The sequence below is a fragment of the Streptomyces sp. NPDC127595 genome (genome assembly GCF_042671685.1).
In the GTDB taxonomy this organism is placed as follows: domain Bacteria; phylum Actinomycetota; class Actinomycetes; order Streptomycetales; family Streptomycetaceae; genus Streptomyces.
Genome location: NZ_JBHXWK010000002.1, coordinates 57,236 through 279,986 on the forward strand (window position 1 = coordinate 57,236; position 222,751 = coordinate 279,986).

The window sequence follows — 222,751 nt, forward strand, 5'->3', positions numbered from 1 at the left end:
CTGCATCTGAATCTCGCCGCCGACTATGTGAAGCTCGGCCGCACCGAGGCCGCCCGCACCCATCTGCGCCGGGCGCGCGGTGCGGTCGGCGCCCTCGGGGAGGACAGCTACGGGGACGGTGTCCGGGCGGCGATCGGCCGGCTGGAGCTGCGGCTCGACGGGGACGGGACTCCGGGGCAGGGCGAGGGGCCCGGGTCGTTGGGCGGCCCCGGTCCCTCGGGCGGGCCCGGAGGGGAGACGCTGGGGCCGCCGCGACGGCGGTCCTGAGGGAGGGGCCGGGGGTACGCGGGGCTTCGGGGTACCCGGGCAGGCGGGTGCGCGGGACTTCGGGGAGCCTGGGTACGAGGCTCCACGGGTGCGCGGGACTTCCGGGTGCCCGGGGGAGGGCGCGCCGGAAGACGCCGGTTCCGTCAGCGGCCGTACGTTCCCTCGCAGATGACCGCCTCCGGGCTGTCCGCCGTCCAGCCCCCGTATTTCCTGCCCAGCGCACACACGTCCGTGGTCGTCGGGACCTCCGGGACGACGGGCGGGACGGTGACGCGCGGCTCGGGGCGTGCGGGCTCGGCCCGCGGGGCGGTGCGGGGCCGGCGTGGAGTGGTCGGGGGCGCCGCGGCGGGCGGCGGAGGGGCCGCGCTGCGTGGTGCGGGCGCACTGGGGGAGGGTTTTCGGGACGGGCCGATGAGTTCCAGAGCCTCCCGCGCCGGTGCCTGCACGATCTGCGGCTCGGCCTGGCCGTCCGGACGGGGCACGGAGGGGCCGGACGGCGCGGGCGGAAGGCCGGAAGAGGGGGGCCGCTGGACGGTCACACAGCCGGAGAGGGCGGTGACAGCCACGGTGACCAAAAGCGTCGCGGTCGTGGTTGATCGATGCACCCGGGCAACTCTGCTGTGTCGGGCCCTCTTTGGGGAGCGGACAAGCGGAGGATGCCCCGCACGGGTGATCCTTCCGCTCCTCCGGAGGGCGCCGGCATCCGTGAGGTGACCCGGCGGCCCTGAGGAGTCCGCCCCCACAGCCGTATGCTTCCCGAGGAGGCCGGACGAGATCCGGCGAGGTCAAAACCGGGACGTATCCCACAACCCGCAACGCACCCCTTGAGGAGACCCCCTGTGAAGGTCGGCTGCATCGGACTCGGTGACATCGCGCAGAAGGCGTATCTGCCGGTGCTGAGCGTGCAGCCGGGTGTGGAGCTGCATGTGCAGACACGCACACCCGCCACGCTCACCCGGGTCGCCGACAGCCTCCACCTCCCGCAGGCGCAGCGCCACACCGACCTTGCGGAGCTGCTGGCCCAGGACCTCGACGCCGCTTTCGTGCACGCGGCCACCGTGGCGCACCCCGAGATCGTCACACGCCTGCTGGAGGCCGGCGTACCGACGTACGTCGACAAGCCCCTCGCGTACGAACTCGCCGACTCGGGGCGGCTGGTGCGGCTCGCGGAGGAGCGGAACGTCAGCCTGGCGGTGGGCTTCAACCGGCGTCACGCGCCCGGGTACACACAGTGCGCCGACCACCCGCGCGAGCTGATCCTGATGCAGAAGAACCGCATCGGGCTGCCGGAGCGGACCCGCACCATGATCCTCGACGACTTCATCCATGTCGTCGACACGCTGCGGTTCCTGGCGCCGGGGCCCATCGACGACGTGACCGTACGCGCCCGTGTCGAGGGCGGACTGCTGCACCACGTCGTCCTTCAGCTCGCCGGGGACGGTTTCACCGCGCTCGGTGTGATGAACCGGCTGAGCGGTTCGGCGGAGGAGATCCTCGAGGTCTCGGGTCAGGACACCAAGCGGCAGGTGCTCAATCTCGCCGAGGTGATCGACCACAAGGGGCAGCCGACCGTGCGGCGGCGCGGCGACTGGGTACCGGTGGCCAGGCAGCGCGGTATCGAGCAGGTGGTGCTCGCCTTCCTGGACTCCGTGCGCGCGGGCAAGGTGCTCAGTGCCCGGGACGCACTGGCGACTCATGAGCTGTGCGAGCAGGTGGTACGCGCGGTGGAGGAACGGGCCGCCGCAGCCTGAACGCGCGTGCGCCCTCCGCCGCGCACAGGACCGCCAATACCAGCAGGGCCGCGTGCACCGGCCAGTCGCCGAACCGGACGAACGGCGTGACACCCCGTGCCACCGGCACCTCGTACACCATCGTCGTGCTCGCGTCGGTGCCGAGCCAGGAGCCGACGCGCTCGCCGCTCGGACCGTAGACGGCGGAGACGCCGGTGAGTGTCGCGTGCACCATCGAGCGGCCGGTCTCGGCGGCCCGCAGCGCGGCGAGCGAGGCGTGCTGCTCGGGCGCCCAGCTGTTCTGGAAGCTCGAAGTCGACGACTGCGCGAGGAGTACCTCGGCGCCGTCCTGGGCGAGATGGCGGCTCATGTCGGGGAACGCCGACTCGAAGCAGATCATCGGGCCGACCCGCAGCCCGTGCCCGACGTTCATCACCACCTGCTCGGTGCCCTGCCTGCGGTCCTCGCCCGCCGCCTTGCCCACGGACGTCGCCCAGCCGAGGACGCTGCGCGCGGGAACGTACTCGCCGAAGGGGACCAGCCGCATCTTGTCGTACCGGTCGCCGGTCGGGCCCTGGGGGCCCACCAGGACCGAGCTCTTGTAGATGCCGGGACGGTCGGAGCGGCGCGCGTCGACGTTCACCAGGACGTCGGCGCCGGTGAGCCGGGCCAGCGCGGCGATCCGGTCCGCCAGGTCGGGCCGGTCGGCGAGGTCGAAGCCGACGCTGCTCTCGCCCCAGACGATCAGGTCGAGGTCCTGTCCGGCGAGCGTGCGGGTGAGCGTCTCCTCGCGCGCGAAGCGCTTCTCGATGCTGTCCGTGCCGTCGACGACTCCGGGTTGTACTACGGCGATCCGGGTCGTGCCGTCCACCTCGGGGCGCGGCGACCACGCCCAGGCCGCCGAGGTCGCGGCGGCGGTGGCGACCAGGCCGGCCACGGCGGGTATTCGGGCCTGGCGCACCGAGACGAGCACGGCGACGGCGACGTTGACCGTCACCACCAGGAAGCTGAGCAGCCACACCCCGCCGACCGAGGCGAGCCGCAGCGCGGGCCCCACCTGCCACTGGCTCGACCCGAGCAGACCCCAGGGGCCGCCCAAGCCCTGCCAGGACCGGACGAGTTCGACCATCAGCCAGCCGGACGGCAGCACCACGAGCGCCGCCGCGACCTGCCCGAGCGAGGGCACACCGCCGAGGAACCGTCGTACGAGCCAGCCCCAGGGGGCCCACAGCGCGCCGAGCAGCGCGGCTATCACCACTGTGAACACATTCAGGCTCGGCAGCAGCCAGTGGTGCACGGCCAGCATGAAACCGAGTCCGCCGAGCCAGCCGTCGTACGCCGCCCCCTTCGCCGTCGGGGCGGAGCGGACCAGCAGGATCCAGGGCACGAGGGCGACGTACGCGAACCACCACAAGGAAGGGGCGGGGAAGGCGAACACGGGCAGCGCGCCGGCCAGCGCGGCCAGGATGCCGCGTCGCCAGGGGGAGGTGAGCCATCGCTCGGGCCTGTTCATGCGGCGCCTCCCCTCCCCGGTGCGTCCCCCCAGTGTGCGCGCTGCGGACGATCTCCGACAGGGGGTGTCGGGCCGGGACGCTCGGTTGACGGCCGTTCAGAGTTGTTGGGGGGACGGCACGGTCAGCTGGTGGCTGCGGGCTCCTGACGTGCAGGGGAGGTGCGGCGCCACTTCTCCTGGACGACCACCTCGCGCAGCCGCCAGCCGTCGTACGTACGCACCAGTGCGAAGGCATAGCGGCCGCCGCACACGAAGTCGGGCGCGGTGGAAGCGCTGTCGTCTCCCGTGAACCTCATCGGGTTGATGTAGTCCGCCTGGATCCGGGCGGTGTCGCCGGTGTCCTGTTCCAGCAGCTCGAACCGCACGCGCCGGTTGACGATCAGATGCTGGCGCATCGGGAACAGTCCCACGTTCCGGGAAAGCCATCCCGCGACCTGGTCGGCATCCCCCTCGATTCCACCGGCGGAGCGGTAGTCCGCGCGTCCGTCCGGCGCGAACAGACCTCGGTACCCCTCCCAGTCGCCGTCGTCCACTGCCACCGCGTACTCGGTGACGAGTCCGTCCACGGCGAACCGGTCCATCACGGTCGCGAGCTCCACACGCTGCGTCATTGGATCAGTGTTGGCTACGGAGCGTGCCCCGCCAAGGGGCTAAGCGGTGATATTCAGTGGTCATCGGGTCCGGCGGCCGATCGGCCTTGCGCGCAGCGGGGGTTGGCGCTGTCGGGCGTTTCCTATACTGACCGGATGATCACCGTACCGGTCAGCGCGCTCGAAGTGGCCATGGTCCAGACGGGCGCCCGAGCGGCGGACACACTGCGCGACACCACCGAGTTCGCCAGACGTCTTGAGGAGCTCGGATATCTGCGGCTCTGGTACGCCGAGCATCACCACTCACCGGCCATCGGAGCGTTCCCGCCCGTCGTCCTGACCGCCCACGCCGCCGCGTTGACGTCGTCCATCCGGCTGGGCTCCGGGGGCGTTCTCGCTCCGAACCACGCCCCGATCATGCTGGCCGAGCAGTTCGGCACGCTGGCCGCACTGCACGGGGGACGGATCGACCTGGGCATCGGCCGTGGCCCGGGCACCTTCGACGACTCCACGGCGCGGGCACTGCGCCGCGGGGCCGGTCCGACAACGGACGACGAGTACCGCGACGACGTGTCGGCGACTCTAGGCTTCCTGGTGGACGAGGTCGCGCTCGACCCGCTCCCGGAGCCGTGGCTGCTGTCGTCGAGTACGGCCGGTGCCGCGCTCGCCGCGGAACTCGGACTGCCGCTCGCCTTCGCCCATCACATCCGGCCCGACAACACCCTGGCCGCGCTCAAGCACTACCGCGAGCGTTTCGCCCCCTCTCGCTGGTGTGCGCGCCCGCGTGTGCTGATCTGCGTGGAAACGGTGTGCGCCGAGACGGAGGAGGAGGCCACCCGGCTCGCCGGCCCGATGGTGGTCGTCAAGGCCGCACTCCTCAAGGGACGGGGCGACCTCGCCTTCCCCACGCCCGAAGAGGCGGCGGCCCACTCGTTCACCGAAGAGGAAGCGCGGGCACTGACGGGCTTCCGCGCACAGCAGGCATACGGCTCACCCGGCAGCGTGGCGAAGCAACTGGCGAGCCTGGTCGACGCGACCGGTGCGGACGAGCTCATGCTGGTGACGCCCGTCTATGCACTGGCCGACCGGCTTAGGTCGTACGAACTCGTGAAGCAGCACGTCGCGACGTCGACGGCGGCGTAGCCGGGCTCAGCCGCCGAGCGCTGCTCGGTATTGCCGCTAAGGCCCGCTCATGAAAGCAGTTGGGCGCAACCGGTACGGGCCCTCGGCCGTGGTCCGGATGGCCGAGGTGTGCAGGCCCTCGATCGGGGACCGCGACGTGCTGGTGAAGGTGCACGCGACGACGGTCAACCGGACGGACCGCGCGTACCGGGCCGCCAGGCCCTTCTTCTTGCGCATGCTCACCGGCCCTGCCCGGCCGCGGCGGACCGTGCTCGGGACCGAGTACGCGGGAGTCGTGGAAGCGGCCGGGAGCGGCGTCACGTCCTTCACGGTCGGCGACCGGGTGTTCGGGTACAACGGGGGCGCGTTCGGCACCCACGCCGAGTACCTGTCGGTTCCGCAGGACGGGCCATCGCGACCATTCCGAAGGGCGTGACCTCTCGAGGAGGTCGCTCCCGGGACCGAGGGCTCGCACTACGCCCTGGCCTTCATCGGGAAGGCGGGCGTCCGAGCCGGGCAGGACGTCCTCGTCCACGGCGCGACTGGCGCCATCGGCTCGGCGGCGGTGCAACTCCTCGGAGTTGGGCCCCTGATGCCAGAACCTGCTCCTGCCGCTCGTCACACCTCTGCGCCGCGGCAGGAAGGTCAAGTTCCCCTTCCCGAAGCAGGATCAGGAGATGATGCGGCTTTTCCGGGACCTGATCGAGGCGGGCGAGTTCAGGCCGCTCATCAACCGTCGGTACCCGTTGGAGGAGATCGTCGACGCCTATCGGTATGTCGAGACCGGTCAGAAGGCCGGCAACGTCGTGATCACCGTCGTACCGGCGAACTGACCTTGGGGCGGGGCCAGTTCGCCGGCGTCCGGACTCCGGCTGAGCGTCGGCGGGCAACCAAGGCTGTACCGACGTCAGTTCGTGTAGTCGACCTTGGACCAGTCGACCCCCTCACCCGCGTACCAGTTGATGCCGGTCACGTCCCTTCGTGTGCCCACCTGGAAGCCGGGCTGCGCGATCCAGAGCCAAGGGGCGTCGTTCGCGATGATCCTGGAGCAGCGCTGGTGCTCCTCGATCCGTTGGTCCCAACTGAGTTCAGGGCGGCCGGCCTCGACCAGGCAGGCGTCGGCCTTTGCGCTGCTGTATCCGCCCCAGTTGTTGGAGCTCTTCGACTGGTAGAAGACTCCGAGCGCGTAGGCGGGGTCCGGCGAATCGGCCCCGAAGCTCTGGAAGAACATCGGCCGCTCGCCACCGAACAACGCGCGCGTATACGTCGAGGGCGGGAGCGCTTCGAGTTCGAGTGTCACTCCGACGTCTCCGAAAGCGCTCCGGAGCTCGGCCCCGACGGGCTCTCCGAGCGGCTCCGCGGTGCTGTAGGCCAGCGTCGTCGTGAAACCCTTCGTATGGCCTGCCTCCCGCAGCAGTTCGCGTGCTCGTTCGGGGTCGTAGGTGTACGGGTGGAAGTAGGGGTCGAATCCGGCCGCGTGATCCGAGATGGGGCCGTGGGCCGCCCCGGCGAACCCTCGGTAGACCTTCTCGATGATCCGCTGATAAGGCGTCGCGTAGGACAGGGCCTGTCGGACCCGGACGTCGTCCAGTGGTGGGTACTTCGGGTTCATGGGGCTCGAGTGAATGACATAGCCCTGGAAGTTCCAGAGGTGCATGTCCTTGCTGTTCTGCAGCGTTTGCATGTCCGCGGGCGACAGGTACTGAGCGACCTGGGCTTCCCCGGTCATCAGCGCGGCGAGTCGGTCGGACGACTCCGGCACCTGCTTGAACGTGATCTGCTCGATCGCGGGAGGGAAGGGATGCTCTTTGTGGGCCTCCCAGACGACTTGGCGCCCAGGGCTGAGCTCGGTGAGTCTGTACGGACCGAAGCCCACGTCGTGGCTCTTCAGCCAGCGCTTCGCCCAGGGATCGTCCGAGGTCGCATGGCTCTTCGCCAGCTTGGAGTCGACCATCGCACGCCAGAACTCGCTCATCGTGAGAAGCAGGTCAGGCCCCGGCTCCGCCAGCTCGATGCGGACGGTGTAGCGGTCGAGGACCTTCACATCCTCCGGTCGCTCGATGGTGGCGAGGGTGTTGTAGAAGCTCGTGATGCCTTTGACCGCGAAGCTTCGGTCGAAGGTCCACTTCACATCGGCGGCCGTGAACTCGTTCCCTGCGTGGCTCGGCCAGTTCTTGCGGAGCGAGAACGTGTACGTTCTCCCGCCGTCGGTGACCTCCCAGCCCTCGGCCATGCGCGGCTCGGTGATGTCCTCGAAGTCGCCGGCCTGCCACGCGAGGTCGAAGCCGCCCGATTCGCCGGGCGCCGGGATGGCCTTCCAACGGGTCAGCCGGTCGTTGAGGTTGAAGACGTGGTCGTACACTTCCTTGCCGAACACGAGTTCCCAGTCGAGGCTGGGAGGTGTCGTAGCCGCCGCGACGACCAACTTCTTGGACGGTGTGGCTCGGCCGCCACAGCCCGCGACCAGCGATCCTGCGAACGGCATACCTATCACCGCCGCAGTGGACTCCAGGAACGACCTGCGGGTCACCGCACGGTGGAAACCGCCGGTGGGCGGGCCATTGGGCTGGTCCGTCATCGAACCTCCTCGCCCGGGCATTAAGGACGATGACCATCCGGACGGGAGAGGGCTCGGCGCGTTGCGCTCCGCCGGGCGAAGCCGGTTGTTCTCGGACAGTGCCTCCGGTTCGGGAGCACCGCCGAGAGGCCGAATCCCCGCCCTGGGGCCCCCTCTTGACCGATTCCGCCACGCTAGCGCACCGTGCACCGACGTCCAAGAAACGCGTCTTTCTCTGGCAGCGGCGAAGGAGGAGACTTGTCTCGTTCCATACCGGAGTTGAGCATGCGGCCTCGGCAGATTCTCACCGTGGCGATGGTCCTGGGGTTGACCGTTGCCGGGTTCTTCGGTGCTCGTCTGCTGGGCGAGCGAGACGCGCAACGCGATTCCCAGCACCGCGCCGAACTCGCGGCCGCGCAGATTCGCGAGCGCGTCGAACAGGGGTCCGCCCTGGCAGAGAGTCTCCGCCGGTTCATGGCGAGCGCCGCAGGGAACCAGATCACGGGCGGGGAGTTCGAAAGCAACGCATCCAGATGGCTCGGCCCGGCAGGCTTCCCCACCGCAGCGTGGGCCGAACAGGTACCCGCTGCGAGCCGTGCCGCTTACGAGCGCCGGATCGGCCATCCCATCGTCACCCGCGACCCGCGTCTCAGGATCGTGCCGGTCGGACCGCAACCTTCGTATCTGCCGGCGACCCTGGTCTCAGGTACCCCTCCGGTGACTGTGCCAGGGATCGATCTCGGCAACGAACCGGGCGTGGCCGCGGCGGTCACCCGCGCGAGTGGGCTCTATGAGGCAAGCGCAACTCCGCTGGCGACCCTACGAGACGGTACGAAAGGGCTCTTTCTCGTCAGGTCCGCCCCGCGCTTCAGCGAGGGAGGCGTCGAACCGGGGTTCGTGATGTTGTTCGTATCCGAACTCTCCTTGCGCACAGCGGCCACGGACTCGGTGCCGCTGCAACTCACCGTCGGCGGCACCGCTGCTGGAGATCTCGGTGGGGCGGCGGCCGTACACAGCACGTTCACGATGGCAGGACAGCGGTTCGACGTCGCCGCGCCGCAGGAGTCGGTGCACGGGGCCGCCGCGTTCCTGCCCTGGATCATCCTTGCGGCGGGCCTCGTCCTCGCGGCCCTCGCCTGGGTGCTCGGGGTCAACGCGGCGCGGCGAGCGAAGGCGCAGGACGAACTCGACCGCATTTTCCGTCTCTCCTCCGATCTCATCGCGGTCGCCGATTTCGAGGGGCGTCTCACGCGAATCAATCCGGCCGTGGAACAGATACTCGGTTACACGCAGGAGGAGTTCCTGGCGCGGCCGTACCTGGAGCTCATCCATCCGGACGACCGTGAGAAGACTGCCGTACAGGGGGTCAGGATCTCCCAAGGGATGAAGGTCACGGCGTTCGAGAACCGGTTCGTTCGTAAGGACGGCTCGTACCGAGTACTTGAGTGGACATCGACCCCTGTTCTCGAAGAAGGGACCATGTACGGGATGGCGCGCGACGTGACAGATCGTCGGCGGGCCGAGAGCGAGTTGAGGCGGCTCGTGGGTGAGCAGGCGGCGCTGCGGCGCGTGGCGACTCTGGTCGCCAGGGGTGTGCCGCCGGCTGAGGTCTTCGCGGCCGTCGCCGCGGAGGGGGAGAGGCTTCTCGACGCCCAGGCCACAACAATCGGGAGGCTGGAGCCTGACGGGACGATGTCCATCGTGGCCAGCAGCGGGACCGCGCCCGACATACTGCCGGTCGGCAGTCGGCTGAAACTCGAGTCGGGGCTGGCATTGGCCGAGGTGGTGCGGACCGGCCGGTCGGCTCGCGTCGACGACTTCGGCCGCGCGGCAGAATCCGTCAAGGGCAGGGCGCAGCGGTTGGGGATTCGTAGTTCCGTGGCGGTTCCGATCATGGTCGGAGGCGCTCTCTGGGGGGCGATCGGCGCCGGAACGAACGGCGAACAGTTTCCGGCCGACGCCGAGCAGCGCATGACCGACTTCACGGAGCTGCTCGCGACCGCGATCGCCAACGCGGACAGCCGGGCCGAGCTTGCCGCCTCGCGCAGACGGATCGTCGCGGCGTCCGACGCGGCTCGCCGTCGGATCGAGCGGGACCTCCACGACGGCACGCAGCAGCAGTTGGTCTCGCTCGTACTGGATGTGCGGGCCGAGGAGGCGAATGTTCCTCCCGAGAGACACGATCTTCGAGCCTCGCTGTCCCGGTTCGCGACGGGACTGGCCGCCGCGATCGACGACCTCCAGGAGATCTCGCGCGGGATCCACCCCGCGATCCTCTCCGCGGGCGGTGTCGGTCCGGCCCTGCGGACGCTCGCGCGCCGTTCGGCGATTCCCGTCGAGCTCGATGTCACGACGAAAACGCGGCTCCCTGAGGCGATCGAGGTTGCGGCGTACTTCGTCGCGTCGGAGGCTTTGGCAAACGCGACGAAGCATGCGCGAGCGTCGCACATAGAGGTTTCACTCTCGCTGCACGACGGTGGCCTGCTGCTGTCGATTCGCGACGACGGTGTCGGCGGAGCGGATTCCAGCCGGGGCTCGGGACTTGTCGGCTTGCAGGACCGAGTGGAGGCGCTCGGCGGGACGATCAGGATCGACAGCCCGGACGGCGGCGGAACATCGCTCGTCGTCACGCTTCCGTACGAGATCGAACCGGCGAGGACGGAAACAGGCGGCACGACGGAGCAGCGGTGATGTGGCGGGGCACACCGGCACGGGCCGAGGTGAGAGCGCGACGCGTCTGCTGAAGGGGTTCAGCAGCCGGGTCCGAGGGCGCTCGAATTGGGCCTCGGGCTGCGAGTCAGCGGTCGGCCCGATGGCGAACATCTGCGAGGTGACGCCGCTCGCAACGGAGATCCACCGCCTCGTACGTGCGGGGAACGCGACCGCGGGGAGGCGGCGCCGCCCGACGGGAGGCGATCCTCTCGACGACGACATGCCGGTGCATCTGCGATCGTAGAGTGATCCATTAGCGCTGCTGGGAGAGTGTTATGCCACGTCCTGTCACGGTCGTCACGGGAGGCAGCCGGGGGATCGGCGCGGCGACCTGTACGCGCCTCGCGGCGGACGGGCACGACATCGCGCTCGGATACGTCAGTGACGGCGCCGCCGCCGAATGGACCGCCGCCGCTGTCCGGGCCGCCGGGGCGCGCTGTGTCACGGTCCGAGGGGACACCTCCGACGAAGCCGACGTGGAGCGGCTGTTCGACACGGCGGCGGACCGGCTGGGACCGGTGACGGGTCTGGTGAACAACGCCGGGGTGACCGGCCCGCTCGGCAGGCTCGCGGATGCCGACCCCGCCGATCTGCGGCGGGTGGTGGAGGTCAACCTCCTGGGCACGCTGCTGTGTTCGCGCCGGGCCGCCCGTTCGATGGCGGCCTGGGGAAGCGGCGTCATCGTGAACGTCTCCTCGGCGGCAGCCACGCTCGGCAGTCCGGGGGAGTTCGTCCACTACGCGGCCAGCAAGGCGGCCGTCGACGCCCTCACGATCGGCCTCGCCAAGGAACTAGGCCCCGACGGCATCCGCGTCAACGCGGTCGCGCCGGGAATGATCGACACCGAGATGCACGCGGCGATGGGCGATCCGGGCCGGGCCGAGCGCGTCGCATCCGCCGTTCCGCTCCGCCGGGCCGGCCAGGCGGAGGAAGTCGCCGCGGCCATCGCCTGGTTGATGTCCCCTGACGCCTCGTACACGACGGGGGCGGTGCTGCGGGTGTCCGGGGGGCGGTGAGGCAAGCGTCACTTCAACTGCCCGCCCCCGAGGGCCCGTCAGGACTCCGGCCTCAGGCCACCTCGGGAATCAGGCTGCGGTCTCAGGCCGCCTCGATGATCTCGCCGCGTATCGCCTTGGCCCACTCCACGACCAACAGCTCATACTCTGCTCGCTCCTGCGCCGAGAGGGAGCCGCCTGCGCGCATCCACAGCGCGCGGATCTGTTCGTTCACCGCGGCGGCAGACCGCACGGAACCAGAGGCCACGAAGTTGGGGGACATGGTGCAAGCCTAAGGGCAAGGACTGACAGTCCGCTACCAGACGGCTACTCAGGTCGTATGTGGTTGGTCACGGCTGCCGCTTTCACTGCCGCCCGGCGCCACCCGTGAACCCCTGAGGCTCTTCAAGGTCGTCGAGCGCCACCCCGAACTTGCCTCGCGCATGCGGGTGTTGGGGGCGGGCCTCCTCGGCCACGGCCGGCTGGGGGGGGCGCTGACCGCGAACTCGTGATCGCCCGCGTCACGGCCCGCGCCGGATGCGCGTACGAGTGGGGCGTCCATATGGCGGCGTTCGCCGAAGCGGCCGGACTCGGTCAGGAGCAGATCACCCGTACCGCGACCGGCGAACCCGACGACCCCGCCTGGTCCGCACGCCAGACGGCCCTGCTGTGTGCCGTGGACGAACTCCACGCCACCTCGCAGTTGAGCGACGGGACATGGGACGGACCGCGGGAGCATCTCGACGAACTCGAAGTCCTGGAGCTACTGGTCCTCGCGGGCTGGTACCGGACGATCGCCTACGTCGCCAACGGTCTGCGGATCCAGCAGGAGCCCTGGGCCCGCCCCCTGCCCGGGAGTTGAGCCCTCGGCACGCCGACTCGGTGGTGGCGTGCCGGAACCGAGCTTGTCAGCCCGCCGACTCCGCGGCGTGCGGGCTGAGCGCGCCCGTCGTCACCAGCGCGATGATGACGATGCCGAGCGCGATGCGGTAGTAGACGAACGGCATGAAGCTCTTGTGCGAGATGAATTTCATGAACCATGCGATGACGGCGTACCCGACCACGAACGCGATCACCGTCGCGAAGATCGTCGGGCCCCAGTCGACATGGCCCCCCTCGCTGGCGTCCTTGAGCTCGAAGACCCCGGAGGCGAGGACGGCCGGCATGGCGAGCAGGAAGGAGTAACGCGCCGCCGCCTCACGGGTGTAGCCCATGAACAGACCGCCGCTGATGGTCGCACCGGAGCGGGAGACGCCGGGGACCAGTGCCATCGCCTGGCAGAGGCCGTAGAGGAGGCCGTCCCTGGTGTTGAGGTCCTGAAGTGTCTTGCGTTCCCTGGCGGCCCGGTGCTTCCCGCCCGTCTCGTCGCGGGCGGCGAGCCGGTCGGCGATACCGATGACGATGCCCATCACGATCAGCATCGTGGCGGTGATCCGCAGATCACGGAACGGCCCCTCGATCTGGTCCTTGAGCGTCACCCCGAGCACACCGATCGGAATCGAGCCGACGATCACCAGCCAGCCCATCTGCGCGTCGTGATCGCTGCGCATCGCCTTGTTCACCAGCGAGCGTGACCACGCCGAGATGATCCGCGCGACATCCTTGCGGAAGTAGATCAGTACCGCGGCCTCGGTGCCGAGTTGGGTGATCGCGGTGAAGGCCGCGCCGGGGTCCTTCCAGTGCGCGAACGCCGCCGTCAGACGCAGATGCGCGCTGGAAGACACGGGAAGGAACTCGGTCAGCCCCTGGACGAGTCCGAGGATGAGGGATTCAAACCAAGACATGAAGTTACGTGGTCCCAGTACTGATCGTGGAGGGGCGACGGGCGCACCGCGCCGCGCCGCTGATCGCGGTGATCACGGGTGGTGTTGAGGGCAGCGTAGCGTCCCCGTCCGACAGTCCTGCCACAGGGGTTTCGTAGGCGGAGGGCGCGGGACGCCTCGGTGGTCGGTCCGGGTGCTGGACGGCCGCGTTCCAGGTGTTGACCTGCGGCTGGGCCGACGCTTACGTTTCAGCAGTTGGGAAAGCGCTTGCTGTCGCCGGGGCTCGCCCGGGTGTCACCAGGCGTTGGCCAACGTCTGACGACCACGTCCGATGGAGTGCTGATCACGCCCATGCGCACACCCCGCAATGCCACCACCCCCGCGAGCTCCCCGAACCGTCTCGCGGCCCCGCTCGACGGCCGCCGTATCAGGGCCGCCGTCATCGGTACGGGTGCCATCGCGCGGGGCAGTCATGTGCCCGCGCTCGCGCGGCTCGCCGAGGAGGGCGAGACGGAGATCGTCGCCGCGGTCGACATCGCCGAGGACGCCGTACGGCAGTTCTGTGCGGAGGCGGGCATTGAGCACGCGTACACCGATCTCGACCGCATGCTCGAAGAGCAGCGGCCGGACCTGGTCGTCATCTGCACGCCGCCGACCCTGCACCGCGAGCAGACCGTTGCCGCGCTGCGCGCCGGTGCGTGGGTGTGGTGCGAGAAGCCGCCGGTCCCGACGCTCGCCGACTTCGACGCCGTCGAGGCGGAGGAGGGGCTGGGCGGGGGACCGTACGCCGCGATCGTCTTCCAGCACCGGTTCGGCTCGGGCGCGCGCCATGTGAAGCGGCTGATCGCCGAGTCGGCCATGGGCCGTCCGCTCGTCGCGCACTGCCAGACCACCTGGTACCGCAACGCCGCCTACTACGCCGTGCCCTGGCGCGGGCGTTGGGAGACCGAGGGCGGCGGGCCCGCGATGGGACACGGCATCCATCAGATGGACCTGCTCCTGGACCTGATGGGGCCCTGGAGCGAGGTGCGTGCCATGGCCGGACGCCTCGTGCACGACGTGGAGACGGAGGACGTGTCGACCGCTCTGGTCCGCTTCGAGAACGGCTCGCTGGCGACCGTCGTCAACAGCGTGCTGAGCCCGGACGAGGTCAGTCGCATCCGCATCGACTGCGAACGAGCCACCGTCGAGCTCACCCACCTCTACGGTCACAGCAACGACAACTGGCGCATCACTCCGGTTCCGGGAACCCCGGACGCCGACGTGGCAACCTGGCGCGACTTCGGTATGGATGTGCCGAGTTCGCATCTCGCACAACTGCGGGAGCTGGTCGCGAGCATGCGCGCGGGCGAACGGCCGCGCAGCAGTGGCGCCGACGGGCGCACCAGCCTCGAACTGATCACCGCGCTGTACAAATCGGCGTTCACGGATGCGACGGTCCGTGCCGGGGAGATCGGTCCGGGGGATCCGTACTACACAGCCCTGCACGGGGGAGCGCCGGGCTGGGCGCCTGCGGTGTCTCGTGGCTCTCGGGTGTCCCAGGAGTCCCAGGGAGTGCCGGCATGACCACGCCTCCGGAGGGCGGCCTGCGCATCGTCCACGCGCACGGCGAGCGCGTGACCATCAGCGAAGCCGGCACCGGCGTCGAGCTGTTGAGTTATGTCTACCGTCCGGAGGCCGCGTGGGAGTCGCCGAAGCCGTATCTGCATCCCCTCAGGACCCTCGCGAACAACGTTGTCACCGACTACCGGCCCCATGACCACCGCTGGCACAAGGGTCTCCAGATGACGGCCTCGCACCTCTCCGGCCAGAACCTGTGGGGCGGCAACACATACGTTCACGGAGAGGGATACCTCCAACTCCCGGAGCGCGTGGGATCGATGGCGCACATCGCCTTCGACCGGGTGGACTCGGACGGCAGCCGCGCGGTCATCTCGGAGCGGCTCACCTGGCATCCGTACGACGGTGAACTGTGGGCCGACGAGGAGCGCCGGATCGAGGTGCACGACGTCGATCCCGAGTCGGATTCCTGGGCGCTGACGTGGACCACCGCGGTCACCAACCGGCGGGAGGTGCCACTGCGCTTCGGCAGTCCGACCACCGGGGGGCGCGAAATGGCTGGCTACACGGGCCTGTTCTGGCGCGGACCGCGGTCCTTCCGCGACGGGCGGGTCATCAGCCCCGACTCCGAGGGGGCCGAGCTGATGGGCCGGCAGGCACCCTGGCTCGCGTACTCGGGGGAACACGACGGCTCCGACGGACACGCGACGCTCGTCTTCGCGCACGCCCCGGAGAACGATCACTCAGGGGAGGCGGGAGCCCACCCGGCCCACTGGTTCGTGCGCAGCCAGCCCTTCGCCGCCGTCGCCCCGTCGCTCGCCTTCTACGACGAACTGGAACTGGCACCCGGCGACACGCTCACCCGCCGCTATCGGGTCGTCGTGGCCGAGGGGGCCTGGGAACGCGAGGAGATCGCGAAGTACCTGGAGGAGCACCCGTGGTGAGCTCGTGGGGCGCACCGGGTGAGGCGGGCCTCGCCGGCCTCCCGGGAGCCGTCGCCGTCTCACACCTGCGCGCCTACGACTGGCCCGCGGCCGACGGCGTCCGCGGCGGAACTCCCCATGTGCACCTGGTCTGTTCTGAGGCGTACGTCGTGACCGGCGGGCGCGGCGAGGTGCAGACGCTGACGACATCCGGGTACCAGGTCACGCCGCTCTCACCCGGCACCGTCGCGTGGTTCACGCCGGGCACCATCCACCGGCTGGTCAACGAGGACGACCTGCGCATCACCGTCCTCATGCAGAACGGCGGGCTGCCGGAGGCAGGCGACGCCGTGCTCACGCTGCCGCCGCGCTACCTGACCGATGCCGAGACATACGCCGCCGCGACGGTCATCCCGGCCGACGCGCCCGAGGAGGAACGGGAGCGGGTCGCCCGGGCCAGGCGCGACCTCGCTGTCGAGGGCTATCGGGCGCTGTGCGATGCGGACGGACCCGAGTCGCTCGCGGCGTTCCACCGGGCCGCGGGCCTTCTGGTCCGGCCCCGGCTCGCCGAGTGGCGCGAGCGGTGGCGGCGGGGCGCCGAGGCGGCAGCCGCGGCCACGGGGCAGCAGCTCGACCGTCTTGAGCGGGGCGACACCTCCCACCTCGGCGACGCCCTCGTACGGACTGAACAGCCGTCCGCGCACGGCCGGTTCGGGATGTGCGGACGGCTCGACGTCTACGATCAGTGAGTGGCCCGGGTTTCGCGGTGGCCGTCCGCTAGGCCGCCGTGGGTCCCGCCACCGTCCAGCCCGGGGCCTGCGGGTGTGCCGTCAGGTCGCCGTGTTCGACTTCCTTGCCGCACTCCCTGCAGACGACCTGCGGGACCAGTTCGTTGCCGCAGGTGTGCTCCAGCACCATGGGCCGGAAGCCGTCCTCCTGGAGGTGCCGGTCGCCCCACGCCATGAGTGTGAGCAGGACGGGCTGCAGTTCCAGTCCGGCCGCCGTGGCCCGGTACTCATAGCGCTTGGGGCGATCGCTGTACTCGACCTTCTCCAGCACTCCGGCGTCGACGAGCCGCTTCAGCCGGGCGGTCAGTACGTCACGCGGGGCGCCGATGTTACGGACGAGCTGGTCGAAGCGCGTGGCGCCGAGCGCCACCTCGCGCAGCACGAGCAGGGAGTACTTCTCGCCGACCAGAGCGAGAGTGGCGGCGATCGAGCAGGGGCGGGCGTCCTTCATGCGACCAGTCTACCGGGTGGGTTGGTTGTTCCAACCCACTGAGCTACGCTGGGTCGCCGGGTGAGTTTGAAATGCAAACTCGTTGAGTTTGGAGATCAGCCATGCGTGACGCCGTCATCGTCGAAGCCGTACGCACCCCTGTCGGCAAGGGCAAGCCGAACGGCTCCCTCGCCCACGTCCACCCCGTGGAACTCCTCGCTCACACGCTGCGCGCCCTCGTCGAACGCTCCGGAGTGGACCCGGCGCTGATCGACGACGTCATCGGCGGGACCGTCGACCAGGTCGGCGAGCAGGCCATGAACACCACGCGGTACGCCGTACTCTCCGCCGGCTTCCCCGACACGGTGCCCGCGACCACGGTGGACCGTCAGTGCGGCTCCTCGCAGCAGGCCGTGCACTTCGCCGCGCAGGGGGTCATGTCGGGCGCGTACGACATGGTCATCGCCTGCGGCGTGGAGTCGATGAGCCGCGTGCCCATGTGGTCGAACGTGCCGGCGGGCAAGGACCCCTTCGGACCCGGAGTCGCCGAGCGCTACCCGGAAGGCCTCGTGCCGCAGGGCATCAGCGCCGAACTCATCGCCGCCAAGTGGGGCATCTCGCGCGACCGGATGGACGCGTTCGCGGTCGGCTCGCACCAGAAGGCGGCCGCGGCCTGGGACAAGGGTCTGTTCGACGCCGAGGTCGCGCCCCTGGACGGGGTGGCCCGCGACGAGTGCGTCCGGCCTGCCACCACCACGGAGATTCTCGGCGGACTCAAGCCCGCCTTCCACGACCCCGGCTTCGGCGAGCGCTTCCCGCAGATCGACTGGTCGGTCACCGCGGGCAACGCGAGCCCCGTCAACGACGGCGCGTCGGCCGTGCTCATCACGTCGGGCGAGACAGCCGCCCGTCTCGGCCTGCGCCCCATCGCCCGCCTGCACAGCTTCGCCGTCACCGGCTCCGACCCGCTGCTGATGCTCACCGGCGTCATTCCGGCCACCGAGAAGGTGCTCCGCAGGGCGGGCCTCACCCTCTCCGACATCGACCTCTTCGAGGTGAACGAAGCCTTCGCGACCGTCGTCCTCGCCTGGCAGCAGGAGACGGGCGCGGACCTGGCCAAGGTCAACGTGCACGGCGGGGCGATCGCGATCGGCCACCCACTCGGCGCCAGCGGAACGCGTCTGACGACCACCCTCGTCCACGCGATGCGCGCTCACGGAGCCCGCTACGCGCTGCAGACGATGTGCGAGGCGGGCGGGCTCGCCAACGCGATGGTCCTGGAGGCCGTGTGAGACCGCCTTCGGCTTGACCGGGGTAGCCGGGGCTAACGGCCGCGCAGGTGGTGGCGCTTGCGCCAGGCCACCACAACTCCGGCGACTGCCGGTACGGCGATGAAGGCCATCGCGATGAGGAAGGCGGGCGATGTCGGTGCCGAGGCCTGGGCGCCGGCGACGACGTACGCGGCGGTGTTCGGGATCGTGCCGAGCGCCGTCGCCAGGAGGAACGGCAGCCAGCCCATCCGGGAGACGGCCGCGCAGTAGTTGGCCGCCCAGAACGGGATGCCCGGGAACAGCCGCGCCGCCATCATCGAGCGGAAGCCGTGGCGGCTGAGCTGTCCGTCCGCCGCCTTCAGCCACCGCCCACGCAGGAGCGGGCGCAGCGCGTCCTGCCCGAGCAGCCGGCCGAGCCCGAAAGCCAGTCCCGCACCGAGCACACTGCCCCCGATGGCAGCGGCGAGGCCGAGCTGGGAGCCGAAGAGCGTGCCCGCCGCAAGGCTGAGCAGGGGCCGTGGCATGAACGCGACCGTGACAAGGCCGTACGCCACCGCGAAGGCTACGACCGCCGCCGCACCGTTGAGCTGTGACGGCCAGCCGTCGGAGAGGAGCCGCTGTGGCTCGAACAGCAGCACACTCGACCCGGCCCCCGCGAGCAGCACCATCAGCAGAGAGAGCCGCGACCAGGGCGAGAGCAGGGCTCTCGTGCAGCGCGCGGCCAGGACGGCTGGTGTGGCGGTCGGACCTGGAGATCTGCCGACGGCGATCTCCGCGGCGATGGCGAGTTCCTTCGCGACGGAGAGCTCCGTGGCGGCGGCCGGGGGAGTGGCCGTGGCGGTGCCCCCAGAGTGGGTGGTGGCATCGAGCATCCGGTGACACTAGCCGAACGAGATGTGTGATCGCCGTATGGTTCGTCTCATGGGCGTCACAGCTTCCGGAACGTCAGGGTGGTCGTTCGAGGTGCCGAACAGCGTCCTGGCGGAAACCCTGTTGAAACGGGTCACGGTCACGTACGCCGCGGCGGCCGATCCGCAGCGGGCCGAGTCGATGCGCTCGTACATGAAGGACATCGCGCCCTTCCTCGGCCTCACCACACCCGAACGCCGCGCCCTGTCGCGGACCGTCCTACTGAACACCGCGCCTCCCGACGAGGCAGACTGCGTCGCGGTCGCCCTTCGCTGCTGGGCGTTGCCGGAGCGCGAGTACCACTACTTCGCCGTCGACTACCTGCACCGTCACGTCAAACGCCTGTCCTCCGGCTTCCTGCCGGTGGCGCGGCATCTCGTCTCCACGGTCTCCTGGTGGGACACCGTCGACGCACTCGCCGCCCACGTGGTGGGAGGCCTGGTGGCCGCCGACCCGAAACTGAAGACCGACATGGACGCGTGGATCACGGACGCCGACCTGTGGGTCGCGCGCACGGCCCTGCTCCACCAGCTCCGCTACAAGGACGCCACCGACACCGAGCGCCTCTTCGGGTACTGCGTCCGCCAGGCCGGGCACCCCGAGTTCTTCATCCGCAAGGCGATCGGCTGGTGTCTGCGTGAGTACGCGAAGACCGATCCGCAGGCTGTACGGGATTTCGTGGCCCGGGAACGCGGGCGGTTCGCGCCGCTGTCCGTGCGCGAGGCTCTGAAGAACATCGGTCCCTGAGGGCCGGCGGTCCCTGGAGAACATCGGCCCCTGAGGGCTCCAGGCGCACCAGCGGAAACACCCCCCTCCAGGGTGCGAAAAACCATTCGACGCGGGCAGACGCGTCGGCGAAGATCTCCTCATGTTCCGGTACGCCTTCCTCCTCGCAGCATCCGCAGTCGCGGATGCGCCGAAGGCTGCCGTCCCGATCATCGTGGCCGCCGTAGACGGCGCCCGAAGCTGACCCTTCCCGGATCGTCCGGCGGACCCCGCAGGGGGAGGGTCGGCAAGTCCTTGGGGTCCCCGTCCCGGCTCATACGCGCCGGGGCCATCACTCAGCTCCGCTGACACTGAAGAGGCTTCGAGGTACAGCCATGCCCAAGACGGCTTACGTGCGGACCAAGCCGCACCTGAACATCGGCACCATGGGTCACGTCGACCACGGCAAGACCACCCTGACCGCCGCCATCACCAAGGTCCTCGCCGACCGTGGCTCCGGCACCTTCGTTCCGTTCGACCGGATCGACCGGGCGCCGGAGGAGGCCGCGCGCGGGATCACCATCAACATCGCGCACGTCGAGTACGAGACCGACACCCGGCACTACGCGCATGTCGACATGCCGGGTCACGCCGACTACATCAAGAACATGGTCACGGGGGCCGCCCAGCTCGACGGGGCGATCCTCGTCGTCTCGGCGCTCGACGGGATCATGCCGCAGACCGCCGAGCACGTGCTGCTCGCCCGGCAGGTGGGCGTCGACCACATCGTCGTCGCGCTCAACAAGGCCGACGCGGGTGACGAGGAGCTCACCGACCTCGTCGAGCTGGAGGTCCGGGAGCTGCTCTCCGCGCACGGGTACGGCGGAGAGTCCGTACCGGTCGTACGGGTGTCCGGTCTCAAGGCCCTTGAGGGGGACCCCCGTTGGACGGCGTCGATCGACGCGCTGCTCGACGCGGTGGACACGTACGTGCCCATTCCGGAGCGGTACCTGGACGCGCCGTTCCTGTTGCCGGTCGAGAACGTGCTCACGATCACCGGGCGCGGGACCGTCGTCACCGGGGCGGTCGAGCGCGGCACGATCCGGGTCGGAGACCGCGTCGAAGTGCTCGGCGCCGCCGTCGACACGGTGGTCACCGGCCTCGAGACCTTCGGCAAGCCGATGGAGGAGGCGCAGGCCGGGGACAACGTGGCGCTGCTGCTGCGCGGGGTGCCGCGCGACGCCGTCCGACGCGGGCACATCGTCGCCGCGCCGGGAAGTGTCGTGCCCAGCCGTCGGTTCTCGGCGCAGGTGTACGTCCTCTCGGCGCGCGAGGGGGGTCGTACGACGCCGGTGGCCACCGGGTACCGGCCGCAGTTCTACATCCGCACCGCGGACGTGGTCGGCGATGTCGACCTCGGGGAGGTGGCCGTCGCCAGGCCCGGTGACACCGTCACGATGGCGGTGGAGCTCGGGCGGGACGTTCCGCTGGAGCTCGGGCTGGGCTTCGCGATCCGGGAGGGGGGCCGGACCGTTGGTGCGGGGACGGTGACGTCGGTCGGCTGACGGGGGTGTGGGGTGCGGGTGCCTGCCGGGGTGCAGGCGCCCGCACCCTCCTCCGAGGCGGGCAGTTTTCGCCCCCTCCACCCCTGCCCGTCCCGTATCCGGGGGCTCCGCTCCCAGACCCCCGTTCGCCCGAAGGGCTCGTCCTCAAACGCCGGACGGGCTGGATGGTCTCGGGCGGAGCTGATGGAGGATGGCCGCACAATGGACCCGTGGACGACGAGCCGATACCCGTGACACGGGACGTGGATCACGGGATCGCCAAGCTGATGCCGGACGTGGACCGGAAGCGGGCGTGGCTGCTGACGGTGGACGGGGCGCCGCAGTCGTATGTCGATCTGGACGCGCCGACGCATCTGGAGTTCGAGTACGCGCGCCGGCTCGGGCATGTGGTGGACACGGTCGCGGAACCGGGGAGGCCGCTGGACGTACTGCACCTTGGGGGAGGCGCGCTCACCCTGCCGCGCTATGTCGCCGCGACGCGGCCGGGGTCGCGGCAGGACGTGGTGGAGGCCGACGGCGGCCTGCTCTCCCTGGTCGTCGAGCACCTGCCCGTGTCCGACGGCGCGGCCATCGCGCTGCACGGTGCGGACGCCCGCGCCTGGACCGAGGCCGCGGCGCCCGACTCCGTCGACATCGTGATCGCGGACGTCTTCGGCGGCTCTCGCGTCCCGGCGCATCTCACCTCCGTGGCCTACGCGCGGGCGGCCGAGCGGGTCCTTCGCGCGGACGGTGTCTACCTCGCGAACCTCGCCGACGCCGCGCCCTTCGCCTTCCTGCGCTCCCAACTGGCCACGTTCGCCACGGTTTTCGAGGAGCTGGCGCTGATCGCCGAACCCGGGGTCCGGCGCGGCCGCCGCTTCGGCAACGCGGTGCTCGTGGCCTCCCACCGCCCGCTCGACACCGCCACCCTCGCCCGCCGTACCGCCTCCGACGCCTTCCCGGCGCGTGTCGAACACGGCGCCGTGCTGCGGGAGTTCATCGGCGGCGCGAAGCCCGTACGGGACGCGGACGCGGTCCCCTCACCCGAGCCGCCCGACGGTGCCTTCAGCATCGGCTGACCCCGGTACGCCGTTCGGCCTGGGCGTCCCCTGCGCCACCGCCTTCGTCCGCCGCGTCAGATTCCGTACGTCCGGAACACAAAGCACCGCCGCCGTGACCACCACGACGAGGACGGCGCAGCCCCACAGGGAGGCCGTACGGCCGAAGGCCAGCTCCGCCGGGCCCGCCAGCGCCGTGGCCAGCGGAACCATCGCGATCGACCCGAACCAGTCGTAGGCGGAGACACGCGAGAGCTTGTTCTCGGGGATCTCCTGGTGCAGCGCGGTCATCCACGAGACCCCGAACACCTCGATGGACAGACCGCTGACGAGCATCACCGCGCACAGCCAGCCCAGTGGCAGGGGTATCGCGAGCGCGGCGGACGGGGCGGCGAGGGGGAAGACGCAGAGGGTGCCGGCGAGCAGGAGGCGGCGCGGTTTCCAGCGGGTCATCAGCAGCGCGCCGCAGACGGTACCGAGGCCGAACGCGCCGAGGGCGAGCCCCCACGGGCCCGCCCCGCCGAGACTGTCCCGGGCGACCAGCGGACCGTAGACCGCCTCGGCCGCGCCGACGACCGCGACGACCACGGAGAACTGCGCGACGATCGTCCACAGCCACTGTCGTCCGATGAACTCCCGCCAGCCCTCACGGAGATCGGAGAGCAGGCCACCGCCGGGTTTGCGCGCCGGAATATGGCTGACGTCGAGGAAGGCGCGCAGCGACCCGGCGACCGCGAACGCCACCGCGTCCACGGCCAGCACCCAGCCGGGCCCGATCGCTGCCACCATCGCCCCGCCGAGGGCCGCGCCGCCGAGCCCGGCGCCGTGCATCGCCATCCGGAACATAGCGAAGGCCCGGCTCGCCTGGGGCCCGCTCACCGAGGACATCAGCATGCCCTCGGCCGCCGGGTTGAAGAAGGCCTGCCCCGTGCCGCCGAGCGCGCTCAGCAGCATCATCTGCCACAGCAGTGGCTCGCCGGCGATGACCAGCGTCGCGAACGCCGCCTGCGAGACGCAGTTGAGGGCGTTGGCCGCCACCATCACCCGGTGGCGCGGCAGCCGGTCCGCCACCGCGCCGCCGATCAGCAGGAAGAGCACCAGCGGCAACGTCCGCGCCGCGGCCACCAGTCCCACGTCACCCCCGTCGCCGCCGGTGTCGAGCACCGCGAACGCCGAGGCGATCAGGGCGCCCTGGCTGCCCAGGTTGGTGGCGATCGCGGCGGCGGTCAGCAGGGTGTAGTTCCGGCCGGCCCAGGAAGGGCGGCGCAGGCGTCGGGGGGAGTCGGCGGCAGAGGTCACCGGGTGACTATCCCTGCCGAGGGGCCGGCTTGCCAAACCTTTTGCCAACGGCAGGAGGGGATGGTCCGCAGGTCAAGGGACCCTGCGCACGGCCTTACGGAACTCCTTGCCGCGCGGGCCGCGACTCACCGCCTCGGGATGTCGGCACGGTGAGCGCGTCCCGGGTTCACCCGCTCCCGCGCCCTACCCCGTCGGCTCACCGTGCAGCCGTACCGTGCTGAGGATCTTCTGCACGGTCGCGTCCGAGACCTCCTCGGACACACCCTTGGCTCCGTAGAAGGTCCAGGACACGAAGTCCTCGGCCGAGTTCTTGAAGGCGAAGGTGGTCGCCTTGCCGTCGGAGGAGCACTTGTCCTTCTTCGGGACGCCGGACGAGTACGTCGTCGCGACGCTGCCCGTGATGCCCGAAGTTGTCGTGTACGCCTTCGGCTTGCCGATCGTGAGCAGCTTCTTCGAGGCGTCCTTCTGGTCCGTGTAGCCGCCGAAGACCCACCAGGCCGAGTCGTTCTGTGCGACGTCGTCGGTGTTCTTGGCGCCGCTCTGCCCCTTGGTCCCCACGGCTGCCAGCGCCGACTCCTCCTCGTAGCCGTCCTTGTCGGAGTCGGACGTGCACCACTTCTCCTGGAGGAACGCGGGAGCGGACATGCCGATCAGTACCGAACCGTCGCCCTTCTTGTCGTCCTCGAAGCCGATGAACGTACCCGGAGTCTGGACCTCCCAGTCCGCCGGTACGTCGAAGGCCGTGCCCCACTTGGGGTTGACGACGACCTTCCAGCCCGCGACCGTCGCCTGCTCCTCGTCGCCGCCCCGCGGGTTGTCGTCACCGCCGCTAGCGCTCGGCGACGTGGAGGCGGACGCCGAGGGGGACTTGGACGGATCGCCGCCCGCGTTGTCGTCCTTGTCGCCGCCGAGGACGAGGAAGCCGGTGACACCGGCTGCGACCACGACGGCGGACGCCGCGACGATTGCCGTGATCTTGGTCTTGTTCCCGCCGCCACCCGGACCGCCAGGGGCTTGCGGCGCCCCGAGCGGCACCGTCGGAGCCCCCCACTGCGGCTGCCCCGGCTGCTCTCCGTACGGGTTGGCCTGCGGATACCCCGTGTGCTGGTATCCGGGCTGTTGGTACGGATTCGGCTGCTGGTACCCCGGCTGCTGGTACGGGTTCTGGTCCTGCGGGTTCTGCTCGCCCCCGGGCGGCTGCTGTCCTGGCCACATGGGGAGTCACCTTAGTGCCGCCTGTGACTCGTTTCGGTCACTGCGTCTCGTCAGACATGTACCGGACGGGATGTCAGGGGTGGACCGCTGCCCCCTGGCCGCACAGGCGGCATAACGATCCTGCGAACCGCGCCGGGCGCTGGTCAACAGTTGCTACTCGTGGGTAACATGCGGGTATGAGCGCAGACCAGATGTCGATCGGCGAGATGCTCGCCGCCACCGTGCCGATGGCCCGGACCCTGAACCTGGATTTCGTGGAGACCACGCCGGAGAAGGCCGTGGTGGCCCTGCCGGACCAGAACGACTACCACAACCATGTCGGCGGCCCGCACGCCGGAGCGATGTTCACGCTGGGGGAGTCGGCGAGCGGGGCGATCGTCCTCGCCGCGTTCGGTGACCAGTTGTCGCGCGCCGTGCCGCTCGCCGTCCGCGCCGAGATCGCGTACAAGAAGCTCGCGATGGGGCCCATCACGGCCACCGCCACGCTCGGCCGCCCCGCCGTCGACGTCGTCGCCGAACTCGACGCCGGTCAGCGTCCGGAGTTCCCCGTCGCCGTGGCCATCCAGCGCGGGGACGGTGCGGTGACCGGTGAGATGACGGTCGTCTGGACGCTGCGCCCGAACAACTGAGCCGGGATACGGCCCTGTCGGTCACGGGGGCGATCAGGGGCGGTCGCTGAGCCGCCGGTCCCCGGACCCGGCCACGGAGGTGAGCGCGTGACACGCCGCCCGGTCGTCCGGCGCACCGGCCTCGCCGCCGCCGGAGGCGATTGGCTCCCCTCCCTGAGCAACGGTTAGGCTCGCGAGGCCAATCAGAGACGCTGCCCGGCGCGCACTCGCTGCTCGCTTCGAACGCAGGGCGGGCGAAACGGGAGGAACCGGCGTTGCACGTCCAGGAATGGCTAGAGACGGTGCCCGCGGTCGCCGTCTACGCGCTGGTGGGGCTGGTCATCGGCCTGGAGAGCCTCGGCATCCCGTTGCCCGGCGAGATCATCCTGGTCTCCGCGGCACTGCTCTCCTCGCAGCACGCCGGGGTCAACCCGGTCGTCCTCGGGGCGTGCGCCACCGCGGGAGCGATCGTCGGCGACTCGATCGGCTACGCCATCGGCCGCAAGGGCGGACGGCCACTCCTTGCCTGGCTGGGCGCCAAGTTCCCCAGGCACTTCGGTGAGGCGCACATCGCGACGGCCGAGCGGTCCTTCGAGAAGTGGGGCATGTGGGCCGTCTTCTTCGGCCGTTTCATCGCCCTGCTGCGGATCTTCGCGGGCCCGCTCGCGGGCGTCCTGAAGATGCCGTACTGGAAGTTCCTGATCGCCAACGTCCTCGGTGGGATCATCTGGGCCGGCGGCACCACCGCCGTCATCTACTACGTGGGCGTGGTCGCCGAGGACTGGCTCAAGCGCTTCTCCTATCTCGGTCTGGTCCTCGCAGTGCTCATCGGGCTCGCCTCGATGCTGATCGTGCGCCGCAAGGCGAAGAGGGCGGCGGCGCGCCACGAGGCGGCCGAGGCCGCCGAGACACCGGCCGTGCCGGCGCCCGCCGTCGACTGATTCACGCGGGGCCCGTACGAGGCACCCGAGTCGGCTGAAGCGCCGGCTGCGTCGGCGACTGCTTCAGGCTGGGCCGGCATCGGGCCGCTGAGCTCGTTGATGCACTGGCTGTTCCGGGCGCTCGCCGTCGACTGGTTGCCGCCGGGCCGGCTGGAGCAGCGGTTGTGCTGGCCGACTGGTTGCCGCCGGGCCGGCTGAAGCACCGGCCGTGCCGGCCGACTGAGTCCGACCGGACCGGACTCGGTCAGTTCCCCTCGTGCACCGCGCGATGTGCCTTCGCGCGCTCGGTGTACCGCCTGCCGTTCTCCGAGATGCCCGCGCGCTCCTCGTCGGTCAGCTCGCGTCTGACCTTGGCCGGTACGCCGGCGACCAGCGAGCCCGGGGGTACGCGCATGCCCTGCGGCACCAGCGCCTGCGCGGCCACCATGGAACCGGCGCCGATCACCGCGCCGTTGAGGACCGTCGCGCCCATCCCGACCAGGCAGCCGTCCTCGAGGGTGGCGCCGTGGATCACCGCGTTGTGCCCGACGGAGACGCGCTCGCCGACGGTGACGGGGAAGCCCGGGTCGACGTGGAGCGTGCAGTTGTCCTGGATGTTGCTGTCGGCGCCGATGACGATCGGGCCGGCTTCGGCACGCAGCACCGCGCCGTACCAGACGCTCGCCCCCGCGTGCAGAGTCACCTCGCCGATCACCACGGACATCGGTGCCGCGAACGCCTCCGGGTCCACCTTCGGCTCCTTGCCGCCGAACTCCGCGATCAGCGCCCGCTGCGTCATCACCGTCTCCTTCTCGTCGATTCACCGGCACCGTATGCCATCGAAATGCCATCGGGTGCGGGCCCGGGTGGGGCGAAGATCACAGCCGTACGACCGCATCGGCACACCGCGTGCTGAGTACCGTGAGCGGGTGCCCACGAACAGGAACACGTTCTCATCATGGCGGCGCCACCTCGCGCAGCGTGCCGTCCACGCGGGCTGGGCCTGGGTGCAGCGCACAGGCGCGATCACGGCCGAACACCCGGGCCGGTTCCGCTTCGGCGCGATGGGAACAGGTAGCAGACTGGCCTTCCCGCTCGGCACTGTCTTCGGTGAACCGTGGATCCACCTGGGCTCTCACTGCATCGTCGGCGAACAGGTCACGCTGACCGCCGGCCTGATGCCCGACCTCGACCTCGGCCCCGACCCGATCCTGCGCATCGGCGACGGTGTCGTGCTCGGCCGCGGCAGCCATGTCATCGCCGACACGACGGTCACCATCGGCAGCGACTGCTACTTCGGGCCGTATGTGTACATCACGTCCACGAACCACTCGTACGACGATCCGCACATGCCCATCGGGAAACAGTGGCCGCGGATGGAGCCGGTGGAGATCGGGCCCGGCTGCTGGATCGGGACCGGGGCGGTGATCCTGCCGGGCGCGCGGATCGGGCGGAACGTGGTGGTGGCCGCCGGTGCGGTGGTACGGGGTGAGGTGCCGGACCATGCCGTTGTGGCAGGGGCGCCCGCTCGCGTCGTACGGCGCTGGGACGTGGTGGACGGATGGCAGCCACCGCTGCGGACGCCGGCGCCGGTGCCGATTCCCGACGGGGTGACGCCGGAGCAGTTGTCGGCGCTGTCGGGGCTCGACGAGGAGACGGCGGCGCGCCTGGCGGAGCTGGACCTCGACGTTCAGGGCGCCCCCGGGGACGTACGCACCGAGAGCTGACTCAGCCCGTCGCCAGCAGGACCGTGCCGACCAGGGCCAGACCCGCGCCCGCCGCCTGGACTCCGCGCAGCCGCTCGCTGAGGATGCCGCGTGCGGCCAGGGCCGTGACCACCGGATACAGCGAGGCGAGGACGGCGGCGACGGTGACCGGGCCGTGCTGGGCGGCGATCGAGTACGTGCCGTTGGTCGCCACGTCGGCGAGGCCGACGAAGGCGAGCGCGGGGAGCAGGGTCCATGGGAGACCGCCCTCGGGGAGGGCCTTGGCGCCGCGCTTCACCGAGATGCAGAGGGCCGTGCCGCCCGCCGCCACATTGGTCACGCGCTGCACGAAGAGGGCGAGGAAGAGGCCGGTGAGGTTCGTCGAGGCCTCCGCGATCAGGGACATCACCGCGCCGAAGCCGAAGGCGGCGAGGAGGGTGAGCAGGACGGCCTGCCGCTGGACGGGGGCGCCCTTGAGCTGCGGCCCACCCGCGAGCACGACCCCGACGACGGCGACCGCGATGCCCGCGAACTGGAGCAGACCCGGGCGCTCGCCCAGGACGAGTCCCACGCCCACCGGCACGGCGACGCCCAGTGAGCCGAGCGGTGAGACGACGCCCATCGGGCCGAGCGCCAGCGCCTTGTAGAAGGAGAGCATCGCGACCGGACCGACCAGGCCCGCGGCCACCGCGAACCACAGCTGCGGTCCGGCCTCGCTCCACCCGCCGGTGGCGAGCACGACCACGCCCAGGACGCCCGCCGCGATCGTCTGCGAGGCGACGACCACCGAGAGGGCGGGCATACGTCGGGTCAGCAGTCCTCCGCCGAAGTCGGCCATGCCCCACAGGAGGCTGGTGGCCAGGGCGAAGAGTGCTGTCATGAGTCCCTCGCAGTACAGTTTGGTGAACAATCTGGTGCACCACACCATAGTGCAGTGAATTGAACTCTGTCATTCAGAATATTGGACGGAATGTGTCGGACCTCGACCTGCTGACCCAGTCCCTGGCGCGCAACGTCAAGCGTTGGAGAACCGAGCGCGGCTTCACGCTGGACGCGCTCGCCGCCCGTGCCGGAGTCAGCCGCGGCATGCTCATCCAGATCGAGCAGGCCAGGACCAACCCCAGCCTCGGCACCGTCGTCAAGATCGGTGACGCGCTCGGCATCAGCATCACGACCCTCCTCGACTACGAGCAGGGCCCCAAGGTCCGGATCGTCCCGGCCGAACAGGCCGTACGGCTGTGGCACACCGACGCCGGCAGCTACAACCGGCTCCTTGCGGGCACCGAGGCGCCGGGACCGCTGGAGATGTGGGACTGGCGGCTGATGCCCGGCGAGGGCAGCCCCTCGGACCCGCACCCCACCGGCACGGTCGAACTCCTCCACGTCACGGCGGGCGAGCTGACCCTCACCGTCGACGGCATCGAGCACCGCGTGCCCGCGGGCGCCAGCGCCTCCTTCGAGGCCAACACCCCTCACACGTACGGCAATGACAGTGACGCGCCGGTGGAGATGATCATGACTGTGTCGGTGCCGGGCGTGCACCGGGACTCCTGACCGAGGGCTCGCGCGCGGCTGTTAGCGTGCCGTCATGCGCGCACCGATCGGACACTTCGACCACGCCACGCCCGCCCCCGACTGCCTCGGCGAACTCACCCGCCCGGTCGCAGACGCCGTACGCGACTGGCGCGGAGACATCCCCGCCGACCAGATCGTCTATGTCGAAACGGACCCGGTCTGGGCCGACACCGCGACCTTCGTCGAGCACTACGGCAAGGAACTGCTCGACCAGTCCGCCAACTGCGTGGTCGTCGCGGGCAAGCGTGGCGGCGAGACCACGCTCGCCGCGTGTGTGGTCCTGTCCGCGACCCGCGTCGACGTCAACGGCGCGGTCCGCCGCCAACTCGGCGCCCGCAAGGCCTCGTTCGCGTCGATGGACATCGCGACCGGAGAGACCGGCATGGAGTACGGCGGCATCACCCCCATCGGACTCCCCGGCGCCTGGCCGGTGTTGGTGGACTCGGCGGTCGTCGAGCTGCCGTATGTACTGGTGGGAAGCGGGCGGCGACGCGGAAAGCTTCTGGTGCCGGGGAAGCTTTTCGCGGAACTGCCCAACGTGGTGGTGCTGGAGGGGCTCGGCGTCGCCTGAACGAAGGGTCAGGTGACGCGTCGGGCGATGGCTTGATGGGCCGCGTCAGATGTGGGTGCCGTCGCCCGGTGCCTGTCGCCTGACGGCGGGTCAGACCGTGGCGTGATGCGCCAGCGTCAGATGCGGGTCGCTCTCGCCCGGTGCGGGGGCGGGATCGGCGTGGACCAGGGCCGCGGTGAGCTTCGGTACGGCGTGCAGCAGGGCGTGTTCGGCCTCCACGGCGATGTCGTGGGCCCGGCGTACGCTCACCTCGCCGTCGACCACGACCGCCACCTCGGCGCGCAGCCGGTGCCCGATCCAGCGCAGCCGCAGCTCACCCACCCCGTGCACACCCGGCACCTCGCGCAGAGCCTCCTCGGCCCGGTCCACCATCGCCGGGTCGACCGCGTCCATCACGCGTCGGAACACCTCGCGTGCGGCATCCCGCAGCACCAGCAGGATCGCGGCAGTGATCGCCAACCCCACCAGCGGGTCGGCGAGTTGCCAGCCGAGTGCCGCGCCTCCCGCACCCACAAGGACGGCCAGTGAGGTGAATCCGTCCGTACGGGCGTGGAGTCCGTCCGCCACCAACGCGGCCGAGCCGATCTCGCGGCCGACGCGGATGCGGTGGCGGGCGACCCACTCGTTGCCGAGGAAGCCGATGAACGCGGCGACGGCGACGACCGGGATGTGGTGGACCGGCCGGGGGTTCAGCAGCCGGTCGACCGCTGTCCAGGCCGCGAAGGCGGCGGACGCGGCGATCGTCAGCACGATCACGATGCCCGCGAGGTCCTCCGCCCGGCCGTAGCCGTAGGTGAACCGTCGCGTCGCCGCGCGGCGGCCCAGTACGAAGGCGATCCCGAGCGGCACGGCGGTGAGGGCGTCGGCCGCGTTGTGCACCGTGTCGCCGAGCAGCGCGACCGATCCCGAGAACACGACAACGACCGCCTGCGCGGCGGCAGTTGCGCCGAGGACGAGGAGGGAGACCCAGAGGGCGCGCATGCCTCGGGCCGACGACTCCAGGGCAGAGTCGAGTTTGTCGGCGGTTTCGTGGGAGTGGGGGGTGAGGAGGTGGCGTAGGCGGTGCGGGAAGCGGCGGGGGTGGGAGTGGCCCTCGGGGCGGTCGTGGGTGTGACTCCGGCCGTGCGCGTGCGCGTGCGCGTGCGTGTGGCCGTGGTCGTGGTCGTGACCCCGATCGTGATCGTGATCGTGATCGTCGGTGTGGGTGTGTTCGTCGCTCACGTGGGCCCCTCTCCGGTGCGCGGAGTGGACGCGGCACCGTCCACGGAGCCATTATGTGCGTATGAGCGCACGCACGCACCTATCACCTGCACACGATGCGCACCCGCGCACTCCTGCTGAAGAACAGTTCGCGCTCGCGGCGGAACTCCTCGCCCTGCTGGGCGATCGCACGCGCCTCGCCCTGCTGCACGCTCTGACCGGCGGAGAAGCCGACGTCAGCACACTCACGGAGGCATGCGGCGCCGCGCGACCGGCCGTCAGCCAGCACCTGGCACGGCTCCGTCTCGCCGGGCTCGTGAACACCCGTAAGGAAGGCCGCCGGGTGATCTACTCACTCGGCGACGGCCATCTGCGCCGGGTGGTCGACGAGGCGCTGAACCTCGCCGACCACCGTCTCAACGACCGCCCGGCTCACGACTGAGAGCGCAACGGCGCGTGCCTCAGCAGGCCGAGCCGGGCCGGCATCCGCGTCAGAAGATGTGGGCGGTGTCGTCCTCGCCCTCTTCCAGCAGGTTCGCCGCCGCGCCCACGACGCTCGGGTCGGGGCTGCCGACGACCTCTTCGTCCTTGTCGGTGTAGTCGAAGCGGGCGAGGACGCTGCGCATGGCCTCGACGCGGGCCCGCTTCTTGTCGTTGCTCTTCACCACGGTCCAGGGCGCCTGTTCGGTGTCCGTCTCGCGGAACATGGCGACCTTGGCGGCGGTGTAGTCGTCCCAGCGGTCCAGCGAGGCCAGGTCCATGGGGCTCAGCTTCCACTGCCGTACGGGGTCGACCTGGCGGATCGTGAAGCGGGTGCGCTGCTCGCCCTGCGAGACCGAGAACCAGAACTTGATCAGGTCCACACCGTCGTCGACCAGCATCCGCTCGAACGCGGGCGCCTGCCGCATGAAGCGCCGGTACTCGTCGTCCGTGGCGAAGCCCATGACGCGCTCGACGCCGGCGCGGTTGTACCAGGACCGGTCGAACATCACTATCTCGCCCGCGGTCGGCAGATGCTCCACGTACCGCTGGAAGTACCACTGCCCGCGCTCGCGCTCGGTCGGCTTCTCAAGAGCCACGACCCGTGCGCCACGCGGATTCAGATGCTCGGTGAAGCGCTTGATCGTGCCGCCCTTGCCGGCCGCGTCCCGTCCTTCGAAGACGATGACGAGCCGTCGCCCGGACTCCTTTATCCAGCTCTGCAGCTTCAGCAGTTCTATCTGCTGGAGGCGCTTGTGCCAGTCGTACTCCTTGCGCTCCATGCGCTCCGGATACGGGTAGTTCTCCCGCCAGGTATCGACCGGGCTGCCGTCAGGGCGGATCAGCACGGGGTCGTCGTGATCGCTGTAGTCGACACTCATTCCCGCCATCAGTGGCGTCATGTCAGCCTTCCCTTCTCCCGGTGCGTCAATGTCAATGTCTGCGCCAGTACCAGTGCCCGACTTCGGTGTCGGGTCTCAGTGGAACTGCGGCACGATCAGGTAGATCCCGTACGCCACCACGGCCGCGCAGGCCAGGAAGCAGAGCCCGGCCTGGGCGAACGCCAGGGTGTCGGTGCCGCCGTCACCTTCGCGCGCGGACTCGACCCGGGCCAGGCCCAGCACGCCGAGGGCGAAGACGACCACCACTCCGACGGTAACTCCCGTGCTCACCGCGGCAACCTCGCCGAGTGCGCTCCAGTCGATATTCATGTCCGAAACTCCCCGGGTCAGGCGGCCGTGCCGACATCGGCCGGCGTCGCGCTGCGGATGGTGACCTCATGGCCGTCGTTCACGTTCTTGGCGCTCACCGGGTTGCGGCGCGAGGCGATCACGATGGCCGCGGCGACGGCCAGGGCGACTAGTGCGATCACCACGATGCCGAAGGTCCCGCCGTGCGTCACCACGCTCGCGGAGACCCCGCCGACCAGCGCGGCCGCGGGCAGCGTGACCAGCCAGGCGATCACCATGCGGCCCGCCGTGCCCCAGCGGACCTCGGCCAGACGCCTGCCCAGGCCGGCGCCGAGGATGCCGCCCGAGCAGACCTGTGTGGTGGAGAGCGCGAAACCCATGTGGGCCGAGGTGAGAATCACAGTCGTGGAGGCCGCCTCGGCGGCGAAGCCCTGGGGCGACTGGATGTCGGTGAGGCCCTTGCCCATGGTGCGGATGATCCGCCAGCCGCCCAGATAGGTACCGAGCCCGATGGCGAGACCGGCCGATGCGATCACCCACACGGGGGGACCGGCGTCGTGGCCCAGCGCCCCCGCCGAGATCAGCGTCAGGGTGATCACGCCCATCGTCTTCTGCGCGTCGTTGGTGCCGTGGGCCAGCGAGACCAGCGAGGCCGAGGCGATCTGGCCGAGCCGGAAGCCCTTGGTCACCGTCTTCTCACGGGTCCGTGCGGTGATCCGGTACGCAAGGTAGGTGGCCAGCAGCGCGGCGATGCCCGCCACGAGGGGCGAGGCCACGGCCGGGATCAGGATCTTCTGCACCACCATGTCGAAGTGCACGCCGTGCTCACCCGCGCCGACCCACACCGCTCCGATCAGTCCGCCGAACAGGGCGTGCGAGGAACTGGAAGGAAGCCCGACGAGCCAGGTCATCAGATTCCACAGAATCGCCCCGACCAGGCCGGCGAAGATCATGCCTGGTGTGACCAGGGTGTCGTCGACGATGCCGCCCGAGATCGTCTTGGCGACCTCGGTGGAGAGGAAGGCTCCGACGACGTTCAGGATGCCGCTGATCAGTACGGCTGTTCGCGGTTTGAGCGCACCGGTGGCGATGGACGTGGCCATCGCGTTCGCCGTGTCGTGGAAACCGTTGGTGAAGTCGAACGCCAGCGCCGTGACGATGACGACCGCCACGAGGAACGTGATGTGGTCCATTCTTCGATGGAAGCAATCGCATCTGTACACATGGCTAACCTGAGGCAAAGCCCGCGTATGGCCGGGTAAAGGTGAACATCTGTTTGCGGTCGTATCGGTCCAGGTCGGGCTGTTGCCGAGCCGGGTGCTTGCGGTGATCGCCGGTCGGTCAGCAGGATGGCCGGATGCCCGCCTTCACCGCTCCCGACGGCACCGAACTCGCCTATCACGTGATGGGCGAGGGCGAGCCGCTGCTCTGTCTGCCCGGTGGCCCGATGCGCGCCTCCGCCTATCTCGGCGATCTCGGCGGACTGTCGCAACACCGCAGGCTGATCGTGCTCGATCTGCGGGGCACCGGCGCCTCCGGCATTCCGGCCGACCCGGCGACGTACCGCTGCGACCGGCAGGTCGCCGACGTCGAGGCCCTCCGCGCGCACCTCGGGCTGGAGCGCGTCGATCTTCTCGCCCACTCGGCGGGCGGCGACCTGGCCCTTCTCTACGCGGCCCGGCACCCGGGGTGCGTCCGCACCCTCACGCTCGTCACCGGCCGTGCGCGCGCCCTGGGTGTCGACTTCACCGAGGAGCATCGTCGGGAGGCTGCCGCGCTGCGAAAGGACGAGCCGTGGTTCGCTGATGCGAACGAATCCTACGAGCGGATCTGGGCCGGATACGGGACCGAGGCGGACTGGGACGCGGTCACTCCGTTCTTCTATGGCCGTTGGGACACGGCGGCCCGGATGCACGCAGCTAGCCACGTCGAGCAGTCCAACGAAGAGGCCGCGGACCTGTACGCGTCTCCCGGAGCCTTCGACCCGGCCGGAGCCCGTGCGGTCGTCGCCGGGTGGGACGCGCGGGTTCTGGTCCTCGCGGGAGAGCTGGACAGCGGCCCGCTTCCCCGGGTGGCCGCCTCGATCGCTGAGTTGTTCCGCGAGGCGGAGACAGTGGTTCTGCCCGGCGCCGGTCACTTTCCCTGGCTCGACGACCCCCGCCGCTTCACGGAGGCCGTCACCACCTTCCTCGGCCACGCACACTGACTCCTCAGGCCAGGCGCAGGTCGATCCACTGGACGGTGTCTCCCGGCAGCGAGTACCGCTCGACTTCGGTGAACCCGTGCTTCTCGGCGAACCGCAGCCCGTCCTCGTTGGACGCCAGGACGACGGTCTCGATCACCTCGGCGCCCCACTCGCGCGCCTGACCGAGGCCGCGGGCGTAGAGCTCCTCGCCGAAGCCCCGGCCGCGGTGTTCGGCGAGCACCCGGGCGATCACCGTGGCGGTGGCGCTGTCGTCCGCGGGCGGGCGCACCGTCGTGCAGCCGACCAGGACATCACCGAGGTACGCGACCTCGAGGCGGTAGCGCCGCACACGCTCCCGTACGTCGTCCAGTGACATGGCGGCGGGCGGGACGATCACGTTGTGGACGTGCTGCCAGTCCCTGAGACGGGCCTCGTCGTCCGGCTGCTCGATACGAAGGGTGGACACCGGAGCAGGGAACCCGTGATCAGCGAGAGGTGTCAACCGCTTTCGCCGCTCGGGCCAGTTGAGGGTCAGCGCATCCGGCCGTACTCGATCGCGGGGCAGCGGTCCATGACCATGTCCAGGCCCGCCGCACGCGTCCGGTCGAACGCCCCCTCGTCGATGACATCGAGCTGGAACCAGACCGCCTTGGCGCCGATGCTTACGGCCTCGTCGGCGACGGGTCCCGCGAGGTCGCTGTTGACGAAGACGTCCACGACGTCGACGTCGAAGGGGATGTCCTCAAGGGAGGCGTAGCCCTGCTCGCCGAGGACCGTTTCCGCCTTCGGATGGACCGGCACGATCCGCTTGCCGTGCCGCTGCAGGACCTCGGCGACACCGTATGCCGCGCGCCGCCGGTTGGTGGAGAGGCCCACGACCGCCCAGGTGTCACCAAGGTCCTGGAGAATCCTGCGAGTCGTCTCGTCGTCGCCGTACATGGCCTGTCTCCTCTGTCCCGACGCCTCGCCCCTCCCGTCGAAGGGCGCCTGTGCCGGGCAACAGCCCCGGGCGCCCGGCGATTCCCGATGGGCTCCGGGGGCCGCCCGGGCGAGCGGAATACCTCTACGGGGGCTCGGTGCTGTCCGGAATAGGTTCGACCTCCCTGCGCCCGGCCCTCCGCGCGCCTACGCTCACTTCGTGCTGCGTATCACCGATGTTCGAACAGGCGAGTCCACCGATGCCGTCCGCGCCCGACGGGTGCTGGCCCGTGTCCAGGTGCATCTGCCGGGGGCCGACACGTCCGCGCTGCGGGTGCTGCTGGTCGCCGATGTGCTCGCCCGGGCCCTGGAACTCGGCGGGACGCCCACCGTCACCGCGGCCGACCCGCCCCCGGACCTCCGGGCGCGCGCCGACGCGCTCGGCATCCGCCGCGCCGAAGCGGGTACGGCCGGCGCGGGCCCGGCCCTTCATGTCCTCGCGCCGGGCTACACCGCCACGGAGGGCATCCGGGTCGAGGTCGCCCCGGTCACCGGCACGGCCGATCCGGCCCTGCTGCGCATGATCCTGCTCGCGACCCCGCGCCGGGAGCCCGTCGACCTCGCCGCCGCCGACCTCGAAGGCGCTCGCGAGACGCTCGCACGCTGGCGGAAGGCGGTCGCCACCTGGGCGACGCGTCCGTCCAAGCCCGTCCCCGAAGCCGTACGGCAGGAACTGCGGGCCGCATGGGAGGACGACCTCGACGTGCCCGCCGTACTCGACGTGTTGCGGCGCGTGGAGAGCGCCGAGGACGTGCCGGAAGGCGCCCGGTTCGAGACGTACGCCTACGCGGACCGTCTCCTTGGGCTCGAACTCACCCGCGACATCGGCTCGGTGCTGTGAACGCCCGCGCCGGGACCGTCCCGCTGCGCAGACTCGTCGTCCTGCGGCACGCCAAGTCCGCCTGGCCCGTGGGAGTGGCCGACCATGAACGGCCCCTCGCGCCGCGCGGCCTCCGCGACGCCCCGGCCGCCGGTCGCGCCCTCGCCGACGCCGACTGCCTCCCGGACCTCGCGCTGTGCTCGACCGCTGAACGGGCCCGGCAGACCTGGGAGTTGGCCGCCGCACAGTGGGGCACTCCACCTCCGGTGCGCCTGGAACGGCGGTTGTACGGCGCCGACGTACCGGAGTTGCTGGCAGCGGTGTCCGAAGTCCCCGATCACGTACTGACGTTGCTGCTGATCGGGCACAACCCGGGTCTGGAGGAGCTGGTGCTCGAACTGGCCGGGGACAGCCTCGGCGACGCGCTGGACGACGTACGGACGAAGTTCCCTACCTCGGCTGTCGCGATCCTCGCCTGGCACGGCGCCGACTGGAACGAACTCGTCCCCGGCACGGCGCTGTTGACGGACATGGTCGTGCCGAGGGGCAAGAAGCACGCCTGACCCACGTGAAAATCCCCGCGATCCTGATGCCGTCGGGGCGCTCGGTGACATGGGTGACCAGCGTGCAGAAGAGCAGGTTCGTCGTCGTGGGACGGTTCAGATCGGTAGCGTGTCAGTTACAACCAACGGGAGGTAGTTATGACCAAACTTGCGCGAATCGGTGTCATCGCGGCCGGGATCGCCATCGTGATCGCAGGCGCCGGGACCGCAGTCGCCTCGGACGGCGACACCGCGACGCCGAGCATCGTGGCCGGCGCGTACAAGAAGTAGTTGACCGGCGCGGTCCGCTCTCCGTGGGCGGGCCGCGCCGTAGCGCGGTACGCGGTTGAGCAGCCCGGCGAGCGCCGAGGCCCCCGCGAACCATGCCGCGTCGGAGTTCTCTTCGTGCACACCCTCGCCGGGGGCTACCGGGCGGGGACGCCGGCGTGCTCCACGCGTGCGTGGGGCGCATACGCTGGCGTGATGCCGGACGAGTACCGCACAGTGGCCCGCGCGGGCGTGCACGAGACCGAGGTCAACCGCTCCCGTTTCCTGTGCGCCCTCGCCCCGGCCGCCACCGAGCGTGAGGCCCAGGACTTCATCGCCCGCATCCGCACGGAAAACGCCGACGCCACCCACAACTGCTTCGCGTACGTCATCGGAGCCGACGCCGCCGTCCAGAAGGCGAGCGACGACGGCGAACCGGGCGGCACCGCGGGCGTCCCCATGCTCCAGATGCTGCTGCGCCGCGACATGCGGTACGTCGTCGCCGTCGTCACCCGCTACTACGGCGGGGTCAAGCTCGGCGCGGGCGGACTGATCAGGGCGTACGGCGGCGCGGTGGGCGAGGCGCTGGACACCCTGGGCACCCTCACCCGCCGGAGGTTCCGGCTGGCCACGGTGACCGTCGACCACCAGCGGGCCGGCAAGGTCCAGAACGATCTACGGTCGACCGGGCGGCAGGTGCGTGACGTTCGCTACGGCGAGGCGGTCACGATCGAGATCGGGCTGCCGGAGGCGGAGGTGGAGCCGTTCCGGGCATGGCTGGCCGATGTCACCGCCGGGACGGCCGGGCTGGAACTCGGCGGGGAGGCGTACGGGGACGCGTGACCCATGCGGGGACGTGTCACCGAGCCGTGTCGCTGTCGGCGGCGAGGGCCGATACGGGAGTAGCCGCCCGTGATGTCCGACCCGCCCGTTAGTCTCGGGGATCATGAGGCTTCTGCACACTTCCGACTGGCATCTCGGCCGGGCGTTCCACCGGGTGAACATGCTCGGCGCCCAGTCAGAGTTCATCGGCCACCTCGTGTCGACCGCGCGTGAGCGTGATGTGGACGCGGTGGTCGTGTCGGGGGATGTGTACGACCGGGCGGTCCCTCCGCTGGCCGCGGTCGAGCTCTTCGACGATGTCCTGCACCGGCTGGCCGACCTCGGAGTGCCGGCGGTGATGATCTCCGGGAACCATGATTCGGCGCGCCGGCTCGGCGTCGGTGCCGGGCTCATCGGGCGGGCGGGCATCCATCTGCGGACCGAGGCCTCGGCCTGCGGCACACCGGTGGTGCTCGCCGACCCGCACGGCGACGTGGCCTTCTACGGGCTGCCTTATCTCGAACCGTCCCTGGTGAAGGACGAGTTCGGGGTGGAGAAGGCGGGCCACGAGGCGGTGCTCGCCGCGGCCATGGACCGGGTCCGCGCCGACCTCGCCACGCGCCCGCCCGGCACCCGCTCCGTGGTCCTCGCGCACGCCTTCGTCACCGGGGGACAGGCCAGCGACAGCGAGCGGGACATCACGGTCGGCGGGGTCGCCGCCGTGCCCGCCGGGGTCTTCGACGGCGTCGACTACACCGCGCTCGGGCATCTGCACGGCAGCCAGACCATCACCGAGCACGTGCGCTACTCGGGCTCCCCGCTGCCGTACTCCTTCTCGGAGACCGACCACCGAAAGAGCATGTGGCTGGTGGACCTCGGCCCCGAGGGCCTGCTCGGCGCCGAGCGGATCGACTGCCCCGTCCCCCGGGCACTCGCCCGCATCCGGGGAGAGCTGGCGGAACTGCTCGCCGATCCGGAGCTGGAGAGGCACGAGGAGGCGTGGGTCGAGGCGACCCTCACCGACCCGGTGCGCCCGGCCGAGCCCATGGCCCGGCTGACCGAGCGCTTCCCGCACACGCTCAGTCTCGTCTTCGAACCGCAGCGGGCGCCGGAGGACCCCGATCTCTCCTACGCCCGGCGGCTGGCGGGCCGCGGCGAGCAGCAGATCGCGGAGGACTTCGTCGCCCATGTGCGCGGCGCGGGCCCCGACGTACGCGAACAGGCGGTGCTGCGGGACGCGTTCGACGCGGTCCGCGCCGACGAGGCCGTACGGGAGGTCGCCCGGTGACGACACATCCACGAGGGACGGCGTTTCCCCGGCAGGCAGCACAGCCACTGGAGGCAGCACCTGCGCGGGAGACCGCACGGCCACTGCCGGCAGCACCTCCACGGGAGACCGCACCTCCGCGCGCCTCCATGGGGGCCGCCCGATGAGGCTGCACCGCCTGGACATCACCGCGTTCGGGCCCTTCGCCGGCGCCCAGCGGGTCGACTTCGACGAACTGTCCGCCGCCGGGCTCTTCCTGCTGCACGGACCGACGGGCGCGGGCAAGACATCCGTGCTCGACGCGGTCTGCTTCGCGCTGTACGGAGCGGTGCCGGGCGCCCGACAGGGCGGTTCGCTGCGCAGCGACCACGCGGCACCCAGCACGCGCACCGAGGTGACCCTCGAACTCTCCGTCGCCGGACGCCGGTTGGAGATCGGCCGGCAGCCGCCCTTCGAGCGGCCCAAGAAGCGCGTCGCGGGCACGACGATCGAGAAGGCGCAGAGCTGGCTGCGCGAGTACGACGCGTCGGCCGGCTCCTGGAAGGACCTCAGCCGCTCCCACCAGGAGATCGGCGAGGAGATCACCCAGCTGCTCGGTATGAGCCGGGAGCAGTTCTGCCAGGTCGTGCTGCTTCCCCAGGGCGACTTCGCGCGTTTCCTGCGGGCGGACGCCGAGGCCCGCGGCAAGCTGCTGGGACGCCTCTTCGACACGCACCGGTTCGCCGAGGTCGAGAAGCGGCTCGCCGAGCGGCGGCGCGTGGCCGAGGGTGAAGTACGCGACGGGGACACGGCGTTGCTCGCCGACGCCCACCGCATGCAACAGGCGGGCGGCGACGCCATGGAGCTGCCCGGCCTCGCGCCGGGAGACCCGGGGCTCGCCGACGCCATCCTGGGCTCCGCCGCGATCGCCCGCAGCACCGCACGTGAACGGCTGACCATCGCCCACTGTGCGCGGCTGGCCGCCGAATCCGCGCAGGTCGCGGCGGGCCACCTATTGGACGACGTGCGCGAGGTGGCCCGGCTGCAGCGCCGGTTCGGCCAGGCGCAGGAGCAGGCCAGGCATTTGGAGGAGCGGGCCGACGACCATCGTGCGACCCAGGTGCGGATGGAGCGGGGCCGCAAGGCCGAGGCGGTGGCCCCCGCGCTCGACCTGCGTGATGCCGCCGAGGCCGAGCATCGACGCGCGACCGCCGAGGAGACACGTACGCGTGCCGCGCTGCCGGAGACGTTCGCCGGAGCCGGTGCGCCCGGACTCGTGTCCGCCGCGCGCAGGGCGGCCGAGGAGCTGGGCGGCCTGGAGTCCGCGCGCCGCGCCGAGCGCCGACTGGCCGAACTCGCCGCGGAGCGCGTCGACCTGGACCGTCAGGAGCGCGCCGACGAGGAGGTGCTCCAGGACGCGGAGAGCTGGCTCGCCACCTGGGAGGCGACCCGGACCGCTCTCGAGGAGCGCATCGAGTCCGCGCAGGAGGCGGCGACGCGCGCCGAGCAGCTCGCCGTGCAGCGCGACCCCGCGCAGGCCCGGCTGAACGCGGCCCGCCAGCGGGATCAGTTCGCCCGCGACACGGACGACGCCCAGCAGCAGGCCCTCGCCTGCCGCGAACGCGCCACGGACGCGCGCGCCCACTGGCTCGACCTGAAGGAACAGCGGCTCCAGGGCATCGCCGCCGAACTCGCCGCCGGTCTCGTCGACGGCGAACCCTGCGCCGTGTGCGGCGGCACCGAACACCCGGCCCCTGCACGGAAGATCGCCGGACACGTCGGCCGGGAGGCCGAGGAACAGGCCCTCGCCGCCTACCAGTTCGCCGACGACCAGCGCACGGAAGCCGAACGGCGGCTCGGTGTGGTCCGGGAGGCGCTGGCCGCGGCGACCGCAGAGGCGGGCGACGCCCCCACGGCGCAACTCGCCGAGCAAGTCGGCGAGTTGGACCGGGAACACGCCGAGGCACGGACCGCCGCATCGGGGCTGCACACCGCACGTGAGCGACTCGCGCAGGCCCGTCTTGAACAGGAACGGCGGGCGGAAGCCCAGCAGCGGGCCGCACTCCGGGCCGCGGCCCGGGTGTCGCACCGCGACCGGAACGACCAGGAAAGAGCCTCCCTGGAGGAGGAGTTGGACCAGGCCCGCGGCACCGCGGGCAGCGTGGCCGCGCGGGCCGCGCAGCTGGAGCGGCAGATGGCGCTGTTCACCGAGGCCGCCGACGCGGTGCGCGCGGCCGAGGACACCGCGCAGCGGCTCAAGGACGCCGACGCGCGACTCGCCGACGCTGCCTTCCGCGCCGGGTTCGACACGCCGCGGGCAGCGTCCGACGCACTGCTCGACGACACGGCTCACCGGGAGCTCCAACGGCGGCTAGACGCCTGGCAGTCGGAGGAGGCAGCGGTACGCGCCGTACTCGCCGAACCCGACACGGTGGCCGCCGCCCAGCAGCCGCCCGCCGACCTGCGGACCGCCGAGCAGGCTGCCGAGTCCGCCGCACGCCGGCTGCGGGAGGCCGCCTCCGCGCAGGACGCTGCGGCCCGGCGCTGCGGGGAACTCGACCGGCTGTCCACGCGCGCGACCGCGTCCGTACGCCGCCTGGCGCCGCTGAGGGAGGCGTACGACCGCGTGGCCCGCATGGCCGGTCTCGCGGCCGGCACCTCGGCGGACAACGAGCGCAAGATGCGCCTGGAGTCCTACGTCCTTGCCGCCCGCCTCGAACAGGTCGCCGCCGCCGCGACCGTCCGGCTGCTGCGTATGTCCTCCGGGCGCTACACCCTCGTGCACTCCGACGACCGCGCCGGGCGTGGCCGCAGCGGGCTCGGACTGCATGTCGTGGACGCCTGGACCGGCCGGGAGCGCGACACGGCGACGCTTTCCGGCGGCGAGACGTTCTTCGCCTCCCTCGCGCTGGCCCTCGGCCTCGCGGACGTCGTCACCGACGAGGCCGGCGGGGTGCGGCTCGACACGCTCTTCATCGACGAGGGCTTCGGCAGCCTCGACGAACAGACCCTCGACGAGGTCCTCGACGTGCTCGACTCCCTGCGGGAGCGCGATCGCAGCGTCGGCATCGTCAGCCATGTCGCCGACCTGCGGCGCCGCATCCACGCCCAGTTGGAAGTCGTGAAGGGGAGAACGGGTTCGGAGGTACGGCAGCGGGGCGACCAGGGGTGATGACGTTCCCCGGTACTCGTTCGCTCAGTGGCCCAGTGGGCGCCGGGGGAGCGGCGAGGAGTAGACGACACTCGTGGTCACGGAGCCCAGGGTGCCGATCTTGCCCGCCACCTCCTCCAGATGGCTCATGGAGCGCGCCGCGACCTTGATGACGAAGCAGTCGTCGCCCGTGACGTGGTGCGCCTCCAGGATCTCGGGCGTCGTCCCGACCAGGTCGTGGAAGGGCTTGTAATTGCCGTTCGGATACCGGAGCCGGACGAAGGCGAGGATCGGCAGGCCCAGGCTCTCCGGGTCGACGACGGCCGCGTACCCCTGGATGACACCCGCCTCCTCCAGCCGGCGGACCCTTTCGGTGACCGCGCTCGCGGACATGGAGACGGCACGGGCCAGCTCGGCGAAGCTGGCCCTGCCCTCACGCTGGAGGACATCGAGGATGTGCCAGTCGGTGGCGTCCGGTGAATACGCGGTCATGTGTGAGGGATAGCAGGGATATCCCCGGCGAATCAAGAGCGATGCCGTGGATCGCCACTTCAGGGAGGGGAGCGCCGGACGTAGATTTCTGACCAGGAAGTCCTGCGCGGCCGGTGCGGATGGGCACTGGTTCGGCGGGACCGGGAGGGAAGCCCACACATGACTGTGACCGGCGCGACCAGCACATCCGTCGTCGTGAACCCCGTTCTGCGCGTCGCACCGGCGTCTCCCGCCGCGGCCGCCGCCCACTTCGGGGCGAGCCTCGCCTTCCACGCCGACGTGTCCGATGTCGCCGCCGCCCTCGCCGCCGACGGCGGAGACACCGGGTTCGTCGTCCTCGACTCCCGCTCGACCGAGTCCTGGGACCAGGGCCATGTCCCCGGCGCGGTCCACCTGCCGACCGCGCTCATCCCCGAGCAGGCCGAGCAGCTCCTGGACAGGTCGGTGCCCGTCGTCACGTACTGCTGGGGCCCCGGCTGCAACGGAGCGACCCGCGCGGCCCTCGCGCTCGCCGAACTCGGCTTCCAGGTCAAGGAGATGCTCGGCGGCTTCGAGTACTGGGTGCGCGAGGGCTTCGAGTTCGAGACCTGGGAGGGACGCGAGCGCCGCGCCACGGACCCGCTGACAGCGCCGGTGGATGCGGCGGACTGCGGCTGCTGAGCCCTCCGTACGGTGCAGGTTCAGCCTCCCGTACGACCCCTCGTACGGTATGCCGGGTTCAGTGCCGTACGACCTCAGGCACCGGCCGCAGGAGAGTGGCGGTCCGCCGCGTCGGCGAGGGCGTGTCCGGTCGGCGTAACGCGCATGGAGAGGAAGGGAGTTCGGGCTGTCATGGGTGTCGAGGGTGGCGTATCGGACAGGGAGGGGACGGCGAATTTCCGCCCGCCGCCCGCCGTGTAGCTTCTGCGCATGGCGAGAAACGACGACTTGGGTGCGGTCGAGTGGGTGGAGTCCGGTGGCGGGCCGCTCATAGCGATCCCGGAGACGGTGCTGTCCTTCTGGTCGGGCGCGGACGGCGACGAGATGTACTCCGACTACGACCGGGCCTGCGACGTGGACGGCTTCATCGGCCTCGTACCCGTCGGCGACACCCGGGCCCTGGTCCTCGGCGACGAACCCGCCTCGACCTCCTTCCTTCCCGAGCACAACGCCTTCGTACGGTGGTGTGCCGCGGACTCCGCGGAGGAGCTGCTCGCCCGCGTCCCGGCCGCACTCGAAGCGGCGGTCTGGGAGCCGGACATGCACTGGAACGTGCCCGGCCCGGTGGTCCTGTTCGACGCGGCCTGGCCCGGGACCGCATCGACGCGCACGGAACATCTCAGGGTCGCGCTGGAGCCGGGCCGGTATGCGGTGCGTGCGACGTACGCGGAGCCGGGGCCCGAGACCTGGGTGGGCCTCGTACAGCTGCGGCGGTTGCCCTCCTGAGGCGTTACGTGGGGCCCCGCGAGGCAGTCGGTGTAACGACGGAGGCCGGGCTCGTGTTGTAGGAGACCGAGCCCGGCCTCAGGCGTCGACCGGGCCCGAGCCCGGCCCGCCGTCGATGACCGTCAGAGCCGGGACAGCTCGTCCACCAGGTCGTCCAGGCCCAGCGACCCCTGTGACAGGGCAGCCATGTGCCAGGCCTTCGCGTCGAAGGCGTCGCCATGGCGCTTCTTCGCGTTCTCGCGGCCCAGCAGCCAGGCACGCTCGCCGAGTTTGTAGCCGATGGCCTGCCCCGGGATGGTCAGGTAGCGGGTCAGTTCGCTCTCCACGAAGTCGGCCGGACGGCTGCTGTGCGCGCCGAAGAACTCCTGCGCCAGCTGGGGAGTCCACCGCTCACCCGGGTGGAAGGGCGAGTCAGCCGGGATCTCCAGTTCCAGGTGCATGCCGATGTCGACGATGATCCGCGTCGAGCGCATCATCTGGGCGTCGAGGTAGCCGAGGCGCTGCTCCGCGTCGGTGAGGAAGCCGAGTTCGTCCATGAGCCGCTCCGCGTAGAGCGCCCAGCCCTCGGCGTTGGCGCTGACTCCGCCGATGGTGGCCTGGTAGCGGGAGAGGTCCCCGGCGACATGGGCCCACTGCGCGAGCTGGAGGTGGTGGCCGGGGACGCCCTCGTGGTACCAGGTCGACACCAGGTCGTAGACGGGGAAGCGGGTCTGGCCCATCGTCGGCAGCCACGTACGGCCGGGGCGCGAGAAGTCCTCCGACGGCGCTGTGTAGTACGGGGCCGCGGCGCTGCCGGGAGGCGCGATGTGCGACTCCACCTTCCTTACCCGCTCGGCGAGTTCGAAGTGTGTCCCGTCCAGCTTGTCGATGGCCTCGTCCATCAGGTTCTGCAGCCAGGCCTGGACCTCGTCGACGCCCTCGATGTGCGTGCCGTGCGCGTCGAGGTGCGCGAGCGCCACCCAGGGGGTCTCGGCGCCGGGCAGGATCTTCTCGGCCTCCCGCTTCATCTCGGCGAGGAGGCGGTGGTACTCCGCCCAGCCGTACGCGTACGCCTCGTCGAGGTCGAGGTCCGTACCGTTGAAGTAGCGCGACCAGCGGGCGTACCGCTCGCGGCCGACCGTGTCCGGCGCGCCCTCGATGGCGGGCGCGTAGACGTCGCGCATCCAGTCCCGCAGGGCGACCAGGGCCTCGGTCGCGGTCCGGGCGGCGGTGTCCAGCTCCGCGCGCAGCGTTTCGGGACCCGGCGTGACGAAGTCCTCGAACCAGCCGCGGCCCTGGCCGTCCGTGTCGGACCACTCGGTGAGCTGCTCGATGAACGTGGCGGTGGGGCGCGGGCTCGCGTACAACTTGCGTTCCAGGCCGAGGGCGAGGGACTCGCGGTAGCCGCCCAGCGCACCCGGCACCGCGCGCAGCCGCTCCGCGATCGCGGCCCAGTCCTCGTCGGTCTCCGTGGGAGTGAGGGTGAAGATCTCGCGCACCGCGTGCGCCGGGGTGTGCATGTTGCCGACCAGGCGCAGGTGGTCATCGGCGTCGTGCACGGCGAGTTCGGCGGTGAGCCGCTCGCGCAGCAGACGGCCGCAGCGGCGCTCGATGTCACTGTCCGCGCCCGGCTGCCGTTCGGCCTCGTCGAGCCGCTCCAGAGTTCTGCGCGCCAACTCGGCCAGGGCGGCCTGACCCGCGGGCGAGGCATCCGGCAGCTTGCTGGAACTCGCCTTGTCGCCGAGGTACGTACCGGTGACCGGGTCGAGGGCGATGAGGTCGTCGACATAGGCGTCGGCGACCTCGCGGGGCAGCGGGCTCTTCGTCTCTGACATGCGGACATCCTCATACGAGGACACGGTCCGCGTCATCAGGGTTCGCTCAGGGCATGGCCCTGCGTTCAGCCTTCTCGCCGCGGCGGCAGCAGGGGCCCGCAGTCCCACTGCTGGAAGATCAACCGGGTCTCGACGCGCGCGACCTCACGCCGGGACGTGAACTCGTCGAGGACCAGTCGTTGCAGGTCAGCCATGTCGGCGACGGCCACATGGACCAGATAGTCGTCGGGTCCGGTGAGATGGAAGACGGAGCGCGACTCCGGCATGGCCCTGATCCGTTCCACGAACGGCCCGACCAACTCCCGCCGATGCGGCCTGACCTGCACGGACAGCAACGCCTCCAGGCCCCGTCCCAACTTCGCCGGATCCAGCCGCAGTTGATGGCCGAGAATGACTCCCGCGCGGCGCAGCCTGCTCACCCGGTCCAGACAGGTCGAGGGCGCGACACCGACCTGCGCGGCCAGATCGCGGTACGTCGTCCGGGCGTCGTTCTGCAACAGCCGCAGCAGATGGAGATCCACCGGATCGAGTACGACGGAATCGGCCATGTGGCGAACGTAGCACGGGATACTGCACCGCCCATCCGGTCCTTGTTCAGGCTCGGGGCATGGACTCCGTCAGTTACGACACACGCGAACCGAGAACGACGAGCCACGCTTCCGACAGCGCGGTCCGTACCCGCGCGCTCGCCACCGAGGCCGTACACGCCGGGCGCGAGGACCTCGCCCGGCAGGGTCTGCACGCGGCGCCGATCGACCTGTCCACGACCTACCCGTCGTACGACAGTCGTGGCGAGGCCGCCCGGATCGACGCGTTCGCCACCGACGGCGCCGAACCGCAGGGCCCGCCCGTCTACGGCCGGCTCGGCAACCCGACCGTCGCCCGTTTCGAGACCGCCCTCGCGCGCCTCGAAGGCACCGGGAGCGCGGTCGCGTTCGCGAGCGGCATGGCCGCGCTGAGCGCCGTACTGCTCGTACGGAACGCGCTGGGCCTGCGGCATGTCGTCGCCGTACGGCCCCTGTACGGGTGCAGCGATCATCTGCTCACCGCCGGGCTGCTGGGTTCCGAGGTGACCTGGGTCGACCCGGCCGGCATAGCGGACGCGCTGCGGCCCGACACGGGTCTGGTGATGGTCGAGTCCCCGGCCAACCCGACGCTCGCCGAACTCGACCTGAGGGCCGTCGCGCACGCCTGCGGATCGGTTCCCCTGCTCGCCGACAACACCTTCGCCACGCCGGTGCTGCAACGCCCCGCAGAGCAGGGGGCGCGGCTGGTCCTGCACAGCGCCACGAAGTACCTGGGCGGACACGGCGATGTGATGGCCGGGGTGGTGGCCTGCGACGAGGAGCTCGCGGGCCGGCTGCGCCAAGTGCGGTTCGCCACCGGGGGTGTTCTGCATCCGCTGGCCGGCTATCTGCTGCTGCGTGGTCTGTCGACCTTGCCCGTACGCGTCCGGGCCGCGTCCTCGAACGCCGCGGAACTGGTCCGCCGCCTCACCGCCGACCCGCGCGTGGCCCGCGTCCACTATCCGCGGGTCGGCGGCGCGATGATCGCCTTCGAGGTGCACGGCGACCCGCACGCCGTCATCGCAGGGGTCCGGCTGATCACCCCCGCCGTGAGCCTCGGCAGTGTGGACAGCCTCATCCAGCATCCGGCCTCCATCAGTCACCGTGTCGTGGACGCGGCGGACCGCCGCGACGCCGGGGTCGGCGACCGGCTGCTGCGGCTGTCGGTGGGGCTGGAGGACGTGGATGATCTGTGGGCCGACCTCGACGGAGCGCTTGGCCGGCCCTTCGCTCGATCCTGAAGTACCGGGTTTCTCAGGCGGGTTGGGTGGCGAAAGGTCCGCCGGCGCGGAAGGCCAGTTCGGCGAAGCGTTCGCCGATGCGGCGGTGTGCGGCGGCGTCCGGGTGGAGCAGGTCGGGCAGCGGCAGTTCGGCGAAGTCCGCCTCGCCGTAGAGCTCGCGGCCGTCGAGGTAGTACAGGTGGGGGTCGTCGGCGGCCCGCTGCTTCACGATGCGGGAGAGCTCGTCCCGGATGACGTTGAGCGTCAGCTTCCCGGCGACTGTCTCCGTGGGGTCCCCCTCGGCCTGGAACCTGAGCTTCCCCTCACTGAGGCCGCTGAAGTCCACCATGGTCGGGCCTGGGGTGTCCTCGTGGATGGGGCACAGGATGGGCGAGGCGAGCAGCAGCGGCGTGCTGGGGTGGCCTTCGCGGATGGTGTCGAGGAAGCCGTGCACCGCCGGGATGAAGGCACGCAGGCGCATCGCGTCGGTGTTGACCACGTTGATGCCGATCTTGACACTGATCAGGTCCGCGGGGGTGTCGCGCAGAGCGCGGGCGGTGAACGGGTCTAGCACGGCACTGCCGCTCAGCCCCAGGTTGATCAGCTCCACGCCGCCGAGGGAGGCGGCCAGCGCCGGCCAGGTCGTGCTGGCGCTCTCCGCGTCGGAACCGTGGCTGATGGAACTGCCATGGTGCAGCCACACCTTGCGACCTCCGTGCGGCACGGGCTCGACGGGGGCGTCGGTGCGCAGCGCGACCAGCTCGGTGATCTCGTTGTACGGCAGCCAGATCTCCACGTCCTTCTCCCGGTCGGGCAGCCCGGTGAAGCGGACGGTGCCGACCGGGCCGGGCCGGGTCTCGGCGGCGCCGGTGGTCATGTCCACGGTCAGCACAGTGCCGCCGGGCGTGCTCGCCCGGCCGGCCGGCACGCCGTCCACGAGCAGGTCGTACGCCCCGTCAGGGCGCGCCGGCGCCCCCAGGTAGACCGTTTTGGTGGGGAGTGTGTCCAGCTCGACGGCGGTGGCCCGGGTGCGGAAAGCCAGTCGTACGCCGGACGGCTGGGCCTCCGCCATGGCCAACTGCCCGTCGGCGGACTGCGCGCGGGCCCGGGCGGGCAGCCGGTGCGGCAGCAGCCCGTGCTCGGTGCGCTCCAGATCGAGCGCACCGCGCACGAGGTCGGCGGTGATGGGGGTGGGGATCCAGTCGAGCTGAGAATTCATGGCCTCAGCATGTCAATGGGGCCACTGGTCCGCATATGAGAATTCGGCCGGCGGAGGCCGGAGGGAGGGGAGGGGGCCAACGGCGACGGATGCTGCTCGCTCGCCTTTCCCCGTCAGCCCCGTCAGCCCCTCGGTCCGTGCTCCGTGGTCCGTGGTCCGTGGAGCACAGCCGGGCGCGGCGGGGATCTAGTCCCGCACCACCGGCTCCCCACGCTGTCCCTCGTCATACGGCAGCCGTGACGTCACCGGAGTCGCCTCCAGGCGGGCCGTGATGACCAGCGTGCCCTCCTCGATCTGGTAGTCGAGGGGAAGGCCGAGGCCGCGCATCGCGGCGACCATGCCGGTGTTGGAGGACTGCGTGACGGCGTACACGCTCTCGCAGCCCGCCTCGACGGCCATCGTCACCAGGCGGCCGAGCAGTTCGGCGCCGATACCGCGGCGCTGCCAGTCGTCCTCGACGAGGAGCGCGATCTCCGTCTCGTCGCCGTCCCAGAGGAGATGGCCGAGCCCGACGATGCGCCCGGATGCCGTCTGCGCGGCGAGGGTGCGCCCGAAGCGCGGGCTGAGCAGGTGGTTGAGGTAGCGGTCCGCGTCGCTGACCGGACCGTGGTAGCGCATCTGCAGGGTGTGGGGCGAGCAGCGCTCGTGCATCGCCCTGGCGGCGTCGAGGTCGGCCGCGTCGGCCCGCCGGACGCTGATGGCGTTGCCTTCCGGCAGAGTCAGTGTGTCCTGGCTGCGCGGGATCCGCGGGCCGAGCCGCGCGTCCAGCTCGACCAGCGCCCGTGCCCGCGCGAACTCCGTCGGCGTGAACGGCAGATACGGTCGCTCCACCGTGATGACCCCGCCCTCCGGCGCCCGCAGGCGCATCACCGTGTCCTCAAGTGCTCCCTCGACCGGAGCACTCTCCTCCGCGCGGCCGGACCGGGGCGACTTGGCGGGCAGTGAGCGGATGGTGCACCTGCCGAGCAACTGCCGGAGCGCGAGCGGCAGTTCCGCCGTGTCCAGGGCCGTACGGGTGGCCAGACCCAGTACCCGAGTCGGCGCGTCGACGAGGTCGTGGGCGTCGGCCCGCTCGATCCACGTCTCCGTGCCGCCGGCCCGCGAGACGACGCGGGTCATCTCGGAGGCGGCAAGCTCCGCGGGGGCGCGCAGCAGGAACTCGTCCACGGTGCCCTCTGCCAGCGGATGTGTCTGCAGGCTGAGGATGTCGACCTGGTGCCGCGCCAGTGCCGAGCACAGCACGGCGAGCGAACCCGGCGCGTCCTTCACCGTCGTCCGCAACCGCCACAGCGTGGTCTCCCCGGAGAGGGCCCCGGGCGACGCGGACTCCTCGGACGGTCCGGCCCGGCTCCCGTCGGCGAGCGGCCGGGCACCCGTATCGTCCGCCGGTGGCGCGTGACCGTGGTGGCGTGCCCACCAAGTGTGGAAGCCGGCCGTGGCGACCAGGACTCCGGCCGAGGTCATCAGCAGGGCGATGCCGTCGGGTCCGTGTCCGATCAGGTTGGCGACGGCGTCCGCGACCGTGACGGCCGTGAACAGGGCGGCGAGTTCGACGACATCCCGCCGCCAGTGGTGGACGGGGCGCCCGTGCTTCGTTCGCGTCACATCAGACATGTCTGGAGTCATACAGCCACTGTGGGGGAACGGTGTTGCGTGATCACGAACGGTCTGTGACTGATCGGTTAAGTGTCGTTCCGTACCTTTTGTGGTTCTTTTTGCAAGGGTTTTGCTTACATCCTCGGTCGGGTACGTTGCTCCGCTGGTCAGAGCGACCCATGGCTGATTCTCTTCGCACCCTCGGCGAGGGGAAGTGAACGAGACCGCGCACCGGGGGATGACTCCGGTACGCGGTCGGCGGTTCGAGAATACGGGAGAGCCACCGGACCGGACGACGCGTCACCCCGGCTCCCGACTGCTACTGCCCCACACGTCCCGGCTGAAGTACCTGTGTGAACAGCACAGTTCCGTCCTGCTCGCGCAGTCGCACCGTCAACTCGCCGCTGTCGCCGTCGATGTCGACCTCGCCGAAGAACTGGTAACCGCCGGCGGGCGAGACGTTCGACGCGGTCGGCGCCTTCACGAACACCCGCTCCGGACCGAAGGTGTTGTCCAGCGCGCTCGCCGGGAAGGCACCGGCGTTGAGCGGTCCTGAGACGAACTCCCAGAACGGTTCGAAGTCGGGGAAGGCGGCCCGCGAGGGCTGGTAGTGCTGCGCCGAGGTGTGGTGCACATCGGCCGTCAGCCACACCGTGCCCGTGATCCGCCGGTGCTTGACGAACCGCAGCAGCTCCGCGATCTGCAGCTCGCGCCCGAGCGGCATACCCGGGTCGCCCTGGGCCACCGCCTCGATGTTCGGCTGCCCCTCGGTGGCGTCCGGCACGACCAGGCCGAGCGGCATGTCCGCGGCGATCACCTTCCACACCGCACGCGACCGCGACAACTCCCGCTTGAGCCACTCCAGTTGCTCGGCGCCGAGAATGCCCTGCGGGTCGGTGCTCTGCGTGCCGGGGGAGTTGGCGTTGCGGTAGGTCCGCATGTCGAGGACGAACACGTCCAGGAGCGGCCCCTGGCGCAGGACCCGGTACACACGGCCGTCCTGGTTGTCCGGTCGCAGCGTGGAGAGGGGGAAGTACTCGCTGAACGCGCGGCGGCCCCGGGCGGCCAGGACGTCGACGCTCTTCTCGGTGTAGCGGGTGTCCGAGGCCGCGATCACCTCACCGGGGTACCAGTTGTTGCGCACCTCGTGGTCGTCCCACTGGATGACGGACGGAACCTGGGCGTTGAATCGCTTCAGGTTCTCGTCCAGCAGGTTGTAGCGGAAGTTGCCGCGGAACTCGGCCAGCGTCTCGGCGACCTTGGACTTCTCCTCGGTGATGATGTTGCGCCAGGTGCTGCCGTCGGGAAGCGCCGCGGTCGCAGCGATCGGGCCGTCGGCGTAGATGTTGTCGCCGCTGCATATGAAGAAGTCGGGGTCGAGCTTGGCCATGGCGTCGTAGATCCGGTAGCCGCCGCGGTCCGGGTTGATGCCCCAGCCCTGTCCCGCCAGGTCGCCCGACCACAGGAAACGCACCCCGTCGCGCCGCCCGCGCGGCGCCGTACGGAAGGTACCGGTCACCGGTTCGCCCGTGCGACGCGGGTCGTCGGGGTCGGCGAGCAGCACGCGGTAGTGGATCTGCTCGCCCGAGGGCAGCCCGCGCAGCCGAGTCGTCCCGGTGAAGTCGGTCCCGGCGCCGAGCAGCGGCCCCTGCCACCGGCGGGGGTTGCGGAACGACTCGGTCGCCGACGTCTCGACGATCATCCGGGCCGGGCGGTCGGACCGTACCCACACCAGTCCGGAGTCGGCGGTCACGTCTCCGGTCTGGACGCCCCACCCCGCCTTCGGCCGCCCGGACAGGGCGAACGCCGGCGCCGCGCCGAGCGCGGCGGGCAGGGCCAGTGCGGCGGAGGCGGCGAGAGAACCACGCAGAACGCTGCGGCGACCGGGGAACGGATGCTGCGGACGGTGTGACATGAATGCGCCTCCAAGGACGGATCCGGCCAATGGGCAATGCCACAACTACTGGTGCACCGAAGCGCACACGGAAACCACAGGTGAACAGCGGACCGCGAGCACAAGGGAACCGGTGCCCGCCGACAACGAATCGGTGCCTCCCGACAACGAGCCGGTGCCCGCCGACAACGAGCACGCGTCTCAGAAGCCGGCAGCGACCGCGCGTCTCAGAACCGCACGGCGTCCGCCATCAGCCGTACGCCCTCACGGATCCGCGCAGGCGACAGGTGCGCGTACCCCAGCACCAGCCGTACGCCGTCGTCGACCGCCTCCCCGTAGTGCACCAGCGGACGCACGGCGACCCCGGCCGCCGCAGCCGCCTCCAGGAAGCGGTCGCGTGGCCCGTACCGCTCCGGCAACACGGCGATCACGTGCAGACCAGCCGCGATCCCGGACACCTCGGTGCCGGGAAAGTGCTCCTCCAGGGCCGATACGAGGCTGTCGCGTCGTTCCCGGTAGACGCGTTGGCAGCGCCGCAGTTGCCGGTCGTAATCGCCCCGCTCGATGAAGCGGGCCAGAAGTGCCTGATCGACGACGGGGTTCCCGAGATCCATGGTGCGCTTGCGCTCGACCACCTCCTCGGCCAGCGACGCGGGCACGAGCAGCCAGCCCAGCCGCAGCCCCGGCGCGAGGGACTTGCTGACCGACCCCGTGTAGGCGACGTGCTCAGGGTCGAGCCCCTGGAGCGCGCCCACAGGGGCGCGGTCGTAACGGAAGTCCCCGTCGTAGTCGTCCTCGATCACCAGGCCGTCCACCGACCGCGCCCAGTCGAGGAGTTCGGCCCGGCGCCGCGCGGAGTAGGCGATCCCCAGGGGGAACTGATGGGCGGGCGTCGTCACCACGGCTCGTACGCCCGACGCCTCCAGGGGGCCGGGCGCCAGCCCCTCCGCGTCCAGGGGCAGTCGTACGGTGCTGACGCCGGCCGAGGCGTACAGCGCAGCGTGTTCGGGGCTGCCCGGATCCTCGACGCCGACGTCGTGCACCCCGCGCGCGTGGAGCACGAATCCGAGCAGCGTCATCGCCTGCGCGACCCCGGAGACCACGACGACCCGCTCCGGGTCGGCGACCACCCCACGGCGCCGGGAGAGGAGCCCGGCGAGGGCCGTACGCAGCCGGGGGAGGCCACGCGGATCCGGGTAACCCAGCGCGCGGTGCGGGAGTTCGGCGAGCACCCCGCGCTGCGCGGCGGCCCACGCCGCACGCGGGAACAGCGACAGGTCCGGTGTCCCGGGAACGAAGTCGGCCCGCGCGTCGGCCGCTCGCGGAGCGAGATCGCGCGTGCCCGGACGGGCGGCCCGCGCGGCACCGCCGACCCAGGTCCCCGCGCCCCGGCCGCTGCGCAGATACCCCTCCGCGGTGAGCTGCTCGTACGCCTCCGTGATCAGCCCCCTGGACACCCCGAGATCGGCCGCGAGTTCACGGCTGGACGGCAGCCGGGTGTCCGGAGCGAGCCGGCCGGAACGGACCGACTCGCGCAGCGCCTCCTGGAGCGTGCGCCCACGCGCCCGTGCCGGTGCCGACGCGGCCGGCAGGAGGAGCTCCCAGGCGGCGGTCCAGGCAGTCGGCGTCGATCCCCCGGGCCCCGGGTCCGGGGTGTCCCTCATATTGGTCCCCGATGACGTCATGGAAGTGGACCTTAAACCGGACCGCGTCCCTTCATAGCGTCACTCCCATGAACGTCACCCCCGTCCGGGGCGCGCTGCTCGCCGCCCTCGCCTGTGTCCTCGTCGGAGCCTCCTTCACCGCCAACAGCGTCCTGGGCCACTATCCGTACGCGGGCGGCCAGTTCCTGCGTTACGGACTCGCCTGCCTGCTGTTGCTGCCACTGGTCGGCCGAGGCGGCACGGCACCGCTGCGGAGGCTCACGCCGCGCCAGTGGGGCCGCCTCGCGCTGCTCGCGGCGGTCGGCATGGTCGGCTTCAACCTCGCGGTGATCGCCGCCGAACGGACGGCGGAACCGGCAGTTCCGGGTGTCTTCGTGGGCTGCGCCCCCATGCTCGTGGCCGTGATCGTCCCCCTCCGCGAGGGCCGCCGCCCGCAACGCCTCGTCCTGTACGGGTCGTTGCTCGTGGCGGTGGGCGCTTTCACCGTCCAGGGCTGGGGCCGTACGGACGGCGCCGGAATCGCGTACTCCGTGTGTGCGCTCGTCGGAGAGGTGGGCTTCGCGGTCCTGGCCGTGCCCGTGCTGCGACCGCTCGGGCCGCGGCTGCTGTCGGCAACCGTCTGCGGGATCGCCGCGGCCGAGTCGGCGGCGGCCGGTGTGGTGGTCGACGGCGGTGCCTGGCTTCGGATGCCGGACGCGACCGAGGCGACCGCGCTGCTGTGGCAGGCGGCGGTCGTCACGGTCGTCGGCTTCGTGTGCTGGTACATGGGCATGCGGCGGATCGGCGCGGAACGCGCCACGCTCTTCTCCGGCCTCATCCCCGTCGCGGCGGCCGCCACCGCGCCGCTCGCCGGCACGGGCTCGTACGGCGCCGCGCAGGCCGCCGGGAGCGCGCTGGTCGGCGCCGGAGTCGCCCTGGGATCAGGCGTGTTGGCCCGGGCGGGCCGTCGGTCAGCGGCTGCCGTCGAGGATGACACGGGCGACGAGCGCCGGGTCGTCGTTCATCGGGACATGCCCGCATCCGGGCAGCCTGACCAGCCGGGCGCGCGGAATGACGTGCTTCGCGCGGATTCCCTGGCGGCGCACCAGCAGCCGGTCCCTGGTGCCCCAGGCCACGGTGACCGGAAGCCCGGGGACGTCGTCGGTGAACCGGACGGTGGCGCCGGCCCGGAGGGTCTGCGTGAAACCCTCGGCGTGGGCCAGCGCCAAGGTCTCCGCGACGACGGCCTCGGGTGAACGGCGGCCCGGACGGGCGTAGATGGTGCCCGTCAGCACCGCACGCCCGGCCGCCGTACGCGACAGCCTCTCGACCGCCGGGACGGGCATCCGCCGCGCGGTGTGCCGCATCGCGAGCAGCACACCGAAGGCGTACCGCCGCTCGGCCTGCGACCAGAACCCGGCCGGCGAGAACGCCGTGACGGACCGTACGAGCTTCTCGCGGCCCAACTCCAGGGCCAGCAGGCCCCCCAGGGAGTTGCCCGCCACATGAGGCCGCCCGATCTCCAGCGCCTCGCACAGCGCGCCGAGCGCGGGCACCACCGTCCCGAGGTCGTGCGTGAGCCCCTCGGGCAGCGGCGGGGACTCGCCGAAGCCGGGCAGGTCGACGGCTATGACGTCGCGTTCGGCCGCCAGGAGGTGGACGACCGGGTCCCAGGCCTGCCGGTGGTGGCCGATGCCGTGCAGCAGGAGCAGCGGCTCGCCGGTGCCCACGCGCGCGTAGGACACGGTCACGGTCCTCGGGCCGCGTGGAGAGGGGAGGCTGAAGGAGACCGTGGCGGACATGAGGCTGCTCCTCTTCCGGGGTATGGGACACGCTGACGGACCGGCTCGTAGACAGCTTGTCAGCAACTGCTACCGGCGGGTAGCCCCCGGTCGTCACGAACCACGCCCGTAAGTGCTTTGGGCCGATTTTGCCTGGACACGGACACGGCGAGTCGTATGGGATGGAACCGTGACCGCCGACACCGCGACTGAGATCTTCGAAGAGCACCGTCCCGTCCTGATGGGCGTCGCCTACCGCATGCTCGGGCGGGTGGCCGACGCGGAGGACGTGGTCCAGGAGGCGTGGCTGCGGTGGTCGGGCGCCGACCGGGCGGAGGTGCGCGAACCGCGCGGCTACCTGGTGCGTGTCGCCACCCGCCTCGCCATCGACCGGCTGCGCCAGGTCAAGTCACGCAACGAGGCGTACGTGGGTCCCTGGCTCCCCGAGCCCTACGTCACCGATTTCGGGGACACCGTCCCCGACGCCGCTGAGCGGGCCGTACTCGCCGACTCCGTCTCCCTCGCCGTCCTCATCGTCCTGGAGTCCCTGTCGCCCCTGGAGCGTGCGGTGTTCGTCCTCCGGGAGGCGTTCGGTTATCCGTACGCGGACATCGCCACCGTCCTCGACCGGGGCGAGCCCGCGGTACGCCAACTCGCCGCCCGGGCCCGCCGGCACGTCGACGAACGGCGTCCGCGCTACGAGGTCGACCCGGCCGAGCGCCGCGAACTCACCGAGCGGTTCCTCGCCGCGGCGGCCGAGGGTGACCTGGAAAGGCTCATGTCCCTGCTGGCGCCGGACGTACGGCTGGTCGGCGACAGTGGTGGGCTGTCGCAGGCGCCGCTGCGGGTCATCGAGTCCGCCGACAAGGTGGGCCGGTTCCTCCAGGGCGCGGCTCGCAAGGGACTGGTCGGCGCCGACGTGTCGTTCCGCCTCCTGGAGATCAACGGCGGCACCGCGATCCTGGCCCTGTTCGACGGCAAGCCCGACAGCGTCTTCCAACTGGACGTCGCGGACGGCCGGATCCAGTGCGTCTACATCGTGCGGAACCCCGAGAAGCTGCTTTCACTGGCCGACCGGTAGCCCGTCAGAAGTCCCGGAGCACCCGCACAGACCCCTTTGGGCAACCGCCGGCCCCCGTCACTTGGACGGGGGCTTTCGGCGTTGTGTCGCGAACATCACCCAGCACCAACGTCCTGTGAACGCTCTGCGGCACTGCCCCTGCGCAATGCGTAAGGGATTGAGGATTGGTCTTGACCAAGTGTGGGGGTGGACATATGGTCACAGGGATAGTGCAGGAACCTTTAATAAACAAGGGCGCTAAAACGCCGCCGGGCCACGGCGATTGCGGAGGACAGGGTGGGGACCCAGCAGCTGGAATCGGTGCCGGAGCCGAAGTACTGGCATCTCAAGACCGTGCTGAGTGAGGCACTGGACTCCGACTTCACGGTGGGGGAGATCCTGCCCAACGAGCGTGATCTGGCGGCGCGGTTCGGGGTCGCCCGCGCGACGCTCCGCCAGGCTCTGGAGCAGCTCGAACTGGAAGGCCGTCTGCAGCGCCGCCGCGGGGTGGGCACCACCGTCGCCCCGCCGCGTGTGGGTGTGGCCGTCGGATCCGAGCAGCACGTGTGGCCCGGCGCGGTCGGCGACGCCTGGCAGCCCGCGGACTGCACGGTGGCGGCCCCGCCCGCGGCCGTCGCCGGCATCCTGGAATCCGGCGACGACGAGCAGGTCCACACGGTGCGCCGTTCCCGGGTGACACACGGTCAGCCGGTCGCCGCCGAACTGCTCTACATCCCGGCGTCCTCGGTGCCCGACCTGTCAGCGATAGACGCGCCCTCGGGACCGGCACGCGCGCGTGCCGTGCTGCGCGAGCTGCAGCGTCTCGACCTGGACGGTCAGGACAGCGCCGTGGAGCTCGGCTCGGCCCGCGCGGACGACGCCAGGGAGCTCGACCGGCTTCCCGGAGCGCCCGTCCTCGTCGTCACGACCCGCTTCTTCACCGAGGGACGCACCGCGGCGGTATCCATCGCCACCTACCGTGCCGACACCTGCCGACTGACCTTCGGCGACTCGGGCGGCGTGGAGATCCACCACGACCCCGAGCGCAAGGCTTCCTGAGCCACGACCCGAAGCGCGTGGCTTCCTGAGCCACGACCCGAGGAGCGTGCCTTCCCGAGCCAGGATCCGGGCGGACTGCCACCGAACGGCAGCAGCCCACCGTACGACCGTCCCGCCCCGGAAGACTCCGGGGCGGGACGTTTTTGCATGCTCCCTGGGCCGGTTCCGCTCAGCGGCGCGCGGTCACGGTTCCCTCCACCGCGAACAACTGCTCCTCCACATGGTCCAGAGCCAGCCGCAGAGCACCCGTCGCCACGGCCGCCTCACCCAGGATGGAGAGGGCCACCTTCGGCGGACGCAGGCAGTAGCGCGCCAACTCCCGCCGCAGCGGCTCCAGTACGCCGTCCAGACCGGCCGCCCAGCCGCCGATGACGACCAGCTCCGGGTCGAGCGCCAGGACGAGCGCCGCGACGTCGTGGACGAGACGCTGGATGAAACGGTCGACCGCCGCGACGGCCCGTTGGTCGCCGCCCCGGGCGTAGGCGAACACCTCGGCGACCGCCTGCTCGTCGAGCGGGTGCAAGGGCTCGTCCGTGGTGGACAGCAGCGTCTCCGGCGTCACCCCACGGCCCAGCAGATGCAGCGCGCCGATCTCCCCGGCCGCGCCCCCGTACCCCCGGTGCAGCCGTCCGCCGATCAGCGAACCGGCGCCCGGACTCAGCCCGGCCAGCACGAACACGACATCGTCCGACTCGGTGGCCGCACCCTTCCAGTGCTCGGCGACCGCCGCCGCGTTGGCGTCGTTCTCGACCAGCACCGGGCACTTGAAGGAACGGCTCAGCCGCTCGCCCAGGCGCAGGCCGGTCCACTCGGGCAGCGCCGTGCCCAGGCGTACGGTGCCGTCCGCCTCGACGATCCCGGGGCTGCCCACCCCGACCGCACGCAGCGAACTGCGGGCGACACCGGCCCGGCGCAGCAGCTCGGCGACCGCCGTACGCAGCCGCTCCAGCCGCTCGTCGGCTGACGCCGCCTCCTCCACGTCCTTGGACATGGCGCCCAGCACCTTGCCGTCCAGATCCGCGAGCAGCGCGGACACCCGGTGCGGGCCGATCTCCAGGCCCAGCAGATGCCCCGCCTCGGCCCGGAACCGGTACCTGCGCGCCGGACGGCCCTGGCGCCGGGCAGCGCCCTCCTCTGCCGCCTTCTCGACCACGAGGCCGGCTTCCATCAGCCCCTCGACCACTCCCTCGACCGTGGGCCGGGAAAGTCCGGTCACCCGGGTGATCTCGGTGAGGGTCGCGCAGTCCGTGGTGCGCAGTGCGTGCAGCACCACTGCGGAATTGATCCTTCGCAGCAGAGAGGGATCCCCGCCGGTCAACTGCCCCAACGTCCGTCCTCCCAGCTCGTGCGCGTATTGGCCGGATCGTACTCGGCGCGGCGGACCCCGGCGAGTGCCGGGGACCAGTTGGTTACTGACGGGTCGGACTCACCCGGGTGCCACGAACCCCGACTCGTACGCCGCGATGACCGCCTGCGTACGGTCCCGGGATCCCAGCTTGGTCAGTACGGCGCTGACGTGGGACTTGACCGTCTCGGTCCCGACGATCAGCCGTGCGGCGATCTCCGCGTTCGACAGGCCCCTGGTCATCAGCCGCAGCACCTCCGCCTCACGCTCGGTCAGGGAGGCCCGCTCCATGGCGGCACGCGCCGCGGGATTCCCGGCGCTGTCGCCGTACTCGGCGGCCAACTGCCGTACGGAGGCGGGGAACAGCAGTGACTCGCCCTCGGCGACGAGCCGTACGGCGTGCACGATCTCGGCGGGCCGCGCCCGCTTCAGCAGAAACCCGTCGGCTCCGGCGCGCAGCGCCTCGTAGACGTACTCGTCGTTCTCGAACGTCGTCACCACGAGGATCTTCGGCGGATCGGCCACGGTCCGCAGCACCGCGCGGGTGGCCTCGATGCCGTCCATCAGGGGCATCCGTACGTCCATGGCGACGACATCGGGCCGCAGCTTCCGCACCAGGGGGATCACCGCGGCACCGTCGGCCGCCTCACCGACGACCTCGATGTCCGGCTGGGCCTCCAGGACGGCACGCAGACCGGCACGGACGAGGGGTTCGTCGTCGACGAGGAGAACGGTGACCGGCATCCGGCCAGCGTAGATCAGCGAAGTGGCAGCTCCACATGCACCTGCCAGTCACCTTCGTCCGGTCCCGTACGGGACCGGCCGCCGAGCAGCGCCGCCCGCTCGCGTATGCCACGCAGCCCGCTGCCCCTGCCGGGCCCCGGCATCTCCGCGGTGAGCGGATTGCGGACCTCCAGGACGAGCCTGCCGTCCTCGACCTCGATACGGACCCGGGCCGGGACACTCCCCGCATGCCTCAGGACGTTCGTGAGCGACTCCTGGAGGATGCGGTACCCCTCGCGGGACAGCGGCCCCGGGACCGTCTCCACCGGACCCGTCACCTCGGCGTCGACCTTGGCTCCGGAAGCGCGTGCCGACTCCAGGAGCCGGTCGGCCTCGGCCAGCGTGGGGCGGCTGCTCACCGGACGCTCCGCCTCCCGCAGCACGCCGAGCACCCGCTCCAGGTCTTCCAGGGCGGCCCGGCCGGTGTCCTCGATGGCGCCCAGCGCCCGGTCGGTGAACGCGGGGTCACCGGCCGCCCTGGCCGCGCCCGCCTGCACCACCGCCACGGTCAGCGCGTGACCGATGGAGTCGTGCAGCTCGCGGGCGATGCGGTTGCGCTCCAGGAGCTGCTCGGTGCGCTCCTCCAGGGCGGCGAGCCGCTCGGAGGGCGAAGGGCCGAGCAGCCGGCGCGCTATCACCGTGATCAGCTCACCGAGGCCGACGACCGCGCCGTACAGGGCGAGCAGCGGGAAGGGGAAGAGCAGCGCGTAGGCCCAGTGGGGGTGCGAGGGCACGAAGGGGTTGTCGGTCGTATCGTGACCGGTCGCCGCGTAGACGAGATCGAAGGCGATCAGCGGCAGCCAGACGGTGAGGCAGCTTGCCGCCAACCCGCCTACCAGCCGGATTTCCAGCCAGAGCACGGTCCGCCAGCGGTCCCGCCACGTGACCGAAGGAGCGACAGAGAAGGCCCCCTCCCCGCCGTCTCGCGCCAGCATGAACTGCGCCTGGACGCCCTCACCCCGCCGGACGGCCGGGATCAGCCCCAGCGGAACCAGCAGCACGGCGGGCATCCACGGCTTCGACATGTCGATGAACAACCACACGCTGGTGAACAGCATCGGCACCCACAGATGCAGCCAACGCGTGTACGTCGTCCCCCGAAGCAGCGGGCGCAGAAAACGGGCCATTGCGCCATCGTGACAGGCCCCACTGACAACGGGCTTCCCCCAGGCGGGGGAGACGCTTGCCACCTGCGGGGGAGGTGACGCCCCCTCACCGGCCGCCAGTCTGAGGCCATGACCAGCATCGACGTCCAAGACCTCACCAAGGAGTACGGCAGCAAGCGCGCCGTGGACCGGCTCACCTTCAGCGTTCTCCCCGGCCGTGTCACCGGCTTCCTCGGTCCCAACGGCGCCGGAAAGACCACCACCATGCGGCTCGTACTGGGCCTGGACCGGCCCACCTCCGGCACCGCCACCGTCGGCGGCCGCGCCTACACCACCGTCCACGAACCCCTGCGCCACGTCGGCTCCCTGCTCGACGCGCAGGCCCCGCACGGCTCGCGCACCGCCCGGGACCATCTGCGGGCGCTCGCCGCAAGCAACCGCATCCCGGAGCGCCGTGTGGACGCCGTACTTGAAGAGGTGGGGCTCGCTTCCGTCGCGCGGCGCCGGGTGAAGACGTACTCCCTGGGTATGCGCCAGCGGCTGGGCGTCGCGGGCGCACTCCTCGGGGACCCGCCGGTGGTGCTGCTCGATGAACCCTCGAACGGGCTCGACCCCGAAGGGATCATCTGGATCCGGGAGTTGATGCGCGCGCTGGCCCGCGAGGGCCGCACCGTCCTCGTCTCCAGCCACCTCATGAACGAGACCGCGTCCTTCGCCGACCATCTCGTCGTCCTGGGCCGGGGCAGGCTGCTCGCCGACACGCCCATGCGTGACTTCATCGACGCACGCGTGCAGCCCCGTGTCCGGGTGCGCACCACCGATGGCGCCGCGCTGGGCGGCCTGTTCGCCGAGCACGGCATCGAGGCGGTCGAAGGGGAGGACGGACGCTGGACCGTCCTCCACGCGCGCCTGGATGACATCGGACTCCTCACCTCGGGCGCCCGGGTGCCCATTCTCGAACTCGCCGCGGAGGAGGGCACGTTGGAACAGGCCTACCTCGATCTGACGGCCGCCGAGACCGAGTTCGCCGCCACGCAGTCCCCGACGCAGTCCCAGGAGGCCTGACCATGACGTTCGCACCCGCACTCCACGCGGAATGGATCAAGATCCGGACCCTGCGGTCGCTGGTCGGAGGGCTGTGCGGCGTTCTCCTCGCCACCGCGCTCTTCTCGGCGATCGCCGGGCTCGACACCGAGGGGACCGAAGGGGAGGGTTTCGACCCGCTGTTCTCGGCGTTCTTCGGCGTCAGCTTCGGACAGATAGCGGCCATCACCTTCGGCGCGCAGGCCGTCTCGGCCGAGTTCCATGGCGGTGCGCTCCGCGTGTCGTTGGCCGCGGTGCCCGACCGGCTGCGGTGGTTCGCGGCCAAGGCGGTGGCGATCGCCGTTCCCGTGCTGGCCGTCGGCCTGGTCACGGGGGCGGTGAGTCTGGCCGTCGGGAAGGCGGCTCTCGGGACGAAAGCGAGCGGGCTGAGCTGGAGCGAGGGCCTGCGTGGTGTCGTCGGCTGCGGCATCTACCTGATGCTCATGGCCCTGTTCGCGGCCGGTCTCGCCGCCGTCCTGCGCAGCGGTGTCGCCACCCTGAGCATCCTGATCCCGTTCCTCCTGATCGTCTCCTTCGTCGTCGGCAGCGCTTCCGGAGGCGTGGCCGACTTCCTGCCCGACAAGGCGGGCCAGGTGGTCTTCCACGAGACATGGGACGGCGCCCTCGGACCCTGGACGGGGCTCGCCGTGACCGCGGCCTGGACGGCGGCAGCCCTGGCGGCCGGCACGTGGAGCATTCGCCGCCGCGACGCCTGACCCGTCGTCTAGAACGCGGACGTGCGGACGTGGGCGCCGGCCCGCCGGTGGCGAGCGGCGCCGCCCGCCCGGCAAGCCCTGGCGGCAGCCGCCTGCGATCCGCCGCCCCTGGACGGCAGTTGCCCCGAGTTACTGCTCCTCGGTGACAGCCGGACCGGATCCCCTGGTCCCTGGTGGCAGCCGCACGGGCTCTCTTGGTCCACGGTGGCAGCCGCCCCCGATTTGCCGGCCCTGGGTGGAACGCGCCCCGAGCTGCTGCTCCTCGGTGGCAGCCGCACCTGATCCCCTGGTCCAGGGTGGCAGCCGCCCCCGATCCGCTGACCCTGGGGCAGTCGCCCCGCCCCGCTAACCCTCGGAGGCAGCCGCCCGCAACCGCCCGTACTCCTCCGCCATCGTCGCCGCCGTCCAGTGCGCGTTGAGACCACTGGGGTTGGGGAGCACCCACACCCTGCTGGCCCCGATCCGCCTCTCGTGGGGGCCGATGGCGGCCTTGCGGTCATCGAACGCCGCCCGGTACGCGGTCACGCCCACCACGGCGAGCCAGCGCGGCCGCAGCCGTTCCACCTTGGCGGTGAGCAGCCGGCCGCCCTCGCGGTACTCCTCGGCGGTCAGTTCGTCGGCACGAGCGGTCGCGCGCGCCACGACGTTCGTGATGCCCAGGCCGTACGACGGCAACTCGCCCTGTTCCGCGGGCTTCATGAGACGCGGTGTGAAGCCGGACAGGTGGAGCACCGGCCAGAAGCGGTTGCCGGGGCGGGCGAAGTGGTGGCCCGTCGCGGCCGTCATGAGGCCGGGGTTGATACCGCAGAACAGGACGCGGAGGCCGACCGCGGCCACGTCGGGGACGAGACGGTCGCGGGCGGCCTCCAGTTCCTGCGGGGTGAAGCGGGTCAGAGGATCGCCCCCGGCGTGTAGCCCGCGGCCTCCGGGTGCTGCTTCACGATCTCCTCGATACGGCCGACGACGACGGCGACCTGGTCGGCGGCGGCCCCCGTGAAGGACAGCTTGTCGGCCATCAGTTCGTCGAGCTGGGCACGGTCCAGCGGGATGCGCTCGTCCGCGGCGAGCTTGTCGAGCAGTTCGTTGCGCTCGGCGCCCTGTTCACGCATGGCGAGGGCCGAGGCGACCGCGTTCTCCTTGATGGCCTCGTGCGCGACCTCCCGGCCGACGCCCGCGCGCACCGCGGCCATCAGGACCTTGGTCGTCGCGAGGAACGGCAGGTAACGGTCCAGCTCACGCGCCACGACGGCCGGGAACGCGCCGAACTCGTCGAGGACGGTGAGGAAGGTCTCCAGCAGGCCGTCCAGCGCGAAGAACGCGTCGGGCAGCGCGACCCGGCGTACGACCGAGCACGACACATCGCCCTCATTCCACTGGTCGCCCGCCAGCTCGCCGGTCATCGAGGCATAGCCGCGCAGGATCACCATCAGGCCGTTGACGCGCTCGCAGGAGCGGGTGTTCATCTTGTGCGGCATCGCCGAGGAGCCGACCTGGCCGGGCTTGAAGCCCTCGGTCACCAGCTCGTGCCCGGCCATCAGCCGGATCGTCTTGGCGGTCGAGGACGGAGCGGCCGCCAGCTGTACCAACGCGGTCACCACGTCGTAGTCGAGCGAGCGCGGATAGACCTGGCCGACGGAGGTGAACGCCTGCGAGAAGCCGAGGTGCCGGGCGATCCGCTGCTCCAGATCCGCGAGCTTCGCCGCGTCGCCGCCGAGCAGGTCGAGCATGTCCTGAGCTGTGCCGACCGGGCCCTTGATGCCGCGCAGCGGGTAGCGGCCGAGCAGCTCCTCGACCCGGCCGTACGCCACCAGCAGCTCGTCGGCGGCGGTCGCGAAGCGCTTGCCGAGGGTGGTGGCCTGCGCCGCCACGTTGTGCGAGCGGCCGGCCATGACCAGCTCGCCGTACTCGCCCGCGAGCTTGCCGAGCCGTGCCAGGACGGCGACCGCACGGTCGCGTACCAGCTCCAGCGAGAGCCGGATCTGGAGCTGCTCGACGTTCTCCGTGAGGTCCCGGGACGTCATGCCCTTGTGGACCTGCTCGTGCCCGGCGAGATCGTTGAACTCCTCGATCCGCGCCTTCACGTCATGCCGCGTGACCTTCTCGCGCTCGGCGATCGAGGCCAGGTCGACCTGGTCGAGCACCCGCTCGTAATCGGCGATGGCGGCGTCCGGCACCTCGATCCCGAGATCCTTCTGAGCCCGCAGCACGGCGACCCAGAGCTGACGCTCAAGCCGCACCTTCTGCTCGGGCGACCAGAGCGTGGCGAGCTCGGCGGAGGCGTAACGTCCGGCGAGGACGTTGGGGATACGGGGCTTTGCGGGCGCGGGAGTCACGTGTAGGGAGTTTACCCGGCGTCTTTGGGGCCCCGGACCGTGCGCACAGTCCCGGGAGACCAGGTCGGAGGCCTTCCGGACAACATCCACGACCGCAGGGCCATGTGGCGATCCCCCACATCAGGTGCTCGCCCGCCCTCCCAGTGTTCGACCTGGAGCGCGCTCCAGGTCCTAGGGTCGTGCCATCACCCTTGGACAGTCAGTCCCCAGGCAGAAAGAAACGGGAGCACCATGACCAATCCCTCCTCGGCCGAGTCCCGCCAGGAACGTTTCGACCGCGGGATGGAGACCCTCGTAGCCGTCGTCGGCGAAGGCGGCCGGAGCGTGATCGATGCCCTCGCCGACATCCACCCCGAGTTCGCCCACCAGATCGTCGCCTGGGGCTTCGGGGAGATCTACAGCCGCCCCGGCCTGCCTCCCCGCGACCGGCAGTTGGTCACCCTCGGCATGCTCACCGCCCTCGGCGGCTGCGAACCGCAGTTGGAGGTGCACCTGAACGCGGCACTGAACGTCGGCCTCACCCCCGAAGAGATCACCGAGACGCTGCTGCACACCGTGGGGTACTGCGGCTTTCCCAAGGCACTCAACGCCACCCTCGTCGCCAAGAAGGTGTTCGGCGAGCGCGGCCTGCTTCCGGTCGGGAACCAGTAGGCCCGTTGTGAGCCGTTACCGAGCCGAGCGGATCGGGCCGGAGCCCTCCGCGATCTCGGCCAGGATGTCGGCGTGGCACAGCTCGGGGGCGCACCAGCAGGCCAGGGTCATGCCACTGAGGGCCGGTACCTGAGCGAGCAGGTCGGGGCGGTCGAGGAGATACGCGCGGTACTTGTCCATGACCTCGGCGCGGGTGCCGTCCCGCTTCTTGGTGGGGGTGTCGTACGCGAAGGGGTTGTAGAGCGGGTGCGGGGGGAGGTCCCAGTGGCCCATGGTCCAGCGGCGGCCGACGTAGACGAGGTCCCCGGGCGCGTGTTCGAGCCGGGGGCCGAAGTCGTGGATACGGCCCTTGAGGTTGATGACGTTGGCGCTCACACGCGGCTCCGTTCTGTTGGCTGGGCCCGCCAGCGCCCATCGGTCGACGCCGGCGGTCCCTGGTGGCCTACGCCGGCGGCTCCTCGTACGGATACAGCTCGGGGCGCTTCGGCGGAAGCCCGTCCCCCGACGAGCGCCCCGTGAGGCGGCGGCCGATCCACGGCAGCAGGTGCTGCCTGGCGAAGCGGGCGTCGGCGGTCCGGCGGGCGATCCAGCCGGGCGGCGCCGTGGGCGGCATCGGCGTGTGCCAGTCCGTGTCCTCCGGGTCGTACCCGAGCACCTGCCACACGGCCTCGGCGACGCGGCGATGCCCCTCGCCGGTCAGGTGCAGCCGGTCCACGTCCCACATACGGGGGTCTGCGAGCGAGGGCGCCCCGTACAGGTCGACCACCAGCGCGCCGTGCCGCTTCGCGAGGTCTTCGACGTGGTTGAAGAGCTCCTCCATACGGGGCCGGAACCGTTCGAGAACCGGGCCGGTGCGGCCGGGGCTGCGCATCAGGACCAGTTGCTCGCACGCGGGGGCGAGACGCTCCACGGCTTCCTCCAGGAGACCGCGGACACGTCCCATGTCGACCTTGGGCCGCAGCGTGTCGTTGAGCCCGCCGACCAGCGTGATCACATCGGGCGCCATCGCGGCCGCCACGTCCACCTGTTCCTCGACGATCTGCCCGATCAGCTTCCCGCGGACCGCGAGATTGGCGTACCGGAACCCGGGCGTCCGCGCGGCCATCCGGCCCGCCAGGAGGTCGGCCCAGCCCCGGTAGGAGCCGTCGGGCAACAGGTCCGACATGCCCTCGGTGAAGGAGTCGCCGACCGCGACAAGGCTGGTGTAAGTGGCATTCGTCTGCATGGCTGAAAAATGTTAACCCGCACGCATACCCGTCGGTAGGTCAGGCCCCGCTGGGACACGAAAGCCCCGCTGGGACACGAAAGCCCGCCTGGAACACGCCAAGCCTCGCCGGGACACGCAAGCCTCGCCGGGACACGCAAGCCCCGCCGGAACACGCCAAGCCCCGCCGGTCCCGCCCCCGTCGCCCGCGGACCCACCCTCACACCCGCTTCCCGAACAGCTCCCGAAGCACGTCCTCCATCGTCACCAGGCCCGCGAGCCGCCCGTCGCTGCCCAGCACGGCCGCGAGATGCGTACGACTGCGCCGCATCGCGGTGAGCACGTCGTCCAGCGGGGTGCTCTCCCGGACGCGCGCGATGGACCGCATGTCCGACACCTCGAACGGACGGTCGCGCGGCGTCGCGTCCAGGGCGTCCTTGACGTGCAGATAGCCGACGATACGGCGCCCCTCGTCCACGACGGGGAAGCGTGAGAAGCCGGACTCGGCGGACAGCTGCTCCAACTGCTCAGGAGTGACGCCCACGCGCGCGTAGACCACGCGTTCCAGCGGGAGGACGACATCGCGGACGGGCCGGCGGCCGAGTTCCAGGGCGTCGTTCAGCCGCTCCTGGGCGCGGTCGTCGATGAGTCCCGCGGCGCTGGAGTCCTTGACGAGGCGGGCCAGCTCGTCATCCGTGAAGGTCGCCGATACCTCGCCCTTCACCTCGACCTTGAGCAGTTTGAGCAGCGTGTTCGCGAAGGTGTTGATGGTGAAGATCACCGGACGCAGTGCCCGGGAGAGCCACACCAGCGGCGGTCCCAGCAGCAGCGCGGTGCGCACCGGCTCCGCGAGCGCGACGTTCTTCGGCACCATCTCGCCGAGCAGCATGTGCAGATAGGTCGCCAGGGCGAGCGCGATCACGAAGGAGACCGCGTGACCCGCGCTGTCCGGCACCCCCACCGCGTGGAACACCGGCTCCAGCAGATGCTCGATCGCCGGCTCGGCCACGATGCCGAGGACGAGGGTGCACAGGGTGATGCCGAGCTGCGCGGCCGCAAGGAGCGCGGACACGTGTTCCAGTCCCCACAGCACGCTGCGCGCCCGCCGGTCGCCGTTCTCGGCGTGCGGCTCGATCTGGCTGCGGCGGACCGAGATCAGCGCGAACTCGGCGCCCACGAAGAAGGCGTTCACGACGAGCGTCGCGAGGCCGATCAGCAGTTGTACGGCGGTCATCGTGCCCCCTCCTCCTCGGTGCGCGGCGCGTGCAGCAGCACACGTGCGGCGCGTCGGCCCGAGGCGTCCACCACGTCCAGCCGCCACCCGGCGACCTCGAAGCTGTCCCCGACGGCGGGAATGCGGCCGAGCTCGGTCGCGACGAGGCCCGCGAGGGTCTCGTACGGCCCGTCGGGCACCCTGAGCCCGACCCGTGCGAGCTGGTCGGTGCGGAGGGATCCGTCGGCCTCGTACAGCGCGCGGCCGTCGTCGTCCGTGCCGACCGGTGCCAGGTCGGACAACTCGTGCGGGTCGTGCTCGTCGCGTACCTCGCCGACGACCTCCTCGACGATGTCCTCCAGCGTGGCGACCCCGGCGGTGCCGCCGTACTCGTCGATCACCACGGCCATCGTGCGCTGGCCGGACAGCCGGTCGAGCAGCCGGTCCACGGTCAGCGACTCCGGTACGAACAGGGGTTCGCGCATGATCTGGGAGACGGGGGTGCGGCTCCGGTGCTCCGCCTGCACGCCCAGCACGGCCTTGATGTGTACGACGCCGACGACCGAGTCGAGACTGCCGCGGTAGACCGGGAACCGGGACAGCCCCGTCGCCCGGGTCGCGTTCGCCACGTCCTCGCAGGTCGCCTGCGCGTCCAGCGCGATGACCTGGACGCGCGGAGTCATCACGTTCTCCGCGGTCAGGTCGGCGAGGTTCAGCGTCCGCACGAACAGCTCGGCGGTGTCCGCCTCAAGGGAACCCTCCTTGGCGGAGTGCCGGGCGAGGGCCACCAGCTCCTGCGGTCCGCGCGCGGAGGCCAGCTCCTCCGCGGGTTCGAGGCCGAAGCGTCGCACGACACGGTTCGCCATGTTGTTGAGGTGCGCGATGAACGGTCGGAACGCGGCACTGAACCAGCGCTGCGGTGTCGCCACCCGCTTGGCCACCGCCAGCGGCGAGGAGATCGCCCAGTTCTTGGGCACCAGCTCGCCGACGACCATCAGAAAGACCGTCGACAGGCCCGTACCGATGACCAGCGCCACCGAGTGCGACGCCGAGGTGGAGACGCCGGCCGACTCCAGCGGGCCCGCGATCAGCTTGGCGATGGACGCCTCGGAGAGCATGCCGACCACCAGGTTGGTGACGGTGATGCCGAGCTGGGCGCCGGACAGCTGGAAAGTCAGGTTCCGTACGGCCTTCAGGGCGCCCTGGGCGCCGACCTCGCCGCGCTCGACGGCCCGCTCCAGCTCGCTGCGCTCGACCGTGGTCAGCGAGAACTCCGCCGCGACGAACGCGCCGCAGGCCAGGGAGAGCAGGACTGCCACCAGGAGGAGGAGCAGTTCGGTCATCGGGTCACCTCCGTCCCATGATCGGCCAGGGCCGGGGGGACCGCGCGATGTCGTCCGACGCTGCGGGAATCGCGGCGTCGGACGAGGGGAGGCTCGCCCATGGGCGGACGCTCACACACCTTTCAGCGGGCCGACGGATCGACCCATGGTAAAGGGATGGTCAAGTGAGCCTAGTCGCCGAGAGGCTTCACCCAACGGCGCCATTGCTCCTCGGGCGCATACCCCGCCGCCCGCCACGCATGTTGCGCGGTCTCGTTCCGTTGGAGCACCATCGCATCGCCGCGGCGCCCGCCCAGTCGTACGAACCGCTCCTCGGCGGCCGCGAGGAGCGCCGAGCCGATCCCCAGCCGTCGCCGTCCGGGATGCACCGCGAGCCGGTACAGATGGCAGCGCCAGCCGTCGAAGCCCGCGATCACCGTACCGACCAGCTCGCCCGCACGCTCTGCGAGGATCAGCGCCTCGGGGTCGCGGGAGACCAGCCGCTCCACGCCGTCCCGGTCGTCGCTGATGCTCGTGCCCTCGGCGGCCACCTTCCAGAAGGCCAGCACGGCGTCGAGATCGTCGGGCGCCGCGGCCCGTATCCGCAGTTCAGTCATGCCGCGATGACAACACGCACGGTTGTGGCAGCGCGCGGAGTTCCACTATCCGGGCAGTGGGTTCACTCCTCGCGCAGTGCCTTGATCACCGTCCCGAAGGCTTCCATGTACGGCTCCAGGACGGTCAGATACGAGAACCCGTACCGCTCCCGCTGCGCCCGCACCTGTGTGGTGAGCTGTTCCAGAGTGCCGATCAGGAAGATGGGAAGGTCCAGGACCTGTTCCAGGGTCAGCTGGGGCACGCGGGGGAGCAGTTCGCGCACCGCGGCCTCGCGGTCGTCGGTGACGACGACCATCTGAATGAGCACGTTCAGCTCGGCGGGTTCCTTGCGGCCCACTGCCAGGCTCCGGTACGCCGCCACCCGCTCGTCCAGTTCCGCCGCCGTGAGCGGCGCCAGTGTCCCCGTCACGCTGCCCGGCACCGACCGCGCTCCCGTGAACGCCGCGATGTCGGCGTGCTCCGCGGTGAGCCGCAGCATCCGGTCGCCGTTGCCCCCGATCAACAGCGGTACCCGCGGCGGCTGTTCGGCCGCACCGAGCAGCCGCTCCAACTCCTCGACCGTACGCACGAGATGGTCCACCCGCTCGCGTGCGGAGCCGAAGGGCAGCTCCGCGGTGTCGTGCTCCGCCTGTATGTAGCCGGTGCCGAGCCCGAGTTCGAGGCGGCCGCCGGTCAGCGCGTCCGTGGTGGCCACCTCGCGGGCCAGCAGCGTGGGATTCCAGAAGCCCGCGTTGAGCACGAAGGTGCCGACGCGGGGCCGCTCGGTCGCCTCGGCCGCCGCCACCAGGGACGGGAACGGCGCGGGCATGCCGAGATGGTCGGGGACCAGGATCACGTCGTAACCGAGCTGTTCGGCCCGGCGGCACTTCTCGCGCCACTCGCCGGCGGGCGCGGGGTTCGTCAGGCTGACGCCGAAACGGAAGCGACGGGGCATGAACTCTCCTCAGCCCTGGGCGAATTGACGGGGGCGGGACATCACTCGTGTGCGATGGCTGCAAGCACTTTCGTCGGGACATCACTCGTGTGCGATAGCTGCAAGCACGTTCATACGGGACGCGCGCAGCGCCGGCAGCAGCGCCGCCACGATGCCCACGAGCGCCGCACCGACCACCACCGCGATGATCGTCGTCCAGGGAACGGCGAACGCCTTCATGCCCTGAAGGGCCAGCACCTGTTGCACACAAACGCCCCAGACCAGGCCGAGCGCCAGGCCGAGGATCGCGCCGAACACGGCGATCACCACCGATTCGAGGCGGATCATCCGGCGCAGCTGACGCCGGGAGAGCCCGATGGCGCGCAGCAACCCGATCTCGCGGGTGCGCTCCACGACCGACAGGGCAAGGGTGTTGACCACGCCGAGCACCGCGATGACGATCGCGAGCCCGAGCAGCGCGTACACCAGGTAGAGCAGCACCGCGATCTGGTCGTGGACCAGCTTCTTGTAGTCGGCCAGGTCGCGTACCTGCACCTGCGGATACGGATCGAGCGTCCTGTCCAGATTCGCGCGCAGTGTGTCGGCGCCGGTGCCCGAGGCCGCGTTCACGTACAGCGCGGAGTCCTGACCGCCCGGCACGTACTTCTCGATCGTGGCGAAGCCGAAGAACAGCCCGCCCTGCATCCCGAACCCGTCGGAGCCGTCCTGGTCGGTGAGCGCCCCCACCGTCAGCTCGGTGCTCCGTCCGGCGGGGAACTCGACGGGGATCGTGCTGCCGACGGTGACGTCGTGATCCTTCGCGAAGTCCGCGTCCATGGCGATCTTCCCGTCGTCGAGCGCCGCCGCGCTGTTCCCTTGCGTGTACGTGACGTGGGCGACCTCGTCGAGCTGCGGATCGTAGGCGGTGGCGGTCGTCTCGACCCGCTTGCCGTCGGGCAGCCGCACGGCGACCGGTGAGAAGCGCTGGCGGACGACGAGCCCGGTGCCCTCCGTGCCGCGGACCTTGTCGGTGACCTCCTGCGAGAACGGCACGAAGTTGCTGTTCTGGATCACGAAGTCGGCGCCCAGCGTCTTGTCGATCTGCTCGTCGAAGGACTTGGACATGGACGCGCTCGCCACGGACATCCCGCCGACCAGGGCGAGGCCCACCATCAGGGCGGCCGCGGTGGCCCCCGTGCGGCGCGGATTACGCAGCGCGTTGCGCTGGCTCATCCGGCCGACCGAGCCGAACAGGGCGGGGAAGGCTCCGCCCAGGACGCGGATCACCGGCCGCACCAGCAGCGGACCCGCGATCACCGTGGCGATGAGCGTCAGGACGACACCGAGTCCCAGCAGTGACGACGACGTCGCCGTACTCGAAGAGGCGGCGCAGCCCGCGAGCGCGGCGGCGCCGGCCGCCCCGACGACCGAGCCGACCACCGCACGCACCCGCAACGGCCGTCCCACACCGGCGACTTCGGCATCCGAGAGTGCCGCCATGGGGGAGACACCCGACGCGCGCCGCGCCGGGAGATAGGCCGCCACGAAGGTGACGCCCACCCCGACGACGTACGCCGACACGGGCGTCGCCACACCGATCACCATCTCGGTGGACTTGAGGTTCATGCCGAACACGCCCATGAGCTCGATCAGTCCGGCCGCCAGCCCGATGCCCGCGGCGAGGCCGAGCGTGGAACCCACCAGACCCAGCAGCAGCGCCTCGGTCAGCACCGACCTGCGCACCTGTCGGCGATCGGCACCGAGGGCGCGCAACAGGCCCAGTTCGCGGGTGCGTTGGGCGATCAGCATCGAGAAGGTGTTGACGATGAGGAAGACGCCCACGAGAACGGCGATTCCGGCGAAGCCGAGCATGACGTACTTGATGACGTCCAGGAATCCGCCGAGTTGGGCGGCGGCGTCCTCGGCCTGCTCGTCGGCCGTCTTCAAGTCGTAGGTGCCCGTGCCGAGTTCGGCGGCGATGCGCTGCTTCAGCACGGCGTCGGTGACGCCCGGGGCCGCGTCCACCGAGATGCTGGTGGCGGCGTCCGGGCTCCCGAGGAGCTGGTCGGGCGCGGTCCGGCTGTCCAGGAACACCAGCGCGGCACCGGGGTTGGTGGTGGTGAAGGTGGCGATGCCGACGATCTCCACCTTGAACGTACCGGGCTGCGCGAGCACGGTCAGGGTGTCGCCGACGCTCACGTCCTTGCTCTCGGCGGTGTCCGCGTCGAGCAGCGCCTCGCTGGCCCCTTCCGGTGCGCGGCCGGAGGTCAGCTTCACCGGGCTGCGGTCGGTGAGGTACCAGTCGGTGGCGATGGTGGGCGCGCCGGTGGTCGGCCCGACCGACTCGTTCTTGCTGTCGACGACCGTGATGTTCTCGACGGACGCGTCCGCGTGGGTGGACTCGACCCCGTCGATCTCCGAGATACGGCCGGCCAGCGAGGCGGGCACGGTATCGGCGGCCCCGGACGGGATCTGGGAGTTGAGATCGTCCTTGGGGCCCACCGTCACATCGGCGGAAGTGGAGGCGAAGAGCCGGTCGAAGGTGCGGGTGACCGTGTCCGAGAAGATGAGGCTGCCCGCGACGAACGCCACGGACAGCACGACCGCCAGCGCCGAGAGGAGCAGCCGCCCCTTGTGCGCGAGAAAGCTCCGCAGTGTCGCCTTGAGCACGACCGCCTCAGTCCTTGTCGAGGGTTACGTCGCGGGTGTCGCCGTCGGCGTTTGCGCGACCGGCGTCGGGGTCGGTGGTGGTTGTGTGACGGGTGTCGCCGTCGGCGTTTGCGCGACCGGCGTCGGGGTCGGGGTCGGTGGTGGTTGTGCGGCGGGTGTCGCCGTCTGCGCTTGCGCGACCGGCGTCGAGGTCGGTCGTGGTTGTGTGGCGGGAGTCGCCTTCGCTGGTCACGACATCGGAGCTGCCGTCAGGACCTGCGGCACTGGAGCCGTCACCGTCATCGAGCGGTACCGGGACCGCGTCGGTAGCGGACGTCTGCCTGCCGCCCTGCCCGCCCGTGGAGCGCCGCAACCGCTCCAGCACCGCGTCCGCCGTCGGCCGCTCGATCTCGTCGACGATCCGTCCGTCCCCCAGGAAGAGCACCAGGTCGGAGTGGGCGGCGGCGCTCGGGTCGTGCGTGACCATGACGACGGTCTGGCCCAGTGTGTCGACCGCCTCGCGCAGGAAGCCGAGGACTTCGAGCCCCGCGCGGGAGTCGAGGTTGCCGGTCGGCTCGTCGGCGAAGATCAGCTCGGGGCGCGAGGCGAGTGCGCGGGCACAGGCAACGCGCTGCTGCTGGCCGCCGGAGAGCTGCGACGGCCGGTGCTTCAGCCGGTCCCGCAGACCGAGCGTGTCGATGACCTGGTCCAGCCACTTCTGGTCGGGCTTCTGGCCCGCGATGTCCATGGGCAGGGTGATGTTCTCGGCCGCGTTCAGCGTCGGGATCAGGTTGAACGACTGGAACATGAAGCCGATCCGGTCCCGCCGCAGCCGGGTCAGCTCGCGGTCCTTCAGCCCGGTGATCTCGGTGTCGCCGAGCCACACCTGTCCGGCCGAAACGGTGTCGAGCCCCGCCAGGCAGTGCATGAGGGTGGACTTCCCGGAGCCCGACGGGCCCATGACCGCGGTGAACCGGCCACGCGCGATGTCGACGTCGACCGCGTCGAGGGCGAGCACGGTCGTCTCGCCCGAGCCGTAGGCCTTGGTCAGACCGCGGGCGCGAGCGGCGGTCCCCTCGGCTTCCGCCCGGCCGACGACGTGCTCCGCAGCAGGTGTGGACAAGGCCGCCTCCTCAGTGATGGACGTCCCGACTCCCTTGTCGCGGCCGAGCCTAGTGTGATCCTGGGCACACCCGGTATCCCCCCGAAGTGCTGGGCCCTTCTCCGCCCCAGGTCCTGCCCCTGATACCCGTGTAAGGGGCAATCTCCACCCTCAGGGTCAGGGATGCCCTCTTGCCGGTGCTAGCGATTCGGCGCTAGCTTCTAGGTATGGCGAAGACTCAGCTGAACGTACGAGTGGACGAGGGCACAGCCCGGGCCGCTCGCGAACGAGCTCTGGAGCGCGGGATGAGTGTCAACCGCTACATCGAAGAGCTGGTCAGACAGGACACCGGGGAAGTCGGCCACACCTTCGTCGACGCCGCCGCCGACTTCATGAAGCAGTACGAGAGCGTCTTCGCCGAGGAGTTCGGCTCGGACCGAGAAGGAAGTCGAGCGGCCAACCGGGCCGGCGACCACGCGAGCACGCGCGAAGGTCGTCGCTGATCCCTTGAGCAGTCTCAGAGTCGACCTTGCCTGGCTCCTCATGATCGCCGAACACCAGACACCCGGAGACCCCCAGGTCACCGACTGGGGAGCCCTCGTCGCCGCCGTCAGCCGGCACGAGGCGGAGATATTCGGCATTCCCGTCTACGACAGCCCGCACGCCCGCGCCGCCGCGCTGCTCCAACTCCTCCTGCACGTACCCGCGCTCGAACGCTCCAACGCGATGTTCGCCTCGGCCGTCGCGTACGGCTATCTCGTCGCCAGCGGCCTCAAGGTCGTCACGTCTCCCGAGCAGGTGCGGGAGCTCGCCCGCCTGGTGAAGGGCGGCGACGCGACCGTGCACGACATCGCGCAGGAACTCCGGCAGTGGAGCTTATGAGGCCTCCGCCGAGGGTTCGCCACCCTCGGCCACGGGGCGGCGGGCGGTGCCCAGTACGCAGTAGGAGGTGGGCAGCCGCGGTCCCTTCTCGGGCATCAACATCCGCCGGTACGGGCCCAGTTCGAACCCGGCATCCCGAAGCGCGGCGATGGGGTCGCGCGCCAGATGGCAGCCGCCACTGAGCCGCGGCCACACCGTGCGGTCCAGACCGCGCTGGGCGTACGTCATCGAACGCCCGCCGCCTCGGCCGTGCTCGAAGAACCGCAGGGTGCCGCCGGGCCGGAGCACGCGCCGCAGCTCGGCGAGGGTGCGTGGCACATCGCGCACACTGCACAGCACCAGCGAGACCACAGCCGCGTCGAAGGCCTCGCTCTTGACCGGCAGAGCCTCCGCCGTGCCCGGCGCCACGTCGACGGGCACCTCGGCGCGCAGGGCGGCCTCGACAGCCAACTGCCGCAGCAACCGCTCGGGTTCGATGGCGACGACCTCCGAGACGGTGCTCGGATAGTGCGCGAAATTCAGTCCGTTTCCCGCACCGATCTCGATGACCCGCCCCGAGAGCCCGGCGAGCAGCCGGCCGCGTACGCCGCCCATGCCCATCCGAGTCTCGGCGGCGACGCTGACACGGGCGTAGTAGCGCGCGAACAGGGGATGGTGCACGGGGTCCCGCGACACCTTGCCGGAGCTGGCGGACCGGAGCGGCATGACGGACCTCCCGGGAGGACGGGTCTTACCGCGATTGTCCCCCCTGAGGGTCCGTGGCACCCCCGCTGTGTGGTCCCGGCCGCGCAGGGACCACACAGCGGCGGCGCTCCGGTGCGTCGGGCGGGGTCGTCAGGCGATGAAGTTCCGCACCTGTGTGTAGACGCCGTAGTCGTTGTTCGTGTCGGTGTGCGCGATGCATCCGACTCCCACGTTCGTTGCGCCGTTCAGAAGGGCGGTGCTGTCCGGGTCGAGGTACTCGTCGCAGTTCGACCAGTAGCTGGCGTAGGAGACGCTGCCCGGTGTCTCGTCACCCGAGTTGAGCGCGGTCAGGAAGGAACTGCCGGTGTTCATCTGGGCGCAGGACGTGTAGAGCCACGCGCACCACCCGGCCAGGCTCGTGCCGTGGTTCGTCCCGGCGACCGAGACGAAGTCGTCCACGTACGCCGTGCCGCCGAGGTTCTTGAGGTAGTAGCGGGAGCTGAGCGGGCCCATGGAGTGGGCGACCAGATCGACCTTGGACGCGCCGGTCGCCGCGAGCACGCTCTGGACCTTGGTGGCGAGCTGCTGGGCGGTCGTGACGTTCGACTGCCCCCAGCTGTACGACCACGCGTACAGCTCGGAATCGGTGTAGCCATCGGCCTTGAAGTCGGCGATCCAGTCGTCCCAGCTGCTCGCCGAACTGCTCAGCCCGTGGACGAAGATCACGGGGTTGTGGGTCGCGGCCTGTGCGGGCGCGGAGAGGGAGAGTGACAGAAGGAGCGCGGCGGCCACGGTGGAGAAGAACGCGGCGATGCGACGCATGCGGGTTTGCATGGTGCCTCCTGAGTCGGGTGGGGTAATCAGGAGTGTCGGCCGGGGTCTACGCGCGGCGCATCGGTGAACTCGCCGGTCTTTACTTGTCAGTTAACCCGCCAGTAACGTCATACAGGTGGTGACTCCGGTGAACCCCCCACCTCTCCCGCCCACTTCGCCACCGCCACGCACACCCACGTGGCAGCATCCCGACCCGGCACGGCGCGCACCCGCCGCGCAGCCCGGGCTCGGCCTCTCACTTTCCGAAGGTGTGCGTGTACGGGTGCTGCGCGCCGCCCACGGCGACCGGCACGCGGCCGCGGAACTCGCCTCGCTGCTGACGGAGCGTCAACTCACGGGCCTGGACCCGCTTCCGGCTCGCCCGCCCGCGCTGCTGCGCGCGTACCGCCAGGAAGTCCGCGCCCTGCCGGACAGCACCCGCTTCCTCCTGCTCCTCGCGGCGGCCGACCAGCACCCGGTGGCCACCCAGGCCTACCTGCGTGCCGTCACCGCGGCCCGGCTCGACACCCGGCACCTCGACGCCGCCGAGGCGGCCGGGCTGGCTCATGCCACGGCCGACGGGATCGTCTTCCGCGACCCGTGGACCCGGATCGCCGTGTACGAGACGGTCCCCCCGTCGGACCGGCGCGAGGTCCACCAACTGCTGGCGCGCGTCCTGCGCGGCGAGGGCGAGGAGCCGCGCCGTGCCTGGCACCAGGGAGCCGCCGCGCTCGGCCCCAGCCGAAGGCTTGCCGCGCGGCTCCGAGTGGCCGCGGACCTGGCGCGCGCCACGCGTGAACACGCCCTCGCCTGCGCCCTTCTGGAGCGCGCCGCCGCCCTGGCGCCCGATCCGCGCGAGCGCACCCACCTGCTCGCCCGCGCCGCCACCGACGCCTGGCACTCCGGCGACACCGACCGCGCCCGCCGCCTCGCCGCGGCCACCCCCGACGACGCGCTCAGCGGCCTGCTGGCCCTGCGCGCGGGCAACGCGACCGACGCGTTCGACGCACTCCTCACGGCGGCGGCCCGCTGCGCGGTGCAGGGGGCGAGTGGGGCCACCGATGAGCTGCGGGGGAGTCCTGCGGGCGCCGAGAACACTCGGGCAGCTCGGCGGCATGCGGCCGACGGCGGTCCCGCTGCCCGGGGCCCCGGTGGCGAGCTGCCGGAGGCACCCGTCCGCGCCACGCTTGGCGTGCACGGCACGGGCGGCGAACTGCCGGAGGCACCCGTCCGCGCCAGGCCTGGCGTGCACGGCACGGGTGGCGAGTTGCCGGTGGTCGAGGTCGGTCTCGGGTTCTCCGATGTGTCGCCGGTGGTCGATGTGGGCGTTGTCGGTGAGCTGCCTGTGGTCGAGGTCGGTCTCGGGTTCTCCGATGTGTCGCCGGTGGTCGATGTGGGCGTTGTCGTTGAGCTGCCTGTGGTCGAGGTCGGTCTCGGGTTCTCCGATGTGTCGTCGGCGGCCGGCGTGGGCGCTGTCGGTGAGCTGCCGGTGGTCGAGGTCGGTCTCGGGCTTTCTGATGTGTCGCCGGTGGCCGAGGTCGGTCTGGGGCTCTCCGACGAGTCGCCGGTGGTCGGGGCCGGCGCTGTCGGCGAGCTGTCGTTGGCCGACGGCGGCCCGGCACTCTCCCCTGACTCGCCGGTGGACACGGATCGCACCGCGACCGGCTCGCGAAGACCTGACAGGGATCGGCCGACCGCCGAGGCGCGCCTCGCACGTGGTGCCGCCGCCGTGCACCTGCTCGCCCGGGTCACCGAAGCCGCCGTCTATACAGGTGATCTGCGCCGGTGCCGGGAGGCGGTCGCCGTCGCCGACCGGCTCGGAATCGTGCCGCCCGGCACGCTGGGCGGGCTGGCCGCTGCCTTCGAGGGGCGCTACGAGGACGCGCGGGACCTGCTCGAAGCGGCAGCCGGACGGTGCGGACCCGGTGGAGACCCCACTCTGCTCATCCACGCCGCGATCGCGGCACTGCTTCTCGGCGACCACGCGCGAGCCTCCGCCGCCGCCTTGCGGGCCGCCGCGTCGGCCCGCGCCAGGGGTGAGACCGTGACCGTGCCGCAGGCGATGGAGTTCAGGGCGTACGCCGAGTTCTGGACCGGCCGCTCCCGCGCCGCGGAGGCCGACACCCTCGACGCGCTGCGTCAGGCGTACGCCACAGGTCAGGACAACGGTGCCTGCCATCTCCAGGCAGCCCTGGCCATGTTCGCCGCTCTCACCGGTGACGAGGACGTATGCCGGGAACGCGCCGAGTCCGCCCGCTCCTACGCCCTGGCCCGTGGCCTCGGCCTGCCCGCCGCGCTGGCCCTGTTCGCACTCGCCTTCCTCGACCTCGGCGCAGGCCGGTTCGCCGCCTCCGCGGCCCGCTTGCGCGCCCTCGCCGGATTCGGACCGGGCCACGGGCACCGTGCCATCCGCCACATCGCGACCCCGCTCTACGTCGAGGCCGCCGTCCGCAGCGGCGACACCCGCGTCGCCCGGGCCGCCCACGCCGCCTACGACCGCTGGGCCCGCACCGTCCGCAGCGCCGACGACCTCGCCCTCAGCGCCCGCTGCCACGCCCTCCTGGCCTCCGGCCCCGAAGCAGTCGAGCACTACCGCACCGCCCTCGATCTGCACGCCGCCGGCACCCGCGACTTCGAACGGGCCCGCACGGAGCTGCTGTTCGGCGGTGCGCTACGACGACTGAGGCACCGTACGGAGGCACGCGACCGGCTGCACAGCGCCCTCGAGGCGTTCGAGCACTTCGGGTCGGCGCCGTGTGCTGCGCAGGCCCGGGCGGAGCTTCGCGCCCTGGGGGAGCCGGCCCTCCCCGCGCGCGGACAGGCGGACCTCGCGACCCGCCTGACCGCTCAGCAACTGATGGTGGCCCGCATGGCCGCCGAGGGGGCGACCAACCGGGAGATCGCCGCGCGGCTCGCGCTCAGTCCGCGCACCATCGATCACCATCTGCGCGGTGTCTTCGCCCGGTTGGGTATCCGATCGCGGATCGAATTGGTGCGGTTGATCGGGGAGGGGTGACTGGTGTGGTTCGTCGGCCGCGGGTGGTTCGTGGCTGGTCGCGCCCACGCGGCGGAGCCGCACGGTGTCACAGCCCCGCGCCCCTTACGGGGCGCACCCGGCACTGAAGGCGACCGCGTCCCAGGTCCCGCCCAGCCTCGGCGCCAGCCAACTCGGCGCCCCCGCGCGGAAGTCGGCGGGTTCGACAACCCCCGCTCCCTCCGGAACCGCACCTAGCAGCGGAGCTCCCGCCACCTCCGGAAGGTCCGCGAGGTTGCAACGGGACGCCAGGTCCGGGTCGTTGGGCCAGCAACCGATGACGACACCCGCGAAGTCCAGCCCCCGGCGACGGAGTTCACGTGCCGTCAGCTCCGTCGTGTTCAGCGTGCCCAGGCCCGCCGAGGCGACGACCAGCACCGGCGCCTCCAGCAGCCGTGCCGCGTCCGCCAGCGTTCCGCCCTCGTCGTCGAACCGTACGAGCAGCCCGCCCGCGCCCTCCACCAGCACCAGGTCGTGCTCGGTGGCCAGCTTGGCCGCCGCTTCCGCCACCTCGTGGGGTCGCACCGGCGCGAGCCGGGATCGCCGCGCGGCCGTCGCGGGGGCCAACGGCTCGGGATACCGGGCGAGTTCGAGCGTGGTCACGGCGCCCGCGAGCCGGGCCACCTCGTCGGCGTCGCCGCGTTCGTCCGGACGTACGCCGGTCTGTGCCGGCTTGAGGACGGCCACGGACCGCCCGGTCGCGGCGGCTGTGGCGGCGATGGCGGCGGTGACGATCGTCTTGCCGACCTCCGTGCCCGTCCCCGTGATGACCAGGATCGTCATGTCAGCCTTCCCGTGCCGCGGCGCACACCGCGCGCGTGATCTGTGCAAGGTCCGTGTCGTCGGTGATGTACGGCGGCATCGTGTAGACGAGATCGCGGAACGGCCGTAGCCAGACCCCCTCGCGGACGGCGGCTCGCGTGGCCGCCGTCATGTCCACCTCGTGGTCGAGCTGGACGACGCCGATCGCGCCCAGGACACGTACATCGCGAACGCCCGGCAGATCGAGGGCGGGTTCAAGCCCCTCCCGCAGGCCCGCCTCGATCCGCTTCACCTCGGTCCGCCAGTCCTGCCCGAGCAGCAGGTCGATCGACGCGCAGGCCACGGCGGCGGCCAGCGGATTACCCATGAAGGTGGGCCCGTGGGCCAGCACCGGAACCTCGCCCTGCGAGATCCCGCCGGCGACTCGCGCTGTGCACAGCGTGGCCGCCATCGTCATATAACCGCCGGTCAGCGCCTTCCCGACGCACATCACGTCGGGTGTCACGCCCGCGTGCTCCGCCGCGAACAGCGCGCCCGTGCGCCCGAACCCGGTCGCGATCTCGTCGAAGACGAGCAGCACGTCGTGCGCGTCGCACGCCTCGCGCAGCACCCGCAGATACGCGGGGGAGTGGAACCGCATCCCGCCCGCGCCCTGCACCACCGGCTCGACGATCACCGCGGCCAGTTCGTCGGCGTGCCGCTCGATGAGCGAGCGGAGCTGGTCCGCGTACGACTCCTCGTACGCGTCCGGCGGTGCATCCGCGAAGATCTGCCGCGGCAGCACGCCCTGCCACAGCTCGTGCATCCCGCCCTCGGGATCGCATACGGACATCGGCTGCCAGGTGTCCCCGTGGTACCCGCCGCGCCAGGTCAGCAGGCGTTGCTTGGCAGGGCGGCCGAGCGAGCGCCAGTGCTGGAGGCACATCTTGACGGCGACCTCGACCGACACCGAACCGGAGTCGGCGAGGAAGACGTGCTCGAGCCCCTCCGGTGAGATGTCGACAAGTCGCTTCGCCAGCCGTACGGCGGGCTCGTGGGTCAGCCCGCCGAACATGACATGGCTCATGCGATCGAGCTGGCCGCGCGCCGCGTCGTTGAGCACCGGGTGGTTGTAGCCGTGGATGGCCGACCACCAGGACGACATGCCGTCGATCAGCTCGCCCGAACCGTCCGCCATCCGCAGCCGTACGCCGCTCGCCGACTCCACGACGAGCGGTTCCTGCCGCCCGGGCATCGGCCCGTACGGATGCCATACATGCCGCCGGTCGAGATCGAGCAGCTCGCGTACTGACCCGGGCGCGGGCAGGTCAGGCATTGGGTGCGAGATCCGTTCCGGCACCTCGACGGCGTACGGCGACAAGGTCCGTACGCGCCTCGGCGGGCGTTCCCGCGGAAGTGGCAGGAGCCGAAGCGGAACCGCACGCGCCGCCCCCCTCGTGCGAGCCACAGCCACCACCCTCCACAACCCGGTGCTCCGGCAGCGTCACCTCGCCCGCGCCCTCCACCTCGAACCCGGCGTCCGCGATCATGTCGAGGTCTGCCTTGCCGGCCTGGCCCTCGCTGGTGAGGTAGTCGCCGAGGAAGATCGAGTTGGCGAGGTGCAGGGCCAGCGGCTGCATCGTGCGGAGATGGACCTCGCGGCCACCGGCGATACGGACCTCGACGTCCGGGCAGACGAACCGGACCATCGCCAGGATCCGCAGACACCGCTGGGGCGTCAGGTTCCACTCCTTGGCGAGCGGGGTGCCCTCGAACGGGATCAGGAAGTTCACCGGAACGGAGTCGGGGTCCAGCTCGCGCAGCGCGTAGACGACGTCGACCAGGTCCTCGTCGCTCTCGCCCATGCCGGCGATCAGGCCCGAGCAGGCGGACAGGCCCGCGGCGTGCGCCTTCTGGACGGTGTCGACCCGGTCGGCGTACGTATGGGTGGTCGTGATGTCCCCGTACGTCCCCTCGGACGTGTTGAGGTTGTGGTTGTACGCGTCCGCGCCCGCCTCGCGCAGCCGCTCGGCCTGGCCGTCGTTGAGCAGGCCGAGGCAGGCGCACACCTCGACGTTCTCGTTGCCGTCCTTGATGGCCTTGATCGTGTCGGAGACCCGGTCCACGTCACGGTCGGTCGGACCGCGTCCGCTGGCCACCAGGCAGACCCGCTTGGCGCCGCCGGCCAGGCCCGCCGCGGCGGCCTTGGAGGCCTCGTCCGGCTTGAGCCAGGTGTACTTGAGGATCTCGGCCTTCGAGCCCAGCCGCTGCGAGCAGTACGAGCAGTCCTCGGGGCACAGACCCGACTTGAGGTTGACCAGGTAGTTGAGTTTCACCCGACGGCCGAACCAGTGCCGGCGCACCTTTCCGGCCGCGGCCACCACGTCGAGCACGTCGTCGTCGGAGGTGGCCAGCACGGCCAGAGCTTCGTCGCGGGTCGGCAGCTCGCGCCGAAGCCCCTTGTCCACCAGCGTGTTCAGCAGGTCCATGAGGTCCGATCCTGGCGCATACGACCGCTCTCGGCCAAGGAGAGTTTGCACAACAGACGCGGTTCGACGTGTGGGTATTGCCACATCCTGGGTGGCTGAGGCGGCGGCTAGGGTCTGTGCACTGCCTACAAAAACCACGGCTGACAGAAACGACGGCTCATAAGAACACCGGCGGCACAACTCCCGTCCCTCCGGTCAGGAGGAGGACCCATGGCGTTCGGCTGGATCGACGAGCAGGCGCAGGCGCGCCGTCGGGCCGGACTCGTCCGCACCCTGCGCCCGCGCCCCGCCGATTCCCCGCTGCTCGATCTCGCGAGCAACGACTACCTCGGACTCGCCCGCCACCCGGAGATCACCGAGGCCGCCGCAGCAGCCGCGCGGACATGGGGAGGCGGAGCCACCGGTTCCCGGCTCGTCACCGGCACCACCGAGCTCCACGGCGAACTCGAACGCGAGCTGGCCGACTTCTGCGGCTTCGAGTCCGCGCTCGTCTTCTCCTCCGGATACGCGGCCAACCTCGCCGCCGTCACCGCGCTCGCACCGCACGGCTCCCTCGTCGTCTCGGACGCGGGCAACCACGCCTCACTGATCGACGGCTGCCGGCTGGCCCGCGGCACCACACAGGTAGTGGCGCACACCGACCCGGACGCCGTGCGCAAGGCGCTCGCCACCCACAGGGGACCCGCCGTCGCCGTCTCCGACGCGGTGTTCTCGGTGGACGGGGACGCGGCGCCGCTGGCCGGTCTCGCCACCGCCTGCCGGGAGTTCGACGCAGGGCTGATCATCGACGACGCGCACGGACTCGGCGTGCTGGGCGACGGCGGCCGGGGCGCTCCGCAGGCCGCGGGCCTCGCGGGCGCCCCGGACGTCGTCGTGACGGTCACGCTGTCCAAGTCGCTGGGCAGCCAGGGCGGCGCCGTCCTCGGCCCCGCACCGGTGATCGACCACCTGGTCAACGCGGCGCGCACCTTCATCTTCGACACCGGTCTCGCGCCCGCGGCGGCGGGCGCGGCCCTCGCGGCGCTGCGACTGCTGCGCCGCGAGCCGGAGCGTGCGGCACGGGCCCGCGCGGTCGCGACGGCGCTCCACAGCGGCCTGACGGCCGAAGGCCTGGAGGCGGTACGACCGGACGCCGCCGTCGTCTCCGTGCGCGCGCCGTCCCCCGAACGGGCCGTGCGGTGGGCCGCCGACTGCCGCGAGGCGGGACTCGCTGTCGGCTGCTTCCGCCCACCGTCCGTGCCCGACGGCATCTCCCGGCTGAGGCTGACCGCACGTGCGGACCTCTCCGACGCACAGATCGAGCACGCGGTACGGGTGATCGGCGTAACCCGGTGACGCTCAGTTCGGTCGGATGACGGTCAGCTCAGTCCGGCGATGAATCCCTCCCAGGTGGCGGCGGCGAACAGCAGGGCGGGACCTGCCGTGTTCTTGGAATCGCGGACGGCCACGAGTCCGGACCAGGTTCCTGGGCCCGGCCGGGCCGTCTCGACGCAGTTGTTCATTCCCGTACTACGGCTGCTGCGCAGCCAGCGCACGTCGTGCAGCGAAGTACTGGAAGGTACGTACCGAGGCAGTGCAGACATGGTGCCTCCTTACGCGCCGTCACCTATCACGGCGATGTAATCCAATGAGTCCTCGGGCGAAAGGGCTTGGATCTGAAGGGCGTTGAAGGCCTCGGTGTAGGCCTCTAGGTCTTCTTTCCGTTCGAGATAGAGGCTACTCGTCAAGTGGTCTAGAACAACCACATCCAGATCAGATGTGCTCGGAAAGGAGAAGATAACGAAAGGCCCTGTGACTCCGATGTGAGCTCCGGCGTCGAACGGCAGTACCTGAAGCCGCACTTGGGGCAGGGTGGCGGCCTCCCGCAGCCGGTGCAGCTGGCGCGCCATGACCTCCGGTCCGCCGACGTCCCGTCGCAGCACCGCCTCGTCCAGGACCGCGCTCAGTTTGAGCGGCGGATTCGAACGCAGCACGTCCTGCCGGGCCAGGCGCACCTCGACGAGCGTGTCGAGCTTGCCGTCCTCAAGTCCCCCTACGGCGGCCTGCGTCACCGCACGGGCGTACTCGGGTGTCTGCAGCAACCCGGGCACCACGCATGTCTCCAGTGTGCGCATTCCGCTGGCCTGGGACTCCAGACTGATGAAGTCGCGGTACGTCGGCGGCAGGACACCCCGGTAGGCGTGCCACCAGTGGTGCCGTCCGTCGCCCTCCGCGCCCGCCAGCACGACCAGGAGATCCCGTAACTCGGGTTCCTCGACGGCGTACGCGTCCAGGAGCCGTTCCACGTCAGGGGGTTTGACCCCGCTGGTGCCTGTCTCGATCCGGCTCACCTTCGACTGGTGCCAGCCCAGGAGACGGGCCGCCTCGCCGCTGGTGAGACCCGCGCCGACGCGCAGGGAGCGCAGCTCGGCACCGAGCTTGCGGCGGCGTACTGCGGGACCGTTCTGCATGGCCGTACTCCTTACTCCTTCCGGGCCGCCCAAATACGGTCCTCCGTCGCAGAGTTCACCGCTTCGAGCGACAGATATATGCATATCTCGGTGGATCGCACCCGTGACAGGCCTGGTAATGGCAGTCTGGCGCGAAGCACCAGTCCGGGACCGTACTCGAACCATCCGCTCCGTGTCGGACCCCGGTCCCGTGGGAAAGGGACGACCGCGCCATGGCAGACCATCAGGAAGCATCCGTCACTCTGCCGAGCGATCCAGCCTCGGTCTCCGCGGCCCGGAAATTCGTCGCCGAAGTCCTGGCGGAATGGGGCCTGCCGAGTGACTCCGAAGTCGCCGACACCGTACGCCTGATCGTGTCCGAACTAGCCACCAACGCCGTCCAGCACACTTTCGGGCAGTCACCCACCTTCAGGGTGGACGTCCGCCTCGACCGGGACGAACACCTGCGCCTCGGCGTCACCGACAGTCACCCGCGTTTCCCCAAACGACTGCCCGCCGCCGTCCAGCAGGACAACGGCCGCGGCATGGTGATCATCCGCTGGCTGACCGCGGAGTGCGGCGGCAGACTCACCGTCCGGCCCACCCGTGAAGGCGGCAAGACCGTCGCCATCGAACTGCCCTGGACGGCGCCGGCCGAGCCGGTGGTGACGGCCGGGGGGCCGCAGGAGCCCTGAGAGCCGTGGATACGGCCAGTGGATACGGCCAGTGGCGCGGACCTCACGCTGTGGGGTCCGTGCCTTCTCCTCGGCCCTCGGCGGCGGACGTGACGTGGCGCCGCACCAGCCGGGGCAGAAGGCCCCACAGCGCCAGGCAGACGGCGAGGGTCCCCGTGCCCGCGGCGATCCCGGCACCGCGCCCCAGCGTCACGTCGACGACGAGGAGCACCGATCCCGTGAACGCCAGCATCAGCACGTAGAGGCCGATGTGGGTCAGCCAGGAGGAGACCCTGACGATGGCGGGTTTGGCGTTCTGCTGGAACAGCGCCCGGTGCAGGGCCGCGGGAGCCGTGAAGATGGCGGCGGCCAGGAAGGCGAGCAGCAGCGTGGTGACGTAGATGGCGCGCTGTGTCGTGTCGAGCGACGGGAATCGCTGGGTGAAGGCCAGGGTCAGCAGGAAGGCGAAGAGGATCTGGACGCCGGTCTGGGTGACCCGCAGCTCCTGGAGGAGCTCGGCGAAATTGCGGTCGGCACGCTCCAGCGGCTTCTCGTCGCGCTCCGTGCGGGGACGTTGTTCGACCATGGTGGACGAGTAACCGGTTCGTCCCGTTTCAAGCCCTGTGTCAAGTCCCGTGGGGGTGGCGGCCGGCGCCGCCACCCCCACGGACAGGTCAGCTGACCCGTCCGTACCAGACGCTCTTCGTCCAGATCTTCTGGAGCTTCACGACCTCACCCGACTTCGGGGAGTGCCAGATCTTTCCCTTCCCGGCGTAGATGCCGACGTGGTACACGCTCCGGCCCGAGTGGAAGAACACCAGGTCTCCGGCCTTGCGTTTGGAGGCGGAGACATGGTGCGTCTTGTTGTACTGCGCCGCGGCCGTACGAGGCAGCTTCTTGCCCGCCTTCTTGTACGAGTAGAGCGTCAGCCCGGAGCAGTCGAAGCGGCGCGGCCCGGCGGCCCCGTACTTGTACGGGGAGCCCTTCTTGGAAGCCGCGACCTGGAGTGCCTTCGTCGCAGAAGTGGCCGCAGCGGCGTCGGATGCGGCGCCCGGGACCACGAGGCTGCCGCCCACGGCGGCGATGGTGAGAGCCGAGGCCGTCCCGGCCCTCGTCCACAGCGACGGGACACGATTGAGCGCAGTCATGCGCAACCCTTCGTCAACCGCCTGTGAAGGATGACCTGTCGGATTCGGGCTGGCGAAGTAGCCCGGCCGCGTGGTGCGGCTTCACCCCAAGGACCGCCCGGATCTCTCCGGCGGACCGTCGTGCTGGGTCCTCCACTCCTGCCGATGCACATCTGTCGACCGGTCATCCGGGCGGCGGCAGGACTCGGCGTCCGCCCGGACCGCCCCGCCGGTGCGGCGGGGGCTTGTCGTCGGAAGGGATCTTCACGCATGGATGTCGGAAAATCCGAGCGGAATCGGCAGTTTGTGGGCTTACTCACCACTCACCCGTTCGGGTGGACACTCTGCCGTTCGAGCTAGTGTCCAGAAGGCCGACGACGCCCGTACCAGCAACGGAGGGCTCAAGTCGGCGTCCGCGCTACGCGCGTTGCGCAACTTCTCCGCGCCGTTGGAAGGACCCGCGTCTACGCCAACCGGGGGTACACCATCTGGGCCGTTTGAAGCCCGGGCCGGACGCCTCGAGGGTCGGCGTGTGCGGCGGCCCGGGGTGCGGCTGCGTCAGCGGAACCGATACGGCTGGTCAACTCTCGACACTGGGCGGCAGGGTGACACGGGCCGCCCGCCGTTCGCCGTCCAGGACGCGCAGCGCCTGTGCCAGGGTCGGGGCGTGCACCTCGCTCTCGCCCCGCTGGTGCATCAGTGCGAGGGCGTCCCGCAGTGCCGTCGCCTTGGCCACCAGCGCCTGAGCGGCCCTCAGGCCTCGGTAGGTGTCCCCGGGGCGGGCCGGGTTGATGCGGCCGAGCAGGTCGACCACGTCCAGGTAACGGTCTATCAACTCCGCTTCCGCGCGCGTCAGTGCGGGCAGCGGGGGCAGTTCGGGTGGGAGCATCGGCCGCTCACCTCGCGCCGGGTGTGGGCCGATGAGCCTTGCGGCTCGGGATGACCCCGTCGATCAGCCCGTACGCCAGCGCCGCCGGCGCGTCCAGGATCTTGTCCCGTTCGATGTCCGCGGCGACCCGCTCCGGACTCTGACCTGTGTGCCGCACGAGCATCTCCTCCAGCATCCTCCGAGTACGCGTCAACTCCTCGGCCCGGATGGCCAGATCAGAAGCCTGCCCCTGGATCGGCTCGGGAAACGACGGCTGGTGGATCAGCACGCGCGCACCCGGCAGTGCGAACCGTTTTCCCGGCGTTCCGCCCGCCAGCAACACGGCCGCTGCCGACGCGGCCTGCCCGAGGCAGATGGTCTCCACGTCGCAGGTGACGAACCGCATCGTGTCGTAGATGGCCGTCATCGCGCTGAACGAGCCGCCAGGGGAGTTGATGTACAGCGAGATGTCCCGCTCCGGCTCCAGGTGCTCCAGGTGCATGAACTGCGCCATGACGTCGTTCGCCGAGGTGTCGTCGATCGGCGTCCCGAGGAACACGATCCGCTCCTCGAACAGCTTCGAGTACGGGTCCAGGGTCCGCTGTCCCGCGCTCGTGCGTTCGGTGAATTCGGGCAGGACATGGCGGGCGGACGGGCTGTCCATGGCGCGTGTCTCCTCTGATCGACCTGATCGGCGTCTGTAAAAAATGTACAGGACGTACGCTTGGTCGAGGAGGGAATCGCTCACAGCAGAAGGCGTGAGGGCCCGGTCTAAGCTGGAGGGCATGGCCTACGAGATTCCGGTGACGCAAGCCAGGGCTGAGCTCGCCGATCTGATCAACCGCGTGGTGTACGGCGGTGAGCGCGTCGTCGTGACGCGGCACGGGAAGCCTCTTGTCGCCCTGGTCTCGGCCGCCGACCTGGAACGCCTCGAAGAGCTCCAGGAACCCGCGGGTGAGCAGGTGGTCAGCTCGTACTCCAGCGTCCGCGAGGCGTCGCCCGCTCCGCGCGAGCGACAGAGGTTCGGCATCGCGGCGGAGCACCGGGGGCCCAACGTGTCGTAGGGGCTGGGCCGTTCGGCGAGAGTGGCGAGCAACGGTCGTACGGGTGTGGGCGGGGGCGGTGTGCCGATCGGCCGGCACCGTCCCCGCCGTCGTGTGGCCCGGCTCCGAGGAGAGAAGCGCGCTGGGGCCCCGCGTCAGTTGACCAGCGCGGGCTCCCGTGCGGTGACCGTCTCGTTGGTGGCCGACCCGCGTCGCCTGAGCGTGTCGCCCAGCAGTACCGCTCCCAGGCCGAGCGTGGCCCACCAGGCCAGGGTCAGTGCGGGCCCGGTCGCTGCGGCGCCGTCGAAGAACGACACCGAGCGCAGCAGTGACGCACCCGCGCCCGGCGGCAGCCACTGGCCGATGGTTCCGACCGGCTCGGGCAGCATCTCCGGGGCGGAGGACGCGCCGGAGAAGGGGTTGCCGAGCAGGACGACCAGGAAAGCGCCGAGCGCGATGCCGGGTGGTCCGACGAGTGCCGCGAGCCCCGCGACGGCGCCGCTCACGGCCAGCGTCGACAGGCTCAGCGCGCCGGCCTCGGCCCACCAGTCGCCTGCGAGGACGCCGAGCCAGCTGTGGGTGAGCGTGGCGGCCACCAGGCCGACCAGGACGGCCGAACCGGCCAGCGCGCCGACGGCGCGGAAGCCGCGCAGCCCGAGCAGGGTCACGACGGATCCCGCGGCCACCCCTGCCAGCCCCATGGGGAGCACGCTCGAGGTCAGAGCCGCGCCTCGCGGATCCGCCGCCGGGGCGGGAACCACGTCGACGGTGGTGACGCTCGTGCCCGCAGGGACCTGCCCGGCCACCGCTTGCTGGAGCAGCTGGGCGACGAGCGGGCTCGCCGCGGACGCGGTCAGCAGCTTGGGTCCTTGCTCGGTGGCGACGATCGCTCCGTATACGGTCCGGTCCTCTACGGCGTCCTGTGCGGCGGCCTCGTCGGCGTAGCGGTGGATCTCGAAGGCGCCGTCCTGGTGGGTCAGTTGCTTCTCGATCGGCGCGGTCGCGGTCGCCGAACCCGCCACACCCAGAGGCAGGTCGCGGGGCGCGGTGCGGGCGGCGGGCCACGCGAAGGTCCAGAGCGCGAGCGCCACCAGCACGGGGATCAACACGATCACGGCGGCCATGTTGCGGTGGTGCCGCGGAGGCGGCGAAGCGGCGTCGGACAGGGGAGTGGAAGGGGGAGCGGAGGACATGCGGGGTCTCCCTTTATGCGGATGGTGCGAGTTATGCGGACGGTGTGAATTAAGAGAATGAGCGTTCGTTTTAAGGGTGCTCTCACCATCCTGTGACCCCGTCACCTTGTCAAGAAGGAATGTTCGTTCTACGTTGAACGGCATGGCTCGTGTATCCCAGGAACACCTCGACGCCCGCCGCCGTCAGATCCTCGACGGCGCGGCCGTCTGCTTCACCCGCAACGGCTTCCATGCCTCGTCGATGCAGGACGTGCTGAAGGAGGTCGACCTCTCGGCCGGGGCCGTATACCGCTACTTCAGCGGCAAGGAGGAGCTCATCGGCGCCATTGTCACCGAGGTGCTCAATGAGGTTCGCGAGACATTCGAAGAGGGCGCCCGGCAGAGCCCGCCGCCACCGCCCGACGTGCTCGTGGGTTGGGTCCTGACCAAGATGCTGGACAGGAGGCCGGAGCTGGCTCCCGGAGGGGAGTCGATTCTCCCCCGGCTGATCATCCAGGTCTGGGCCGAGACCCTGCGCAACGAGCACCTGTCGACGGTCATCAACGAGGGGTACGCCAAGGTCCGCGCGGGTTGGATCAAGGTGGTCGAGGCCTATCAGGACGCCGGCATGATGCGGGACGACGTATCGCCCGAGAGCGTCGCGCGCATCATGATCGCCCTGGCTCAGGGGTACCTGGCGCAGCTGGCCCTGTTCGGAGATGTGCCCGTCTCGGTGCTGCAGGACGGTCTGAGGGGTCTGATGAGCATGAGGGAACCGGGCTCGAAGGTGTGAGGGGATCGCTCGCGGTCACCGGTGGAGAACACCCCTCACGGTCACGGACGGATCAAAGGCTGGTTAACGTCGTTGAAACGCCGTCCAACTAGCCTGCGCATCCACGCCACCAGGGGTTTTGGTGGCTGCGGCCACCGGGCCCCGCACGGTCCGGAGCGAGGACTGTGAGGTGGGACGCCGTGCAACTGACCCCGCACGAGCAAGAGAGGCTGCTGATTCATGTGGCCGCCGACGTGGCCGAGAAGCGCCGGGCCCGTGGACTGAAACTGAACCATCCCGAGTCCGTCGCGCTCATCACGTCGCACATCCTCGAAGGCGCGCGTGACGGCCGTACCGTCGCCGAACTGATGTCCTCCGGACGCAAGATCCTCACCCGGGCCGACGTCATGGACGGCATCCCCGAGATGATCCACGACGTCCAGGTCGAGGCGACCTTCCCGGACGGCACCAAGCTCGTCACCGTCCACGATCCGATCGTCTGACGGGGGAGCGAGAGCCATGATTCCCGGAGAGATCCTGTTCGCCGACGGGCCCGTCACCTTCAACGAAGGCCGTGAGGTCACCCGGCTGACCGTCCTCAACGCCGCCGACCGGCCCGTCCAGGTCGGCTCCCACTACCACTTCGCCGAGGCCAATCCCGGTCTGGAGTTCGACCGCGCCGCCGCGCGCGGCAAGCGGCTGAACGTCGCCGCCGGCACCGCCGTACGCTTCGAACCCGGGATCCCCGTCGACGTCGAACTCGTCCCGCTCGCCGGCGCCCGCGTGGTGCCCGGGCTGCGCGGCGAGACCGGAGGTGCCCTCGATGCCTGAGATCTCGCGTGCCGCATACGCCGATCTGTTCGGCCCGACCACCGGCGACCGCATCCGGCTCGCCGACACCGACCTGCTCATCGAGATCGAGGAGGATCGTTCCGGCGGTCCCGGACTCGCCGGTGACGAGGCGGTGTTCGGCGGCGGCAAGGTCATCCGCGAATCGATGGGCCAGTCCCGCGCTACGCGCGCAGACGGCACCCCGGACACGGTCATCACGGGTGTGGTGATCGTCGACCACTGGGGGATCGTCAAGGCCGACCTCGGCATGCGCGACGGCCGGATCACCGGCATCGGCAAGGCGGGCAACCCGGACACCATGGACGGCGTGCACCCCGACCTGGTCATCGGACCCGAGACCGAGATCATCGCGGGCAACGGGCGGATCCTGACCGCGGGCGCAGTCGACGCGCACGTCCACTTGATCTGTCCGCAGATCGCCGACGAGGCGCTGGCCTCCGGCGTCACCACGCTCGTCGGCGGTGGCACAGGTCCGGCCGAGGGCTCGAAGGCGACGACGGTCACTCCGGGCCCCTGGCATCTGGCGCGGATGCTGGAGGCGATGGAGGGATACCCGCTCAACTTCGGTCTGCTCGGCAAGGGCAACACCGTCTCGCGCGAGGCGATGATGTCGCAGATCCGCGGCGGAGCGCTCGGCCTCAAGATCCACGAGGACTGGGGGTCCACGCCCGCGGCCATCGACGCCGCGCTGACCGTCGCCGACCGGACCGGCATCCAGGTCGCCATCCACACGGACACGCTGAACGAGTCCGGCTTCGTCGGCGACACCCTCGCCGCCATCGCCGGACGAGGCATCCACGCGTACCACACGGAGGGCGCGGGCGGCGGGCACGCGCCCGACATCATGACCGTGGTCTCCGAGCCGCACGTGCTGCCCAGTTCCACCAACCCGACCCGGCCGTACACCGTCAACACCGCCGAGGAACACCTCGACATGCTGATGGTGTGCCACCACCTGAACGCGGCGGTGCCCGAGGACCTGGCCTTCGCCGAGTCCCGGATCCGGCCCTCGACGATCGGGGCCGAGGACATCCTGCACGACCTCGGCGCCATCTCGATCATCTCGTCGGACGCCCAGGCCATGGGCCGGGTCGGCGAGGTCATCATGCGGACCTGGCAGACGGCGCACGTGATGAAGAGGCGACGCGGTGCCCTCCCCGGTGACGGCCGTGCGGACAATCACCGCGTACGTCGCTATGTCGCCAAGTACACGATCAACCCGGCCCTCGCACAGGGTCTCGCCCGCGAGATCGGCTCCATCGAGACCGGTAAACTCGCCGACCTCGTGCTGTGGGAGCCCGCGTTCTTCGGCGTCAAGCCGCACCTCGTCATCAAGGGCGGGCAGATCGCCTACGCGCAGATGGGCGACGCCAACGCGTCCATCCCGACGCCGCAGCCGATTCTGCCGCGCCCGATGTTCGGGGCGATCGGGCGGGCGCCGGCGTCCAACTCGTTCAACTTCGTCGCACCGCTCGCCATCGAGGACGGACTGCCGGAGCGGCTCTCGCTCGGCAAGCGGTTCGTCGCCATCGAGTCGACGCGGGCGGTCACCAAGGCGGACATGCGCGAGAACGACGCGCGGCCACGCGTCCAGATCGACCCGGACAGCTTCGCCGTGCGCATCGACGGGGAGCTGGTCGAGGCGACTCCGGCGGCCGAACTGCCCATGGCCCAGCGTTACTTCCTCTTCTGATGAGCAGGTTCTGATGAGCAGGGCAGCGCTTCTCGTCCTGGCCGACGGCCGGTTTCCCGCCGGGGGCCACGCGCACTCCGGCGGGGCCGAGGCGGCCGTCAAGGCCGGGCGGATCACGGGTGCGACGAGTCTTGAGGACTTCTGCCGGGGTCGGCTGCACACGGCGGGGCTTGTGTCGGCCTCGCTGGCTGCGGCCGCCGCGATCGGGGTCGACCCGGTGCTGCTGGACGCGGCCGCGGACGCCCGTACGCCGTCACCCGCCCTGCGTGCCGCTGCGCGTCGGCTCGGGCGGCAGTTGACGCGGGCGGCCCGGGCGACCTGGCCGTCCCCCGAACTCGACGCGCTGGCACGGGAGTTCCCCAAGGGGGCGCATCAGCCCGTGGTGCTCGGGCTGGCGGCGCGGGCCGCCGGGCTCGGGCCCGATGATGCCGCGTACTGCTCCGCGTACGAGGCGGTCAGTGGGCCGGCGACGGCGACGGTGCGGTTGCTGAGTCTGGATCCGTTCGATGCCACCGGGGCGTTGGCCCGGCTTGCGCCGGAGCTGGATCTGGTGGCGGGTGCTGCTGCCGAGGCCGCTCGGCGTGCGCTCCACGACGGGGTCGACGCGTTGCCTGCGGCTTCCGCGCCGCTGCTGGAGATCAGTGCGGAGGTGCATGCGGCTTGGTCTGTACGTCTGTTCGCGTCGTAGGTGTTTTTCGCCCCCTCCGCCCCTACCCGTCCCGTGCCTGGGGGCTCCGCCCCCAGACCCCCGTTCGCCCGAAGGGCTCGTCCTCAAACGCCGGACGGGCTAAAGATATTCACCCCCGCCGGGCAGAGAATCTGGAGCCGTAGCCATGCATCTCGACCACAGCCACGACGGGCCCTCAGCCCTCAGCGCCGACGCCCACCGTCCCGATGGCAGTCGCCGCGCCCTCCGTATCGGGCTCGGCGGGCCGGTCGGGTCGGGCAAGACCGCGACCGTCGCCGCCCTCTGCCGGGTGTTGCGAGAGGAGTTGTCCCTCGCTGTCGTAACCAACGACATCTACACGCGAGAGGACGCCGAGTTCCTGTTGCGGGAAGCGGTGTTGCCGCCCGAGCGGATCACGGCTGTCGAGACCGGGGCCTGCCCGCACACCGCCATCCGGGACGACATCTCCGCCAACCTCGAAGCGGTCGAGGATCTGGAGGACGAGGTGGGGTCCCTGGATCTCATTCTGGTCGAGTCCGGGGGTGACAACCTCACCGCGACCTTCTCCAAAGGGCTGGTCGACGCGCAGATCTTCGTGATCGACGTGGCGGGCGGGGACGACATCCCGCGCAAGGGCGGGCCCGGGGTGACCACGGCCGACCTGCTGGTCGTCAACAAGACGGACCTCGCGCCGTACGTCGGTTCGGATCTGGGGCGGATGGCGGCGGATGCGAAGGCGCAGCGGGCCGAACTGCCGGTGGTGTTCCAGTCGTTGCGGGCCGAGGGCGGGGTCGGTGACGTCGCCGCGTGGGTGCGGGAGCGGCTGGCCGCGTGGACGGCATGACGGCAGGGGTCCGGGCCACCGCACGGATCGCGGCGCGGGACGACGGCCGGGGCGGAACCTCCCTGCCGGTGCTGGAGGGCGACGGACCGCTCGCCCTGCGGCGCACCCGGGGGGTCGGATCCGAGGCGCGGGTCATGCTCGTCGGCGCGATGAGCGGTCCGCTGGGCGGTGACCACTTCACCGTGGAGGCGGAGGCCGCCGAAGGTGCCCGGCTGCACATCGGATCGGCGGCCGCCACCATCGCCCTGCCGGGGCAGGCCAAGGGCGAGTCGCGCTACGACGTACGCCTGAGGGTCGCCGACGGAGGCGAACTGTGCTGGCTGCCCGAGCAGTTGATCTCCGCCAACGGGAGCGATCTGTACGTCTCCTCGCGCATCGAGCTGGCGGCCGGCGCCCGGCTGGTCTTCCGGGAGGAGCAGGTGCTCGGCCGTGCGGGTGAGGAACCCGGGCGGCTCGGCAGCCGGCTCACCGTGCGGCTCGGCGGACGGACGCTGCTGGACCAGGAGGTGGCGTGCGGACCCGGTGCCCCCGGCGGCTGGGACGGTCCGGCTGTCCTGGCGGGACACCGCGCGCTTGGGCAACTGCTCGTCGTACGACCCGAGTTCGCGGACGTGCCGGTGCAGGCGCGGCTCCTTGGCGAGTACGCCTCGCTCATGCCGCTCGCCGGGCCCGCCGTGCTCGTGACCGCACTGGCGTCCGACGCGCTGCGGCTGCGACGGGTGCTGGACGAAGCGCTGAACACACTCCGCCAGGGCATGTGACGTGGGTCTCTCCGCTCAACGGGGCAGGACTCACCGGTTATCGGATTAGTAAAGAAACCCCCGTCACATCTGTTCTCAGATACCTCACAGCCGAAAGGATCCGGGTACCAATCGCAACAATGTACGGGGAGGTCCCACTTGAGGGGCATCAGACCGACGAAACGGGTGACTGCGCTCGGTTCGGCCGGAGCGCTCGTCACGGCGACCCTGATAGCCGGAGCGGTGGCGGCTCCGTCGGCCACCGCCGACGCCGGCCGTGCTCAGGACCGTGAGGCACGTGGCGCGGCAACCGCCGCGGCCAAGGCCGCCAAGGCCGGCATCGACTGGCAGGACTGCCCGGCCGACTGGGCCCTCGCGAAGCCGATCCAGTGCGGCTGGGTCACCGTCCCGCTCGACTACGCGCACCCGAACGGCAAGCAGATCAAGCTCGCCGTCGACCGCATCGGGAACACGGGCACGAAGGAGGAGCGCCAGGGCGCCCTCGTATACAACCCGGGCGGCCCCGGCGGCTCGGGAATGCGCTTCCCGACGCGGGTCACCAACAAGAACCCGATCTGGGCGAACACGGCCAAGGCGTACGACTTCGTGGGCTTCGACCCGCGCGGTGTCGGCCACTCGGCGCCCATCTCCTGCATCGACCCGCAGGAGTTCGTGAAGGCACCCAAGGCCGACCCCGTCCCGGACTCCGAGGCGGACAAGCTCGCGCAGCGCAAGCTGGCCGCCGAGTACGCGGACGGCTGCGCCGAGCGCAGCGGCGAGATGCTGCCGCAGATGACCACGCCGAACACCGCGCGCGACCTGGACGTCATCCGGGCCGCACTCGGCGAGAAGAAGCTCAACTTCCTGGGCGTCTCCTACGGCACGTACATCGGCGCCGTCTACGGCACGCTCTTCCCGTCGCACGTCCGGCGCATGGTCGTCGACAGTGTCGTCAACCCGTCGCGCGAGAACATCTGGTACGAGGCCAACCTCGGCCAGGACGTGGCCTTCGAGGGCCGCTGGAACGACTGGGAGGACTGGGTCGCCAAGAACGACGCGACCTTCCACCTCGGTGACACCCGGGCCGAGGTGCAGGACCAGTGGCTGAAACTGCGGGCCACCGCCAAGGCGAACCCGATCGGCGGGGTCGTCGGACCCGCCGAGCTGATCGGCTTCTTCCAGAGCGCCCCGTACTACGACTCCTCGTGGGTGCCGGTCGCCACGGTGTTCAGCAAGTACGTCGCCGGTGACACCCAGGCGATCGTCGACGCCGCCGCACCCGACCTGTCGGACACCGCGGGCAACGCCTCCGCGGAGAACGGCAACGCCGTCTACACGGCCGTCGAGTGCACCGACGCCAAGTGGCCCACCAGTTGGAAGAAGTGGGACCGGGACAACACGCGGCTCAACAAGGACTACCCGTTCATGACCTGGGCCAACGCGTGGATGAACCTGCCCTGCGCCACCTGGCCTGTGAAGCAGCAGACTCCGGTGAACGTCAAGACCGGAAAGGGTCTGCCGGCTGTCCTGATCGTGCAGTCCACGAATGACGCCGCCACTCCGTACGAGGGCGCCGTCGAACTGCACAAGCGTTTCAAGGGCTCCCGCCTGATCACCGAGAAGGACGCGGGCTCGCACGGTGTGACCGGCCTGGTCAACCCGTGCATCAATACCCGGGTGGACACCTATCTGCTCACCGGGAAGACGGACGCGGCCGACGTGACGTGCACGCCGCACGCCACACCCAAGCCGTAACGCATCAAGTCATGAAGGCGTGAAGTGAGGGGCGGCCGGTTCCCCGGCCGCCCCTCACTCAGGTCGCCGACCAGGCATCCTCAGCCGCGTAGTCGAAGAGATCGCCGTACGCCTCGAACATCTTGGGATAGGCCTCCCGCCAGTCCCGACCGTCCAGTTGGGCCTCGATCGACGCGACCGTCTCCGGAAGCGACTCGGCGAACCGCACCACCGGCCGGTAGCCCAACTCCCGTTCGGCTGCGGACATGTCGCAGACCACGGGAGCCGGGACGGTCCACGGTGTGTCACCCACGGTCGGAGCGGGCGGTGGGCCGTCCACCAGAACGCTCTCCGTCTCGACGCCCATCACGGCGTCGATCGCCGCACAGATCTCCGCGACCGTGGGGGCCTCGGGGTCGCAGGCGTTGAGGACTCGCGACCCGGGACGCGCGGCAGCCAGGCGGATCAGCTCGGCGATGTTGTGGACGCTCGCCGGATGGAAACGGCTCGTACCGCCGAAGGAGAGGATCCGCCTGCGCCGGCCGTCCAGGTTGCGCTTGACGACATACAGCTCGCGGGGCGTGCGGCAGTACGGGCCGTGAACGGCACCCGCGCGCAGCAGGGTCGTCGGCAACCGGTCGGCGGAGGCGAGGAGTTCGCGTTCCAGCGCGGCCTTCCGGTTGCTGTACGTGTCGTCTCCGGGCCGTACGGTGCGCAGGCTCTCGGGGATCGGCACCGGGTACACGGGAAACCCGTCCGGCTCGGTCTGGGTGTCGAACCCGCGCCCCTTGTCGTCCTCGTACACCGACAAGGTGGAGATCACCACGGCCGAGCCGACGCGGTCCGCCAGACCGGTCAACTGCCGTGCGTGCTCGCGGCCATAGGCCACCATGTCCACCAGCACGTCGCAGCCGTCGCCGACCGCGGCGGCCAGGGCCGCATCGTCGTCCCGGTCCGCGCGCGCTGTCCGTACGTCCTTGGGCCAGGTCTCGTCCCGGTCGCCGCCCCGCGAGACGGCCGTCACCTGCCAGCCGTCCCGTGCCAGGGCGCCCACGGTCGCGCGCCCGATCTGTCCCGTCGCTCCGATCACCACAGCTCGTCTCATGACGGGACCGTACGACCGCGGCTGCCTGCCGTCCCAGAGGGTTTCGCGGTGCGCGGATTCCTCTCGCGGCGTACAGGGCGTCAGGAACGTACAAAATTAACTATTTGATTCAACTGAGCGGAATCCGCGGGAACTTGCGGGCCCTCTCCGCCTTCTCGGCGGCCTCCTCGGCCTTGACGACGGCCGCGTACCGGTCGACGTACTCCTGCTCGGAGAGGGTGAGGATGGCGTACATGATCTCGTCGGTGATGGCGCGCAGGATGGCCTTCTCGTTCTCCATCCCGGCGTAGCGGGAGAAGTCGAGAGGCTTGCCGAAGCGGATGGAGACGGGGTGGATCTTCGGGATCTTCCGGCCCGGCGGCTGGGCCTCGAAGGTGCCGATCATCGCGCAGGGAATGACGGGCGCCTGGGCCTTCAAGGCCATCACCGCGACGCCGACCTTGCCCTTGTAGAGGCGGCCGTCGTGGGAGCGGGTGCCCTCGGGGTAGATGCCGAGCAGTTCGTCTTTGCTCAGGACGCCGAGCCCCTCGCGGATCGCGGCCTGGCCGGCGTCCTTGCCGGAGCGGTCGACCGGGATCTGTCCGGCGCTGCGGAAGAAGAAGGCGATCAGGCGGCCCCTGATGCCGGGGCCGGTGAAGTACTCGGCCTTTGCGAGGAAGGTGATGCGGCGCTTGAGGATCGCGGGCATCAGGAAGTGGTCGGAGAAGGACAAATGGTTGCCCGCGATGATCGCCGCGCCCGACGACGGGATGTGCTCAAGACCCTCGATCCGGGGCCGGAAAACCACTCTCAGCAACGGACCCAGAAGCACGTATTTGAGCACGTAGTAGAACATCGGGGCGCTCCTCACTCCGGCGGATCGGCTCAACCGCGCCGTGTTCTAGCAGGTCAGCAGGCGTGCGGTGAGGTGTCAGTGTAGGGGCAGGTGCGGCCCGGTGGCACTGTGCGCGACGGACTCGTACCGGCTTACGCCCCGTGTCGGACCGGACTCGTACCGACTCCTGGCCGCTGTGCGACCGGACTCGTACCGGCTCCCGGCCGCTGCTTGCTGACGGTATGTCATGCCGCGTGGAGTGTCATGGAGGTGGCGCGGAGGTGGTGTGAAGCGCCCTGTGGTCGTCCTGCCGGCTCGGCGGAGCACCGAGCCGGGGTCCTTGCGCCGATCGGAGGGGGCGGCGCCAGGAGCTGTTGACCCAACCATCCGGCGCCTTCGTTAGCAGGCCTGCTGAACGCACTTTTCGGGTGTCCCTGAGCGCGGGAGGCAAACGTTCTTGCGGCCCTTCGACGACGCAGCGCGGGGAGCGCCCCTCCGGCGTCACTCCCCGCGCTGCGTCAGCCACTCTCAGACGCGCCGCGCCCCTGGGTCAGCCACTCTCAGACGCGCCGCACCCCCTGCGTCAGCGACTCTCAGACGCGCCGCGCCCCCTGGGCCAGGACCCTCTCCAACGCTCCGAGAGCCGATTGCAGTTCCTCGCCGGTGATGGTCAGCGGCGGGGCCAGCCGGATCGTCGAACCGTGGGTGTCCTTGACCAGCACACCCTCCCGCATCAAGCCCTCGCTGATCTCGCGCCCCGTGCCGATGGCGGGATCGATGTCCACGCCCGCCCACAGCCCGCGCGAGCGGAAGCCCTCGACGCCCCTGCCCACGAGCGCGTCCAGGCCCTCCCGCAGGAGCACGCCCAACTCGGCCGCCCTGCGCTGGAATTCACCGGTCTCCAGCAGTTCCACGACCGCCGAACCGACCGCCGCGGCGAGCGGATTGCCGCCGAACGTGGAGCCGTGCTCACCGGGACGCAGTACTTCGAGCACATCGCGGCGCCCGACCACCGCGGAGACCGGCACGATGCCGCCGCCGAGCGCCTTGCCGAGGAGGAGAAGGTCGGGGACGACGTTCTCGTGGTCGACGGCGAGGGTGGTGCCGGTGCGGCCCAGGCCCGACTGGATCTCGTCCGCGATGAACAGACAGCCCTTGCGGCGGGTCAGTTCGCGGACCCCGGTGAGGTAGCCGTCGGCCGGGATGACGACGCCCGCCTCGCCCTGGATGGGCTCGATCAGGACGGCCGCCGTCGTCTCGTCCACGGCCGCTTCGAGCGCGGCGAGGTCGTCGTACGGGACGATCCGGAAACCCGGTGTGAAGGGCCCGAAGCCCGCCCGGGCCGTCTCGTCCGTGGAGAAGCTGACGATGGTCGTCGTACGGCCGTGGAAGTTGTCGGCGGCCACCACGATCGTCGCCCGGTCCGGCGCGACGCCCTTGACCTCGTACGCCCACTTGCGGGCCACCTTGACGGCGCTCTCCACCGCCTCGGCGCCCGTGTTCATGGGCAGCACCATGTCCAGGCCTGTCAGCTCGGCCAGCGACCGGGCGAACTCGGCGAGCCGGTCGTTGTGGAAGGCGCGCGAAGTGAGCGTCAGCCGGTCGAGCTGGCGGTGTGCGGCCTCGATCAGCACCGGGTTGCGGTGACCGAAGTTGAGGGCCGAGTAGCCCGCCAGCATGTCGAGATAGCGGCGGCCCTCGACGTCCTCCACCCAGGTGCCCTCCGCGCGGGCGACGACCACGGGCAGCGGGTGGTAGTTGTGCGCGAGGACGGGCGCCTCGGCGCGGATCAGCTCGTCGGACGTGCGGGTGAGCGCGGGAGCGGTCATGAGCGGATCTCCTGAGTGCAGCACTTGATGCCGCCGCCGGCCTTGTGGAACTCCGAGAGGTCGACGGGGACAGGGACGTAGCCGTGGTCCGCGAGCTTGCCGGCGAGCCCTTCGGCGTACGGCGAGACGAAGACGTGACGGCCGTCCGAGACGGAGTTGAGACCCCAGGCCATGGCGTCTTCGCGGGTGGCGAGCACCGCGTCGGGGAAGAGGCGCGCGAGCACCTCCCGGCTGCCGGGCGAGAACGCCTCCGGGAAGTAGCAGATGTTCTCGTCGTCAAGGACGAACAGCGCGGTGTCGAGGTGGTAGAAGAGCGGGTCCACCAGCTTGAGGCTGATCACCGGGACGCCGAAGAACTCCTGCACCTCGTGATGGGCCTCGCGGGTCGTACGGAATCCGGTGCCGGCCAGGACGAACCGGCCTGCCGGGATCAGATCGCCCTCGCCCTCGCACACCGACTCGGAGCGGTAGACGTCGAAACCGGCTGACTTGAACCAGGTCTCGTAGGCGGTGGACTCGGGGCGCCGCTGGGGCGCGTGGAAGTACGAGCCGAAGACACGGCCGGCCAGGACGAGCGCGGAGTTCGCCGCGAACACCATGTCCGGCAGGTCCGCCACCGGCTCGACGGCGTCGACGGTGTGTCCGTGGGTGCGATAGGCGCGGATCAGCGCCTGCCACTGGTCCTGGGCGAGGTCCACGTCCACGGGTGTGTCCGGGTGCATCCAGGGATTGATCGTGTACTGCACGGCGAAGTGTCTGGGTTCGCAGACGAGAAAGCGCCGAAGGCGTGGCACACGGTTGTCAGGCACAGAGAGATTCCTCCGCTTCCTGCGGTGGTGACTGAGGGTGTCTCCACGGTAGGAAACGGGGGATACGTGCGACAAGCGACGAGAGCTGCGTGTCGGCGCAGGATTGGTGCGTCTTCGAGTGCCTCAGCGCACGGTTGATGCGTCATCCGGGGCGGCGTGGGTCGCCCCCGCCTCCGGGGCCTCCGGCAGCAGGTGGGACAGCACCATGTAACTGATCGTCTTCCGGATGAACGGCTCGGCCCGGATCCGCTCCAGCACCTCCTCGAAGTGCTCCACATCGGTCGCACGTACGTGCAGCAGCGCGTCCGCGCCGCCGGTCACGGTCATGGCCGCGGCGATCTCGGGGTAGTTGCGCACGACCTCCGCGATCCGCCGGGGCGGGGCCGCGCCCTCGCAGTAGACCTCGACGTACGCCTCCGTACGCCAGCCGAGCGCGGCCGGCTTCACCGTGGCCGTGAACCCGGTGATCACGCCGGTCTCACGCAGCCGGTCCACCCGGCGCTTGACCGCCGTGGCCGAGAGCCCGATCGTCGCGCCGATCTCCGCGAAACTGGTCCTCGCGTTCGCCATCAGCGCGGTGATGATCCTGCGGTCGAGATCGTCGAACATCGCGGGCTTGCTGCTCATGGCGGCACTGTATCCAGCGACAGCTCCCAGGTCCGTGCGGCGCCAGGGCCCAGCTCGGCCCCGTGGCGGGTCCGTCTCCGCCCGACAGCACGCGCACGCCCGTCCAGCGACAGCGTCCACGTCCCGAACGTGTCCAGACGTGGAAATACCTCCTACACTCCACCTTCATGCTGCGCGCCCTCGCCGTCGACGACGAGCAACCGTCCCTCGAGGAACTCCTGTATCTGCTGAACGCCGATCCGCGGGTCTCCAGTGCAGAGGGCGCGAGCGACGCGACCGCGGCCCTGCGCCGGATCAACCGCGCGCTGGAGTCCGGCCCCGACGGCCCCGAGGCGATCGACGTCGTCTTCCTCGACATCAACATGCCCGGCCTCGACGGCCTGGACCTGGCCCGGCTGCTCACCGGCTTCGCCAGTCCGCCGCTCGTGGTGTTCGTCACCGCGCACGAGGGATTCGCCGTCCAGGCCTTCGACCTCAAGGCCGTCGACTACGTGCTGAAGCCGGTACGCCGGGAACGCCTTGCCGAGGCCGTACGCCGGGCCGCCCAGCTCATGGACGCGGCCCCGCTGATACCGGTGCACGAACCCGACCTGGACCACATATCCGTCGAGCTCGGCGGAGTGACCCGCTTCGTGGCCGTCGAGGACATCACCCATGTCGAGGCGCACGGAGACTACGCCCGCCTGCACACCTCCCAGGGCAACCACCTCGTACGGATCCCGCTGTCCACCCTCGAAGAACGCTGGCGCTCCCGCGGCTTCGTCCGGATCCACCGTCGCCATCTCGTCGCGCTGGGCCACATCGCCGAGCTCCGCCTGGACGCGGGTACGGTGAGCGTCCTCGTGGACTCCGTCGAACTCCAGGTCAGCCGCCGTCACGCCCGCGAACTGCGCGACCTGCTGCTGCGCCGGACCACGAGCTGAGGAGGACGGTGTGCCGCAGGACCCGACCGAACGCCGCGTCACGGTCACCGGAGCTCCCCGGCGCACCCGCAGGACGTCCGGCTACTACCGGCCCAGAACCGAGATCGACGAACAGACCACACTCGGCCATACCTACGTCCGCTCCCTGATGCGCAGCCAACTCCGGGCCGCGTTCGTGGTGCTGGCCGTCCTCGTGCTGTTCGTCGGACCACTGCCCCTCGTGTTCGCCGCGATGCCGGACGGCGCGAGCCTGGAGTGGGCCGTGCTCGGATTCGGCGTGTACCCGCCGCTGGTCCTGCTCGCCCGCTGGTACGTCCGCCGCGCCGAACGCAACGAGAAGGACTTCGTGCGCCTGGTCGAGGACCGCTGAACGTGGACCAGAACTACGCAGTCCCCGCGGTCGCCCTGGTCGTCGTGGCGACCGTCCTGGTCGGCGCGTTCGGCCTGCGAATATCCCGGACCACCTCCGACTTCTACGTCGCCTCACGCACGGTGGGGCCACGGCTCAACGCGGCCGCGATCAGCGGCGAGTACCTCTCGGCCGCCTCCTTCCTGGGCATCGCGGGCCTGGTGCTCGTCCAGGGCCCGGACATGCTCTGGTACCCCGTCGGCTACACGGCCGGCTATCTCGTCCTGCTGCTCTTCGTCGCGGCCCCGCTGCGCCGCTCCGGCGCGTACACCCTGCCCGACTTCGCCGAGGCACGGCTCGGCTCACAGGCCGTACGGCGCCTTGCCAGTGTCTTCGTCGTCGGCGTCGGCTGGCTGTACCTGCTGCCCCAACTACAGGGCGCGGGGCTGACGTTGGCCGTGCTGACCGACGCACCCGACTGGTTCGGCGGGGTGCTCGTCGCCGTCGTCGTGGTCGTCACCGTCGCCGCGGGCGGCATGCGCAGCATCACCTTCGTGCAGGCCTTCCAGTACTGGCTGAAGCTCACCGCCCTGCTGGTCCCCGCGCTTTTTCTCGTCCTCGCCTGGCAGAGCGACGGCGCCCCGCGCGACGCCTTCGACGAACCGGCGGCCTTCCGTGAGCAGAGCGTCGTCCGCGTCGACGACAGCCTCGACCTGTTGCTCTCGCGGCCGCTGCGCGTCACGACGACGGGCACCGTCGACGGCCACCGGTACGAGGACGAGAGCGTCGCACTCCCCGAGGGCGTCCACCACATCGAGCGCGGCACCCGCCTCACCTTCACCAAGGGCGACCCGGTCCCGGTGGCCGAGCGCAACAGCAACATCGGCATGTCGACCTCGCTGGCGGCCGGCCGCGAGGAACGCCCGCTGTACGCCACGTACGGACTGATCCTCGCCACCTTCCTCGGCACTATGGGACTGCCGCACGTGGTCGTCCGCTTCTACACCAGCCCGCACGGTGTCGCCGCCCGCCGCACCACCGTCGTCGTGCTGGGGCTGATCGGTGCCTTCTACCTCCTCCCGCCCGTCTACGGTGCGCTGGGCAGGCTGTACGCCCCCGAGCTCACCCTCACCGGCGACGCGGACGCCGCCGTACTGCTGCTGCCTGACCGGATGATCGGGGGAGTCGGCGGCGACCTCCTCGGCGCGCTGGTCGCGGGCGGGGCCTTCGCGGCCTTCCTGTCGACCGCGTCCGGACTGACCATGGCGGTGGCGGGCGTGCTCACCCAGGACGTGCTGCCCTCGCGCGGGGTCCGGCACTTCAGGCTCGGCACCGTGCTCGCCATGGCGGTACCGGCCGCGGCGAGCATGCTGGTCGGCGGACTGCCGGTCGCCGACGCAGTCGGGCTCGCCTTCGCCGTCTCCGCGTCGTCGTTCTGTCCGCTGCTCGTCCTCGGTATCTGGTGGCGGCGGCTCACCCCGCCGGGCGCGGCCGCCGGGATGCTGGTCGGCGGCGGCTCCGCGCTCGTCGCCGTCGGCGCGACCATGGCCGGCTATCCGGGCACGGGCTCACTGCACGCCCTCCTCGCCTGGCCCGCCCTGTGGTCGGTGCCCCTGGGGTTCGTGACGATGGTGCTCGTGTCGCTGGCCACCGCGGGGCGGGTACCGGCGGGCACGGCGGCGATCCTGGCGCGCTTCCACCTGCCGGAGGAACTGGCCAGGGACCACGCACGCACGGAGGCCAAGGCATGACGGCGTGGAAGTGCCACGGACGCGCGGAGGGCAGGTCATGAAGGGGAACGGACGCGCGGAGGGCAGGTCATGAACGGGCACGGACGCGCGGAGGGCAGGTCATGAGCGGCTTCATCGCGGGGCTCTGCGTCGCCGTACTCCCGCTGCTCGCCGCCGGTTTCTGGCTCGGCAGGCGCACGGCGCGGCCCGAGAGCCTCGGCGGGCTCGGTACCCCCGTCGAGCACGCCACCTTCCAGACCCTGCACACCGCCTCGCTCGCCGCGCCCCCGCTGCGCGCGGGCCTCACCGAGGAGACGGCGGGCCGGTCCGCCCGGCGCCTGCGCACGCTCCTCGGCACGGACGCGCTGTGCCTGACCGACCAGGAGACCGTGCTCGCCTGGGACGGCGTGGGGGAGCACCACCGCACCGAGGTCATGGCGCGGCTCGCAGGAGCACTCGAGACCGGCCGAGGCGAGGCCTTCCGGCTCGACTGCTTCGAGCCCGACTGCCCGCTGCGCTGGGCCGTCGTGGCCCCCCTCACCGTCGACGACCGGGTGCACGGCGCGCTCGTCGCCTGCGCACCCCGCGAGTCCGCCGTCCTCGTACGAGCCGCGGGCGAGGTCGCCCGCTGGGTCTCGGTGCAACTGGAACTCGCCGACCTCGACCAGTCCCGTACCCGCCTGATCGAGGCCGAGATCAAGGCACTTCGCGCCCAGATATCCCCGCACTTCATCTTCAACTCGCTGGCGGTGATCGCCTCCTTCGTCCGCACCGACCCCGAGCGCGCCCGCGAACTGCTCCTGGAATTCGCCGACTTCACCCGCTACTCGTTCCGCAGGCACGGCGACTTCACCACCCTCGCCGACGAACTGCACGCCATCGACCACTACTTGGCGCTTGTCAGGGCCCGCTTCGGGGAGCGTCTGTCCGTCACACTGCAGATCGCGCCCGAGGTACTGCCGGTCGCGCTGCCCTTCCTCTGCCTCCAGCCCCTCGTGGAGAACGCCGTCAAACACGGCCTGGAGGGCAAGGCCGACAAGAGCCACATCAGCATCACCGCACAGGACGCGGGCGCCGAGGCACTGGTCGTCATCGAGGACAACGGCACCGGAATGGACCCCGACCGGCTGCGCCGCATCCTCGCCGGAGAGGTCAGCCCCTCCGGTGGCATCGGACTGTCCAACGTCGACGACCGGCTGCGCCAGGTGTACGGGGACGAGTACGGGCTCGTCATCGAGACCGCGGTGGGCGCGGGCATGAAGATCACCGCCCGGCTGCCGAAGTACCAGCCGGGCGTGCACTCGGCCGCGCGACTACCGCGTCAGTGAGCGTCAGGCGCTGTGCGTGGCAGGCACGTCCAGTGCGGCCGGTGAGCCTCAGGCACCGCGCGGGGCCGGTATGTCGAGCCTGGCCGGTGAGCGAAAGGTGCTGCGTGGCGTGTGACCCTCAGGCGCTGCGCGAGGCCACCATGCCCAGCGTGATCAGGCCGAGCACGACCCAGCCGAACCACAGCCAGCCGTTGCTGCCGAGCGCCACCGTGTAGGCCGTCACCACGACGAGCCCGCCCACGGTCAGCACCCCCATTGCCTTCGTCGAACCAGGCGTCGAACCGGGCATCTGAGCACCCTCCTCCGGGCGGGTCCGCGGCGCGTGCCGTGGCCTTGGCCCATTTTCACCCGACAGGGCGCGATTCGCCAGGGCCGGGAGCCCTACTCACCCCCGCGCATCGGGGTCTTGTCCAGACGTTCGACGGCACAGACCACCAGGTAGTACTTCTTCGCCCACAGCCCTGTGCTGCGCAGGCCGTGACTGAAGTACGTGGCGGAGGGATAGCCGAACGCCTCCGGCCGCGCGTCCTTCGCGCACTGCGTGTCCGCCGCCTCGTCGGCCTCCTGCCCGGACGGGGCGGTCTTGAGATGAGTGATCTGCACGGCCTTCCCCGTGTGCTCCTTGTCGCAGGCGACCAGCTCATAGTGCGTGCTCGCGCGCGCGTCCCCGTCCACATGACCGAGGCAGTCCCCCCGCTGTATCTGGGTGGCGTCCTCGAAGGTCATCCCGTACGGGCGAAGCGTGCCGAGCGGGCCGTACACCGGGCCGTGTTTCCCGACCAGCACGCAGGCGACATCGCCGCCGGCGGAGGCGAACCCCTCACGCGTCGGCACCACCGCCATGCTCCGCACGTGCCGGGCGAGTTTCCCCGCGGTCTCGTCCGTCAGCTCCGCACACCGCGCCGCTCCCCGGCTGCGCGCTTCCTCGAACGAGGCGGCCTTGAACAGCCCCATCACCTGCCCGTCCGGGACCAGGTCCTTGCAGCTCGGATCGAGCGTGAGGGGCGGGACACCGGCCACGTCCGAGGGAGGCGGATCGCCCCGGACACAGTCGCCCTTCCGCAGCGGCTCGGAGAGCCCGACCGTGTCGCCGTACGGCTTCACGGTCTTGTTCGCCATGGCGTACCAGACCCCGCCCGCGGCGAGACCCAGCGCCAGGAAAATGGCCACAAGGCCTTGCAGGAGGCGAGGGCGTTTGCGGCGCCGCCTCCCCGAGGGGCCGTACGACGGGGTGGGCGGGCCTCCGTACCACGGCGGGCCGTAGCCGATGCCGGGCTGAGGACCGCTCGGCCCGGTTGGGGGCGGTGGGCCGAAGCCCTGGCCCGGCCGTGAGCCGTACGCGGTGGGGGCGGCGTACGCCTGGGCCGTGGGGGCGTACGCGGGATGGGCGGTGGGGGAGTGCGTGCCATGGGCGGTGGGTGTGTAGGCGCCGGGGGCGGCGAGGCCCTGGTCCTGGGGTGCGGCGAGGCCCCGGTCCCGGGGCGGGATGCCGGAATCCCGGCTCGGGGACGCCGGGCTGCCTGAACCCGGGCCCGGTGATGCCGGGCTGCTTGAACCCGGGCCCGGTGATGCCGGACCCGGTGGAATCAGCCCTGCCGGAGTGCCGTCGGACGTGACGAGCCCTGCCCACGGCGGCTGCGAACCACCGTCGACCTGGGTACGTGGGTGGGGCTCGGGCGTGATGATCCGGGCCAGGGCCGCCGCCGTGTCCTCCGCGGAGAGCCGCAGTGCGGGATCCTTGGCCAGCAGTGCCTCGATGACCGGGCGCAGGGCCCCGGCCCGCTGTGGCGGTGGCGGCTCCTCCAGGACGACGGCGGTGACCGTGGCGAGATCGGTGTCGCGGTCGAAGGGACCGAACCCCTCCACACCGAAGTACAGGGTGCAGCCCAGCGAGAACAGATCGGCCGCCGCGGTCGGCGGGCCGCCCGTGGCACGCTCCGGCGCCAGATACCCGGCCGTGCCGACCAGGATGGACGTCAGCGTCCAGCGCGTCTCGGTGGAGTCCGGCTGGACCGATATCCCGTAGTCGGTGAGCAGGACCCGGGATCCCGGCATGCCCGTGCGGTCCGGAGCGAGCAGGATGTTGGCGGGCTTGACGTCCCGGTGCATGATGCCGCGCTCATGACCCGCGGTCAGCGCGTCCAGGACCGCGAGGCCGATACGGGCGCACTCGCCGGGGGCCAGCGGGCCGCGCCGGACCAGCCAGTCGCGAAGGTCCTCCGCGCCCGCCACGTACTCCATCACGATCCATGGCAGGCCCTCGTGCTCCAGGACGTCGTGCACGGTCACCACGTGCGGGTGCCCCCGCAGCACCGCCGCGTGCCGCGCCTCGGCACGGGCCCGCGCGATCCGGGACTCGTGCTCATCACCGGCGTCCGGCGCCGAGCGGAACCTGATCTCCTTGAGCGCGACTTCGCAGTCCAGCCGCCGGTCGTGGGCGAGCCAGACATGGCCCATCCCACCGGAGCCCACCTGGTCCATCAGCTCGTACCGGCCGGCGATGATCCGGCCCACTCCCGACTGCGGTGATCCTTGTGCCATCCGGTCGCTCCCGGGTTCTGCGCTGGTTCGTTACGCGGGTCTACGCGGGTTTAAGCAGGTCAGGACCGGACGCTCGACGCCGGTCCGCTGCCCGGCGTCGGCCCGCTCGATGTCGAGCCGGTCGTTGTCGGTCCGGTCGAGACGGACTCCGTCTGCGTGGGGTCGGCCGACTCGCTGGTCGGTGTGCTCGGCGGAGGGGTGTCCGGCGAAGGCGTGCTCGGCGTCGGACTCTTCACCGGGGGCTCCGGGTCCGTCCCGCCACCCGAGCCGGGCGGCGTCGACGCGCGAGGCGACCCGGAGTCGCCCCCGGACGGTGAGCCGCCGCCTGGTGACGAGGGGCTGGACCCTCCGCCGGAAGGAGCCGGTGACGTCGTATCAGGAGCGCTACTCGATGCGCCCGGACCGGTGCTGGACTCGCCCGGACCGGTGCTGGAGCCCCCAGGTACGGCGCTCGATTCGCCAGGTCCCGCGGTCGCTCCACCACCGGAGTCCGGGGGAGTGGCCCCGCCTGCGGGCGGAGCCTGCACGAACAGAGTCACGGCCGCGCCCCACTCCAGCGTGCTGCCCTCGGTGGGCTGGGAGGCGGTGACCAGGGCGCCGTCGGCGGGCAGGGCGTCGCCGTCGTAGGCCAGCGCGAGCCCCGCGTCGGCCAGGCGCTGTGCCGCTGCCGCGAACGTCAGCTGTGTGACGGCCGGAACCTTGAGTTCCGCGTGGGTGTCGAAGGATTTGTCCGCCTCGCCCTCGGTGCCGATCGGGCGGTCGATCCCGTGATCGGGGTCCTGGACGTCGACGAGCTTGAGCCGCTCGATCTTCTGGTCCCCCGGCGGCGGCTTGACGACCACAATGCGGTCCTGCTGGTAGCCGGGCCACTTCTTGTTGCCGTCCGTGAACTGCACCGACGTCTTCTTGACGTTTCCCTTGTAGGGGAGAAGCGGATTACCGCAGGAGCATTTCACCGCCGGAAGTCCCTGCGGGTCGACCAGAATCGCGATTCCCGCCTGTAGCAAGGCGTCGAAGGGGACGGCCTTGCCATCCTTGTACTCGTGATTGGTCACGAGGGTGTCGTGGCGCAGCACCACGGGTGTGAGTTGATCGATATGCCCCGGGATCTCGTCGGTGCTGATATTCCGAACCCGCGCCCATTCCCGCGCCTTCGCGGAGTTCTTGCTGTCGGTGAGGAAGTTCTTGAGCTTCGCCATGTCGCAGGTGCCGGGTTCCGTCGAGCCGCCGAACTCCCCTGTGGCCCCACCGCCACCATCCTGCCCCGAGGAGCCGTCGTCCCCGCCCGTCCCGCTGTCGTCCCCGCCGGGTGCGCCCCCGTACAACCCCGGACTGTTGCTGGCCTGGATGCCGCCGCTCGGTCGCGCCTCGGGCAGGCGCATGTCCTTGCCGAGCCGGCCGTCCTCCTTGAAAAAGGGATTGGCCTGCGAAATCCCCGCGGCGATGGCCCGCACCACGGACAGCTGTTCGGATTTGCTGCATCCGCTGACCATCAGCACGGAAACCAGCAGTAAGGCGATCCTGCCGGTAGCCGTTAATCCCGACCTTTGCATGGACGCGTGAAATGTCATGACCGCTCCCCCTGCGGTTTCCCCCGGACCTCACGTGCCGGACAGGAGACCGGACGTGAGGCTTCGCCCCCATGCTACTGAATAGATATGCGTTTCAGGCAAGCGGAAAAGGAAGGGAATTCAGCGGCTGCGTGCGTTGAGTGAGGCCAGATAGGCGTTGTACGCCTCGAGTTCCTTGTCGCCGTCGCGGTCCGCCGCCCGGTCCGTGCGGCGGGACTGCCGGCTCTCGGAGGCGTGCCACTGGAAGAGCAGCGCGAGCAGCACGAGGACGGAGGGGATCTCGCTGAACGCCCAGGCGATGCCGCCGGCCGCGGTCTGGTCGGCGAGCGCGTCGATACCGAGCGAGGCCGGCGGGTTCTCGTACGTCTGCACCATCGGCGCGGACGCCATCATCAGCGCGATGCCGAAGAACGCGTGGAACGGCATGCCCGCGAACAGCTCCAGCATCCGCATCAGATAGCCCGGCCGGTGCGGCCCCGGGTCCACGCCCATGATCGGCCAGAAGAAGACCAGGCCGACGGCGAGGAAGTGGCACATCATCGCGGTGTGTCCCGCCTTGGAGCCCATCAGGAAGTCGAAGATCGGCGAGAAGTACAGCCCGTAGAGGCTCGCGATGAACAGCGGGATGGTGAAGGCGGGGTGCGTGATGATCCGCATGAACCGGCTGTGCAGGAACATCAGCAGCAGCTCACGCGGTCCCTTTCCGCCGCGCTTCGACGCGACCGGCAGCGCCCGCAGTGCCAGGGTGATCGGCGCGCCGAGCAGGATCAGGATGGGCGACAGCATGCTGATCACCATGTGCTGGACCATGTGCACGCTGAACATGACCATGCCGTAGTCGTTCAGCTTGGTGCACATCACGAGCATCACGGTCAGGACGCCGATGACGAAGGAGATGGTGCGGCCCGCCGACCACTTGTCGCCGCGCCGCGCCAGCCGCACGACTCCCCAGCCGTACAGGCCGATCCCCACCAGGCAGGCGACAAGGAAGAACGGGTCGGTCGACCATTCCAGACCTCGCCCCAGCGTGAACGGCGGCAGATCCATGGTCATGCCGTGCCCGCTGTGATCCATCCGCCGGCTCCTGTTTCGTACTGGTTGTGCGCTGTCTGTCCGCACCAGAGTAGAACTGCCCCCGGCCGCTGCTGCGACCGGGGGCAGTTCCGACTACGCGGACCACGTACGCGTCAGAGCACGCACTCCGCTTCCGCGTACCGCTCGTCCGGAACCGTCTTGAGCGTCTCGACCGCCTCCGCGAGCGAGACCATCACGATGTCGGTCCCGCGCAGCGCCGTCATCTTTCCGAAGTCACCGCGGTGCGCGGCCTCCACGGCGTGCCAGCCGAACCGCGTGGCGAGCACCCGGTCGTACGCCGTCGGGGTACCGCCCCGCTGGACGTGCCCGAGGATCACCGGCCGGGCCTCCTTGCCGAGGCGCTCCTCCAGCTCCAGGGAGAGCTGGCGGGCGATGCCGGCGAAGCGCTCGTGGCCGTAGACGTCCTTGCCGCCCTCGTCGTACTCCATCGAGCCCTCGCGCGGCTTCGCGCCCTCGGCGGCCACGACGATGGCGAACCGCTTGCCCGCGTCGAAGCGTTCGCCGACCCTGGCGGCCAACTCCGCGATGTCGAAGGGACGTTCCGGTACGACGATGGCGTGGGCGCCCGCCGCCATGCCGGAGTGCAGGGCGATCCAGCCGGTGTGGCGGCCCATGACCTCCACGATCAGCACACGCTGATGGGACTCGGCGGTGGTCTTCAGCCGGTCCAGGGCCTCGGTCGCGACGCCGACGGCTGTGTCGAAACCGAAGGTCACGTCCGTGACAGCGATGTCGTTGTCGATGGTCTTCGGCACGCCGACGATCGGCAGGCCGTTGTCCGAGAGGAGGCGGGCCGCCTTGAGGGTGCCCTCGCCGCCGATCGGGATGATCGCGTCGAGCCCGAGATCCTCGACATGGCCCCTGGCCCGCTCCACACCGTCACGCAGATGCTCGGGCTGGACCCGGGAGGAACCGAGTATCGTGCCGCCGCGAGCCAGGATGCCGCTCACCGCGTCGAGGTCGAGCTTGAGGTAGTCGCCCTCCAGGAGGCCTTTCCAGCCGTCGCGGAAGCCGATGACCTCGTCTCCGTGGTCGACGACGGCACGGTGCACGACGGACCGGATGACCGCGTTCAGGCCGGGGCAGTCGCCGCCGGACGTGAGGACACCAATGCGCATCGCCCGAAATACCTTCTCAACGTGGGCCGGAGACCGGACCACGTCGTCCGGCAATATCCCCGCCACCCTACCGGCGGGAGGGGGCGGGGCCGTATGGGGCGTCCGCCTGCTGGACGCCCCCGCACACGTGAGCGCAAGCCCTGCCAGACGGGCTGTCCGGTGGGGCTCGGGCGGGCAGTCCAGCAGCGGCAGTGGTCAGGCGGGCAGCCCGGCCGCGCTCAGGCGGGCTGCTGCGCGGCCGTGATGCGCTCGTTGCGGAGCGCCTCGTACCACCGGTCGTCGATCGGCGGCAGCGCGTTCACGTCCAGCGCCAGCTTCAGCAGCAGGTCCGCGATCAGTGGGTTGCGGGCGAGGACGGGCCCGTGCATGTACGTACCGAAGACGGTGTCGTTGTACGCGCCCTCCGTGCCGTCGCCCGTGCCGTTGCCCTTGCCGAGCCGCACGTTCGCGAACGGGCGTGCGGTGGGGCCGAGATGGGTGACGCCCTGGTGGTTCTCGAAGCCGGTCAGCTGGGGGAGGCCGAGGCGCGGGTCGAGGTCCGCGAGCACGTCACCGACGCAGCGCTCGCCCTCGCCGCGCACGGAGACCACGTCGAGCAGACCGAGGCCCGGCTCCCGCTGCCCGAGGTCGTTGATGAACTCGTGGCCGAGGATCTGGTACCCGGCGCACACCGAGAAGACGATCGCGCCGTTGCCGACCGCGCGGTGCAGACCGCCGTCGCGGCGCAGCCGCTCCGCCGCGAGCCGCTGCGGCCGGTCCTCACCGCCGCCGATCAGATAGATGTCGCCGGAGGTGGGGATCGGCTGGTCGCTGCGTACGTCGAGACGGGCCACGTCGAGGCCGCGCTGGCGCGCCCGGCGCTCCACGACGAGGGCGTTGCCCTGGTCGCCGTAGGTGCTCAGCAGGTCCGGGTAGATCCACACGAGACGCAGGCTGTTGTCACTCATCTTCTTCGTCCTTCGTGGCTCAGTTGCCGACACGACGCCTCAGGTCCTGGAAAGCGGTGTAGTTCGCGACGACCTCGATGCGTCCGGGCGGTGCGAGCTGCACGGCCTGGTCAAGGGTCTCGCAGACCTGGAACTGCTGGTTCGCCACCTCCAGGCGCACAGCGAGGTCCAGTTTGCGGTCGCCGAGAACGAAGATCGGGTGACCGGTGAGCTGTGTGTAGTCGACGTCCCACAGCCAGGACGTGTCCGTGCCGTCGGCGCCGCGCGCGTTCACCGAGAGGATGACCGGGGTCGGCGGCGGGTCGATCAGCGAGAACGTCTCCAGCCAGCCCGCGGGGTTCTTCGCGAGCAGCAGACGCAGCTCGCGCTGCATGAACTGCACCACGTCGTAGCGTCCGGCCACCGCCTGCACCTGGTACATGCGTTCCAGGGCGACCTGCGGTGGCACGCCGAAGACGGCGGCGACGGCGGCCGAGGAGGCGGCGTTCGCCTTGTTGGCGCGGCCCGGCAGCTGGAGATGGATCGGCCAGGCCGAGCCGTGCGGGTCCAGGACGTGGTCGCCGGAGAGCGCCCAGCTCGGCGTGGGACGGCGGAAGCCGCACTCGCCGCAGAACCAGTCGTCACCGGGGCGCTGCATCACGCCGCCGCAGGACGGGCAGGACCAGGCGTCGTCCTTCCACATCTGGCCGGCGGCCACCCACACCACATTGGGTGAGGAGGACGCGGCCCACACGACCAGCGGGTCGTCGGCGTTGGCGATCACGACGGCCTTGGAACCGGCCAGGCCCTCGCGCCAGTGCTCGGCCATCATCCGGGTCTCGGCGGCCCGGTCGAGCTGGTCGCGGGAGAGGTTGAGCAGCGCGATGCACTTGGGGTCGGTGTCCCGTGCGATACCGGAGAGGTACTTCTCGTCGACCTCGATGACCGCGTACCGGGAGTCCGAACCCCCGGCCAGCGCCGAGGTGATCCCGGCGGGCATGTTCGCGCCCAGTGCGTTGGACACGACCGGACCCGCGGCGCGCAGTGCCTCCGCGATCAGCCGGGTCGTGGTGGTCTTGCCGTTGGTGGCCGACACCAGGATGACGTCCAGGTGCGTGGCGAGCCGTGCGAGCAGGTCGGGGTCGAGTTTGAGTGCCACCCGGCCGCCGATCACCGATCCGCTGCCGCGTCCGGCGGCGCGCGACGCTGCCGCGACCGCCTTGCCCGCGGTCACGGCCAGCTTGGCCCGCGGCGTCAGCGGGTCCGAGTTGCCTGACATCGTGTCCGATCCTCCTTGCGTACGCGCCGCGCCTCTGCCTCCGGCATCGTGTGGCCCTCAGCCTATCGAGATCCACTCACGTGCCCGAATCGCGGCACCACGACAGTGCCCGCGCGACATTCGCGCGCCACCAAGGACCGTACCCTTGCGGCCATGCGACACGGCTCCATCCCGGGCTCCCGAGGGCGCGTCCGGCCCATCACCCTGCTCGGCGACCCCGTCCTGCACACCCCGTGTGCGGAGGTCACCGACTTCGGCCCCCAACTCGCCCGGCTCGTCGAGGACATGTTCGCGACGATGTACGCCGCCCAGGGCGTCGGCCTCGCCGCGAACCAGATGGGCGAGTCCTTGCGGATCTTCGTATACGACTGCCCCGACGACGAGGACCTCCGCCATGTCGGCCATGTGGTGAACCCCCGTCTCGTCGAAGCGGACGGTGTGGTTCTGCGCGGCCCGGAGGGCTGTCTCTCACTCCCGGGCCTCGAAGCGGGGACCGAGCGGTACGACCACGCCGTCGTCGAGGGCTTCACGGTGGACGGTGATCCGGTGCGGGTACACGGCACCGGCTGGTTCGCCCGGTGCCTCCAGCACGAGAGCGATCACCTTGACGGTGGGGTGTACGTGGATCGGCTCACGGGCTGGCGCCACCGAAGGGTCATGAGGCAGGCGGCGCGGGCGTCCTGGAGCGCCCCGTAGGGGCGCGGGGAACGGCGCCGACCGGCTACATACGGTCCGCAGTTGAAGGACGGCCGTCAGAATCCCGGCCCGCCGACGCGGTCCCCGGCCGCAGCCAGCCGCCCCCACAGCAGGTCGGCAAGGCTCCGTACCAACTCGGCCCGTGAGCAGGGCCGTTCGCCCATCCACCAGTCGCCGGCCGCGTGCATCATGCCGACGATCCCGTGCCCCCACACGCGGGCGAGCTGCTGGCTGTCGGGTCCGAGATCGACCCGCTCCTCGATGACCTCGGCGAGTTCCTCGCCCATGCGGCGCAGCAGCGGCGCGGAGTGCTTGCCCACGTCGAACCCGGGGTCGCCGGGCTGGCCGCCCTCGGTGGGATGCATCAGGAACCGGTAGACCTGGGGGTGTGCCTCGATGGCCGCCAAGTACGTGTCGAGCGTGGCCTCGACGCGCTCGCGGCGCTCGGCCGGCGCGTCCAGTGCGGCGCGCAGCGATCCGAGGAGGGCGTCCGTGTGCCGCTTGGCGAGGGCGGCGTAGAGTCCGCCCTTGTCGCCGAAGTGGCGATAGAGGATCGGCTTGGTGATGCCCGCCTCGGCGGCGATGGCGTTCATCGAGGCGCCGGGGCCGTCACGCAGCACCACTCTGTCCGCGGCCTCCAGCAGCTCGCGCCGACGGCGGTCGGCGGACCTCTGCTGATCGGTCCGCTGTGTGGTGTCCATGGTGTCTCCCCACCCGTGCTGATTCGGTGACGCCTGCGCAAACTAACACTCAATGGCGCATGTGTATCGAACGGGCTGCCGAGCGTGGCTCGGGAGTTGACTTTTCCTACTGGTCAGTAACAGACTCCAGTTACCGCAAGTAACACTTTAGTGCATTGTTGGAGGGGTCATGGCCGAGTTCACGATGGAGCTCAACGACGACCAGAAGGAGGTGCGTGACTGGATCCACGGGTTCGCCGCCGATGTGATCCGCCCCGCCGCCGCCGAATGGGACGAGCGTGAAGAGACACCGTGGCCGGTCATCCAGGAGGCCGCGAAGGTCGGCATCTACTCCCTGGACTTCTACGCGCAGCAGTACTTCGACCCCACCGGCCTCGGCATCCCGATGGCCATGGAGGAGCTGTTCTGGGGTGACGCGGGCATAGCCCTGTCGATCGTCGGTACCGGCCTCGCCGCAGTGGGCGTCCTCGCCAACGGCACCGAGGAGCAGATCGGCACCTGGATCCCCCAGATGTACGGCGATGCCAACGATGTCAAGGTCGCCGCCTTCTGCTCCTCCGAGCCCGACGCCGGCTCCGACGTGGCCTCCATGCGCACCCGCGCCGTCTACGACGAGGCCAAGGACGAGTGGGTCCTCAACGGCACCAAGACCTGGGCGACCAACGGCGGCATAGCCAACGTCCACGTCGTGGTCGCAGTCGTCGACTCCGAGCTGGGCTCCAAGGGCCACGCCTCCTTCATCGTCCCGTCGGGCACGCCGGGCCTGTCCCAGGGGCAGAAGTTCAAGAAGCACGGCATCCGAGCCTCGCACACAGCCGAGGTCGTCCTGGAGAACGCCCGTGTCCCCGGCTCCTGCCTCCTCGGCGGCAAGGAGAAGCTGGACGAGCGCCTCGCCCGGGCCCGTGAGCGCGCCAAGTCCGGCGGCGAGCGCGTGAAGAACGCGGCGATGGCCACGTTCGAGGCGTCCCGTCCGGCGGTCGCCGCCATGGCGGTGGGCACCGCGCGGGCCGCGTACGAGGTCGCCCTCGAATACGCGAGCACACGCGAGCAGTTCGGGCGCCCGATCATCGACAACCAGGGCGTCGCCTTCCAGCTCGCCGACATGCGGACCTCGATCGACGCGGCGCGACTGCTGACCTGGCGCGCCTCCTGGATGGCGGTCAACGGCAAGCCCTTCACCGCCGCCGAGGGCTCGATGTCGAAGCTCTTCGCCAGTGAGACCGCGAAGAAGGTCACCGGACAGGCGATCCAGATCCTCGGCGGCAACGGCTACACCCGGGAGTACCCGGTCGAGCGCATGCACCGCGACGCCGCCATCTACACGATCTTCGAAGGCACGAGCGAGATCCAGCGGCTCGTGATCGCGCGCACCCTGTCGGGGATGCCGATCCGCTGAGCCTGCCGGAAGCAGTCCTCACCGGTGTTTCAGAGGTGTGAGCTGCTCGATGTCGTACCTCGCCCGGAGCTCCTCGATCGCCGTGCAGTCCGGCGGGCCGCCCGTGCCCAGGATCTCCAGCAGTTCGTCGAAGTACCGCTCGTGGTCCGGCGGCGGTGACGCCTGGAAGAACATCTTCGCGGGCGTCTCGGTGGGGTTGGAGAACGCGTGCGGACATCCCGGTGGTACGACGATGACCGTGCCCGGGGTCGCCCGCACCACGCGGGTGCCCGAACTCGACTCCCACCGCTGCCAGTTGTCGGGCGTGCGCACCCGTGGCTCGAAGGCGAGGACGTCCAGCTCGCCTTCGAGGACGTAGAACAACTCCTCGCTGCGCGTGTGCACATGGGCGCCCACGTCGAAGCCGGGAGGCACCACGACCTCGAAGGTGGACGCCATCCGCGAGTGCGAGCCGGTGACCTTGAACGTCACATGCTGGGCGGGCGTCTGCACGACCCGGCCGTGACCGGGCGGTACGAGCAGCCCCTCGGACGCTGTCATCCGGCGCTCACCACGTCACGGGCAGGGCCTCGGGTCCACGGATCAACGCGCCCTTCCTGAAGGGGACCTGCTCCGGCGGTACCGCGAGCCGCAGCCCCGGCACGCGGTCCAGGAGCGCGTCGACCATCAGCTCGGACTCCAGCCTGGCGAGCATGCCGCCCGGGCAGTAGTGCGGGCCGAAGCCGAACGACACATGCGGGTTCGGGTTGCGCGAGAAGTCGATCATCTCGGGGTCGGGGAAGACCTTCGGGTCGCGGTTGGCGGCCAGGTACGACACGTACACCGCGTCGCCCTCCCGGATCCGTACGCCGCTGATCTCGACGTCCTCCATGGCGATCCGGGAGAGGCCGACGGCGCTGCGGTGCGGGATGTAGCGCAGCAGCTCGTCGATGGCCTGGGGCCGGATCGCCGGATCGGCGCGGAGCTGGTCCGCCAGCTTGGGGCGGGTCATCAGGATGTAGAACATCTGCCCGCTGTTGTTGGTGACCGCCTCGCCGCCGATCTGGAGGAGCACCGCGAGACCGACGGCCTCGTCCATGGTGATCTCTTCCCGGCCCACGGCCGCGCCGAGCAGCGAACCGACGTCCTCGCCCGTGCTGCCGGCACGCTCGCCGATGAGCTTCGTGAAGTACGCGCCCATCTCGTTCTTGGCCTTCTCGCTGACCTCGGCGCCGTGCGAGGAGGACAGGATCAGCCCGGTCCAGGTGTGCATGAGGTGCCGGTCGGTGGCCGGGACGCCCATCAGCTCGCAGATGACGGCGATAGGGAAGGGGCTCAGGATCGCCTCGGTGAGATCGGCGGTCGGACCGGCATCCAGCATCTCGTCGACGAGTTCGTCGAGCATCCGCCGGGCGCTGTCGCGCAGCCGCTCCACCCCGCGCGCCGTGAAGGCCGCGGCCACCGAGCGGCGCAGCCGCGTGTGGTCGGGCGGGTCGAGGAAGCCCACCGCACCCGCGGAGGGGATGAAGTGCGGGGCGAGCCGGGTGACCTGCCGCCCCATGACGGCTTCACGGCTGAAGCGGGCGTCGTTGGTCACCATGCGGACGTCGTCGTACCGCGTCACCAGCCAGGCCCAGCCGTCGCCGTTGGGCAGCTGGATCCGGGTGACCGGGCCCTCGCGCATCAGCTCGGTCAGGACCGGGTCGAAGTCCACGCCGGTCAGGTTGAGCGCCGGCCAGTGGCGTACGGGCGGCAGGGGCTCGGTGATCGTCTTCTCGGTCATCCAGGTCACGTCGTTTCAGTGTCTGTGTTGTTCCCGTTGTTCCAGCGGCCCAAGGACATCTCCGCGGTGATACCAGGGCCGAAGCCCGCGAGCATCCCGCGCGAGGCGTGCTCGGCGCCGCCCTCGTCGAACAGCCGGCGCAGCGCGTCCAGGACGACGGCGCTGGCGATGTTCCCGTACTCGGTGAGGGTCGCCCGGCTGAACCGGAAGGCCTCCGGCGGGACCTCGAGGAACTTGCTGAGGTCGTCCAGGATCCTCGGGCCGCCCGCGTGGATGATGTAGAAGTCCAGGTCGGAGGCGTTCCAGCCGTGCTGGCGCGCGAGGTTGTGGAGCGCGGGAGCGAGCGGCTCCATCGTGGCCGGCACCCGCTTGTCCAGCAGGAAGTGGAAGCCGGTGGCGCGGACGTCGTACATGATCCAGTCCTCGGTCTTGGGGATCAGGTACGAGGCGTTGCGCTCCAGCTTGATGCCGGTGCCGCCCTTGCCCCGGACGACCGCGGCGGCGATGCCGTCGCCGAACAGACCGTTGCAGAGCAGCGAGCCGACGCCCAGGTCGGTGGGCTGGTAGCAGAGCGAGCAGAACTCGCAGGCGACGATGAGCGCGTTGGCCTCGGGGTAGGCCGAGCAGAAGTCGTGCGCCCGGTTGACCGCGGCGCCGCCAGCCGCACAGCCCAGCTGGGCTATGGGTATCTGCCGGGTGTCGCTGCGGAAGTCCATCGCGTTGATCAGCCAGGCCGTGAGCGAGGGCATCATGAACCCGGTGCACGACACGTAGATGATCACGTCGATGTCGGTGGTGAGGAGCTCGGCGTCGTCCAGCGCCCGCTGCACGACGGCGGGGACGCGGGCCTTCGCCTCGTTGCCGTAGACCCTGTTGCGGTCCTCGAAGCCCGGGTGCTTGAGGGTCTCCTCGATGGGCTGCACGATGTGCCGGGTAAGAACGCCGGTGTTCTCGATCAGCCGCAGGGCGAGCGGGAGTTGGGGGTGGTCGGCGTGACGGGAGCGTGCCAGCTCCAGCGTCTCCTCCATTGTGATCACGTACTCGGGGACTGAGACCGCGGGTCTGCACAAAGTCGCCATGAGGAAGCGCCTACTTTCGCCTTCCGGGGAACCGTTCGTCCCCCGGCGGAAGGGTGGTTCACCCACGATCACCCGACAGGGCTCGGATATCTCGTCGGATTACTCCAGATCGGGGACGGGCCCCGATCAGTGGGACCCTGGTCGAAGGAGCTCTGAGACCGCCGAACCGAAGGGGCGCATGATGAGAAGGACGGCCACTGACCTGCGGGAGAGTGCCACCGGGAAGCTCGCACCTGCCCCTCACGCCAACCGCCTGCTGCCTCTGATCGCCCGCGGCGCGGCCCAGCGCTCCACACTCGCCGCCCTGGCCCTCGAACAGCGCCATGTGATCGCCGCGGACCGCCGCGCGTTCCTGCATCTGGCGGTACGGCCCGACGCCGGGCCGGAGAGCGCCGCGTTCTTCGACGCGCTCGCGGATGGCGAGGCACTGGCTCAGGACAGGCTGGGCGCCTACGCCGCCGCGTGCGGGGCCGACGAGGCGTACGCCGCCGGGTACGAACCGCTCGCGGACTGCCAGGCCTATCCCGCCTGCGTCGCCTGGCTGGCACTCAACGGCTCACCGGCGGACGTGGTGCTCGCGCTGAACGCCAACTTCGCGGCGTGGGGCGGCTATTGCGCGACGATCGCGGAGGCCCTGCGCGGCCGGTACGGCTTCGACGACGAGGCCTGCGGCTTCTTCGACTTCTTCGCCGGGCCCGCGCCGGAGCTCGAGAGCCTGGCGCTGTCCGCCGTCCAGGCCGGGCTGGACGAGGGGCGGGTCGACGAGGAGGAGGCGCTCCGGTACGGGCGCCTGCTGCAGGGCTGCGAGGAGAAGTTCTGGCACGCCCTGTGGGAGCTCGACGGGCGACCGGGCTGACACGGCGTCGGCTGACGCCCTGTCGATGGATGCGGGGCGGTCAGTCGGACGTCGTCCCGCTGCTGTGCGCGATGCAGGCCACGTCGATACGGTCGGCGAGCTTGGCGAGTTCGATCGTGAGCGCCGCCACCGTGTCCTCGTCGAGCCCGTCCTGGCCGGCCTCCACCAGATGCAGCCATCGGCCGCCCACCGTGCGCAGCAGTTTGCTGACGTCGGCGGCCGCCACCTGCAACGTGCCGCGGTCGTCGACGATCAGAGGCAGGGTCACTTCGCGGTTCACAGAGGGGATCGTAACCGCGGAACGCTCACGCTCCGTGCCATACGGTGGTGATGTTGCAGAACTCGCGGATTCCGTGCCCCGACAGTTCACGCCCATAGCCGGACCGCTTCACCCCGCCGAACGGGAACGCGGGATGGGACGCCGTCATCCCGTTGACGAACACGCCGCCCGCCTCCAGATCGCGGACGAACCGGTCCACCTCGGCCTCGTCGCGCGTCCACACATTGGAACTCAGTCCGAAGGGCGTGTCGTTGGCGAGGGCCACCGCCTCGTCCAGGTCGGCCACCCGGTAGAGCGTTGCCACGGGCCCGAAGGTCTCCTCCTGGTGGATGCGCATCTCGGGCGTGATGTCGGTGAGGATCGTCGGCGCGTAGTACCAGCCGGGTCCCTCGGGGCGTTCCGCGCCACACAGGACCGTCGCGCCGGCCTCGACCGCGTCGTCGACGAGTTCCTCCAGGTCGCTGCGGCCCTGCTCGGTGGAGACCGGCCCGACGTCGGTGTCCTCATCCAGCGGGTCGCCGACCTTCAGGGCTTGCATACCCGCCGTGAAGCGTTCGGCGAAGGCGTCGAACACGTCCGTGTGCACGATGAACCGCTTGGCGGCGATGCACGACTGCCCGTTGTTCTGCACACGCGCGGTCACCGCGGTCTTCGCGGCCCGCTCGATGTCCGCCGACGGCATGACGACGAACGGATCGCTGCCGCCCAGCTCCAGCACCGTCTTCTTGACCTCGTCCCCGGCGACGGAGGCCACCGCACGCCCTGCCGGTTCACTCCCGGTGAGCGTGGCCGCCTTGACGCGCGGGTCGCGCAGGATGTCCTCGACGGCGCCGGAGCCGACGAGCAGTGTCTGGAAACAGCCCTCGGGGAAGCCCGCGCGGCGGAAGAGGTCCTCCAGATAGAGGGCGGTCTGCGGGACGTTCGAGGCGTGCTTCAGCAGGCCCACGTTGCCCGCCATCAGCGCGGGCGCGGCGAACCGGATGACCTGCCAGAGCGGGAAGTTCCACGGCATGACGGCCAGGACCGGGCCCAGCGGGCGGTAGCGCACGATCACCCGGGAGGCGCCGGAGTCCTTGGCGTCGGACTCGGCGGGCTCCTCGTCGGCGAGGAGTTCCTCGGCGTGGTCGGCGTACCAGTGCATCGCCTTCGCGCACTTCGCGGCCTCCGCGCGGGCCTGCCTGACCGGCTTGCCCATCTCGGTGGTCATCACCCGGCCGATGTCCTGCTGGTCCTCGTCGAGGAGGTCGGCGGCCTTGTGGAGCAGGCGCGCCCGCTCGGCGAAGGACGTGGTGCGATGCACACGGAACGCGGCTTCGGCCGTCGCGAGCCTGCGCTCGATCTCCTCGTCGCCGAGGGCTTCGTACGTCTTGAGCGTCTCGCCGTTCGCCGGGTTCACCGTCGCGATGGGCATGGCCGACCTCCTGAAGCTGGCTGTTCTTCGACCCTCCCGCGCGGCGGGGTGCGGCGCAACGTGGAGGGCTCACCGGCGGCCGGTGCGGACACCGGCTCTCACCCCGTGTGCTCCGCCAGCCGGTCCAGAAACTCCGCCTGCGCCTTCACGATCAGCGCCCTGGCCCGGTCCAGGTCCAGCCACTCCACCCGGTCCAGCTCGGGGAACTCCTGCCGGCGGCCCGACTTCGGCGGCCACTCCATCTCGAAGGTGCCGGGGACCATGGTCGCCGGGTCGAGATCGGCCTCCACCGCCCAGGCGGTGACGACCTTGCCGCCGGTTTGCCGGACCTCGCCGAGCGGCACGGCCTCGCCGTCCGGCGGCGGCAGCCCCAGCTCCTCCTGGAACTCGCGGCGCGCGGCCTCCCAGGCGGTCTCGTCGGGCTCGTACTCGCCCTTGGGCACGGTCCAGGCGCCGGCGTTCCGTCGCGCGAAGAAGGGGCCGCCCATATGGCCGAGCAACACCTCAAGGCCGTGGTCCGTGTGCCGGAACAACAGCAGTCCGGCGCTTCGCCTGCCTGTACTCACCGGGTCACCTCAGGGTGCGCGGCGAGCAGCGTCCCGACCGTGTCGGCCTCGGCCGGGGTCTTGTCCTCGCGGTAGCGCACGACGCGGGCGAAGCGGAGGGTGACGCCGGCCGGGTAGCGGGTGGACTTCTGCAGGCCGTCGTAGGCGATCTCGACGACGAGTTCGGGTCGTACGGTCACGACGTGGCCGGTGTCCTCGACGGCCAGTTCCCTCAGGCGCTCGGTCTGCCAGGTCAGCATCGCGTCGGTCATGCCTTTGAAGGTCTTGCCCAGCATGGCGAAGGACCCGTCCTCGTTCCGCGCGCCCAGATGCAGGTTGGACAGCTTCCCGGTGCGCCGCCCGTGGCCCCACTCGGCCGCGAGAACCACCAGGTCAAGGGTGTGTACGGGTTTGACCTTGAGCCAGGATGCACCGCGGCGGCCCGCGCTGTAGGGGGCGTCGAGGGCCTTGCAGACGACGCCCTCGTGGCCACGGGCGAGGGTGTCCGCGAGGAACTTCTCCGCCGCCGCGAGATCTTCGGGACCTGCCACGAGCGTGCGCCGCACCCGCATCGGCTCGGGCACCAGCCGCGCCAGCTCCGCGTGCCGCTCGGTGAACGGCAGGTCCAGCAGATCGTGCCCGCCGACGGACAGTGCGTCGAAGAAGACGGGGGAGACGGGCACCGCGGCAGCGGCCGTGGCCACGTCCACGCGCGAGCCCACCCGCCCGGCGATCTCCTGGAAGGAACGCGGCACCCCGTCCTCGTCCAGGGCGATGACCTCGCCGTCCAGGATGAACCTGGTCTCCTTCAACTCGCTTGCTGCGGTGGTGAGTTCGGGCAGGCGGTGGGTGATGTCGTCGAGGGTGCGGGTGTAGATCCGTACGTCGTCGCCGTCGCGGTGGACCTGCACGCGGATGCCGTCGAGCTTCTCCTCGACCGCGCAGGAGCCGAGCTTGTCGACGGCCTCGGACACCGAAGCGGCGGTGTGCGCCAGCATCGGCAGCACCGGGCGGCCGACGGTGAGCCGGAAGCCGTCCAGCGCCGCCGGCCCGTCGGAGAGCAGCGCCTGCGCCACCGTCTGCAGCGATCCGGCGAGCATCACCGCCCGTCGTACGTCCGCGGCGGGTGCGCCGGTCGCCTGGGCGAGCCCCTCGACCGCCACCGCGTCCAGCGCGCCCTGCCGCACCTCGCCGGTGAGCAGCCCGAACAGGAAGCGCTGCTCGTCCTCGGTGGCCGCCGCCATCAACTCGCCCACCAGGCGGCCGCGTTCGGCCTGGGATCCGGCGCCGGAGACGCCGCCGAGCTCGGTGAGCCGGGCGTCCACCTCGCGGACGGTCAGGGTCGGTTCCGCCGCGGGGGCGACGGGCGTACTGAGGACTTTCCAGCCGATGCCGAGCCGTCCCTGTGGCAGGCGGCCCGCCAGATACGGGATCACGATCGGCACGTCGTCCGCCTCGGCGTCCCGGAAGAGCTCGGCGAGCAGAGCGGTCTTCCGGGACCGCGCCGAGGTGGCGGCGACCTCCTGGGACACATGGGCGAGCCGGCTCAGCAGCATGCAGCCATGGTGCTACGGGGCGGACCGATCCACACCCGCACGGTTGCTCCGCACTGGCGGGGCTGCTTTTCGCCTTTACGCCCGCCCGGTCGCGTCGAGGTCCGTGAAGAGGAGGTCTCCGTTGATCGTGGCGCCGGCGCGGTAGCCGGCGCCGGCCGCGTTGATGACCTGCTCGGCGAACCCCATCGCGTTGCCCGCCGCCCATACGCCGGGGACGGTGGTCTGCCCGGTCTCGTCGACCACGGGATACGCGCCGAACGGGGTTTCCCGCAGCTCGGCGCCGAGCCGCTCCAGCAGACGGGTGCGCGGGACCGCACGGGGCGCGACGAACACCACCTCGCGGTCGTGGACCGTGCCGTCCGTGAGCCTCACCCCGGTGAGCCGGTCGTCGTCGATGACGAGCCCCGCGACCTCGCCGGGCATCACGGAGACCCCGGCCGCGGCGAGCCGACGTAGGTCGTCGTCGGTCAGTTCGGCCTCGGCGACCGTGTGCAGGAACAGGGTCACGTCCTTCGACCACTGGCTGACCATCAGGGCCTGGTGCACGCTCATCGGGGTGGTGGCCACCACCCCGAAGGCCTGGTCGCGGACCTCCCAGCCGTGGCAGTACGGACAGTGCAGGACGTCCCGCCCGAACCGCTCGGCGACCCCCGGCACCGATGGCAGCTCGTCGGCCAGGCCGGTGGCGACGACCAGCCGTCGTGCGTGCACGGTCCGCCCGTCCGCCAGGGTCACGTCGAACTCCCCGGCTCCGTCCCGGACCACGTCCACCGCACGGCCTCGGACCAGCTCCACGCCGTACCGCTCGATCTCCCGCCGGCCCTCGGCGAGGAACTCCCCGGGCGGCGTGCCGTCCCGCGTCAGATAGCCCTGCATGTGCGCGGCGGGTGCGTTGCGCGGCTCGCCCGCGTCGACGACCAGGGTGGAGCGCCGGGCGCGCCCCAGGACGAGCGCGGCCGACAGTCCTGCCGCGCCGCCGCCGATGACGATCGCTTCGTACCTCTCGGTCATGGTGACCACCTCCATGGAGAAGGTCCCTCGAAGCTGGCAGGATTGACAAATGGCTTTGCCGATTCTGCAATAAGAGGATGAGTGACACGAGCGTGAGTGAGACGGGCGTGACCGAGGACTTGCGGACGGATGAGGTGCTGGCCGAGGTCGGGCCCCGGCTGCGGCGGATCCGGAAGGAGCGGGGTGCGACGCTCGCGGGACTGTCCGCGGCGACCGGCATCTCGGTGAGCACGCTCTCGCGGCTGGAGTCCGGGCTGCGCAAGCCCAGCCTGGAGCTGCTGCTGCCCATCGCCCGCGCCCACCAGGTGGCGCTCGACGAGCTGGTCGGGGCGCCACCGGTGGACGATCCGAGGGTCCGCGCCAAGCCGATCGTGCAGCACGGTCGCACGCACTGGCCCCTCACCCGGCAGCCCGGCGGGCTCCAGGCGTTCAAGGTGCTCGAACCCGTTCGCAGGATGGAGCCCGACCCGCGGACCCATGAGGGCTACGAGTGGCTGTACGTGCTCTCCGGGCGGCTGCGGCTGGTGCTCGGCGAGCACGACGTCGTACTCGGACCGGGGGAGGCCGCGGAGTTCGACACCCGCGTACCGCACTGGTTCGGGTCGACGGGGGAGGGGCCCGTGGAGTTCCTGAGCCTGTTCGGGCCGCAGGGGGAGCGGATGCACGTCAGGGCGCGGCCCAGCCGGTCGTGACGCACGCGACTGTTCCCTGATCGGCAAGCGACCGCTTAGTATGCGATGGACCCCGGTCAGACGAAGAAGTCCGTGGAGGCTCCACATGCAGGCATGGCAAGTGCACCAGAACGGCGAGCCGGGTGAGGTGATGCGCCTCGAAGACGTGGAGCGGCCGGTGCCCGCCGAGGGCCAGGTCCTGCTCAAGGTGCGCGCGGCGAACATCAACTTCCCGGACGCGCTGATGTGCCGCGGTCACTACCAGGTCAGGCCGCCGCTGCCGTTCACGCCCGGTGTGGAGATCTGCGGCGAGACCGAGGACGGCCGCCGCGTACTCGCCAACCCCGCACTGCCGTACGGCGGCTTCGCCGAGTACGTCGTCGCGGATGGAACCGCCCTGCTGCCCGCGCCCGAGGCCCTCGACGACGCCGAGGCGGCGGCTCTGCACATCGGCTACCAGACGGGCTGGTTCGGTCTGCACCGGCGTGCCGGCCTTGAAGCGGGCGAGACCCTCCTCGTGCACGCGGCTGCCGGAGGCGTCGGCAGCGCCGCCGTGCAGCTCGGCAAGGCCGCCGGCGCCACGGTCATCGGCGTCGTCGGCGGGGCCGATAAGGCCGCCGTCGCCCGCGAGCTGGGCTGCGACGTCGTCATCGACCGGCGAGCCGAGGACGTCATCGGCGCCGTGAAGGCGGCCACCGGTGGCCGGGGCGCCGACGTGATCTACGACCCCGTGGGCGGCGAGGCCTACACCCAGTCCACCAAGGTCGTCGCCTTCGAGGGCCGGATCGTCGTCGTGGGCTTCGCGAGCGGAAGCATTCCGAGCCCGGCGCTGAACCACGCCCTGGTGAAGAACTACTCGATCCTCGGCCTGCACTGGGGCCTCTACAACACCAAGAACCCGAAGCTGGTCCAGCACTGCCACGAGAGGCTCACCGAGCTGGCCGCGCAGGGTGCGATCAAGCCGCTGGTGAGCGAGCGCGTGCCGCTCGGCGGTGCCGCGGCGGCCGTGCAGCGGGTCGCCGACGGTGTCACCACGGGCCGCGTCGTCGTGGTCCCCGCGCCCGGGAACGGAGCAGTCGCATGACCGACGCCGCCGAACTGCGCCGCCGGACACAGGAGTTGCTGGCCGCTCATCCGCCGCTCTCGACGGACCGACTGGACTTCCTCAAAGCCCGCTTCGACGCCGGACTCGCCTGGGTGCACTACCCCGAGGGGCTCGGCGGACTCGGCGCTCCGCGCACGCTCCAGACCGTCGTGGACGCCGAGTTGGAGGCAGCGGGCGCACCCGACAACGACCCGCGGCGGATCGGTATCGGCCTCGGCATGGCCGCCCCGACGATCCTCGGGTACGGCACGGAGGAGCAGAAGCGGCGTTTCCTGCGCCCGCTCTGGGTCGGTGAGGAGGTCTGGTGTCAGCTGTTCAGCGAGCCGGGCGCCGGTTCGGACCTCGCCGCGCTCGGCACCCGGGCCGTCCGTGAGGGCGACAGCTGGGTGGTCAACGGGCAGAAGGTGTGGACGTCCAGTGCCCACCTGGCCCGCTGGGCGATCCTCATCGCGCGCACCGACCCGGACCAGCCCAAGCACCGCGGCATCACGTACTTCATCTGCGACATGACCGACCCGGGCGTCGAGGTACGGCCGCTGCGCCAGATCACCGGCGAGGCGGAGTTCAACGAGGTCTTCCTCACCGACGTACGCATCCCGGACGAACACCGCCTCGGCGAGGTCGGCGACGGCTGGCGCGTCGCGCAGACCACGCTCATGAACGAACGCGTCTCCATCGGCGGCATGCGGATCCCGCGAGAGGGAGGCATGATCGGGCCGGTCTCCAAGACCTGGCGTGAACGCCCCGAACTGCGCACCCACGACCTCCACCAGAGGCTCCTGAAGCTGTGGGTCGAGGCCGAGGTCGCCCGCCTCACCGGCGAGCGGGTGCGCCAGCAGCTCGTCGCGGGCCAGCCCGGTCCGGAGGGCTCCGGGTTGAAGCTCGCCTTCGCCCACCTCAACCAGGAGATCAGCGGCCTGGAGGTCGAACTCCTCGGTGAGGAAGGGCTGTTGTACGACGACTGGACCATGCGCCGGCCCGAGCTGGTCGACTTCACCGGCCGCGACGCCGGCTACCGCTACCTCCGTTCCAAGGGCAACAGCATCGAGGGCGGGACCAGCGAGGTCCTGCTGAACATCGTCGCCGAACGCGTGCTGGGCCTGCCCTCCGAGCCGCGCACCGACAAGGACGTCGCATGGAAGGACCTGGCGCGATGAGCGACTCGTTGCACTCGGACTTGGGGGGCGCGGACTCGGTGTACGCGGACTCGGTGTACGCGGACTTGTTGTACTCGGAGGAGGAAGAGGCGCTGCGCGCCGCTGTTCGCGGCCTCCTCGCCGACCACTGTGACGCGGCGAGTGTCATCGCGCGCACGGAGTCCGGCGCGCCGCACGACCGCGACCTGTGGAAGGCGCTCTCCGACGGGATGGGCCTCGCCGGTCTCCTGGTGCCCGAATCGCAGGGCGGCCAGGGTGCCACGCACCGCGAAGCCGCCGTGGTCATGGAGGAGTTGGGGCGGGCGGTCGCCCCCGTTCCGTATCTGACGAGTGCCGTCGTCGCCACGGAGGCGCTGCTCGCCTGCCAGGGCGAGGAGGCCGCGGAGCTGCTGGGCGCGCTGGGGTCCGGACGGACGGTGGGTGCGCTCGCCGTCGCCCTGTCTGTGCCGCCTGGCGGCGCCTACAAGGTCGTACGGCATGAAGACGGCTCCCTCCACGGGGAGTTGACCGGCATCGCCGACGCGGCCATTGCCGACGTGCTGTTCGTGCCCGCGGACGACGGCGGTCTGTACGCGGTCGACGCTTCCGCCCTGACCATCACCGCGCAGGTGTCCTTGGACCTGACCAGGCCGGTGGCGAAGGTGACCCTCGACGGCGTGCCCGGTCGTCTGCTCGGAGATGCCGAGCCCGCCGTGCAACGCGCCCTGCGCGCCGGTGCCGGACTGCTCGTGTCCGAGCAACTCGGTCTGGCCGACTGGTGCTTGACCGAAACGGTCCGCTACCTGAAGGAACGCAAACAGTTCAACCGGCCCGTCGGTGGTTTCCAGGCACTCAAGCACCGGCTCGCGCAGCTGTGGCTGGAAGTCGTCAACACCCACGCCGCCGCCCGGAACGCGGCCGACGCGCTCGCCACCGGCAGCGAGGACTCGGACCTGGCGGTCGCCGTCGCCCAGGCCTACGCGGCGCCGGTCGCCGTCCACGCCGCCGAGGAGGCCCTCCAACTGCACGGAGGCATCGGCATGACCTGGGAGCACCCCGTCCACCTCCACCTCAAGCGTGCCAAGGCGGACTCGATCGCGTACGGCACGGCGGGGGCGCACCGCGAGGCGCTGGCGGGGCTGGTCGACCTTCAGGCGCCCTGACCCGAGCTTTCATTGCCGGCAGGCCCGCTCCCACTTCGGGGGCGGGCCATTGTGCTGGCGTGTGTCTGAACGTACGGCCGACGAGGTGAACGTACCGAGGCGGTCCAGCCAACTCCCCGCACGGGCCTGCTCCTTGGGTGCCGATGGATCGCATACTCGCTGGGGTCCTTTACGGCACTTCCAGGGAGGCAGACATGGCCCTCACCACCCGACGCAGAGCCCTCACCACCCTCGGCGCCGCCCTCGCGGGCTCCGTCGCCCTGCCCGCCACCTCCGCACTGGCGGGCGAGCGGAAGCCCCGCCCGCGGCCGCTGTGGCGCGCCCACGCGCACAACGACTACGAGCACCCGCGTCCTCTCTTCGGCGCCCTCGACCACCGTTTCGGCAGCGTCGAGGCCGACATCTACCTCGTCGGCGACCAGCTCCTCGTCGCCCACGACCCCGTCGACCTCGACCCGGCGCGCACCATCGAGTCCCTCTACCTCGATCCCCTCGCCGCCCGTGTGAGGGCCAACCACGGCTCGGTGTACCGGGGTTACCGCAAGCCCCTGCAACTCCTCATCGACATCAAGACGGAGGGCTCCTCGACGTACCTCGAACTCGACCGCCACCTGCGCCGCTACAAGAACCTGTTCACGACCTACGCGCACGGCCGTGTGCACCCCGGCGCGGTCACGGCCGTGATCTCTGGCGACCGGGCCGCCCGTACGCCCATGGAGGCCCAGAGTGTGCGGCGCGCCTTCTACGACGGCCGGCTCGCCGACCTCGGCAGCGCGGCGCCCGCCTCCTTCGTGCCGCTGATCAGCGACAATTGGACGCTCAACTTCAGCTGGCTGGGTAACGGTCCTTTCCCGGCCGCCGAGCGCGAGAAGCTGCGGGGCATCATCGCCACGGCGCACGCGCGCAAGCAGAAGGTGCGGTTCTGGGCGACGCCCGATCTGGCGGTCCCGGCGCGGGACGCCCTGTGGAGCGAACTCCTCGCAGCTGACGTCGACTACATCAACACCGACGACCTCGCGGGCCTCGAAGCGTTCCTCGACGCCCGCTAGCCCGCGGCGGCACACACCCCCGCACGTGCGAGCGATCGTACGACCGGTCGTGGAGACCACACGTTCGGGGGACATGTCAGCCGCCCGGACGAACCCTCCGCTACGCGACACTTGCGGCCGAAAGCCGCGGCGTCGACGTGGCGGAGGAGGTTGACGATGGCCATTTCCATCTCTGTGGTGGTACTGCTCCTGATCCTCGCGGTGGTCTTCGTGCGCAACGGCGCACTGAAGCTCTCGCATGCCGTGGTCTGTGTGCTGCTCGGTTTCTATCTGGCGAGCACGAGCATGGCGCCGACCATCCATGACGGGCTCACGGCGACGGCGGACATCGTCAGCAGCCTCAAGCCGTGAGATCCGTCGAGGTCCTCTGTCGCCCGTCGGCGTCAGGGGCTTGAGAACACGCCGATGGCGTTCGGTACCGGGCGTTCGGCGCCTCCGCTGGGGTGGTTGACGACGCTGACGGTGTTCGACCCCGGCTGCTCGGCGACCATCGTGGTGGAGCCGCCTCCGTCGAGGCTGAAGGCGTCGACGGAGCCCAACTTCAGCATCGTCTCCGCGACTTCGGCGATGGTGAGCCCACTTTGGTACTCGGGCGCCCCGTCGAGGGCAAGGAGATACAGGCGCCGCCCGCCGTCCGCGATGCCCACGGCGGTCCGTACGGCCGCGGTCGTGTTGTTGAGACCGGGCAGCGGCACGCCGTCGTCGAGCACCGGATAGCCACCGAGCGCGAAGCTGTACGGGATCCTGGAGGTGTCCGCCACCAGACGGTGGGTCACCCGGACCGGCAAGCGGGCAGTCAGCTTCCTCAACTGCTGGGCGCCCGCCTCGCGGCCCACCAGGACGGTCGTGCCGGCGGCGATGGGTCCGCTGCCGGGTGTGTTGGCCGTCGACACGACCCGCCCCTTGCGGACCGTCACCTCATAGGTGTCCGCACTGCAGGGCGCGGCCCGGTTGGTGTCCGTGCCGCAGGTGGCACGCACCCGGGAGACGCTTCCCCAGTCCGAGGTGAACGCGCCGATCGAACCCACCGGCAGCGCGTACTGGTTGAGCCCGCCGAGCGGCCACTTCCCCTCGTAGCTGCGTACGTAGCCGTCGAGGGCCAGGCCGTCCAGCCGGGCCTTGCGGTCGACGCCCACGCCGAGCACGTCCTCGGTGGTCGTTCCCGGCGGCAGAGCCGGTCCGAAGCGCTGGCCGTTCGGGACCGCCGCTTTGAGGGCGCGCCCGCTCGCGACCATCGGGCCCACGCTCGCGCCCGTCGCCGCGACCCCGGGATGCTGGGTCTCCGTGATGTTGAAGAAGTCGCCGTTGATGCCCCCGACGGCACCTCGGGCGGCGGCGAGCTGGGAGACGGGCGCCCGGAACGCGACCGCTCCGGGATACATGAGGTCGACCCGCACATGTGGGTCGCGCATATCGACGGTCAGCACATGTGCGTGCGCCACACCCTTTGCGGCCGGGATGTCCATCTCCGTGTACTGGACGCCGGCCGCGATCCGCGTGCCGCTCGGCGCGCCACTGGCCGGTGCCGCCCCCACAAGGGCAGTACCGGCCAGCGCACTCGATGCCGCGAGAACCGTCAGTGCTGTTCTGAAACGTCCGTTGCGACGTGTCACCGTGCCCCCTGATGTCTCATCAACTGTCGGAGAACTCAAGGGGAGTTCATCAGAAGGCGGGTGTCCGGGGCAGTGGCTACCCGCCGACCGGACGGGAACGGGTCAGAAAACGCACTCCTTCGGGTGCTTCCAGCGAGAAGCCGCTGCCTCGGCCCGACACCACGTCGACGATCAGCCGCGTATGGTTCCACAGCTCGTACTGGCTCTTCGCCATCCAGAACGTCACCGGCTCCTCGACGCCCTCGACCTCCAACTCGGCGAGCAGGACGTCCGAGCCGCCGGTACGGAACTCGCCCTCCGGATAGCACATGGGCGCGCTGCCGTCGCAGCAGCCGCCGGACTGGTGGAACATCAGCGGTCCGTGGATGTCCCGCAGCCGCCGCACCAGTTCGGCGGCCGCGGGGGTCAGCTCCACGCGCGGGGCGGGATCCATCGCAGCGGCTCTAGAAGAAGCCGAGCTTCTGCGGGGAGTAGCTGACCAGCAGGTTCTTCGTCTGCTGATAGTGGTCCAGCATCATCTTGTGGTTCTCGCGGCCGATGCCGGACTGCTTGTAGCCGCCGAACGCCGCGTGCGCGGGGTAGGCGTGGTAGCAGTTCGTCCAGACGCGGCCCGCCTGGATCGCGCGGCCCGCGCGGTAGGCGGTGTTGATGTCCCGCGTCCACACGCCGGCGCCGAGCCCGTACAGCGTGTCGTTGGCGATCTTGATGGCGTCGTCGAAGTCGTCGAAGGACGTGACCGAGACGACCGGACCGAAGATCTCCTCCTGGAAGATCCGCATCCGGTTGTCGCCCTCGAAGATGGTCGGCTGGACGTAGTAACCGCCCTTCAGCTCCCCGTCGTAATCGACGCGTTCGCCGCCGGTGAGAACCTTGGCGCCCTCCTGCCGGCCGATGTCGAGATAGGAGAGGATCTTCTCCAACTGGTCGTTGGAGGCTTGCGCACCGATCATCGTGTCGGTGTCGAGCGGGTGCCCCGGCTTGATGAGTTCGGTGCGGGCGACCGCCGCCTCCAGGAACTCCCGGTAGTTTCCGCGCTGGATCAGAGCCCGGGACGGACAGGTGCACACCTCGCCCTGGTTGAGCGCGAACATCGTGAAGCCTTCGAGGGCCTTGTCGCGGAAGTCGTCGTTCTTGGCCCAGACGTCGTCGAAGAAGATGTTCGGCGACTTGCCGCCCAGCTCCAGCGTGACGGGTTTGATGTTCTCCGAGGCGTACTGCATGATCAGCCGGCCTGTCGTGGTCTCGCCGGTGAACGCGACCTTCGCCACCCGCGGACTGGACGCCAGCGGCTTGCCCGCCTCCACACCGAAACCGTTGACGATGTTCACCACGCCCGGCGGCAGCAGATCCGCGATCAGGCTCATCCAGTAGTGGATTGAAGCCGGGGTCTGCTCGGCGGGCTTGATGACGACCGCGTTGCCCGCGGCGAGGGCCGGGGCGAGCTTCCAGACCGCCATCAGGATCGGGAAGTTCCACGGGATGATCTGCGCGACGACGCCGAGCGGCTCGTGGAAGTGGTACGCGACGGTGTCGTCGTCCAATTCGCCCGCAGAACCCTCCTGGGCGCGGATCGCTCCCGCGAAATAGCGGAAGTGATCGATGGCGAGCGGGATGTCGGCGGCCAGGGTCTCGCGCACCGGCTTGCCGTTCTCCCAGCTCTCGGCGACCGCCAGCTTCTCCAGGTTCACCTCCATCCGGTCGGCGATCTTCAGCAGGATGTCACTGCGCGCGCTGGTCGAGGTGCGCCCCCACACGGGCGCCGCCGCGTGCGCAGCGTCGAGGGCGCGCTCCACGTCCTCGGCGGTGCCCCGCGCGATCTCGGTGAACGGCTGCCCGTTAACCGGACTCGGGTTCTCGAAGTACTGTCCACGCGCCGGCGGAATGTACTCCCCGCCGATGAAGTGGTCGTAACGCGCCTGGTAGGAGACGATCGCGCCATCTGTGCCGGGCGCCGTGTAACGAGTCATGCTGGTCTGCCTCCCGGAGAAGCGCTGCCCGCCGTTGGGCAGCTCTCGCCGCGAGGCTAGGAGCGCCGACGTTGCAAGTACGTTGCGGAGGTTCCCGGGTCCTGCTGAGGTGCCGGCCGCGTCCGTGGCGGGTGCGCCGAGAGCGAGGGAACCGCCGAGTGAGCCGGGGCGGCCGAGTTCGTCCGGGCGGCCGAGCGCGACGGGGTGGTCGGGTACGGCGGGGTGGTCGAGCACGAGTGGGGTGCCGACAGCTCGGACTCCAGCGCGCTCAGGCGCGCTCGTACGGCCGCTGTCGGACGCACGGCGCCCAGCGCCCGCCATACGTCGAGATCTTCCTCGCCCCACGGAGCATGGGCCCAGTCCGCCAACAGGTCCGGATCCCGGCGGGCGATGAGCGCCATGCGCAGCCCGTCGGCGAGCCTGCGCCGCAACCGCACCACCGCCGGGGCCCCCGAACCGGGCAGCAACGGGCCCGTGTACGCCGACGCGGCAGCCGTCACCGCACCGGCGGCGAGCCGCCGCTCGACGACCGCCACATCGGACTCGACCGGCGTCGTGAGCCGGTAGGGGCGCGAGTCCAGCAGCCCCGGGCCGAGCAGCCGACGCAGCCGGGTGAGCTCGGCGCGCAGCGTCACCGGCGACACCGACTCGTCCTCGTACAGCGCACACAGCAACTCGTCACCCGTCAGCCCTTCCGGGTGCCGTGCCAGCAGCACCAGGATCTCGCTGTGCCTGCGGCTGAGCCCGACCTTCCGGCCGCCCACCACCAGTTGAGCCTCGTCGTGGCCCAGCGCGGACAGCTCGATGCTGTCAGCGGCCGGCCGTGGCGGTGTGAGCAACGCCAACTGGGACTCCGCGGCCCTCGCCACCGCCTGCACGAAACCGAGACTGTGCGGATGCGCGAGCCGGTTCCCGCCCGTGATGTCGACGGCACCGAGCATCCTCCCGGTGCGCGGATCGTGCACCGGCGCCGCCGCGCACGTCCACGGCTGGACCCGGCGGAAGAAGTGCTCGGCCGCGAACACCTGAACCGGCCGGTCCACCGCGACCGCCGTGCCCGGCGCGTTCGTGCCGACCGAGGTCTCCGACCAGCGCGCACCCGGCACGAAGTTCATCCGCCCCGCCTGTCGCCGCGTCACGGGATGGCCTTCGACCCACAACAGCCTGCCCTGGGCGTCGCACACCGCCAGGAGATGCTCCCCGTCCGCCGCGAACGTCCCCATGAGCTCCCGGAACAGCGGCATGACCCGGGCCAGCGGATGCTCCGCCCGATACGCGCCGAGATCACCGTCCGTGAGCTCCACGCTCGCGGTGCCGTCCGGTACGACACCGGCCCGAGCCGAACGCCGCCACGACTCGGCCACCACCGAACGGACCGGCCGCGGCACCGTGCCCGCCTCGGTGAACGCCTTGTGGGCACGGCGCATGACGCGCACTCGCTCGGCGGGATCGGCACCCGGTTCCAGAGCCACCCATGGATCGGTCAACTCGGCCTCCCGGAAAGCGATGCGGCTGGCCCCATCGTCACGCCCGGTGCGGGTCCGGACAAGCTCTGTGACCATTCCTCCGGCCGGGCGGCCGGCCGCCCGGCTGCCGGGCCGGTGGCTCAGGCGAAGTTGACGAGCCTTATGAAGCGCGTCCAATCCCAGTTCGGCCCCGGATCAGTGTGGTCGGTGCCCGGCACCTCGTAGTGGCCGATGATGTGCGCGCGGTCCTTGGGGATGCCGTATCTGGTGCAGATCGCCGCGGTGAGCTTGGCCGACTCCTCGTACAGGGCGTTGGTGAAGTAGGCGGGCTTGTCCACCCAGCCCTCGTGCTCGATGCCGATGCTGCGCGTGTTGTAGTCCCAGTTCCCCGCCTGCCAGGCGATGTCGCGCTCCCTCACGCACTGCGCCACATGCCCGTCTGCCGATCGCACCAGGTAGTGGGCGGACACCTTCTTCTGCGGGTTCTGGAAAATGGACAGGGTGTCGGAGTAGTTCTCCTGGGTGACATGAATGATCACGTAGTCGAGCGGATAGCTCGTCGGCCGGTTGGACGCCGTGTAGTTGGACGTGCTCGCCGGAACCCATTCGGTGGGCGGGTAGTCGGCGGCCGCGGCCTGTGCCGTGGCCCGTGCGTCGGGAAGTAACGCGTAGGGGATCGCGGCGAGAGCGGCGCCCTTCAGGATGCGTCGCCGGCTGGGGGACGATCTGGCCCGTTCCATGGGGCATCTGCCTTTCGGTGGTGGCGGGGCGACTGCCCCGCGGGAGAGCCTTCGGCTCGGCGGCCCCGCACCGGGGAGCCGTGGCCCGATCGCGGGTGAGCCATGGCCTTGGTGCGGGGGAGCGGTGACCTGGTGGTGGTGAGCCGTGGCCTGGGGGGGAGCCGTGGCCCGATCGCGGGTGAGCCATGGCCTTGGTGCGGGAGAGCCGTGGCCCAGTACTGGTGCGCCATATCCTCGGTGTCGGAGAGCCGTGGCCAGTGCCGGTGAACCATGACTTCAGTGTTGGAGAGCCGTGGCTTGAGCGCCGTACTGCCGTAGCGTCAGTTCCGGATCGCTATCGCCTCGACGTCGGATCGCTTTCGCCTCAGTGCTGGAATGTCGTCGCCGCTGTACTGGAGACGGTCGGCTCACAGCCCGAGTGCCGCGGCCGTCCCGCGCAGCTGCGCGTGCAGCCCGCGATGAGTCTCGCGTGCCGGCAGCCATTCCTTGCGGAGCTTGGCGACGCACGTGTAGTTGGTGTCGCAGACGTTGGCGAGCGGCGACTCGACCGCCTGGGTCGCGAACTGGTAGGCGTCCAGCTCGCTGAATCCGTAGTCGCGCACCAGCCATCGCATCAGGTCGAGCTGGGATATCCGGAACGCGTCCTCCAACGGGCGTGCGGAGCCGGTCGAGATGATGTGCGTGTCGGATTCGATGCGCGGCCAGGGGGTGCTGATCCCCTTGAGCAGCTCGACGATCACTACCGTGTCCATCGCGCACTCGACGGCGACACCACAGGACTCGCCCTCGCCCTGCCGTGCGTGTCCGTCTCCGAGGCTCAACAGGGCGCCCTTGACGTTCACCTGGTCTCTTGCGAAGAGGCCCCGGCGTTCACGCCGGGGAGGAATCGCATCCCGTGACAGCGACGCGGAGCGTCGCGGCATCCTGCTTCCCGGGCGCGGAGCGCCGCTGCGGCTTGCTCGGCGGAGCCGAGTGTGGTGAACGCGTGTTCCCGTGTTCGCCGATAGGGGTGATCGCGACGGGCGAGGGGCGCGGGTGTACGGGTCTCGCACGTATGGTCGTCCGGCAGGGCTCGGGTGGCCGGAACGTGGACGGGGGTGAGGGCGTGGCGGAAGTAACAGGGGCCGACGGAGCGGGGCATGCCCGGTACACCTTCCGGCTTCGCGTGCCGTCCACCGCCCACACGCTGCTGATGGCGGAGTGGGACCGGTGCCGGTGGGTGTGGAACGAGTGCGTGGCCAAGTCGAAACAGGTCCATGCCTGGAACAAGAACCGTCCCGAGGGAACCGACAAGCGCACCTGCGGCCCGGCGCAGCTCGACAAGATGCTGACCGAAGCCCGTGCACGCACGCCGTGGCTGCGTGAGGGCTCCTGTGTTCCGCAGCAGCAGCTCATCCGGGATTTCGGCAAGTCCAGGGCCAAGGCGCACAAGGACATCCGCGAACGGGTTCCGCAGCACCGCCGGGCGGGGACGCCGAAGTGGAAGAAGAAGCGCGAGACGCTGCCCACGCTGAACTACACCCGGCGTGGCTTCCGTCTCAAGGACGGCAAGCTGCACCTGGCGGGCGGCATCGCCTTGACGGTGGTGTGGTCGCGAGACCTTCCGGCCGGCCCATCATCGGTGCGCCTGTACCAGGACAGCCTTGGGCACTGGTACGCCGGCTTCGTCGTCCCCGCCGAGGTGCAGCCGCTCCCCGGGACCGGCCGCGTGATTGGCATCGACTGGGGTGTGACGGAGACCGCGACCACCACCAGCGATGCTCATGACCTCCCACACGCCCAGCACGGGCGGAAGGCCAAAGAGAAGCTGACCCGGTACGACCGGATGATGGCCCGCCGCACACCGAGGAAGGGAAAGACCGGGTCGAAGGGGTACCGCACAGCGAAGAAACTCCGGGCCAGGGCGCACCAGAAGGTAGCCCGGCAGCGCCAGGACACGGCCCGCAAGTGGGCCAAGTCCGTCGTCCGCGACCATGACGCCCTGGCCGTCGAGGACTTCAGACCGAAGTTCCTTGCCAAGACCACCATGGCCAAGAAGGCCGCTGACGCCGCCATCGGCGCCACCAAGCAGGCCCTGGTCGAGATGGGCCGCAAGCACGCACGCCGCGTGCACCTGGTACACCCCGCGCACACCACGATGGACTGCGCGCAGTGCGGAGCGAGAGCCAAGCACGCACTGCCGCTGGGAGAGCGCACCTACACCTGTACCGCCTGCGGAACCGTGAGCCCACGGGACAAGAACTCCGCACGCGTGATGCTCATCCGGGCTGGTCTCAACCCGGCTGGTGCTGATGGCGCAAGACCTGACGGAACGCTGTTCCGTCAGGCTGCCTGAGCCAGGAATCCCCCTCGTTCACGAGGGGGAGGATTCAATCCGAGGAAGCAGGTGACGCCGGCCCGCATCTCCGGCGTGTCCATGTTCCCGCCGTGCGCGTCGGGCACCAGAGCGGAGCGCACCTCCAGGTTCGCGGGCGCCACTCCTACGGTCCCGTGCATCGGATCCATCGGCAGCTCGATCTGGATGTCACTCTCACGTGCCCGGAACAGTGCGGTGCGTCGCTCCCGGTCGAGCTGCCAGATCCACACCGTCTCCGGCAGCGGTGGTTGCAGCGTGACGGTCGTGTGTGTGGAAGTGAGCGCGCCGAACAGGGGGACCGTCGTCGACGCCGCCCAGTCCCGGGCCGGTTCGATCGACACGAAGTGCACGGCGACCGTGTCTCCCGGTTCCGCTCCCTCCACATGGAACGGTCCGGTCTGCGGGTTGAGGAAGGGGAACTCGCAGACCTCGGACACCAGGTCCTTCTCGGACCGCACGCGCCCGGCGAAGCAGTCCTCGGTGTACAGGGAGAGGACGGTGCCGGGCGCGATCCGTGCGACCGGCGGCGCGCCGCCGAACGTCCACGCGAACTCACCGGGTTCGGGCCGTACGGTCAGGATTCGGGGGTCGCTCATGGCTGCACAGCTCCGCTCTTGCGGGGTCGGTGGACAGGGACACCCCGCCATCGGTCCGACGGCGGTGCCTCGCGTGAATCACGTTACGGCGCCTGCCGGTTGAGCAGGGATGACGGCCGTGAATCAGTGGACAGGGGCCGGACTGTGGACAACTCGGCCACCCGAAAGGGGGAACAGGCCTCCGACGACCGGCGACCGGCGACCGACGACCGGCGAGCGGCGAGCGGCGACCCGCGTCCTGACGTACGACCACGGCTCTCTGCGTACGCCCGCAGGTCTCTACATCCGAGCACGGGTCCTGTATACGCCCGCGGGTCTCATCCGACCACGGGCCCTACGTAGGACCGCGGGTCTCTACAGCCGACCACCGCTCTCTGAGCCCGGCCTGTGTTGGCCAACCGCTAGGACGGCCTCGTCACGGCCACCGACGCCGGATCGTCGAGTACCGCGCGTACCACCGAGTGCGCCGCGCCCAGCAGTGGCCCCTCCGGCCCCAGCCGCGATACGGACACGGCACAGGCGGGCCCCGCCGTGCGGCGCGCCAACTCGCTTTCCAACGCGGGCAGGAGCCATGGTGCGAGGCCGGACAGCGCTCCGCCCAGGACGACCGTCTCCGGGTCCAGCAGATTGACCGCCCCGGTGAGGGCGATGCCGAGCGCGGTTCCCGCTCCGCGCAGCGCACGCCGTACATCCGCGTCGCCCTGAGCCGCACGCTCGGCGAGCAGGCCGACGCGGTCCCCGCCCGGTTCCAGGCCGGCGGCACGCAGGACGGCCTCCTCACCGGCGTACTGCTCAAGACAGCCGCGGCCACCGCACGGGCACTCGGGCCCCTCGGGCCGGACCGGCACATGCCCCAACTCGCCCGCGAAACCGCGCGTTCCGCGCAGGAGCCGTCCGTCCACGAGCACGGCCGCGCCGATGCCGATCTCCGCCGACACATGCAGAAAGTCGCGGGGAGTCGAGTCGCCGAGCCAGAGTTCCGCGAGGCCTCCGAAGTTGGCCTCGTTGTCCACGGTCAGCGGCAGCTCGCCGGGGAGTAGTGCGCCGAGGTCAGTGTCGTGCCAGTCGAGGTTGGGGGCGCGGACCACGGTGCGTGCGTCCCGCGCCACGAGACCGGGCACGGCGACTGCCAGGCCGACGGGCCACAATCGCTCCAGCTCTGCCTCGGCGATGACCTGACGGACCATCGAGGTGAGTTCCGCGATCACGGGCTCCGGCGCCCGGCCGCGATTCGTCCCGTGCCGTACCGCCCGCGCACGGACCTCGCCGCGCAGATCGACCGCGCACACCGCGAGATGGTCGACGCCCACTTCCGCGCCGATCCCCGCCGGACCGTGACCGCTGACGGCGAGTGCCGAGCCGGGCCGCCCCACCCGTCCCGGCCGCTCGGGTCCCAGTTCTTCTAGGAGCCCCGAGCGGATCAACTCGTCCACGAGCGTCGAGATGGCCGCCCGGGTCAGACCGATGCGTGAGGCGACGGCCGCACGCGAGAGCGGCCCCTCGGCGTTGACCGTGTGCATGACCCGGGAGAGGTTGCGGCGGCGCATGCCCTGCTGAGTGTCGGGCAGGGGCCGGCCGGAACCGTTCGGATGGGCCTCGTGCAACGGTGCGGTCATACCTCTCTCAGTTCTTGTGTGGCCTGTCTGTTCTGGTGGTCGGCGCTCAGTCCTTGTGTGGCCTGTCTGTACTGGTGGTGCGCTCTCAGTTCTTGCGCGGCCCGTCCGATCAGGCGGTCCGCTCTCCGTCCTTGTGCGGCCCGTCAGTTCGCGCGGTCCGCGTCAGTTCCCGTTCGGCTCCCGCTCCAGCAGCGGCGCCGCGTCGGAGAGTACCCCGGCGATTCTGGCGAGTGTCTCCTCGTCCCGCTCCACGGCGTCGAGAATGGGCCCGCGGGCGGTGTTCCAGCGGCGCGCCACCGCGGCGGGGTCCTCGCCGGTCAGCAGACCCGCGGCCTGTGCGGCTGCCCCCAGCGCCACCAGCTCTCTGGCTTCCGGTACTTGAACCGGCCGGCCCGACAGACGACGTACGGTCTGCTGCCAGGCCGCACCCTGCGCGCCCCCTCCGATGAGCAGCAGTGGCGCGGAGCGGTCGGCGTCCGGGTCGAGCACCAGGTCGAGGGCGCCCAGCAAGGAGTGGACGGCCCCGTCGTACGCCGCCTGGAGCAGTTGCCCGGCGGTCGTGTCGTGGCGGAGCCCGTGCAGCAGCCCTGAGGCGTGCGGCAGGTTCGGGGTGCGTTCGCCGTCCAGGTAGGGCAGGAGCGTGACGCCCGTGCTGGGTTCGACGGCCTCGCGGTGCAGGCCGAGCAGCGTGGCGACGCGGTCGACGGCGAGTGTGCAGTTCAGCGTGCAGGCCAGCGGGAGCCAGTCGCCGCGCGCGTCGGCGAAGCCCGCCACAGTGCCGGTCGGGTCGGCGGAGCGCCGCGTCGAAACGGCGTACACCGTGCCCGAGGTGCCGAGGCTCAGGACCGGCGTCCCGGGGCGCAGCCCCAGTCCGAGGGCGGCGGCCGCGTTGTCACCGGTGCCGGCGGCGACCAGCGTGCCTCTGGAGAAGGGCAGCCCACCCCTGGAGTGCACGGTTCCGGCGACCTCGCCGGGGCGGATCACCTGGGGGAGCAGGGCGGGGTCGAGGCCCACGCGCGCGAGGATCTCGTCGTCGTACGTCTCGGTCCCCGATGCCCACCAGCCCGTACCGGAGACGTCCGAGCGGTCGGTGGTGCCCTGTCCCGTGAGGCGTTCGGTGAGGTAGTCGTGGGGCAGGCGCACGGACGCGGTCGCGCGGGCGGCGTCGGGTTCGTGCTCTGCCAGCCAGGCCCACTTCGTGACCGTGAAGGAGGGGCCCGGCACGCTGCCGGTGCGCTCGGCCCAGGCCTTCGGGCCGCCCAGCTCGTCCACCAGCCGGCGGGCTTGCGGCGCCGAGCGGACGTCGTTCCACAGCAGGGCCGGGCGTACGGGGTCGCCCTGGGCGTCGAGGGTGACCAGGCCGTGCTGCTGGCCGCCGATCGACACCGCCGCGGCCTCGTGCGCCGCGTCGCCGCACTGGTGCAGCGCCTCGCGGAGCGCGTCCCACCACTGCCTCGGGTCACTCTCGCGGCCCGCTCCGGAGGTGACGGTGTGCGGCGCCTGTCCGCTCGCCACTACCTGCCCGGTCGACGCGTCGACGACCAGGGCCTTGGTGGACTGGGTGGACGAGTCCACCCCGACGACGAGCGGACCCTCGGCTGCTGACATCGGTTCTCCCTCTTCCGCGGCTCCGCGGGGTCGGCCTGTTTTCGGGCGCCCAGGACCACTGTGACCTGGGTTTCGCACCTTGTCCCTGCCTCAAGACAGCTTTGTCCCTGCCTTCGGGCCCCTTGTCTCTTCCCAGGGATGCCTCCGCATACTAATTTGTTAAGCGCCATGACGAAATAGTCGGAGCCAGCAAGGAGCCGCGATATGAACTATCAGCCCACCCCCGAGGACAGGTTCACCTTCGGCCTGTGGACCGTCGGCTGGCAGGGACGGGACCCGTTCGGCGACGCCACCCGGCCCGCCCTTGACCCGGTCGAGTCGGTGCAGCGCCTGGCCGAACTCGGCGCCCACGGAGTCACCTTCCATGACGACGACCTGATCCCCTTCGGGTCCTCGGACAGCGAGCGCGAGTCCCACATCAAGCGGTTCAGGCAGGCCCTCGACGCGAGCGGCATGAAGGTGCCGATGGCCACCACGAACCTGTTCACGCACCCCGTCTTCAAGGACGGCGCGTTCACCGCCAACGACCGTGACGTACGTCGTTACGCGCTGCGCAAGACGATCCGCAACGTCGACCTGGCGGTCGAGCTGGGCGCCCAGACGTACGTCGCCTGGGGCGGCCGCGAGGGTGCCGAGTCCGGCGCCGCCAAGGACGTACGTGTCGCACTGGACCGTATGAAGGAGGCCTTCGACCTCCTCGGCGAATACGTGGTCTCCCAGGGATACGACCTGAAGTTCGCGATCGAGCCGAAGCCGAACGAGCCGCGCGGCGACATCCTGCTGCCCACGGTCGGCCACGCACTGGCCTTTATCGAGCGCCTGGAGCGCCCGGAGATGTACGGCGTCAACCCCGAGGTGGGCCATGAGCAGATGGCCGGGCTGAACTTCACGCACGGCATCGCGCAGGCCCTGTGGGCGGGCAAGCTCTTCCATATCGACCTCAACGGCCAGTCCGGCATCAAGTACGACCAGGACCTGCGCTTCGGTGCGGGCGATCTGCGTTCGGCGTTCTGGCTGGTCGACCTCCTGGAGAGCGCCGGTTACGCGGGGCCGAGGCACTTCGACTTCAAGCCGCCGCGGACCGAGGACCTGGACGGTGTCTGGGCATCGGCGGCGGGGTGCATGCGCACCTACCTGATCCTCCGGGAGCGTTCGGCCGCCTTCCGCGCCGACCCCGAGGTCCAGGACGCACTGCGCGCCTCGCGGCTGGACGAGCTGGCGCAGCCCACCGCCGCGGACGGCCTGAAGGGGCTGCTCGCGGACCGCACGTCCTACGAGGACTTCGACGTGGAGGCGGCCGCCGCGCGCGGGATGGCCTTCGAGCGGCTGGACCAGTTGGCCATGGACCACCTGTTGGGCGCGCGAGGCTGATCCGCGGGGACGCCGGGGGCCGGCGCTCGGCGGGTGTCGGCCATCGCTTCCTGCTGCCGGACTGCGGTGCTTTCCGGCGCTCTCCGCGCGGAACCCTCCGGAATCGTGCGGTCCATGGCATGGGTCCGTATCAACTTCCGCACAGGGGTCGCCTCGTGACCGGTTCGAGGCGACTCTTGACGGTATGGCCATGCCGCCCTTACCGCCCCAGCCTCCTCGGCCACCGGGAGAACCACCGCCTTCCGGAGGCGGTGGTTTCGGCCCACCGTCGTCAGGAGGCTATGGGCCTCCACCCGCCGACTCCGGCGGCTACGGTCCGCCTCCCGGCGGCTCCGGCGACTACTACGGTCCACCGTCACAGGGCGGCAGCCGGCCACCGGGACAGGGCGGGGGAGGCTGGCAGCCACCGCAACCGCCGGGATCGCCGGGATCGCCGGGTGGACCCGGCGGCCACCGTGGAGGACGGCGCCGCGGCACTCTGTTCCTTGTGCTCGCCGTACTCGTGGGCCTCGGAATCATCGTCGCCGTGGCGTTGGTGACCACCAACGGAGGCGGCGACGAGGACAAGAAGTCACCCAGTGAGAGCGGCGGGAGCACACGGTCGCCCACTCCGTCGTTCAGCATCCCGTCCGCGTTCCCCAGCGAACTGCCGTCCCTGCCTTCGGAACTACCGAGCGGACTGCCCTCGGAATTTCCCAGCGGGCTACCGTCGGAGCTGCCGAGCGGCCTGGAGTCGCTTTTCTCGAACCTGGCCGAAGATGAAATGCCGTTCTATCTGCTGAGGACGGGCGACTGCTTCGACACGAGCGACGGTCAGCCCGGGCAGGCCGCCAAGCGCTCATGCGCCGCACCGCATGACGCCGAGGTCGTGAAGGTGGCCGAACTCAACGGCAGCTACACGACCGACGCAGCTCTCCAGAAGGCCGCGTCGACCCTGTGCGAAGCCCCTCTGGAACGCAAGGCGGCCCAACAGCCCGCAGGCACCATACGCGGCACCCTGGTGCAGTACCCGGATCCAGGCAGCTACCAGATCGGCATCGACAAGGTCGCGTGCAGCCTCGCCGCCGACATCGGCAGCGGCACCCACAAGCTCACCGAGCCGCTGACGTGAACGGCACGCGCGCGTGGCCGTTGTCCACAGCTCACGCGCGCGTGCCGCACGAAAACGGCTCCCTGGGGGTCAGATACCGCGAGGCAGCCGCACGTAGGTGACGGTCGTCTCGATACCGCTGTCCACCAGCCGCCCCTGCGCGTCGAACGCGCCGGTCCCGTCGGTCATCCCGAAGTCGTTGTCGTTGATCAGGGCGAGCGTCCTGTCGTCCACGCGCGCGACGCCCTCGATCTTGCCGGGCACCCCTGCGACCGTCCCCAGGTCCACGACCAGCCGCTTGCGCAGCACCGGGACGCCGGAGGCCGCCGGGTCGTCGAGCTGCTCCAGGGAGGGCGACGTGGTGTCGGTGTCCCACCGGCTGCCGAGGATGTTCGCGCTGCTGGTGAGCTTGACCGTCTGCAGACGCGCGGCCTTGTCCGTGCGCTCCTCCACGAGCAGCTCGTCGCGGCCGACGGCCACCACGGAGGAGATCTTCAGCTCAGAGGTGTCGTCCTCGCTCGGGTCGACCACGTTGACCGGGTCGAAGCGGTACGCGTACTCGGCGGTGATGGCCCGCTTCTTCGGCGTGAAGCGCAGCAGCCGCGTCGTGAGCGAGGCGTCTCCCGCGTCGCCGTCCGGCAGCGAGAGCGGGCTCTGCACCGCAAGCACCAGGTCACCGCCAGGGAGCAGGGCGAGCCCTTCGAAGCCACGGTTGGTCTTCCGGTGCAGCAGGATGGACGGCAGTGCCTCGACCACCGGGTAGTCCGTGCCGGTCAGGTTCAGGCCCTTGGGCACATAACGCGTGAGCACCTTCCCGCGCGCGGAGACATGGATCAGCGACGGGCCGTACTCGTCGACGAGCCAGAACGTGCCGTCCGCGGCCCGCACGATGCCCTCGGTGTCGACACCGTTCGGGTTGTACGTGAGCGGGGTCTGCGCGTCATAGGAGTACGGCGCCTCGTCGCGCCCCGCCTGGTTGGGCAGCCCGGTGACGGGCTTCCCGCCGGACGTGGTGATCGGGATCGAGTCGAGCACCTTCACGGTGTCACCGGACACCCGGATCTTCACGATCGCCGGGTCGAAGCCGGGCACCGGGAACGTGCGGCGCTTCGTGCCGTCCACCTTGATCTGGCCGTTGGGCCCGCGGTCGGTCACCGTCCAGAACTCGCCCTTGCGCCCTGCCGGGTAGATGTCGCTGCCGATGCCACCGAGGTCCACGCCCCGGTCGTCGGTCACCGTGCCAGGCAGCAGCGCATTGCTGAAGGTGCCCAGCGGGATGTCGCCGAGCGTCGCGGTGCCCGTCACCCGCGGCTGCGCCGGGTGGCCCTCCGCGCTCGCGGTGCCGGTCACCACGAGGGCGGCGGCCACGGCGAGCGGCACGCCCGCGGCGACGGATCGGCGGACGCGGCGCCGACTGACGGCGTGCGGGAACATTTGGCCTCCTGGGGCACAAGTTGGTTGACAGCGGCCAGAGTTCGCCCCGGCACCAAACGCAGCATGATCTCTGGGTGAACGTGGCGCGTCAACCACTCGTCGGATCACCGCCCAGGTCCCTTTCCGCCAGGGCGAGAGCCGTCGCGGGATCCCCGACCGCCGGCCCCGCAGGGCTCCACACACCTCGTTCCATTTGGTAGGGCCACCACCGGCCGTCGCGCCCCAACCGCAGCTGCGCCGAAGCGCCGACCGCGCTCCAGCGGTTGTGCGCGGCACGCAACCGCGGCCGATCGTCCTCGTCCCAGGCCGACTCCAGCGCGGCACGCGCGCGTGCCAGCGATTCCGGCCCGATGGTCCACTCGTCCTCAAGGACGGACAGCGCGGCCACACCGCCGTACCGCCAGGCTCGTACGGCGAGTTCCAGCTCCCTGGCGACGCGCCCCGAACCCTCTGCGAGTCGCTGGGCGATCGCACTCTCCGGGCGGTCGGCAGCCATCCGGACCGCATCCTGGCCAAGCGTCAACTCCGTCTCGACCGAGCCCTGTCCGTGCCCGGGACGGAGTGCCTCGGCGAGCAGCCGATACGCCTCGCGCGCGGTCGAGGCGGCCAGGAACTCCAGGGCGGCCGGGTCGATTCCCGGTGCCGGAGCGGCCTCCGTCTCCAGAGAAGGCGGCTGCCCCGGCCTCTCGGGGAGCGCCGGAGCGGCTGGCAGCGGCGGAAGGATGTCCCGGACTGCGTAGGCCTCGGCGGCGCTCACGCCCTCCGGAGGAGGGTTCGGCGTTTCCGCCGGCTCCTGTGCGGGCGCGCTGCCACGCGCCTGAAGCTCTGCCAGGAGGGTGCGTTCGTCCCGCCCCCGCATCAGCAGCAGGACGAACGGATCCTGGTCCAGGAGTCGCGCCGTCTGGTAGCAGAGCGCGGCCGTGTGCCCGCAGTGGTCCCAGGCCTCGCAGTCGCACTCCGCCTCCAGATCGCCCAGCCCCGGCAGGAGTTCGACTCCGGCGGCCGCCGCGTCCTCGACCAGATGCGGAGGCATCTCGCGGTCGAGCAGCGCGGCGATGTGCCCCGCGCGTTCGACGGCCATGTCCAGGAAACGGTCCCACTGTTCTCCGGACAGTTCCTGAAGCAGCACATCCGCCCGGTGCGCGGTGCCGTCGCGGTCCTGTACGACGGCCGTGATGCGCCCCGGACGCACCGAGACGGCGCCCACCGCCCCGGCACGCGCGAGCCTGCGACCCGTCTTCACCTGCTGGGAGTCCAACGCCGCGTCTTCCAGGGCCTGTAGCCAGGCCAGGCCCCACCAGGTCTGCGCGAATCCCCGCCCGTGCGCCGGCGGCTGCGCGGCAAAGGTGCGCTCCTTGTCGCGATCAGTCATCGTGCGCCCCCTCGTAGCTCCACCAGGTCGGCCAGTTCGGCATCGGTCAACTCCGTGAGGGCCGCCTCCCCGGCGCCGAGCACCGAGTCCGCCAACTGCTGTTTGTGGCGCAGCATGTCGGCGATCCGGTCTTCGATGGTCCCCTCAGTGATGAACCGGTGCACCTGCACGGGCCGGCTCTGGCCGATGCGGTACGCCCGGTCCGTGGCCTGCGCCTCGACCGCGGGGTTCCACCAGCGGTCGTAGTGCACGACATGCTCGGCCCGCGTCAGGTTCAGCCCGGTACCGGCCGCTTTCAGCGACAACAAGAAGACAGGGATTTCGCCCGCCTGGAAGCGGTCCACCATCGCCTCGCGATCGCTGATGGGCGTCCCTCCGTGCAGGAACTGCGTTGGCACACCGCGCGCCGCCAAGTGACTCTCGATGAGGCGCGCCATCCGCACGTACTGCGTGAAGACCAGCACGCTCGCTCCCTCGGAGAGGATGGTGTCGAGCAGTTCGTCCAGCAGCTCCAGCTTCCCGGACCTGCCCGGAATCTTCGGCTGATCCTCTTTGAGGAACTGCGCAGGGTGGTTGCAGATCTGCTTCAGCCCGGTCAGCAGCTTCATGATCAGACCCCGCCGCGCCATGTTGTCCGCGCCGGAAATCTCCGCGAGGGTCTCGCGGACCACCGCCTCGTACAGCCCCGCCTGTTCCTTGGTGAGCGACACGGCCCGGTCGGTCTCCGTCTTCGGCGGCAGTTCGGGCGCGATGCCCGGGTCGGACTTGCGACGGCGCAACAGGAACGGCCGTACGAGCTGGGCGAGCCGTTCCGCCGCCGCAGGATCCTGGCCGCCCTCGACGGTCTGCGCGTACCGCGTACGGAACGTGCCGAGCCGGCCGAGCAGCCCGGGGGTCGTCCAGTCGAGGATCGCCCACAGCTCCGAGAGGTTGTTCTCCACCGGCGTGCCGGTGAGCGCCACGCGCGCGCGTGAGCCGATCGTGCGGAGAGCCCGTGCCGTCGCCGAGTAGGGGTTCTTGACGTGCTGGGCCTCGTCCGCGACGACCATGCCCCAGGTGACCTCGGCGAGCCGTGGCGCGTCGAGCCGCATCGTGCCGTACGTCGTGAGGACGAACTCCCCGTCGGCCAGGCCCTCCAGGCTGCGCCGGGAGCCGTGGAAACGCCGTACGAGAGTGCCAGGGGCAAACCTCTCGATCTCGCGCTGCCAGTTGCCCATCAGGGAGGCCGGACAGACCACGAGCGTGGGGCCCGCGGCCGACTCGTCCGTCTGGCGGTGCAGATGCAGGGCGATCAGCGTGATGGTCTTGCCAAGGCCCATGTCGTCGGCGAGACAGCCGCCCAGACCCAAGGAGGTCATGCGGGCGAGCCAGTTGAGTCCCCGAAGCTGGTAGTCCCGCAGCGTCGCGGTGAGCGCAGCGGGCTGCCCGACCGGCTCCTGTCCCTCCGGGTCCGCCAGCCGCTCCCGTAGCGCTACCAGCCACCCCGTGGGCCGTACGTCGACCCGGAGGCCGTCCATCTCCGTGGAGCCCGTCAGAGCGGCACTCAGCGCGTCGATGGGCGTGACCTTGCGGTCCTGCTGTGCCTGGGCGCGGCGTACCTCATGCGGGTCGAACAGCACCCACTGGTCGCGCAGCCGCACCATGGGCCGGTTCGCTTCGGCCAGCCGGTCCAGTTCCTGCCGGGTGAGCTGTTGATCGCCCAGCGCGAACCGCCAGTTGAAGGCGAGCAGGGCGTCCGCGGACAGGAACGAGGGTGCGTCCGACGACGCTCTGGCCGGGCTTTCCTCGTCGTCCGGAGGGCCGATGACCGCGCGTGCGGTCAACTTCTGCGCCAGTTCCTTCGGCCAGTGCACGTCGATGCCATCGACCGCCAGCTTGCGGGCGCCTTCGCCGAGGAGATCCGTGACGTCCTCGTCGTTGAGTTCGACGGCGTCCGGTACGGCTTCCGACAGCAGGGGAGTCAGCGGGTCCCAGGCCCGGACCGCGCGGCGCAGCGCGAGGAGGGCGGCCATCCGCGCGCGCGGGCCGAAGGGCGAGGCTCCGGCCCAGACGGCAGCGGCGTCCGCGACGAGCGTCGGATCGCTCACACTGTGCACCTGCGGCACCGCCCGGAACGGCAGCCGGGTCTCCTCCGACATGGCCGACGCGAGCCCTGGTACCTCGACGCGCAGCGAAATCCGTACGTCCGAGTCGTGCGCCGCGGCGATGTCCGCGGCCCAGGCGCGCTGCTCGGGCACGTGCTGGGGCTTCTGCGCCGCGAAGGCGGGACCACCTGCCGCGAGCGCAGCCGCGGGCGAGCGGGGCAGTGCGTCGGCGACCGCGTCGAGGAAGGCCCGCAGCAGCCGCTCGGGGGCGGGCAGCCGCAGCGGTCCGTCGCCGTCCACGGGCACCGCGTGCGCATGGGGCGGCATCGCGGCGGCCAGCTCACGGATCCGCTCCATATCCTGCGGCGGCAGCGGCCCCGCGCGCCAGGTGTCGTGCTCGTCGGCGGTCAGCCCGGGCAGCAGCAACCCGCGCGCGGCGAACTGGAGAGCGAGCACGGCGGCGGCGCCCCAGAACGAGGTCGCCCGCTGCGCCTGCGCCGCGGCACGCGCGCGCGTGAGGACCGGCAGAGCGGCGCGCACGGACAGTAACACGGCGGGTACGGTCACGAGGTCGACGTCCTCGTCCACGGGCAGGACAACGGTCAGATCCTCGCGGGAACCGGACGCCACCTCGGGAGGGGCGTCGCCGTCCGGATGCCAGAAGGCGACGCCGGCGGCACGGGAGGGGCCAGGGGGTACAAAAACGGCACAGCAGCGGGCCAGTTCAGTGATCTCGGCGGGAGTTGCCGCAGGAATCCTCTGCACAGCGATGGCGCATTCCTCAAATTTGACTACCGGGGCGGGTCGCCGAGGGTACAGCACCTGGGGTGAGAGGCAAGAAGCCCGCCTTGTATGCGGGCGCGCCCGGCCTCCGAACAACGCGCGCTGCCGAGATTTGGGTATCCCCTCTACGGATACCGGACTCGCCGACTCCCGTCGGCAGGCCCTGCGCCACGTGCGCGAGGGCGGGGAAGCTTCTCAGGGTTGGCTAGGGGTCGGGCCTCAGGGTCGTATCAGGGTCCCGGTCCGGAACCGTGGGAGGCGTGGACCCGTTCTCAGGACAGAGAGCGGCATTAGCCGCGAAGGAGGCGACACATGTCGAAGAACGCGAAGATCGCCGCAGGGGGTGTGGCGGTCGGGCTCATCCTGCTGATCTGGCTGCCCTGGTGGGCCGCCTTCCTGATCGTGCTAGGAGTCCCGGCGGCCGCATATCTGGCGTTGGACCCCTCGCAGCGGCGCAGGCTGCGCCGCGTCACGCGCAAGGAGATCGGTCGCTGATCCGCCACCGACCGGTGACGCCTCCGCCCAGCGCGTCGGAGTCGACCACAGCACCGCTCGCGGGCCTGCCATTGGCTCCGTCCGCGAGCGGGGTTGTGCGCGCTGCTCCCCCTGGCTCCGTACGGCGGCGGCATGGAAGCCTGGGACGCTCACCCCACGAGGACCATGGCATGCGGGTATCGCGGGCCGGGGCCGCTCAGCTGGGGCGTACCGCCATCTTGTCCAGGGCGTCCAGGAGGCCGGGCAGCTCCGGACCGCGGCCGATGGGCAGGACTTCTCCGGGCTCCTCGTCGAGGAGGACGAAAGCGATGTCGTCGGTCCTGGCGACCAGGGACCAGCCCGGGCCGTCGGCGCGAAGGGTCCGCGCCTCGCTCGTGGCGAAGGCCGAGCGGACGCGGCCGAGCGGAGGTGGCGTGTCCACGTAGGAGCGGGCCTCCGCCAGGACCCGGCGGACACCGCTGAGTGCCTCGCCGTCGGTGCTCTCGGCCTGGTCCGGAGGATCCTGAGGGGTCTCTTCGGTGGTCGCGTCGCCGTCCGGCTTCACGAAATCCGCGTCGTCGATCTGCTCCCGCCAGGTCGCCCACTGCAGCGCGATCTCGTCGGCGCCGAGGCGCCGTTGAGCCGGACCCCAGATAGTGGTGTCCGGGGGGCGCAGTGGGGGTCGCTCCGTGAGCTCGGGCCCGGGGTCGTGCGGGGCCGGTACCCCCGGGGCCGCGACGGCGACTTCGAGGGGCCAGCCGGGCAGCGCGGAGACGACCGTGCGCTCGTCCGGCGACAGATCGTGCTCCATACCGCAGTCCCAGGAGGCGATGGCGACGGCGACGAGCGATACGTCGTCGATGACGACGGTCCATCGCGCGCCTTCGCCGTCCTGGCCGATCACGAGGCCGTACCCGTCGGCCAGGGGTGCCAGGTCGAGCGCCGCGCAGGCCGCCGGGTAGTCGTCCCCCAGCACACTGGGGAACTTCGCCGGGGTCAGCAGTACGGCCGTCAGCACATAAAGCGCGTCGTCGTCCCCGGCGGCGATGGCGTCATCGTCCGTCCCGGCCATCCCAGCCTCCCCATTGCCTGTGTCCGTCGGCGCACCCTAATGCGACCGGAAGGCGCTTGTCACGAGTGCCAAGCGCCGGTGGAGCTGCGGCTATCCGGGCGGACAGGGGCGAATCGACCGTCCGGGGCCCTCGCACCCGTCACACGGCGGGCAGTCCGAGCAGTGTCCGGGCCACCGTCTGCGGCGACTCGTCGCGCTCCCGGGCCAGGGCGATGACAGCCCGGCAGGCGAGCTCGTTCACGCCGAACGACAGGGCCTCCGGCGACACCCAGGCCGCGGCTTCTTCGAGCCGGTCCTGGTCGTCCTCCGCGCACGCCGACACGTACGCCGCAGCCGCCTCGAACAGGTTGTGCCGAGCCTTCACCGGCCGTCGTGTCGCGGGCTGTCCTTCCTCGGACGCCTCGGCCGTCTTCTTGCGCCATGCCTTGCGGAGTCTGCCGAATATTCCGGACATCTGGCCGCCTTCCCCCGTGACGACCCGAGGGGGTCGTCGCTCACCGGTCAACTAATGCTACTCAACGTGGAGTTGGAGCCTCGGCGGCAGAAGAGGGTCGGGCCGGTGAAGCGGTACGACCAGGCACCCTCCCGGGGTGACCCGCATGCACCTCACCCGTCTCCTTCGCCGCTCTCCTCGAGTTGGTCGATCGTGGCCCGCAGCCAGGCCAGCTCGGCCCGGCTGGTGGCCCGAGCGATGGTGAGGATGCCGCGCCGGAAGGGATCGTCCACCTCCTCGGCGCGCAGCGGTCTGTCACCTTCGTAGAAAAAGCTCGCGGGCTCCTCCAGGAAGGCCAGCCTGCGCCGCAGTACGACGGCCTGCGCCGCCGGGTCCTCCAGATGCCTGAGGAACGCGAGCACGGAGAACCAGCGGTTCTCGTCGGTGATATCGCGCCGTACCGGTTCCGCGAGCCGGTGGCGCAGCTCTCGTCTGCCCTCCTCGGTGAGTGTCAGGACGTGACGCGGGGCCGCGACGGATCCGGGCTGCGTCGCCCGGGCCAGCAGGCCTGCCTGCTCCAGTCGCTTGATCGCGGGATACAAGGTGCTCTCGGCCACCGGCTTCACGTGACCTGTCAGCGCGGTGATGCGTTTGCGCAGCTCATAGCCGTGCAGCGGCGTGTCGTACAGGAAGCCGAGGATGGCCAGCTCAAGCATGCCCACATTCTGTCGCACACTCGCTGTACATCGCTTCATCTATACATCGGATCCGATGTATTCTCCTGAAGGCGCGAAAGAACGCTGAAGCGGCGCAAGGGAGAGAGTGATGAAGCAGGCCGAGTTCGACGGCAAGGGAAGCCGGATCCGCTGGACGGAGACGGCGGGTTCCGAACCGGCGCGCGTGTACGTCCACGGGCTCGGGGCGGCGTCGACGGTCTACTTCGCGCACATCGCGGCCCGGCCCGAACTGGCGGGCCGCCGCACCCTGTTCGTCGATCTGCCCGGCCACGGCATCAGCGACAGGCCCGCCGACTTTGCCTACACACTGGAGGACCACGCCGACGCGCTGGCGGCCGTTCTGGACGCCGACGGCGTCACCGGGGCGGAGCTCGTCGCGCACAGCATGGGCGGCGCCGTCGCCATCGTGCTCGCCCACCGGCGGCCCGAGCTCGTCTCGAGGCTGGTTCTCGCGGAGGCCAACCTCGACCCGTACCCTCCGGGTACGACGGGCAGTAGCGGCATCACCTCGTACGAGGAGGCCGACTACGTCGAAAACGGCGGCCACGCGCGCGTGCTCGACAAGGCCGGCCCCTCCTGGGTGGCCACCATGCGCCTCGCCGACCCGCGCGCCCTGCACCGCACGGCGACCGGACTGGCGCGGGGCACGAAACCCACGATGCGCCACATGCTCCGGGACCTGGCGGTGGACCGCGTCTGTCTCCAGGGCGAGCTGAGCGGCGAACTCCCGGGCAGGGAGGGGCTGGAGGCCGCCGGAGTGCGCGTGGTGACCGTGACCGGTGCCGGGCACAACATCATGTTCGACAACCCCGATGCCTTTGTGGCGGAGGTCGCCGGAAGGGCCTGAGGCGTCAGGCGCGGCGTGCGGCCAGTGCGAGGAATCGGCTGTCCTCGTCCACGTACGACGTCATGTCCCAGCCGGAGCCGGCCAGCAGGGGGCGGAGGTTCGCCTCGTCGCGCAGGTCGTCCGGAGTGATCCGCCGGCCCTGGCGGGCCGCGAGCGCCGCCCGGCCGATCGGGTGGAAGAGTGCCAGAGTCCCGCCGGGCCGTACGACTCGTGCCAACTCCCGCAGGTTTTCCGCGGGGTTGGCCAAGTGGGCGATGAGGCCCGCCCCGAACACGGCGTCCAGCGACTCGGCGCGCAGCGGCAGCCCGGCGACATCCGCGAGCAGTAGCTGCCCCTCGCGGTCCCGTCCGGCCCGCACGGCGGCCTCCAGCATGGCTGGAGTCAGATCGGCCCCCAGGACCACTCCGGACGGCCCCACGGCCGCTCGCAATGGCGGCAGAGCCCGCCCGGTTCCGCAGCCCGCGTCGAGCACGCGGGCGCCCTCGCGCAGTCCCAGTTCGGCGACCGCTGCCGCGTACGCGGGGCCGTCGTCGGGGAACCGGGCGTCCCAGTCGGCCGCGCGTGCCCCGAAGAATTCCTGGACATGTGTGTGGTGGTCGCTCATGTTCCGCATGATCCCTCACCGACACGAAGTACGACCCGGCGCACACGTTCGAGCGGGACGCGATCGTTCAGTTGCACCTCCCCGTCATATTTCAACACCTTTCGAAATGCGCCCCCTTTGTGCGCCCCTGCCCGGACTAGCGTCCCTGAGCCATGGGACACCTGGACCACGCCACCTTCGGTTGGCTCACACCCGTGCTGTCGTACGCGATGGCCTGTATCGGCGCCGCCCTGGGGCTGCGCTGCACCGTCCGCGCGCTCGGTGCCACGGGGCGCTCGCGCCGTAACTGGCTCCTCACCGCGGCCTCGGCGATCGGCACCGGCATCTGGACGATGCACTTCGTGGCGATGCTGGGCTTCAGCGTCAGCGGTACGGAAATGCGCTACAACGTGCCGCTGACCATCGTCAGCCTGCTCGTCGCCATGGTCGTCGTCGGCGCGGGCGTCTTCGCCGTCGGCTACGGCCGCGACCGCGGTCGGGCCCTCGCCATCGGCGGGCTCACCACCGGCCTTGGCGTCGCGAGCATGCACTACCTGGGTATGGCCGCTCTGCGGCTGCACGGAGACGTGCACTACGACCCGGCCCTTGTCGGACTCTCTGTCGTGATCGCCGTGGTCGCCGCCACCGCGGCGCTGTGGGCGGCACTCAACATCAAGTCGCCGGTGGCGGTCGCCGTCGCCTCCCTCGTCATGGGAGGAGCCGTCAGCAGCATGCACTACACCGGAATGATCGCGGTGAGCGTGCGTGTCAGCCCCTCCGGCGAGGCCCTGCCCGGGGCCACGGCGATGCAGTTCATCTTCCCCCTCGCCGTCGGCCTCGGGTCCTATCTCTTCCTGACATCGGCGTTCGTCGCCCTGTCGCCGACGACCGGTGAGCGCGAGGCATCCGCGTCGGCCCAGCGACCGGTCGAGTCCATCGCCCGCTAACGGCGGCCCCCGGCCACGACAGGCCGGCAGGCACGAGCCGAAACCATCCGAGCGAGGAGGCCATGCGTACACCCCGTAGGACCCCCAAAACCGGCACCGAGCCGTCGCCCCAGCCCCCGGCGCGAGGCCGTCGCGCGCACGCGGGCCCGCCCGCCGACGAGCGCGCGGACGCCGACGAAACCGTCACTGACGCGCCGCCGGAAGCACCCCCACGCGCGGTCGGGTGGCGCATTCGTCCCCGCACAGTACGGGCCAAGATCGTCTGCCTGCTGATGGTGCCGGTCGTCTCCTTGCTCGCGCTGTGGGCGTACGCCACAGTGACGACCGCTCAGGACGTCGCACGGCTACGGCAGTTGCAGAGCGTGGACTCGACGGTCCGGGCACCGGTCGACGCCGCCGTAGCCGCGCTCCAGACCGAACGAGCGGCCGCCGTCCGGTACGCGACCGCCCCCGCCGCCGCGCAGGAGAACGACGTCAAGGAGCTGGCCAGGCGCACCGACCGCGCGGTCGCGAAGCTGCGGCTGGGCGAGCACAACACCGTGGCCGACGGCGCGGACCTGCCCGCCGGAGTGGCCGCGCGCCTCGACGCCTTCGTCACCGGAGCCGAGCGACTGCGATCCCTGCGCGCCGCCGTACTGGACCGCCGTACGGGCTGGGACGACACGTACAGGACCTACACCGAAACCATCACGACGGCCTACGCCGTGGACGGCGCGCTCACCGGCATCCAGGACGCCGAACTGGGCTCCGACGCGCGCGTGCTGCTCGAATTCTCCCGGGCGGGCGAGGCGCTCGCCCAGGAGGACGCGGTGCTGTCCAGCGCCCGGCTCGCCAGGACTCTCGACGGAGAGCGACTGCGGCTGTTCACGGGGGCCGTCGACACCCGCCGAACACTGACCGACGCGGCGGTGGCGGATCTGGGCGGGCCCGAACGAACCGCCTGGGACAACCTCGCGGAGGGGAGCGCGTACGAGAACGTGCGCGCCGTCGAGGACAAGGTGCTCGCGGCCCAAGGCGGCGGCAAAGCGATCGCCGCCGCGCCGGAAGCCGACTGGAGCGCCGCCCACGCGCGCGTGCAGAGCGCGATGCGGACCATCGAGGAGAACGCGGCCCGTGGTGTCGCGGACCGGGCCGACCCGTTCACACGCGGGGTGCTCACTCCGGCCGGCGCGGCCGTTCTGCTCGGGCTCGGCGCGGTTGCCGCGTCGCTCGTCATCTCGGTACGCATCGGACGCGGACTCGTCGTCGAGCTGGTGAGCCTGCGCAACAGTGCCCTTGAGATCGCGCGCCGCAAACTTCCGCAGGCCATGCGCAAACTGCGCGCGGGTGAGGAGATCGACGTCCGCGCCGAGGCCCCGCCCGGCCCACCCGCGGAGGACGAGGCCGGACAGGTCGCCGAGGCGCTGGGCACTGTGCACCGAGCCGCCCTTCGTGCCGCCGTCGAACGCGCCGAGCTCGCCGGCGGAATCTCCGGGGTCTTCGTCAATCTCGCCCGCCGCAGCCAGGTTCTCGTCCACCGTCAACTGAGCCTGCTGGACAGCATGGAGCGCAGGTCCGACGACCCGAACGAGCTGAGCGACCTCTTCCGGCTCGACCACCTCACCACCCGGATGCGGCGCCACGCGGAGAGCCTGATCATCCTCTCCGGGGCCGCGCCCGGCCGTGCCTGGCGGATGCCGGTCTCGCTGACGAACGTGGTCCGCGCGGCCGTGTCCGAAGTCGAGGACTACGCGCGCGTGGAGGTACGACAACTCCCCGAAGCGCCGGTGGTGGGTGGCGCGGTGGCCGACCTCACCCACCTCCTGGCGGAGATCGTCGAGAACGCCGCCCAGTTCTCGCCGCCGCACACCCGAGTCCGTGTCAGCGGCGAGCCCGTAGGCAACGGCTACGTCGTGGAGGTCGAGGACAGGGGCCTCGGCATGGGCAAGGAGACGCTCGCCGAGGCCAATCGGCGGATCGAGCAGTCCGAGGCGCTCGACCTCTTCGACAGCGACCGGCTCGGCCTCTTCGTCGTCAGCAGGCTTGCGGCCCGGCACGGCATCAAGGTGCACCTGCGGACCTCGCCCTACGGCGGCACCACCGCGGTCGTTCTGCTGCCCACCACCCTGCTGCACGGCGGCGCGGCGGAACGTTCCCCCCGCAGGACCGACACGGAGAGGCCCGCGGAACGCGAGTACGCGCGCGTGTCGGCCGCGCCGGAACCGGACTCCGTCCAGACATTCACCGAGCGGCCCGCACTGGTGCCCCCCATACCGACCGGTGTGGAAGCCCCGGTGAACGGTTCGCCCGAGAACCCACCCCCCGGAGTCACCACATTGCGGTTGCACCGGCCTCCGGAGGACCCCGAAGAGTCCGACGATCTCCCCCGGCGCGTGCGGCAGGCGAGTCTCGCGCCCCAGCTGCGCGAACAGCGCTCCGAAGAGCCGGTCGAAACGCCGGGTGGCGGGACCGACGACCAGCGAACCCCCGAACTCGTACGGGACCGCATGTCGGCCTACCGCGACGGCTGGGCGCGCGGTGGTGGCCGGTCGCCCGGCCTCCGTGCCACACCCGACCCCGAAGCGGGCAACGACAGCAGCGAAGGAGACCCCGCATGATCCAGGATCCGAACATGAGGGCCGCCCCGCAGTCCGGCGAACTCGACTGGCTGCTGGACGACCTGGTGCTGCGCGTGGCCGAGGTGCGGCACGCGGTGGTGCTGTCGAACGACGGACTCGCGGTGGGCGCGTCCACCGCGCTGCGCCGCGAGGACGCCGAACACCTCGCGGCCGTCGCCTCCGGATTCAACAGCCTGGCCAAGGGCGCCGGCCGGCACTTCGGTGCCGGGGGAGTACGGCAGACCATGGTCGAGATGGACGACGGCTTCCTGTTCGTGGCGGCCGCGGGCGACGGCTCATGCCTCGCTGTCCTCACCGCCGTGACAGCGGACATCGGCCTGGTGGCGTACGAGATGGCACTGCTGGTCAAGCGGGTCGGTGAGCACCTCTACACACCGGCGCGCGTCGGCGCGCAGCCGCCGGCATCCGGATGAACGAGGACGGTCGGTGCAGATGACCGAGGACATGTCGGGCGCCCTCCAGCAGGAGGGCAGCCAGTGGTACGACAACGAGGCCGGCCCCCTCGTCCGCCCCTACGCGATGACAGGCGGGCGCACCAAACCCGGCCCAACGGGCGTGCGCTTCGACCTGATCGCCCTTGTCACACTTGATGCGGGCGCACCCGGCGTCGACGACGACACCTCACTGGGACCGGAACACCGGGCCTTGATCGAGCTGTGCCGCATCGAGACACAGTCGGTGGCCGAACTCTCCGCCGACGCCGACCTGCCGGTGGGCGTGGTCAGGGTGCTTCTGGGCGATCTCCTGGAACTGGGCTGCGTCACGGTGAGCCGCCCCGTACCTCCCGCCCAACTGCCCGACGAGCGGATCCTCCGCGAGGTGATCGACGGACTGAGGGCGCTCTAGATGAACCAGGTAAGGACGAACGAAGTCGGCGACAAGCGAGTGGTCGATGAACCAAGAGGCCGTGCCTTGCACCCATTTGCTGGCACATCCGGGTACCGGATGAACGGTAGGCGTCCGCAACGGACAAATAGCGGTCGAATCCCTCGAAGGGGGACCGGGGTTGTCATGATGCTGACTTCGCGCACCCACACAGAGTTACCTACCCGGACCCCGAACGGACGTACCCACCGCGACCGTTGCCGGCACTCCCGAGAGAAGTGATCGATGGTCTCCGAGAACTCCGATGCCTCGGACGGTGAAATGACCGCCCTGGCGTTGAAGATACTTGTCGCCGGCGGATTCGGCGTGGGCAAGACCACCCTGGTGGGCGCGGTCAGCGAGATCAGGCCGCTGCGCACCGAGGAACTGCTGAGCGAGGCTGGACAGTCGGTGGACGACACCGACGGCGTGGACCAGAAGGTCACGACGACCGTCGCCATGGACTTCGGCCGGATCACCATCAGGTCCGGTCTCTCGCTCTACCTCTTCGGAACGCCCGGCCAGGACCGGTTCTGGTTCCTCTGGGACGAGCTCTCACAGGGAGCCCTCGGTGCCGTCGTCCTCGCGGACACCAGGCGGCTCGAGGACTGCTTCCCCGCAGTGGACTACTTCGAGCACCGGCACATCCCGTTCGTGGTGGCCGTCAACTGCTTCACGGGTGCCCGTTCCTACGGTGCTCAGGACGTGTCCCGTGCCCTCGATCTCGATCAGGGCACGCCTGTGGTGCTCTGCGACGCCCGTGACCGCGACTCCGGAAAGGAAGTGCTGATCCGTCTTGTCGAGTACGCCGGACGGGTGCACACCGCCCGGCTGCTCGACTCCGTCGGCTGAGACACGTCGCGGCCGCTCCGGGGGTTCTCGGCGCGGCCGCGGACGGATCGCGACTCTCAGTCGGCGACCGCGGCGTAGGCCAGAACCTTCGTGATCCTTACGCGTACGAGGAGTTCACCGGGAACCCCGTTGCGCTCCCCGAACTCCGCGGCACGCTCCTCGCCCATGTACCGGGCCCCGATCCGGGCGGCCCAGTGCCGTAGTTCGCCGAGATCCTCAGAGAGCTCGGCCCGCCCTTCGAGGACGACGAAGGCGAAGGGCGGCCGGTCGTCGTCCACGCACAACGCGACCCGCCCGTCCCGGGTCAGATTCCGTCCCTTGACGCTCTCCTTCGAGGTGTTGAAGAGCAGGTCGTCACCGTCCAGCAGAAACCAGATCGGTGTCACATGGGGTCCACCGTCGGCTCGGACGGTCGACAGTTTGCCGGTGCGGGTTCCGTGCGAGACGAACGCCCGCCATTGCTCATCGGTCATCTTCTGTGCCATGCGTCCATCCTCCTTGCCGGGGCAGCGCCTGTGGTGAAGGCTGGCTGGCCAGATCCTCCGGTCAGGCGGAGGGACACCACGGGGGGACCGGATCATGGCGCAGACGGGGCTCGGCTGGTTGCTGGACGACCTGACAGCACGCGTCGCACACGTACGGCACGTGTTGGTGCTCTCCAACGACGGGCTGGTGCGGGGCGCGAGTACGGCACTGCTTCGTGAGGACGCCGAGCATCTCGCAGCCGTCTCGTCTGGACTGCACAGCCTCGCCAAGGGCTCCGGACGCCACTTCGGTGCGGGCCAGGTACGTCAGACGATGATCGAGTTCGACTCCGCGGTGCTCTTCGTCACCGCGGCGGGTGCCGGCAGCTGTCTGTGTGTCCTCGCCGCGGCGGAGGCCGACATCGGCCAGGTCGCGTACGAGATGACCCTGCTGGTGAACCGTGTCGGCGAGCACCTCGGCGTGGACGAGCGACATCCGGAGAATGCCCCTGTCGAAGACCTCTGACCTGCGTATACGTCCTCCCGGCCGGAGTTATCCACAGGCTCGACGCGAGATCGGCCGAACCGGCTACGGTTTTTCCCGAAGCAAGCGCACGCCAGCGCGAGCAACTCGTACGACGGGGGAGAACCGCCATGTCCGGCAACACCATCACGGCCATCACACCAACCGCCACGTCCGCGGCCGGCACCTCTGTGTCCGCCACTCCTGCCTCGGCTCCGGCGGACACAGGGACACGCCGACCGTCCCTCACGCTCAGTCGTGCCGCGCGCGAACTCGATCTCAGGCGTGGTGAGTTCGACCTCGCCGTACACCTCGGATGCGTCCGGACCGTTCCCGACGAAGGGGGAGGCGGACGCCGTGTCCTGCGCACCGAGATCGACCGGGTGCGCTCCGAGGACGGCTATCCCGAGTCCCTGCGGGACCGCGTCAAAACCGTGGGCACGACCGAGGCAGCCGCCCTCATGGAAGTGACGACCGCCAGGTTCACGCGCCTCGCCCGGCTGGGACTGGTGGTTCCGGTGAGGTTCTACCTGAACCGCTACCGCGCGGTCGTGTGGCTGTATCTGGCCGAAGAACTGCGGCAGTTCGCGGCCGACAAGAACAATGCCAGGCTGCTGAGCGGCCGTACGCCCGAGGGACTCCGCGACCAGCTCGACGAAGGGCTGGACGTCCGTCCCCGCAACTGGCGGGGGCGACACCTGGGATTCCTGTTGCGGCAGAGCGAGGATCCCTGGGTGCGGGCTGCGATCGTGGCGTCCCTGCTCGACCCGGTCGACGTGGCCGAGATCGTCAAGGATCCTTACGAGCGCGCCTATGTGAACCGCCTCCGGCCCGAACGCGCCTCGCACGGCACACCCGACTCTCCCGCCGCGCAGACCGTCTCAAGGATCATGACGGCCGGCGATCCCGACGAGATCGGCTGGCTCCGGGCCGACCTGGGTCAGCTTCTCGCCGAAGCCCGCGATCTCCGGCCTGCTCCGCGCCCGGCGCCGAGGGCTTCGCAGCCGACCGACGCACGGCCGGCTCCTTCACCATCGATGGCCGCACAGCCGATGTCCTCCCGGCCGGGGCCGCTCGTCACGCCGGACCACCCCAAGCCCGAAGAGCCCAGGAAAGCCGAAGTGGCCGGGAAAACCGACGAGCCGGAGCGGCCGCGGAAGCTGCTCGGTTGGCTGCGTCGCAAGAACCCCTGATGGCCAGGGCAATTCCCTACAGAGCCCTGAAGAGCCCCTCCTGGACGACCGAGACGAGCAGGCGGCCCTGGAGATCGTAGATGCGTCCGCGGGCCAGCCCGCGCCCGCCCGTCGCGATCGGCGACTCCTGGTCGTACAGGAACCACTCGTCCGCGCGGAACGGCCGGTGGAACCACATGGCGTGATCCAGCGACGCCATGTCGAATCCTCGCGGACCCCACAGGGGTTCCACCGGAATGCGGACGGCGTCCAGCAGGGTCATGTCGCTTGCGTATGTCAGCGCGCAGGTGTGCACGAGCGGGTCATCGCCCAGCGGCCCGACAGCGCGCATCCACACCGCGCTGCGCGGCTCGGCGTCCTTGATCTCCTCGGGGGTCCAGCGGAGCCGGTCCACATAGCGGATGTCGAAGGGCTGGCGCCGCGCCATGCGCTCCAACGCTTCGGGGAGCGTGCCCAGATGCTCCTTGATCTCCTGGGCCAAGGTCGGCAGCGATTCCGGATCAGGGACCTCGCGGGCCGGCGGCAGCTGGTGCTCGAAGCTCCCTTCCTCAGGCTTGTGAAAGGAGGCGGTCAGATTGAAGATCGTGCGGCCCTGCTGCACACCGGTGACGCGACGGGTGGTGAACGACCGCCCGTCCCGGACCCGTTCGACCTGGTACACGATCGGCACGCCCGGGATTCCCGGACGCAGGAAGTACGCGTGCAGTGAGTGCACCGGCCGGTCGCGTTCCGTGGTGCGCCCGGCGGCTACCAACGCCTGGCCGGCCACCTGGCCGCCGAACACCCGCTGCAGAGATTCCTGCGGGCTGCGGCCACGGAAGATGTTGACCTCGATCTGCTCAAGGTCGAGCAGGTCGACAAGGCTCTCGGCTGGATTCGTCATGTGTGGGATTCTCCTGTGCTCACAACTGGCCGACGTCGGTGACCCGGACGACTGCGCGGCCCTCGGTATTGGAGGCCGCAAGATCGACCTCGGCGCTGATGCCCCAGTCATGATCGCCATTCGGGTCGGCGAAGGTCTGACGGACGCGCCACAGGCCGTTCTGCGGCTCCTCCACGATCGACAGCAGCTTGGGACCGCGGGCGTCGGGGCCGGTGCCGAGGTCCTCGTACTCGTCCCAGTACTTGTCCATGGCCTCGCCCCAGGCATCCGCGTCCCAGCCGGAGTCGGCATCCAGTTCGCCGAGCTCGTTCACATGGTCGAGGGCGGCGAGTTCGACGCGCCGGAACAGGGCGTTGCGGACGAGGACGCGGAAGGCGCGGGCGTTCGCGGTGACCGGCTTGACCTCGTCGGCCTTCTCCTGGGCCTCCTCGGCCGTCATCACCTCGGGGTTGGCGAGCTGCTCCCACTCGTCCAGGAGGCTGGAGTCGACCTGACGCACCATCTCGCCCAGCCAGGCGATCAGGTCCTCCAGGTCGTCGGACTTGAGGTCGTCCGGGACGGTGTGCTCAAGAGCCTTGTAGGCACTGGCGAGGTAGCGCAGGACGATGCCCTCGGTGCGGGCGAGTTCGTAGAAGGAGACGAACTCCGTGAAGGTCATCGCCCGTTCGTACATGTCACGGATGATGGACTTCGGCGACAGCGGATGGTCACCGACCCACGGGTGGCTCTTGCGGTAGACGTTGTAGGCGTGGAAGAGCAGCTCCTCCAGCGGTTTGGGGTACGTCACGTCCTGGAGCCGCTCCATGCGCTCCTCGTACTCGACGCCGTCCGCCTTCATCGCCCCCACGGCCTCGCCGCGCGCCTTGTTCTGCTGGGCCGCGAGGATCTGCCGCGGATCGTCCAGCGTGGACTCGACGACGGACACCATGTCCAGGGCGTACGAGGGGGATTCGGGCTCCAGGAGCTCGAACGCGGCGAGCGCGAAGGTCGACAGTGGCTGGTTGAGCGCGAAGTTCTGCTGCAGATCGACGGTGAGGCGCACGATGCGGCCGTCACCTTCTTCACCTTCGGCGGCCTGCTTGTCGAGCTTCTCGACGACGCCGCCGTCGAGGAGCGAGCGGTAGATGGCGATCGCCCGCCGGATGTGCCGCAGCTGCTGCCTGCGCGGCTCGTGGTTGTCCTCCAGCAGATGCCGCATCGCCTCGAAGGCGTTCCCGGGCCGGGCGATCACCGAAAGGAGCATCGTGTGGGTGACCCGGAACCTGGAGGTCAGCGGTTCGGGATCGGAGGAGATGAGCTTCTCGAAGGTGGTGTCCGTCCAGCCGACGAAGCCCTCGGGAGCCTTCTTGCGCACCACCTTACGGCGCTTCTTCGGGTCATCGCCGGCCTTGGCGAGCGACTTCTCGTTCTCGATGACGTGCTCGGGCGCCTGAGCGACGACGTAGCCCGCGGTGTCGTAGCCCGCGCGCCCGGCGCGGCCGGCGATCTGGTGGAACTCGCGGGCACGAAGGGTCCGGACCCGGGTGCCGTCGTACTTCGTCAGCGCCGTGAACAGCACGGTGCGAATGGGGACGTTGACGCCGACACCGAGGGTGTCCGTACCGCAGATGACCTTCAGGAGACCGGCCTGGGCCAGCTTCTCCACGAGCCGTCGGTACTTGGGCAGCATGCCCGCGTGATGCACGCCGATGCCGTGGCGTACGTAGCGGGAGAGGTTCTGGCCGAACTTGGTGGTGAAGCGGAAGTTGCCGATCAGGTCGGCGATCTTGTCCTTCTCCTCACGCGTGCACATGTTGATGCTCATCAGCGCCTGCGCCCGCTCCACGGCCTGGGCCTGGGTGAAGTGCACGATATAGACGGGAGCCTGCTTGGTCGCCAGCAGCTCGGTGAGGGTCTCCGTCAGCGGAGTCAGCACGTATTCGTAGGACAGCGGCACGGGCCGGGTCGCCGAGCGGACCACCGACGTGGGACGGCCGGTGCGCCGGGTGAGGTCCTTCTCGAACATCGAGACGTCGCCGAGCGTCGCCGACATCAGGATGAACTGCGCCTGGGGCAGTTCCAGGATCGGGATCTGCCACGCCCAGCCGCGGTCGCCCTCGGCGTAGAAGTGGAACTCGTCCATCACGACCTGGCCGACGTCGGCGTCCTTGCCGTCGCGCAGCGCGATGGAAGCCAGCACCTCGGCGGTGCAGCAGATGATGGGGGCGTCGGCGTTCACGGAGGCGTCGCCGGTCAGCATGCCGACGTTCTCGGTGCCGAACATCTTGCACAGCTCGAAGAACTTCTCCGAGACGAGCGCCTTGATCGGCGCCGTGTAGACGGTGACCTCGTCACGGGCGAGGGCAGCGAAGTGCGCGCCCGCGGCGATCATGCTCTTGCCCGAGCCGGTGGGCGTCGAGACGATCACGTTCGCACCGGAAACCACCTCGATCAGCGCCTCCTCCTGGTGGGGATAGAGGGTGAGACCGCGTTCCGCGACCCACGACTCGAAGGCTTCGTAGAGGGCGTCGGGGTCTGCGGTCTGCGGCAGCTGATCGATAAGGGTCACGCACCCATCTTGCCTGTGAACCCACTCGATGGGGGAATCGGATGCCGGTCCGAAGATCGTGAACGCTACGCTGTGCCGCCGACGAAGTGTCAGCGCACGCGGGCAACTGGACAGCGGCACAAGAGGAATGGGGCGGGGAACGGCCATGATGGGACCAGCACACTCACTGTCGGGAGCCGCGGCCTGGCTCGGCGTCGGAGCGGCTGTGGCCGCCGCCGGACATGCCATGCCCTGGCCGGTCCTTCTGGTCGGCGCGCTGATCTGCGCGGGTGCCGCGCTCGCCCCCGACCTGGACCACAAGGCGGCCACCATCTCGCGCGCCTTCGGGCCCCTGTCCAAATGGCTGTGCGAGGTCGTCGACAAACTCTCGTACGCCGTCTACAAGGGGACACGCAAGCCGGGCGACCCGCGCCGCTCCGGCGGTCATCGAACGCTGACGCACACCTGGCTGTGGGCGGTGTTCCTCGGCGTGGGCTCTTCGGCCGCCGCGATCACGGGGGGCCGCTGGGCGGTCCTGGCCATCCTGTTCGTGCACCTGGTGCTCGCCATCGAGGGCCTGCTCTGGCGGGCGACCCGCGGTTCCAGCGCCGACGTCCTGGTCTGGCTGCTGGCCGCGACCAGCGCCTGGATCCTCGCGGGAACGCTGGACAAGCCGGGCAACGGCGCGGACTGGCTGTTCACGGCGCCGGGCCAGGAGTACCTGTGGCTCGGGCTGCCGGTCGTCCTGGGCGCCCTGGTCCACGACATCGGGGACGCGCTGACGGTCTCGGGCTGCCCGATCCTGTGGCCGATCCCGGTCGGCCGCAAGCGCTGGTACCCGATCGGCCCGCCCAAGATGCTGCGCTTCCGGGCCGGCAGCTGGGTGGAGCTCAAGGTGCTGATGCCGGTGTTCATACTGCTGGGCGGGGTGGGGTGTGCGGCGGCGCTCGGGGTCTTCTGAGCCGGAGCCGTCGGGGGAGTGACCTCGGCCGGGACCTCCGGATAATTGGCGGCGCTCACTGATGCCATGTGATTTGCGCTCACTCCCAGGGGCGGGAGCGTCGCTGTCAGCTGTGCCGGACCTCCAGCCACCTTTGGGCTCCGCCGCGCGTGTCCGTGGTTGAGGCTGTTTCGCGATGTGGTCGGACCGTGAGGGCACGCTTCGTGGGGGATCGCGCCATCCGGAAGTGGCAGCGATCCAGGGTCGGGATCGAGTCCGTGTGGTACTCGGACGCCATGACGACGTTCATCGTGTCCGTGAAGCCGAACTGCGGATGTCGTCGCATCGTCACCAGTGCGGTCGAGAGGTACGGCTCGATCTCGGGCACCGCGTAACGCCGTACGGCGACGTGGTCGCGGATGTGAGCCACGGCCCAGTGAGCGGCCTCGGGGCCGATCCGCGTGGTCAGCAGATAGTCGCGTTCCGCCAGGACCAGTGGCGTGACCACAAGATGGGCCGCTGCGGCCACCGCCTTGCGGCACTCCGCATGTTTCTCGGTCATCTTCTGGTGGCGGCTGGGCGGAACCGAGGTGACGCGCGACTTGCTCGACCACGTGCTGGAACTCACGGCTCCGCGCAACGTGACGCTTCAGATCATGCCGCTGGACGCCGAGTTCCACGCGTGCCCGGACGGCCCTGTGCAGCTTCTGGAGACGCCAGAGCGTCGGCGGCTCGCGTACTCGGAAGGGCAGCAGAACGGCCGTCTGATCAGCGACGCAAAAGAGGTGAGCCTCCTCTATCAGTGCCATGACACACAGCGCTCGCAGGCCCTGAACCCCCAAGACTCGCGGGGCCTGTTGGAGCGAATGCGAGGAGAACTATGAGCACGACGGAACTCGCCTGGTTCAAGTCCAGCTACAGCGGCACCCAGGGCGACCGTTGCATTGAGGTCGCCGTCGCCGAACAGGCCGTCTGTGTACGGGACTCCAAGGATGTGGCACGCCCTCACTTCGGGGTCGGGTGTGAGGGATGGTCGCGGTTCGTGGGGTTCGTGGGCTCCGATTCGGGGGCCTGAGGCTGACCGGCCTCTCCCGGCGGTGACGCTGTGGCGTACGCCGCCGGGACGCATCGGCCTGCCGGGTGGATCAGTTGGCCAGAGCGACTCGCTCGACGTGGGCGACCTTGACTGAAGCGATGTCGGACGGGCTGTGGGCGCCTTCGAACTCGGCGTACTCGCTGAACTCTCCGGTGTCGGCATCGGTCTTGCCGGCGCCGAGGTGGGTCGCGCTGACGAACGACTGGCCGACGAAGTCGCCGTCCTCGTCGAAGCCGTTGACGATCACGGCGTAGTTGGCGGGTTCGTCGCCCTTGTTAGTGATCTTGTACACGAACTCGTAGGCCGTGCTGGTGTCGCAGTCGTTGTAGGTGAACTCGTCGGTGTCGTCGCATTCCTCACCCTCGTCGAGAAGGCTGTTCTCGCTCTCCGTGACCTTGCCGCCCGAAACCTCGACGTGGCTCATCGCGTCGTCATCACCATCAGCGAGGGCCCACCAGCTGATTCCTCCGCCAACGAGCAGGGCCGCGACAGCGACGATGGCTATGAGGGCGCGCCTGCGGGGGTGACCCTGGGGGCCTGCCGTGCCGGCCGGAGGAACGCTGGGCGGTGCCGTGGGGAATGAGGGCAGGGTGGCGGTTGCCAGGGTCGGGGCCTGGGCCGCAGGTGCGGTCTCGGGTCTGTCGGGTGTGTTGTCGGTCATGTGGTGACTCCTGTCAGGGCGAGGTGGGCCGTGGACTGGTACCGGCGAGCGTGCGGTCGGTTCGGATGGCGTGGCTGGTGCACTCGCTGCTGCGGCGGACGCCGGGCCTGTCAGTGCCGGCTGGCACGTGCCGTCGTCGGGTGGGGCGCGGGCGCCGGCACGTGCAGCAGCCCGCTCGCCGCGGCCACGCTGCGCAGCAGGTCGATCGGATGGTGATGCGGGATCTTGATCCCCGCCCGGCTGGTGAGGAGTGGGCCGCCATGGACCGGGTCGCGGGGCGGGATCCGGTGCGGGAGGTAGGCCTTGACCACGCTGCGGATCACCGCTGGGAGCCGCACGAGACGCTGGTGGCCGCCGGAATCGGACAGGCGCAGGGTCTCGGGGTCGCCGCCGATGTCATGGACGGTCGTGAGGTCGTCGAGGGTGATGCGCAGGATCTCGGCGGACCGAAGGCCCAGGCCGACCTGCAGATAGCCGCAGACGCGGTCCAGGCGGGGCTGGGGTGAGTCGGTCCGGCGGCGCTCGTCGAGGGTGGCCAGCAGGACCGCGGACTGCCAGGGGTCCAGACGGGACGGGGTGAGCTGCGCGGCACTGGTCAGCCGGGGGCCGCGCGCGGCCGGGTTGTACGGGAGCGCGTTCTGGCGTACGGCGTGGGCGTAGAAGGAACGAACTGCCGAGACGCGCTGCGCAGTTGACCTGTGGGGTGCTCCTGGCACGTGCGCCCACAGGGTGATGTGCTGAGCGGCGACTCTGTCCCACCCGAGGCCCTCTTCAGCGCAGTGGGCAAGCCAACGCGCGGCGGAACGACGGTAGTTCTCGCGAACGCGCGCTGGATAGGTGCTTGCCTCCAACCACTCCTGGAGCAACTCCCGAGGTTCCCACCCCGCCATCCGCACCTCCCTTTCCATCATCCCACTGGGGCGGTGCTCGCGTGCGCGATGTGCAGGACATAGCCGCATTGGATATGGGTACGCCTCATGCGTAGTGACTATGCCGAAGGCATTCACGCGATGGGATGACGCACCCCCTCGACCGCCCGCCTCGAAGATCCGGGGCTCATAGGGTCCGCCGGGGTTACCGCGCACGCGGTCACCGCCGCTTGCAGCTGACGATGGGGGTGTGCATGGGCCTGTCCTTCCGCCGGAACGACGACGCGACGACCGGACGCAACGAAGAAACGGGCTTCTCCGTGACGGACGCCGACGCGGAGGAGGTCAAGCGGCGTGTACGAGGACGCCGGCTGGGATTACGCGCCTCCGCCGCCTCCCGTACCACCTGGCTTCCATCGGTTCGGGCTGGCGCATGAGGCACTGGACGACGCTGGATTCACTGACGCGCGCTATGCGAGCCTGCGGGAGAATCCGCCCAGTGGGTGCGTACCCGCCGACTGGGGCTCCTTCGCCCTGGAGTGCGAACGGCCCGGCGCGACACTCCTCGACGCCGTGACGGACACCGTCGCCGAGATCCGTCGCGAGCATGGCCTGGCGATGAACAGCCTCGGTATCGAGAAGCCCGGCGAATGGTTGGACGTCGACAAGGACGGATATGCGGCGGAGATCGTGGCGCATCTGCTGCTGATGGCCGCTCACCGTGCCGCGCTGCTGGGCTACGGCCGTGACGACCTGACGCGTCTGCTCGACGCGGTGAGCGACGACGCAGGCGCGGAGTAGGGGGTCGGCGTCAGCGGGTGCGGGACAAGGGACCGCGGCAGGCCGTCACTCCCCGCCGGCCTGCTTCCCGGCGCCCCCGTACCGCCGCTCGAACTGAGCGATTCGCCCCTCCGAGTCCACTGTCCGCGCCTTCCCGGTGTAGAACGGATGGCTCTCCGAGGAGATCTCGACGTCCACGACGGGGTAGGTCTCGCCGTCGTCCCAGTCGATGGTCCTGTCGCTCGTCGCGGTGGAGCGGGTGAGGAAGGCGTAGCCGGCGGAGCGGTCGCGGAAGACGACGGGGTGGTAGTCGGGCTGCTTGTCCTGCTGCATGGTGGATGCTCCTTGCGGGGGAGTGGTGGGGCCCGGTCAGCCGTACGGCGAGTCCTCGTCGACGATGTGCATCGCGGCTTCCTCGGCGGAGGCCGCGGCGCCGTCGATCCCTACGTCCGTGGCGAAGAGCTCGCTCTCCTCGTCCTCGTGGGCTCCTTCGTCGGGAGCCACGAGACGCCCGGAGCGGAGCGTGCCCACCTCATTGTCCAGAGGTTCGCCGTCGCTGCTCTCCCAGTCGCCGATGCCGTCACCGCTGGGTGCGGCGATGTCGGGGACTTCTTCCGCGAGACGCTCGTCCAGGGTCTCGCCCTGGTGGCGTTCCGCGGCGGTCACCCCGGAGTGCTCCACGGCCCATGGCCGCTCCGGCGGGGACCAGCCCCGGTCGAGGGGGTCACCGACGCCGTCCGCGTCAAGGGTGTCCTCGGCGTCGAGCAGCCCCGCGTCGTCCTGCACCTCGGATCCGTCGGGCTGGTAGACGTCGTCTCCCCATCCGTCGGAGCTGTCCACGGCTACCTCCAGGTGATGCGGGCCGGGCCCGGTAGCGCCGCGCTCGACGGCGGGCGCGCGGGCCGCTGGACACAGGCGCCGTCCGGTGCGAACCGGGTGGTTTCCGGGGATTCCCCGGGCCGGTGTCCACGTCCAGCCTTCCACCCCCTTTCGGCACCGCGCAACGCCACACGGTCCGACCATGTGCGCCCATGGGCGTCCAAGGGCGCACACGGCCCGGCCCGGCCCGCTCGCTCACCCGTGCCAGGACCGCCACAGCGCCGCGTACGCACCGTCGGCGGCGACCAACTGGTCGTGGCCGCCGAGTTCGCTGATGCGGCCGTTCTCGACGACGGCGATGATGTCCGCGTCGTGAGCGGTGTGCAGCCGGTGGGCGATGGCGACCACGGTGCGGCCGTCGAGGACGCGGGCCAGGGAGCGTTCCAGGTGACGGGCCGCGCGCGGGTCCAGGAGCGAGGTCGCCTCGTCCAGGACCAGCGTGTGCGGATCGGCGAGCACCAGCCGGGCCAGCGCGATCTGCTGGGCCTGGGCCGGAGTCAGGGCCAGCCCGCCCGAGCCGACCTCGGTGTCCAGGCCGTCGTCCAGGGCCTGGGCCCAGCCGTCCGCGTCGACCGCGCCGAGTGCCGCCCACAGCTCGGCGTCGACGGCGCCCGTCCGGGCGAGCAGCAGGTTGTCGCGCAGGGAGCCCACGAAGACGTGGTGCTCCTGGTTGACCAGGGCCACGTGGGAGCGCACCTCCTCGGCGGGCATCCGCGACAGCTCAGCGCCGCCAAGAGTGATCCGGCCGTCCCGGGGTGCGTAGATCCCGGCGAGCAGCCGGCCCAGTGTGGACTTGCCCGCGCCGGACGGGCCCACCAGGGCGAGCCGGGTGCCGGGTGCGACCGCCAGGGAGACGTTCCGCAGGACGTCCACGCCTGCGCGGTAGCTGAAGTGCACCTGGTCCGCGTGCACGTCACGCCCGTCCGGAGCCACCCCGGGATCGCCCGCGGCGGGCTCGATGTCCCGGACACCGACCAGACGGGCCAGCGAGACCTGGGCGACCTGCAGCTCGTCGTACCAGCGCAGGATCAGTCCCACCGGGTCGACGAGCATCTGCGCGATGAGCGCGCCTGTCGTCAGCTGGCCCACGCTGATCCAGTCCTGGAGGACGAAGACCCCGCCGATCATCAGGACCGAGCAGAGGACGGTGACGTGGGTGATGTTGACGATGGGGAAGAGCACCGAGCGCAGGAAGAGCGTGTAGCGCTCCCAGGAGGTCCACTCCTTGACCCGGCGGTCCGACAGGTCGATGCGGCGCTTGCCCAGCCGGTGGGCCTCGATGGTGCGCCCGGCGTCCACGGTTTCGGCGAGGACTCCGGCCACGGCGGCGTAGCCGGCGGCCTCCGAGCGGTAGGCGGAGGGCGCGCGCTTGAAGTACCAGCGGCAGCCGACCACCAGGAGCGGTACGGCGATCAGCACGGCGGGGGCGAGCGGCGGCGCAGTCACCGCGAGTCCGCCCAGCAGCAGCGCAGCCCACACCACGCCGATGGCGAGCTGGGGCACGGCCTCGCGCATCGCGTTGGCGAGCCGGTCGATGTCCGTGGTGATGCGGGACAGCAGGTCGCCCGTTCCGGCCCGCTCCAGCACGCCGGGCGGCAGCCCCACCGACCGTACGAGGAAGTCCTCGCGCAGGTCGGCCAGCATCCGCTCGCCGAGCATGGCGCCGCGCAGCCGCACCTGGCGTACGAACACGGTCTGTACGACAAGGGCGAGAACGAACAGCGCGATCGTGCGCTCGAGATGGAGGTCACGCGCCTGGTCCGAGACCCCCTCGACGACCGAGCCCAGCAGGTAGGGCCCGGCCATCGAGGCCACGACGGCCACGGTGTTGACGGTGACGAGCAGCAGGAAGGCCCGGCGGTGCCGTTGGAACAGTTCGGCCACGTAGGCGCGTACGGTCGCGGGGGCGCCGACGGGCAGCGTGTTCGCCGTCGTCGGGGCCGCCGGATCGTACGCCGGTGGCGCCAGGCCGATCATGCGGTCTCCTCGATTTCTTCCAGTACGTCTTCGAGTACGTCTGCGTCGATCTCGTCCAGCGCGGCTTCCGCTTTGAGTACGGCCGCCAGTGCGCCGCCCGCCGGGGCCTCCTCGTCGGTCTCCCGGGTCACCACGGCCCGGTACCGCGGCTCGCTGTGCAGCAGCTCGCGGTGTACGCCGACCGCCGCGACCGAGCCTTCGTGCACCAGCACGACCCGGTCGGCGTGGTCCAGGAGCAGCGGCGAGGAGGTGAAGACCACGGTGGTGCGGCCGGTGCGCAGGGCGCGGACACCGTCGGCGATCCGTGCCTCGGTGTGCGAGTCGACGGCGGAGGTCGGCTCGTCGAGGACGAGCACCTCGGGGTCGGTGATCAGCGACCGGGCCAGCGCGAGACGCTGGCGCTGGCCGCCCGACAGGGAGCGGCCACGCTCGGTGACGTGGGCGTCCATCGGGTCCTCCGCGTCCAGCGACCCCTCGCCGAGCGCGTCCAGCACGTCACCGCACTGCGCGGCCGCCAGCGCGTCGGCGGCGCTCACCGCGCCCGACGAGGGCACGTCGAGCAGTTCGCGCAGCGAGCCGGACAACAGCACCGGGTCCTTGTCCTGGACGAGGACGGCGGTGCGGGCGGAGTCGAGAGGCAGTTCGTCCAGCGGTACTCCGCCGAGGAGCGCCGAGGTGCCCTCGACCCCGGGATGTCCGCCCAGCCGCTCGGCGAGCAGTCCCGCCGCGTCCGGGTCGCCGCACACCACCGCGGTGAGTCGCCCGGCGGGCGCGAGCAGCCCGGTCGCGGGGTCGTACAGATCCCCGGCAGGCACCTCTGCCGATCGTGACCCGGCGCTGTCCATGGCGCGTTCGAGAGCCAGCACCCGGGCGGCTCGCTTGGCGGACGGGCGTGAGAAGGAGTACGCCATGGCGATCTCCTCGAAGTGCCGCAGCGGGTAGCTGAGCAGCATGACAGCGCTGTACACGGTGACCAGTTCGCCGACCGTGATCCGGCCGTCGCGGGCCAGACCCACGCCGTGCCAGATGACGGTGATCAGCAGCAGACCGGGCAGCAGCACCTGGATCGCCGAGATCAGCGACCACATCCGGGCACTGCGTACGGCCGCGTGGCGGACTTCCTGGGAGGCGCGGCGGTAGCGGTCGAGGAAGAGTTCCTCGCCGCCGATGCCGCGCAGTACCCGCAGGCCCGCGACGGTGTCGGAGGCCAGCTCGGTGGCACGGCCGGCCTTCTCGCGCTGGAAGTCGGCGCGCCGGGTGGCGCGGGGGAGCAGCGGCAGCACGGCGAGCGCCAGGACGGGCACGCCCACGGCGACTAGCACGCCCAGTGCCGGCTGGTAGACGACCAGACCGACGCAGACCAGCACGACGGTGAGTGCCGCCGCCGTGAACCGGGAGACCGCCTCCACGAACCAGCCGATCTTCTCGACGTCACCGGTGGAGACCGCGACGACCTCGCCGGCCGCGACCCGGCGGGTGAGCGCGGAGCCGAGCTGGGCGGTCTTGCGGGCCAGCAGTTGCTGGACACGTGCGGCGGCCATGATCCAGTTGGTGACCGCCGCGCGGTGCAGCATGGTCTCGCCCAGCGCGATGCCCACGCCGCACAGCACCATCACTCCGCCGGTAAGGGCCAGCCGGGTACCCGAGCGGTCGACGACGGCCTGGACGGCGAGGCCCACGCAGAACGGCAGCGCGCAGACCGACACGAAGTGCAGCAGTCCCCAGGCGAGGGCCTTGAACTGCCCGCCGAGCTGGTTCCGGCCGAGCCACCACAGGAAACGGGGACCCGAGCGCGCGTCGGGCACCCCGGGGTCGGGGTACGGAAGGTCTTGAATCTGCATGACGTCCCAGTGGCTCGTGTCAGAGGTGGAGGAACCGTGGAGTCGCAGTCGATCGACCGCGGAGCTCGGCAACTGTCGGCAACAAACCGTGAAAGGTTCGCGTCGTAGCGTGGTCGAAAGCAAACGATTTTCCGCCCCAGGGCAAGGAATCGGCCGCAGCCTTCTGCCGTACACCGGAACGGCGTCGCACTGCCGTGGTGACGGCTGACAAGACGGACCTGAGGGTCCCGGCGAGGCGGGTGTGAAGGGAGGGGCCATTGCGGCAGGCGCCAACTCCCCGTAGAACACCGCCCATGAGAAGACGGATCATCATGTCCATGCTTTCCGGAGTGACCCTCCTGGCGAGCACGCTCCTGGGAGCGAGCCCGGCGTCCGCCGCCCAGTCCGCCGACCCGCCCGCCGAGTTCGGCACCGACTGGCACGACCCGCTGACCGCGGCCCCGCCCGTCAGCAAGCCCGACACGCGGTCATGTGAAGTCACCGTCGCCCAGGCGCAGTTCAAGGACTTCACACCGTACGAGGGCAGCTACGCACCGCCCGGCGACTGCGGTGACCGCTGGAGCAAGGTCGTGCTGCGGCTCGACGGCAACGTCAAGGGACGGCAGTACGACCGTCTCGGCTACCTGCACATCGGCGGCGTCGAGGTCTTCCGTACGTCGACTCCCCAGCCCTCGCCCGACGGCATCGAGTGGTCGGTCGAGAAGGACGTCACGCGGTACAGCGACACCCTGCGCGCGGCACAGCCCGTCGAGATGCTTATCGGCAACGTCGTCGACGGCACATACACCGGCATCATCGACGTCAAGGTCACGCTGACCTTCTACGCCGCCGAGGGCACCGCCAAGCAGAGCGCAGCCGCGACGCCCGACCGCGTCCTCACCCTCCAGGACGGCGCCCTCACCACGCCGCGCAACAGCGAGCGCATCGTCGCCGAGGTGTACGCGACCGGGTCAGGCGGCGGCTGCGAGGAGTACTGGTATCTGACGGTGCCCGCATCCGCGCCGTACTCCTGCGAGGCCGACAACGGCCCCTACCGGGAAGTGCAGATCAAGGTCGACGGCCAACTCGCCGGTATCGCAGAGCCGTTCCCGACCGTGTGGACGGGCGGCTGGTCCAACCCCTTCCTCTGGTACGTGATTCCGGGGCCGCGCGCTTTTGACATCAAGCCCATCGAGTACGACCTGACGCCGTTCGCGGGACTCCTCAACGACGGCCGCCCGCACCGGATCGACGTCTCCGTCGTGGGTGTCCCCGAGGGGCAGACCGGCTGGAGCGCCCCGGTCAACGTGCTTGTCTGGCAGGACGCGAAGAAGGAGCACGTGAGCGGTGCGCTGACGGAGGTCAAGGCGGGCACCCTCGCCAACTCCTCGACGTACACACCCGGTTCGGAACACCGGCTGGACACCGAAGGCAGCCACCGGCTGACGGTGGCCGGGTACGTGGACACCTCGCACGGCCGGGTGAAGACCACGGTGAGCCGCAAGCTGGCGAACACCTCCGTGCACCGCTGGACCGATGGTGAGAACACGGACGGGCTCACGGCCACCTGGACCGACGACGAGATGGTCACCGTCGACGGTCGGGGGCCGGCCACCGTGACCCGCACGCAGCGGACGTACACGATGGACGGAACCACCACGCTGGGCGCGGACGACCGGCTGCGCACCGTCCTGACGCTCGGCGACCGGGCGGCGGTCGACGAGAAGCGCGGCGGGCGGCGCACCTCGTGGTCACGGCTCGACGACACCTACGCGGGCGACACGACGTATACGGCGAACGTGCCGCGCGACCAGCGCCACGCGGTCGGTTCGACGAGTGAGCGCTACCGGCTGTACGGCTCGGCCGGGTGCCACGACCGTGCCCTGGCCACCGTGCAGGGCGTACTGACCGAGGACCGCAGCGGCTGCTGAGGCGGCAGCGGTCCCCGGGGAGGCCTCCGTGGCACGTCCATGATTTACCTGGACGTGACACGGAGGTCTCCGGTGGAATCAATCACTCCTCAATAGTGATCACCGCGGAAGCACCTTTCCGCATACCAGAAGTCTGCTCGGAGGAGTGCCCGTGCCGCCGTCTGTACCGTCCCCGCGACGCGTCGCACACATACTGCGTACCTCACTGTTCGCGCAGGTCGCCTGCGCGCTGGTGCTCGGAATCATCGTCGGAAAGCTGTGGCCGGGGACGGCCGCGGAACTCCAGCCGCTCGGCGACGGTTTCACCCGGCTCATCAAGACGATCATCTCGCCGCTGGTGTTCTGCGTGGTCGTCGTCGGCATCGCGAAGGCCGGTGATCTCAAGGCGTTCGGCCGGATCGGTCTCAAGGCGCTGATCTGGTTCGAGGTCGCGAGCACGGCCGCCCTGGTCATCGGTCTCGTCGCCGCCAACGTCGTTCAGCCGGGCTCGGGCATGAATGTCGACCCGTCCACGCTCGACACCTCGGCGGTCGACGCGAAGACCGGTGGCGGTTCACTGCCGTCGACGACGGATTTCGTCCTCAACGCGCTTCCCACCAGTTTCATCGGCGCCTTCGCGGAGAACGAACTCCTCCAAGTCCTCATCCTGGCCTGCCTGGTGGGCGCCGCGCTGCTGCACCTGGGGCACACCAGGGTGCCGCAGGTACTGCCCGCCATCGAGCAGGCCCAGGAGATCATCTTCGCGGTCGTCGGCTTCATCATGCGGCTCGCCCCGATCGCGGTGTTCGGCGCGATGGCCGTCCTCATCGGCCAGTACGGGCTCGGCGTGATCGAGACGTACGCCAAGCTGATCATCCTGTGCTACGCGGCCGCCGCACTCTTCGTCGCGCTGCTCGGTGTCGCGCTCAAGGCGGTCACCGGGCTCAGCCTCTGGAAGTTTGTCCGGTACATCCGTGAGGAGCTCCTCCTCGCGCTCGGCACCGCCTCCACCGAGTCGGTCATGCCGCGGGTGATGCAGAAGCTGCGCCGGGCCGGCGCCCGTGACGACGCCGTGGGTCTGGTGCTGCCGACGGGCTACTCCTTCAACCTCGACGGCGCCTCGCTCTACCTGTCCATCGGCACGCTGTTCATCGCGCAGGCCGTGGGCGTGGACCTGAGCCTGGGCCAGCAGATCACCGTGATCCTCGTGCTCATGCTGACCAGCAAGGGCATGGCGGGCATTCCCGGTTCGGCCTTCCTCGCGCTGTCCGCGACAGCGTCCTCCCTTGGGGCCATCCCGGCCGGCGCCGTCGCCCTGCTCCTGGGTGTCGACCGCATCATGGACTCGATGCGCGTCGTGACGAACCTGCTCGGCAACTGCGTCGCGGTATTCGCCGTGTCCCGCTGGGAGGGCGCGCTGGACGCGGACCGGGCGAGGAAGGTGCTGGACGGGGAGATCGTGTTCGGGGAGGAAGGCGAGGCGGAGGACCCGGAGAACCCGGCGACGCCGGTACAGGAGCCTCAGTTGGCCGAGATCGACGTACCGGCACAGGCCGCCAGGGTCGATGTACCGGCACAGGCCGGCGGGGTCGACGTACCTGAACAGGCGGCGGAGGCAGACGCACCCGCTCCGACGGCCAAGGAGCCCGCAGCCGAGGTCAGTTGACCGAAACAGGCAGCCAACACGGGCCGCGTTGCCGACTTCAGTAGTACGGAGTCGGCAACGCGGCCCGATCCGTGTGTGGCACCACCGCGTGGTGTCGGGGGGACCTCAGCAGCCATGCCCCCGTGCCGGCACCCCGTCCACCAGTGTGTTCAGCAGTCCGCCGAGCACCTCGCGCTGGTCGTCCGTCAGGGGAGCGAGGATCTCGTCCGCGGCTGATCGACGCGCGGCGCGCAGCTCGCCCAGTGCCTTGCGGCCCTCGTCCGTGACCTCGATGCGGATCACCCGCCGGTTGCTGGGATCGGGGACCCGGCGCACCATGCCGCTCGCCTCCAGACCGTCGACCAGAGTGGTCACGGCGCGGGGCACCACCTCCAGGCGCTCGGCCAGATCGGCCATGCGGGGCGGTGAGCCGTAGTGCGCGAGCGTGCGCAGCAGGCGGGACTGGGCCGGTGTGATGCCCAGCTCGCGATGCTCCAGATGGCGCTTCTGGATGCGGTGCACTCGGCGCGTCAGCCGCAGGAGCTGCTCGGCGAGCAAGCCGTCGACATCGGGGGTGGTCATGCGGGAACAATATCAGGACCTTGTTCATTGTGAGTATAGGTAACAGTGAGCTATGCTCCGCCGAGCATCGCGAATTTTCCGCAAGTCTTGATCGGTGCTCACTGCCACTGCTCGCTGATCACCACAATTCATCGTCGTCTCACCTCCCGTAGGAGCCCATGCGTCCCGACCGACCCACCTGGACCCCGTCACCTGCTGACGAAGAACCGTTGCGCGCTGACGGCGACCGGCCACGTGCCGGCAGAGACCGACCGCGCTTCGACAAGGAGCAGCCGCGGCAGGTGCGGCGCATTCTGAAGCTGTTCCGGCCCTATCGGGGCCGTCTCGGGATCGTCGGCCTGCTGGTCGGTGCCGCGTCCCTCGTCTCCGTCGCCACGCCCTTCCTGCTGAAGGAAATCCTGGACGTGGCGATCCCGCAGGGCCGCACCGGTCTGCTGAGTCTGCTCGCGCTCGGCATGATCCTCAGCGCGGTCGTCACCAGCATCTTCGGCGTACTGCAGACCCTGATCTCCACGACCGTCGGCCAGCGCGTCATGCACGACCTGCGCACCGCCGTCTACGGCCGGCTCCAGCACATGTCGCTCGCCTTCTTCACCCGGACCCGCACCGGCGAGGTCCAGTCCCGCATCGCCAACGACATCGGCGGCATGCAGGCGACCGTCACCTCCACCGCCACCTCGCTGGTCTCCAACCTCACCAGCGTCGTCGCCACGATCGTGGCGATGCTCGCGCTGGACTGGCGGCTCACCGCCGTCTCGCTGCTCCTGCTGCCGGTCTTCGTCTGGATAAGCCGCCGGGTCGGCCGCGAGCGCAAGAAGATCGCCACGGAGCGCCAGAAACAGATGGCCACGATGGCCGCCACCGTCACCGAGTCCCTCTCCGTCAGCGGCATCCTGCTCGGCCGCACCATGGGCCGTGCCGACTCCCTCACGAAGTCCTTCGGAGACGAATCCGAGCGCCTTGTCGACCTCGAGGTGAGGTCGAACATGGCGGGCCGCTGGCGTATGGCCGTCATCACCATCGTCATGGCCGCCATGCCCGCCGTCATCTACTGGACCGCCGGCATCGCCTTCCAGCTCGGCGGTCCGACCGTGTCGATCGGCACACTCGTCGCCTTCGTCTCGCTCCAGCAGGGCCTCTTCCGCCCGACGGTCAGCCTGCTGTCCACCGGTGTGCAGATCCAGACCTCGCTCGCGCTCTTCCAGCGCATCTTCGAGTACCTCGACCTCCCCATAGACATCACCGAGCCGGACAACCCCGTCCACCTCGACCGGGTCAAGGGCGAGATCCGCTTCGAGGATGTCGAGTTCCGCTACGACGACAGAAGCGGCCCGATCCTCGACGGCATCGACATCACCGTCCCCGCGGGCGGCAGTCTCGCCGTCGTCGGCCCGACCGGTGCCGGCAAGTCCACGCTCAGCTACCTGGTACCGCGGCTGTACGACGTCACGGGCGGGCGGGTCACACTCGACGGGGTTGATGTCCGCGACCTGGGCTTCGACACGCTCGCGCGCGCGGTCGGCGTCGTCTCCCAGGAGACGTACCTCTTCCACGCCTCGGTTGCCGAAAACCTGCGCTTCGCCAAGCCGGACGCCACCGACGAGGAGTTGCGGGCGGCGGCGCAGGCGGCCCAGATCCACGACCACATCGCGTCCCTGCCGGACGGGTACGACACGGTCGTGGGCGAGCGCGGCCACCGGTTCTCGGGTGGCGAGAAGCAGCGCCTCGCGATCGCCCGCACCATCCTGCGGGACCCGCCGGTGCTCATCCTCGACGAGGCGACCAGTGCCCTGGACACCCGTACGGAGCACGCCGTGCAGGAGGCCATCGACGCGCTGTCGGCCAACCGGACCACGCTCACCATCGCGCACCGGCTGTCCACCATTCGGGGGGCCGACCAGATCGTGGTCCTCGACGCCGGTCACGCGGTCGAACGGGGCACGCACGAGGAGCTGTTGGAGCAGAACGGGCGCTATGCCGCCCTCGTCCACCGGGACGCCCAACTGGAGCCTACAAGATGACGATATGTCGGGTTTATATGCATTAACGGGTTACCGTTCCCGCATGCAGATGAACACTCCGCCACGGAAGATGATTCGACTGACGCGCCGGGGCCGGGGCGCCCTTATCGCGACCGGAGCTGTCGTGGCGGCCACCGCCGTGGCGGTGCCGCTGCTGCGCATGGGAGGCGAGGAAGCGCCGCCCGCGGCCCTCGTGATCCCGGAGGGCTGGCGCTCGGGCCAGATCTACGACGCCGTCGACAAGGTTCTCCGGATCCCGCCGGGCACCGCCAAGAAGTCGCTCGGGAAGGCCAACCTGAAGCTGCCGAACGACGCGGAGGGCAACCCGGAGGGATACCTCTTCCCTGCGACGTATCCGATCGACAAGAAGTCGACTCCGGAGTCACTGCTGACCTTCATGGTCAGCACAGCGAACGAGAAGTTCAACAAGGCTCCGATCGCGGCCGGGTCGCAGCGCAACGCGATGAACGTCTATCAGGCGGTTACCATCGCGAGCATTGTCCAGGCCGAGGCGGCGACCAAGGAGGACATGGGGAAGGTGGCCCGGGTCATCTTCAACCGCCTGGAGAGGGGCATGCCGCTGCAGATGGACTCCACCATCAACTACGCGCTGAACCGTTCCACCCTGGACACGAGCCAGAACGACACGAAGATCAGCAGCCCCTACAACTCGTATCAGCGCATGGGTCTGCCGCCGACCCCGATCGCAAACCCCGGCGAGGAGGCGATGCGCGCGGCGATCTCTCCGACACCGGGTGACTGGCTGTACTTCGTCACGGTCAAGCCGGGCGACACGCGCTTCACGGCCAGCTACGAGGAGCACTTGAAGAACGTCGCCGAGTTCAACCAGAACCGGAAGAGCTCCTCGACCTCCCCGAGTCCGACCCACTGAGCCGTCGTAAGGGGCATCAGGCGGCGACCGGGGCTCCCGCCAGCAGCCGCCTGATGTCCCGGACCGCGGCGCGGCCGGCCCGGTTGGCGCCGATGGTGCTTGCCGAGGGGCCGTACCCGACGAGGTGGATTCGCGGATCGGCGACCGCACGCGTCCCCTCGACACGGATGCCGCCGCCCGGCTCGCGCAGTCGCAGGGGTGCCAGATGGTCGATGACAGGCCGGAAGCCGGTCGCCCAAAGGATGACATCGGCGTCCACGTGACGCCCGTCGTCCCACGCGACACCGTCCGGAGCGATCCGGTCGAACATCGGCTGCCGGTCCAGGACTCCGTCCTGCAGAGCCTGCCGGATCGCGTCGTTCAGCGGGAGTCCGGTCACCGAGACGACGCTCATCGGCGGCAGCCCCTGACGGACCCGCTCCTCGACCAGTGCCACGGCCTCCCGGCCGAACTCCTCGGTGAAGGGCCCCTCACGGAAGACGGGCGGACGGCGCGTCACCCAGGTGGTTCCGGCCGCGTACGGGGCGATCTCCATCAGATGCTGCGTGCCGGACGCGCCGCCGCCCACGACGATCACCCGCAGTCCGGCGAACTCCTGGGGACCGGGGTACTGCGCCGTGTGCAACTGCCGCCCGCGAAAGGTCTCCTGACCGGGATAGCGAGGCCAGAACGGCCTGTCCCAGGTGCCCGTGGCGTTGATCAGCGCGCGGGCCGACCAGTTCCCGGCCGAGGTTTCCACGAGCAGCCGGTTCCGCGAGCCCTCGCGCACGGCGCGTACGTCGACCGGGCGGCGTACCCGCAGGCCGAAGGCGTGCTCGTAGGCGTCGAAGTACTCCGCGATGACCTCGGCCGACGGGCGTGCCGGGTCCGCCTCCGTCAATTCCATGCCGGGCAGGGAGTGCATCCCGTGCACCTTGCCGTACGTCAGCGAGGGCCAGCGGAACTGCCAGGCGCCGCCCGGACGCGGGGCGTGGTCGAGGGTCACGAAGTCCCGCCCGGGCTCGAAGCCGGTGCGTCGCAGGTGGTAGGCGCTGGACAGGCCGGCCTGCCCGGCGCCGACCACCACGACGTCGATATCCGTGGCGTCCGTGATGTCCCGGGCATACATGGCATCCGTGATGTCCGTGGCATCCGTGCCGGCCTCGGCGTCGACTTCGCGTGCTGGTACCCCGGTGTCGTTCACGCTCCTACTAACCGGACCGGGGTCCGGGATCTTCCCGGCGGACCCAGTGACGGCTACGACTCTGTGGCGGGGGCCAGTCGCAGTCGTGGACGGCCGCAGGTCCCTGTCGAAGCAGGTGCGAGACCGGCGTATGAGCGAGGATTGCGGCATGTCCGATGCCTTCACCACCCGAGTCCTGAACGTCGCCACCGGTTCCTCGGAGACGGTCGTCGACCTCACCCGCGACTGCGAGGCCTTCCTCAGGGAGGCGGCAGCCGGCCGCGACGGCCTTCTGAACGTCTTCGTGCCCCACGCGACCGCCGGCATCGCGATCATCGAAACCGGCGCCGGCAGCGACGACGATCTCCTCGCGGCCCTGCACTCCCTGCTCCCCGCGGACGACCGCTGGCAACACCGCCACGGCAGCCCTGGCCACGGTCGAGACCACGTACTCCCCGCCCTCGTCCCACCCCACGCGACGCTGCCCGTGGTGGGCGGGAGGCTGGAGCTGGGGACGTGGCAGTCGGTGTGTCTGGTGGACATCAATCGCGACAATCCGGACAGGTTGGTTCGGCTGTCGTTCCTTGGGTGAGACGTGGTGTCACGACCGACCGCGGACGGATGCTCGACACGGCCAACGGCCGAGCAGCGCGTCGCCTGCTGCGCCGCTCCGGCGAATCGCCACAGCTGGGAAGCGATTCGGTGTCAGGCGGCTGAGCGATGTCCGGATCACACCAGTCGCTTTCAACTTGTTTGGTGTCAGGCGGAGTTGACGCCCGGCGTGCGGGTGGCTTTGGGCTCTGCTCGGGCCGGGAACTGGCCGCGAACTTGCGTTCAAGGGTCTGCCGTGGAGGTGTCGACGGATTGTGCGGTCCTTGGCGAGGAAGTGTCCTGGACGCGCCAGGGATCATGCGGCCCCGGCAGGCACCAGATGTCGTGAACGTCGATCACGGCTCCACGGCTCCATGGCCAGGGCCACGATGGTCCCACCAGGGCCGACTACGTGGCGTCAGCGCGGAGTGATCGCCGCTTCGGCCGCCGTCTTGATCCGGGAGCCGAAGCCGTCGGCGTCCTTGCGCGCGGCGGCGAGTGCGACGCCGACGAGGAGCTTGCCCAGCCCGTGGCCTTCGAGGACGTTGAAGATACGGACTCGGGTTCTGCCGTCGGCCAGCGGCTCCAAGTCGTAGCCGCCCTCGCGTGCCGTCACGGTGTTCTTCGACTCCTCGGCCCAGCGGATCTTGACCGGGGCTTCGAGCGCGGTGATGCGGAACTCCCTGCCGGTCTTCATCCCGGCGTCCTTGACGGTGCTCCGGAAGATGGTGCCCACGCTGGTCGGGGCGTCGGGGGTCCGCTCGATCTTGAGTACGCGGGGGCTGAACTGTGGGTCGTTACGTCCGTCGGCGAGGTAGGCGAACACCTCCTCGACGGGCCGATCGACCTCGACCGTCGCTTCGAACTGTCCTGACATGGGGACTCCTGATGCGTCGAGCCGCAACGCCGCGGGCCCCCTCCGGCAGACGGCCGTTGGATCTTCGGACCGGGTGATCTCGGGGCCGCGAGGGGAGCTTCCTTCGCACGCGCGCGAAGGAACGCGAGGGCCGCGCCGTACCGCCCGTCCTGTCGTAGCGGCACAGCGACCCTACGGGACCGCCGCGCTTCTCGCGCGGCGAGCGACGCGACCAGTCATGAACCTCGACCACCCGGCCATGAACCTCGACGGCACGGTGTGGGCCCCGCCTGGGCCTCGGCGCCCCCGCCAATCCCTGTCCGTCGAGGAACCCGGCACCCGGCGCGATTGTCACAGTCCGCCCCGATGCCCGCACGGACGTCATTTTCATTGACACCGAGGCATCGGCGAAGGTACATACCAATCACCCATGAGAGAGCGCTCTCAGAACCCTTAGGAACCTACTGCGCGCTCACTCAGGACTGCCAGGCAGCACGTCAGGATCCACAGGACCCCGCCCTGTTGAGGAGACACCATGCCGAGCAACCCCACGTGGCCGGCGCATCGGCAGCCGACCCCGCACAAGCCAAGACCCCCGCTTGTCATAGCGACGTTGGTCGCCCTACTCGCGGCTCTCCTGGTCTCCGTGGCCCAACCCCAGGCCCACGCGGTCGACACCCTGCTCTCGCAGGGGAAGCCGGCCACCGCCTCGTCCACCGAGGCGGCGGGAACCCCCGCCTCGGCCGCCGTGGACGGCTCCACCACCACACGATGGTCCAGCGCCTTCAGCAACCCGCAGTGGCTTCAGGTGGATCTCGGTGCCACGGCGCAGATCAGCCAGGTGGTCCTCAACTGGGAGGCCGCCTACGGGACCGCCTTCCAGATCCAGACCTCCGCCAACGGCACCACATGGACCTCGATCTACTCCACCACCACCGGCACGGGTGGCGTGCAGACGCTCAACGTCACCGGCTCGGGACGGTACGTCCGCATGTACGGCACCGCGCGGGCCACCCCGTACGGCTTCTCGCTCTGGGAGTTCCAGGTCTACGGCACCGGCGGAACGACGCCCCCGCCGGACTCCTTCTGGGGTGACACGAGCGCCATCCCGAACCCCCAGAACGCGGTCACGGTGGCGATCCTCAACCGGACCAACGGCGCCTACCCGGACAGCCAGGTGTACTGGAGCTACAACGGCCAGACGCACTCCATCGCCGAGCAGCGCTACTTCGACATGCCCGCCAACTCGGCCGGCCGGATGTACTTCTACGTCGGCTCACCGACCAGCCAGTACTACGACTTCATCGAATTCACCGTCGGCGGCGGCGTGTTCAACGGCAACACCACCCGCGTGGACGCCTACGGCCTGCCCCTCGCGATGCGACTGCACTCCTATGACGGCTACGACGTCCAGGTCGGGGAGACCCAGGCCTTCTTCGCCAAGTCCCGCACCCAGGTCTTCCAAGACTTCATCAACGCCGTGCCGCAGGAGTTCAAGGTGCTGGCGCAGAGCCAGGCCCCGTACCGCATCATCGCCCCGGGCAGCGACGCGAGCTTCAAGCCCGGCGGGGTGAACGCGAACTACTTCACCTCCTACGCCCAGTCGGTCGGCGTCAACGAGACGACGCAGTACATCTTCGGCTGCGCCGGCAGCATGGCGAGCAACCCCAACATGTGCGCGGCGCTCAACCGGCATGTGGCCACCCTGCCGTCCTCGGGCCAGGCGGACCCCAACCAGTACTACCTGTCGGCCCCGGCCAACTACTACGCCAAGTTCTGGCACGACAACGCCATCAACAAGCTCGCCTACGGCTTCCCCTACGACGACGTCGCGAGCCAGTCGTCCTTCATCTCCCACGCCAACCCGCAGTGGCTGTCGGTGGCCGTCGGCTTCTGACGGAGGCAGTCAGTCCGTCCTTGCCCGTACGTTGCTTGCCGCAACGCCCGGGCGGGGGCGGGCGCACGTACGCCTGAGGCATGTTGGCCTGCCCGGAAATATTGCCGAGGCGGTGCGCCGGACGGCGAGAGACACTCATGCTCATGGATGACACAAGACGCTTCAGCCGGGCGGCAGTTGAGTGGGCGGCCGGGCGTACCCACGCCGCACCGGCGGCGCAGGAACTGGCCGCCGGCCTGCGCATGGTGGTACTCGTCGAAGGCGTCAGCGACCAGGCCGCCCTCGAAGCGCTCGCCGCGCGCCGCGGCCGGGATCTCGACGCGGAGGGCATCGCGATCGTGCCGCTGGGGGGTGCGATGAGCATCGGCAGGTTCCTGAAGCTCTTCGGCCCGCGGGGTCTCGGACTGCGGCTGGCGGGGCTCTGCGATGCCGGCGAGGAGCCCTACTTCCGGCGCAGCCTGGAGCAGGCGGGACTCGGCTTCAGTGCCTTCTACGTCTGTGAGGCCGACCTCGAGGACGAGCTGATCCGTGCGCTCGGCGCCGACTCGGTCCAGCAGGTCGTCGAGGAACAGGGCGAGTTGCGCTCGTTCCGTACCTTCCAGAAGCAGCCGGCCCAGCGTGAGCGCACCGTGGAGCAGCAGCTTCGGCGCTTCCTCGGCACGCACAGCGGCAGGAAGGCGCAGTACGCACGCGCGCTCGTGGAGCAGCTCGATCCGGCCCGCGTGCCACGGCCCCTGGAACTCCTGCTCGCGGATGCGGCCACCTGATACCTCGGAGGATGCCCCCGGCTCTCAGGACGGGGAGTAGCCTCGGGCTCACCCACCTCCATCTCCGTTTGATCCCCGCCGGCTCCTCCTGGGCGGTGGCGACCGTCTTTCCGCTGCCCCGTCCAGGTGAAACCCCCGCCCCGCCGGGCGCGAAACACCTGACGGCGGTGCCGGATCGGCATCGTGTCGGGCGTCGTCCGTACCGGACCCCAGGAGGAAACGCATGCTTGGCACAGAGTTCCGTACCGGATCGCCCAACTGGATCGACCTCGGCAGTCCCGACACGACCGGCGCCGCCACCTTCTACGGCAGCGTCTTCGGCTGGGACTTCGTCTCCGCCGGGCCCGATGCCGGAGGGTACGGGTTCTTCCAGAAGGACGGTAAGACCGTCGGCGCGCTCGGGCCCCTGACCGAGCAGGGTGCCCCGTCGTCCTGGACGACGTACTTCAAGACCGACGACATCCAGGAGACCGCCGGGCAGGTCGTCGCGGGTGGTGGCTCCGTGCGTGCCGAGCCCATGGATGTCATGGGCGAGGGCTGGCTGGCCCAGTTCACCGACTCGCAGGGCGCGAAGTTCGCCGTATGGCAGCCCGGGAAGACCCAGGGCCTGGAGAAGGCGTCCGAGGACAACACGCTGCTGTGGGTCGAGCTGCACGTCCCGGACCCGGTCCGCGCCATCGCCTTCTACAACAGCCTGTTCGGCTGGCGGTCCGAGGAGATGCAGGCACCCGGAATGACCTACCGCGTGCTCAGCATCAAGGACGGCGATCAGCAGGACGGCTCCTTCGGAGGCGTGGCGCCGCTCCAGGAGGGGCAGCAGGAGGCGCGCTGGGTGCCGTACTTCGCCGCCGCCGATGCCGATGACTTCGTCACGGCAGTGGAGGGTAACGGCGGGTCGGTGCTCATGCCCGCTGCCGACGTGCCCGACGTCGGCCGGATCGCGTGGCTGGCCGACCCCTACGGCGCGGAGTTCGCCGTACTGAAGCCGGACCCGCGCCAGGGCTAGCGGTACTCGGTCATCGGCTCGGCGTCGGAGTCCATGTCGGGAGACGCGGCTGACAAAGGTGTCCCGAGCGGGGCCTGCGCTGCCCGGAGGACGTCTCGCTGGTCGGGTTCAACGACATGCAGTTCGCCGACGAGTTCCAGCCGCCGCTGACCACCGTGCATGTACCGCACCTGGATCTGGGGGCGTAGGCCGAGCGGCTGGCCGACGGCACCATCGTCCACGCGGGCGAGGAGGCGGACGCCGAGCTGCTCCGGGCGCTGCGGCGGCGGGGGCGGCAACTTCGGGGCCGTCACCGAGTTCACGCTGGCCACCCACCCCCTCACGGACGTTCTGCTCGGGCAGGCCGTCTTCCTGCTCGACGATCTCCCGCAGTCGCTGGCGCACTACGTCTCCACCATGGAGGCCGCTCCGGACGAGCTGACCGCCATCTGCATCATCTGTGCGGCGCCGCCGATACCCGGCGTACCGCAGGAGGTCGTCGGCCGCCCGGTCGTCATGATCAACGCGGTGTGGTCGGGCGACCTGGACGCGGGGGTCGAACCGATAGGGCTGCTCGTCAACAACGGTGCGCCTGTGGTGCGGATGTCCTACGTCGCCGTGCAGTCCATGCGGGACGACCTCCATCCGCACGGCCGCCGCAACTACAGGAAGTCCCGCTACCTCGACCGCGTCGACGAAACGGCGATCAAGGCCCTGCTGGAGGCAGGCCGACGGCTGCCGGGACAGCACTTCCAGACCGACCTTGAAACCACCGGGTCCCAGCTGACCTGGGGAAACGGTCGCAGTGAGTGGGCGTTCGTCCGGGCGCATGTCTGTCCGCCTTTCGGCGGGTGGACACGTGCCTTTTGCTGCCCTGGCATCGGCATCGACGGCTTGCCGCACCCCCCGGCGCACAGCCGCACAGACCGGTCAGGATTCAAGAAGCGCCGGTCAACGCGGCGGAGCTAGCGTGAAGGGCATGGACATCGCGGTTCACGTGAGGTCCTCTCCGAGCCAGACAGTCCCAGCCCCACCGGGTCGATGAGACCCATGACTTCAGGAGTGACCATGACCAGCTCTGCCACCCAGGGAATCAAGACCGTGCTGCACCCCGTGTCCGACCTGACGAAGGCCAAGGCGGTGTACGCCGCGCTGCTCGGCGTCGAGCCGACGACCGACGAGTCCTACTACGTCGGCTTCGAGGTCGAGGGTCAGCACATCGGGCTGGTGCCGGGCGGTGACCCGGAGGCCTCACCGGTGGCCTACTGGCACGTGCCGGACATCGAGGCGAAGCTGGCCGAGGTGATCGCCGCGGGGGCCACCGTGAAGGAGCCCGCGCACGATGTCGGTGGCGGCCGTCTGGTGGCCACGGTCGTCGACCCCGACGGCAACGTCCTCGGGCTGCTTCAGGACAAATGAGCTCCGAGCCCCCGCTCCCGGCGTCGTCGTACTGCCGCTGGAGCGGGGAGACGGGTTCGTCGCGTACGCCGGTCCGGTCCAGGCGCGCCGACCACGCCGTACCGCAGGTGGGTCGGACGTCCTGGGCGGGTGTCCGCCGGTCGGTCCGACACCTCGGCCCGGCGTGCCACCCCGGCCGGCACCGCTGATCGGACAGGCGCCGGACCGTTGCCCGTGACCGCGCCGACGAAGTAGAACCAGACGTACTGTTCGAAGCCGGTCAGATCCGAGCCAGGCGACGACGGGGCCGTGACGGCGGCTCCGCCCGACAGATGGAGACGCGATAAGCATGGTCACGAAGAAGGACACGCAGTCGCCTGCGCCGCATCTTGCCGACAGCCACGACATGATCCGCGTGCACGGCGCGCGTGTGAACAACCTCAAGGACGTCAGCATCGAGATCCCGAAGCGCCGGCTGACGGTGTTCACCGGCGTCTCCGGCTCGGGCAAGAGCTCGCTGGTGTTCAACACGATCGCCGCGGAGTCGCAGCGGCTGATCAACGAGACCTACAGCGCCTTCCTCCAGGGCTTCATGCCGACGCTGGCGCGGCCCGAGGTCGACGTACTCGACGGACTGACCACCGTGATCACCGTCGACCAGCAGCGGATGGGTGTCGACCCCCGCTCCACGGTCGGCACCGCCACCGACGCGAACGCGATGCTGCGCATCCTCTTCAGCCGGCTCGGCAAACCGCACATCGGCCCGCCGAGCGCGTACTCCTTCAACACCGCCTCGGTCCGGGCGAGCGGTGGGATCACCGTCGAGCGCGGTGCCGACAAGACCAAGACCGTGAAGGCGACCTTCAACCGCACCGGTGGCATGTGTACGCGCTGCGAGGGCCGGGGTGCGGTCTCCGACATCGACCTCACGCAGCTCTACGACGACTCCAAGTCGCTGGCCGAGGGCGCCTTCACCATCCCCGGCTGGAAGTCGGACAGCCAGTGGACCGTGCAGGTCTACGCCCAGTCCGGCTTCGTCGACCCGGACAAGCCGATCCGCGAGTACTCCAAGAAGGAGTTGCGGGACTTCCTCTACGGGGAGCCGGTCAAGGTCAAGGTCAACGGCGTCAACCTCACCTACGAAGGGCTGATCCCCAAGATCCAGAAGTCGTTCCTGTCCAAGGACAAGGAAGCCCTGCAGCCGCACATCCGCGCGTTCGTGGAGCGGGCGGTCACCTTCACCACCTGCCCCGAGTGCGACGGCACCCGGCTCAGCGAGGGGGCCCGGTCCTCGAAGATCAAGAGGATCAGCATCGCCGACGCCTGCGCGATGGAGATCCGCGACCTGGCCAAATGGATCCGCGGCCTCGACGAGCCGTCGGTGGCGCCGCTGCTCACCGCGTTGCAGCAGACCCTCGACTCGTTCGTGGAGATCGGCCTCGGCTACCTCTCGCTAGACCGGCCCTCCGGCACGCTGTCGGGCGGTGAGGCGCAGCGCGTCAAGATGATCCGCCACCTCGGCTCCTCGCTCACCGACGTCACGTACATCTTCGACGAGCCCACCATCGGCCTGCACCCGCATGACATCCAGCGGATGAACGACCTGCTGCTGCGGCTGCGCGACAAGGGCAACACGGTGCTCGTCGTCGAGCACAAGCCGGAGACGATCGCGATCGCCGACCACGTCGTCGACCTCGGCCCCGGCGCCGGTACGGGGGGCGGCACCGTCTGCTTCGAGGGCACCGTCGAGGGGCTGCGGACCGGCGGCACCATCACCGGCCGGCACTTCGACGACCGAGCCGGCCTCAAGGACTCGGTGCGCAAGCCGACCGGGACGCTGGAGATCCGCGGCGCGTCGACGCACAACCTCCGGGATGTCGACGTCGACATCCCGCTCGGGGTGCTGGCTGTCGTCACCGGCGTCGCGGGCTCCGGCAAGAGCTCGCTGGTGCACGGGTCGATCCCGGCCGGCGAGGGTGTCGTGTCGGTCGACCAGGGTGCGATCCGCGGCTCGCGGCGGAGCAACCCGGCGACGTACACGGGACTGCTCGAACCGATCCGCAAGGCGTTTGCCAAGGCCAACGGCGTCAAGCCGGCCCTGTTCAGCGCCAACTCCGAGGGCGCCTGCCCCGCCTGCAACGGCGCCGGCGTGATCTACACCGATCTGGGGATGATGGCCGGCGTCGCCACCACCTGCGAGGACTGCGAGGGGAAGCGGTTCGACGCGTCGGTCCTCGAGTACCGCTTCGGCGGGCGTGACATCAGTGAGGTGCTCGCGATGTCGGTGACCGAGGCCGAGGAGTTCTTCGGCGCCGGCGAGGCGCGTACGCCGGCCGCGCACGCCATCCTCGGCCGGCTCGCCGACGTCGGGCTCGGCTACCTCAGCCTCGGACAGCCGCTCACCACGCTGTCCGGCGGTGAGCGACAGCGCCTCAAGCTGGCCACCCACATGGCGGAGAAGGGCGGGGTCTACGTCCTCGACGAGCCCACCGCAGGGCTCCACCTCGCCGACGTCGAGCAGTTGCTCGGCCTGCTGGACCGGCTCGTCGACTCCGGCAAGTCGGTCATCGTCGTCGAGCACCACCAGGCGGTCATGGCACACGCCGACTGGATCATCGACCTCGGCCCCGGCGCCGGACACGACGGCGGCAAGATCGTCTTCGAGGGCACACCTGCCGACCTCGTCGCCGCCCGGTCCACCCTCACGGGCGAGCACCTCGCGGGGTACGTCGGCGACTGAGGCAGGCAGGTACTCGCGGGCACGGCCGGGGCGTGCTCAACGGGCGCATAGGGGACGTACTCAAAGAGCACCGCGGGGATGTGTTCCGTAGCGTCCCCACGGCGCAAGCGAGGTGACCGGTCCGCTTCTCTCCGCGTTCCGAGGGATTGTTAGCCTTGGCCGTGATCGATTCTCCCCCTCCCGGCCAAGGCTCGTGATGAGCGTCGTCGACTCGTTCCCGCTCGGTGCCGCGACCACGCTCGCCGAACTCGCCCGGGATCCGCATGCGCGACTGGCGCTGCTCCGTGCGCAAGAGCCTGTGTCGTGGCTGCCCGAGTTGGACGGTTGGCTGGTGACCCGGCGGGACCTCGCGCTGAGTGTGATGCGGGACGCCGCGACGTTCACCGTCGACGACCCCCGGTTCTCCACCGCGCAGGTCGTCGGACCGAGCATGCTGTCGCTGGACGGCGACCAGCACGCCCGCCACCGGGAGCCCTTCACCGCTCCATTCCGCCCCCGTGAAGTCCGTGACGGCTTCGCCTCGTTCATCGAGCGGGAGACGGACCGGCTCATCACCGCACTGGAACCCGCCGGCGCCGGCGAGCTGCGACGCGCCTTCGCCGGCCCGCTCGCGGTCGCCGTCGTGACCGAGGCACTCGGGCTGGTCGGCACCACCCCTGCCACGGTCCTTGCCTGGTACGACTCCATCGTGCGCGCGGTCTCCGACATCACCGCCGGACACGAGGCGGAGCCCGCCGGAACGGCGGCGTACGCGGAACTGCGGTGCGCGGTGGAAGCCACCGTCGCGGAGACGGGCCCAGCGTCACTCCTCGGCTCCGCAGCCGGGCAACTGACAGTGCCCGAAGTGGCGTCCAATGCCGCGGTGTTGATGTTCGGAGGCATCGAGACCACCGAGGGAATGATCACCAACGCGCTGCTGCACCTACTGCAATGCCCTGACCAACTCGCCCTCATCCAGGCCGACTTCGGCTTGCTGGACGGCGCGATCGAGGAATCCCTGCGCCTCGAACCCGGCGCGGCGGTCGTCGACCGCTACGCCACCCGTGACACCGTCCTCGGGCAGGCCGCGATCCGCCGCGGCGACCTGGTCACCGTCTCTCTGGCCGGCGCCAACCGCGACCCGGACGTCTTCCCCGAACCCGACCGCTTCGACGTCCGCCGCGAGAACGCGCGCCTCCAACTGGCCTTCGCACACGGCCCGCACTACTGCCTCGCCGCCCACCTGGCCCGTCTGGAGACCCGCATCGCCCTCCAACGGCTCCTCGAACGCCTCCCCGCCCTGCGCCTCGACCCGGACCGCCCCACCGCCGCGCACGGCCTGGTCTTCCGTAAGCCCTCGACCCTGCATGTGCTGTGGGGGAGTCCTGCCTAGTGCCTTTGTGCCCCCGGGCAAGCGGGGGCACAGAGGCGAGCAATGGCTACGACAAGGTCGGGCCGGTCACGTCAGCGATCCTCCACCTCTGGTTGGACCCGGAGTTGGGGGTCCACATCGTGACGGCGGATCCGTCGGCGGTGGCCTGACCGCCGACTTCGAGGAGCCCGCCGGTGGCTGAGTTGACCAGGGTCCAGCTGCCGTCGCCCGTGGTCGACGCTATCCACTGGACGGCCTTGTCGCGCCGGCCGGTGTTCGCCTCCAGTACCGCGGATCCGTCCCGAACGGCCAGGCGCTTGCCTTCCGTCGGGTCGGTGACCAGGTAGCGCTGCCGGTTACCGGTGTCGTCGCCGATCGGGCGCAGCTGCCACCGCTGGCCGGAACCGGCGGCGCCCGCGGCCCTGATGACGAGCCTGGTGCCGTCGTCCGCCACGGTGAGCGCCTTGCCGCTCTGCACGCCGGTCAGCTCGTAGGTGTGGCCCTTCCGGAGTGTGGCGGCGTCCTTGGCGACGCCGGACACGCCCTTGACGAGGAAGGAGGTCACGGACTGGGCGGGCACGGTGAGGGTGGCCTGCCGGCCGGTGACCGCGACGGGGGCCTGTCGTTCGAGCTTTCCGTCGGCGCTGGTCACGACGGGCGTCACGGTCGCGTCGCGGGCGATGTGCCCGAACTTGGCCAGGTCGATCGTGACCGCGCGGGCATCGGCGGAGCTGTTGACGTGGACGACCGTCGCCGCGTTGCCCTTCTTGGCGACCGCGGCGGCGCTCGACGTGTCGTCGGTCTTGATCAGCCGGTCACCGGGCTTGATGTAGTGCGTGAAGTTGCGGGCGGTGTCGAACTTGGTGTTCGTGTACACCGGGCAACTGGCCAGGGTGTCCGCGGAGGTACAGCTGAAGGGGAGCTGGATGCTGCCCCAGTTCCCGCCCTTGGCCGACTCCCCGCCGGGCTTCATGTTGTCGTAGTCCTCGACGGGCTGCCAGAACACCCAGGCGCGCGGCTCGAGTTCGCGCAGGTCGTCGACCATCTGCTGGGCAAGTCCGAGGCCTGGCCGCATGTCCGTGAAGCTCTGCCCGTCGCCCCAGTCGCCCTCGACCTCGCTCATCCACAGCGGTTTGCTGGCCGCCTTGGCCAGGTCGCGCACGCTGGTACGGCCGCCGGTTCCGTAGGTGTGGACGTTCAACTGGCCGACGAGACCGCGCACTTCCCGGGGGTAGGTGTTCCAGTTCCGTGCGAAGAGGTTCGGGTTGGTCTCGTCCATTGCGGAGATCTCCGTACCGGTCCTCGCCTTCTTCAGGGCGGGGGCCAGCGCGCTGATCACCTTCTGCTGGAGCTCGGGGCCGATGTGCGCCCCTTCCTGACGGCCGCCGACGGGTTGGCCGTCGGCTCCCAGACGTGTGCTCCAGTAACCCGTGTTGGGTTCGTTGAACGGGTCGAGGGTGTCGACCTTGATGCCGTGCGCCTTCTCCAGCCGCTTGGTCGCACCCGCCAGATAGGCGGCGAAGTCCTCGACGGAGTCGGCCTTGAGCTGGTCGGCGTTGGCGTTGAACCCCCCTGACACATAACCGCTGTTGGTCATGAACCAGGGCGGGGAGTTGCTGAACGTCTCCCAGTGGGTGACGTCCTTCTTGATCCGGTCCACCCACCAGCGCTGGGTGGCGTCGGCGTCCGGGTTCCAGTCGGCGGCGTCGTCCGCGCTCCACCAGACGGTGTCCTCGCGCGTAGTGCCCTCGGGCGCCTTCCACCAGCCCTCGACCGCTCCTCCGGCGCGCAGGTAGTCCTGGACGTCGGGGGCGTTGCCGCCGCCTATGTTGTAGCGGGCGATGTTGAGGGCGAGGCCGTCGTCGCCGAAGAGGAGCCCGGCCAGCTTCTCGCGGATCTCCGCCGGGTAGTCGCCCGTGGCGTTGGCGAACCACACCAGACTGGTGCCCCAGCCCTCGAAGCTCTGCGCCTTGTACGAGGGGTCGGGCCGGACGGTGACAGCGGCCGCCGTCACCGTCTCCGCGCTCGTCGGTGGGGCGGTGACCAGGGCTGCCCCGGTGGCCAGGGCGGTGACTCCGATGGTTCCCAGAAGCCGTCTTGTGCGGGTACGGCGTATCAAGGTGTGCTCCCAACTCGTAGGTGTGGTCGCTTCAACGGACCGCCGTGCCCCACGGGCACAGGGCACGACGGTGTGCCCCTTGGAACAGGGGGTCAGCGAGCGGGCTGTCGCAGTACTGCGACCTCCCGCGGCGGCAGAACGAGCGCACCGTCTTTGTCCGCCCGGCCGACCAGGACGTCCCCGGTGAACCCGGGCAGCGGCACCGGCTCGTCGGTCCGGTTGACCAGGAAGAGATACCGGCTGTCGCCGTCCCGCCGTACGGCCAACTCGACCCGCCCGCGCGCGACTTCGGGCAGCTCGCTGCCCACGCCGGCGTGGGCGAGCAACCCCGGCAGCAGACCGGTGAGGCCGTCCGGGCCCAGCCGGGTGGAGACGTACGACGCCGAACCCCGGCCCACCGTACGGCGGGTGATCGCTGGGCGCCCGGCGTACGTACCGTCGCGGTAGTGGGCCAGCACCTCCGTCTCCGGATCGGTAACGCCGATCCGGTCGGTCCACACGGTGCCCGTCGCGCCACCGTCGAGGGCGACCGTGTCACCGTCGAGCAGCGGGCCGAACTCCTCGATGCGGATGCCCAGCAACTCGCGCAGGGCTCCCGGGTAGCCGCCGAGCCAGACGTGGTCGTTCTCGTCGACGACGCCGGAGAAGTACGTGGTGACCAGGTGGCCGCCGTGTTCGACGTACCGCGTGAGTTCCTTGGCCAGCGGGGCGGGGACCATGTGCAGCACGGGTGCGATCAGCAGTTCGTAGCGGCCGAGGTCGGCCTGCGCGGTGACGACGTCGGCCCGGATGCCGAGGGCGAGGAGGGCGGAGTACCAGTCGAGTGCCTCGCCGCGGTAGTCGAGGCGGGAGGTGGGGTGGGAGTCCTGCTCGCTCGCCCACCACGACTCCCAGTCGAAGACGATCCCGACGCGGGCCGGCTCGCGCTCGGTCCCGGCGACCGGGCCAAGTGCCCGCAGGGTCCGGCCGAGTTCGGTGGCCGCGCGGAAGACCTCGCTGTCGGGTCCGGCGTGCGGCACCATCGCCGAGTGGTACTTCTCGGCGCCGGCGGCGGACTGGCGCCACTGGAAGAAGCACACGGCGTCCGCGCCGTGGGCGACGTGCAGCAGTGAGTCGCGGGCCAGTTCGCCCGGCCGCTTGGCCACGTTGACGGGCTGCCAGTTGACCGCGCTGGTGGAGTGCTCCATCAGGAACCACGGACGTCCGCCGCAGACACCGCTGGTGAGGTTGGCGGAGAAGGACAGCTCGTCCCGGTCCTGGGGGCCGGGCGTGACGTAGTGGTCGTTGGAGACGAAGTCGATCTCCTCGGCCCAGTCGGCGTAGTTCATCCCCTTGGTGCCGCCCATCACCATGAAGTTGGTGGTGACCGGAACCTCGGGCGTGATCTCGCGCAACACGTCCCGCTCCGCGCGCAGATGCTCCTTCAGCGCGTCGGAGGAGAAGCGCTTGAAGTCGAGCTGCTGCGTGGGGTTCGGGTGGGAGGCGGCAAGCCGGGGCGGCAGGACCTGGTCCCAGCCGCTGTACTTCTGCGACCAGAACGCCGTGCCCCAGGCGTGGTTGAGGCCGTCGAGCGTGCCGTAGCGGGCGCGCAGCCAGTCGCGGAAGGCACGGGCCGCGTCGTCGGAGTGGTCGTAGACGTTGTGGCAGCCCAGCTCGTTGGAGACATGCCAGGCGACCAGCGCGGGATGGTGCGCGTACCGCTCGGCCATCTTCCGCACCAGGCGCAGCGCGTGGGCGCGGAAGACGGGCGAGGTGGGCCGCCAGTGCTGCCGCGCCCCCGGCCACACCGTCTCACCGGAGGCGGTCACCGGGAGGATCTCCGGGTGAGCCGTGGTGAGCCAGGGCGGCGGGGACGCGGTGGCGGTGGCCAGGTCGACCCCGATGCCGCCCGCGTGCAACAGGTCCATGATCTCGTCGAGCCAGCTGAAGTCCCACTCGTCCTCGGCCGGCTGGATGCGGGCCCAGGAGAAGATCCCCACGGAGACGATGTTGACGCCGGCCTCGCGCATCAGCCGTACGTCCTCCTCCCACACCTCGCGCGGCCACTGCTCCGGGTTGTAGTCGGCGCCGTACGCGAGGCGTGGGGTGGCGTCACCGTCCGGCCCGTTCAGCTGGGACAGGAGGGTGGAGATCATGATGTTCCTTCCGGTGTGTCACAGGGGTGGCGTGCCGGTGTGGCACAGGGGGTTAGGTGCGGGCTGCGGGTTTGCCTCGACTACTCGACGGTGAAGCCCTGCTCCTTTCCGTACTTGACGGAGGCGTCCTGCCAGGACTTCAGGCCCTCGGAGAGCGGGGTGTCGGAGATGTAGGCCTTGCCGACGGTGTCGTTGAAGATCGAGTTGGCGTACTGCTGGAAGGGCAGGTACGACCAGTCGTCGGCGACCTCGGCCGCGGACTGGGCGAAGATCTCGTTGGCCTTCTGGCCGCCGAAGTACGCGAACTCCTTGTTCTGGAACGCGGAGGACTCGAGCTCCGCCTTGGTCGCGGGGAAGGCGCCCTCGTCGATGCGGGTCTGGACGCCGGCGCCGGAGTTGGCGTACTCGACGAAGGCGTAGGCGAGTTCCTTGTTCTTGCCGAGCGTGGGCAGGGTCAGGGAGCTGCCGCCGTTCTCCGCGCTCGCCTTGTCGCCCGCGGTCCACTGCGGCATCGGGGCCGCGCGCCAGTCACCGGAGGCGCCCGGCACACCGGTGACGAAGTTGGCGGGCATCCAGGCGCCCGTGGTCAGGGTGGCGATGGTGCCGTCGCCGAGTCCCTTGTACCAGTCGTCGGTCCAGCCGTTGATCGGCGAGACGAGCTTCTCGTCGATGAGCTTCTGCCAGGTGTCGGTGTACTTCGTGGCGCCCGCGTCGTCGAAGTTGATCGTCACTTTGGTGCCGTCGACCTTGTAGGGGCGTGAACCGGCCTGCCACAGCATGCTGGTGGTGAAGCCCGCGTCGCCGGCGTCGTTGGCTATGTAGACCTTGGGGTCGGCCTCGTGCAGCTTGCGGGCCGCCTCGACGTACTCGTCCCAGGTGGTGGGGACCGCGACCTTGTACTTGTCGAAGACCTTCTTGTTGTAGAACATCGCCATCGGGCCGGAGTCCATCGGCAGGCCGTACACCTTGTCACCGTCGCTCACGGCGTTCCACGGACCCGGGGTGTACTTGGCGGCGAGCTTGTCGGCGCCGAACGGCGCCAGGTCGCTCAGGCCCTTGGTGAGGGAGTACTGCCCCAGCGCGAAGTACTCGACCTGCGCGACGTCGGGGACGCCCTTGCCTGCGGAGATGGCGTTCGAGAGGGCGGTGTAGTGCTTGTCGCCGGACCGCTCACTGACGAGGTTGATCTTGACGTTGGGGTGCTTCTTCTCGAAGTCCGCGGCGACCGTCTTGAGCGTGGGCTCCCATGCCCAGACCGTGACCGTGCCGCCCTTCTTCAGGGCCGCCTGGATGTCCGAGGCGGAGACCGCCTTCTGGCCGGAGCTGTCGTCGTCGGAGCCGCCGCACGCGGTGGCGCCCAGGGCGAGGGTGGACAGCAGGGCGATGCCGCGCAGCAGGCGGCCGGTTGTTCTGCGCATGGAGGTGCTTCCACTTCTTTGTGGGTGGATCGGGCGAGGGCTGAAGAGGTGAAGCCGAGGGGGGTGGGCCGGAGGGGGCGGACTACTCCTTGACGCTTCCGGCGGCGAGACCGGACTGCCAGTACTTCTGGAGGAACAGGAAGGCGGCGATCAGCGGCACGATGGTGAGCAGTGAACCGGTGATCACCAGGTTGAAGATGACGTCGCCGCCGATCGTCTGGGCCTGGTTGTTCCAGGCGTCCAGGCCCAAGGTGAGGGGGTACCAGTCCGGGTCCTTGAGCATGATCAGCGGCAGGAAGTAGTTGTTCCAGGTGGCGACCGTGGTGAAGAGCAGCACGGTCACGGTGCCGGGGGCGAGCAGCGGCATGGCGACCTGGAAGAAGGTGCGGACCTCGCCCGCTCCGTCGATACGGGCGGCTTCGAGGAGTTCGACGGGGATGGCCTCGCTCGCGAAGACCCACATCAGATACAGGCCGAAGGGCGAGACGAGCGAGGGGATGATCACCGCCCACGGGGTGTCGGTCAGCCCCATCTTGCTGAACATCAGGAAGGTCGGTACGGCAAGTGCGGTACCCGGGACGGCGACGGCTCCGATGACCACGGCGAAGACGGCGCGTTTTCCGGGGAAGTCGAACTTCGCCAGCGCGTAACCGCCCAGGATTGCCAGGAAGGTGGCACCGCCGGCGCCGAGCACGACGTACAGCAGGGTGTTCAGCAGCCAGCGGACGAAGATGCCGTCGTGGTACGTGAAGGTCTGGCTGATGTTGTCCCAGAGGGCGAAGTCGTTGCTGAACCACAGTCCCGAGGAGTCGGCGAGTCCCTCCTGGGTCTTGGTGGCGCTGACGACCAGCCACACCAGGGGCACCACCGTGTAGAGCAGGAGGAGGCCGGTGAGCACGGTCAGCAGGACGCTGCGCTTGGGGCGACCGGGAACGTGCTTGCGGCGCGTGCGCAGTCGGGGCGTGCCCTTGGATCCGCCGATGTGCTCGGCGGGTGCGGGCTGGGGGGCGGTGGTGACGGAGCTGCTCATCGTTCACGCTCCCTTGCGCATGCCGCGGAGCTGCACGACATAGGCGATGACCATGGTGATCAGGCCCATGATGATGGCGACCGCCGCGGAGTAGTTGTGCTGCTGGCCGTTGAAGGACAGCGAGTACGTGTAGAAGTTCGGCGTGTAGTCCGTGGTGATGGCGTTGCGCGCCAGCGGCCGCAGGATGCTCGGCTCGTTGAAGAGCTGGAAACTGCCGATGATTGAGAAGATCGTCGCGATGACCAGGGCGCCGCGGATGGCGGGGAGTTTGATCGCGGTGATAATTCGGATCTGCCCGGCGCCGTCGATCTCCGCTGCCTCATAAAGGGAGTTGGGGATGACCCGGAGCGCGGAGTAGAAGATCAGCATGTTGTAGCCGACGAACTCCCAGGTGACGATGTTGCCGATCGAGGCCAGGATCAGGTCGGTCGAGAGCGGGTCGGGCAGCGTGACGCCGAAGGCGTCGTTGATGTCGCCCACCAGGCCGAAGCGCGTGCCGTACATGAAGCCCCACATCAGAGTGGCGACCACGGCGGGCACGGCGTACGGCAGGAAGATCGTGATGCGGAAGAAGTCCGTGCCGTAGAGGCGTCCGCTGTCCAGGGCGAGGGCGACCAGCAGCCCGATGCCGAGCATGACCGGCACCTGCACGGCCAGGAAGAGCGAGACACGGCCGAGTGAGGCCCAGAACTGGTCGTCCTTGAGGGCCTGTTGGTAGTTGTCCAGGCCGACGAAGGTGTTGCCGCCGATCAGTTGGTCCCGGAACAGGCTGAGGTAGACCGAGTACACGATCGGAGCCAGGAAGACGAGAGCGAACACGGCCACGAAGGGGCCGATGAACCCCCACCCCGTCCAGGAGCGGCGGTCCCGTTTCGCCGGAGGCCGGTCCGGATGCCGTGTTGCCGCCGCAGGGGGCTGAAGCGTCGTCATGTCGTTCCTCGCTCGTCCGTCTCGGAACCGGCGTCGCACGCCGCCGCCGCGATGTTTACGCAAACATCCGGTCCCGGAGAGGGCCCTGGGCTGTTATGTTTACGTAAACATCTGATGGCGGCATGTCTACACTGCCCCAATGTCGGTGGTCAATAGTCGACTTGAGTATCAAGTGAGCAACTCGGACTGCGGTAGCAAGGGAGACAGGTGGACACCGCGGACGGCGCCTCGGCGAGTACGGATCGGGTACGCATGCGCGCCGAGCAACGGGCCGGGCGCCGTGGGCAGAGCGTGTCCATGGCCGATGTCGCCCAACTGGCCGGTGTCTCCTCGCAGACCGTCTCCCGGGTGTCCAACGGCTACGCGGGTGTCAACGAGGAGACCCGGCGGCAAGTACTCGCGGCCATGAAGGAGTTGGGCTACCGGCCCAACAGCGCGGCCCGCGCTCTCAAGCGTGGTGAGTTCCGCACGATCGGTGTCATCACCTTCAACCTCTCCACCACGGGCAACATGCGCACCCTTGAGGCGATCGCCACGTCCGCGGCGCAGGAGGGTTACGCCGTCACGCTGCTGCCCGTCGCCGTGCCCACTCAGGACGAGGTGCGCGGCGCCTTCTCCCGGCTGGGGGAGCTCGCCGTCGACGCCGTCATCGCCATCATGGAGGTGCACCTTCTGGACGCGGCGACGATCTCCCTTCCCCCGCACGTGCAGGTCGTGGTCGCCGACTCGGACGCCGGTGACCGCTACAGCGTGGTCGACACCGACCAGGCCATGGGCGCGCGTGCCGCCGTACGGCATCTGCTGGACCTGGGGCATCGCACGGTCTGGCATCTCGCGGGGCCCGAGGAGTCCTTCGCCGCCCAACGCCGCACCGACGCCTGGCGCGCCGAACTCACCGAAGCGGGCCGCGACTTGCCGCCCGTCCTGCGGGGCGACTGGTCGGCGGAGTCCGGCTATCGCATGGGACTGCGACTCGCCGAGGAGAGGGCCTGTACGGCTGTGTTCGCCGCCAACGACCAGATGGCACTGGGGCTTTTGCGGGCTCTGCACGAGCGCGGCCGGAGAATCCCCGAGGACGTCAGCGTCATCGGCTTCGACGACATCCCCGAGGCCGGCTCCTTCCTGCCTCCCCTCACCACCGTCCACCAGGACTTCGCCGAAGTGGGACGCCTGTGTGTCGAGGGTGTTCTCCGGCGGATGCGCCACGAGGGGGCGGACCACGGAACCACCCTTGTGCCTACGCGACTTGTGGTGCGTGAGAGCACCGCACCGGCTCCGTAGAGCGGTCGCCGGGCGGCAGCGCTCTCGTGGGTCCGCTGCCTCTGCCCCGAACGTGATCACTGCCTGGTCGGCCGGACCGTGAACCTCGCCCTTCGTAGATGCCGGGCGGCCTCCGGCGCCTCCGGGTAAAAGGCCAGTCATGAAATACACGTCACCTACCTTGACACCATACCTACTAAGAAGGTTTCTTGGTCTCAAGGCGACCGGACGTGATGAGGGAACGTTCCGCAACGGGACTGCGGAAGTACCTCGCTCCGACCGGTCGTGCACATCCTTTACGCCCCGTTCTGCATCAGCCCGCCGGCCGGTCGGTCGTACAGGGCTGCGCACTGGACAACGGAGGACCGCGATGAAGATCGCTCCGTTCGACGAGAACGCGTTCAAGATGGACCACCCCAGGGGGACGGTCTCGTTCAACTACCTGCTCATGGGCGACCGGAGCAAGCCCATGGAGAACTACCGCTACATCCTGGGCCGCCAGGAGGCCGACTTCCGTATGCCCCGGCACTGCCACACCTTCGAGCAGATCCGGCTGCCGCTGGTGGGCGACATGAACCTGGGCGAGCAGGGGATCCTGCGCGAGGGCGAGGTCGGCTACTTCCCCGAGGGCCAGACGTACGGCCCGCAGGACGACCCGCTGACCGATCCGAAGCAGCTCCAGCTCGTGCTGCAGTTCGCCGGTGCCTCCGCGCTCGGCATGGGCGCAGGCCGTGGCCGTGGCCCGGACAACAAGGAGGCGCAGGCCGAGCGCCGTGAGCTGCGGGACCAGAAATTCCCCAAGCCGCGTTACAACGGCGTGGTGATCAGCAACCCCGATCACCTCAACTGGCTGCCGGTGGCGGGCTGGTCGGGCGTCAAGCGCAAGCCGATCGGCACGTACACCGAGCGTGAGTTCTGGATCGAGTTCGTCAAGATCGAGGCCGGCGCCGAGTGGGTGTCGCAGAGCGAGGACGCCAAGCGGCTGACCGTGGTGCTCTCCGGCGCCGGCACGGTGGAGGGCGCCGAGGTCGGCAAGCTCGGCGCGGTGGAGGCCGACCCGGGGGAGAAGGCCCACTTCACGGCCACCGAGGAGCTGGTCCTGTTCACCGTCGGGCTGCCGCCGATCCAGCAGCCGGTCGAGCCCGACGACGACAAGTTCGTCACCGTCGTCACCGACGGCGGCATCCGTTTCGAGAACGCGAAGGACGCGGCCGGCGGCTGAGCACGGCCTCGTAGGCGGCGTTCCCGGGACACGGACCGTGTGCCCTGCCGGGACATCGACCACGCGTGGTCTTCCGGGCCCCGCAGCCGCCCGCTCACCACACCTCACCTCGCCCGGCGTGCGCGACAACGTGACGCGGCGAGCACCGACCTTCCCCCACGAGCCTTCCCCACGAGCCCCCCCACTTGCTCCATCCGACTACTCCGACACCGACGAGACAGCAGGAGCGACAGACATGAGTGGACTGAGTCTGACCCAGGCCTCGGAAATCGTGGACGCGGCCCTGAGCCACGCACGTGAGCTGGGACTGCGTCCCCTGACGGTCACCGTGCTCGACCCGGGCGGTCACCCCAAGGTCGTCAAACGCGAGGACGGGGCGGGCATTCTGCGCCCGGGGATCGCCCACGCCAAGGCCTGGGGATCCCTCGGCACCGGCCAGGGCGGCGCCGCCGGAGCCCGCCACGCCACCCGCGACCCGGCGTTCTTCGCGGCGCTGGCCGCGATCTCCGAAGGGCGGATCGCCTCGTCCAAGGGCGGTGTGCTGATCCGGGACGAGGACGGCGAACTGCTCGGCGCGGTCGGCGTCAGCGGCGACCGGCCCGACAACGACGAGGCCGTCGCCGTCTTCGGCGTCGAGAAGGCCGGCCTGGTCGCCGACGCGGGCTGATCACCCCGTCTCCGGCTGGCCCACGGCATCGAACTCGCCGTACAGCCAAGCACTTTCGGCAGGCAGCGTAGAGAAGTTCCAACCGCCTCTTGCTCGGCCCCCAGACATCACGGGCTTCCACGACCGGCACTTGTAGGCGAAGTGCCGCGGGTCGGGGCGCCGAATTCCTCGACTCGACTCCATTCATTCGCCGAGGCGGAATTGACGACATCGGTGGCGGGACGGCCGCCGGAAACTCGTCGCTCCGGCCGCCGGACGTGAATGCGACGCACGTCGGAGATTTCGGACCAAGCCGGGTGAGCGTCCGAGAGCCGCGAGATCGGGACCTGAAGAGTCGCGAGATAGGGACCTGAAATGAACAACCGAAGCAACGGCGCTTCATCGAAAGTACTGTCCGGACCCGTGAGACGGCGCTGGGCCGCCATGACAGCGGCGATCGCACTGACGGCGGCCGCCGGCTGTGCCGGTGGCTCCAATCCCGGTGCGGAGGACCAGATCACCGTGTCGGTCTCCATAGCGGCGCCGGCGAACGCCCCGATCTTCCTTGCCGACGAACTCGGATATTTCGAGGACGAAGGCCTCGACGTCAAGGTGCAGATCATCGCGAACGCGAGTCTGCAGATCGCCACAGGAAAAGTGCAGTACGGCGCCGTGAACACCAGCACGGTCATTCAGGCGGCGGCGCAGGACACGGATCTGCAGCAGGTCTGTGTGACGCAGGTGGACCCGTCGTACATCCTCGCGGTGAGCAATGTGGCGTGGGACCGGAACAACATGAACGATTCCATGACGCTCAAGGAGAAACTGGCGGCCCTGGAGGGCGAGAACATCACGGCGATCGGCGGCCGCACCGTCAACCCCGGCGCGAAACTGCTGGAAAGCCTGCTGAAGAAGGAAGGCCTTCCCGCGGAATCGATCGGCGTGCTCTCGCAGGCCAGCACCGCCGCGTCGACAGCCGCGTTCCAGAAGGGTCAAGTAGGCCTGGTCTTCCAGCCGCAGCCGATCCCCGACCAGGTTCTTTCGGTCGCGCCGGGCCGCATCATCTACGACACCGGGAGCTCCGATCTGTTCTCCGAACTGGACGGAGTCTCCTGGTCCGGAATCGGTTCCTCGACGAAGTACGCCACCGAGCACCCCGATATCAGCGAGAAGATCTGCAACGCCGTCGGCAAGGCCAACAACTACCTGGACGAGCATCCCGACGAGGCCGCGAAGACCCTGCACAAGGACATGAACTCGTTCGACGAGAGCGTCCTCGCGGACAGCATGGAGACCTACAAGTGGGCCAAGGACGCGGCCATGAGCGAGGACCAGTTCGCCAAGAGCGTCGAAGTCCTCGCCGGACTCGGCATGTTCGACCAGCCGTCCGCGGACGTGGTCGAAGGGGCCTACACGTCGGACTACCAGAAGTGAACCGGAGCGGAACGCCGGCACGGTCTGTGCCGACGCCGGGGCAGGGACGAGGCGGAGGAAGATATGCAGGATCTCAGTACTGAGCGGCCGGCGGTGATCCTCGGGGATCTCACACACCGGTTCGTGACTCCGAGCGGAAAGATGATGGACGTTCTGCGGGACGTGTCCGTCACGGTCCGGGAAAAGGAGTTCTTCACGGTCGTCGGGCCCAGCGGGTGTGGAAAGAGCACCCTGCTGAACATCGCGTCCGGTCTGCTCCAGCCGACCGACGGGACCATCCAGTGCCTGAAGGGCGACCGGGAACTGGACAAGCTGGAGATCGGCTACATCACCCAGGACTCGAATCTATTCCCCTGGTTCACCGTCATCGAGAACATCATGATGCCGCTGGAGATCCGCCGGGTTCCCAAGCAGGAGCGGGTCGAGCGCGCCAGGGAATGGATCAAGATCGTCGGCCTGGAAGGCTTCGAGAACCACTATCCGCGGCAGCTTTCCGGCGGAATGCAGAAACGCTGCTCGATCGCACGCACCATGGTCTACGAGCCCGAAGTACTGCTCATGGACGAACCCTTCGGCGCGCTGGACGCGATCACCAAGCAGACGATGCAGAAGACCGTTCTGGATCTGTGGCAGCGGCGCCAGACCTCGGTCATCTTCATCACCCACGACCTGACCGAGGCGATCGCCCTCTCGGACCGGGTCGCGGTCATGACGGGGCGCCCCGGCCGGATCCGGCGGACGGTGGACATTCCCCTCGACCGGCCCAGGGACGTCTTCAACATCACGGATCTGGCGACTTTCCAGGAACTGCGGCGCGAGCTGTGGAGCCTGCTCGAAACCGACATCGACATCGATCCCAAGTCCTGAGGAGAAGGAGAGCGCAATGGCTGTCGTCGGCGAACAGGAACCACTCACCATGCGACGGGGCCGGGCGGTCCGGCCGAAGAACCCCAAAGGGCGTCCACGCGGACGCCACGGCACCATGGTCATGCTCGGGCAACTCGGCATCGTGCTGCTGTTCCTGGGGGTCTGGCAGCTCCTCAGCGGCCGCGTGATCGACTACTTCCTCATCAGCAACCCCGTCGACGTCATAGCCAAGCTCTACAACGTCCTCGGGGACAGCACGATGCACGGCCACATCATGGCGACCGGCCAGGAGCTGGTCCTCGGGTGGGCGCTCGGGGCGTCCGCAGGTGCCGTGGTGGGCTGGGCGCTCGGCGCGTTCAAGACCGCCGGCGAGATCATGGAGCCGATCCTCAACGCGATCAACGGGATTCCCAAGGTCGCCCTCGCACCGATGATGCTCCTCTGGTTCGGACTCGGGATGGGCTCGAAGATCGCGATCGCCAGCATGATCGTGTTCTTCCTCGTCTTCTTCAACGTCTACTCGGGCATGCGCAACGTGCCGCAACCGCTGGTCGAGGTGGCTCAGTCCATGGGCGCGTCGCGCATGTTCGTGGTGCGCAAGGTGGTTCTGCCGTCCGTCAGCGTGCCGTTGTTCGCCGGGCTGAAGGCCGGTGTGTCGTTCGCGATGATCGGTGTCATCGCCGGCGAGTTCATCTCGGCGGACAAGGGACTGGGCTACTACTCCATGACCTCGACCCAGCAGTTCGACCCCGCCGGGCTGTTCGCCGCGCTGGTGATCATCGTGGCGATGGTGGTGTTCGGGAGTTCGCTCATCGGCGTCTTCGAGCGGCGGGCGCTGAAGTGGCAGCGCGACTGACCGGGTGACGCACGCCCGACGGAGCCCAGCCGGTCGTACGACGCCTTGCTGGGCTCCGACGGTCTGCCGGCCTGGGGAAACGCTCCGGCCGCCCGCGGCTGGGCGGGAACGCTCCGACGGTCCGCGGTCCTTCGGGAGCGCTCCGACGGTCCGCCGCCTGCGGGAAAGCGGTCCGGCACGACCCGCCCCGCCGATCACAGACCCACTTGGAGAGGTTCGTATGCCTTCCTGGCCGCCCGGTCGCGGGGCCGACGGCGTGCGCGGCCGCGGCGTCGTCGTCAAGCAGACGACGGCCGTCAGCGTCGTCTACGTCGCCGCAGTCTTCCTCAATGTGATGGACACGACGATCGTCAATGTCGCGCTGCCGAGCGTCGGCCGCGCGTTCTCGGTCCCGTCCACCTCCGTGAACGCCGTCTCCATCTCGTACCTCGTCAGCCTTGCCGTGTTCATTCCGGCATCCGGCTGGCTCGGCGACCGGTTCGGCGGAAAGCGGATCCTGCTGACGGCCCTGGCGGTGTTCACGCTGGGGTCGGCGCTGTCCGGACTCGCGACGAGCCTCGGTGAACTCATCGCCTTCAGGCTGCTCCAGGGCGCAGGGGGCGGCATGCTCGTCCCGGTCGGCATGGCCATGATGCTGCGCAGTTTCCCGCCGGGGGAGCGGGTACGCGTCTTCGCCGTCCTCAGCATGGCGAACGCCGTGGCTCCGACGATCGGTCCCTCGCTCGGCGGCCTGCTGGTGACGGAGCTGTCGTGGCGCTGGGTGTTCTTCGTCAACGTTCCGGTGGGCTGCGCGGCGATCGTGTTCGGCGCGCTGTTCCTCCGCAACACCGTCGAGCAGGAGCCGGGACGGTTCGACCTCCTGGGGTTCCTGCTCGCGGCGGCGGGTCTGGCGCTGGCGATGTACGGACTCTCGCAGGGGCCCGACCTGGGGTGGACGGTGCGGCCCGTTCTCGTCGGCCTGGTGGCCGGTGGGGCGCTGCTGGGAGTCCTGGTGGTCGTCGAGTTGCGTTCCCGCGCACCGCTGATCGACGTCCGCCTGTTCCAGGACCGGCTGTTCCGCTCGGGCAGTGTCGTCATGGCGCTGGAATCGGTCGCGTTCCTCGGTGTGATCTACACGGTGTCGCTGTATCTCCAGGACGGGCGCGGGCTCAGCCCGCTGGCCTCAGGTCTGAGCATCCTGCCGCAGGTCCTGGGCGTCATGAGCGGTTCCCAGATCGCCAGCCGGTTGCTCTACCGGCGACTTGGACCGCGACGGCACCTTGTCGTCGGCGTGGTCGGGTCGAGCCTGTCCATGGCGCTGCTCGCCGTGTTGAGCGTCGGGGGACCCCTGTGGCAGGTGTGGGTCATCCTCTACCTGGTGGGCTTCGGGGTCGGCCAGGTGTTCGTGGCGACCCAGGCGGCGTCCTTCGCGACCATCTCGTCCGCCAAGTCAGGCAGGGCGGCGACGCTGTTCAACGCGGGCCGGCGGCTCGGGGGCGCCGTCGGTATCGCCGTGGCGACCACCGCCCTCGTTCTCGTGGGCGTGGACACGCCCGTCGACGGGGCGCCGGCCGGCGATGTCACCGCCTACCGGGTGGGATTCCTCGTCGCCGCTGCCGTCAACCTGCTGGCCCTGCGAGCGGCCTGGGTGGTCCGCGACGCCGACGCGGCGAGCACCATCCCGGAGGCCCGCCCACGCAAACGCCGGGCCAGGCTGGGGTGAAGGACGGCCGGGACCTGCCGGTCCTCGGCCGTTTACGCGACGCGGGACTTCGGTTTTCCTATGGGATTCCGAAATTCCGAACCTGAGGCTGGTGGCGCGCCAGCGAGGCCTGACTGTGCGGCGGAAGCTCATCGTGTGCCAGAAGCACCACATAACCACTTCAGTTGCCCACTCTTGTCGAATGTCTTGACGTGAGCTGGTGTCTGTCGCAGCATCTCCCCGCAAATATCCTATGGAATCCAAGGGGAGTTGTGACAGTGACGTCGTACCTCCGCATCAGGCCTGTCTTGTCCGGAGCTGCCGCTGTGGCAGTACTCACCGGTGCCTTGGCGGGATGCACTCTCAAGAACTCCGGGGAACCGGCCGGAGGGAGCGTGGCCTCCACACAGGGCACGGGGAACGGGACGGCGGAGCTGGCGGACGGCTCCGCCGTCAAGGTCGCGCTCGTGCCGGGCGGCGCCCACCCGTACTTCCAGCCGTGGAAGACGGCGGGAGAGGCCGCGCGCGACGAATACGGCCTCGGGGGCGTGACGTTCGACGAGACCGCCGAGTGGGACCAGCAACAGCAGAACGACCTGCTGTCCACGCTCGCGGCGCGCGGCTACAACGCGTTCGGGGTCTTCGGTGTCTCGCCGACCGACATCAACAGCACGTTCTCCGACCTCAAGTCGCAGGGCTTCGCGGTGGCTTCACTCGGTTCGTGCCCGGCCGGTGACGTGAACGAGGCTGATTTCTGTCTGTCCACGGATGTCGAGGTCGCGGCCTACAAGGCCACGCAGGCCACGATCGAGGCCATGGGCGGCAAAGGCGCCCTGGTCCACCTGACCGGCAACAACGTCGACGCCAACACCCAACTCCGGATCAAGGGAGTGGAGAAGGCGGTCCAGGAGACCAAGGGGAAGGTGACCCTCCTCCAGACGGTCACCGACATCGACAAGGACCTGCAGACCGCGCAGAAGGCGGTGTCCGACCTGCTGGCCGCCAAGGGGAACGAGATCCAGGGCATCGTCACCACCGCCTACAACCCGGCGGTCGCCGCCGCCGAGGCCGTCCGGAGTTCGGGATCCAAGGCGAAGGTCGTGGCCATCGACGACGACGCCAAGATCATCAGCTCCATCAAGGACGGCTCCGTCAGCGCCACCGTCGTACAGAACCCGACGGGCCAGGCGGATGTGGGCACTTGGGTGCTCGCGCTGCTGCAGAGCAAGCAGTGCGTGATGCGCACCCCGGGCGCGGTTGTCGACTCCGGATCCTTCGTGGTCACCAAGGCGAACGTCGCCGACTACGACAAGGCGCGGCAGGCCAGGACCGCCGACCTCAAGACGGAGTTCGCCGACAAGCTCCTCAACTGCGGCTGATCCGAACGCCGTTACGCATTGACCGCGCCAACACGGCCACCGACCAAGGCCGTTGACCAGGGAGAGCCGGACACCGCAATGAGCATCATCACCTCCGCCACGGCCAGGCTGGCCGACATCGCCGTGGAGCAGAACCGCACCGACGCCGTCCAGGCGTTCATCAAGCAGGAGACGATATTCGTCGATCTCGCCACCGACGACGGACTGGCCGGCATCGGCTACAGCTACACCATCGGCACCGGCGGCTCCTCGGTGCTGGCGCTGCTGAACGACCACCTGCTCCCCGCTCTGCCCGGTCAGGACGCCCGTAACGTCGAGGCCCTGTGGCAGCAACTGTTCGCCCGGACGCGGGCGACCGCCGTCGGAGCCATCACCTCGCTGGCCCTCGCCGCCGTCGACACCGCCCTGTGGGACCTGAGATGCAAGCGAGCCGGCGAGCCGCTCTGGCGGCTGGCGGGCGGCCACCGCCAGGAGATACCGCTGTACGACACCGAGGGCGGCTGGCTGCATCTGAGCACCGAGGACCTGGTCAAGTCGGCCTTGGCGGCCCGCGATGCCGGCTGGGCCGGCGTCAAGATCAAGGTGGGCAAGCCGCACCCCGCGGAGGACGTGGAACGGCTGCGCGCGGTGCGTGAGGCCGTCGGGCCCACGCTGCACATCATGACGGACGCCAACCAGTCCCAGACGCTGTCCTCGGCCGTGCGACTGGCCTCGGCGCTCGAACCCCACGGGCCGTTCTGGTTCGAGGAACCGATGCCGGCCGACGACGTGAGCGGTCATGCGAAGCTGGCCCGCGCGACCAACGTACCGATCGCCGTGGGGGAGACCCTCTACTCGCTGGGGCAGTTCCGGCAGTATCTGGAGGCCGGAGCCGCCTCCGTCGTGCAGGTCGACGCGGCCCGCGTCGGCGGCATCACCCCCTGGCTGAAGGTCGCCCACCTGGCAGAGGCGTACAACGTCATGGTCTGCCCGCACTTCCTGATGGAACTGCACGTGAGCCTCGCGGCAGCGGTGCCCAACGGCCTGTACGTCGAGTACATCCCGCAGCTCAGGGCCGTCACGCGCACCGAACTGACCGTGCGCGACGGGCGGGCGGTGGCGCCGGACGAGCCGGGCATCGGCATCGACTGGGACCACGACGCGATCGACGACCGGAGGGTGGCATGACCACCGCCTCACCGCCTCCGGCGGACATCGACCGGCCACCGGCCCCACAGCGTCGGACGCCTCGCCGGCGCATCCTGGCCCCCCAGCAACTGGGCCTGCTCGGGCTGGTCGTCGCGCTCGTCATCCTCTTCGGCCTGCTCCGCCCGGCGTTCTTCGACGCCAGGCTCGTCCTCTTCCCGCTGCTGCGCGACATCTCGACGCTGACCGTGGTGGCACTGGCCCAGATGGTCGTCCTGTCCGTCGGACACATGAACCTGGCTGTGGGCCGCATGGCCTCCTTCGGCGCACTGTTCGCCGGGTTCGGCTACGACCGCCTCGGACTGCCGCTGTCCGTGGGCCTGTTGGTCTGCCTGCTCGCGGGAGCCCTGATCGGCGCCCTGAGCGGATGGATCATCGCCCGCACCGGCGTGAGCTCCTTCGTCGTGACGCTCGCCATGGACTTCGCGCTCCTCGGGCTGGTGTCCCTGCTGTACTCCGGGCTCACCGAGAACGCCGCCTTCACCAGCACACCGTCCGGGATGACGGAGCTGCGCCAGTACTCGCTCGCCGACATCTGCGTCGGTCCCGTCTGCGGCTCACCGGCGATTCCGCAAATGGCCCAGTTCACCGTCCTGGCCCTGCTCGGACTCGGCTTCCTCTACCGCTACACCCGTACCGGCAGGGAACTCCTCCTGACGGGCGCCAATCCGGCCGCCGCGGAACTGTCGGGCATCCCGACCGCCCGCCGCGTCATCACCGCACACATGCTGTCGGGTCTGCTGGCCGCGCTCGCCGGGTTCATGGCCGCCGTCAGCACCGGGACCTTCCGTGCCTCCATCGGGGACGACTTCATGCTGCCGTCGTTCCTCGGCGCCGTCCTCGGCGGCACCCTGCTCACCGGCGGCGTCGTCTCGGTCATCGGGGCTCTGCTGGGCACCTCGCTGGTCGGCGTCATCCGCAAGGGCCTCGACCTGCTCGGCGTGGGGCTGGAGAGCCTCAACATCTACCTCGGCTGTGTGCTGCTGCTTGCCCTGTCCGCCGACCGGGTGCGCCACATCGTCAGCTACCGAAAGGTGGTGCGCTCGACATGACGACGCCCACAACTCCCCGCCCCTGGAAGGCCGAAGCCCTCTCCTCGCTGCGCCGCTTCTCCCGCTCCACCTCACTCACCCTGCTCGGCGTCGTCGTGGCCGGGTACATCGGCCTGGGCATCGCGTCGTCGGGTTCGTTCTTCGAGGGCAACTCGGTCCGGACGTTCCTGCAGTACCTGGCGACCCCCATCCTCATCGGGCTCGCGCAGATGGTCTGCCTGTGCGTCGGACAGCTCAACCTCGCGGTCGGCGCCCTTGGCGGATTCACCGCCTGCGCCATGGGCGTTCTCATGGCCGACGCCGGTATGCCGGCCGGACTCGCCGTCGGGATCGGTGTGCTGACCGCCACCGCGATCGGCGCTCTCACCGGTGTGTTCATCGTGATCACCCAGATCAACGGCTTCATCGTCACGCTCGGCACCATGACCATCCTGCTGGGGGCGCAGTACCGGCTGACCGGGACGCGGACCGTCGACGGCTACTCCGCGACCCTGCGCGACCTGGGCACGGCCGCGCCCGCGAACATCCCGCTCGTCCTCGTCACGTCGCTGGTCGTGGCCGCTCTCCTCGCCGTGTTCATGCACCGGGGCATCGCGGGCCGGCGGCTCCTCGCGGCGGGCGGCAATCCGCTGGCCGCACGGCTCTCCGGCATCTCCACCGACCGCCAGATCGTCCTGGCGCACACCCTGTCCGGACTGCTGATCGGTGTGGCCGCGCTGATCGCGACCGCGTCACTTCCCGGGGTCAACCGCAGCGTCGGTGGCGACTGGCTCCTCCCCAGCTTCGCGGCCCCCATCATCGGCGGTGTGGCCCTGACCGGCGGATCGGTGGCGATTCTCGGGACCGTGCTGGCCGCGTTCGTCATGCGGCTCATCGACTCCGCACGCGCCGAGTTCTCGCTCGATCCGAGCTGGGTCAACTTCCTCATCGGCGTTGTCGTGCTCGCCACGGTCGTCGGCGGCCGCCTCCACCAGACACACCTCGGCACCGCACGCCCGCACCAGGACCGGCAACCGCCCCCTGACAACCGAGCCACGCCCACCACCCTGCCGAGCACCGGGGGTGCCCAGTGAACGACGTATTGCTGGAGTGCGAGGACATCGTCAAGGTCTTCCCCGGAGTGCGCGCCCTGGACCAGGTGGCCCTGCGCCTCACCGCCGGATCCGTGCACGCCCTGCTGGGCGAGAACGGCGCCGGCAAGTCGACCCTGATCAAGGTGCTGACCGGGGTCCACCCGCCGGACGGCGGCCGCCTTCTGCTGAGCGGCAGCGAGGTGCACCTGCGGACCCCGCTGGACGCGACCCGCGCCGGCATCGGCGTCGTGCACCAGGAGCGCAACCTGATTCCCGCCTTCTCCGTGGCGGAGAACATCACGCTCCTGAAGCCCCCGGCACGCCGCGGCCTCATCGACCGCGCGGCCATGACCGACCCGGTGGAGCGCTGTCTCCGGGACGTCGGGCTCGACCTGGACCCGCACACACCCGTCCATGAACTCTCCGTCGCCCAGCAGCAGTTGGTCGAGATCGCCAAGGCTCTCCACACCGACAGCCGGGTACTCCTGCTGGACGAGCCGACCGCGTCCCTCTCGCCGCAGGAAGCGGACCGGCTCTTCGAAGTGATCCGGAGGCTGACCGCCCGAGGCACCTGCGTCGTCTTCGTCAGCCACAAACTGGAAGAGGTGTTCGCGGTCTGCGACACCGTCACCGTGCTGCGCGACGGGCACTCCGTACTGCGGTCGGCTCCCCTCGCCGAGCACACCCACGACGAGATCGTGAGCCTGATGGTGGGCCGCACCCACGAGGCCTCCGCCCTCTCCCCGCGGACGGTGGACCAGAACGCGGAGCCGGCGCTGTCCCTCACAGGTGTGGCCACCGCCGCGGGCCACGCCGACATCGGTCTGGAGGTGCGACCTGGGGAGATCGTCGGGCTGTACGGCCTCGTCGGCGCCGGCCGCAGCGAACTGGTCCGGGCCGTCCTCGGCCTCGAACGCGTCACGGCCGGAGAGGTCCGGGTCTACGGCGAGCCGGCGAAGATCTCCTCCCCACGGCAGGCACTGCACGAGTACGGAATCGGCTATCTCACCGAGAACCGCAAGGAGGAAGGCGTCTTCCTCGAACAGCCGATTCTGCGGAACATCACCGTCACCGTCTGGAAGAAGCTGGCGCAGGCGCTGGGGTACGTCTCCGACAAGCGGGAAAGAAGCGTCGCCGAGGACCTCGTGGAACGCCTCGGTATCCGCATCTCCTCACTGGAGCAGAACGCCGGTGAACTGTCCGGCGGCAACCAGCAGAAGGTGAGCCTCGCCAAGTGGCTTGCGGCGGACACCCGGTTGCTCGTCGTCGACGAACCGACCGTCGGCGTCGACGTCCGCACCAAGCACGCCTTCCACGAGCTCATCTGGGAGCTCGCCCGGGACGGTCTGCCCATCCTGCTGATCAGCAGTGACCTCGGCGAGATGGTGACGCTGGCCGACCGCATCCTCGTCATGGCGGACTACCGGATCCGGGGCGAGATCAGCAACGAACACGACTACGAGCGGATGAGCGGCCAGGTCATCCGCCTCATCCACGGTCGGCGGAACGCGCAGCGGGACTCGGACCGCGACGCCCAAATCCCTATATGATTCACATGAGTTACCTGGTCCGAAAGGTTCAAGGGGAGGCAGGACATGCTGTCGGAAGAGCCTCACGCCCACGTGCCGGACGGCGCTCCGACCGACGCCGTCCCGCCGCCCCGGGTCCTGCCTCAGCGGCAGGTCCTCGCGGACAGCGTGTACGAAGCCATCAAGGCCATGGTGATGGACCATCAGATCAAGCCGGGGGCCCGGGTGGGCATCGAGGCGCTCGCCCGCGCCCTGGAGGTGTCACCCACGCCGGTGCGCGAGGCCCTCGCCCGGCTGGAGGCGGACGGCCTGGTCACCAAGAGGTCTCTGGCCGGATATCGAGCCACCGACCTCCTCACCGTCGAGGGCATCGAGGAGCTCTTCGAGATGCGGCTGCTGCTGGAACCGCACGCCGCGGCGCTGGCGGCCGAGCGGGCCACCGAAGCCCAACTGGACCGGATAGAAGCGCTCATGGAGGAGATGCGGGACGAGCCCGAGGAGGGCGGGAGCTATGCCGTGTACGGCAGGTTCGCCGCCCTCGACCAGCAGTTCCACGACGCGCTCGCCACGGCGACGGGGCGCGGACTGCTCGCGGACGCCGTCGAGCGCCTCCACGCGCATCTCCACATCTTCCGTCTCAGCGCCATCGCGGGTGCGGGCCCGGCGACGGTCGCCGAACACGACAGGATCCTGCGCGCCGTACTGAGACGCAACGCCGACCGGGCCGCACAGTCCATGAGAGAACACCTGCAGAGCAGCCTGGAGCGCCAGTTGATCTGCTTCCGCGAAGGCAGCTGAGCCGGCGCACACCCCGCCGCGAGAGCGGCCCGTGCCCCGGACCGCCGCCTCGCGCCTACGCCCGAGCGCCGCCTCGCGCCTACGCCCGAGCGCCGCCTCGCGCCTACGCCGGAGCAGGCACCACGCGCCTACGCCGGACCGCCACCCCGCGCCGGAGCCGGCGTCGCGCGCAGCCGGAAGCCCACGCCCCACTCCGTGGTGAGCAGGGCCGCGCCGCGCGGGCCGAGCTTGCGGCGGATGCGGTGGATGTGCAGGTCCACGGAACGGCTGCGGCTGCCGGCCCATTCGCCCAGGCCGGCGCGCAGGTCCTCCCGCGAGACGACCCGCCCGTTGCCGCGCAGCAGCGCCGCGAGGAGACGGAATTCCAGAGGAGTCAGGGAGACCGGGGAGCCGTCGACCAGCATCCGCTGGCCACCGGGGTCGAGACTGATCCGGGAGGGGGCGGCGGCGACGTACGAACCGGGCATGGTGGCGCCGGGCACCACCGGAAGGCCCGCGGCGCGCCAGGCCTCGTAGCCGCCGACGATGTCGGTCGCCCGCAGCAGTCCGAGTTCGTGCAGGCCGGAGGCGGCCATGCTGGACATATAGCCCTCGGAGCAGATGACGACGACACGCAGGCCGTGGTCGGTGGCCTCCTCGATGCGCCAGGCGCTGCACGGATCGAGTCGCCACTCCAGCACATTGCGGTCGATGACGAGCGAACCGGGGATCTCGCCCTGCGCCCGCCGCACCAGGTCCGAGCGGACGTCGACCAGCAGCGCACCGTCGGCCAGTTCCCGGGCGGCGTCCTCGGGAGTGAGCCGGTCGAGGCGGGCACGGGCCCGCTCCAGCAGGTCCTGGATCGACGCGTGACCGTGCGGCGGACGGAGCGCCGCGGCAGATACGGGCGACGGGCGAGTGGGATCAGTGGTCGGGGGCCGCGGTGTCGTGAGGTGTGCCGTGGACTGCATCGCGGATCGCTCCTGTGTCGTCGCGCTCGGACGGCCGATGGGCGTCGGAACCGGAGCGGCGACAGCCGGCGGCGAAGAGCGGCGGCATCCAGGAGTCGGTCATACGACGAGTGTACGAGCGGAATTCGACGGGAATGTTTCTCGATTCTGAAACAGGTGCCGCATTGTCCGTCATGGAACGCCGCTGTTATCAATGACCCATGACCGCTGACACGCCGCTGACCCGGAGGATCCACGTGGATCTGCTGCGCGTCGGCACGTGTGCGTGTCCGCGGGTCTGAGACGTCCGACCGGAGCCGTGTACGGCACTGGTCCGAGCCGCCGGTCCACCGCACCGGCCCCCACCACGCGCTGACGTCCGCGCCTCTCGCCATCATGCGCCTCTCGGCGACGGAACCCCGGGTGGCCGACGGGCCCATGAGCGGCCGTGCCACCCACTCCATCTCATCCACGCTCGCGTACAGCGCCCCCAGGTTGTGCCGCGCCGCCGGTCTTCCCTTGGAGAACTCCATGTCTGCACCCGACGTTGACGCCTGGCCGCATCCCCCGCAGTCGCGCCGGCGCTTCCTCGCACTGGCCGGCGGCGGTGCGCTGTCCGCCCTGCTCGCGGCCTGCGCTCCGGGCGCCTCGGGCGCCTCGGACGAGCCCGCGGGAGCGGCGTCCTCCGGTTCCGCCCGGCGCGGCGGCACGCTCCGCGTGGGCACTCCGCCGCCCCCGACCGCCCTCGACCCGGTCACGGCGTACGACGGCAGCGCGATCGCCCTCTACCAACTGGTCGCGGAGTACCTGATCTGGCTGGACAAGGACTTCAAGCTCGTACCGAGCCTCGCCACCAAGTGGACCTCGGACGAGACAGGCAAGAAGTGGACCTTCACCCTGCGCGACGGGGTGACCTTCTCCGACGGTACGAAGCTGGACGCCGCCACCGTGAAGGCGTCCTTCGACCGGCTCCTCGACCCGAAGAGCAAGTCGGCCGCCCTGTCGGCCTTCGACACGGTCCTCAAGGCGGGCGGTGTCGCCACCGACGGCGCCACCAAGGTCGTCTTCACCCTGGAACGGGCGTTCTCCGACTTCCCGTACCTCGTCTCGGCCGGGAACTACAACGCGGTCATCCTCAAGAAGGACTACGACGGAGACTTCGCCAAGAACGGCATCGGAACAGGCCCCTTCACCCTCAAGTCGTACGACGTCTCCACCGGCGCCTCCCTGGTGCGCAACCCGACGTACTGGAACGACCCCAAGCCCTACCTCGACGGCGTCGAGGTCAAGTTCTACGCCGACGACCAGTCCGACCTGGTCGCCCTGCAGGGCGGGGACATCGACGCCCAGTTCCTGAGCAGGCCCGCACTCGTCGAACCGCTCCGCGACGCGGGCGGCGCCATCGCCGTCGACACGGTCAAGAGCACCGGTGTCACCGTCCTCACCCTCCGCGTGGACAAGGCGCCCTTCGACCGCAAGGAGGTGCGGCAGGCCGTCGCCTACGGGCTCGACCGGCCCGCGCTGCGCGAGTCCGCCGGCAGCGGTCTCGGTGACCTCGGCAACGACCATCTGCTGGCGCCGCTGTTCCCGGCCGCGCCCACCGACATCGCACAGCGGGCCCAGGACCAGGCGAAGGTCGCGGAACTGCTCAAAGCGGCCGGCCTGGACAGCCTGAGCTTCACCCTCACCTTCGACCCGCCCAACAAGGACTACGCGGTCACCGTCCAGAGCCAGCTCAAGGAGGTCGGCATCACCGTCGAACTCGACCAGCGGACCTCCAGCGAGTTCTACGGCGGAGACCAGGCCAAGGACACCCCCTGGCTGTTCACCACCGCCAACCTCGTCGGCTGGGCCGGGCGGGCCGTGCCGAGCCAGTTCATCATCCCCATGGTCAAGAGCGACGGCGTGTGGAACGGCTCCAAGTACGCCAACGAGACCCTGGACGCCGCCGCCGACGCCTACGACGCCGCCACCACCGACGCCGAGCGACGCAAGCAGGCGGAGATCATCGCCGACGCCCTCCACGAGGACGTCCCCATCGTCATCGCGTTCTGGAACGGCACGGCGCGCGCCTACAACAGCGGCGCCTTCAAAGGAATCGAGGCCCACCCCAGCAGTTACGTCGATCTCACCTCCGTGTCCAAGGTCTGACCGGGGAGGCAGCCGACGACATGCGAAGGTTCCTGCTGCGACGCCTCGCGGCCATCCCGCTGACCCTGCTCGCCGTCTCACTACTGGTGTTCCTCGCCACCCAGGTGCTCCCCGGTGACGTGGCCCGCACCGTGCTCGGCCGCGAGGCCTCCGACAGCTCGGTCCGGACCCTCAACCACCAACTCGGCCTGGACCGGCCGCTCGCCGTGCAGTACGTGACATGGCTGGGCCACTTCGTCACGGGCGACTGGGGCACCTCGTACACACTTCACGTGCCCGTGCGCGCCCTGCTCCTGGAGCGCCTTGGACACTCGTTGTTCCTCGCGCTGTTCGCGTTCCTGCTGCTGGTGCCGGTCGCCCTCACCCTTGGCGTGCTCGCGGGCCTCT

General features: G+C 70.2%; 212 protein-coding genes, 5 pseudogenes and 1 riboswitch (2 of these 218 cut by a window edge). Of the genes and pseudogenes, 109 read left to right on the forward strand and 108 right to left on the reverse strand.

Annotation, left to right across the window (positions count from 1 at the left end):
- Positions 1–267, forward strand: the 3' portion of a protein-coding gene (locus ACFVKT_RS06655) for a hypothetical protein (protein ID WP_385728292.1). It extends 309 nt beyond the left edge of the window; 267 of the gene's 576 nt are visible here — the last part of the coding sequence; its start codon lies off the left edge, out of view; it ends in the stop codon at positions 265–267.
- 143 nt (positions 268–410) lie between these two features.
- Here ACFVKT_RS06655 and ACFVKT_RS06660 read toward each other — a convergent pair whose 3' ends face one another.
- A complete protein-coding gene (locus tag ACFVKT_RS06660) occupies positions 411–872 on the reverse strand; it encodes a hypothetical protein (RefSeq protein WP_385728294.1) in 462 nt (153 codons plus the stop codon).
- 234 nt (positions 873–1,106) lie between these two features.
- Between ACFVKT_RS06660 and ACFVKT_RS06665 the strand changes: the two genes are divergently transcribed.
- Positions 1,107–2,018: a Gfo/Idh/MocA family protein gene (locus tag ACFVKT_RS06665; protein ID WP_385728296.1), complete on the forward strand. Its 912-nt coding sequence runs from the start codon at positions 1,107–1,109 to the stop codon at positions 2,016–2,018.
- Here the strand turns inward: ACFVKT_RS06665 and lnt are convergent.
- Positions 1,936–3,510, reverse strand: a complete 1,575-nt coding sequence (gene lnt, locus ACFVKT_RS06670) for an apolipoprotein N-acyltransferase (protein WP_385728298.1) — start codon at positions 3,508–3,510, stop codon at positions 1,936–1,938. The two genes, ACFVKT_RS06665 and lnt, sit on opposite strands and share 83 nt — an antisense overlap.
- A 122-nt stretch (positions 3,511–3,632) precedes the next feature.
- Positions 3,633–4,121 (reverse strand): nuclear transport factor 2 family protein, encoded by a 489-nt coding sequence (locus tag ACFVKT_RS06675; protein ID WP_385728300.1) that lies wholly within the window; start codon positions 4,119–4,121, stop codon positions 3,633–3,635.
- Between the two features lie 135 nt (positions 4,122–4,256).
- Here ACFVKT_RS06675 and ACFVKT_RS06680 point away from each other — a divergent pair, with 135 nt between their 5' ends.
- The 3 genes from ACFVKT_RS06680 (at position 4,257) to ACFVKT_RS06690 (ending at position 6,055) form a co-directional block, all read left to right on the forward strand.
- Positions 4,257–5,243, forward strand: a complete 987-nt coding sequence (locus ACFVKT_RS06680) for an LLM class flavin-dependent oxidoreductase (protein WP_385728302.1) — start codon at positions 4,257–4,259, stop codon at positions 5,241–5,243.
- 49 nt (positions 5,244–5,292) lie between these two features.
- Positions 5,293–5,658, forward strand: a complete 366-nt coding sequence (locus tag ACFVKT_RS06685) for an alcohol dehydrogenase catalytic domain-containing protein (protein WP_385728304.1) — start codon at positions 5,293–5,295, stop codon at positions 5,656–5,658.
- Positions 5,659–5,848: 190 nt separating this feature from the next.
- A complete protein-coding gene (locus ACFVKT_RS06690; protein WP_385729880.1) occupies positions 5,849–6,055 on the forward strand; it encodes a zinc-binding dehydrogenase in 207 nt (68 codons plus the stop codon).
- A 74-nt stretch (positions 6,056–6,129) separates the two neighbouring features.
- On the opposite strand, the gene ACFVKT_RS06695 is transcribed toward ACFVKT_RS06690, so the two are convergent.
- Positions 6,130–7,800, reverse strand: a complete 1,671-nt coding sequence (locus ACFVKT_RS06695; RefSeq protein WP_385728305.1) for an ABC transporter substrate-binding protein — start codon at positions 7,798–7,800, stop codon at positions 6,130–6,132.
- A gap of 237 nt (positions 7,801–8,037) precedes the next feature.
- Here ACFVKT_RS06695 and ACFVKT_RS06700 point away from each other — a divergent pair, with 237 nt between their 5' ends.
- Together ACFVKT_RS06700 and ACFVKT_RS06705 are read left to right on the forward strand one after the other, a co-directional pair.
- The gene (locus ACFVKT_RS06700) at positions 8,038–10,470 is read left to right on the forward strand and encodes a PAS domain S-box protein (protein WP_385728307.1); all 2,433 of its coding nucleotides are present in this window, start codon (positions 8,038–8,040) and stop codon (positions 10,468–10,470) included.
- Between the two features lie 296 nt (positions 10,471–10,766).
- A complete protein-coding gene (locus ACFVKT_RS06705; RefSeq protein ID WP_385728309.1) occupies positions 10,767–11,507 on the forward strand; it encodes an SDR family NAD(P)-dependent oxidoreductase in 741 nt (246 codons plus the stop codon).
- 82 nt (positions 11,508–11,589) lie between these two features.
- Here the strand turns inward: ACFVKT_RS06705 and ACFVKT_RS06710 are convergent, their stop codons facing one another.
- Positions 11,590–11,769 (reverse strand): hypothetical protein, encoded by a 180-nt coding sequence (locus ACFVKT_RS06710; protein ID WP_384388132.1) that lies wholly within the window; start codon positions 11,767–11,769, stop codon positions 11,590–11,592.
- A 225-nt stretch (positions 11,770–11,994) separates the two neighbouring features.
- Here ACFVKT_RS06710 and ACFVKT_RS06715 point away from each other — a divergent pair, with 225 nt between their 5' ends.
- Positions 11,995–12,348 carry a carboxymuconolactone decarboxylase family protein gene (locus ACFVKT_RS06715; RefSeq protein ID WP_385728311.1) on the forward strand — a complete coding sequence of 118 codons (354 nt, stop codon included), beginning with the start codon at positions 11,995–11,997 and terminating at the stop codon, positions 12,346–12,348.
- 46 nt (positions 12,349–12,394) lie between these two features.
- Here ACFVKT_RS06715 and ACFVKT_RS06720 read toward each other — a convergent pair whose 3' ends face one another.
- Positions 12,395–13,270 (reverse strand): undecaprenyl-diphosphate phosphatase, encoded by an 876-nt coding sequence (locus ACFVKT_RS06720; RefSeq protein ID WP_385728313.1) that lies wholly within the window; start codon positions 13,268–13,270, stop codon positions 12,395–12,397.
- 330 nt (positions 13,271–13,600) lie between these two features.
- Between ACFVKT_RS06720 and ACFVKT_RS06725 the strand changes: the two genes are divergently transcribed.
- From ACFVKT_RS06725 to ACFVKT_RS06735, 3 genes are read left to right on the forward strand one after another with little or no spacing between them, the layout of a single operon-like run.
- The gene (locus tag ACFVKT_RS06725; protein ID WP_385728315.1) at positions 13,601–14,815 is read left to right on the forward strand and encodes a Gfo/Idh/MocA family protein; all 1,215 of its coding nucleotides are present in this window, start codon (positions 13,601–13,603) and stop codon (positions 14,813–14,815) included.
- The gene (locus ACFVKT_RS06730) at positions 14,812–15,753 is read left to right on the forward strand and encodes a PmoA family protein (protein ID WP_385728317.1); all 942 of its coding nucleotides are present in this window, start codon (positions 14,812–14,814) and stop codon (positions 15,751–15,753) included. Before ACFVKT_RS06725 ends, ACFVKT_RS06730 begins: the two co-directional genes overlap by 4 nt.
- On the forward strand, positions 15,747–16,481 hold the full coding sequence (locus tag ACFVKT_RS06735) for a cupin domain-containing protein (RefSeq protein ID WP_385728319.1): 735 nt from the start codon (positions 15,747–15,749) through the stop codon (positions 16,479–16,481). The genes ACFVKT_RS06730 and ACFVKT_RS06735 overlap by 7 nt, the downstream gene beginning before the upstream one ends.
- 28 nt (positions 16,482–16,509) lie before the next feature.
- Here the strand turns inward: ACFVKT_RS06735 and ACFVKT_RS06740 are convergent, their stop codons facing one another.
- Positions 16,510–16,971 carry a winged helix-turn-helix transcriptional regulator gene (locus ACFVKT_RS06740; RefSeq protein ID WP_385728321.1) on the reverse strand — a complete coding sequence of 154 codons (462 nt, stop codon included), beginning with the start codon at positions 16,969–16,971 and terminating at the stop codon, positions 16,510–16,512.
- Between the two features lie 101 nt (positions 16,972–17,072).
- On the opposite strand from ACFVKT_RS06740, the gene ACFVKT_RS06745 reads away from it, so the two are divergent.
- Positions 17,073–18,242 carry a thiolase family protein gene (locus ACFVKT_RS06745; protein ID WP_385728323.1) on the forward strand — a complete coding sequence of 390 codons (1,170 nt, stop codon included), beginning with the start codon at positions 17,073–17,075 and terminating at the stop codon, positions 18,240–18,242.
- Between the two features lie 32 nt (positions 18,243–18,274).
- Here ACFVKT_RS06745 and ACFVKT_RS06750 read toward each other — a convergent pair whose 3' ends face one another.
- Positions 18,275–19,093, reverse strand: a complete 819-nt coding sequence (locus ACFVKT_RS06750; RefSeq protein WP_385728325.1) for a TVP38/TMEM64 family protein — start codon at positions 19,091–19,093, stop codon at positions 18,275–18,277.
- 49 nt (positions 19,094–19,142) lie between these two features.
- Here ACFVKT_RS06750 and ACFVKT_RS06755 point away from each other — a divergent pair, with 49 nt between their 5' ends.
- The 3 genes from ACFVKT_RS06755 (at position 19,143) to ACFVKT_RS06765 (ending at position 22,458) form a co-directional block, all read left to right on the forward strand.
- Positions 19,143–19,877: a DNA alkylation repair protein gene (locus tag ACFVKT_RS06755; protein WP_385728327.1), complete on the forward strand. Its 735-nt coding sequence runs from the start codon at positions 19,143–19,145 to the stop codon at positions 19,875–19,877.
- 353 nt (positions 19,878–20,230) lie between these two features.
- Positions 20,231–21,400, forward strand: coding sequence for an elongation factor Tu (gene tuf, locus ACFVKT_RS06760; RefSeq protein ID WP_385728329.1), 1,170 nt, complete (start codon positions 20,231–20,233; stop codon positions 21,398–21,400).
- Positions 21,401–21,564: 164 nt separating this feature from the next.
- Entirely contained in the window at positions 21,565–22,458 is an 894-nt protein-coding gene (locus ACFVKT_RS06765; protein ID WP_385728331.1) for a spermidine synthase, read from the forward strand.
- Here ACFVKT_RS06765 and ACFVKT_RS06770 read toward each other — a convergent pair.
- Both ACFVKT_RS06770 and ACFVKT_RS06775 read right to left on the reverse strand, forming a co-directional pair.
- Entirely contained in the window at positions 22,420–23,736 is a 1,317-nt protein-coding gene (locus tag ACFVKT_RS06770; RefSeq protein WP_385728334.1) for an MFS transporter, read from the reverse strand. The two genes, ACFVKT_RS06765 and ACFVKT_RS06770, sit on opposite strands and share 39 nt — an antisense overlap.
- Positions 23,737–23,919: 183 nt before the next feature.
- The gene (locus ACFVKT_RS06775; protein ID WP_385728336.1) at positions 23,920–24,951 is read right to left on the reverse strand and encodes a hypothetical protein; all 1,032 of its coding nucleotides are present in this window, start codon (positions 24,949–24,951) and stop codon (positions 23,920–23,922) included.
- Between the two features lie 176 nt (positions 24,952–25,127).
- On the opposite strand from ACFVKT_RS06775, the gene ACFVKT_RS06780 reads away from it, so the two are divergent.
- Both ACFVKT_RS06780 and ACFVKT_RS06785 read left to right on the forward strand, forming a co-directional pair.
- Positions 25,128–25,580, forward strand: a complete 453-nt coding sequence (locus ACFVKT_RS06780) for a DUF4442 domain-containing protein (RefSeq protein WP_385728338.1) — start codon at positions 25,128–25,130, stop codon at positions 25,578–25,580.
- Positions 25,581–25,834: 254 nt separating this feature from the next.
- Positions 25,835–26,500 carry a DedA family protein gene (locus tag ACFVKT_RS06785; RefSeq protein WP_385728340.1) on the forward strand — a complete coding sequence of 222 codons (666 nt, stop codon included), beginning with the start codon at positions 25,835–25,837 and terminating at the stop codon, positions 26,498–26,500.
- Positions 26,501–26,744: 244 nt separating this feature from the next.
- On the opposite strand, the gene ACFVKT_RS06790 is transcribed toward ACFVKT_RS06785, so the two are convergent.
- A complete protein-coding gene (locus tag ACFVKT_RS06790; RefSeq protein ID WP_385728342.1) occupies positions 26,745–27,278 on the reverse strand; it encodes a gamma carbonic anhydrase family protein in 534 nt (177 codons plus the stop codon).
- 130 nt (positions 27,279–27,408) lie between these two features.
- Between ACFVKT_RS06790 and ACFVKT_RS06795 the strand changes: the two genes are divergently transcribed.
- Positions 27,409–28,206, forward strand: a complete 798-nt coding sequence (locus tag ACFVKT_RS06795) for an acyltransferase (RefSeq protein ID WP_385728344.1) — start codon at positions 27,409–27,411, stop codon at positions 28,204–28,206.
- A gap of 1 nt (position 28,207) precedes the next feature.
- On the opposite strand, the gene ACFVKT_RS06800 is transcribed toward ACFVKT_RS06795, so the two are convergent.
- The gene (locus ACFVKT_RS06800) at positions 28,208–29,065 is read right to left on the reverse strand and encodes an EamA family transporter (RefSeq protein ID WP_385728346.1); all 858 of its coding nucleotides are present in this window, start codon (positions 29,063–29,065) and stop codon (positions 28,208–28,210) included.
- A gap of 92 nt (positions 29,066–29,157) precedes the next feature.
- Here ACFVKT_RS06800 and ACFVKT_RS06805 point away from each other — a divergent pair, with 92 nt between their 5' ends.
- On the forward strand, positions 29,158–29,739 hold the full coding sequence (locus ACFVKT_RS06805; RefSeq protein WP_385728349.1) for a helix-turn-helix domain-containing protein: 582 nt from the start codon (positions 29,158–29,160) through the stop codon (positions 29,737–29,739).
- Positions 29,740–29,773: 34 nt separating this feature from the next.
- A complete protein-coding gene (locus tag ACFVKT_RS06810) occupies positions 29,774–30,331 on the forward strand; it encodes a YbaK/EbsC family protein (protein WP_385728352.1) in 558 nt (185 codons plus the stop codon).
- Positions 30,332–30,421: 90 nt separating this feature from the next.
- Here the strand turns inward: ACFVKT_RS06810 and ACFVKT_RS06815 are convergent, their stop codons facing one another.
- Entirely contained in the window at positions 30,422–31,552 is a 1,131-nt protein-coding gene (locus ACFVKT_RS06815) for a cation diffusion facilitator family transporter (protein ID WP_385728354.1), read from the reverse strand.
- Between the two features lie 61 nt (positions 31,553–31,613).
- Between ACFVKT_RS06815 and ACFVKT_RS06820 the strand changes: the two genes are divergently transcribed.
- The gene (locus ACFVKT_RS06820) at positions 31,614–31,973 is read left to right on the forward strand and encodes an ArsR/SmtB family transcription factor (RefSeq protein WP_385728356.1); all 360 of its coding nucleotides are present in this window, start codon (positions 31,614–31,616) and stop codon (positions 31,971–31,973) included.
- Between the two features lie 49 nt (positions 31,974–32,022).
- Here ACFVKT_RS06820 and ppk2 read toward each other — a convergent pair whose 3' ends face one another.
- From ppk2 to ACFVKT_RS06835, 3 genes are all read right to left on the reverse strand, one after another.
- Positions 32,023–32,913, reverse strand: coding sequence for a polyphosphate kinase 2 (ppk2, locus tag ACFVKT_RS06825; RefSeq protein WP_385728358.1), 891 nt, complete (start codon positions 32,911–32,913; stop codon positions 32,023–32,025).
- Positions 32,914–32,988: 75 nt separating this feature from the next.
- Positions 32,989–33,222 carry a hypothetical protein gene (locus tag ACFVKT_RS06830; protein WP_385728360.1) on the reverse strand — a complete coding sequence of 78 codons (234 nt, stop codon included), beginning with the start codon at positions 33,220–33,222 and terminating at the stop codon, positions 32,989–32,991.
- A 17-nt stretch (positions 33,223–33,239) separates the two neighbouring features.
- Entirely contained in the window at positions 33,240–34,394 is a 1,155-nt protein-coding gene (locus tag ACFVKT_RS06835; protein WP_385728362.1) for an anion permease, read from the reverse strand.
- 164 nt (positions 34,395–34,558) lie between these two features.
- Between ACFVKT_RS06835 and ACFVKT_RS06840 the strand changes: the two genes are divergently transcribed.
- Positions 34,559–35,407, forward strand: a complete 849-nt coding sequence (locus tag ACFVKT_RS06840; RefSeq protein ID WP_385728364.1) for an alpha/beta fold hydrolase — start codon at positions 34,559–34,561, stop codon at positions 35,405–35,407.
- A 4-nt stretch (positions 35,408–35,411) separates the two neighbouring features.
- Here ACFVKT_RS06840 and ACFVKT_RS06845 read toward each other — a convergent pair whose 3' ends face one another.
- Positions 35,412–35,852, reverse strand: coding sequence for a GNAT family N-acetyltransferase (locus ACFVKT_RS06845; protein ID WP_385728366.1), 441 nt, complete (start codon positions 35,850–35,852; stop codon positions 35,412–35,414).
- 65 nt (positions 35,853–35,917) lie between these two features.
- Positions 35,918–36,325, reverse strand: a complete 408-nt coding sequence (locus ACFVKT_RS06850; protein ID WP_385728368.1) for a CoA-binding protein — start codon at positions 36,323–36,325, stop codon at positions 35,918–35,920.
- A gap of 199 nt (positions 36,326–36,524) precedes the next feature.
- Here ACFVKT_RS06850 and ACFVKT_RS06855 point away from each other — a divergent pair, with 199 nt between their 5' ends.
- The 6 genes from ACFVKT_RS06855 to ACFVKT_RS06880 all read left to right on the forward strand — a co-directional run bounded on the left by ACFVKT_RS06855 (position 36,525) and on the right by ACFVKT_RS06880 (position 43,233).
- The gene (locus ACFVKT_RS06855; RefSeq protein ID WP_385728370.1) at positions 36,525–37,205 is read left to right on the forward strand and encodes a hypothetical protein; all 681 of its coding nucleotides are present in this window, start codon (positions 36,525–36,527) and stop codon (positions 37,203–37,205) included.
- Complete coding sequence (locus tag ACFVKT_RS06860) at positions 37,202–37,747, forward strand: SixA phosphatase family protein (protein WP_385728372.1); 546 nt, start codon at positions 37,202–37,204, stop codon at positions 37,745–37,747. Before ACFVKT_RS06855 ends, ACFVKT_RS06860 begins: the two co-directional genes overlap by 4 nt.
- Positions 37,748–37,885: 138 nt before the next feature.
- A complete protein-coding gene (locus ACFVKT_RS06865) occupies positions 37,886–38,017 on the forward strand; it encodes a hypothetical protein (RefSeq protein WP_385728374.1) in 132 nt (43 codons plus the stop codon).
- 192 nt (positions 38,018–38,209) lie between these two features.
- Positions 38,210–38,836, forward strand: coding sequence for a YigZ family protein (locus tag ACFVKT_RS06870; protein ID WP_385728376.1), 627 nt, complete (start codon positions 38,210–38,212; stop codon positions 38,834–38,836).
- A 103-nt stretch (positions 38,837–38,939) separates the two neighbouring features.
- On the forward strand, positions 38,940–40,103 hold the full coding sequence (locus ACFVKT_RS06875; RefSeq protein WP_385728378.1) for an exonuclease SbcCD subunit D: 1,164 nt from the start codon (positions 38,940–38,942) through the stop codon (positions 40,101–40,103).
- 142 nt (positions 40,104–40,245) lie between these two features.
- Positions 40,246–43,233 (forward strand): AAA family ATPase, encoded by a 2,988-nt coding sequence (locus ACFVKT_RS06880; RefSeq protein WP_385728380.1) that lies wholly within the window; start codon positions 40,246–40,248, stop codon positions 43,231–43,233.
- Between the two features lie 24 nt (positions 43,234–43,257).
- Here ACFVKT_RS06880 and ACFVKT_RS06885 read toward each other — a convergent pair whose 3' ends face one another.
- Entirely contained in the window at positions 43,258–43,704 is a 447-nt protein-coding gene (locus ACFVKT_RS06885) for an Lrp/AsnC family transcriptional regulator (protein ID WP_385728382.1), read from the reverse strand.
- 159 nt (positions 43,705–43,863) lie between these two features.
- Between ACFVKT_RS06885 and ACFVKT_RS06890 the strand changes: the two genes are divergently transcribed.
- Entirely contained in the window at positions 43,864–44,364 is a 501-nt protein-coding gene (locus ACFVKT_RS06890) for a rhodanese-like domain-containing protein (protein WP_385728384.1), read from the forward strand.
- A gap of 249 nt (positions 44,365–44,613) precedes the next feature.
- Positions 44,614–45,129: an immunity 21 family protein gene (locus tag ACFVKT_RS06895; RefSeq protein ID WP_385728386.1), complete on the forward strand. Its 516-nt coding sequence runs from the start codon at positions 44,614–44,616 to the stop codon at positions 45,127–45,129.
- Between the two features lie 122 nt (positions 45,130–45,251).
- On the opposite strand, the gene ACFVKT_RS06900 is transcribed toward ACFVKT_RS06895, so the two are convergent.
- Both ACFVKT_RS06900 and ACFVKT_RS06905 read right to left on the reverse strand, forming a co-directional pair.
- Positions 45,252–46,943: a DUF885 domain-containing protein gene (locus tag ACFVKT_RS06900; protein ID WP_385728388.1), complete on the reverse strand. Its 1,692-nt coding sequence runs from the start codon at positions 46,941–46,943 to the stop codon at positions 45,252–45,254.
- A 65-nt stretch (positions 46,944–47,008) separates the two neighbouring features.
- Positions 47,009–47,491, reverse strand: a complete 483-nt coding sequence (locus tag ACFVKT_RS06905) for an Lrp/AsnC family transcriptional regulator (protein ID WP_385728390.1) — start codon at positions 47,489–47,491, stop codon at positions 47,009–47,011.
- Between the two features lie 59 nt (positions 47,492–47,550).
- On the opposite strand from ACFVKT_RS06905, the gene ACFVKT_RS06910 reads away from it, so the two are divergent.
- Entirely contained in the window at positions 47,551–48,750 is a 1,200-nt protein-coding gene (locus ACFVKT_RS06910) for a trans-sulfuration enzyme family protein (protein WP_385728392.1), read from the forward strand.
- A gap of 13 nt (positions 48,751–48,763) precedes the next feature.
- Here ACFVKT_RS06910 and ACFVKT_RS06915 read toward each other — a convergent pair whose 3' ends face one another.
- The 4 genes from ACFVKT_RS06915 to ACFVKT_RS06930 form a co-directional block, all read right to left on the reverse strand.
- The gene (locus ACFVKT_RS06915) at positions 48,764–49,948 is read right to left on the reverse strand and encodes a GDSL-type esterase/lipase family protein (RefSeq protein ID WP_385728394.1); all 1,185 of its coding nucleotides are present in this window, start codon (positions 49,946–49,948) and stop codon (positions 48,764–48,766) included.
- A gap of 186 nt (positions 49,949–50,134) precedes the next feature.
- Positions 50,135–51,562 carry a GNAT family N-acetyltransferase gene (locus ACFVKT_RS06920; protein WP_385728396.1) on the reverse strand — a complete coding sequence of 476 codons (1,428 nt, stop codon included), beginning with the start codon at positions 51,560–51,562 and terminating at the stop codon, positions 50,135–50,137.
- Between the two features lie 301 nt (positions 51,563–51,863).
- Complete coding sequence (locus tag ACFVKT_RS06925; RefSeq protein WP_385728399.1) at positions 51,864–53,459, reverse strand: alkaline phosphatase D family protein; 1,596 nt, start codon at positions 53,457–53,459, stop codon at positions 51,864–51,866.
- Positions 53,460–53,665: 206 nt separating this feature from the next.
- Positions 53,666–55,123 carry a PLP-dependent aminotransferase family protein gene (locus ACFVKT_RS06930; protein WP_385728401.1) on the reverse strand — a complete coding sequence of 486 codons (1,458 nt, stop codon included), beginning with the start codon at positions 55,121–55,123 and terminating at the stop codon, positions 53,666–53,668.
- A gap of 47 nt (positions 55,124–55,170) precedes the next feature.
- Here ACFVKT_RS06930 and ACFVKT_RS06935 point away from each other — a divergent pair.
- Positions 55,171–55,527: pseudogene (locus ACFVKT_RS06935) on the forward strand (EamA family transporter); the annotation flags it as partial.
- A gap of 525 nt (positions 55,528–56,052) precedes the next feature.
- On the opposite strand, the gene ACFVKT_RS06940 reads toward ACFVKT_RS06935, so the two are convergent.
- Positions 56,053–56,883, reverse strand: a complete 831-nt coding sequence (locus ACFVKT_RS06940) for an alpha/beta fold hydrolase (protein ID WP_385728403.1) — start codon at positions 56,881–56,883, stop codon at positions 56,053–56,055.
- 169 nt (positions 56,884–57,052) lie between these two features.
- On the opposite strand from ACFVKT_RS06940, the gene ACFVKT_RS06945 reads away from it, so the two are divergent.
- The gene (locus tag ACFVKT_RS06945; protein ID WP_385728405.1) at positions 57,053–57,943 is read left to right on the forward strand and encodes an RNA polymerase sigma-70 factor; all 891 of its coding nucleotides are present in this window, start codon (positions 57,053–57,055) and stop codon (positions 57,941–57,943) included.
- Positions 57,944–58,219: 276 nt separating this feature from the next.
- Positions 58,220–58,981 carry a GntR family transcriptional regulator gene (locus tag ACFVKT_RS06950; RefSeq protein WP_385728407.1) on the forward strand — a complete coding sequence of 254 codons (762 nt, stop codon included), beginning with the start codon at positions 58,220–58,222 and terminating at the stop codon, positions 58,979–58,981.
- Between the two features lie 169 nt (positions 58,982–59,150).
- Here the strand turns inward: ACFVKT_RS06950 and ACFVKT_RS06955 are convergent, their stop codons facing one another.
- The 3 genes from ACFVKT_RS06955 to ACFVKT_RS06965 all read right to left on the reverse strand — a co-directional run bounded on the left by ACFVKT_RS06955 (position 59,151) and on the right by ACFVKT_RS06965 (position 62,236).
- Positions 59,151–60,308, reverse strand: a complete 1,158-nt coding sequence (locus ACFVKT_RS06955; protein WP_385728409.1) for an ROK family transcriptional regulator — start codon at positions 60,306–60,308, stop codon at positions 59,151–59,153.
- Positions 60,309–60,407: 99 nt separating this feature from the next.
- Entirely contained in the window at positions 60,408–61,070 is a 663-nt protein-coding gene (locus ACFVKT_RS06960) for a response regulator (protein ID WP_385728411.1), read from the reverse strand.
- A gap of 14 nt (positions 61,071–61,084) precedes the next feature.
- The gene (locus ACFVKT_RS06965) at positions 61,085–62,236 is read right to left on the reverse strand and encodes a sensor histidine kinase (RefSeq protein WP_385728413.1); all 1,152 of its coding nucleotides are present in this window, start codon (positions 62,234–62,236) and stop codon (positions 61,085–61,087) included.
- A 108-nt stretch (positions 62,237–62,344) separates the two neighbouring features.
- On the opposite strand from ACFVKT_RS06965, the gene ACFVKT_RS06970 reads away from it, so the two are divergent.
- Together ACFVKT_RS06970 and ACFVKT_RS06975 are read left to right on the forward strand one after the other, a co-directional pair.
- A complete protein-coding gene (locus ACFVKT_RS06970) occupies positions 62,345–63,280 on the forward strand; it encodes an ATP-binding cassette domain-containing protein (RefSeq protein ID WP_385728415.1) in 936 nt (311 codons plus the stop codon).
- A gap of 2 nt (positions 63,281–63,282) precedes the next feature.
- Positions 63,283–64,014 (forward strand): ABC transporter permease, encoded by a 732-nt coding sequence (locus ACFVKT_RS06975; RefSeq protein WP_385728417.1) that lies wholly within the window; start codon positions 63,283–63,285, stop codon positions 64,012–64,014.
- Positions 64,015–64,359: 345 nt separating this feature from the next.
- Here ACFVKT_RS06975 and mug read toward each other — a convergent pair whose 3' ends face one another.
- Positions 64,360–64,908: a G/U mismatch-specific DNA glycosylase gene (gene mug, locus ACFVKT_RS06980; RefSeq protein WP_385729882.1), complete on the reverse strand. Its 549-nt coding sequence runs from the start codon at positions 64,906–64,908 to the stop codon at positions 64,360–64,362.
- The gene (gene purB / locus ACFVKT_RS06985) at positions 64,905–66,347 is read right to left on the reverse strand and encodes an adenylosuccinate lyase (protein ID WP_385728419.1); all 1,443 of its coding nucleotides are present in this window, start codon (positions 66,345–66,347) and stop codon (positions 64,905–64,907) included. The genes mug and purB overlap by 4 nt, the downstream gene beginning before the upstream one ends.
- A 231-nt stretch (positions 66,348–66,578) precedes the next feature.
- Between purB and ACFVKT_RS06990 the strand changes: the two genes are divergently transcribed.
- Positions 66,579–66,998 (forward strand): carboxymuconolactone decarboxylase family protein, encoded by a 420-nt coding sequence (locus ACFVKT_RS06990; RefSeq protein ID WP_385728421.1) that lies wholly within the window; start codon positions 66,579–66,581, stop codon positions 66,996–66,998.
- Positions 66,999–67,013: 15 nt separating this feature from the next.
- Here ACFVKT_RS06990 and ACFVKT_RS06995 read toward each other — a convergent pair whose 3' ends face one another.
- From ACFVKT_RS06995 to ACFVKT_RS07030, 8 genes and pseudogenes are all read right to left on the reverse strand, one after another.
- Positions 67,014–67,373, reverse strand: a complete 360-nt coding sequence (locus tag ACFVKT_RS06995; RefSeq protein ID WP_385728423.1) for a DUF4326 domain-containing protein — start codon at positions 67,371–67,373, stop codon at positions 67,014–67,016.
- 67 nt (positions 67,374–67,440) lie between these two features.
- Positions 67,441–68,223, reverse strand: coding sequence for an SGNH/GDSL hydrolase family protein (locus ACFVKT_RS07000; protein WP_385728425.1), 783 nt, complete (start codon positions 68,221–68,223; stop codon positions 67,441–67,443).
- 199 nt (positions 68,224–68,422) lie between these two features.
- Entirely contained in the window at positions 68,423–69,436 is a 1,014-nt protein-coding gene (locus tag ACFVKT_RS07005; RefSeq protein ID WP_385728427.1) for a hemolysin family protein, read from the reverse strand.
- Positions 69,433–70,758, reverse strand: a complete 1,326-nt coding sequence (locus ACFVKT_RS07010; protein ID WP_385728429.1) for a hemolysin family protein — start codon at positions 70,756–70,758, stop codon at positions 69,433–69,435. Before ACFVKT_RS07010 ends, ACFVKT_RS07005 begins: the two co-directional genes overlap by 4 nt.
- Positions 70,759–70,928: 170 nt before the next feature.
- Complete coding sequence (locus ACFVKT_RS07015; protein WP_385728431.1) at positions 70,929–71,354, reverse strand: GNAT family N-acetyltransferase; 426 nt, start codon at positions 71,352–71,354, stop codon at positions 70,929–70,931.
- 62 nt (positions 71,355–71,416) lie between these two features.
- Positions 71,417–72,289: an LLM class F420-dependent oxidoreductase gene (locus ACFVKT_RS07020; protein WP_385728433.1), complete on the reverse strand. Its 873-nt coding sequence runs from the start codon at positions 72,287–72,289 to the stop codon at positions 71,417–71,419.
- 81 nt (positions 72,290–72,370) lie between these two features.
- Positions 72,371–74,938 (reverse strand): ABC transporter permease, encoded by a 2,568-nt coding sequence (locus ACFVKT_RS07025; RefSeq protein ID WP_385728436.1) that lies wholly within the window; start codon positions 74,936–74,938, stop codon positions 72,371–72,373.
- A gap of 342 nt (positions 74,939–75,280) precedes the next feature.
- Positions 75,281–76,040 (reverse strand): annotated as a pseudogene (locus ACFVKT_RS07030) (ABC transporter ATP-binding protein); the annotation flags it as partial.
- 206 nt (positions 76,041–76,246) lie between these two features.
- On the opposite strand from ACFVKT_RS07030, the gene ACFVKT_RS07035 reads away from it, so the two are divergent.
- Both ACFVKT_RS07035 and ACFVKT_RS07040 read left to right on the forward strand, forming a co-directional pair.
- Positions 76,247–76,522, forward strand: a complete 276-nt coding sequence (locus ACFVKT_RS07035) for a toxin-antitoxin system HicB family antitoxin (RefSeq protein WP_385728439.1) — start codon at positions 76,247–76,249, stop codon at positions 76,520–76,522.
- A gap of 4 nt (positions 76,523–76,526) precedes the next feature.
- Complete coding sequence (locus ACFVKT_RS07040; protein ID WP_365442790.1) at positions 76,527–76,901, forward strand: fic family toxin-antitoxin system, toxin component; 375 nt, start codon at positions 76,527–76,529, stop codon at positions 76,899–76,901.
- Here the strand turns inward: ACFVKT_RS07040 and ACFVKT_RS07045 are convergent.
- Both ACFVKT_RS07045 and ACFVKT_RS07050 read right to left on the reverse strand, forming a co-directional pair.
- Positions 76,896–77,606 carry a class I SAM-dependent methyltransferase gene (locus ACFVKT_RS07045; RefSeq protein WP_385728441.1) on the reverse strand — a complete coding sequence of 237 codons (711 nt, stop codon included), beginning with the start codon at positions 77,604–77,606 and terminating at the stop codon, positions 76,896–76,898. The genes ACFVKT_RS07040 and ACFVKT_RS07045 overlap by 6 nt on opposite strands.
- Before the next feature lie 129 nt (positions 77,607–77,735).
- Positions 77,736–78,419, reverse strand: coding sequence for an esterase/lipase family protein (locus ACFVKT_RS07050; protein WP_385728444.1), 684 nt, complete (start codon positions 78,417–78,419; stop codon positions 77,736–77,738).
- Between the two features lie 250 nt (positions 78,420–78,669).
- Here ACFVKT_RS07050 and ACFVKT_RS07055 point away from each other — a divergent pair, with 250 nt between their 5' ends.
- A complete protein-coding gene (locus tag ACFVKT_RS07055) occupies positions 78,670–81,414 on the forward strand; it encodes a LuxR C-terminal-related transcriptional regulator (RefSeq protein ID WP_385728446.1) in 2,745 nt (914 codons plus the stop codon).
- Positions 81,415–81,498: 84 nt separating this feature from the next.
- Here ACFVKT_RS07055 and bioD read toward each other — a convergent pair whose 3' ends face one another.
- The 3 genes from bioD to bioB are packed head-to-tail and all read right to left on the reverse strand — an operon-like array spanning position 81,499 to position 84,662.
- Positions 81,499–82,215, reverse strand: a complete 717-nt coding sequence (bioD, locus tag ACFVKT_RS07060; RefSeq protein WP_385728448.1) for a dethiobiotin synthase — start codon at positions 82,213–82,215, stop codon at positions 81,499–81,501.
- Position 82,216: 1 nt separating this feature from the next.
- Positions 82,217–83,509 carry an adenosylmethionine--8-amino-7-oxononanoate transaminase gene (locus tag ACFVKT_RS07065; protein ID WP_385728450.1) on the reverse strand — a complete coding sequence of 431 codons (1,293 nt, stop codon included), beginning with the start codon at positions 83,507–83,509 and terminating at the stop codon, positions 82,217–82,219.
- A complete protein-coding gene (bioB, locus tag ACFVKT_RS07070; RefSeq protein ID WP_385728452.1) occupies positions 83,502–84,662 on the reverse strand; it encodes a biotin synthase BioB in 1,161 nt (386 codons plus the stop codon). The genes ACFVKT_RS07065 and bioB overlap by 8 nt, the downstream gene beginning before the upstream one ends.
- A gap of 210 nt (positions 84,663–84,872) precedes the next feature.
- Between bioB and ACFVKT_RS07075 the strand changes: the two genes are divergently transcribed.
- Positions 84,873–85,997, forward strand: coding sequence for an 8-amino-7-oxononanoate synthase (locus tag ACFVKT_RS07075; RefSeq protein WP_385728454.1), 1,125 nt, complete (start codon positions 84,873–84,875; stop codon positions 85,995–85,997).
- 23 nt (positions 85,998–86,020) lie between these two features.
- On the opposite strand, the gene ACFVKT_RS07080 is transcribed toward ACFVKT_RS07075, so the two are convergent.
- Both ACFVKT_RS07080 and ACFVKT_RS07085 read right to left on the reverse strand, forming a co-directional pair.
- Positions 86,021–86,245 carry a DUF397 domain-containing protein gene (locus ACFVKT_RS07080; RefSeq protein ID WP_385728456.1) on the reverse strand — a complete coding sequence of 75 codons (225 nt, stop codon included), beginning with the start codon at positions 86,243–86,245 and terminating at the stop codon, positions 86,021–86,023.
- A 9-nt stretch (positions 86,246–86,254) separates the two neighbouring features.
- Positions 86,255–87,112 (reverse strand): helix-turn-helix domain-containing protein, encoded by an 858-nt coding sequence (locus ACFVKT_RS07085; RefSeq protein ID WP_385728458.1) that lies wholly within the window; start codon positions 87,110–87,112, stop codon positions 86,255–86,257.
- A gap of 212 nt (positions 87,113–87,324) precedes the next feature.
- On the opposite strand from ACFVKT_RS07085, the gene ACFVKT_RS07090 reads away from it, so the two are divergent.
- On the forward strand, positions 87,325–87,786 hold the full coding sequence (locus tag ACFVKT_RS07090; protein ID WP_385728460.1) for an ATP-binding protein: 462 nt from the start codon (positions 87,325–87,327) through the stop codon (positions 87,784–87,786).
- 43 nt (positions 87,787–87,829) lie between these two features.
- Here ACFVKT_RS07090 and ACFVKT_RS07095 read toward each other — a convergent pair whose 3' ends face one another.
- The 4 genes from ACFVKT_RS07095 to ACFVKT_RS07110 form a co-directional block, all read right to left on the reverse strand.
- Complete coding sequence (locus tag ACFVKT_RS07095; protein WP_385728462.1) at positions 87,830–88,351, reverse strand: DUF6328 family protein; 522 nt, start codon at positions 88,349–88,351, stop codon at positions 87,830–87,832.
- 88 nt (positions 88,352–88,439) lie between these two features.
- Positions 88,440–88,913, reverse strand: coding sequence for a C40 family peptidase (locus ACFVKT_RS07100; protein WP_385728464.1), 474 nt, complete (start codon positions 88,911–88,913; stop codon positions 88,440–88,442).
- Positions 88,914–88,916: 3 nt separating this feature from the next.
- A riboswitch (cyclic di-AMP (ydaO/yuaA leader) is annotated at positions 88,917–89,081 on the reverse strand.
- Between the two features lie 391 nt (positions 89,082–89,472).
- Positions 89,473–89,781 (reverse strand): hypothetical protein, encoded by a 309-nt coding sequence (locus tag ACFVKT_RS07105; RefSeq protein WP_385728466.1) that lies wholly within the window; start codon positions 89,779–89,781, stop codon positions 89,473–89,475.
- Between the two features lie 7 nt (positions 89,782–89,788).
- Positions 89,789–90,424, reverse strand: coding sequence for an ATP-dependent Clp protease proteolytic subunit (locus ACFVKT_RS07110; protein ID WP_385728468.1), 636 nt, complete (start codon positions 90,422–90,424; stop codon positions 89,789–89,791).
- Between the two features lie 121 nt (positions 90,425–90,545).
- On the opposite strand from ACFVKT_RS07110, the gene ACFVKT_RS07115 reads away from it, so the two are divergent.
- The gene (locus tag ACFVKT_RS07115) at positions 90,546–90,824 is read left to right on the forward strand and encodes a type II toxin-antitoxin system Phd/YefM family antitoxin (RefSeq protein ID WP_385728470.1); all 279 of its coding nucleotides are present in this window, start codon (positions 90,546–90,548) and stop codon (positions 90,822–90,824) included.
- A 134-nt stretch (positions 90,825–90,958) separates the two neighbouring features.
- Here the strand turns inward: ACFVKT_RS07115 and ACFVKT_RS07120 are convergent, their stop codons facing one another.
- Positions 90,959–91,927, reverse strand: coding sequence for an ABC transporter permease (locus tag ACFVKT_RS07120; RefSeq protein ID WP_385729884.1), 969 nt, complete (start codon positions 91,925–91,927; stop codon positions 90,959–90,961).
- Positions 91,928–92,138: 211 nt separating this feature from the next.
- On the opposite strand from ACFVKT_RS07120, the gene ACFVKT_RS07125 reads away from it, so the two are divergent.
- The 8 genes from ACFVKT_RS07125 (at position 92,139) to ACFVKT_RS07160 (ending at position 99,298) form a co-directional block, all read left to right on the forward strand.
- Entirely contained in the window at positions 92,139–92,768 is a 630-nt protein-coding gene (locus ACFVKT_RS07125) for a TetR/AcrR family transcriptional regulator (protein WP_385728472.1), read from the forward strand.
- Between the two features lie 179 nt (positions 92,769–92,947).
- Positions 92,948–93,250, forward strand: coding sequence for an urease subunit gamma (locus tag ACFVKT_RS07130; RefSeq protein WP_365444797.1), 303 nt, complete (start codon positions 92,948–92,950; stop codon positions 93,248–93,250).
- 16 nt (positions 93,251–93,266) lie between these two features.
- On the forward strand, positions 93,267–93,578 hold the full coding sequence (locus ACFVKT_RS07135) for an urease subunit beta (protein ID WP_385728474.1): 312 nt from the start codon (positions 93,267–93,269) through the stop codon (positions 93,576–93,578).
- A complete protein-coding gene (locus tag ACFVKT_RS07140; RefSeq protein WP_385728476.1) occupies positions 93,571–95,292 on the forward strand; it encodes an urease subunit alpha in 1,722 nt (573 codons plus the stop codon). Before ACFVKT_RS07135 ends, ACFVKT_RS07140 begins: the two co-directional genes overlap by 8 nt.
- 13 nt (positions 95,293–95,305) lie before the next feature.
- Positions 95,306–95,980, forward strand: coding sequence for an urease accessory protein UreF (locus tag ACFVKT_RS07145; protein WP_385728478.1), 675 nt, complete (start codon positions 95,306–95,308; stop codon positions 95,978–95,980).
- A 145-nt stretch (positions 95,981–96,125) separates the two neighbouring features.
- Positions 96,126–96,803 (forward strand): urease accessory protein UreG, encoded by a 678-nt coding sequence (ureG, locus tag ACFVKT_RS07150; protein WP_385728480.1) that lies wholly within the window; start codon positions 96,126–96,128, stop codon positions 96,801–96,803.
- A complete protein-coding gene (locus tag ACFVKT_RS07155; RefSeq protein ID WP_385728482.1) occupies positions 96,800–97,564 on the forward strand; it encodes an urease accessory protein UreD in 765 nt (254 codons plus the stop codon). The genes ureG and ACFVKT_RS07155 overlap by 4 nt, the downstream gene beginning before the upstream one ends.
- A gap of 138 nt (positions 97,565–97,702) precedes the next feature.
- Entirely contained in the window at positions 97,703–99,298 is a 1,596-nt protein-coding gene (locus ACFVKT_RS07160) for an alpha/beta hydrolase (protein ID WP_385728484.1), read from the forward strand.
- A gap of 58 nt (positions 99,299–99,356) precedes the next feature.
- On the opposite strand, the gene ACFVKT_RS07165 is transcribed toward ACFVKT_RS07160, so the two are convergent.
- From ACFVKT_RS07165 to ACFVKT_RS07185, 5 genes are all read right to left on the reverse strand, one after another.
- Positions 99,357–100,370 (reverse strand): NAD-dependent epimerase/dehydratase family protein, encoded by a 1,014-nt coding sequence (locus ACFVKT_RS07165; RefSeq protein ID WP_385729886.1) that lies wholly within the window; start codon positions 100,368–100,370, stop codon positions 99,357–99,359.
- Positions 100,371–100,491: 121 nt separating this feature from the next.
- Positions 100,492–101,217, reverse strand: a complete 726-nt coding sequence (locus ACFVKT_RS07170; RefSeq protein WP_385728487.1) for a lysophospholipid acyltransferase family protein — start codon at positions 101,215–101,217, stop codon at positions 100,492–100,494.
- Between the two features lie 572 nt (positions 101,218–101,789).
- On the reverse strand, positions 101,790–103,025 hold the full coding sequence (gene rocD / locus ACFVKT_RS07175) for an ornithine--oxo-acid transaminase (RefSeq protein WP_385728490.1): 1,236 nt from the start codon (positions 103,023–103,025) through the stop codon (positions 101,790–101,792).
- Complete coding sequence (ddaH, locus tag ACFVKT_RS07180; RefSeq protein ID WP_385728493.1) at positions 103,022–103,834, reverse strand: dimethylargininase; 813 nt, start codon at positions 103,832–103,834, stop codon at positions 103,022–103,024. The genes rocD and ddaH overlap by 4 nt, the downstream gene beginning before the upstream one ends.
- Positions 103,835–103,957: 123 nt before the next feature.
- Positions 103,958–104,461, reverse strand: coding sequence for an Lrp/AsnC family transcriptional regulator (locus tag ACFVKT_RS07185; protein ID WP_385728495.1), 504 nt, complete (start codon positions 104,459–104,461; stop codon positions 103,958–103,960).
- A gap of 167 nt (positions 104,462–104,628) precedes the next feature.
- Here ACFVKT_RS07185 and ACFVKT_RS07190 point away from each other — a divergent pair, with 167 nt between their 5' ends.
- The 4 genes from ACFVKT_RS07190 (at position 104,629) to ACFVKT_RS07205 (ending at position 108,791) form a co-directional block, all read left to right on the forward strand.
- On the forward strand, positions 104,629–105,384 hold the full coding sequence (locus tag ACFVKT_RS07190) for a LytR/AlgR family response regulator transcription factor (RefSeq protein ID WP_385728497.1): 756 nt from the start codon (positions 104,629–104,631) through the stop codon (positions 105,382–105,384).
- A gap of 10 nt (positions 105,385–105,394) precedes the next feature.
- Complete coding sequence (locus ACFVKT_RS07195) at positions 105,395–105,754, forward strand: hypothetical protein (RefSeq protein ID WP_385728499.1); 360 nt, start codon at positions 105,395–105,397, stop codon at positions 105,752–105,754.
- 2 nt (positions 105,755–105,756) lie between these two features.
- On the forward strand, positions 105,757–107,484 hold the full coding sequence (locus ACFVKT_RS07200; RefSeq protein ID WP_385728501.1) for a cation acetate symporter: 1,728 nt from the start codon (positions 105,757–105,759) through the stop codon (positions 107,482–107,484).
- A gap of 101 nt (positions 107,485–107,585) precedes the next feature.
- A complete protein-coding gene (locus tag ACFVKT_RS07205) occupies positions 107,586–108,791 on the forward strand; it encodes a sensor histidine kinase (RefSeq protein WP_385728503.1) in 1,206 nt (401 codons plus the stop codon).
- Positions 108,792–108,909: 118 nt separating this feature from the next.
- Here the strand turns inward: ACFVKT_RS07205 and ACFVKT_RS07210 are convergent, their stop codons facing one another.
- From ACFVKT_RS07210 to ACFVKT_RS07240, 7 genes are all read right to left on the reverse strand, one after another.
- Entirely contained in the window at positions 108,910–109,080 is a 171-nt protein-coding gene (locus ACFVKT_RS07210; RefSeq protein WP_385728505.1) for a hypothetical protein, read from the reverse strand.
- A gap of 92 nt (positions 109,081–109,172) precedes the next feature.
- Complete coding sequence (locus ACFVKT_RS07215; protein ID WP_385728507.1) at positions 109,173–111,332, reverse strand: serine/threonine-protein kinase; 2,160 nt, start codon at positions 111,330–111,332, stop codon at positions 109,173–109,175.
- A 59-nt stretch (positions 111,333–111,391) separates the two neighbouring features.
- On the reverse strand, positions 111,392–112,825 hold the full coding sequence (locus ACFVKT_RS07220) for a DUF6777 domain-containing protein (protein ID WP_385729888.1): 1,434 nt from the start codon (positions 112,823–112,825) through the stop codon (positions 111,392–111,394).
- A 198-nt stretch (positions 112,826–113,023) separates the two neighbouring features.
- On the reverse strand, positions 113,024–113,977 hold the full coding sequence (locus ACFVKT_RS07225; RefSeq protein WP_385728509.1) for a cytochrome c oxidase assembly protein: 954 nt from the start codon (positions 113,975–113,977) through the stop codon (positions 113,024–113,026).
- 113 nt (positions 113,978–114,090) lie between these two features.
- On the reverse strand, positions 114,091–115,116 hold the full coding sequence (locus ACFVKT_RS07230) for a 6-phosphofructokinase (protein ID WP_385728511.1): 1,026 nt from the start codon (positions 115,114–115,116) through the stop codon (positions 114,091–114,093).
- Positions 115,117–115,334: 218 nt separating this feature from the next.
- A complete protein-coding gene (locus ACFVKT_RS07235; RefSeq protein WP_385728513.1) occupies positions 115,335–116,063 on the reverse strand; it encodes a type 1 glutamine amidotransferase in 729 nt (242 codons plus the stop codon).
- A gap of 19 nt (positions 116,064–116,082) precedes the next feature.
- Positions 116,083–117,321: a MurT ligase domain-containing protein gene (locus ACFVKT_RS07240; protein WP_385728515.1), complete on the reverse strand. Its 1,239-nt coding sequence runs from the start codon at positions 117,319–117,321 to the stop codon at positions 116,083–116,085.
- 153 nt (positions 117,322–117,474) lie between these two features.
- On the opposite strand from ACFVKT_RS07240, the gene def reads away from it, so the two are divergent.
- A complete protein-coding gene (def, locus tag ACFVKT_RS07245) occupies positions 117,475–118,017 on the forward strand; it encodes a peptide deformylase (protein ID WP_385728517.1) in 543 nt (180 codons plus the stop codon).
- A gap of 56 nt (positions 118,018–118,073) precedes the next feature.
- On the opposite strand, the gene ACFVKT_RS07250 is transcribed toward def, so the two are convergent.
- Positions 118,074–118,718, reverse strand: coding sequence for a TetR family transcriptional regulator (locus ACFVKT_RS07250; RefSeq protein ID WP_385728519.1), 645 nt, complete (start codon positions 118,716–118,718; stop codon positions 118,074–118,076).
- A gap of 169 nt (positions 118,719–118,887) precedes the next feature.
- On the opposite strand from ACFVKT_RS07250, the gene ACFVKT_RS07255 reads away from it, so the two are divergent.
- A complete protein-coding gene (locus ACFVKT_RS07255) occupies positions 118,888–120,114 on the forward strand; it encodes an acyl-CoA dehydrogenase family protein (RefSeq protein WP_385728521.1) in 1,227 nt (408 codons plus the stop codon).
- An 18-nt stretch (positions 120,115–120,132) separates the two neighbouring features.
- Here the strand turns inward: ACFVKT_RS07255 and ACFVKT_RS07260 are convergent, their stop codons facing one another.
- Genes ACFVKT_RS07260 through ACFVKT_RS07270 form a run of 3 tightly spaced genes read right to left on the reverse strand, consistent with a single transcriptional unit; the run spans position 120,133 to position 122,955 of the window.
- The gene (locus ACFVKT_RS07260) at positions 120,133–120,654 is read right to left on the reverse strand and encodes a cupin domain-containing protein (RefSeq protein WP_385728523.1); all 522 of its coding nucleotides are present in this window, start codon (positions 120,652–120,654) and stop codon (positions 120,133–120,135) included.
- A gap of 7 nt (positions 120,655–120,661) precedes the next feature.
- A complete protein-coding gene (locus ACFVKT_RS07265) occupies positions 120,662–121,876 on the reverse strand; it encodes a cytochrome P450 (RefSeq protein WP_385729890.1) in 1,215 nt (404 codons plus the stop codon).
- A gap of 5 nt (positions 121,877–121,881) precedes the next feature.
- On the reverse strand, positions 121,882–122,955 hold the full coding sequence (locus ACFVKT_RS07270) for a type III polyketide synthase (RefSeq protein WP_385728525.1): 1,074 nt from the start codon (positions 122,953–122,955) through the stop codon (positions 121,882–121,884).
- Positions 122,956–123,136: 181 nt separating this feature from the next.
- On the opposite strand from ACFVKT_RS07270, the gene ACFVKT_RS07275 reads away from it, so the two are divergent.
- Complete coding sequence (locus ACFVKT_RS07275; protein ID WP_385729893.1) at positions 123,137–123,811, forward strand: transcriptional regulator; 675 nt, start codon at positions 123,137–123,139, stop codon at positions 123,809–123,811.
- Positions 123,812–123,851: 40 nt separating this feature from the next.
- Here the strand turns inward: ACFVKT_RS07275 and ACFVKT_RS07280 are convergent, their stop codons facing one another.
- The 5 genes from ACFVKT_RS07280 to ACFVKT_RS07300 all read right to left on the reverse strand — a co-directional run bounded on the left by ACFVKT_RS07280 (position 123,852) and on the right by ACFVKT_RS07300 (position 128,614).
- Positions 123,852–124,091 (reverse strand): DUF6213 family protein, encoded by a 240-nt coding sequence (locus ACFVKT_RS07280; protein ID WP_266468554.1) that lies wholly within the window; start codon positions 124,089–124,091, stop codon positions 123,852–123,854.
- Between the two features lie 25 nt (positions 124,092–124,116).
- The gene (locus tag ACFVKT_RS07285; protein WP_385728527.1) at positions 124,117–125,502 is read right to left on the reverse strand and encodes an NADP-dependent succinic semialdehyde dehydrogenase; all 1,386 of its coding nucleotides are present in this window, start codon (positions 125,500–125,502) and stop codon (positions 124,117–124,119) included.
- Positions 125,503–125,600: 98 nt separating this feature from the next.
- Entirely contained in the window at positions 125,601–126,068 is a 468-nt protein-coding gene (locus ACFVKT_RS07290; RefSeq protein WP_385728529.1) for an NUDIX domain-containing protein, read from the reverse strand.
- Positions 126,065–127,603: an ATP-dependent DNA ligase gene (locus tag ACFVKT_RS07295; RefSeq protein WP_385728531.1), complete on the reverse strand. Its 1,539-nt coding sequence runs from the start codon at positions 127,601–127,603 to the stop codon at positions 126,065–126,067. Before ACFVKT_RS07295 ends, ACFVKT_RS07290 begins: the two co-directional genes overlap by 4 nt.
- A 75-nt stretch (positions 127,604–127,678) precedes the next feature.
- On the reverse strand, positions 127,679–128,614 hold the full coding sequence (locus tag ACFVKT_RS07300; protein ID WP_385728533.1) for an NAD(P)/FAD-dependent oxidoreductase: 936 nt from the start codon (positions 128,612–128,614) through the stop codon (positions 127,679–127,681).
- A gap of 77 nt (positions 128,615–128,691) precedes the next feature.
- Between ACFVKT_RS07300 and ACFVKT_RS07305 the strand changes: the two genes are divergently transcribed.
- The 6 genes from ACFVKT_RS07305 to ACFVKT_RS07330 all read left to right on the forward strand — a co-directional run bounded on the left by ACFVKT_RS07305 (position 128,692) and on the right by ACFVKT_RS07330 (position 134,089).
- Entirely contained in the window at positions 128,692–129,306 is a 615-nt protein-coding gene (locus ACFVKT_RS07305; RefSeq protein ID WP_385728536.1) for a helix-turn-helix domain-containing protein, read from the forward strand.
- Positions 129,307–129,391: 85 nt separating this feature from the next.
- Complete coding sequence (locus ACFVKT_RS07310) at positions 129,392–130,369, forward strand: NADPH:quinone oxidoreductase family protein (RefSeq protein ID WP_385728538.1); 978 nt, start codon at positions 129,392–129,394, stop codon at positions 130,367–130,369.
- Positions 130,366–131,547, forward strand: a complete 1,182-nt coding sequence (locus ACFVKT_RS07315) for an acyl-CoA dehydrogenase family protein (protein WP_385728540.1) — start codon at positions 130,366–130,368, stop codon at positions 131,545–131,547. The genes ACFVKT_RS07310 and ACFVKT_RS07315 overlap by 4 nt, the downstream gene beginning before the upstream one ends.
- Positions 131,544–132,689 carry an acyl-CoA dehydrogenase family protein gene (locus ACFVKT_RS07320; protein WP_385728542.1) on the forward strand — a complete coding sequence of 382 codons (1,146 nt, stop codon included), beginning with the start codon at positions 131,544–131,546 and terminating at the stop codon, positions 132,687–132,689. Before ACFVKT_RS07315 ends, ACFVKT_RS07320 begins: the two co-directional genes overlap by 4 nt.
- 194 nt (positions 132,690–132,883) lie before the next feature.
- Positions 132,884–133,738 (forward strand): phosphatidylinositol-specific phospholipase C/glycerophosphodiester phosphodiesterase family protein, encoded by an 855-nt coding sequence (locus ACFVKT_RS07325; RefSeq protein ID WP_385728544.1) that lies wholly within the window; start codon positions 132,884–132,886, stop codon positions 133,736–133,738.
- Between the two features lie 156 nt (positions 133,739–133,894).
- Entirely contained in the window at positions 133,895–134,089 is a 195-nt protein-coding gene (locus ACFVKT_RS07330; protein ID WP_365440206.1) for a hypothetical protein, read from the forward strand.
- Positions 134,090–134,121: 32 nt separating this feature from the next.
- Here the strand turns inward: ACFVKT_RS07330 and ACFVKT_RS07335 are convergent, their stop codons facing one another.
- From ACFVKT_RS07335 to ACFVKT_RS07360, 6 genes and pseudogenes are all read right to left on the reverse strand, one after another.
- Positions 134,122–135,351, reverse strand: coding sequence for a phosphodiester glycosidase family protein (locus ACFVKT_RS07335; RefSeq protein WP_385728546.1), 1,230 nt, complete (start codon positions 135,349–135,351; stop codon positions 134,122–134,124).
- Positions 135,352–135,427: 76 nt separating this feature from the next.
- The gene (locus ACFVKT_RS07340; RefSeq protein ID WP_385728548.1) at positions 135,428–135,784 is read right to left on the reverse strand and encodes a DUF779 domain-containing protein; all 357 of its coding nucleotides are present in this window, start codon (positions 135,782–135,784) and stop codon (positions 135,428–135,430) included.
- 10 nt (positions 135,785–135,794) lie between these two features.
- Positions 135,795–137,318 carry an aldehyde dehydrogenase family protein gene (locus ACFVKT_RS07345; protein ID WP_385728550.1) on the reverse strand — a complete coding sequence of 508 codons (1,524 nt, stop codon included), beginning with the start codon at positions 137,316–137,318 and terminating at the stop codon, positions 135,795–135,797.
- Positions 137,319–137,374: 56 nt separating this feature from the next.
- Positions 137,375–138,805, reverse strand: a complete 1,431-nt coding sequence (locus ACFVKT_RS07350) for a GAF domain-containing protein (protein ID WP_385728552.1) — start codon at positions 138,803–138,805, stop codon at positions 137,375–137,377.
- A gap of 119 nt (positions 138,806–138,924) precedes the next feature.
- Positions 138,925–139,524 carry an N-acetylmuramoyl-L-alanine amidase gene (locus ACFVKT_RS07355; protein ID WP_385728554.1) on the reverse strand — a complete coding sequence of 200 codons (600 nt, stop codon included), beginning with the start codon at positions 139,522–139,524 and terminating at the stop codon, positions 138,925–138,927.
- 407 nt (positions 139,525–139,931) lie between these two features.
- Positions 139,932–140,369 (reverse strand): annotated as a pseudogene (locus tag ACFVKT_RS07360) (acetamidase/formamidase family protein); the annotation flags it as partial.
- Positions 140,370–140,629: 260 nt separating this feature from the next.
- Between ACFVKT_RS07360 and ACFVKT_RS07365 the strand changes: the two are divergent.
- Positions 140,630–141,859, forward strand: a complete 1,230-nt coding sequence (locus tag ACFVKT_RS07365) for an RNA-guided endonuclease InsQ/TnpB family protein (protein WP_385728556.1) — start codon at positions 140,630–140,632, stop codon at positions 141,857–141,859.
- A 32-nt stretch (positions 141,860–141,891) separates the two neighbouring features.
- Here ACFVKT_RS07365 and ACFVKT_RS07370 read toward each other — a convergent pair.
- The 3 genes and pseudogenes from ACFVKT_RS07370 to xylB form a co-directional block, all read right to left on the reverse strand.
- Positions 141,892–142,476: pseudogene (locus ACFVKT_RS07370) on the reverse strand (acetamidase/formamidase family protein); the annotation flags it as partial.
- A 401-nt stretch (positions 142,477–142,877) separates the two neighbouring features.
- Positions 142,878–144,092 (reverse strand): ROK family protein, encoded by a 1,215-nt coding sequence (locus tag ACFVKT_RS07375; protein ID WP_385728558.1) that lies wholly within the window; start codon positions 144,090–144,092, stop codon positions 142,878–142,880.
- A gap of 162 nt (positions 144,093–144,254) precedes the next feature.
- Entirely contained in the window at positions 144,255–145,700 is a 1,446-nt protein-coding gene (gene xylB / locus ACFVKT_RS07380) for a xylulokinase (RefSeq protein ID WP_385728560.1), read from the reverse strand.
- A gap of 204 nt (positions 145,701–145,904) precedes the next feature.
- On the opposite strand from xylB, the gene xylA reads away from it, so the two are divergent.
- On the forward strand, positions 145,905–147,071 hold the full coding sequence (gene xylA / locus ACFVKT_RS07385) for a xylose isomerase (protein ID WP_385728562.1): 1,167 nt from the start codon (positions 145,905–145,907) through the stop codon (positions 147,069–147,071).
- Positions 147,072–147,558: 487 nt separating this feature from the next.
- Complete coding sequence (locus ACFVKT_RS07390; RefSeq protein WP_385728564.1) at positions 147,559–148,182, forward strand: hypothetical protein; 624 nt, start codon at positions 147,559–147,561, stop codon at positions 148,180–148,182.
- Positions 148,183–148,251: 69 nt separating this feature from the next.
- On the opposite strand, the gene ACFVKT_RS07395 is transcribed toward ACFVKT_RS07390, so the two are convergent.
- From ACFVKT_RS07395 to ACFVKT_RS07405, 3 genes are all read right to left on the reverse strand, one after another.
- A complete protein-coding gene (locus ACFVKT_RS07395) occupies positions 148,252–149,595 on the reverse strand; it encodes an esterase-like activity of phytase family protein (RefSeq protein ID WP_385728565.1) in 1,344 nt (447 codons plus the stop codon).
- A gap of 88 nt (positions 149,596–149,683) precedes the next feature.
- Positions 149,684–150,967 carry an SWF or SNF family helicase gene (locus tag ACFVKT_RS07400; RefSeq protein WP_385728567.1) on the reverse strand — a complete coding sequence of 428 codons (1,284 nt, stop codon included), beginning with the start codon at positions 150,965–150,967 and terminating at the stop codon, positions 149,684–149,686.
- Positions 150,964–153,816, reverse strand: coding sequence for a DEAD/DEAH box helicase (locus tag ACFVKT_RS07405; RefSeq protein WP_385728569.1), 2,853 nt, complete (start codon positions 153,814–153,816; stop codon positions 150,964–150,966). Before ACFVKT_RS07405 ends, ACFVKT_RS07400 begins: the two co-directional genes overlap by 4 nt.
- 330 nt (positions 153,817–154,146) lie before the next feature.
- Between ACFVKT_RS07405 and ACFVKT_RS07410 the strand changes: the two genes are divergently transcribed.
- Entirely contained in the window at positions 154,147–154,329 is a 183-nt protein-coding gene (locus tag ACFVKT_RS07410) for a hypothetical protein (protein ID WP_081223009.1), read from the forward strand.
- A 196-nt stretch (positions 154,330–154,525) separates the two neighbouring features.
- Here ACFVKT_RS07410 and ACFVKT_RS07415 read toward each other — a convergent pair whose 3' ends face one another.
- The 3 genes from ACFVKT_RS07415 to ACFVKT_RS07425 form a co-directional block, all read right to left on the reverse strand.
- Positions 154,526–155,380, reverse strand: coding sequence for a hypothetical protein (locus ACFVKT_RS07415; RefSeq protein ID WP_385728571.1), 855 nt, complete (start codon positions 155,378–155,380; stop codon positions 154,526–154,528).
- Between the two features lie 139 nt (positions 155,381–155,519).
- Positions 155,520–155,834, reverse strand: a complete 315-nt coding sequence (locus ACFVKT_RS07420; protein WP_385728573.1) for a hypothetical protein — start codon at positions 155,832–155,834, stop codon at positions 155,520–155,522.
- Between the two features lie 152 nt (positions 155,835–155,986).
- On the reverse strand, positions 155,987–156,529 hold the full coding sequence (locus ACFVKT_RS07425; RefSeq protein ID WP_385728575.1) for a PadR family transcriptional regulator: 543 nt from the start codon (positions 156,527–156,529) through the stop codon (positions 155,987–155,989).
- A 109-nt stretch (positions 156,530–156,638) separates the two neighbouring features.
- Here ACFVKT_RS07425 and ACFVKT_RS07430 point away from each other — a divergent pair, with 109 nt between their 5' ends.
- Complete coding sequence (locus ACFVKT_RS07430) at positions 156,639–157,397, forward strand: alpha/beta fold hydrolase (RefSeq protein WP_385728577.1); 759 nt, start codon at positions 156,639–156,641, stop codon at positions 157,395–157,397.
- Between the two features lie 4 nt (positions 157,398–157,401).
- On the opposite strand, the gene ACFVKT_RS07435 is transcribed toward ACFVKT_RS07430, so the two are convergent.
- The gene (locus tag ACFVKT_RS07435) at positions 157,402–158,001 is read right to left on the reverse strand and encodes a class I SAM-dependent methyltransferase (protein WP_385728579.1); all 600 of its coding nucleotides are present in this window, start codon (positions 157,999–158,001) and stop codon (positions 157,402–157,404) included.
- A 152-nt stretch (positions 158,002–158,153) separates the two neighbouring features.
- Here ACFVKT_RS07435 and ACFVKT_RS07440 point away from each other — a divergent pair, with 152 nt between their 5' ends.
- From ACFVKT_RS07440 to ACFVKT_RS07460, 5 genes are all read left to right on the forward strand, one after another.
- Entirely contained in the window at positions 158,154–158,927 is a 774-nt protein-coding gene (locus tag ACFVKT_RS07440; protein ID WP_385728581.1) for an MHYT domain-containing protein, read from the forward strand.
- Between the two features lie 62 nt (positions 158,928–158,989).
- Positions 158,990–161,524 carry a nitrate- and nitrite sensing domain-containing protein gene (locus ACFVKT_RS07445; protein WP_385728583.1) on the forward strand — a complete coding sequence of 845 codons (2,535 nt, stop codon included), beginning with the start codon at positions 158,990–158,992 and terminating at the stop codon, positions 161,522–161,524.
- Complete coding sequence (locus ACFVKT_RS07450) at positions 161,521–161,958, forward strand: roadblock/LC7 domain-containing protein (protein ID WP_385728585.1); 438 nt, start codon at positions 161,521–161,523, stop codon at positions 161,956–161,958. The genes ACFVKT_RS07445 and ACFVKT_RS07450 overlap by 4 nt, the downstream gene beginning before the upstream one ends.
- A 19-nt stretch (positions 161,959–161,977) precedes the next feature.
- Positions 161,978–162,391 (forward strand): DUF742 domain-containing protein, encoded by a 414-nt coding sequence (locus ACFVKT_RS07455; protein WP_385729895.1) that lies wholly within the window; start codon positions 161,978–161,980, stop codon positions 162,389–162,391.
- Positions 162,392–162,655: 264 nt separating this feature from the next.
- Positions 162,656–163,261, forward strand: coding sequence for an ATP/GTP-binding protein (locus ACFVKT_RS07460; protein ID WP_385728587.1), 606 nt, complete (start codon positions 162,656–162,658; stop codon positions 163,259–163,261).
- Between the two features lie 56 nt (positions 163,262–163,317).
- Here ACFVKT_RS07460 and ACFVKT_RS07465 read toward each other — a convergent pair whose 3' ends face one another.
- Positions 163,318–163,746, reverse strand: coding sequence for a PPOX class F420-dependent oxidoreductase (locus ACFVKT_RS07465; protein ID WP_385728589.1), 429 nt, complete (start codon positions 163,744–163,746; stop codon positions 163,318–163,320).
- A 94-nt stretch (positions 163,747–163,840) separates the two neighbouring features.
- Between ACFVKT_RS07465 and ACFVKT_RS07470 the strand changes: the two genes are divergently transcribed.
- Positions 163,841–164,251 (forward strand): roadblock/LC7 domain-containing protein, encoded by a 411-nt coding sequence (locus tag ACFVKT_RS07470; protein WP_385728591.1) that lies wholly within the window; start codon positions 163,841–163,843, stop codon positions 164,249–164,251.
- Between the two features lie 128 nt (positions 164,252–164,379).
- Positions 164,380–165,441, forward strand: coding sequence for a DUF6397 family protein (locus ACFVKT_RS07475; RefSeq protein WP_385728593.1), 1,062 nt, complete (start codon positions 164,380–164,382; stop codon positions 165,439–165,441).
- A gap of 16 nt (positions 165,442–165,457) precedes the next feature.
- On the opposite strand, the gene ACFVKT_RS07480 is transcribed toward ACFVKT_RS07475, so the two are convergent.
- Together ACFVKT_RS07480 and ACFVKT_RS07485 are read right to left on the reverse strand one after the other, a co-directional pair.
- A complete protein-coding gene (locus ACFVKT_RS07480; protein WP_385728595.1) occupies positions 165,458–166,324 on the reverse strand; it encodes an acyl-CoA thioesterase in 867 nt (288 codons plus the stop codon).
- A gap of 19 nt (positions 166,325–166,343) precedes the next feature.
- On the reverse strand, positions 166,344–168,872 hold the full coding sequence (locus ACFVKT_RS07485; RefSeq protein WP_385728596.1) for a DEAD/DEAH box helicase: 2,529 nt from the start codon (positions 168,870–168,872) through the stop codon (positions 166,344–166,346).
- Positions 168,873–169,017: 145 nt separating this feature from the next.
- Here ACFVKT_RS07485 and ACFVKT_RS07490 point away from each other — a divergent pair, with 145 nt between their 5' ends.
- Positions 169,018–169,812 carry a metal-dependent hydrolase gene (locus tag ACFVKT_RS07490; RefSeq protein ID WP_385728597.1) on the forward strand — a complete coding sequence of 265 codons (795 nt, stop codon included), beginning with the start codon at positions 169,018–169,020 and terminating at the stop codon, positions 169,810–169,812.
- Between the two features lie 106 nt (positions 169,813–169,918).
- Here the strand turns inward: ACFVKT_RS07490 and ACFVKT_RS07495 are convergent, their stop codons facing one another.
- Positions 169,919–170,353, reverse strand: a complete 435-nt coding sequence (locus ACFVKT_RS07495; RefSeq protein WP_385729974.1) for a VapC toxin family PIN domain ribonuclease — start codon at positions 170,351–170,353, stop codon at positions 169,919–169,921.
- A 10-nt stretch (positions 170,354–170,363) separates the two neighbouring features.
- Here ACFVKT_RS07495 and ACFVKT_RS07500 point away from each other — a divergent pair.
- Both ACFVKT_RS07500 and ACFVKT_RS07505 read left to right on the forward strand, forming a co-directional pair.
- Positions 170,364–170,675 (forward strand): annotated as a pseudogene (locus tag ACFVKT_RS07500) (Scr1 family TA system antitoxin-like transcriptional regulator); the annotation flags it as partial.
- Positions 170,672–170,866: a DUF397 domain-containing protein gene (locus tag ACFVKT_RS07505; RefSeq protein WP_385728599.1), complete on the forward strand. Its 195-nt coding sequence runs from the start codon at positions 170,672–170,674 to the stop codon at positions 170,864–170,866. The pseudogene ACFVKT_RS07500 and the gene ACFVKT_RS07505, both read left to right, overlap by 4 nt.
- Before the next feature lie 70 nt (positions 170,867–170,936).
- On the opposite strand, the gene ACFVKT_RS07510 is transcribed toward ACFVKT_RS07505, so the two are convergent.
- Together ACFVKT_RS07510 and ACFVKT_RS07515 are read right to left on the reverse strand one after the other, a co-directional pair.
- Positions 170,937–171,548, reverse strand: coding sequence for a hypothetical protein (locus ACFVKT_RS07510; RefSeq protein WP_385728600.1), 612 nt, complete (start codon positions 171,546–171,548; stop codon positions 170,937–170,939).
- A 110-nt stretch (positions 171,549–171,658) separates the two neighbouring features.
- Complete coding sequence (locus ACFVKT_RS07515; protein ID WP_385728601.1) at positions 171,659–172,507, reverse strand: site-specific integrase; 849 nt, start codon at positions 172,505–172,507, stop codon at positions 171,659–171,661.
- Positions 172,508–172,771: 264 nt separating this feature from the next.
- On the opposite strand from ACFVKT_RS07515, the gene ACFVKT_RS07520 reads away from it, so the two are divergent.
- The gene (locus ACFVKT_RS07520) at positions 172,772–173,218 is read left to right on the forward strand and encodes a hypothetical protein (protein WP_385728603.1); all 447 of its coding nucleotides are present in this window, start codon (positions 172,772–172,774) and stop codon (positions 173,216–173,218) included.
- A gap of 45 nt (positions 173,219–173,263) precedes the next feature.
- Here ACFVKT_RS07520 and ACFVKT_RS07525 read toward each other — a convergent pair whose 3' ends face one another.
- The 4 genes from ACFVKT_RS07525 to ACFVKT_RS07540 all read right to left on the reverse strand — a co-directional run bounded on the left by ACFVKT_RS07525 (position 173,264) and on the right by ACFVKT_RS07540 (position 177,894).
- Positions 173,264–173,530, reverse strand: coding sequence for a type B 50S ribosomal protein L31 (locus ACFVKT_RS07525; RefSeq protein ID WP_385728605.1), 267 nt, complete (start codon positions 173,528–173,530; stop codon positions 173,264–173,266).
- Between the two features lie 36 nt (positions 173,531–173,566).
- On the reverse strand, positions 173,567–174,037 hold the full coding sequence (locus ACFVKT_RS07530) for a DUF5709 domain-containing protein (protein ID WP_385728607.1): 471 nt from the start codon (positions 174,035–174,037) through the stop codon (positions 173,567–173,569).
- A gap of 234 nt (positions 174,038–174,271) precedes the next feature.
- Complete coding sequence (locus tag ACFVKT_RS07535) at positions 174,272–176,053, reverse strand: ABC transporter ATP-binding protein (RefSeq protein WP_385728609.1); 1,782 nt, start codon at positions 176,051–176,053, stop codon at positions 174,272–174,274.
- Positions 176,050–177,894 (reverse strand): ABC transporter transmembrane domain-containing protein, encoded by a 1,845-nt coding sequence (locus tag ACFVKT_RS07540; RefSeq protein ID WP_385728611.1) that lies wholly within the window; start codon positions 177,892–177,894, stop codon positions 176,050–176,052. Before ACFVKT_RS07540 ends, ACFVKT_RS07535 begins: the two co-directional genes overlap by 4 nt.
- Positions 177,895–178,187: 293 nt before the next feature.
- Here ACFVKT_RS07540 and ACFVKT_RS07545 point away from each other — a divergent pair, with 293 nt between their 5' ends.
- Positions 178,188–179,804: a peptide-N4-asparagine amidase gene (locus ACFVKT_RS07545; protein ID WP_385728613.1), complete on the forward strand. Its 1,617-nt coding sequence runs from the start codon at positions 178,188–178,190 to the stop codon at positions 179,802–179,804.
- 151 nt (positions 179,805–179,955) lie between these two features.
- Positions 179,956–181,449, forward strand: a complete 1,494-nt coding sequence (locus ACFVKT_RS07550) for a cation:dicarboxylate symporter family transporter (protein ID WP_385728615.1) — start codon at positions 179,956–179,958, stop codon at positions 181,447–181,449.
- Positions 181,450–181,554: 105 nt separating this feature from the next.
- Here ACFVKT_RS07550 and ACFVKT_RS07555 read toward each other — a convergent pair whose 3' ends face one another.
- Entirely contained in the window at positions 181,555–182,010 is a 456-nt protein-coding gene (locus ACFVKT_RS07555; protein WP_385728617.1) for a MarR family winged helix-turn-helix transcriptional regulator, read from the reverse strand.
- A gap of 158 nt (positions 182,011–182,168) precedes the next feature.
- Between ACFVKT_RS07555 and ACFVKT_RS07560 the strand changes: the two genes are divergently transcribed.
- Both ACFVKT_RS07560 and mltG read left to right on the forward strand, forming a co-directional pair.
- Entirely contained in the window at positions 182,169–184,031 is a 1,863-nt protein-coding gene (locus tag ACFVKT_RS07560) for an ABC transporter ATP-binding protein (RefSeq protein ID WP_385728619.1), read from the forward strand.
- 43 nt (positions 184,032–184,074) lie between these two features.
- Complete coding sequence (gene mltG, locus ACFVKT_RS07565) at positions 184,075–184,923, forward strand: endolytic transglycosylase MltG (RefSeq protein ID WP_385728621.1); 849 nt, start codon at positions 184,075–184,077, stop codon at positions 184,921–184,923.
- 16 nt (positions 184,924–184,939) lie between these two features.
- Here mltG and ACFVKT_RS07570 read toward each other — a convergent pair whose 3' ends face one another.
- The gene (locus tag ACFVKT_RS07570) at positions 184,940–186,031 is read right to left on the reverse strand and encodes an NAD(P)-binding domain-containing protein (RefSeq protein WP_385729897.1); all 1,092 of its coding nucleotides are present in this window, start codon (positions 186,029–186,031) and stop codon (positions 184,940–184,942) included.
- 223 nt (positions 186,032–186,254) lie between these two features.
- Between ACFVKT_RS07570 and ACFVKT_RS07575 the strand changes: the two genes are divergently transcribed.
- Complete coding sequence (locus tag ACFVKT_RS07575) at positions 186,255–186,677, forward strand: secondary thiamine-phosphate synthase enzyme YjbQ (protein WP_385728623.1); 423 nt, start codon at positions 186,255–186,257, stop codon at positions 186,675–186,677.
- A 417-nt stretch (positions 186,678–187,094) separates the two neighbouring features.
- Here ACFVKT_RS07575 and ACFVKT_RS07580 read toward each other — a convergent pair whose 3' ends face one another.
- A complete protein-coding gene (locus tag ACFVKT_RS07580; protein ID WP_385728625.1) occupies positions 187,095–187,553 on the reverse strand; it encodes an SRPBCC family protein in 459 nt (152 codons plus the stop codon).
- 514 nt (positions 187,554–188,067) lie between these two features.
- Here ACFVKT_RS07580 and ACFVKT_RS07585 point away from each other — a divergent pair.
- From ACFVKT_RS07585 to ACFVKT_RS07620, 8 genes are all read left to right on the forward strand, one after another.
- Entirely contained in the window at positions 188,068–189,429 is a 1,362-nt protein-coding gene (locus tag ACFVKT_RS07585; RefSeq protein ID WP_385728627.1) for a beta-1,3-glucanase family protein, read from the forward strand.
- A gap of 143 nt (positions 189,430–189,572) precedes the next feature.
- On the forward strand, positions 189,573–190,196 hold the full coding sequence (locus ACFVKT_RS07590) for a TOPRIM nucleotidyl transferase/hydrolase domain-containing protein (RefSeq protein ID WP_385728629.1): 624 nt from the start codon (positions 189,573–189,575) through the stop codon (positions 190,194–190,196).
- Positions 190,197–190,419: 223 nt separating this feature from the next.
- Positions 190,420–191,202, forward strand: coding sequence for a VOC family protein (locus ACFVKT_RS07595; RefSeq protein ID WP_385728631.1), 783 nt, complete (start codon positions 190,420–190,422; stop codon positions 191,200–191,202).
- 98 nt (positions 191,203–191,300) lie between these two features.
- On the forward strand, positions 191,301–191,390 hold the full coding sequence (locus ACFVKT_RS07600) for a hypothetical protein (protein ID WP_385729899.1): 90 nt from the start codon (positions 191,301–191,303) through the stop codon (positions 191,388–191,390).
- Positions 191,362–192,150: a hypothetical protein gene (locus ACFVKT_RS07605; protein ID WP_385728633.1), complete on the forward strand. Its 789-nt coding sequence runs from the start codon at positions 191,362–191,364 to the stop codon at positions 192,148–192,150. The genes ACFVKT_RS07600 and ACFVKT_RS07605 overlap by 29 nt, the downstream gene beginning before the upstream one ends.
- Positions 192,151–192,249: 99 nt before the next feature.
- Positions 192,250–192,600, forward strand: coding sequence for a VOC family protein (locus tag ACFVKT_RS07610; RefSeq protein WP_385728635.1), 351 nt, complete (start codon positions 192,250–192,252; stop codon positions 192,598–192,600).
- Positions 192,601–192,928: 328 nt separating this feature from the next.
- The gene (locus ACFVKT_RS07615; protein WP_385728637.1) at positions 192,929–195,319 is read left to right on the forward strand and encodes an ATP-binding cassette domain-containing protein; all 2,391 of its coding nucleotides are present in this window, start codon (positions 192,929–192,931) and stop codon (positions 195,317–195,319) included.
- Positions 195,320–195,515: 196 nt separating this feature from the next.
- Positions 195,516–196,691, forward strand: a complete 1,176-nt coding sequence (locus tag ACFVKT_RS07620) for a cytochrome P450 (RefSeq protein ID WP_385728639.1) — start codon at positions 195,516–195,518, stop codon at positions 196,689–196,691.
- 46 nt (positions 196,692–196,737) lie between these two features.
- On the opposite strand, the gene ACFVKT_RS07625 is transcribed toward ACFVKT_RS07620, so the two are convergent.
- From ACFVKT_RS07625 to ACFVKT_RS07645, 5 genes are all read right to left on the reverse strand, one after another.
- Positions 196,738–198,789, reverse strand: a complete 2,052-nt coding sequence (locus ACFVKT_RS07625) for a glycoside hydrolase (RefSeq protein ID WP_385728641.1) — start codon at positions 198,787–198,789, stop codon at positions 196,738–196,740.
- 92 nt (positions 198,790–198,881) lie between these two features.
- Positions 198,882–200,924, reverse strand: a complete 2,043-nt coding sequence (locus ACFVKT_RS07630; RefSeq protein WP_385728643.1) for a beta-galactosidase — start codon at positions 200,922–200,924, stop codon at positions 198,882–198,884.
- A gap of 80 nt (positions 200,925–201,004) precedes the next feature.
- Positions 201,005–202,342, reverse strand: a complete 1,338-nt coding sequence (locus ACFVKT_RS07635; RefSeq protein ID WP_385728645.1) for an ABC transporter substrate-binding protein — start codon at positions 202,340–202,342, stop codon at positions 201,005–201,007.
- Between the two features lie 82 nt (positions 202,343–202,424).
- Positions 202,425–203,372, reverse strand: coding sequence for a carbohydrate ABC transporter permease (locus ACFVKT_RS07640; protein WP_385728647.1), 948 nt, complete (start codon positions 203,370–203,372; stop codon positions 202,425–202,427).
- 3 nt (positions 203,373–203,375) lie between these two features.
- A complete protein-coding gene (locus ACFVKT_RS07645; protein ID WP_385728649.1) occupies positions 203,376–204,302 on the reverse strand; it encodes a carbohydrate ABC transporter permease in 927 nt (308 codons plus the stop codon).
- Between the two features lie 207 nt (positions 204,303–204,509).
- Here ACFVKT_RS07645 and ACFVKT_RS07650 point away from each other — a divergent pair, with 207 nt between their 5' ends.
- The 13 genes from ACFVKT_RS07650 to ACFVKT_RS07710 all read left to right on the forward strand — a co-directional run bounded on the left by ACFVKT_RS07650 (position 204,510) and on the right by ACFVKT_RS07710 (position 219,284).
- Positions 204,510–205,583: a LacI family DNA-binding transcriptional regulator gene (locus ACFVKT_RS07650; protein ID WP_385728651.1), complete on the forward strand. Its 1,074-nt coding sequence runs from the start codon at positions 204,510–204,512 to the stop codon at positions 205,581–205,583.
- Positions 205,584–205,932: 349 nt separating this feature from the next.
- A complete protein-coding gene (locus ACFVKT_RS07655; protein WP_385728653.1) occupies positions 205,933–206,784 on the forward strand; it encodes a hypothetical protein in 852 nt (283 codons plus the stop codon).
- A gap of 235 nt (positions 206,785–207,019) precedes the next feature.
- Positions 207,020–207,451: a heme-binding protein gene (locus tag ACFVKT_RS07660; protein WP_385728655.1), complete on the forward strand. Its 432-nt coding sequence runs from the start codon at positions 207,020–207,022 to the stop codon at positions 207,449–207,451.
- A gap of 402 nt (positions 207,452–207,853) precedes the next feature.
- A complete protein-coding gene (locus tag ACFVKT_RS07665; protein WP_385728657.1) occupies positions 207,854–208,864 on the forward strand; it encodes an ABC transporter substrate-binding protein in 1,011 nt (336 codons plus the stop codon).
- A 123-nt stretch (positions 208,865–208,987) separates the two neighbouring features.
- Positions 208,988–209,731, forward strand: coding sequence for an ABC transporter ATP-binding protein (locus ACFVKT_RS07670; protein ID WP_385728659.1), 744 nt, complete (start codon positions 208,988–208,990; stop codon positions 209,729–209,731).
- A gap of 16 nt (positions 209,732–209,747) precedes the next feature.
- The gene (locus ACFVKT_RS07675) at positions 209,748–210,587 is read left to right on the forward strand and encodes an ABC transporter permease (RefSeq protein WP_385728661.1); all 840 of its coding nucleotides are present in this window, start codon (positions 209,748–209,750) and stop codon (positions 210,585–210,587) included.
- 220 nt (positions 210,588–210,807) lie between these two features.
- The gene (locus tag ACFVKT_RS07680) at positions 210,808–212,289 is read left to right on the forward strand and encodes an MDR family MFS transporter (RefSeq protein ID WP_385728663.1); all 1,482 of its coding nucleotides are present in this window, start codon (positions 210,808–210,810) and stop codon (positions 212,287–212,289) included.
- 257 nt (positions 212,290–212,546) lie between these two features.
- On the forward strand, positions 212,547–213,647 hold the full coding sequence (locus tag ACFVKT_RS07685; RefSeq protein WP_385728665.1) for a sugar ABC transporter substrate-binding protein: 1,101 nt from the start codon (positions 212,547–212,549) through the stop codon (positions 213,645–213,647).
- A 78-nt stretch (positions 213,648–213,725) separates the two neighbouring features.
- Entirely contained in the window at positions 213,726–214,814 is a 1,089-nt protein-coding gene (locus ACFVKT_RS07690; RefSeq protein WP_385728667.1) for a mandelate racemase/muconate lactonizing enzyme family protein, read from the forward strand.
- Positions 214,811–215,884, forward strand: coding sequence for an ABC transporter permease (locus tag ACFVKT_RS07695; RefSeq protein ID WP_385728669.1), 1,074 nt, complete (start codon positions 214,811–214,813; stop codon positions 215,882–215,884). The genes ACFVKT_RS07690 and ACFVKT_RS07695 overlap by 4 nt, the downstream gene beginning before the upstream one ends.
- Positions 215,881–216,957: an ABC transporter permease gene (locus ACFVKT_RS07700; RefSeq protein ID WP_385728671.1), complete on the forward strand. Its 1,077-nt coding sequence runs from the start codon at positions 215,881–215,883 to the stop codon at positions 216,955–216,957. The genes ACFVKT_RS07695 and ACFVKT_RS07700 overlap by 4 nt, the downstream gene beginning before the upstream one ends.
- Positions 216,954–218,507 (forward strand): sugar ABC transporter ATP-binding protein, encoded by a 1,554-nt coding sequence (locus ACFVKT_RS07705; RefSeq protein WP_385728673.1) that lies wholly within the window; start codon positions 216,954–216,956, stop codon positions 218,505–218,507. The genes ACFVKT_RS07700 and ACFVKT_RS07705 overlap by 4 nt, the downstream gene beginning before the upstream one ends.
- 45 nt (positions 218,508–218,552) lie before the next feature.
- Positions 218,553–219,284 (forward strand): GntR family transcriptional regulator, encoded by a 732-nt coding sequence (locus tag ACFVKT_RS07710; protein WP_385728675.1) that lies wholly within the window; start codon positions 218,553–218,555, stop codon positions 219,282–219,284.
- A gap of 128 nt (positions 219,285–219,412) precedes the next feature.
- On the opposite strand, the gene ACFVKT_RS07715 is transcribed toward ACFVKT_RS07710, so the two are convergent.
- On the reverse strand, positions 219,413–220,234 hold the full coding sequence (locus tag ACFVKT_RS07715; RefSeq protein WP_385728677.1) for a winged helix-turn-helix domain-containing protein: 822 nt from the start codon (positions 220,232–220,234) through the stop codon (positions 219,413–219,415).
- Positions 220,188–220,337 carry a hypothetical protein gene (locus ACFVKT_RS07720; protein WP_385728678.1) on the reverse strand — a complete coding sequence of 50 codons (150 nt, stop codon included), beginning with the start codon at positions 220,335–220,337 and terminating at the stop codon, positions 220,188–220,190. Before ACFVKT_RS07720 ends, ACFVKT_RS07715 begins: the two co-directional genes overlap by 47 nt.
- Before the next feature lie 97 nt (positions 220,338–220,434).
- Between ACFVKT_RS07720 and ACFVKT_RS07725 the strand changes: the two genes are divergently transcribed.
- The 3 genes from ACFVKT_RS07725 to ACFVKT_RS07735 form a co-directional block, all read left to right on the forward strand.
- Positions 220,435–220,515 (forward strand): putative leader peptide, encoded by an 81-nt coding sequence (locus ACFVKT_RS07725; protein WP_385729901.1) that lies wholly within the window; start codon positions 220,435–220,437, stop codon positions 220,513–220,515.
- A gap of 229 nt (positions 220,516–220,744) precedes the next feature.
- The gene (locus tag ACFVKT_RS07730) at positions 220,745–222,364 is read left to right on the forward strand and encodes an ABC transporter substrate-binding protein (protein WP_385728680.1); all 1,620 of its coding nucleotides are present in this window, start codon (positions 220,745–220,747) and stop codon (positions 222,362–222,364) included.
- Between the two features lie 20 nt (positions 222,365–222,384).
- Positions 222,385–222,751: the 5' end (the start) of an ABC transporter permease gene (locus ACFVKT_RS07735; protein ID WP_385728682.1), read on the forward strand. It continues 590 nt past the right edge of the window; the window shows 367 of its 957 coding nt (coding positions 1–367); the start codon lies at positions 222,385–222,387; its stop codon lies beyond the right edge, outside the window.

Bases quoted from the DNA above. Each gene is read 5' to 3' on its own strand.
- ACFVKT_RS06925 (WP_385728399.1), bottom strand. From the start codon at position 53,459: ATGTCACACCGTCCGCAGCATCCGTTCCCCGGTCGCCGCAGCGTTCTG.
- ACFVKT_RS07230 (WP_385728511.1), bottom strand. From the start codon at position 115,116: ATGCGCATTGGTGTCCTCACGTCCGGCGGCGACTGCCCCGGCCTGAAC.
- xylB (WP_385728560.1), bottom strand. From the start codon at position 145,700: ATGTCAGCAGCCGAGGGTCCGCTCGTCGTCGGGGTGGACTCGTCCACC.
- ACFVKT_RS06710 (WP_384388132.1), bottom strand. From the start codon at position 11,769: ATGTCCCCCAACTTCGTGGCCTCTGGTTCCGTGCGGTCTGCCGCCGCG.
- ACFVKT_RS07065 (WP_385728450.1), bottom strand. From the start codon at position 83,509: ATGCCTGACCTGCCCGCGCCCGGGTCAGTACGCGAGCTGCTCGATCTC.
- ACFVKT_RS07210 (WP_385728505.1), bottom strand. From the start codon at position 109,080: ATGCCCGGTTCGACGCCTGGTTCGACGAAGGCAATGGGGGTGCTGACC.
- ACFVKT_RS07725 (WP_385729901.1), top strand. From the start codon at position 220,435: ATGACCGCTGACACGCCGCTGACCCGGAGGATCCACGTGGATCTGCTG.
- ACFVKT_RS06725 (WP_385728315.1), top strand. From the start codon at position 13,601: ATGCGCACACCCCGCAATGCCACCACCCCCGCGAGCTCCCCGAACCGT.
- ACFVKT_RS06800 (WP_385728346.1), bottom strand. From the start codon at position 29,065: ATGACAGCACTCTTCGCCCTGGCCACCAGCCTCCTGTGGGGCATGGCC.
- rocD (WP_385728490.1), bottom strand. From the start codon at position 103,025: ATGACCGCTCCCGCGCTCACCCGCACGTCCGACGAGCTGATCCGCGCC.
- ACFVKT_RS07020 (WP_385728433.1), bottom strand. From the start codon at position 72,289: ATGCCCCGTCGCTTCCGTTTCGGCGTCAGCCTGACGAACCCCGCGCCC.
- ACFVKT_RS06930 (WP_385728401.1), bottom strand. From the start codon at position 55,123: ATGACGTCATCGGGGACCAATATGAGGGACACCCCGGACCCGGGGCCC.
- ACFVKT_RS07100 (WP_385728464.1), bottom strand. From the start codon at position 88,913: ATGACTGCGCTCAATCGTGTCCCGTCGCTGTGGACGAGGGCCGGGACG.
- ACFVKT_RS07430 (WP_385728577.1), top strand. From the start codon at position 156,639: ATGAAGCAGGCCGAGTTCGACGGCAAGGGAAGCCGGATCCGCTGGACG.
- ACFVKT_RS06940 (WP_385728403.1), bottom strand. From the start codon at position 56,883: ATGTCCGCCACGGTCTCCTTCAGCCTCCCCTCTCCACGCGGCCCGAGG.
- ACFVKT_RS06745 (WP_385728323.1), top strand. From the start codon at position 17,073: ATGCGTGACGCCGTCATCGTCGAAGCCGTACGCACCCCTGTCGGCAAG.
- ACFVKT_RS07205 (WP_385728503.1), top strand. From the start codon at position 107,586: ATGAGCGGCTTCATCGCGGGGCTCTGCGTCGCCGTACTCCCGCTGCTC.
- ACFVKT_RS07095 (WP_385728462.1), bottom strand. From the start codon at position 88,351: ATGGTCGAACAACGTCCCCGCACGGAGCGCGACGAGAAGCCGCTGGAG.
- ACFVKT_RS06915 (WP_385728394.1), bottom strand. From the start codon at position 49,948: ATGAATTCTCAGCTCGACTGGATCCCCACCCCCATCACCGCCGACCTC.
- ACFVKT_RS07610 (WP_385728635.1), top strand. From the start codon at position 192,250: ATGACCAGCTCTGCCACCCAGGGAATCAAGACCGTGCTGCACCCCGTG.
- ACFVKT_RS06905 (WP_385728390.1), bottom strand. From the start codon at position 47,491: ATGGCCGATTCCGTCGTACTCGATCCGGTGGATCTCCATCTGCTGCGG.
- ACFVKT_RS07050 (WP_385728444.1), bottom strand. From the start codon at position 78,419: ATGCAAACCCGCATGCGTCGCATCGCCGCGTTCTTCTCCACCGTGGCC.
- ACFVKT_RS07455 (WP_385729895.1), top strand. From the start codon at position 161,978: ATGACCGAGGACATGTCGGGCGCCCTCCAGCAGGAGGGCAGCCAGTGG.
- ACFVKT_RS07525 (WP_385728605.1), bottom strand. From the start codon at position 173,530: ATGCAGCAGGACAAGCAGCCCGACTACCACCCCGTCGTCTTCCGCGAC.
- ACFVKT_RS07640 (WP_385728647.1), bottom strand. From the start codon at position 203,372: ATGAGCAGCTCCGTCACCACCGCCCCCCAGCCCGCACCCGCCGAGCAC.
- ACFVKT_RS06895 (WP_385728386.1), top strand. From the start codon at position 44,614: ATGGCGAGAAACGACGACTTGGGTGCGGTCGAGTGGGTGGAGTCCGGT.
- ACFVKT_RS06720 (WP_385728313.1), bottom strand. From the start codon at position 13,270: ATGTCTTGGTTTGAATCCCTCATCCTCGGACTCGTCCAGGGGCTGACC.
- ACFVKT_RS07690 (WP_385728667.1), top strand. From the start codon at position 213,726: ATGAGCATCATCACCTCCGCCACGGCCAGGCTGGCCGACATCGCCGTG.
- ACFVKT_RS07570 (WP_385729897.1), bottom strand. From the start codon at position 186,031: ATGTATGCCCGGGACATCACGGACGCCACGGATATCGACGTCGTGGTG.
- ACFVKT_RS06695 (WP_385728305.1), bottom strand. From the start codon at position 7,800: ATGACGGACCAGCCCAATGGCCCGCCCACCGGCGGTTTCCACCGTGCG.
- ACFVKT_RS07225 (WP_385728509.1), bottom strand. From the start codon at position 113,977: ATGGATCACAGCGGGCACGGCATGACCATGGATCTGCCGCCGTTCACG.
- ACFVKT_RS07615 (WP_385728637.1), top strand. From the start codon at position 192,929: ATGGTCACGAAGAAGGACACGCAGTCGCCTGCGCCGCATCTTGCCGAC.
- ACFVKT_RS07440 (WP_385728581.1), top strand. From the start codon at position 158,154: ATGGGACACCTGGACCACGCCACCTTCGGTTGGCTCACACCCGTGCTG.
- ACFVKT_RS07400 (WP_385728567.1), bottom strand. From the start codon at position 150,967: ATGACTGATCGCGACAAGGAGCGCACCTTTGCCGCGCAGCCGCCGGCG.
- ACFVKT_RS06820 (WP_385728356.1), top strand. From the start codon at position 31,614: ATGAGCGCACGCACGCACCTATCACCTGCACACGATGCGCACCCGCGC.
- ACFVKT_RS07720 (WP_385728678.1), bottom strand. From the start codon at position 220,337: ATGACCGACTCCTGGATGCCGCCGCTCTTCGCCGCCGGCTGTCGCCGC.
- ACFVKT_RS07395 (WP_385728565.1), bottom strand. From the start codon at position 149,595: ATGTTCCCGCACGCCGTCAGTCGGCGCCGCGTCCGCCGATCCGTCGCC.
- ACFVKT_RS07320 (WP_385728542.1), top strand. From the start codon at position 131,544: ATGAGCGACTCGTTGCACTCGGACTTGGGGGGCGCGGACTCGGTGTAC.
- ACFVKT_RS07730 (WP_385728680.1), top strand. From the start codon at position 220,745: ATGTCTGCACCCGACGTTGACGCCTGGCCGCATCCCCCGCAGTCGCGC.
- ACFVKT_RS06685 (WP_385728304.1), top strand. From the start codon at position 5,293: ATGAAAGCAGTTGGGCGCAACCGGTACGGGCCCTCGGCCGTGGTCCGG.
- ACFVKT_RS07645 (WP_385728649.1), bottom strand. From the start codon at position 204,302: ATGACGACGCTTCAGCCCCCTGCGGCGGCAACACGGCATCCGGACCGG.
- ACFVKT_RS07090 (WP_385728460.1), top strand. From the start codon at position 87,325: ATGGCAGACCATCAGGAAGCATCCGTCACTCTGCCGAGCGATCCAGCC.
- ACFVKT_RS07620 (WP_385728639.1), top strand. From the start codon at position 195,516: ATGAGCGTCGTCGACTCGTTCCCGCTCGGTGCCGCGACCACGCTCGCC.
- ACFVKT_RS07285 (WP_385728527.1), bottom strand. From the start codon at position 125,502: ATGCCCATCGCGACGGTGAACCCGGCGAACGGCGAGACGCTCAAGACG.
- ACFVKT_RS07425 (WP_385728575.1), bottom strand. From the start codon at position 156,529: ATGCTTGAGCTGGCCATCCTCGGCTTCCTGTACGACACGCCGCTGCAC.
- ACFVKT_RS07000 (WP_385728425.1), bottom strand. From the start codon at position 68,223: ATGCAGACGAATGCCACTTACACCAGCCTTGTCGCGGTCGGCGACTCC.
- ACFVKT_RS07470 (WP_385728591.1), top strand. From the start codon at position 163,841: ATGGCGCAGACGGGGCTCGGCTGGTTGCTGGACGACCTGACAGCACGC.
- ACFVKT_RS07435 (WP_385728579.1), bottom strand. From the start codon at position 158,001: ATGAGCGACCACCACACACATGTCCAGGAATTCTTCGGGGCACGCGCG.
- ACFVKT_RS07415 (WP_385728571.1), bottom strand. From the start codon at position 155,380: ATGGCCGGGACGGACGATGACGCCATCGCCGCCGGGGACGACGACGCG.
- ACFVKT_RS07495 (WP_385729974.1), bottom strand. From the start codon at position 170,353: ATGACCGAGAAACATGCGGAGTGCCGCAAGGCGGTGGCCGCAGCGGCC.
- ACFVKT_RS07355 (WP_385728554.1), bottom strand. From the start codon at position 139,524: ATGGAACGGGCCAGATCGTCCCCCAGCCGGCGACGCATCCTGAAGGGC.
- ACFVKT_RS07605 (WP_385728633.1), top strand. From the start codon at position 191,362: ATGTACCGCACCTGGATCTGGGGGCGTAGGCCGAGCGGCTGGCCGACG.
- ACFVKT_RS07535 (WP_385728609.1), bottom strand. From the start codon at position 176,053: ATGATCGGCCTGGCGCCACCGGCGTACGATCCGGCGGCCCCGACGACG.
- ACFVKT_RS07235 (WP_385728513.1), bottom strand. From the start codon at position 116,063: ATGAGTGACAACAGCCTGCGTCTCGTGTGGATCTACCCGGACCTGCTG.
- ACFVKT_RS06910 (WP_385728392.1), top strand. From the start codon at position 47,551: ATGGACTCCGTCAGTTACGACACACGCGAACCGAGAACGACGAGCCAC.
- ACFVKT_RS06965 (WP_385728413.1), bottom strand. From the start codon at position 62,236: ATGGCCCGTTTTCTGCGCCCGCTGCTTCGGGGGACGACGTACACGCGT.
- ACFVKT_RS07700 (WP_385728671.1), top strand. From the start codon at position 215,881: ATGACGACGCCCACAACTCCCCGCCCCTGGAAGGCCGAAGCCCTCTCC.
- ACFVKT_RS07715 (WP_385728677.1), bottom strand. From the start codon at position 220,234: ATGCAGTCCACGGCACACCTCACGACACCGCGGCCCCCGACCACTGAT.
- ACFVKT_RS06880 (WP_385728380.1), top strand. From the start codon at position 40,246: ATGAGGCTGCACCGCCTGGACATCACCGCGTTCGGGCCCTTCGCCGGC.
- ACFVKT_RS07300 (WP_385728533.1), bottom strand. From the start codon at position 128,614: ATGACCGAGAGGTACGAAGCGATCGTCATCGGCGGCGGCGCGGCAGGA.
- mltG (WP_385728621.1), top strand. From the start codon at position 184,075: ATGCAGATGAACACTCCGCCACGGAAGATGATTCGACTGACGCGCCGG.
- ACFVKT_RS07490 (WP_385728597.1), top strand. From the start codon at position 169,018: ATGATGGGACCAGCACACTCACTGTCGGGAGCCGCGGCCTGGCTCGGC.
- ACFVKT_RS06875 (WP_385728378.1), top strand. From the start codon at position 38,940: ATGAGGCTTCTGCACACTTCCGACTGGCATCTCGGCCGGGCGTTCCAC.
- ACFVKT_RS07590 (WP_385728629.1), top strand. From the start codon at position 189,573: ATGGATGACACAAGACGCTTCAGCCGGGCGGCAGTTGAGTGGGCGGCC.
- ACFVKT_RS07005 (WP_385728427.1), bottom strand. From the start codon at position 69,436: ATGACCGCCGTACAACTGCTGATCGGCCTCGCGACGCTCGTCGTGAAC.
- ACFVKT_RS07585 (WP_385728627.1), top strand. From the start codon at position 188,068: ATGCCGAGCAACCCCACGTGGCCGGCGCATCGGCAGCCGACCCCGCAC.
- ACFVKT_RS07345 (WP_385728550.1), bottom strand. From the start codon at position 137,318: ATGACTCGTTACACGGCGCCCGGCACAGATGGCGCGATCGTCTCCTAC.
- ACFVKT_RS07295 (WP_385728531.1), bottom strand. From the start codon at position 127,603: ATGCTGCTGAGCCGGCTCGCCCATGTGTCCCAGGAGGTCGCCGCCACC.
- ACFVKT_RS07540 (WP_385728611.1), bottom strand. From the start codon at position 177,894: ATGCAGATTCAAGACCTTCCGTACCCCGACCCCGGGGTGCCCGACGCG.
- ACFVKT_RS07185 (WP_385728495.1), bottom strand. From the start codon at position 104,461: ATGAGCAGCAAGCCCGCGATGTTCGACGATCTCGACCGCAGGATCATC.
- ACFVKT_RS07595 (WP_385728631.1), top strand. From the start codon at position 190,420: ATGCTTGGCACAGAGTTCCGTACCGGATCGCCCAACTGGATCGACCTC.
- ACFVKT_RS06755 (WP_385728327.1), top strand. From the start codon at position 19,143: ATGGGCGTCACAGCTTCCGGAACGTCAGGGTGGTCGTTCGAGGTGCCG.
- ACFVKT_RS07555 (WP_385728617.1), bottom strand. From the start codon at position 182,010: ATGACCACCCCCGATGTCGACGGCTTGCTCGCCGAGCAGCTCCTGCGG.
- ACFVKT_RS06890 (WP_385728384.1), top strand. From the start codon at position 43,864: ATGACTGTGACCGGCGCGACCAGCACATCCGTCGTCGTGAACCCCGTT.
- lnt (WP_385728298.1), bottom strand. From the start codon at position 3,510: ATGAACAGGCCCGAGCGATGGCTCACCTCCCCCTGGCGACGCGGCATC.
- ACFVKT_RS06865 (WP_385728374.1), top strand. From the start codon at position 37,886: ATGACCAAACTTGCGCGAATCGGTGTCATCGCGGCCGGGATCGCCATC.
- ACFVKT_RS07240 (WP_385728515.1), bottom strand. From the start codon at position 117,321: ATGTCAGGCAACTCGGACCCGCTGACGCCGCGGGCCAAGCTGGCCGTG.
- ACFVKT_RS07560 (WP_385728619.1), top strand. From the start codon at position 182,169: ATGCGTCCCGACCGACCCACCTGGACCCCGTCACCTGCTGACGAAGAA.
- ACFVKT_RS07145 (WP_385728478.1), top strand. From the start codon at position 95,306: ATGAGCAGGGCAGCGCTTCTCGTCCTGGCCGACGGCCGGTTTCCCGCC.
- ACFVKT_RS07660 (WP_385728655.1), top strand. From the start codon at position 207,020: ATGAGTGGACTGAGTCTGACCCAGGCCTCGGAAATCGTGGACGCGGCC.
- ACFVKT_RS07275 (WP_385729893.1), top strand. From the start codon at position 123,137: ATGAGAAGGACGGCCACTGACCTGCGGGAGAGTGCCACCGGGAAGCTC.
- ACFVKT_RS07125 (WP_385728472.1), top strand. From the start codon at position 92,139: ATGGCTCGTGTATCCCAGGAACACCTCGACGCCCGCCGCCGTCAGATC.
- ACFVKT_RS07170 (WP_385728487.1), bottom strand. From the start codon at position 101,217: ATGTTCTACTACGTGCTCAAATACGTGCTTCTGGGTCCGTTGCTGAGA.
- ACFVKT_RS07695 (WP_385728669.1), top strand. From the start codon at position 214,811: ATGACCACCGCCTCACCGCCTCCGGCGGACATCGACCGGCCACCGGCC.
- ACFVKT_RS06885 (WP_385728382.1), bottom strand. From the start codon at position 43,704: ATGACCGCGTATTCACCGGACGCCACCGACTGGCACATCCTCGATGTC.
- ACFVKT_RS07450 (WP_385728585.1), top strand. From the start codon at position 161,521: ATGATCCAGGATCCGAACATGAGGGCCGCCCCGCAGTCCGGCGAACTC.
- ACFVKT_RS07315 (WP_385728540.1), top strand. From the start codon at position 130,366: ATGACCGACGCCGCCGAACTGCGCCGCCGGACACAGGAGTTGCTGGCC.
- ACFVKT_RS06730 (WP_385728317.1), top strand. From the start codon at position 14,812: ATGACCACGCCTCCGGAGGGCGGCCTGCGCATCGTCCACGCGCACGGC.
- ACFVKT_RS07010 (WP_385728429.1), bottom strand. From the start codon at position 70,758: ATGACCGAACTGCTCCTCCTCCTGGTGGCAGTCCTGCTCTCCCTGGCC.
- ACFVKT_RS06705 (WP_385728309.1), top strand. From the start codon at position 10,767: ATGCCACGTCCTGTCACGGTCGTCACGGGAGGCAGCCGGGGGATCGGC.
- ACFVKT_RS07085 (WP_385728458.1), bottom strand. From the start codon at position 87,112: ATGCAGAACGGTCCCGCAGTACGCCGCCGCAAGCTCGGTGCCGAGCTG.
- ACFVKT_RS07635 (WP_385728645.1), bottom strand. From the start codon at position 202,342: ATGCGCAGAACAACCGGCCGCCTGCTGCGCGGCATCGCCCTGCTGTCC.
- ACFVKT_RS06835 (WP_385728362.1), bottom strand. From the start codon at position 34,394: ATGGACCACATCACGTTCCTCGTGGCGGTCGTCATCGTCACGGCGCTG.
- ACFVKT_RS07045 (WP_385728441.1), bottom strand. From the start codon at position 77,606: ATGCCGCTCCGGTCCGCCAGCTCCGGCAAGGTGTCGCGGGACCCCGTG.
- ACFVKT_RS06840 (WP_385728364.1), top strand. From the start codon at position 34,559: ATGCCCGCCTTCACCGCTCCCGACGGCACCGAACTCGCCTATCACGTG.
- ACFVKT_RS07265 (WP_385729890.1), bottom strand. From the start codon at position 121,876: ATGACCGAGAAGACGATCACCGAGCCCCTGCCGCCCGTACGCCACTGG.
- ACFVKT_RS06780 (WP_385728338.1), top strand. From the start codon at position 25,128: ATGAGCGCAGACCAGATGTCGATCGGCGAGATGCTCGCCGCCACCGTG.
- ppk2 (WP_385728358.1), bottom strand. From the start codon at position 32,913: ATGACGCCACTGATGGCGGGAATGAGTGTCGACTACAGCGATCACGAC.
- ACFVKT_RS07110 (WP_385728468.1), bottom strand. From the start codon at position 90,424: ATGGACAGCCCGTCCGCCCGCCATGTCCTGCCCGAATTCACCGAACGC.
- ACFVKT_RS07460 (WP_385728587.1), top strand. From the start codon at position 162,656: ATGGTCTCCGAGAACTCCGATGCCTCGGACGGTGAAATGACCGCCCTG.
- ACFVKT_RS07475 (WP_385728593.1), top strand. From the start codon at position 164,380: ATGTCCGGCAACACCATCACGGCCATCACACCAACCGCCACGTCCGCG.
- ACFVKT_RS07375 (WP_385728558.1), bottom strand. From the start codon at position 144,092: ATGACCGCACCGTTGCACGAGGCCCATCCGAACGGTTCCGGCCGGCCC.
- ACFVKT_RS07710 (WP_385728675.1), top strand. From the start codon at position 218,553: ATGCTGTCGGAAGAGCCTCACGCCCACGTGCCGGACGGCGCTCCGACC.
- ACFVKT_RS07135 (WP_385728474.1), top strand. From the start codon at position 93,267: ATGATTCCCGGAGAGATCCTGTTCGCCGACGGGCCCGTCACCTTCAAC.
- ACFVKT_RS06960 (WP_385728411.1), bottom strand. From the start codon at position 61,070: ATGCCGGTCACCGTTCTCCTCGTCGACGACGAACCCCTCGTCCGTGCC.
- ACFVKT_RS07505 (WP_385728599.1), top strand. From the start codon at position 170,672: ATGAGCACGACGGAACTCGCCTGGTTCAAGTCCAGCTACAGCGGCACC.
- ACFVKT_RS06920 (WP_385728396.1), bottom strand. From the start codon at position 51,562: ATGTCTGATGTGACGCGAACGAAGCACGGGCGCCCCGTCCACCACTGG.
- ACFVKT_RS07575 (WP_385728623.1), top strand. From the start codon at position 186,255: ATGTCCGATGCCTTCACCACCCGAGTCCTGAACGTCGCCACCGGTTCC.
- ACFVKT_RS06870 (WP_385728376.1), top strand. From the start codon at position 38,210: ATGCCGGACGAGTACCGCACAGTGGCCCGCGCGGGCGTGCACGAGACC.
- def (WP_385728517.1), top strand. From the start codon at position 117,475: ATGCGACACGGCTCCATCCCGGGCTCCCGAGGGCGCGTCCGGCCCATC.
- bioB (WP_385728452.1), bottom strand. From the start codon at position 84,662: ATGGACCTGCTGAACACGCTGGTGGACAAGGGGCTTCGGCGCGAGCTG.
- ACFVKT_RS07680 (WP_385728663.1), top strand. From the start codon at position 210,808: ATGCCTTCCTGGCCGCCCGGTCGCGGGGCCGACGGCGTGCGCGGCCGC.
- ACFVKT_RS07655 (WP_385728653.1), top strand. From the start codon at position 205,933: ATGAAGATCGCTCCGTTCGACGAGAACGCGTTCAAGATGGACCACCCC.
- ACFVKT_RS06975 (WP_385728417.1), top strand. From the start codon at position 63,283: ATGACGTTCGCACCCGCACTCCACGCGGAATGGATCAAGATCCGGACC.
- ACFVKT_RS06765 (WP_385728331.1), top strand. From the start codon at position 21,565: ATGGTCTCGGGCGGAGCTGATGGAGGATGGCCGCACAATGGACCCGTG.
- bioD (WP_385728448.1), bottom strand. From the start codon at position 82,215: ATGACGATCCTGGTCATCACGGGGACGGGCACGGAGGTCGGCAAGACG.
- ACFVKT_RS07675 (WP_385728661.1), top strand. From the start codon at position 209,748: ATGGCTGTCGTCGGCGAACAGGAACCACTCACCATGCGACGGGGCCGG.
- ACFVKT_RS07190 (WP_385728497.1), top strand. From the start codon at position 104,629: ATGCTGCGCGCCCTCGCCGTCGACGACGAGCAACCGTCCCTCGAGGAA.
- ACFVKT_RS06675 (WP_385728300.1), bottom strand. From the start codon at position 4,121: ATGACGCAGCGTGTGGAGCTCGCGACCGTGATGGACCGGTTCGCCGTG.
- ACFVKT_RS06740 (WP_385728321.1), bottom strand. From the start codon at position 16,971: ATGAAGGACGCCCGCCCCTGCTCGATCGCCGCCACTCTCGCTCTGGTC.
- ACFVKT_RS07545 (WP_385728613.1), top strand. From the start codon at position 178,188: ATGAGAAGACGGATCATCATGTCCATGCTTTCCGGAGTGACCCTCCTG.
- ACFVKT_RS06790 (WP_385728342.1), bottom strand. From the start codon at position 27,278: ATGACGCAGCGGGCGCTGATCGCGGAGTTCGGCGGCAAGGAGCCGAAG.
- tuf (WP_385728329.1), top strand. From the start codon at position 20,231: ATGCCCAAGACGGCTTACGTGCGGACCAAGCCGCACCTGAACATCGGC.
- ACFVKT_RS07410 (WP_081223009.1), top strand. From the start codon at position 154,147: ATGTCGAAGAACGCGAAGATCGCCGCAGGGGGTGTGGCGGTCGGGCTC.
- ACFVKT_RS07155 (WP_385728482.1), top strand. From the start codon at position 96,800: ATGACGGCAGGGGTCCGGGCCACCGCACGGATCGCGGCGCGGGACGAC.
- ACFVKT_RS06680 (WP_385728302.1), top strand. From the start codon at position 4,257: ATGATCACCGTACCGGTCAGCGCGCTCGAAGTGGCCATGGTCCAGACG.
- ACFVKT_RS07510 (WP_385728600.1), bottom strand. From the start codon at position 171,548: ATGACCGACAACACACCCGACAGACCCGAGACCGCACCTGCGGCCCAG.
- ACFVKT_RS07465 (WP_385728589.1), bottom strand. From the start codon at position 163,746: ATGGCACAGAAGATGACCGATGAGCAATGGCGGGCGTTCGTCTCGCAC.
- ACFVKT_RS07310 (WP_385728538.1), top strand. From the start codon at position 129,392: ATGCAGGCATGGCAAGTGCACCAGAACGGCGAGCCGGGTGAGGTGATG.
- ACFVKT_RS07075 (WP_385728454.1), top strand. From the start codon at position 84,873: ATGGCGTTCGGCTGGATCGACGAGCAGGCGCAGGCGCGCCGTCGGGCC.
- ACFVKT_RS07445 (WP_385728583.1), top strand. From the start codon at position 158,990: ATGCGTACACCCCGTAGGACCCCCAAAACCGGCACCGAGCCGTCGCCC.
- ACFVKT_RS07215 (WP_385728507.1), bottom strand. From the start codon at position 111,332: ATGGCACAAGGATCACCGCAGTCGGGAGTGGGCCGGATCATCGCCGGC.
- ACFVKT_RS07260 (WP_385728523.1), bottom strand. From the start codon at position 120,654: ATGACAGCGTCCGAGGGGCTGCTCGTACCGCCCGGTCACGGCCGGGTC.
- ACFVKT_RS07580 (WP_385728625.1), bottom strand. From the start codon at position 187,553: ATGTCAGGACAGTTCGAAGCGACGGTCGAGGTCGATCGGCCCGTCGAG.
- ACFVKT_RS06830 (WP_385728360.1), bottom strand. From the start codon at position 33,222: ATGAATATCGACTGGAGCGCACTCGGCGAGGTTGCCGCGGTGAGCACG.
- ACFVKT_RS07630 (WP_385728643.1), bottom strand. From the start codon at position 200,924: ATGATCTCCACCCTCCTGTCCCAGCTGAACGGGCCGGACGGTGACGCC.
- ACFVKT_RS07105 (WP_385728466.1), bottom strand. From the start codon at position 89,781: ATGCTCCCACCCGAACTGCCCCCGCTGCCCGCACTGACGCGCGCGGAA.
- ACFVKT_RS06970 (WP_385728415.1), top strand. From the start codon at position 62,345: ATGACCAGCATCGACGTCCAAGACCTCACCAAGGAGTACGGCAGCAAG.
- ACFVKT_RS07140 (WP_385728476.1), top strand. From the start codon at position 93,571: ATGCCTGAGATCTCGCGTGCCGCATACGCCGATCTGTTCGGCCCGACC.
- ACFVKT_RS06990 (WP_385728421.1), top strand. From the start codon at position 66,579: ATGACCAATCCCTCCTCGGCCGAGTCCCGCCAGGAACGTTTCGACCGC.
- ACFVKT_RS07220 (WP_385729888.1), bottom strand. From the start codon at position 112,825: ATGGTCAGCGGATGCAGCAAATCCGAACAGCTGTCCGTGGTGCGGGCC.
- ACFVKT_RS07080 (WP_385728456.1), bottom strand. From the start codon at position 86,245: ATGTCTGCACTGCCTCGGTACGTACCTTCCAGTACTTCGCTGCACGAC.
- ACFVKT_RS07420 (WP_385728573.1), bottom strand. From the start codon at position 155,834: ATGTCCGGAATATTCGGCAGACTCCGCAAGGCATGGCGCAAGAAGACG.
- ACFVKT_RS07325 (WP_385728544.1), top strand. From the start codon at position 132,884: ATGGCCCTCACCACCCGACGCAGAGCCCTCACCACCCTCGGCGCCGCC.
- ACFVKT_RS06850 (WP_385728368.1), bottom strand. From the start codon at position 36,325: ATGTACGGCGACGACGAGACGACTCGCAGGATTCTCCAGGACCTTGGT.
- ACFVKT_RS06810 (WP_385728352.1), top strand. From the start codon at position 29,774: ATGCGCGCACCGATCGGACACTTCGACCACGCCACGCCCGCCCCCGAC.
- ACFVKT_RS07515 (WP_385728601.1), bottom strand. From the start codon at position 172,507: ATGCGGCTATGTCCTGCACATCGCGCACGCGAGCACCGCCCCAGTGGG.
- ACFVKT_RS07115 (WP_385728470.1), top strand. From the start codon at position 90,546: ATGGCCTACGAGATTCCGGTGACGCAAGCCAGGGCTGAGCTCGCCGAT.
- ACFVKT_RS07305 (WP_385728536.1), top strand. From the start codon at position 128,692: ATGAGTGACACGAGCGTGAGTGAGACGGGCGTGACCGAGGACTTGCGG.
- ACFVKT_RS07250 (WP_385728519.1), bottom strand. From the start codon at position 118,718: ATGGACACCACACAGCGGACCGATCAGCAGAGGTCCGCCGACCGCCGT.
- ACFVKT_RS07340 (WP_385728548.1), bottom strand. From the start codon at position 135,784: ATGGATCCCGCCCCGCGCGTGGAGCTGACCCCCGCGGCCGCCGAACTG.
- ACFVKT_RS07035 (WP_385728439.1), top strand. From the start codon at position 76,247: ATGGCGAAGACTCAGCTGAACGTACGAGTGGACGAGGGCACAGCCCGG.
- ACFVKT_RS07480 (WP_385728595.1), bottom strand. From the start codon at position 166,324: ATGACGAATCCAGCCGAGAGCCTTGTCGACCTGCTCGACCTTGAGCAG.
- ACFVKT_RS07120 (WP_385729884.1), bottom strand. From the start codon at position 91,927: ATGGCCGCCGTGATCGTGTTGATCCCCGTGCTGGTGGCGCTCGCGCTC.
- ACFVKT_RS07330 (WP_365440206.1), top strand. From the start codon at position 133,895: ATGGCCATTTCCATCTCTGTGGTGGTACTGCTCCTGATCCTCGCGGTG.
- ACFVKT_RS07015 (WP_385728431.1), bottom strand. From the start codon at position 71,354: ATGACTGAACTGCGGATACGGGCCGCGGCGCCCGACGATCTCGACGCC.
- ureG (WP_385728480.1), top strand. From the start codon at position 96,126: ATGCATCTCGACCACAGCCACGACGGGCCCTCAGCCCTCAGCGCCGAC.
- ACFVKT_RS06900 (WP_385728388.1), bottom strand. From the start codon at position 46,943: ATGTCAGAGACGAAGAGCCCGCTGCCCCGCGAGGTCGCCGACGCCTAT.
- ACFVKT_RS06775 (WP_385728336.1), bottom strand. From the start codon at position 24,951: ATGTGGCCAGGACAGCAGCCGCCCGGGGGCGAGCAGAACCCGCAGGAC.
- ACFVKT_RS07270 (WP_385728525.1), bottom strand. From the start codon at position 122,955: ATGGCGACTTTGTGCAGACCCGCGGTCTCAGTCCCCGAGTACGTGATC.
- ACFVKT_RS07255 (WP_385728521.1), top strand. From the start codon at position 118,888: ATGGCCGAGTTCACGATGGAGCTCAACGACGACCAGAAGGAGGTGCGT.
- ACFVKT_RS06750 (WP_385728325.1), bottom strand. From the start codon at position 19,093: ATGCTCGATGCCACCACCCACTCTGGGGGCACCGCCACGGCCACTCCC.
- xylA (WP_385728562.1), top strand. From the start codon at position 145,905: ATGAACTATCAGCCCACCCCCGAGGACAGGTTCACCTTCGGCCTGTGG.